209 protein-coding genes, 2 tRNA genes, 1 other RNA gene and 1 pseudogene (2 of these 213 only partly in view) are annotated in these 228,437 nt (G+C 67.9%); 152 read left to right on the top strand and 61 right to left on the bottom strand.

The genetic code is table 11. The features are described 5' to 3' along the window. Positions 1-396: the 3' portion of an aminoacyl-tRNA hydrolase gene (gene pth / locus ACR81A_RS10775; RefSeq protein WP_202381107.1), read on the top strand. Its footprint begins 192 nt before the window's first position; 396 of the gene's 588 nt are visible here — the last part of the coding sequence; the start codon falls outside the window, past its left edge; the stop codon is at positions 394-396. Continuing rightward, the gene (gene mfd / locus ACR81A_RS10770) at positions 393-4,181 is read left to right on the top strand and encodes a transcription-repair coupling factor (RefSeq protein WP_440311797.1); all 3,789 of its coding nucleotides are present in this window, start codon (positions 393-395) and stop codon (positions 4,179-4,181) included. The genes pth and mfd overlap by 4 nt, the downstream gene beginning before the upstream one ends. Before the next feature lie 97 nt (positions 4,182-4,278). Here mfd and ACR81A_RS10765 read toward each other — a convergent pair whose 3' ends face one another. Continuing rightward, the gene (locus tag ACR81A_RS10765) at positions 4,279-4,830 is read right to left on the bottom strand and encodes a hypothetical protein (protein ID WP_202381109.1); all 552 of its coding nucleotides are present in this window, start codon (positions 4,828-4,830) and stop codon (positions 4,279-4,281) included. A gap of 164 nt (positions 4,831-4,994) precedes the next feature. Here ACR81A_RS10765 and ACR81A_RS10760 point away from each other — a divergent pair, with 164 nt between their 5' ends. Next, positions 4,995-5,801 (top strand): MazG nucleotide pyrophosphohydrolase domain-containing protein, encoded by an 807-nt coding sequence (locus ACR81A_RS10760; RefSeq protein ID WP_440311796.1) that lies wholly within the window; start codon positions 4,995-4,997, stop codon positions 5,799-5,801. On the opposite strand, the gene ACR81A_RS10755 is transcribed toward ACR81A_RS10760, so the two are convergent. Further along, on the bottom strand, positions 5,798-6,640 hold the full coding sequence (locus tag ACR81A_RS10755) for a LuxR C-terminal-related transcriptional regulator (RefSeq protein ID WP_237462226.1): 843 nt from the start codon (positions 6,638-6,640) through the stop codon (positions 5,798-5,800). The two genes, ACR81A_RS10760 and ACR81A_RS10755, sit on opposite strands and share 4 nt — an antisense overlap. Positions 6,641-6,739: 99 nt before the next feature. On the opposite strand from ACR81A_RS10755, the gene hisS reads away from it, so the two are divergent. The 6 genes from hisS (at position 6,740) to ACR81A_RS10725 (ending at position 12,697) form a co-directional block, all read left to right on the top strand. Further along, positions 6,740-8,038: a histidine--tRNA ligase gene (gene hisS / locus ACR81A_RS10750; protein ID WP_440311795.1), complete on the top strand. Its 1,299-nt coding sequence runs from the start codon at positions 6,740-6,742 to the stop codon at positions 8,036-8,038. Between the two features lie 109 nt (positions 8,039-8,147). Further along, complete coding sequence (locus tag ACR81A_RS10745; protein WP_202381113.1) at positions 8,148-8,582, top strand: VOC family protein; 435 nt, start codon at positions 8,148-8,150, stop codon at positions 8,580-8,582. 145 nt (positions 8,583-8,727) lie between these two features. Then, positions 8,728-10,008 carry a phosphopyruvate hydratase gene (gene eno / locus ACR81A_RS10740; RefSeq protein ID WP_440311794.1) on the top strand — a complete coding sequence of 427 codons (1,281 nt, stop codon included), beginning with the start codon at positions 8,728-8,730 and terminating at the stop codon, positions 10,006-10,008. A gap of 25 nt (positions 10,009-10,033) precedes the next feature. Next, positions 10,034-10,528, top strand: a complete 495-nt coding sequence (locus tag ACR81A_RS10735; protein ID WP_440311793.1) for an FtsB family cell division protein — start codon at positions 10,034-10,036, stop codon at positions 10,526-10,528. 148 nt (positions 10,529-10,676) lie between these two features. After that, positions 10,677-11,159 (top strand): DUF501 domain-containing protein, encoded by a 483-nt coding sequence (locus ACR81A_RS10730; protein ID WP_202381116.1) that lies wholly within the window; start codon positions 10,677-10,679, stop codon positions 11,157-11,159. A gap of 197 nt (positions 11,160-11,356) precedes the next feature. Continuing rightward, positions 11,357-12,697, top strand: coding sequence for an NAD(P)/FAD-dependent oxidoreductase (locus tag ACR81A_RS10725; RefSeq protein WP_440311792.1), 1,341 nt, complete (start codon positions 11,357-11,359; stop codon positions 12,695-12,697). Between the two features lie 236 nt (positions 12,698-12,933). Here the strand turns inward: ACR81A_RS10725 and ACR81A_RS10720 are convergent, their stop codons facing one another. Beyond that, on the bottom strand, positions 12,934-14,403 hold the full coding sequence (locus ACR81A_RS10720; protein ID WP_202381118.1) for a helix-turn-helix domain-containing protein: 1,470 nt from the start codon (positions 14,401-14,403) through the stop codon (positions 12,934-12,936). A gap of 127 nt (positions 14,404-14,530) precedes the next feature. On the opposite strand from ACR81A_RS10720, the gene ACR81A_RS10715 reads away from it, so the two are divergent. Both ACR81A_RS10715 and ACR81A_RS10710 read left to right on the top strand, forming a co-directional pair. Continuing rightward, positions 14,531-16,378 carry a phosphoenolpyruvate carboxykinase (GTP) gene (locus ACR81A_RS10715; RefSeq protein ID WP_440311791.1) on the top strand — a complete coding sequence of 616 codons (1,848 nt, stop codon included), beginning with the start codon at positions 14,531-14,533 and terminating at the stop codon, positions 16,376-16,378. A 239-nt stretch (positions 16,379-16,617) separates the two neighbouring features. Next, the gene (locus ACR81A_RS10710; protein WP_440311790.1) at positions 16,618-18,558 is read left to right on the top strand and encodes a putative Ig domain-containing protein; all 1,941 of its coding nucleotides are present in this window, start codon (positions 16,618-16,620) and stop codon (positions 18,556-18,558) included. A 115-nt stretch (positions 18,559-18,673) separates the two neighbouring features. Here ACR81A_RS10710 and ACR81A_RS10705 read toward each other — a convergent pair whose 3' ends face one another. Both ACR81A_RS10705 and ACR81A_RS10700 read right to left on the bottom strand, forming a co-directional pair. Then, positions 18,674-18,847 carry a hypothetical protein gene (locus tag ACR81A_RS10705; RefSeq protein WP_440311789.1) on the bottom strand — a complete coding sequence of 58 codons (174 nt, stop codon included), beginning with the start codon at positions 18,845-18,847 and terminating at the stop codon, positions 18,674-18,676. Between the two features lie 118 nt (positions 18,848-18,965). Next, positions 18,966-19,042, bottom strand: a tRNA-Leu gene (locus ACR81A_RS10700). Between the two features lie 69 nt (positions 19,043-19,111). On the opposite strand from ACR81A_RS10700, the gene ACR81A_RS10695 reads away from it, so the two are divergent. The 7 genes from ACR81A_RS10695 to ACR81A_RS10665 all read left to right on the top strand — a co-directional run bounded on the left by ACR81A_RS10695 (position 19,112) and on the right by ACR81A_RS10665 (position 26,547). Beyond that, positions 19,112-19,261, top strand: a complete 150-nt coding sequence (locus ACR81A_RS10695) for a hypothetical protein (RefSeq protein WP_440311788.1) — start codon at positions 19,112-19,114, stop codon at positions 19,259-19,261. Positions 19,262-19,303: 42 nt separating this feature from the next. After that, on the top strand, positions 19,304-20,554 hold the full coding sequence (locus ACR81A_RS10690; RefSeq protein WP_440311787.1) for an alanine racemase: 1,251 nt from the start codon (positions 19,304-19,306) through the stop codon (positions 20,552-20,554). Next, positions 20,551-21,867, top strand: coding sequence for a D-arabinono-1,4-lactone oxidase (locus ACR81A_RS10685; protein ID WP_440311786.1), 1,317 nt, complete (start codon positions 20,551-20,553; stop codon positions 21,865-21,867). Before ACR81A_RS10690 ends, ACR81A_RS10685 begins: the two co-directional genes overlap by 4 nt. A 53-nt stretch (positions 21,868-21,920) precedes the next feature. Then, the gene (locus tag ACR81A_RS10680; protein ID WP_025134166.1) at positions 21,921-22,490 is read left to right on the top strand and encodes a LemA family protein; all 570 of its coding nucleotides are present in this window, start codon (positions 21,921-21,923) and stop codon (positions 22,488-22,490) included. Positions 22,491-22,502: 12 nt separating this feature from the next. After that, the gene (locus tag ACR81A_RS10675; protein ID WP_202381125.1) at positions 22,503-23,375 is read left to right on the top strand and encodes a M48 family metalloprotease; all 873 of its coding nucleotides are present in this window, start codon (positions 22,503-22,505) and stop codon (positions 23,373-23,375) included. A gap of 97 nt (positions 23,376-23,472) precedes the next feature. Then, positions 23,473-24,948: an MFS transporter gene (locus tag ACR81A_RS10670; RefSeq protein ID WP_440311785.1), complete on the top strand. Its 1,476-nt coding sequence runs from the start codon at positions 23,473-23,475 to the stop codon at positions 24,946-24,948. 123 nt (positions 24,949-25,071) lie between these two features. Continuing rightward, positions 25,072-26,547 carry an aspartate ammonia-lyase gene (locus ACR81A_RS10665; protein WP_202381127.1) on the top strand — a complete coding sequence of 492 codons (1,476 nt, stop codon included), beginning with the start codon at positions 25,072-25,074 and terminating at the stop codon, positions 26,545-26,547. 100 nt (positions 26,548-26,647) lie between these two features. Here ACR81A_RS10665 and ACR81A_RS10660 read toward each other — a convergent pair whose 3' ends face one another. Beyond that, on the bottom strand, positions 26,648-27,514 hold the full coding sequence (locus ACR81A_RS10660; protein ID WP_440311784.1) for a fumarylacetoacetate hydrolase family protein: 867 nt from the start codon (positions 27,512-27,514) through the stop codon (positions 26,648-26,650). A gap of 121 nt (positions 27,515-27,635) precedes the next feature. Between ACR81A_RS10660 and ACR81A_RS10655 the strand changes: the two genes are divergently transcribed. Both ACR81A_RS10655 and ACR81A_RS10650 read left to right on the top strand, forming a co-directional pair. Beyond that, positions 27,636-28,007 carry an FKBP-type peptidyl-prolyl cis-trans isomerase gene (locus ACR81A_RS10655; protein WP_202381129.1) on the top strand — a complete coding sequence of 124 codons (372 nt, stop codon included), beginning with the start codon at positions 27,636-27,638 and terminating at the stop codon, positions 28,005-28,007. 151 nt (positions 28,008-28,158) lie between these two features. Continuing rightward, positions 28,159-29,646, top strand: coding sequence for an NCS2 family permease (locus ACR81A_RS10650; RefSeq protein ID WP_202381130.1), 1,488 nt, complete (start codon positions 28,159-28,161; stop codon positions 29,644-29,646). A 72-nt stretch (positions 29,647-29,718) separates the two neighbouring features. Here ACR81A_RS10650 and ACR81A_RS10645 read toward each other — a convergent pair whose 3' ends face one another. From ACR81A_RS10645 to ACR81A_RS10635, 3 genes are all read right to left on the bottom strand, one after another. Then, entirely contained in the window at positions 29,719-30,918 is a 1,200-nt protein-coding gene (locus ACR81A_RS10645; protein WP_440311783.1) for an ABC transporter substrate-binding protein, read from the bottom strand. A gap of 134 nt (positions 30,919-31,052) precedes the next feature. Further along, positions 31,053-31,889, bottom strand: a complete 837-nt coding sequence (locus tag ACR81A_RS10640; protein WP_202381132.1) for an inositol monophosphatase family protein — start codon at positions 31,887-31,889, stop codon at positions 31,053-31,055. A gap of 9 nt (positions 31,890-31,898) precedes the next feature. Beyond that, positions 31,899-33,140: an ammonium transporter gene (locus tag ACR81A_RS10635; protein WP_202381133.1), complete on the bottom strand. Its 1,242-nt coding sequence runs from the start codon at positions 33,138-33,140 to the stop codon at positions 31,899-31,901. Between the two features lie 235 nt (positions 33,141-33,375). Here ACR81A_RS10635 and rpsO point away from each other — a divergent pair, with 235 nt between their 5' ends. Then, entirely contained in the window at positions 33,376-33,645 is a 270-nt protein-coding gene (rpsO, locus tag ACR81A_RS10630; protein WP_202381134.1) for a 30S ribosomal protein S15, read from the top strand. 575 nt (positions 33,646-34,220) lie between these two features. Here rpsO and ACR81A_RS10625 read toward each other — a convergent pair. Both ACR81A_RS10625 and ACR81A_RS10620 read right to left on the bottom strand, forming a co-directional pair. Further along, complete coding sequence (locus ACR81A_RS10625) at positions 34,221-35,615, bottom strand: aspartate aminotransferase family protein (RefSeq protein ID WP_202381135.1); 1,395 nt, start codon at positions 35,613-35,615, stop codon at positions 34,221-34,223. Between the two features lie 2 nt (positions 35,616-35,617). Continuing rightward, positions 35,618-36,085 (bottom strand): AsnC family transcriptional regulator, encoded by a 468-nt coding sequence (locus ACR81A_RS10620; protein WP_202381136.1) that lies wholly within the window; start codon positions 36,083-36,085, stop codon positions 35,618-35,620. 426 nt (positions 36,086-36,511) lie between these two features. On the opposite strand from ACR81A_RS10620, the gene ACR81A_RS10615 reads away from it, so the two are divergent. From ACR81A_RS10615 to ACR81A_RS10595, 5 genes are all read left to right on the top strand, one after another. Beyond that, on the top strand, positions 36,512-37,723 hold the full coding sequence (locus ACR81A_RS10615) for an ABC transporter substrate-binding protein (RefSeq protein WP_440311782.1): 1,212 nt from the start codon (positions 36,512-36,514) through the stop codon (positions 37,721-37,723). Between the two features lie 2 nt (positions 37,724-37,725). Beyond that, positions 37,726-38,904, top strand: coding sequence for an ABC transporter ATP-binding protein (locus ACR81A_RS10610; protein WP_440311781.1), 1,179 nt, complete (start codon positions 37,726-37,728; stop codon positions 38,902-38,904). A gap of 17 nt (positions 38,905-38,921) precedes the next feature. Beyond that, the gene (locus tag ACR81A_RS10605) at positions 38,922-39,782 is read left to right on the top strand and encodes an ABC transporter permease (protein WP_202381139.1); all 861 of its coding nucleotides are present in this window, start codon (positions 38,922-38,924) and stop codon (positions 39,780-39,782) included. Next, positions 39,779-40,579 (top strand): ABC transporter permease, encoded by an 801-nt coding sequence (locus ACR81A_RS10600; RefSeq protein WP_440311780.1) that lies wholly within the window; start codon positions 39,779-39,781, stop codon positions 40,577-40,579. Before ACR81A_RS10605 ends, ACR81A_RS10600 begins: the two co-directional genes overlap by 4 nt. Positions 40,580-40,762: 183 nt before the next feature. After that, a complete protein-coding gene (locus tag ACR81A_RS10595; RefSeq protein ID WP_202381140.1) occupies positions 40,763-42,184 on the top strand; it encodes an APC family permease in 1,422 nt (473 codons plus the stop codon). A 70-nt stretch (positions 42,185-42,254) separates the two neighbouring features. Here the strand turns inward: ACR81A_RS10595 and yczE are convergent, their stop codons facing one another. Continuing rightward, entirely contained in the window at positions 42,255-42,914 is a 660-nt protein-coding gene (gene yczE, locus ACR81A_RS10590) for a membrane protein YczE (protein ID WP_202381141.1), read from the bottom strand. A gap of 62 nt (positions 42,915-42,976) precedes the next feature. On the opposite strand from yczE, the gene yczR reads away from it, so the two are divergent. The 7 genes from yczR to ssrA all read left to right on the top strand — a co-directional run bounded on the left by yczR (position 42,977) and on the right by ssrA (position 49,774). After that, positions 42,977-44,416, top strand: coding sequence for a MocR-like transcription factor YczR (yczR, locus tag ACR81A_RS10585; protein ID WP_440311779.1), 1,440 nt, complete (start codon positions 42,977-42,979; stop codon positions 44,414-44,416). A 96-nt stretch (positions 44,417-44,512) separates the two neighbouring features. Beyond that, on the top strand, positions 44,513-45,619 hold the full coding sequence (gene prfB / locus ACR81A_RS10580) for a peptide chain release factor 2 (RefSeq protein ID WP_202381143.1): 1,107 nt from the start codon (positions 44,513-44,515) through the stop codon (positions 45,617-45,619). 131 nt (positions 45,620-45,750) lie between these two features. Then, the gene (ftsE, locus tag ACR81A_RS10575) at positions 45,751-47,079 is read left to right on the top strand and encodes a cell division ATP-binding protein FtsE (RefSeq protein WP_440311778.1); all 1,329 of its coding nucleotides are present in this window, start codon (positions 45,751-45,753) and stop codon (positions 47,077-47,079) included. Next, positions 47,076-47,990 (top strand): permease-like cell division protein FtsX, encoded by a 915-nt coding sequence (gene ftsX, locus ACR81A_RS10570; protein WP_440311777.1) that lies wholly within the window; start codon positions 47,076-47,078, stop codon positions 47,988-47,990. The genes ftsE and ftsX overlap by 4 nt, the downstream gene beginning before the upstream one ends. 120 nt (positions 47,991-48,110) lie before the next feature. After that, a complete protein-coding gene (gene smpB, locus ACR81A_RS10565) occupies positions 48,111-48,587 on the top strand; it encodes an SsrA-binding protein SmpB (protein ID WP_125099511.1) in 477 nt (158 codons plus the stop codon). Positions 48,588-48,623: 36 nt separating this feature from the next. Continuing rightward, entirely contained in the window at positions 48,624-49,250 is a 627-nt protein-coding gene (locus ACR81A_RS10560; protein ID WP_440311776.1) for a TetR/AcrR family transcriptional regulator, read from the top strand. Positions 49,251-49,402: 152 nt separating this feature from the next. Then, positions 49,403-49,774: a transfer-messenger RNA gene (gene ssrA, locus ACR81A_RS10555) on the top strand. Positions 49,775-49,887: 113 nt separating this feature from the next. On the opposite strand, the gene ACR81A_RS10550 is transcribed toward ssrA, so the two are convergent. Beyond that, positions 49,888-50,340: an SRPBCC family protein gene (locus tag ACR81A_RS10550; RefSeq protein WP_440311775.1), complete on the bottom strand. Its 453-nt coding sequence runs from the start codon at positions 50,338-50,340 to the stop codon at positions 49,888-49,890. Positions 50,341-50,617: 277 nt separating this feature from the next. Here ACR81A_RS10550 and ACR81A_RS10545 point away from each other — a divergent pair, with 277 nt between their 5' ends. From ACR81A_RS10545 to ACR81A_RS10535, 3 genes are all read left to right on the top strand, one after another. Continuing rightward, positions 50,618-51,238 (top strand): TetR/AcrR family transcriptional regulator, encoded by a 621-nt coding sequence (locus tag ACR81A_RS10545; RefSeq protein WP_202381147.1) that lies wholly within the window; start codon positions 50,618-50,620, stop codon positions 51,236-51,238. 72 nt (positions 51,239-51,310) lie between these two features. Continuing rightward, positions 51,311-52,654 (top strand): MFS transporter, encoded by a 1,344-nt coding sequence (locus ACR81A_RS10540; protein ID WP_202381148.1) that lies wholly within the window; start codon positions 51,311-51,313, stop codon positions 52,652-52,654. Continuing rightward, positions 52,651-54,315: an amidohydrolase gene (locus tag ACR81A_RS10535; RefSeq protein ID WP_440311774.1), complete on the top strand. Its 1,665-nt coding sequence runs from the start codon at positions 52,651-52,653 to the stop codon at positions 54,313-54,315. Before ACR81A_RS10540 ends, ACR81A_RS10535 begins: the two co-directional genes overlap by 4 nt. A 28-nt stretch (positions 54,316-54,343) precedes the next feature. Here ACR81A_RS10535 and ACR81A_RS10530 read toward each other — a convergent pair whose 3' ends face one another. Beyond that, entirely contained in the window at positions 54,344-55,603 is a 1,260-nt protein-coding gene (locus ACR81A_RS10530; RefSeq protein ID WP_440311773.1) for a glutamyl-tRNA reductase, read from the bottom strand. A 104-nt stretch (positions 55,604-55,707) separates the two neighbouring features. Between ACR81A_RS10530 and hemE the strand changes: the two genes are divergently transcribed. From hemE to hemL, 6 genes are all read left to right on the top strand, one after another. Beyond that, positions 55,708-56,868, top strand: coding sequence for a uroporphyrinogen decarboxylase (gene hemE / locus ACR81A_RS10525; protein ID WP_440311772.1), 1,161 nt, complete (start codon positions 55,708-55,710; stop codon positions 56,866-56,868). Next, complete coding sequence (locus ACR81A_RS10520; RefSeq protein ID WP_440311771.1) at positions 56,858-58,372, top strand: protoporphyrinogen/coproporphyrinogen oxidase; 1,515 nt, start codon at positions 56,858-56,860, stop codon at positions 58,370-58,372. The genes hemE and ACR81A_RS10520 overlap by 11 nt, the downstream gene beginning before the upstream one ends. Before the next feature lie 68 nt (positions 58,373-58,440). After that, entirely contained in the window at positions 58,441-59,412 is a 972-nt protein-coding gene (gene hemC / locus ACR81A_RS10515) for a hydroxymethylbilane synthase (RefSeq protein ID WP_202381539.1), read from the top strand. Next, positions 59,409-60,299: a uroporphyrinogen-III synthase gene (locus tag ACR81A_RS10510; RefSeq protein ID WP_440311770.1), complete on the top strand. Its 891-nt coding sequence runs from the start codon at positions 59,409-59,411 to the stop codon at positions 60,297-60,299. The genes hemC and ACR81A_RS10510 overlap by 4 nt, the downstream gene beginning before the upstream one ends. Continuing rightward, entirely contained in the window at positions 60,296-61,273 is a 978-nt protein-coding gene (hemB, locus tag ACR81A_RS10505; protein ID WP_440311769.1) for a porphobilinogen synthase, read from the top strand. The genes ACR81A_RS10510 and hemB overlap by 4 nt, the downstream gene beginning before the upstream one ends. Then, the gene (gene hemL, locus ACR81A_RS10500; protein ID WP_440311768.1) at positions 61,270-62,607 is read left to right on the top strand and encodes a glutamate-1-semialdehyde 2,1-aminomutase; all 1,338 of its coding nucleotides are present in this window, start codon (positions 61,270-61,272) and stop codon (positions 62,605-62,607) included. The genes hemB and hemL overlap by 4 nt, the downstream gene beginning before the upstream one ends. Before the next feature lie 40 nt (positions 62,608-62,647). Here hemL and ACR81A_RS10495 read toward each other — a convergent pair whose 3' ends face one another. Both ACR81A_RS10495 and ACR81A_RS10490 read right to left on the bottom strand, forming a co-directional pair. Then, positions 62,648-64,126, bottom strand: a complete 1,479-nt coding sequence (locus ACR81A_RS10495) for an amino acid permease (RefSeq protein WP_202381156.1) — start codon at positions 64,124-64,126, stop codon at positions 62,648-62,650. A gap of 99 nt (positions 64,127-64,225) precedes the next feature. Then, positions 64,226-65,179 (bottom strand): arginase family protein, encoded by a 954-nt coding sequence (locus tag ACR81A_RS10490; RefSeq protein ID WP_440311767.1) that lies wholly within the window; start codon positions 65,177-65,179, stop codon positions 64,226-64,228. 124 nt (positions 65,180-65,303) lie between these two features. On the opposite strand from ACR81A_RS10490, the gene hutH reads away from it, so the two are divergent. From hutH to ACR81A_RS10450, 8 genes are all read left to right on the top strand, one after another. Next, positions 65,304-66,905 (top strand): histidine ammonia-lyase, encoded by a 1,602-nt coding sequence (gene hutH, locus ACR81A_RS10485; RefSeq protein ID WP_440311766.1) that lies wholly within the window; start codon positions 65,304-65,306, stop codon positions 66,903-66,905. Between the two features lie 48 nt (positions 66,906-66,953). Beyond that, entirely contained in the window at positions 66,954-67,736 is a 783-nt protein-coding gene (locus ACR81A_RS10480; protein WP_440311765.1) for an IclR family transcriptional regulator, read from the top strand. A gap of 79 nt (positions 67,737-67,815) precedes the next feature. Then, positions 67,816-68,574, top strand: a complete 759-nt coding sequence (locus ACR81A_RS10475; protein WP_202381540.1) for a DUF1684 domain-containing protein — start codon at positions 67,816-67,818, stop codon at positions 68,572-68,574. A 51-nt stretch (positions 68,575-68,625) separates the two neighbouring features. Further along, positions 68,626-70,137 carry an ABC transporter substrate-binding protein gene (locus tag ACR81A_RS10470; RefSeq protein WP_202381160.1) on the top strand — a complete coding sequence of 504 codons (1,512 nt, stop codon included), beginning with the start codon at positions 68,626-68,628 and terminating at the stop codon, positions 70,135-70,137. A gap of 101 nt (positions 70,138-70,238) precedes the next feature. After that, positions 70,239-71,201, top strand: coding sequence for an ABC transporter permease (locus tag ACR81A_RS10465; protein ID WP_202381161.1), 963 nt, complete (start codon positions 70,239-70,241; stop codon positions 71,199-71,201). Further along, positions 71,198-72,055: an ABC transporter permease gene (locus ACR81A_RS10460; RefSeq protein WP_440311764.1), complete on the top strand. Its 858-nt coding sequence runs from the start codon at positions 71,198-71,200 to the stop codon at positions 72,053-72,055. Before ACR81A_RS10465 ends, ACR81A_RS10460 begins: the two co-directional genes overlap by 4 nt. Beyond that, positions 72,052-72,906, top strand: coding sequence for an ATP-binding cassette domain-containing protein (locus tag ACR81A_RS10455; RefSeq protein ID WP_440311763.1), 855 nt, complete (start codon positions 72,052-72,054; stop codon positions 72,904-72,906). Before ACR81A_RS10460 ends, ACR81A_RS10455 begins: the two co-directional genes overlap by 4 nt. Next, complete coding sequence (locus tag ACR81A_RS10450) at positions 72,903-73,688, top strand: ABC transporter ATP-binding protein (protein WP_202381164.1); 786 nt, start codon at positions 72,903-72,905, stop codon at positions 73,686-73,688. The genes ACR81A_RS10455 and ACR81A_RS10450 overlap by 4 nt, the downstream gene beginning before the upstream one ends. On the opposite strand, the gene hutI is transcribed toward ACR81A_RS10450, so the two are convergent. The 3 genes from hutI to ACR81A_RS10435 all read right to left on the bottom strand — a co-directional run bounded on the left by hutI (position 73,685) and on the right by ACR81A_RS10435 (position 77,346). Next, positions 73,685-74,908 (bottom strand): imidazolonepropionase, encoded by a 1,224-nt coding sequence (hutI, locus tag ACR81A_RS10445; RefSeq protein WP_440311762.1) that lies wholly within the window; start codon positions 74,906-74,908, stop codon positions 73,685-73,687. The two genes, ACR81A_RS10450 and hutI, sit on opposite strands and share 4 nt — an antisense overlap. Before the next feature lie 22 nt (positions 74,909-74,930). After that, complete coding sequence (gene hutU / locus ACR81A_RS10440) at positions 74,931-76,628, bottom strand: urocanate hydratase (RefSeq protein WP_440311761.1); 1,698 nt, start codon at positions 76,626-76,628, stop codon at positions 74,931-74,933. A gap of 121 nt (positions 76,629-76,749) precedes the next feature. After that, positions 76,750-77,346, bottom strand: coding sequence for a TetR/AcrR family transcriptional regulator (locus ACR81A_RS10435; RefSeq protein ID WP_202381167.1), 597 nt, complete (start codon positions 77,344-77,346; stop codon positions 76,750-76,752). Positions 77,347-77,431: 85 nt separating this feature from the next. Here ACR81A_RS10435 and ACR81A_RS10430 point away from each other — a divergent pair, with 85 nt between their 5' ends. Further along, the gene (locus ACR81A_RS10430; protein ID WP_202381168.1) at positions 77,432-78,724 is read left to right on the top strand and encodes an MFS transporter; all 1,293 of its coding nucleotides are present in this window, start codon (positions 77,432-77,434) and stop codon (positions 78,722-78,724) included. A gap of 82 nt (positions 78,725-78,806) precedes the next feature. Here the strand turns inward: ACR81A_RS10430 and aqpZ are convergent, their stop codons facing one another. Next, entirely contained in the window at positions 78,807-79,544 is a 738-nt protein-coding gene (aqpZ, locus tag ACR81A_RS10425) for an aquaporin Z (protein WP_440311760.1), read from the bottom strand. Positions 79,545-79,670: 126 nt separating this feature from the next. On the opposite strand from aqpZ, the gene ACR81A_RS10420 reads away from it, so the two are divergent. Further along, complete coding sequence (locus ACR81A_RS10420; RefSeq protein WP_202381170.1) at positions 79,671-80,618, top strand: GlxA family transcriptional regulator; 948 nt, start codon at positions 79,671-79,673, stop codon at positions 80,616-80,618. A 115-nt stretch (positions 80,619-80,733) separates the two neighbouring features. Continuing rightward, positions 80,734-81,738 (top strand): type I glyceraldehyde-3-phosphate dehydrogenase, encoded by a 1,005-nt coding sequence (gene gap / locus ACR81A_RS10415; RefSeq protein WP_202381171.1) that lies wholly within the window; start codon positions 80,734-80,736, stop codon positions 81,736-81,738. A 43-nt stretch (positions 81,739-81,781) separates the two neighbouring features. Here the strand turns inward: gap and ACR81A_RS10410 are convergent, their stop codons facing one another. The 5 genes from ACR81A_RS10410 to ACR81A_RS10390 form a co-directional block, all read right to left on the bottom strand. Continuing rightward, positions 81,782-82,198 (bottom strand): DUF3054 domain-containing protein, encoded by a 417-nt coding sequence (locus ACR81A_RS10410; RefSeq protein WP_440311759.1) that lies wholly within the window; start codon positions 82,196-82,198, stop codon positions 81,782-81,784. Further along, complete coding sequence (locus ACR81A_RS10405; protein ID WP_440311758.1) at positions 82,195-83,019, bottom strand: inositol monophosphatase family protein; 825 nt, start codon at positions 83,017-83,019, stop codon at positions 82,195-82,197. Before ACR81A_RS10405 ends, ACR81A_RS10410 begins: the two co-directional genes overlap by 4 nt. 81 nt (positions 83,020-83,100) lie before the next feature. Next, positions 83,101-83,173 (bottom strand) — tRNA-Lys (locus ACR81A_RS10400). A gap of 133 nt (positions 83,174-83,306) precedes the next feature. After that, positions 83,307-84,581, bottom strand: a complete 1,275-nt coding sequence (gene nhaA / locus ACR81A_RS10395) for a Na+/H+ antiporter NhaA (protein ID WP_202381173.1) — start codon at positions 84,579-84,581, stop codon at positions 83,307-83,309. 120 nt (positions 84,582-84,701) lie between these two features. Further along, positions 84,702-84,899, bottom strand: coding sequence for a hypothetical protein (locus tag ACR81A_RS10390; protein ID WP_202381174.1), 198 nt, complete (start codon positions 84,897-84,899; stop codon positions 84,702-84,704). Between the two features lie 154 nt (positions 84,900-85,053). On the opposite strand from ACR81A_RS10390, the gene ACR81A_RS10385 reads away from it, so the two are divergent. From ACR81A_RS10385 to ilvC, 5 genes are all read left to right on the top strand, one after another. Next, a complete protein-coding gene (locus ACR81A_RS10385; RefSeq protein ID WP_202381175.1) occupies positions 85,054-85,296 on the top strand; it encodes a hypothetical protein in 243 nt (80 codons plus the stop codon). A 109-nt stretch (positions 85,297-85,405) separates the two neighbouring features. Next, positions 85,406-87,100 carry a dihydroxy-acid dehydratase gene (ilvD, locus tag ACR81A_RS10380; RefSeq protein WP_440311757.1) on the top strand — a complete coding sequence of 565 codons (1,695 nt, stop codon included), beginning with the start codon at positions 85,406-85,408 and terminating at the stop codon, positions 87,098-87,100. An 83-nt stretch (positions 87,101-87,183) separates the two neighbouring features. Continuing rightward, positions 87,184-88,983: an acetolactate synthase large subunit gene (locus ACR81A_RS10375; RefSeq protein WP_202381177.1), complete on the top strand. Its 1,800-nt coding sequence runs from the start codon at positions 87,184-87,186 to the stop codon at positions 88,981-88,983. 2 nt (positions 88,984-88,985) lie between these two features. Continuing rightward, positions 88,986-89,495, top strand: a complete 510-nt coding sequence (gene ilvN, locus ACR81A_RS10370) for an acetolactate synthase small subunit (protein ID WP_202381178.1) — start codon at positions 88,986-88,988, stop codon at positions 89,493-89,495. A gap of 87 nt (positions 89,496-89,582) precedes the next feature. After that, positions 89,583-90,599 carry a ketol-acid reductoisomerase gene (gene ilvC, locus ACR81A_RS10365; protein ID WP_237462458.1) on the top strand — a complete coding sequence of 339 codons (1,017 nt, stop codon included), beginning with the start codon at positions 89,583-89,585 and terminating at the stop codon, positions 90,597-90,599. Positions 90,600-90,712: 113 nt separating this feature from the next. Here ilvC and hrpB read toward each other — a convergent pair whose 3' ends face one another. Continuing rightward, the gene (hrpB, locus tag ACR81A_RS10360; RefSeq protein WP_440311756.1) at positions 90,713-93,289 is read right to left on the bottom strand and encodes an ATP-dependent helicase HrpB; all 2,577 of its coding nucleotides are present in this window, start codon (positions 93,287-93,289) and stop codon (positions 90,713-90,715) included. 100 nt (positions 93,290-93,389) lie between these two features. Continuing rightward, positions 93,390-94,247, bottom strand: a complete 858-nt coding sequence (locus tag ACR81A_RS10355) for a hypothetical protein (RefSeq protein WP_202381181.1) — start codon at positions 94,245-94,247, stop codon at positions 93,390-93,392. A gap of 93 nt (positions 94,248-94,340) precedes the next feature. On the opposite strand from ACR81A_RS10355, the gene ACR81A_RS10350 reads away from it, so the two are divergent. The 6 genes from ACR81A_RS10350 to efeB all read left to right on the top strand — a co-directional run bounded on the left by ACR81A_RS10350 (position 94,341) and on the right by efeB (position 100,472). After that, positions 94,341-94,829, top strand: a complete 489-nt coding sequence (locus ACR81A_RS10350) for a hypothetical protein (protein ID WP_440311755.1) — start codon at positions 94,341-94,343, stop codon at positions 94,827-94,829. A gap of 5 nt (positions 94,830-94,834) precedes the next feature. Beyond that, the gene (locus tag ACR81A_RS10345; RefSeq protein ID WP_237462230.1) at positions 94,835-95,152 is read left to right on the top strand and encodes a hypothetical protein; all 318 of its coding nucleotides are present in this window, start codon (positions 94,835-94,837) and stop codon (positions 95,150-95,152) included. A gap of 91 nt (positions 95,153-95,243) precedes the next feature. Continuing rightward, positions 95,244-96,836, top strand: coding sequence for a phosphoglycerate dehydrogenase (gene serA, locus ACR81A_RS10340; protein ID WP_202381184.1), 1,593 nt, complete (start codon positions 95,244-95,246; stop codon positions 96,834-96,836). A gap of 210 nt (positions 96,837-97,046) precedes the next feature. Further along, on the top strand, positions 97,047-97,961 hold the full coding sequence (gene efeU, locus ACR81A_RS10335) for an iron uptake transporter permease EfeU (protein ID WP_440311754.1): 915 nt from the start codon (positions 97,047-97,049) through the stop codon (positions 97,959-97,961). A gap of 8 nt (positions 97,962-97,969) precedes the next feature. Next, positions 97,970-99,184, top strand: a complete 1,215-nt coding sequence (gene efeO / locus ACR81A_RS10330) for an iron uptake system protein EfeO (protein WP_440311753.1) — start codon at positions 97,970-97,972, stop codon at positions 99,182-99,184. Continuing rightward, complete coding sequence (gene efeB, locus ACR81A_RS10325) at positions 99,174-100,472, top strand: iron uptake transporter deferrochelatase/peroxidase subunit (protein WP_202381187.1); 1,299 nt, start codon at positions 99,174-99,176, stop codon at positions 100,470-100,472. Before efeO ends, efeB begins: the two co-directional genes overlap by 11 nt. Here efeB and ACR81A_RS10320 read toward each other — a convergent pair. Beyond that, positions 100,456-100,818, bottom strand: coding sequence for a hypothetical protein (locus tag ACR81A_RS10320; RefSeq protein WP_202381188.1), 363 nt, complete (start codon positions 100,816-100,818; stop codon positions 100,456-100,458). The genes efeB and ACR81A_RS10320 overlap by 17 nt on opposite strands. A 280-nt stretch (positions 100,819-101,098) precedes the next feature. Here ACR81A_RS10320 and ACR81A_RS10315 point away from each other — a divergent pair, with 280 nt between their 5' ends. The 4 genes and pseudogenes from ACR81A_RS10315 (at position 101,099) to ACR81A_RS10300 (ending at position 106,251) form a co-directional block, all read left to right on the top strand. Next, positions 101,099-103,366, top strand: coding sequence for a polyribonucleotide nucleotidyltransferase (locus ACR81A_RS10315; RefSeq protein ID WP_202381189.1), 2,268 nt, complete (start codon positions 101,099-101,101; stop codon positions 103,364-103,366). Positions 103,367-103,507: 141 nt separating this feature from the next. Beyond that, positions 103,508-104,117: pseudogene (locus ACR81A_RS10310) on the top strand (NYN domain-containing protein); the annotation flags it as partial. 335 nt (positions 104,118-104,452) lie between these two features. Continuing rightward, positions 104,453-104,758: an OST-HTH/LOTUS domain-containing protein gene (locus ACR81A_RS10305; RefSeq protein ID WP_425560308.1), complete on the top strand. Its 306-nt coding sequence runs from the start codon at positions 104,453-104,455 to the stop codon at positions 104,756-104,758. Positions 104,759-104,841: 83 nt separating this feature from the next. Continuing rightward, complete coding sequence (locus ACR81A_RS10300; protein ID WP_440311752.1) at positions 104,842-106,251, top strand: M16 family metallopeptidase; 1,410 nt, start codon at positions 104,842-104,844, stop codon at positions 106,249-106,251. A 66-nt stretch (positions 106,252-106,317) separates the two neighbouring features. Here the strand turns inward: ACR81A_RS10300 and ACR81A_RS10295 are convergent, their stop codons facing one another. Beyond that, a complete protein-coding gene (locus tag ACR81A_RS10295) occupies positions 106,318-107,823 on the bottom strand; it encodes a biotin carboxylase (RefSeq protein ID WP_202381192.1) in 1,506 nt (501 codons plus the stop codon). Positions 107,824-107,936: 113 nt separating this feature from the next. Here ACR81A_RS10295 and dapB point away from each other — a divergent pair, with 113 nt between their 5' ends. The 10 genes from dapB to murJ all read left to right on the top strand — a co-directional run bounded on the left by dapB (position 107,937) and on the right by murJ (position 118,800). Next, positions 107,937-108,707 (top strand): 4-hydroxy-tetrahydrodipicolinate reductase, encoded by a 771-nt coding sequence (gene dapB / locus ACR81A_RS10290; RefSeq protein WP_440311751.1) that lies wholly within the window; start codon positions 107,937-107,939, stop codon positions 108,705-108,707. After that, a complete protein-coding gene (locus ACR81A_RS10285; RefSeq protein ID WP_337248896.1) occupies positions 108,704-109,180 on the top strand; it encodes a hypothetical protein in 477 nt (158 codons plus the stop codon). Before dapB ends, ACR81A_RS10285 begins: the two co-directional genes overlap by 4 nt. 137 nt (positions 109,181-109,317) lie before the next feature. Further along, on the top strand, positions 109,318-110,916 hold the full coding sequence (locus tag ACR81A_RS10280; RefSeq protein ID WP_440311750.1) for an APC family permease: 1,599 nt from the start codon (positions 109,318-109,320) through the stop codon (positions 110,914-110,916). 213 nt (positions 110,917-111,129) lie between these two features. Further along, a complete protein-coding gene (locus tag ACR81A_RS10275; protein WP_202381195.1) occupies positions 111,130-112,131 on the top strand; it encodes a GGDEF domain-containing protein in 1,002 nt (333 codons plus the stop codon). Continuing rightward, positions 112,128-112,937 (top strand): thymidylate synthase, encoded by an 810-nt coding sequence (locus tag ACR81A_RS10270; protein WP_202381196.1) that lies wholly within the window; start codon positions 112,128-112,130, stop codon positions 112,935-112,937. The genes ACR81A_RS10275 and ACR81A_RS10270 overlap by 4 nt, the downstream gene beginning before the upstream one ends. A 2-nt stretch (positions 112,938-112,939) precedes the next feature. Beyond that, a complete protein-coding gene (locus ACR81A_RS10265; protein ID WP_237462231.1) occupies positions 112,940-113,491 on the top strand; it encodes a dihydrofolate reductase in 552 nt (183 codons plus the stop codon). A gap of 53 nt (positions 113,492-113,544) precedes the next feature. Next, a complete protein-coding gene (dapA, locus tag ACR81A_RS10260) occupies positions 113,545-114,522 on the top strand; it encodes a 4-hydroxy-tetrahydrodipicolinate synthase (RefSeq protein WP_202381197.1) in 978 nt (325 codons plus the stop codon). Positions 114,523-114,537: 15 nt separating this feature from the next. Further along, entirely contained in the window at positions 114,538-116,214 is a 1,677-nt protein-coding gene (locus tag ACR81A_RS10255; RefSeq protein WP_202381198.1) for an RNase J family beta-CASP ribonuclease, read from the top strand. Between the two features lie 5 nt (positions 116,215-116,219). Further along, positions 116,220-117,194: a lipid II:glycine glycyltransferase FemX gene (locus tag ACR81A_RS10250; RefSeq protein WP_440311749.1), complete on the top strand. Its 975-nt coding sequence runs from the start codon at positions 116,220-116,222 to the stop codon at positions 117,192-117,194. A gap of 4 nt (positions 117,195-117,198) precedes the next feature. Next, positions 117,199-118,800 (top strand): murein biosynthesis integral membrane protein MurJ, encoded by a 1,602-nt coding sequence (gene murJ / locus ACR81A_RS10245; protein ID WP_440311748.1) that lies wholly within the window; start codon positions 117,199-117,201, stop codon positions 118,798-118,800. An 81-nt stretch (positions 118,801-118,881) separates the two neighbouring features. On the opposite strand, the gene ACR81A_RS10240 is transcribed toward murJ, so the two are convergent. Beyond that, the gene (locus ACR81A_RS10240; protein WP_202381201.1) at positions 118,882-119,985 is read right to left on the bottom strand and encodes a lipid II:glycine glycyltransferase FemX; all 1,104 of its coding nucleotides are present in this window, start codon (positions 119,983-119,985) and stop codon (positions 118,882-118,884) included. A gap of 108 nt (positions 119,986-120,093) precedes the next feature. On the opposite strand from ACR81A_RS10240, the gene ACR81A_RS10235 reads away from it, so the two are divergent. The 9 genes from ACR81A_RS10235 (at position 120,094) to miaA (ending at position 130,008) form a co-directional block, all read left to right on the top strand. After that, positions 120,094-123,081 carry a DNA translocase FtsK gene (locus ACR81A_RS10235; protein WP_440311747.1) on the top strand — a complete coding sequence of 996 codons (2,988 nt, stop codon included), beginning with the start codon at positions 120,094-120,096 and terminating at the stop codon, positions 123,079-123,081. Between the two features lie 5 nt (positions 123,082-123,086). Further along, positions 123,087-123,692: a CDP-diacylglycerol--glycerol-3-phosphate 3-phosphatidyltransferase gene (pgsA, locus tag ACR81A_RS10230; RefSeq protein WP_202381203.1), complete on the top strand. Its 606-nt coding sequence runs from the start codon at positions 123,087-123,089 to the stop codon at positions 123,690-123,692. After that, positions 123,649-124,257: a CinA family protein gene (locus ACR81A_RS10225; protein WP_237462233.1), complete on the top strand. Its 609-nt coding sequence runs from the start codon at positions 123,649-123,651 to the stop codon at positions 124,255-124,257. Before pgsA ends, ACR81A_RS10225 begins: the two co-directional genes overlap by 44 nt. 203 nt (positions 124,258-124,460) lie before the next feature. Continuing rightward, entirely contained in the window at positions 124,461-124,781 is a 321-nt protein-coding gene (locus tag ACR81A_RS10220) for a helix-turn-helix domain-containing protein (protein WP_202381204.1), read from the top strand. 111 nt (positions 124,782-124,892) lie between these two features. Beyond that, the gene (locus ACR81A_RS10215) at positions 124,893-125,114 is read left to right on the top strand and encodes a DUF3046 domain-containing protein (protein WP_440311746.1); all 222 of its coding nucleotides are present in this window, start codon (positions 124,893-124,895) and stop codon (positions 125,112-125,114) included. Between the two features lie 241 nt (positions 125,115-125,355). Further along, positions 125,356-126,486 (top strand): recombinase RecA, encoded by a 1,131-nt coding sequence (gene recA / locus ACR81A_RS10210; RefSeq protein WP_440311745.1) that lies wholly within the window; start codon positions 125,356-125,358, stop codon positions 126,484-126,486. A 3-nt stretch (positions 126,487-126,489) separates the two neighbouring features. Then, the gene (locus ACR81A_RS10205; protein WP_440311744.1) at positions 126,490-127,440 is read left to right on the top strand and encodes a regulatory protein RecX; all 951 of its coding nucleotides are present in this window, start codon (positions 126,490-126,492) and stop codon (positions 127,438-127,440) included. A gap of 58 nt (positions 127,441-127,498) precedes the next feature. Further along, on the top strand, positions 127,499-129,043 hold the full coding sequence (gene miaB / locus ACR81A_RS10200; protein WP_440311743.1) for a tRNA (N6-isopentenyl adenosine(37)-C2)-methylthiotransferase MiaB: 1,545 nt from the start codon (positions 127,499-127,501) through the stop codon (positions 129,041-129,043). Next, a complete protein-coding gene (gene miaA / locus ACR81A_RS10195) occupies positions 129,040-130,008 on the top strand; it encodes a tRNA (adenosine(37)-N6)-dimethylallyltransferase MiaA (RefSeq protein WP_440311742.1) in 969 nt (322 codons plus the stop codon). Before miaB ends, miaA begins: the two co-directional genes overlap by 4 nt. On the opposite strand, the gene ACR81A_RS10190 is transcribed toward miaA, so the two are convergent. Next, the gene (locus ACR81A_RS10190; protein ID WP_202381210.1) at positions 129,989-130,492 is read right to left on the bottom strand and encodes a nucleoside deaminase; all 504 of its coding nucleotides are present in this window, start codon (positions 130,490-130,492) and stop codon (positions 129,989-129,991) included. The genes miaA and ACR81A_RS10190 overlap by 20 nt on opposite strands. 92 nt (positions 130,493-130,584) lie before the next feature. Between ACR81A_RS10190 and ACR81A_RS10185 the strand changes: the two genes are divergently transcribed. Both ACR81A_RS10185 and dapF read left to right on the top strand, forming a co-directional pair. Continuing rightward, positions 130,585-131,028, top strand: coding sequence for a GNAT family acetyltransferase (locus ACR81A_RS10185; protein ID WP_440311741.1), 444 nt, complete (start codon positions 130,585-130,587; stop codon positions 131,026-131,028). Positions 131,029-131,037: 9 nt separating this feature from the next. Beyond that, a complete protein-coding gene (dapF, locus tag ACR81A_RS10180) occupies positions 131,038-131,919 on the top strand; it encodes a diaminopimelate epimerase (protein WP_440311740.1) in 882 nt (293 codons plus the stop codon). 39 nt (positions 131,920-131,958) lie between these two features. Here dapF and ACR81A_RS10175 read toward each other — a convergent pair whose 3' ends face one another. Next, positions 131,959-132,570, bottom strand: coding sequence for a class I SAM-dependent methyltransferase (locus ACR81A_RS10175; protein ID WP_440311739.1), 612 nt, complete (start codon positions 132,568-132,570; stop codon positions 131,959-131,961). A 96-nt stretch (positions 132,571-132,666) separates the two neighbouring features. Between ACR81A_RS10175 and hflX the strand changes: the two genes are divergently transcribed. The 4 genes from hflX (at position 132,667) to ACR81A_RS10155 (ending at position 138,925) form a co-directional block, all read left to right on the top strand. Beyond that, positions 132,667-134,235 carry a GTPase HflX gene (hflX, locus tag ACR81A_RS10170; RefSeq protein WP_202381214.1) on the top strand — a complete coding sequence of 523 codons (1,569 nt, stop codon included), beginning with the start codon at positions 132,667-132,669 and terminating at the stop codon, positions 134,233-134,235. Between the two features lie 172 nt (positions 134,236-134,407). After that, positions 134,408-136,768 carry a 5-methyltetrahydropteroyltriglutamate--homocysteine S-methyltransferase gene (metE, locus tag ACR81A_RS10165; protein ID WP_440311738.1) on the top strand — a complete coding sequence of 787 codons (2,361 nt, stop codon included), beginning with the start codon at positions 134,408-134,410 and terminating at the stop codon, positions 136,766-136,768. Between the two features lie 4 nt (positions 136,769-136,772). Continuing rightward, entirely contained in the window at positions 136,773-138,023 is a 1,251-nt protein-coding gene (locus tag ACR81A_RS10160) for a hypothetical protein (protein ID WP_440311737.1), read from the top strand. After that, positions 138,020-138,925: a methylenetetrahydrofolate reductase gene (locus tag ACR81A_RS10155; RefSeq protein WP_202381216.1), complete on the top strand. Its 906-nt coding sequence runs from the start codon at positions 138,020-138,022 to the stop codon at positions 138,923-138,925. Before ACR81A_RS10160 ends, ACR81A_RS10155 begins: the two co-directional genes overlap by 4 nt. 30 nt (positions 138,926-138,955) lie before the next feature. Here the strand turns inward: ACR81A_RS10155 and lipA are convergent, their stop codons facing one another. The 3 genes from lipA to lexA form a co-directional block, all read right to left on the bottom strand. Beyond that, the gene (gene lipA / locus ACR81A_RS10150; protein WP_202381217.1) at positions 138,956-139,975 is read right to left on the bottom strand and encodes a lipoyl synthase; all 1,020 of its coding nucleotides are present in this window, start codon (positions 139,973-139,975) and stop codon (positions 138,956-138,958) included. After that, the gene (gene lipB / locus ACR81A_RS10145; protein ID WP_440311736.1) at positions 139,972-140,682 is read right to left on the bottom strand and encodes a lipoyl(octanoyl) transferase LipB; all 711 of its coding nucleotides are present in this window, start codon (positions 140,680-140,682) and stop codon (positions 139,972-139,974) included. The genes lipA and lipB overlap by 4 nt, the downstream gene beginning before the upstream one ends. 104 nt (positions 140,683-140,786) lie before the next feature. Continuing rightward, a complete protein-coding gene (gene lexA / locus ACR81A_RS10140; protein ID WP_202381219.1) occupies positions 140,787-141,452 on the bottom strand; it encodes a transcriptional repressor LexA in 666 nt (221 codons plus the stop codon). A 258-nt stretch (positions 141,453-141,710) separates the two neighbouring features. Between lexA and ACR81A_RS10135 the strand changes: the two genes are divergently transcribed. The 10 genes from ACR81A_RS10135 to ACR81A_RS10090 all read left to right on the top strand — a co-directional run bounded on the left by ACR81A_RS10135 (position 141,711) and on the right by ACR81A_RS10090 (position 149,943). Further along, a complete protein-coding gene (locus ACR81A_RS10135; protein ID WP_440311735.1) occupies positions 141,711-142,160 on the top strand; it encodes a LysM peptidoglycan-binding domain-containing protein in 450 nt (149 codons plus the stop codon). 54 nt (positions 142,161-142,214) lie between these two features. Then, positions 142,215-143,303 carry a histidinol-phosphate transaminase gene (locus ACR81A_RS10130; protein ID WP_440311734.1) on the top strand — a complete coding sequence of 363 codons (1,089 nt, stop codon included), beginning with the start codon at positions 142,215-142,217 and terminating at the stop codon, positions 143,301-143,303. A 127-nt stretch (positions 143,304-143,430) separates the two neighbouring features. Continuing rightward, entirely contained in the window at positions 143,431-144,192 is a 762-nt protein-coding gene (locus ACR81A_RS10125; RefSeq protein WP_440311733.1) for a DsbA family protein, read from the top strand. A gap of 55 nt (positions 144,193-144,247) precedes the next feature. Beyond that, positions 144,248-145,069: a cytochrome c biogenesis CcdA family protein gene (locus tag ACR81A_RS10120; protein ID WP_202381222.1), complete on the top strand. Its 822-nt coding sequence runs from the start codon at positions 144,248-144,250 to the stop codon at positions 145,067-145,069. Positions 145,070-145,094: 25 nt separating this feature from the next. After that, on the top strand, positions 145,095-145,703 hold the full coding sequence (gene hisB / locus ACR81A_RS10115) for an imidazoleglycerol-phosphate dehydratase HisB (protein WP_202381223.1): 609 nt from the start codon (positions 145,095-145,097) through the stop codon (positions 145,701-145,703). After that, complete coding sequence (hisH, locus tag ACR81A_RS10110) at positions 145,700-146,347, top strand: imidazole glycerol phosphate synthase subunit HisH (RefSeq protein ID WP_202381224.1); 648 nt, start codon at positions 145,700-145,702, stop codon at positions 146,345-146,347. Before hisB ends, hisH begins: the two co-directional genes overlap by 4 nt. A 23-nt stretch (positions 146,348-146,370) precedes the next feature. Beyond that, positions 146,371-147,135 (top strand): bifunctional 1-(5-phosphoribosyl)-5-((5-phosphoribosylamino)methylideneamino)imidazole-4-carboxamide isomerase/phosphoribosylanthranilate isomerase PriA, encoded by a 765-nt coding sequence (gene priA / locus ACR81A_RS10105; RefSeq protein ID WP_440311732.1) that lies wholly within the window; start codon positions 146,371-146,373, stop codon positions 147,133-147,135. A gap of 30 nt (positions 147,136-147,165) precedes the next feature. Then, positions 147,166-148,062, top strand: coding sequence for an SseB family protein (locus ACR81A_RS10100; RefSeq protein WP_440311731.1), 897 nt, complete (start codon positions 147,166-147,168; stop codon positions 148,060-148,062). Positions 148,063-148,171: 109 nt separating this feature from the next. Then, positions 148,172-149,797: a sodium-dependent transporter gene (locus ACR81A_RS10095; RefSeq protein ID WP_202381227.1), complete on the top strand. Its 1,626-nt coding sequence runs from the start codon at positions 148,172-148,174 to the stop codon at positions 149,795-149,797. Continuing rightward, complete coding sequence (locus ACR81A_RS10090; protein WP_202381228.1) at positions 149,794-149,943, top strand: methionine/alanine import family NSS transporter small subunit; 150 nt, start codon at positions 149,794-149,796, stop codon at positions 149,941-149,943. Before ACR81A_RS10095 ends, ACR81A_RS10090 begins: the two co-directional genes overlap by 4 nt. 49 nt (positions 149,944-149,992) lie before the next feature. Here the strand turns inward: ACR81A_RS10090 and ACR81A_RS10085 are convergent, their stop codons facing one another. Both ACR81A_RS10085 and ACR81A_RS10080 read right to left on the bottom strand, forming a co-directional pair. Continuing rightward, positions 149,993-150,319: a branched-chain amino acid transporter permease gene (locus ACR81A_RS10085; protein ID WP_202381229.1), complete on the bottom strand. Its 327-nt coding sequence runs from the start codon at positions 150,317-150,319 to the stop codon at positions 149,993-149,995. Further along, a complete protein-coding gene (locus ACR81A_RS10080; RefSeq protein WP_202381230.1) occupies positions 150,312-151,067 on the bottom strand; it encodes an AzlC family ABC transporter permease in 756 nt (251 codons plus the stop codon). Before ACR81A_RS10080 ends, ACR81A_RS10085 begins: the two co-directional genes overlap by 8 nt. A 79-nt stretch (positions 151,068-151,146) precedes the next feature. Here ACR81A_RS10080 and ACR81A_RS10075 point away from each other — a divergent pair, with 79 nt between their 5' ends. Further along, positions 151,147-151,581, top strand: a complete 435-nt coding sequence (locus tag ACR81A_RS10075) for an Lrp/AsnC family transcriptional regulator (protein WP_440311730.1) — start codon at positions 151,147-151,149, stop codon at positions 151,579-151,581. A 61-nt stretch (positions 151,582-151,642) separates the two neighbouring features. Here ACR81A_RS10075 and ACR81A_RS10070 read toward each other — a convergent pair whose 3' ends face one another. After that, the gene (locus tag ACR81A_RS10070; RefSeq protein ID WP_202381232.1) at positions 151,643-152,062 is read right to left on the bottom strand and encodes a DUF1844 domain-containing protein; all 420 of its coding nucleotides are present in this window, start codon (positions 152,060-152,062) and stop codon (positions 151,643-151,645) included. 213 nt (positions 152,063-152,275) lie between these two features. Between ACR81A_RS10070 and infC the strand changes: the two genes are divergently transcribed. The 4 genes from infC (at position 152,276) to ACR81A_RS10050 (ending at position 154,561) form a co-directional block, all read left to right on the top strand. Continuing rightward, positions 152,276-152,929 carry a translation initiation factor IF-3 gene (gene infC, locus ACR81A_RS10065; protein WP_202381233.1) on the top strand — a complete coding sequence of 218 codons (654 nt, stop codon included), beginning with the start codon at positions 152,276-152,278 and terminating at the stop codon, positions 152,927-152,929. 79 nt (positions 152,930-153,008) lie between these two features. Continuing rightward, on the top strand, positions 153,009-153,203 hold the full coding sequence (gene rpmI, locus ACR81A_RS10060) for a 50S ribosomal protein L35 (protein ID WP_025133275.1): 195 nt from the start codon (positions 153,009-153,011) through the stop codon (positions 153,201-153,203). Between the two features lie 49 nt (positions 153,204-153,252). Beyond that, positions 153,253-153,636, top strand: a complete 384-nt coding sequence (gene rplT / locus ACR81A_RS10055; protein WP_202381234.1) for a 50S ribosomal protein L20 — start codon at positions 153,253-153,255, stop codon at positions 153,634-153,636. 127 nt (positions 153,637-153,763) lie between these two features. Continuing rightward, positions 153,764-154,561, top strand: a complete 798-nt coding sequence (locus ACR81A_RS10050) for a TrmH family RNA methyltransferase (RefSeq protein ID WP_440311729.1) — start codon at positions 153,764-153,766, stop codon at positions 154,559-154,561. 356 nt (positions 154,562-154,917) lie between these two features. On the opposite strand, the gene ACR81A_RS10045 is transcribed toward ACR81A_RS10050, so the two are convergent. The 4 genes from ACR81A_RS10045 to ACR81A_RS10030 form a co-directional block, all read right to left on the bottom strand. Continuing rightward, a complete protein-coding gene (locus ACR81A_RS10045) occupies positions 154,918-156,213 on the bottom strand; it encodes a Dyp-type peroxidase (protein ID WP_440311728.1) in 1,296 nt (431 codons plus the stop codon). Beyond that, a complete protein-coding gene (locus tag ACR81A_RS10040; RefSeq protein WP_237462239.1) occupies positions 156,200-156,844 on the bottom strand; it encodes a copper chaperone PCu(A)C in 645 nt (214 codons plus the stop codon). Before ACR81A_RS10040 ends, ACR81A_RS10045 begins: the two co-directional genes overlap by 14 nt. Next, positions 156,841-157,536 carry a copper resistance CopC family protein gene (locus ACR81A_RS10035; RefSeq protein WP_202381237.1) on the bottom strand — a complete coding sequence of 232 codons (696 nt, stop codon included), beginning with the start codon at positions 157,534-157,536 and terminating at the stop codon, positions 156,841-156,843. The genes ACR81A_RS10040 and ACR81A_RS10035 overlap by 4 nt, the downstream gene beginning before the upstream one ends. A gap of 117 nt (positions 157,537-157,653) precedes the next feature. Then, positions 157,654-158,292: a hypothetical protein gene (locus ACR81A_RS10030; RefSeq protein WP_440311727.1), complete on the bottom strand. Its 639-nt coding sequence runs from the start codon at positions 158,290-158,292 to the stop codon at positions 157,654-157,656. Positions 158,293-158,396: 104 nt separating this feature from the next. On the opposite strand from ACR81A_RS10030, the gene pheS reads away from it, so the two are divergent. From pheS to ACR81A_RS09975, 11 genes are all read left to right on the top strand, one after another. Then, a complete protein-coding gene (gene pheS, locus ACR81A_RS10025) occupies positions 158,397-159,437 on the top strand; it encodes a phenylalanine--tRNA ligase subunit alpha (protein WP_202381239.1) in 1,041 nt (346 codons plus the stop codon). Continuing rightward, the gene (pheT, locus tag ACR81A_RS10020) at positions 159,437-162,049 is read left to right on the top strand and encodes a phenylalanine--tRNA ligase subunit beta (RefSeq protein ID WP_440311726.1); all 2,613 of its coding nucleotides are present in this window, start codon (positions 159,437-159,439) and stop codon (positions 162,047-162,049) included. The genes pheS and pheT overlap by 1 nt, the downstream gene beginning before the upstream one ends. A gap of 3 nt (positions 162,050-162,052) precedes the next feature. Next, positions 162,053-162,487, top strand: a complete 435-nt coding sequence (locus ACR81A_RS10015; RefSeq protein WP_440311725.1) for a DUF6891 domain-containing protein — start codon at positions 162,053-162,055, stop codon at positions 162,485-162,487. A 115-nt stretch (positions 162,488-162,602) separates the two neighbouring features. Continuing rightward, positions 162,603-163,520 (top strand): VOC family protein, encoded by a 918-nt coding sequence (locus ACR81A_RS10010; RefSeq protein WP_440311724.1) that lies wholly within the window; start codon positions 162,603-162,605, stop codon positions 163,518-163,520. A gap of 142 nt (positions 163,521-163,662) precedes the next feature. Continuing rightward, the gene (locus tag ACR81A_RS10005; protein WP_440311723.1) at positions 163,663-164,265 is read left to right on the top strand and encodes a hypothetical protein; all 603 of its coding nucleotides are present in this window, start codon (positions 163,663-163,665) and stop codon (positions 164,263-164,265) included. After that, a complete protein-coding gene (locus tag ACR81A_RS10000; RefSeq protein WP_202381244.1) occupies positions 164,262-166,157 on the top strand; it encodes a YhgE/Pip domain-containing protein in 1,896 nt (631 codons plus the stop codon). Before ACR81A_RS10005 ends, ACR81A_RS10000 begins: the two co-directional genes overlap by 4 nt. A 132-nt stretch (positions 166,158-166,289) precedes the next feature. Then, complete coding sequence (locus ACR81A_RS09995; protein WP_202381245.1) at positions 166,290-166,943, top strand: GntR family transcriptional regulator; 654 nt, start codon at positions 166,290-166,292, stop codon at positions 166,941-166,943. 28 nt (positions 166,944-166,971) lie between these two features. After that, a complete protein-coding gene (locus tag ACR81A_RS09990; RefSeq protein WP_440311722.1) occupies positions 166,972-168,510 on the top strand; it encodes an MmgE/PrpD family protein in 1,539 nt (512 codons plus the stop codon). Next, positions 168,510-169,421 (top strand): methylisocitrate lyase, encoded by a 912-nt coding sequence (gene prpB / locus ACR81A_RS09985; RefSeq protein ID WP_202381247.1) that lies wholly within the window; start codon positions 168,510-168,512, stop codon positions 169,419-169,421. The genes ACR81A_RS09990 and prpB overlap by 1 nt, the downstream gene beginning before the upstream one ends. Positions 169,422-169,501: 80 nt before the next feature. After that, a complete protein-coding gene (locus ACR81A_RS09980; protein WP_440311721.1) occupies positions 169,502-170,626 on the top strand; it encodes a bifunctional 2-methylcitrate synthase/citrate synthase in 1,125 nt (374 codons plus the stop codon). 147 nt (positions 170,627-170,773) lie between these two features. Beyond that, positions 170,774-171,574 carry an enoyl-CoA hydratase-related protein gene (locus tag ACR81A_RS09975; protein ID WP_202381249.1) on the top strand — a complete coding sequence of 267 codons (801 nt, stop codon included), beginning with the start codon at positions 170,774-170,776 and terminating at the stop codon, positions 171,572-171,574. On the opposite strand, the gene ACR81A_RS09970 is transcribed toward ACR81A_RS09975, so the two are convergent. Beyond that, the gene (locus ACR81A_RS09970) at positions 171,561-172,979 is read right to left on the bottom strand and encodes a DUF222 domain-containing protein (RefSeq protein WP_440311720.1); all 1,419 of its coding nucleotides are present in this window, start codon (positions 172,977-172,979) and stop codon (positions 171,561-171,563) included. The two genes, ACR81A_RS09975 and ACR81A_RS09970, sit on opposite strands and share 14 nt — an antisense overlap. A 150-nt stretch (positions 172,980-173,129) precedes the next feature. Between ACR81A_RS09970 and argC the strand changes: the two genes are divergently transcribed. The 10 genes from argC (at position 173,130) to ACR81A_RS09920 (ending at position 184,922) form a co-directional block, all read left to right on the top strand. Beyond that, positions 173,130-174,179 (top strand): N-acetyl-gamma-glutamyl-phosphate reductase, encoded by a 1,050-nt coding sequence (gene argC / locus ACR81A_RS09965; RefSeq protein ID WP_440311719.1) that lies wholly within the window; start codon positions 173,130-173,132, stop codon positions 174,177-174,179. A 123-nt stretch (positions 174,180-174,302) separates the two neighbouring features. Then, positions 174,303-175,463 (top strand): bifunctional glutamate N-acetyltransferase/amino-acid acetyltransferase ArgJ, encoded by a 1,161-nt coding sequence (gene argJ, locus ACR81A_RS09960; protein WP_440311718.1) that lies wholly within the window; start codon positions 174,303-174,305, stop codon positions 175,461-175,463. Between the two features lie 9 nt (positions 175,464-175,472). Next, the gene (argB, locus tag ACR81A_RS09955) at positions 175,473-176,378 is read left to right on the top strand and encodes an acetylglutamate kinase (RefSeq protein WP_440311717.1); all 906 of its coding nucleotides are present in this window, start codon (positions 175,473-175,475) and stop codon (positions 176,376-176,378) included. 26 nt (positions 176,379-176,404) lie between these two features. Beyond that, the gene (locus ACR81A_RS09950) at positions 176,405-177,043 is read left to right on the top strand and encodes a prepilin peptidase (protein WP_440311716.1); all 639 of its coding nucleotides are present in this window, start codon (positions 176,405-176,407) and stop codon (positions 177,041-177,043) included. Positions 177,044-177,143: 100 nt separating this feature from the next. Continuing rightward, positions 177,144-177,464 carry a ferredoxin gene (gene fdxA / locus ACR81A_RS09945; protein WP_202381255.1) on the top strand — a complete coding sequence of 107 codons (321 nt, stop codon included), beginning with the start codon at positions 177,144-177,146 and terminating at the stop codon, positions 177,462-177,464. Positions 177,465-177,467: 3 nt separating this feature from the next. Continuing rightward, positions 177,468-178,568, top strand: a complete 1,101-nt coding sequence (gene dapC / locus ACR81A_RS09940; RefSeq protein ID WP_440311715.1) for a succinyldiaminopimelate transaminase — start codon at positions 177,468-177,470, stop codon at positions 178,566-178,568. Positions 178,569-178,774: 206 nt separating this feature from the next. Beyond that, entirely contained in the window at positions 178,775-180,073 is a 1,299-nt protein-coding gene (locus ACR81A_RS09935) for a citrate synthase (RefSeq protein ID WP_202381257.1), read from the top strand. A 54-nt stretch (positions 180,074-180,127) separates the two neighbouring features. Beyond that, positions 180,128-180,898, top strand: a complete 771-nt coding sequence (locus ACR81A_RS09930) for an ABC transporter ATP-binding protein (protein WP_202381258.1) — start codon at positions 180,128-180,130, stop codon at positions 180,896-180,898. Next, entirely contained in the window at positions 180,880-182,532 is a 1,653-nt protein-coding gene (locus ACR81A_RS09925) for a transporter (protein ID WP_202381259.1), read from the top strand. Before ACR81A_RS09930 ends, ACR81A_RS09925 begins: the two co-directional genes overlap by 19 nt. A gap of 98 nt (positions 182,533-182,630) precedes the next feature. Next, positions 182,631-184,922 carry a lamin tail domain-containing protein gene (locus ACR81A_RS09920; RefSeq protein WP_440311714.1) on the top strand — a complete coding sequence of 764 codons (2,292 nt, stop codon included), beginning with the start codon at positions 182,631-182,633 and terminating at the stop codon, positions 184,920-184,922. A 124-nt stretch (positions 184,923-185,046) separates the two neighbouring features. Here the strand turns inward: ACR81A_RS09920 and dapD are convergent, their stop codons facing one another. After that, positions 185,047-186,003 carry a 2,3,4,5-tetrahydropyridine-2,6-dicarboxylate N-succinyltransferase gene (dapD, locus tag ACR81A_RS09915; RefSeq protein WP_202381261.1) on the bottom strand — a complete coding sequence of 319 codons (957 nt, stop codon included), beginning with the start codon at positions 186,001-186,003 and terminating at the stop codon, positions 185,047-185,049. A gap of 63 nt (positions 186,004-186,066) precedes the next feature. On the opposite strand from dapD, the gene dapE reads away from it, so the two are divergent. The 3 genes from dapE (at position 186,067) to ACR81A_RS09900 (ending at position 189,909) form a co-directional block, all read left to right on the top strand. Next, entirely contained in the window at positions 186,067-187,188 is a 1,122-nt protein-coding gene (dapE, locus tag ACR81A_RS09910) for a succinyl-diaminopimelate desuccinylase (protein ID WP_440311713.1), read from the top strand. A gap of 148 nt (positions 187,189-187,336) precedes the next feature. Further along, positions 187,337-187,507, top strand: coding sequence for a DUF3117 domain-containing protein (locus ACR81A_RS09905; RefSeq protein WP_075201434.1), 171 nt, complete (start codon positions 187,337-187,339; stop codon positions 187,505-187,507). Between the two features lie 329 nt (positions 187,508-187,836). After that, on the top strand, positions 187,837-189,909 hold the full coding sequence (locus ACR81A_RS09900) for an alkaline phosphatase family protein (protein ID WP_440311712.1): 2,073 nt from the start codon (positions 187,837-187,839) through the stop codon (positions 189,907-189,909). 113 nt (positions 189,910-190,022) lie between these two features. Here the strand turns inward: ACR81A_RS09900 and ACR81A_RS09895 are convergent, their stop codons facing one another. After that, the gene (locus ACR81A_RS09895) at positions 190,023-190,655 is read right to left on the bottom strand and encodes a class I SAM-dependent methyltransferase (RefSeq protein WP_202381264.1); all 633 of its coding nucleotides are present in this window, start codon (positions 190,653-190,655) and stop codon (positions 190,023-190,025) included. Between the two features lie 204 nt (positions 190,656-190,859). Between ACR81A_RS09895 and ACR81A_RS09890 the strand changes: the two genes are divergently transcribed. Then, the gene (locus ACR81A_RS09890) at positions 190,860-191,234 is read left to right on the top strand and encodes a twin-arginine translocase TatA/TatE family subunit (protein ID WP_202381265.1); all 375 of its coding nucleotides are present in this window, start codon (positions 190,860-190,862) and stop codon (positions 191,232-191,234) included. Between the two features lie 16 nt (positions 191,235-191,250). Then, the gene (locus ACR81A_RS09885) at positions 191,251-193,059 is read left to right on the top strand and encodes a putative bifunctional diguanylate cyclase/phosphodiesterase (protein ID WP_202381266.1); all 1,809 of its coding nucleotides are present in this window, start codon (positions 191,251-191,253) and stop codon (positions 193,057-193,059) included. A gap of 74 nt (positions 193,060-193,133) precedes the next feature. On the opposite strand, the gene ACR81A_RS09880 is transcribed toward ACR81A_RS09885, so the two are convergent. From ACR81A_RS09880 to ACR81A_RS09870, 3 genes are all read right to left on the bottom strand, one after another. Further along, positions 193,134-194,261: a P-loop NTPase gene (locus ACR81A_RS09880; protein ID WP_440313146.1), complete on the bottom strand. Its 1,128-nt coding sequence runs from the start codon at positions 194,259-194,261 to the stop codon at positions 193,134-193,136. A 71-nt stretch (positions 194,262-194,332) separates the two neighbouring features. Beyond that, positions 194,333-194,920, bottom strand: coding sequence for a DUF1003 domain-containing protein (locus ACR81A_RS09875; RefSeq protein WP_440311711.1), 588 nt, complete (start codon positions 194,918-194,920; stop codon positions 194,333-194,335). Then, the gene (locus ACR81A_RS09870; protein ID WP_440311710.1) at positions 194,917-196,185 is read right to left on the bottom strand and encodes a magnesium transporter MgtE N-terminal domain-containing protein; all 1,269 of its coding nucleotides are present in this window, start codon (positions 196,183-196,185) and stop codon (positions 194,917-194,919) included. Before ACR81A_RS09870 ends, ACR81A_RS09875 begins: the two co-directional genes overlap by 4 nt. A 159-nt stretch (positions 196,186-196,344) precedes the next feature. Here ACR81A_RS09870 and ACR81A_RS09865 point away from each other — a divergent pair, with 159 nt between their 5' ends. From ACR81A_RS09865 to ACR81A_RS09850, 4 genes are all read left to right on the top strand, one after another. After that, the gene (locus ACR81A_RS09865) at positions 196,345-197,532 is read left to right on the top strand and encodes a YncE family protein (protein ID WP_440311709.1); all 1,188 of its coding nucleotides are present in this window, start codon (positions 196,345-196,347) and stop codon (positions 197,530-197,532) included. Positions 197,533-197,618: 86 nt separating this feature from the next. Continuing rightward, positions 197,619-198,122: a general stress protein gene (locus ACR81A_RS09860; RefSeq protein ID WP_237462243.1), complete on the top strand. Its 504-nt coding sequence runs from the start codon at positions 197,619-197,621 to the stop codon at positions 198,120-198,122. Between the two features lie 63 nt (positions 198,123-198,185). Further along, positions 198,186-198,608, top strand: coding sequence for an alternative ribosome rescue aminoacyl-tRNA hydrolase ArfB (gene arfB, locus ACR81A_RS09855; RefSeq protein WP_202381271.1), 423 nt, complete (start codon positions 198,186-198,188; stop codon positions 198,606-198,608). Between the two features lie 26 nt (positions 198,609-198,634). Beyond that, positions 198,635-199,612 (top strand): pseudouridine synthase, encoded by a 978-nt coding sequence (locus ACR81A_RS09850; protein ID WP_440311708.1) that lies wholly within the window; start codon positions 198,635-198,637, stop codon positions 199,610-199,612. Here ACR81A_RS09850 and ACR81A_RS09845 read toward each other — a convergent pair. Continuing rightward, complete coding sequence (locus tag ACR81A_RS09845; RefSeq protein ID WP_202381273.1) at positions 199,560-200,567, bottom strand: Lrp/AsnC family transcriptional regulator; 1,008 nt, start codon at positions 200,565-200,567, stop codon at positions 199,560-199,562. The genes ACR81A_RS09850 and ACR81A_RS09845 overlap by 53 nt on opposite strands. 109 nt (positions 200,568-200,676) lie before the next feature. Here ACR81A_RS09845 and ACR81A_RS09840 point away from each other — a divergent pair, with 109 nt between their 5' ends. Both ACR81A_RS09840 and ACR81A_RS09835 read left to right on the top strand, forming a co-directional pair. Continuing rightward, entirely contained in the window at positions 200,677-202,152 is a 1,476-nt protein-coding gene (locus ACR81A_RS09840; protein WP_440311707.1) for an MFS transporter, read from the top strand. Positions 202,153-202,232: 80 nt separating this feature from the next. Beyond that, a complete protein-coding gene (locus ACR81A_RS09835; protein ID WP_440311706.1) occupies positions 202,233-203,459 on the top strand; it encodes a M20 family metallopeptidase in 1,227 nt (408 codons plus the stop codon). A gap of 31 nt (positions 203,460-203,490) precedes the next feature. On the opposite strand, the gene hrpA is transcribed toward ACR81A_RS09835, so the two are convergent. Then, the gene (hrpA, locus tag ACR81A_RS09830; protein WP_440311705.1) at positions 203,491-207,459 is read right to left on the bottom strand and encodes an ATP-dependent RNA helicase HrpA; all 3,969 of its coding nucleotides are present in this window, start codon (positions 207,457-207,459) and stop codon (positions 203,491-203,493) included. A gap of 86 nt (positions 207,460-207,545) precedes the next feature. Here hrpA and ACR81A_RS09825 point away from each other — a divergent pair, with 86 nt between their 5' ends. The 4 genes from ACR81A_RS09825 (at position 207,546) to ACR81A_RS09810 (ending at position 211,470) form a co-directional block, all read left to right on the top strand. Next, positions 207,546-208,385 (top strand): aldo/keto reductase, encoded by an 840-nt coding sequence (locus ACR81A_RS09825; protein WP_202381277.1) that lies wholly within the window; start codon positions 207,546-207,548, stop codon positions 208,383-208,385. After that, on the top strand, positions 208,385-209,434 hold the full coding sequence (locus ACR81A_RS09820) for a malate dehydrogenase (protein WP_202381278.1): 1,050 nt from the start codon (positions 208,385-208,387) through the stop codon (positions 209,432-209,434). The genes ACR81A_RS09825 and ACR81A_RS09820 overlap by 1 nt, the downstream gene beginning before the upstream one ends. Before the next feature lie 143 nt (positions 209,435-209,577). Further along, positions 209,578-210,999: an argininosuccinate synthase gene (argG, locus tag ACR81A_RS09815; protein WP_202381279.1), complete on the top strand. Its 1,422-nt coding sequence runs from the start codon at positions 209,578-209,580 to the stop codon at positions 210,997-210,999. Positions 211,000-211,128: 129 nt separating this feature from the next. After that, positions 211,129-211,470 carry a PLD nuclease N-terminal domain-containing protein gene (locus ACR81A_RS09810; protein ID WP_440313145.1) on the top strand — a complete coding sequence of 114 codons (342 nt, stop codon included), beginning with the start codon at positions 211,129-211,131 and terminating at the stop codon, positions 211,468-211,470. A 210-nt stretch (positions 211,471-211,680) separates the two neighbouring features. Here ACR81A_RS09810 and ACR81A_RS09805 read toward each other — a convergent pair whose 3' ends face one another. Continuing rightward, positions 211,681-211,929: a WhiB family transcriptional regulator gene (locus tag ACR81A_RS09805; protein WP_010156721.1), complete on the bottom strand. Its 249-nt coding sequence runs from the start codon at positions 211,927-211,929 to the stop codon at positions 211,681-211,683. Between the two features lie 196 nt (positions 211,930-212,125). Between ACR81A_RS09805 and ACR81A_RS09800 the strand changes: the two genes are divergently transcribed. Beyond that, on the top strand, positions 212,126-212,539 hold the full coding sequence (locus ACR81A_RS09800; protein ID WP_202381281.1) for a hypothetical protein: 414 nt from the start codon (positions 212,126-212,128) through the stop codon (positions 212,537-212,539). Between the two features lie 31 nt (positions 212,540-212,570). On the opposite strand, the gene bcp is transcribed toward ACR81A_RS09800, so the two are convergent. From bcp to aroA, 3 genes are read right to left on the bottom strand one after another with little or no spacing between them, the layout of a single operon-like run. Next, on the bottom strand, positions 212,571-213,053 hold the full coding sequence (bcp, locus tag ACR81A_RS09795; protein WP_440311704.1) for a thioredoxin-dependent thiol peroxidase: 483 nt from the start codon (positions 213,051-213,053) through the stop codon (positions 212,571-212,573). Positions 213,054-213,070: 17 nt separating this feature from the next. Then, on the bottom strand, positions 213,071-214,129 hold the full coding sequence (gene rsgA / locus ACR81A_RS09790) for a ribosome small subunit-dependent GTPase A (RefSeq protein WP_202381283.1): 1,059 nt from the start codon (positions 214,127-214,129) through the stop codon (positions 213,071-213,073). Positions 214,130-214,131: 2 nt separating this feature from the next. Next, positions 214,132-215,640 carry a 3-phosphoshikimate 1-carboxyvinyltransferase gene (aroA, locus tag ACR81A_RS09785; protein ID WP_440311703.1) on the bottom strand — a complete coding sequence of 503 codons (1,509 nt, stop codon included), beginning with the start codon at positions 215,638-215,640 and terminating at the stop codon, positions 214,132-214,134. An 82-nt stretch (positions 215,641-215,722) separates the two neighbouring features. On the opposite strand from aroA, the gene ACR81A_RS09780 reads away from it, so the two are divergent. Further along, positions 215,723-216,355: a sigma-70 family RNA polymerase sigma factor gene (locus tag ACR81A_RS09780; RefSeq protein WP_202381285.1), complete on the top strand. Its 633-nt coding sequence runs from the start codon at positions 215,723-215,725 to the stop codon at positions 216,353-216,355. Then, positions 216,352-216,594 carry a zf-HC2 domain-containing protein gene (locus ACR81A_RS09775; RefSeq protein WP_202381286.1) on the top strand — a complete coding sequence of 81 codons (243 nt, stop codon included), beginning with the start codon at positions 216,352-216,354 and terminating at the stop codon, positions 216,592-216,594. Before ACR81A_RS09780 ends, ACR81A_RS09775 begins: the two co-directional genes overlap by 4 nt. A gap of 54 nt (positions 216,595-216,648) precedes the next feature. Here the strand turns inward: ACR81A_RS09775 and ACR81A_RS09770 are convergent, their stop codons facing one another. From ACR81A_RS09770 to ACR81A_RS09750, 5 genes are all read right to left on the bottom strand, one after another. Next, a complete protein-coding gene (locus tag ACR81A_RS09770; RefSeq protein ID WP_202381287.1) occupies positions 216,649-218,250 on the bottom strand; it encodes an ABC transporter substrate-binding protein in 1,602 nt (533 codons plus the stop codon). A gap of 143 nt (positions 218,251-218,393) precedes the next feature. Further along, on the bottom strand, positions 218,394-219,341 hold the full coding sequence (locus ACR81A_RS09765) for an alpha/beta fold hydrolase (RefSeq protein WP_202381288.1): 948 nt from the start codon (positions 219,339-219,341) through the stop codon (positions 218,394-218,396). Positions 219,342-219,384: 43 nt separating this feature from the next. Next, a complete protein-coding gene (locus tag ACR81A_RS09760; RefSeq protein WP_440311702.1) occupies positions 219,385-219,738 on the bottom strand; it encodes a Fe-S oxidoreductase in 354 nt (117 codons plus the stop codon). Next, complete coding sequence (locus ACR81A_RS09755) at positions 219,735-220,604, bottom strand: arginase family protein (RefSeq protein ID WP_337248897.1); 870 nt, start codon at positions 220,602-220,604, stop codon at positions 219,735-219,737. Before ACR81A_RS09755 ends, ACR81A_RS09760 begins: the two co-directional genes overlap by 4 nt. A 110-nt stretch (positions 220,605-220,714) precedes the next feature. Continuing rightward, the gene (locus ACR81A_RS09750) at positions 220,715-221,551 is read right to left on the bottom strand and encodes a DUF3097 family protein (RefSeq protein ID WP_202381290.1); all 837 of its coding nucleotides are present in this window, start codon (positions 221,549-221,551) and stop codon (positions 220,715-220,717) included. Between the two features lie 54 nt (positions 221,552-221,605). Between ACR81A_RS09750 and ACR81A_RS09745 the strand changes: the two genes are divergently transcribed. After that, positions 221,606-222,925, top strand: a complete 1,320-nt coding sequence (locus tag ACR81A_RS09745; protein WP_440311701.1) for an MFS transporter — start codon at positions 221,606-221,608, stop codon at positions 222,923-222,925. Positions 222,926-222,969: 44 nt separating this feature from the next. After that, the gene (locus ACR81A_RS09740) at positions 222,970-224,118 is read left to right on the top strand and encodes an enoyl-CoA hydratase/isomerase family protein (protein ID WP_440311700.1); all 1,149 of its coding nucleotides are present in this window, start codon (positions 222,970-222,972) and stop codon (positions 224,116-224,118) included. Here the strand turns inward: ACR81A_RS09740 and ACR81A_RS09735 are convergent. After that, a complete protein-coding gene (locus ACR81A_RS09735; protein ID WP_440311699.1) occupies positions 224,115-224,606 on the bottom strand; it encodes a YbaK/EbsC family protein in 492 nt (163 codons plus the stop codon). The genes ACR81A_RS09740 and ACR81A_RS09735 overlap by 4 nt on opposite strands. 34 nt (positions 224,607-224,640) lie before the next feature. After that, positions 224,641-225,000, bottom strand: a complete 360-nt coding sequence (locus tag ACR81A_RS09730; RefSeq protein ID WP_440311698.1) for a VOC family protein — start codon at positions 224,998-225,000, stop codon at positions 224,641-224,643. A gap of 59 nt (positions 225,001-225,059) precedes the next feature. Here ACR81A_RS09730 and ACR81A_RS09725 point away from each other — a divergent pair, with 59 nt between their 5' ends. The 3 genes from ACR81A_RS09725 to speB all read left to right on the top strand — a co-directional run. Continuing rightward, positions 225,060-225,908: a DNA-methyltransferase gene (locus tag ACR81A_RS09725; protein ID WP_440311697.1), complete on the top strand. Its 849-nt coding sequence runs from the start codon at positions 225,060-225,062 to the stop codon at positions 225,906-225,908. Beyond that, positions 225,905-227,389: a MocR-like pyridoxine biosynthesis transcription factor PdxR gene (gene pdxR, locus ACR81A_RS09720; RefSeq protein ID WP_440311696.1), complete on the top strand. Its 1,485-nt coding sequence runs from the start codon at positions 225,905-225,907 to the stop codon at positions 227,387-227,389. The genes ACR81A_RS09725 and pdxR overlap by 4 nt, the downstream gene beginning before the upstream one ends. 176 nt (positions 227,390-227,565) lie before the next feature. Beyond that, positions 227,566-228,437: the 5' portion of an agmatinase gene (speB, locus tag ACR81A_RS09715; protein WP_440311695.1), read on the top strand. The gene runs 118 nt beyond the window's last position; the window shows 872 of its 990 coding nt (coding positions 1-872); it begins with the start codon at positions 227,566-227,568; the stop codon falls past the right edge of the window.

Below are 228,437 nucleotides of genomic sequence, written 5' to 3'. Positions count from 1 at the left end.
GCGAAGTCGAACGGCTACATGAACACGTCGGGCGGACCGGTGAGCGCGCTCGCGAAGTACTTCGGCGTGCCCGCCGACCGCGTCATTGTGCTGCACGACGAACTCGACCTGCCGTTTGACACGCTGAAACTCAAGCAGGGCGGTGGCCACGGTGGACACAACGGCCTGCGCGACATCGCGAAGGCGCTCGGCACTCCGGACTATCTGCGTGTGCGGATTGGGATCGGGCGGCCCCCCGGGCAGCAGGATCCCGCCGACTTCGTGCTGAAGCCGTTCGCATCGGCCGAGCGCGCCAACCTGCCCGTGCTGCTCGAGGAGTCCGCGGACGCGGCCGAGGCACTCATCGACGATGGGCTGCTCGCCGCGCAGCAACGATTCCACGGAGCGGGCAAGTGAGCCTCGCCGGGCTTGATCTGCTGCTCGAACGCTCCGAGTCGTTCGCGCGTGCACTTGACGCCGCCGCGACGGACGCGGAGTTCTCCGTCGCAGACGGTCTGCGTGCGCCGCTGATCGCCGGGCTTCTGCGCCGGCGTCGGGCCGCGGGCGACCGTGGCGCGCTCCTTGTGATCGCGGCGACGAGCCGTGAGGCCGACGCGATTCGGCAGTCGCTCGCCTCGCTGATCCCCGACGCGGTGACCGCGGAGTTTCCCGCGTGGGAGACGCTGCCACACGAGCGGCTGAGCCCGAGCGCCGAGACCGTGGGGCGCCGCGCGCACGCACTGCGCCTGCTGCGCGAGCATGACGTCGCAGACCCGGCCGCGCCGCCGCTCGTGCTCGTCGCCTCCGTGCGCGCTGCTCTGCAGCCGGTCTCGCCGCACGCGTCGCAGGCCGAGCCGGTGGTGCTGCGGGCGGGGCACGATCTCGTGCTCGCAGACACCCCCGAGGGCGGCGCCGGCGGAGGCGGGCTCGAGGCGCTGTCGCGCCGCCTCGTCGACTACGCATACACGCGCGTTGACATGGTGACCAGGCGCGGTGAGTTCGCCGTGCGCGGTGGAATCCTTGACGTGTTCCCGCCCACGGCCGAGCAGGCCATGCGCGTGGACTTTTTCGGCGACGAGGTGGATCAGATCCGCCGCTTCGCGGTGTCTGACCAGCGTTCCGCCGGAGATCCGGTGCCCGAGCTCGAACTGTGGCCGGCGCGTGAGCTGCTGCTCACTGAGGCGGTGCGTGAGCGTGCCGCCGAGCTGCTGCCGCGTTTCCCCGCGCTCGCGCCCATGCTCGAGAAGATGAGCGCGGGGATTGCGGTCGAGGGCATGGAGAGCCTCCTGCCGCAGCTCGTACCGGGCCTCGCACCGATCACGAAGTTGCTGCCCGCGGGCGGCGCCGTGCTCGTTGTGGCACCCGAGCGGGTTGCCGGGCGTGCGGTCAGCCTTGCGGAGACGAACCGCGAGTTCCTCGAGGCGGCCTGGCACGCCGCCACCGCGGGAGCCGATGCTCCCGTCCCCACAGACGACGCCGGCCTGCTCTCCGTGACGGAGCTCCGCTCCGCGTCAGCAGGGCGCCCGTGGTGGAGCACGACTGGCTTTGTGCGCGACGCTGCAGACGACACGGCCGAGCTCGCAGCGGCGCAGCCCGCGGACGGCGCCGAGACGGACGCCGCTGAGGGATCCTGCGCTGCCGGGTCTGAGGCGACCGGCGCCGAGGCGGCGATGCCCGAGCCCCGCGGCCTCACCGTCATCGACGGCGTTGACGACGCGATCTACACCGTGCGCGGCGGTTCCGTGACGCGGGCACCCGGTGCCGAGCCCACAGCGGCTGCGATCCAACACCTGAGTCGTCGGCTCGGGGAAGGATGGCGCGCGGTCGTCACCGCACAGGGCATCGGCCTCGTGGAGCGCGCACGCGATCTCCTCGCCGAAGCCGGCGCCGCCGCGCGCATCGTCGACGCGCTGCCGGACGAGCTCGACACCGGCGTGATCTACCTCGTCACGGGGACCGCCTGGCAGGGCTTTGAAAACGACGAAGCCCAGCTGCTGCTCGAGACCGAGGCCGAATTCTTTGGTCGCACGGTGTCGGCGCAGGCAGCGAGCGGGCAGAAGCTCGCGCGCCGCCGCGGCAAGAACGTGGTCGACCCGCTCAAGCTGGTCGCTGGCGACTTCGTGGTGCACGAGACGCACGGCATCGGCCAGTTCGTCGAGCTGACCCAGCGCATGGTGCCCACCGGTATCGGGCGCGACGCGACGAAGGCGCTGCGCGAGTACCTGGTCATCGAGTACGCCTCGACCAAGCGCGGCATGCCGAAGGACAAGCTGTACGTGCCAACGGACCAGCTCGACCAGCTGTCCCGCTACGTCGGCGGTGAGGCACCCGCGCTGTCCAAGATGGGCGGGAGCGACTGGTCGAACGCGAAGAAGAAGGCCCGCAAGGCCGTTCGCGACATCGCGGTGGAGCTCGTGAAGCTCTACTCAGCGCGCATGGCGTCACCGGGCTTCGCGTTCTCGCAGGACACCCCGTGGCAGCGCGAGCTCGAGGAGGCGTTCCCGTACGCGGAAACGATCGACCAGCTCACCACCATCGACGAGGTGAAGCGTGACATGGAGCGGCCCGTGCCCATGGACAGGCTCCTCGCGGGCGACGTGGGCTTCGGCAAGACCGAGGTTGCCATCCGTGCGGCGTTCAAGGCTGTGCAGGATGGGAAGCAGGTTGCCATGCTCGTGCCCACCACGCTGCTCGCAAACCAGCACTTCGAGACCTTCCAGAACCGCTTCGCCGGCTTCCCCGTGCAATTGCGTGCGCTCAGCCGTTTCCAGACGGACAAGGAAGCGAAGGAGACGCTCGAGGGTCTCGCCGCTGGAACCGTCGACGTGGTGATTGGCACGCACCGCCTGCTGTCGAACAACATCATTTACAAGGATCTGGGTCTCCTCATCATCGACGAGGAGCAGCGCTTCGGTGTGGAGCATAAGGACGCGCTGAAGAAGCTCAAGACTGGCGTCGACATTCTCGCGATGAGCGCGACGCCGATCCCGCGCACGCTCGAGATGGCGGTCACGGGCATCCGCGAGATGTCCACGCTCGCGACGCCGCCGGAGGATCGTCACCCCATCCTCACCTTTGTGGGCCCACGCAGCGACAAGCAGATCACCGCGGCGATCCGGCGCGAGCTGCTGCGCGAGGGGCAGGTGTTCTTCGTGCACAACCGCGTCTCGTCGATCAGCCGGGTCGCCGCCCAGATCGCCGAGCTGGTTCCCGAAGCCCGCGTTGCGGTGGCGCACGGCAAACTGAGCGAGCACCAGCTCGAGCAGGTGGTGCAGGACTTCTGGGAGCGCAAGTTCGACGTGCTCGTCTCCACCACGATCGTGGAGACCGGCCTCGATATCGCCAACGCGAACACGATCATCATCGACCAGGCCGACAAGTACGGGCTAAGTCAGCTGCACCAGCTGCGCGGACGCGTGGGGCGCAGTCGCGAGCGCGCGTACGCGTACTTCCTGTACGACCCCGAGAAGCCCCTCACCGAGCACGCGAACGAGCGACTCGAGACGCTCGCCGCGAACAACGAGCTCGGCTCGGGCATGCAGGTGGCGCTCAAGGACCTCGAGCTGCGCGGCGCGGGCAACCTCCTGGGCGGCGAGCAGTCCGGGCACATCGCAGGGGTCGGTTTCGATCTCTACCTCCGCATGATCGGCGAAGCGGTGAGTACGTTCAAGGGCGAGGAGGTTGCCGGCACGGTCGAGCTGGTGCTCGAGTTGCCCGTTGACGCGCACATTCCCGAAGAGTACGTCGAGAGCGAGCGGCTGCGCCTCGAGGCGTACCAAAAGTTCTCCGCGGCCTCCCACCCGCAGGCACCCGAGGAACACGTCGGACTCGTGCTTGAAGAGCTCACCGACCGCTACGGCGCACCTCCCGAGGAGGTGGAACGGCTCGCCGCGGTATCTGCGCTGCGTCGCCGCGCTTCACGCCTCGGCCTCGCGAAGGTGGTCGCGGCCGGGCCGTCGCTGCGCCTCGAACCGGTGAAACTGCTCGATTCGCGCCGCATGCGCATGAACCGCATGTATCCCGGGTCCCGCTACACGGAAGCCACGCACTCGCTGCAGATTCCGCTGCCGGGCGGCACCGCCTTGTCACGCAGCCCGCTCGCAGGCGTGGGGCAGCGGCACACGGGCGACGAGGGCGACATCGTGGCCTGGACGGGGCGCGTCCTCGCAACGCTGCTCGAGGAGGATCCGCCAGCGGTGTAAAGCGTTCCGGCGCGGCGCGGGATCAGCTTCCGCGCCGCGCCGCGGTGCGCTCCGACACGTGCGCACGCGCTACTGCGCTGTGCCGCCTCCCAACGCGCTACTGCGCTGTGCAGGCCTCCTGCAGCTCCTGTCCGGTCTGCTGCAAGGCCGGGAGGCGCTTCGTGAAGAGCGCGGACACCTCGGAACCGTAGGACTGCAGCTCGCCGATGGCCGACAGGTCGCCCTCGCCGAGACCACTGAGATCTGGCAGCGCGAGCGAACCGAGGTCACCCGCGAAGCCGCTCCACTCGACCCGAGCCGCGTCGATCGCGGTGAGCACCGCGGGATCGGTGATCGATGCCGTCGCGGCGTCGAGCGCCTCGATCGCGGGGTCGACCAGTGCGCCGGCATCCACCGGGTTCCCCGCGATGCCGTCGGCGACGAGCTGGGAGATTTCCTTGCCCGCCTCATCGGTGACTCGCTGAATCGCCTCGCTCGCCACCTGGCACGTCGACTGCGTGCCACCGCTCGTGCCGCCAGCAGACCCGGCGCTGCTCCCGCCGCTGCCAATGCTCGGGATCGCGCACCCGGAGAGTGGGATCGCAACGAGCGCGAGTGTGGCCACGCCTGCGGCGGTGCGGGTGTGCCGTGCGGTGGAGAAACGAAGCATGGGGGTCCTTTCGAGCTGCGGCTCTCGTGGGGCGGATCGCGCAGCGGATCCACGGTCAACGGTAGCCGGAGCGGCTCAGGATCGGCTGAGCCGCACGCCGCGGCGCCCAGCTCTGCGTGAGCCCGCACCCAGCCAGACTCCAGGAGCGCGGGTAGGCTGGGGGCATGGACAGCGCGAGCGCAGGAGCCACAGCCGGCAGCCACTCATCGGAGGCGGACAGTCCCGAGGCGGTTCCGATCGCCCCTGCCCCCGAAGTCCCGCCGCACAGCGACACGTCTCGCGCGGCTGAAGCGGTTGCTCGCGCCGCACAGACCGTGCGCACCATGGTTGAGGAGGGCGGCTGCGCGTGGCATGCCGCGCAAACCCACGCCTCGCTGACCCCCTTCCTCATTGAGGAGACCGCGGAGTTCGTCGACGCGGTGGAGCGTGAGCTCCCGCCCGCCGAGCAGAGCTCAGAGCTCGGCGACGTGCTGTACCAGGTGCTGTTCCACGCGGCGATCGCGGAGCGCGACGGCGAGGGCTACGACCTTGCGAGCGTCGCGGCGGGGCTGTCGGACAAGTTGATCGCGCGCCACCCGCACGTGTTCGGCGACCGTGGCTACATGAGCGTGGAGGAGCTTCACGCGGAGTGGGAACGACTCAAGGAGGACGCGGCCGGCGAGGAACGAGGCTCCCGCGGCGCGCTCGACGGTATCCCCGCGGGGATGCCCACACTGGCACGTGCGGCGAAGGTGGTCGAACGGTTGAAGCGCGCCGGGCTCGTGCAGCCAAACGCGGGCGAGGGGAGCCCGGAAGACCCGCTCGCAGCGGCGATCGGTCCCGACGAGCAGCGCCTCGCCGAAGTGGGTATCGGCGATGCCATGCTCGCGCTCGTCATGCGGGCGAACGCTGCGAGCATTGATCCGGATCGGGCACTCCGCCAGGCGGTTGACCGGCTCGCCGCGCGCGTGATGCACAACGGCGACAGCTAGGGCAGGATCCCCAACCGCCGCGCCGCCGCCACCGCGGCGTGCCGTGTGTTCACGTCGAGCTTCGACATCGCCGTGCGCAGGTAGCTCTTTACCGTGCTCTCGGCGAGCTGGAGCGCGCGCCCGATGTCCGCGTTCGTCGCCCCGAGGGCGGTGTGCGCGAGCACGTCGACCTCGCGCGGGGAGAGATGCACGGCCTCCGCTGTCGGGTCGGGGGAGCCGAGGCGTGCGAGCCGATCAGCGAGTGCGATGATGCGCTCGCGCACGTCGGGGTCGGCGACGGCTGCTGCGATACTGCGCAATTCAGCGTGCTCCCCGCGCAACTGCTCGAGCGGCTCTCCCTCGATATCGAGCACATCGGTTCTCACTGCCCGAGAGCGTGCAGCCGAGACCTGATCTTGAACGCCGATTTCGCGCGCAAGCGCCCGAGCGACCGAGGCACCTGCGCCGAGCCTTGGCACCTCAGCGCAGTGCCGATCACGGCTTCCGCCATAGAGCACGGCGCGCACGTCGCCGTCAACGATGACCGGCATCGCGAGTAGCGTGACGATGCCTTCGCCGCCGATCTGCTCATCGTAGTCGTGGGTAATGAGCGCTGAGCGTGCGTAGTCCTGCGCAAGGCGTGCACGATGCTCAGTCATGGCTTTTCCGCCAAGCCCGCGGTCGGCACGGACCGTGAGCCCGGTGAGGCTCCGGGTCCGGACACCCGCAAAAGCAGTCACTCGAGTGGTGCCATCCGCATTGAATCCGCCGAATGCCACGGGAAACCTGGTCTCTCGTGCGAACTCCTGCACGGCAGCATCGAGCGTTTCACGCAGCAGCGTGTGTGAAAGGTGGGTCATCGTCGCTCCCATCGTTCGGAGTACTCGATGCTAACTGGTTTTTCCACGTGTGCGTGGACGTCGTCCACTCGGGCCGCGCGGAGATGGAAGAATGGGGGAATGGCCACCCCCGTGAATCCTCCGCGCGGCATGCGCGACTTCCTGCCCTCAGACAAGGCGCGTCGCGAGCACGCGCTCGGCATCATCAAGGGGGTGTACCGCGCCCACGGCTTCGACGAGATCGAGACGCCCGTGGTCGAGGACTGGTCACGGCTGCACGCTGGGCTCGGCGGTGACAACGAGAAGCTGTCGTTCTCGATCCTGAAGCGTGGAATCACGCCAGAGGCGCTCGCTGCAGCGGCGGAGGCCGGCGATGTCGAACAGCTCGCCGATCTCGGCCTGCGCTTTGACCTCACGGTGCCGCTCACCCGGTTCTACGCATCGCACCGCGCAGAGCTGCCGCCCGTGTTCCGCTCGATCCAGATCGCGCCCGTGTGGCGCGCGGAGCGCCCGCAGAAGGGACGTTACCGCCAGTTTGTACAGGCCGACATCGACATCATCGGCGAGCCGGGCCTCCTCGCGGAGATCGAACTCATCACCGCCACATCGCAGGCGCTGTCCGAACTCGGGCTCGCCGGGTGCGTGATTCGTGTGAACGATCGCCGCATCCTGTTCGGTCTGCTCGAGCACTGCGGTTTCGCCGCCGAGGTGCACGATCGCGCGCTCATCACGATCGACAAGCTCGACAAGATCGGCGCGGCTGGCGTCGTTGACGAACTCCGCGAGATCGATGCGGCGGCCGCCGAGCGGCTCGGCGCGGTCCTCGCCGAGGTCGAGCCGGCCATCGCGGGCGACGGGATCCCGCTCACGGGAGAGCGCATCGCTGCAGTGCTCCCGGCGGGTGCCGCGGCCGACGGTATCGCGAACCTCACCGAGCTCGGCGCTGCCCTTGCGGGCTCGCTGCCCGCGGGGGTCGAGCTGCGCTTCGACCCAACGCTCGTGCGCGGGATGGGGTACTACACCGGCACGATCTTCGAGGTCGCGCACCCGGGCTCCGGCAGCTCGGTCGGCGGCGGCGGCCGCTACGACGGCATGGTGGGGCGCTTCCTCGGGCAGGACGTGCCCGCGGTCGGCTTCTCGATTGGTTTCGAGCGCGTGGTCGATCTGATCACGCTTCCCGAGGCGAGCGGGCCGGAGGCCGTCGCGCTCATCGCGGACGCGGACGTTGAGTTCGCACAGCTTGTCGCCCTGAAACGCGAGTTCGTGGCGCGCGGCCACCGTGTGCGCCTGGAGAAGCGACAGAAGAACATGAAGACGCTGCTCGCCCGCGTCGCGGAGGAAGGCTTCACGAGCGTGGCCAACGTGCGCGCGGGGATGACGACCGCGGATGAGCTGGAGCTGCGCGCGCTCGACGCCTGATACACAGCTGGCAGTGCTCGGAGACACCCGAGAACCCCCTTGACGGGGGCCGCGCGCGGTGCGACTCTTTCCGCGAAGGGTCGCACCGCGCGGCCGGATGGGGAGCACCATGTCCACGCAAATCTTCGTCAACATCGCAACCAGCGACCTCGAGCGTTCGAAAGCGTTCTACACGGCTCTCGGCTGCGAGATCAACCCGCTCTTCACCGACGAGAATGCCGCGTGCGTCGTGTGGGACGAGCAGGTCTACTTCATGGTGCTCACGCGCGAGTACTTTGCGACCTTCACGGATAAGCAGGTGGTCGACGCGAGTGGCAGCGCGCAGGTGCTGATCGCGCTGTCGCGCGAGTCGCGCGAAGACGTCGACGCGGTACTTGCTGCGGGGCTCGCAGCCGGGGGAACGGAGCCGCGCGACGCACAAGACTACGGCTTCATGTACTCGCGTGACCTCGAGGATCCCGATGGCACCATTCTCGAGTTCATGTACATGGATCCGGCGGCCGCCGAGCAGGGGCCGGAAGCGTTCCTCGCTGCCGACGCATAGGCGGCCCCGCGGCCGGGTCCCCGCACACGCAGCGCCGATCCCGCGCACAGGGGAGGCCGCGGCGCCTGGCCGCTAGACTGGTGTCGCCCGGCGATACCGCTGGCGCAGATTTGCTCAATCACCCTGGACACCTGAGGAGCGCATGGTGGCATTTATCGACGCAGTGATCGCCCGCGAGATTCTTGATTCGCGCGGAAACCCGACCGTTGAGGTCGAGGTCGGCCTGACCGACGACTCGGTGGGCCGCGCTGCGGTTCCGTCCGGAGCATCCACGGGTGCCTTCGAAGCGTATGAGCTGCGCGACGGCGACAAGGACCGCTACCTCGGCAAGGGCGTCACGAAGGCCGTCGACGCGGTCTTCGACGAGCTCGCCCCCGCGATCGAGGGCTTCGCCGCCGATGATCAGCGCATCATTGACACCGTGCTGCGCGAGGTCGACGGCACCGACAACAAGTCGCGCGTTGGCGCAAACTCGATCCTGGGCGTCAGCCTCGCGGTCGCACACGCCGCCGCTGCGTCGGCCGAGCTGCCCCTCTACCGCTACCTCGGTGGGCCGAACGCGAGCACGCTCCCCGTGCCGCTCATGAACATCATCAACGGTGGCGCGCACGCCGACACCGGCGTCGACATCCAGGAGTTCATGGCGGTGCCGCTCGGCGCCGAGAGCTTCTCCGAGGGGCTCCGCTGGGGCGTTGAGGTGTACCACTCACTGAAGGCACTGCTCAAGGAGCAGGGCCTCACCACGGCACTCGGCGACGAGGGCGGCTTCGCCCCCGACCTGCCGACCAACGCGGCAGCGCTCGATCTCATCGTCGAGGCGATCAAGCGCGCGGGCCTCGAGCCCGGCCGGGATGTCGCGCTCGCGCTCGACGTTGCGTCGACCGAGTTCTTCGAGAACGGTGTGTACACCTTCGAGGGCAAGGAGCGCACCGCAGCCGAGATGAGCGCGTACTACGCCGACCTCATGGACAAGTACCCGCTCGTCTCGATCGAGGATCCCCTCGCCGAGGACGACTGGGAGGGGTGGAAGATCCTCACCGACGAGATCGGTGATCGCGTGCAGCTCGTCGGCGACGACCTGTTCGTCACGAACCCCGAGCGCCTCGCTGACGGCATCGCCCGCGGCACCGCGAACTCGATCCTCGTGAAGGTCAACCAGATCGGCACGCTCACGGAGACCTTCGACGCGGTGCAGATGGCACAGCGCGCCGGCTACACGGCAGTGATGTCGCACCGCTCGGGCGAGACCGAGGACGTGACCATTGCTGATCTCGCCGTCGCGACCGACTGCGGCCAGATCAAGACGGGCGCACCCGCGCGTTCGGACCGCGTCGCGAAGTACAACCAGCTCCTCCGCATCGAGGAAGAGCTCGGCCTCGCCGCGAAGTACGCCGGCCGCAGCGCCTTCCCGCGCTTCACGGCGTAGTTCGACACGGAACGAGAGCAGCACGGTGAAGCGCGGAACGGGGGAGCTGGGGGCTTGGGCCTCGAGCCTGCGTTTCAGCGTCTTCACCGTGCTGATCGTGGGGCTGGTGCTGGCGGGCGCCGTCATCGTCAGCCCCAGCCTCTCCACGTTTGTGCAGCAGCGGCGCGAAATCTCGGAGCTGCGTGAGAGCGTGCGTCTGCACCAGGAAGCCGTCACCGAGATCGACGCCGAGCGCGCGAAGTGGAAGGACCCGGTCTACGTTCGCGCGCAGGCCCGAGACCGCCTCTTCTATGTGCTGCCCGGTGAGACGCAGCTCAACGTCATCGACGACGTGACCATGCCGATCGAGTCCGATGAGGAAACGAGCGCCGAGCTTTCGCGCATCGAGACGAATTGGGCCGAGGGGCTCGTCGGCTCATTCCTCAGCGCCGGGACGGCTACGCCGGATCCCGCGCAGAATGAAGATCCAGCATCTGATCCGGATCCCGCAGCCCCGAAAGATGCCAGCGCTGCGGGGTAAGATTCCGCGCAGACCCCACGCGGTGAGTCCATGCACTCGCTGCCCCACGACCACCCGAGCGCACGCTGCGCTGCGGGTTTCCACTCTGCGAGGCCGCCCGCACCGGCTGGCTCGCACTGCCCGATCCTGACGCCCGAGGAGACCCACCATGAGCCGTCCGCCCTTCCCCGCACCGACCGAGGCTGACATCGCCGCTGTGAGTGAGCAGCTCGAGCGCGAAGCGCGCGGCGTCATCGGCATCGCCGCACGCACGGCAGATGGTGCGCCCACCGTCGTCGCCACGGCGCCGCGGCTGCCCGACGGTTCGCCGTTCCCCACCTTCTACTACCTGTCGCACCCCGAGGCGGTCGCCGCAGCGTCGCGCCTCGAGGCCGGCGGGATGATGGTCGAGTTCAACGAGATGCTGGCCGAGGACGAGGAGCTGCGTGCGCAGTACCAGGCGGCGCACGAGCAGTACATCGCCGATCGCGAGCAGATCGGTGAGGTGCCGGAACTCGCGGGAGTCTCCGCTGGCGGAATGCCCACGCGCGTGAAGTGCCTGCACGCGCTGATCGGCCACGCACTCGCGGCCGGGCCGGGCGTAAACCCGATCGGTGACCTCGCGCTTGAGCGCTGCGGCTGGCGCCCCTGAATCAGGCGTCGGAAACGCGGAACTTTCGTCGACCGGGGGTTTCGCCCGAATTTTCGACTGCTTTCGCTCAGATTCCCGCGGAAGCGGCTGAGCAGACAGGAAATGCACGGTAGACTGAGCCGTAGGGCAGCAGTCTGCCCGTTCCGCTGTGTCCGCACTCGGACAGTTCCCGCACAGAGCATCAAGGAGACCGCCCCGTGGCGAAGAAGATTCTGATCGTTGGCGGTGGCTACGCCGGCTTCTACACCGCATGGAAGCTGGAGAAGCTCCTCCGCGCCGGTGAGGCCGAGGTCACGATCGTCGACCCGCTGCCCTACATGGCGTACCTGCCGTTCCTCCCCGAGGTCGCTGCAGGCTCGATCGAGCCGCGTCACGCGGTCGTCGCGCGTCGCCGCCACCTCAAGAGCACCGCGAACATCGCGGGCAAGGTGACGGGCATCTCGCACGCCACGAAGACGGCAACGATCACTCCCGACGTTGGCGAGGCGTACGACTTCGAGTACGACCAGATCGTGGTCACCACGGGCTCCGTGTCCCGCACCTTCCCGATCGCCGGCATCGCCGACAACGCGATCGGCATGAAGACGATCGAGGAAGCCGTTGCGATTCGCGATCGCATGGTCGGCAACTTCGAGCGCGCCGCCTCGCTGCCGAAGGACTCGGCTGAGCGCGCGCGTCTCCTCACCGTGACCGTCGTTGGCGGTGGCTTCGCCGGCATCGAGTCGGTGTCCGAGCTCCGCTCGTTCGCGACGAGCCTGCTGCGCCGCTATCCCGAGATCACCTTCGACGAGACGAAGTTCCACCTCGTCGAGGCCATGGGCCGCATCATGCCCGAGGTCACCGAGGGTCTCGCTGACTGGGTGGTCAAGGACCAGACCCGTCGTGGTGTAAACATCCACCTCAACACGCAGCTCTCCTCGGCTGTGGACGGCAAGATTGAGCTCTCCACCGGCGAGAACTACGAGTCCGATCTCATCGTCTGGACCGCTGGCGTGATGCCCCGTCCGTTCCTCCGCGGCACCGACCTGCCGATCGGCGCGCGCGGCCACGTCGTGGGCACCCCGTCGCTCCGCGTTGCGACCGAGGACGGCGAGATCATCGAGGGCGCATGGACCGCTGGTGACACCTCGCAGGTTCCCGACATCTCGTCGACCCCTGGCCCCGGCGGCTTCTGCGTTCCCAACGCACAGCACGCAGTGCGCCAGGGCAAGCTGCTCGCGAAGAACATCGTTGCGTCGCTGCGCGGCGAGGGCATCGCTGAGTACAACCACAAGAACGCTGGCGCGGTTGCTGGCCTCGGCATGAACACCGGCGTGTTCCGCTCGGGCAACTTCACGCTCAAGGGCTACATCGCGTGGCTCGCGCACCGCTTCTACCACGGCCTCGCGATCCCCACGTGGGAGCGCAAGTGGCGCGTGTTCGGTGGCTGGGTCAGCCACTTCTTCCTGGGCCGCGACATCGTCAACATTGAGGCGACGCAGGAGCCCCGTGCGATCTTCGAGGAGTTCGCATCGCGGCCGAAGCCCGCAGCAGAGTAGCCACTCGCTGAACGCAGCGCGCCCCCGGAGACCACACGGTCGCCGGGGGCGCGCTGCGTTTTCCACCCACCCCGCGCCCAGCCGCCGCCTCCCCAGCGAATCGGGGTCACTTCGGCAGGGTGTCGTCGTGGTCGCCCAGGCGACACCCTGCCGAAGTGACCCCGATTCAGGGGGGGGGGGGGCAGGGGCAGGGGCAGGGGCAGGTGGCAGGGGCGGTGGGAGTGGAAGGGGAGGGGCTACGCGTCCGGGGCGTGCTTGCTGAGGAACTGGTACATCTCGGTATCGTCAACGCCCGGGAACGTGCCCGCGGGAAGCGGCGACAACACGTGAGCGTGCATGCGCGCGCTCGGCCAGGCCTTCCCCTCCCACCGCGAGAGCAGTCCCGGCTCCGGGGTGCGGCAGCAGGCCGGGTCAGGACAGGTGGAGGACTTTCGCACATCGGTGTCGCGTCCGCGGAACCACTTCGCGTCGTCGAAGGCCACACCACAAGCGATCGCGAAGGGACCGAGCTCAGCGTCACCCGTCTGCACGCTGGTCCAGTAGGTTCCGTTCGGTGTGTCTGTGTACTGGTAGAACTCGCTCGTGCGGTTCGTGCGGTTGAATGCCGTGCGGCCGCCCCACTTGTGGCACAGAGACTCGCCCTCGATTGAGCCCTCCTCGTCGCTCGGGAAGGGGAGGCCGTCGTTCTCGTAGCCGCGCACGAGCGTTCCCGCACCGTCTGCGCGGTAGTGGTGCACCCTCAGCCCGAGGTGCTGCGTCGCGATGTTCGTGAAGCGATGGGCCGCCGCCTCGTGTGTCACACCGAACGCGTCACGAAAATCCTCGATCGCGAGGTTGCGATTGCGCTTGGCCTGCTGCAAGAAATCAACGGCCCGTGCCTCCGGCATGAGGCAGGCAGCGGCGAAGTAGTTGATCTGGAGCCGCTGCTCGAGAAATTCCGCATAACTTTTCGGTTCGGAATGACCGAGCACGCGGTGCGCCATCGCCTGCAGTGCGAGCGAGCGGAGGCCGTGCCCGCCTGGGATCGAGGCGGGCGGGAGGTAGATGCGCCCGTTTTCCAAGTCCGTGATGCTTCGCGTGTTGGAGGGGAGATCATCAACGAAGATCAGTGTGAAGCCCAGCATCTCGGCAAGCATGGCCACCTGCCGGTGCGTGACGGCTCCCGTGGTGTGGCCGATGCGACGCATGAGGTCGGACGCGATCAGCTCAATGTCCTGCACGTAGTTGTCTTGCTCGCGCATCTTGAGACGAATCTCCGTGTTCGCGCGCCGCGCCTCCTCGGACGTCGTTGCAGCCGCGCGGGAGCGGTGCGCGAGCTCGCGATGCAGGCCGACCAGCGCCTCGAGCGTCTCGTCGCCGAGCGTGCGCGGTGCACGCACGTGGGGGAGTCCCAGCCGTTGGTAGCCCTGCGTGGCCTGCGCGCGCTCGAGCTCCACCTCGAGCTCGCTGCGCCGATCCGGAGCCTCGCCGGTCAAAAACGCGGCGGGATCGACGCTCAGTTCGCGGCCGAGCGCCTGGAGCAGACTGAGCTTGGGTTCGCGCCGCCCATTCTCGATCAGGGAGAGCTGGCTCGCCACCACGCCGACCCGTTCACCGAGCTGTTCGAGGGTGAGACCCGCCTGTGTGCGGAAGAAACGAAGTCGCTTGCCGAGCACCAGTCGATCGAGCTCAGCCTCGGTCGCTGGGGAAACACTGTTTGGTGCCATAACTTGACCATACGGCAAAAAGCTGAAAAGTTTACGCCTGATTTGGTAAACGGGGCGTGAATGCGTTCATCAGAATGGAGATGTCACCGATTCTTCGCGGTGTGATCTTGAGGAGCACGACATAGACATGGGTACCAGCCAGATCGTCGAGAACGAGATTTCGTTCGCGGACCTCGTCGCCGCAGAAGCGACCACGAACAACGCAGAGGTGCTGCAGTGGGTGACCGAGGTCGCCGAGCTGACGCAGCCCGACTCCGTGGTCTGGTGCACGGGCTCCCAGGATGAGTGGAACCGCATCACTTCCGAGATGGTCGAGGCGGGCACCCTGATCCCGCTCAATAAGGACCTGCGCCCGGGCAGCTTCCTCGCACGCTCGCACCCCGCCGATGTGGCGCGCGTGGAGGATCGCACCTTCATCTGCTCCGAGAACGAGGCAGACGCAGGCCCCACGAACAACTGGGTGGCCCCCGAAGCCATGAAGGCCGAGCTCATGCCCCTCTTCGAGGGCTCCATGCGCGGCCGCACCATGTACGTTGTGCCCTTCTCGATGGGCCCGGTCGGCGGCGCCATCACGCAGCTCGGCATCGAGATCACTGACTCACCCTACGCCGTGCTCAACATGCGCATCATGACCCGCATGGGGCAGTCGGCGCTCGACGGCATTCTGCCCGGTGGCGAGTGGGTGCGCACCGTGCACTCGGTCGGTGCTCCGCTCATCGCCGGCGAAGAAGATGTTGCTTGGCCCTGCAACGACACGAAGTACATCACGCACTTCCCCGAGACCCTCGAGGTCTGGTCGTACGGCTCGGGCTACGGCGGGAACGCGCTCCTGTCGAAGAAGTGCTTCGCGCTTCGCATCGCAAGCGTCATGGGCAAGAAGGCGGGCTGGCTCGCTGAGCACATGCTGCTCCTGAAGCTCACGAACACCGCGACCGGCAAGGCCTACCACCTCTCGGCGGCGTTCCCCTCGGCCTGTGGCAAGACGAACCTCGCCATGCTGCAGCCGACGATTCCCGGCTGGAAGGTCGAGACGATCGGCGACGACATCGCTTGGCTGCGTCCCGGCACCGACGGCCGCCTCTACGCGATCAACCCCGAGGCTGGTTTCTTCGGTGTTGCTCCCGGCACCGGTGAGTCCACCAACCCGGTTGCGATGGAGACCCTCTGGGGCAACACCATCTACACGAACGTCGCGCTGACCGATGACGGCGACGTGTGGTGGGAGGGCAAGACCGATGAGGTCCCCGCGCACCTGATCGACTGGCAGGGCAACGACTGGACCCCCGAGTCCGGCCGCGTTGCGGCGCACCCGAACTCGCGCTTCACCGTGCCGATTCAGCAGACCCCCACCCTCGCGCAGGACTGGTACGAGCAGAACGGCGTTCCGCTCGACGCAATCCTGTTCGGTGGCCGTCGCGCCACCAACGTGCCGCTCGTTGCTCAGTCGCTCTCGTGGGACCACGGCGTCTTCGTCGGCGCGACGATCTCCTCGGAGAAGACCGCCGCGCAGGAGGGCACCGTCGGCGAGCTGCGCCGCGACCCCTTCGCCATGCTTCCCTTCTGCGGCTACAACATGGCCGACTACTGGGGCCACTGGCTCGAGATGGGCGAGCAGCTCGGCGACAAGGCTCCCAAGATCTTCCAGGTCAATTGGTTCCGTAAGGGTGCCGATGGCCGCTTCCTGTGGCCGGGCTTCGGCGACAACTCGCGCGTGATCGACTGGGTGATTCGCCGGGTTGAGGGCGACGTGACGGGCCGCGAGACCGCGGTCGGCACCGTGCCAGCCGCCGGTGAGCTGAACCTCGACGGCATCGAGGTGCCCGAGGCAGACTTCGCTGAGCTGTTCGCGATCGATCCCGCGTCGTGGCTCGCAGAGTCCGACCTCACCGAAGAGTTCTTCGCTCAGTTCGGTGACCGCGTGCCTGCCGCGCTGCGCGAGCAGCTCGCAGGTCTCCGCGCACGCCTCAGCGCGTAGCGCTCGGCGCCACTCAGGCGCCTCACAGTCCGTAGGCCCCGTCGTTCTGCCCAACGACGGGGCTTACTCTTTTTCCCCGTGCATTCCGCCGGTCACTACTCAGCTCTTCCCATCGAACTACTTCACTGGCTTGCGCGGTGCGAATGTGTAGGTACACACACGTCCTGTGAACGGCCACGCGACGACGTACGCGCGTGGCCACGCGGCTCGCGCTCGATGGGAAGAGACGGTCCGCGAAAATGACGAAGGCATACTTCGCACGCACAGCGAAACGACGAGGCGCCGGCAGTGTCCTCCGGGGAGGCGCGGCGCTGCTCATCGGCGGCGCGGTTGCTCTGGGACTTGCCGCACCCGCGAACGCCCTCGAACCACCGGCGGATCCCGCCGAAGCGGTAGCGAATGCCTCCCGCGCCGCTGATACCTCGTTCACCCCGGACCTGCAGACCAACATCCACATTGGTGACGATGTGCGCCCCAGCGATTTCGTCTCGTCTCCTGACGGCACAACCGGGTATGTCGTGAGCGCTGAGAGCAACGAGTTCGTGTTTATCGACATGGCCTCGCGTGCGGTGGAGCAGCGGCTTGAGCTTCCCTCTGTGGGAGCGGAGTACATTCGACTCACCGCAGACGGAACGCGCGCTGTGATCGCACTGACAAACGGCACGTGGTCGCGGGGGATCGGCGTGATCGATTTGGCCGCGCGCACGGTGCTCTTGACGTTTGACGACACGGTTCCGAACATTCAAGACTTTGCGGTTGCTGGTGATGGCCAGTCGTTTTACGCGATCGGGCTCGGTGGCGAGATCGAGCAGTACCGCATGGACACGGGCGAGGTCGTCGCGGCCCGCACCCTGCCGGGCATGAACTTCCACTCACTCCAGCTGATCGCCGGCGAAGCTCAGTTGCTCGTCGGGCACGGAGACAAGGTCTACACACTCGATGCAGCGACACTCGACGAGATCGCGGTCGCAACGATCCCCGGGATCAGCTCGATTGGCATGCTGCGCACCGATGGCTCCGATGAACGGGTCTACTTCTCGGATAGCTCGGGCACACGACTCGGAGTGTTCAACCCGGCCACGGGCGAGACTCTTGCTTCGGTGCCGGTGGGAAGCCCGATGCACGACGTCGTCGGCTCCGACCGTCTCAACCGCGCATTCGGCAATGTGCCCTACTGGGACATGATCATGGCAGCCGATTTCAACAGTGAGAAGCGCTCTGAGAGCTTCCGGGCGACGCCGACCGCGCCGTTCTCCATCAAGATGAATCCGGTCACGGGTGAGCTGCTCTCCGCGAACGGCGGCTGGAGCAACGCGACGAAGGGGAGCACGGTCACGATCGTGAAAGCGCCGAGCGTCACCGACCCCGAGGATGTCTCGGTAACCACGCCTGGCGAGACCGCACGCTTTGAGACGAACGCCGTGGGCATCAAGCGCGGCAACGGTGGCGGAATCGCCTGGCAGTCCTCGCCCGACGGCGAGACCTGGACCGACATCGAGGGCGCGAACGACGAGCAAGTTGACGTCGAAGTGACCAGCGAGAGCGTCGCGCTGCAGTACCGCGTGCGCTGGGTGGACGACTTCTGGGGTGATCGCGGCGCGAGCGCCCCGGCACGCATCATTGCTCCCGCGCCGAAGATCACGTTCGAGGGACCGCTTGCGGACGGTGCGGTGGGCGAAGCGTACCCCGCAGTGACGATCACGGCGACCGGCCTTGAGGATCTCAGCTGGGCGCTCGCCGAGGCTCCCAAGACCTCCCGCAGCGCCACCGGGAAGGGACTGCCGACTGGGATGCGGCTCGACACGGCAACGGGCGTGCTGAGCGGAACGCCGACCGTTGCAGGGGAGTACCTGTTCACGGTGCGCGTGACTGACAGTTTCGGTACCGACGCGCGAGAGTATCGCCTCACCGTAGCGAGTGACTCCGGCACCACGGACCCCACGGATCCGACAGATCCGACAGATCCGAAGGACCCGGCTGGACCTCGCGAGCCAGCGGATCCGACGAAGCCCGGAACAGGCGGCCCGACACTGCCCGGTACGCGACAGCCAGATGCCCCGCAGACGGGTGAGCTGAGCAAGACTGGTGGCAACGCGCCGCTGGCACTCAGTGCGGTGGCGGTAGCGGGGCTTATTGGAGGACTGGGCGCGCTCGTCGCGGCTCGCCGCAGGACCGCGTAGTCACCGGCATGCAGGCCGGGTTCGGGATCGTGACGCCGATCCCGAGCCCGTTGACCTGAGCTGCTGGGCTGTTCGTGCTCCGTGTGATGTCAGCCCCACGTGCGTCAGGCTGGGCCTAACGGGCGCTGCGACTGAGAAGCACAAGCTCGGCGATGATGGCACCGCTAGCGAGGGTGATACCGCAGCCAATCAGTAGGAGACCGAGTGCGCCGAGCAAGAGTTCTGCCGGATACATGTCGAGGGTGGCGCCATCGTGGTCGTGGATCGCGTTGATCTGGCCGCTGAACACCGCGGCGCCACCGGCAATGAGTGCGAGGGCACCGAGATACGCAACGATGCGGCTCCCTCACCGTGTATGCGGTCAGCTTCTCTGATGCGACACCGCGCTGCGGAACGCGCACGGGCGGTGGTCCCCCCACTGGGATTCGAACCCAGACTGTGCCGATTTTAAGTCGGCTGCCTCTGCCGGTTGGGCTATGGGGGGCCGCACCTATGTTCCCACAGGTCGCGCGGCCCGCGTTCGGCTCCACAGCTCGGCGAGTAGGCTTGCCACGTGGTCTTTGCAAAGATTCTGCTCGTCGTCCTGCTGCTCGGCGCAGCCGCCGTCGCGCTGCTGATGCGCGTGCGCGTGTGGCGTGCCCGCCGCGCCGAGGCTCGCGCCAAGTGGCAGGCAGACGTGGATCGCGCGATCCGGGAGAGCTAGGACCCACACAGGCGCGCAGCGTGAAGGGCATACACTTCGGGTATGACTCTCGACCTCACCTCGGCCGAGACCGTGAACGCAGCGGCGAAGCAGCCGTGGCGGGATCCGGCTCGCTACTGGGGCGCACTGCACGCAGCCACTGTAGATTTGCCCGCGCCGCTCGTTGCGCTATCGCCCGCGGCTCTGCGCTGGAACGCTGACGAACTGCGGCGGCGGGCCGGCGGCCTCCCCGTTCGCGTTGCGAGCAAGTCGGTGCGGTCCCGCGCCGTGTTGGATGCGGTGCTTGCGTTGCCCGGCTTTCATGGGGTGCTTGCGTACACGCTCCCTGAAGCGCTCTGGCTTGCTGAGACGATCGACGATGTCGTGGTCGGATACCCGAGCGTGGATCGGGCAGCCATCGCGCGGCTCGCCGCGTCCCCGCAGCTTGCCGAGCGCGTCACCCTCATGATCGACAGCGCCGAGCAGCTCGACCTCATTGACGCGGTCGCCCCGCCCGCTGGGCGTGCCGAGATTCGCGTCTGCCTCGACTTCGATGCCTCCTGGCGCACTCGCGCGCTCGGCCACATTGGCGTGCGACGCTCGCCCGTGCGAGAGCCGGATCAGCTGAGTGCGCTTGCTGAGACTGTGGTTGGGCGCGCGGGTTTCGCCCTCGTTGGGGTGATGGCCTACGAAGCGCAGATCGCGGGCGTCGCCGACCGGCCGGGCGGCCGTGCGGAGGCCGCGCTGCTGCGCACAGTGCAGCGGGTGAGCGCGGCTGAGCTGGCCGAGCGGCGCGCAGCCGCCGTCGCCGCGGTGCGCGAGATCGCGCCGCTCGAGTTCGTGAACGGGGGAGGCACCGGCTCACTCGAGCGCACCGCCGCGGAACCCGCGGTGACCGAACTTGCCGCGGGGAGTGGCCTCTACGGGCCCCACCTCTTCGACCACTACTCGGCGTTCACGGTTGCGCCTGCGCTCGGCTTCGCGCTCGACGTCGTACGGAAGCCGACACCGGACCGCGCGACGCTGCTGGGCGGGGGATGGATCGCCTCCGGGCCCGCGGCGCCAGACCGCCTCCCGCTGCCCGTGTGGCCGGCGGGTCTCAGCTACGAGCCACGCGAGGGCGCCGGCGAGGTGCAGACTCCGGTGCGAGGTGCCGCCGCGGCGGGGCTCCGCGCGGGCGACCGCGTGTGGCTGCGGCACGCAAAAGCCGGCGAGCCGCTGGAACACGCGACTGAGCTCGTGCCGGTCACAGATGACGGACGCGCGGGGGAGCCGCTTGCGAGCTACCGCGGAGAGGGAAAGTGTTTCCTATGAGTCAGCCCACTCAGCAGATCTGGCGCAACTGGGCGCGCACGGAGAGTTCACTCCCCGCGTTGACCGTAGCGCCGCGCACTGCGGAACAGGTCGTCCGCGTTGTCGAGCGCGCCCGCGAGACCGGGCACACGGTAAAGCCCATCGGCGCCTCACACAGCTTCACTGCGATCGGGGCAACCGATGGGATCCGGATCGATATGGACCGGATGCGCGGCCTCGTGTCAGCGGACCCTGAGCGCGGTCGTGTCACGCTTCGGGGTGGCACGCGACTGTGGGAACTCCCGGCGATTCTGGGCCCGCTCGGCCTCGCGCTCCCCAACATGGGCGACATCGACCGGCAGTCGATTACCGGCGCAACGCAGACGGGAACGCACGGCACAGGCCTTGCGCTCGGAGGCATCTCGACCGGGATCGTGGGTCTGCGGCTGGTCACCGGCGCCGGGGAGGTGCTCGTGATCGATGAGACGAGCAACCCGGAGCTGCTCCCGGCGGCCGCGCTTGGGCTCGGCGCTCTCGGCGTCGTCACCGAGGTCACCCTGCAGTGCGTGCCGCGCTTCCTGCTCGAGGCGGAGGAGGCCCCCGCGCAACTCGACGAGGTGCTGGATACGTTCGTCGCGCGCTCGCGCGCCGCCGACCACTTCGAGTTTTTCTGGTTCCCGCACACGACCTCGGTGCGGACGAAGACGAACACGCGGCTGCCGCTCGCGCGCGGCACAGAACCGCTCGGCAGGGTGTCCCGTTTCGTCGACGAGGAGCTCGCGAACAACCTTGCGTTCGGAGCTTGCTGCGGGATCGGTGCGTTCGCGCCGCGGGCGACGCCGAGCATCAACCGGTTCGTTGAGACCGTGTCGAGCAGACGCCGCTACGTCGACGAGTCGCATCGCGTGTTCATCACGAACCGCCGCATTCGTTTCCGCGAGATGGAGTACTCGGTGCCGCTCGACGCGGTCCCCGAGGCGATCCGCGAGCTGCGGGCGATGATCGAGCGGAAGCGCTACACCGTGTCGTTTCCGATTGAAGTGCGCTCAGCCGCGGCCGACAATCTGCTGCTCTCCACTGCGCAGGGCAGGGAATCTGGCTACATCGCGGTGCATCGCTTCCATCGGGATCGCGACCTCGGCTATTTCCGCGACGCAGAGGAAATCCTCGCCGCACACTCGGGCCGCCCCCACTGGGGGAAGATGCATACCCGGGGCGCCGAGGAGCTGAGCGCGGTGTACCCCGAGTTTGCGCGCTTCCGCGGTGTACGCGACCGCCTCGATCCCGATCGAGTGTTCGCGAACCCGTATCTCACCCGCGTGCTCGGGGCCTGACGCAGGTGGATGTTCCACAGCAGTTTCCGGGGAATGCTGGATAGGATGCACACATGTCTGGTGGATTGATTGCCACGCTGATTGTCGTCGGCGTCCTCGTAATTCTTGGTGTGTATGTCTGGGCGACGTACAACTCGCTTGTGACGCTGCGCGTGCGCGTCGACGAGGCGTGGAGCGACATCACGGTGCAGCTGAAGCGCCGAGCTGATCTCATCCCCTCGCTCATCGAGACCGTGAAGGGCTACGCCGCCCACGAGAAGAGCGTGTTCGACTCGGTGACGCGCGCCCGCGCGGAGACAATCTCGGCCCAGGGGCCCGCCGAGGCATCCCAGGCAGAGAACCACATGCAGTCGGCGCTGAAGAGCATCTTCGCGGTCGCCGAGGCCTACCCGCAGCTCCAGGCGAGCCAGAACTTCCTGCAGTTGCAGAGCGAACTCGTGGACACAGAGAACAAGATTCAGGCCTCGCGCCGGTTCTTCAATGGCGGCGTGCGCGAGTACAACACCAAGATCCAGGTGTTCCCGAACACCATCTTCGCCCGGGGTATGGGCTTCACGGAACGGGAGTTCTTCGAGGTGACCGACGTCGCCGCGATCTCCGAGCCGCCCCGCATCCAGTTCTAGCCGGGGAGCGCCGTGTACCGCGCAGTACGCCGCAACAAGGTCAACAGCTTTCTGATCGTTCTGCTCTTTGTCGGGATCGTTGGCGGGCTCGGCTGGCTCGCAGGGTGGATCTACAATTCGCCCGGCATGGTCATTACGGTTGTGGCGATCTCGATCGGGTACGCCCTCTTCCAGTACTTCATGGCCGGTCGTCAGGCCATCTCGATGAGCGGTGCCCAGCAGATCACCGAGGCTGACAACCCCCGGCTCTACCGCATCGTCGAAAACCTCGCGATCACCACAGGCACGCCGATGCCCGAGGTATATATCGTGCAGGATCCCGCCCCGAACGCGTTCGCTACGGGCCGCGATCCCGAGCATGCGATGGTCGCCGCCACCACCGGACTCCTCGACATCATGACGGACGCGGAGCTCGAGGGCGTGATGGCGCACGAGCTCGGCCACGTCCGCAACTACGACATTCGTGTGTCGATGATTGTCTACGGCCTCGTCGTCGCCGTGGGCATGATTGCCGACATGCTCATGCGCATGGCGTTCTTTGGGCGAAACAACAACAACGGCAACCCGATCGTCATGGTGTTCGGGCTCGTTGCCATGCTGGTTGCCCCGCTTGTCGCGAGCCTCGTGCAGCTCGCGGTCTCGCGTCAGCGCGAGTACCTCGCCGACGCCACCGGTGCGCTCACCACGCGCCACCCGGAGGCGCTCGCGAGTGCGCTGCACAAGCTCTCCGAGTACGGTCGCCCGCTGCAGAAGCAGCAGTCGAGCATGGCTCATCTGTGGATCGCCGATCCGCTGAAGCCCGGCATGATGCAGCGCCTGTTTGCGACGCACCCCCCGATCCCGGACCGGATTCGCCGCCTGCTCGACATGGGCGATAAGTTCTAGCAGCCCCGCGCAAGAGACCGTGCACCCCGCCGGACGATGTCGCCCGGCGGGGATAGGGTAGAGGGAGCCGAAGGAGGTTCCCCGCACCGTGTCAAGCATGTTCCGATCGCTCTCCGTGCGTAACTATCGCATCTGGTTCGGGGGTGCGTTCGTATCGAACATCGGTGCCTGGATGCAGGCCACGACGCAGAACTGGGTCGTGCTGACCGAGCTCACCGACACGAACGCCGCGGCGGTCGGCACGACAATGGCGCTGCAGTTTGGCCCGCAGCTGCTGCTCGTGCCATTCAGCGGTGCCGTGGCGGACCGCTTCGACCGGCGCAAGGTGCTGCTCGTCACGCAGTCACTCCTCATGCTGCTCGCGTTTGGCCTCGGCACGATGCTCGTCCTCGATGCGGCGTCCATCTGGCACCTGTACGGCTTCGCGCTCGCGCTCGGTATCGTCAACGCATTCGACACCACATCGCGGCAGGCCTTCGTCTCCGATCTTGTTGAGTCAGATCAGCTCTCTAACGCCGTCGCGCTCAACTCGGCCTCGTTCAACTCCGCGCGGCTTGTGGGCCCCGCCGTTGCTGGCGTGCTCATCGCCGCGGTCGGCTCCGGGTGGGTGTTCATCATCAACGGTGTCTCGTTCGTGGCGGTGCTCGGCGCGCTGCTCATGATCACGACGCGGCGGGCGGCCCCGAGGAACACCGGACCGCGCGAATCACAGCTTCGACAACTCTCCGCGGGATTCCGCTACGTGCGGCAACGACACGACCTGCTCATCATCTTCCTGATCGTGTTCCTCGTGGGCGCCTTCAGTATGAACTTCCCGGTGATGTCCTCCACCATGGCAGTGGAGTTCGGCCGCGGCGCCGGCGACTACGGGCTCCTGTCGTCGATCCTCGCGATTGGCTCGCTCTCCGGGGCGCTCCTGTCCGCGCGGCGGCCCGAGGCTCGCATGCGCGTGGTGATTGTCTCGGTGGGCGGCATTGGCCTCGTGAGCCTCGTCGCAGCGTTGATGCCCTCGTTCTGGACGTTCGCGCTGACGCTCGTGTTCCTCGGCTTTGCGATATCCACGATGCTCACCACGGCGAACGGCTTCGTGCAAACGACCGCCGATCCCGCGGTGCGCGGACGCGTGCTTGCGCTCTACATGGCGATCCTCATGGGTGGCACGCCCATCGGTGCACCGCTCGTGGGCGCAGCGGCCGATGCCCTGGGCCCCCGATCCACCCTGGTGATTAGCGCGGTCGCGGCGTTTGTCGCGTTCGGCATTGGCATGGCGTGGCTCCTCACTGCCCGCGAACTCCGTTTCCACCGCGATGGGTGGAACTGGCGCGTCACACACGTTGGGCGCCCCGGTCTCGACGACGATCCGGCACGGCAGTCGGAGACGCTCACCGCGCCCATCTCCGTGCTGCGGCGCGACCCGGAGCCGCTGGGGGAGTCGGCGCCGCAGGAGGGGACGACTGGGGCGATCCCCATCGACCAGATCCCCAAGTCGGAGCGCCCCGAACCGCCCGAGGAATCGGAGGCGTCTGGCGACGAAACAGGCCCGCACACCGGACCGTTCCCGGCCCGCAGCTGACTCGCCGCGCGGGCCAACCGAGTGCCAGTGCTCACAGGTAGCCCCGGCATGCTTTGAGGGGTAGGCTGGACGAGTTCCCGGCGGCCTGTCCGCACCCTTTCCGACACAGGAGCTAGATACCCGGTGAGTGACTTCCTCTCCGCCCAGACTCGTACCGAAACGGACTCTCTCGGTAGCGTTGAGATCCCGGCGTCCGCATACTGGGGGGTGCACACGGCTCGTGCCCACGAGAACTTCCCGATCGCACGTCGCCCCATCTCGGTCTACCCCGACTTCATCCGTGCGTTCGCGTGCGTGAAGCAGGCCGCGGCGCGCGCCAACCTCGAGATCGGTGCGCTCGATGAGCAGCGCGCCACGCTGATCGATCGCGCCTGCGAAGAGATCAAGACCGGCATGCTCCACGACCAGTTCGTCGTTGGTGTCGTGCAGGGCGGCGCAGGCACCTCGAGCAACATGAACGCGAACGAGGTCATCACGAACCGCGCGCTCGAGCTCGCAGGTCACGCCAAGGGTGATTACTCGTACATCAACCCCAACGACCACACGAACCACAGCCAGTCGACGAACGACACCTACCCGACCGCAATCAAGATCGCGCTCGCGTTCTCGCTCGGCAGCCTGCTCGAGGAGCTGCGTCTGCTGTCGGAGTCTTTCGCTGCAAAGGGCCGCGAGTTCTCGCACATCATCAAGGTCGGCCGCACGCAGCTGCAGGACGCCGTTCCGATGACGCTGGGCCAGGAGTTCAACGCGTTCGCCGTGACCCTGCGCGAGGACATTGAGCGCCTCCAGGAGGCCGTCTCGCTGCTCGGCGAGGTCAACATGGGCGCCACGGCCATCGGCACGGGCATCAACGCGCCGAAGGGCTACAAGGAGTCCGTGATCCGCCACCTGCGCGAGATCACCGAGCTCAACCTGGTGACCGCGGGTGACCTCGTCGAGTCCACGAGTGACACCGGCGTGTTCGTCACCTTCTCGGGTGCGCTGAAGCGTTCGGCACTGAAGCTCTCGAAGATCTCGAACGATCTCCGCCTGCTCTCCTCGGGTCCGCAGGCGGGTCTCGGCGAGATCAACCTCCCCGCGCGCCAGGCCGGCTCGTCCATCATGCCCGGCAAGGTGAACCCTGTGATCCCCGAGGCCGTGTCGCAGGTCGCGTACTCGGTTGCCGGCGCTGACGTGACAGTGTCGATGGCGGTCGAGGCGGGCCAGCTGCAGCTGAACGCCTTCGAGCCGATCATCGCGCACTCGCTGTTCCAGTCGATCACGTGGCTCGAGCGCGCGTGCCAGACCCTGCGCGTCAACTGCGTGGACGGCATCACCGCGAACGAGGATCGCCTCGAGGACATGGTGGCACGTTCCGTGACCGTGATCACCGCGCTTGCGCCGGTGATCGGCTACGCTGAGGCCGCGAAGCTTGCGAAGGAGGCGCTCGCGACGAACGCGAAGGTCTCCGAGCTCGTCGTGTCCCGTGGGCTGCTCGACCAGGATGAGCTCGACGACATTCTGCAGCCGCAGAAGCTCGCCGGCCTCGCCCCCGAGACCGACGCGATCGACATTATCCCGGGCGCTCCGCAGAAGCTCGAGGACGACGCCGCAGAGTAGCGTCGAGCGCATACAAAAGGGGCGGTGGGAGAAAATCCCACCGCCCCTTTTGTATGCGCGGTGCCTGCGCCGAAACGCAGGAACCGCGCACGCGCGGCTGCTACGCGCGGACGCAGTGCGAGGTCAGCGTGCCCACGTTCTCGATGGTCACGGTGACCTCGGTGCCGGGCTTCAAGTACAGCGGCGGCTTCCGCGAGCGGCCCGCGCCGCCGGGGGAGCCAGTGGAAATGACGGTGCCCGGGAGCAGCGTCAGCGACTCCGAGATCGACGAGATGAGCTGTGCGACCGTGCGCACCATGAACTCAGTCGTGGAGTCCTGCACGCGCAGACCGTCCACATCGGTGGTGATCGCGAGCGCCTGCGGATCCGGAATCTCGTCAGCGGTCACCACGACCGGGCCCACCGGGGTGAACCCGTCGAAGGACTTGCAGCGTGACCACTGCGGCTCCTGGAACTGGATGTTGCGCGCGGTGATGTCGTTGATCGTTGTGTAGCCGAAGACGTAGTCGAGTGCTTCCTCGGGCGTCACGTTCTTGGCTGCACGACCGATGACGACGCCAAGCTCGCCCTCGTAGTCGACCTCTTCGCTGATCTCGACCGGGATCGGCACCTCGCCGAGGTGAGCGCCCAGGGAGTTCGGGAACAGTGAGAACAGCACGGGGCCGGAATCGTTGTCGAGGCTGAGCTCGCTCGCGTGCTCGTCGTAGTTCAGGCCGACGGCAAGCACGATCGGGGGAGTGATGATGGCGGGCGCGTACTGCGCCTCGCTGATCTCACGCCACTCGGTCGCGGGGAGCTGCACGGCGGCGGCGCGGATCTCGTCCACTCGCTCAGGCCCGGCTTCGATGAGCTGCTGCAGGGAGGCGTAGTCGCCACCGAGCGCGCGCACGGGAGCGAAGCGCTCCTCCTGCACGACAACGAGTTCGGGAGTGGAAGCGGGGGCCAAGACTAGGTGCGCGAATCTCACCTCTCTAGGGTATCTGAACCGGGGCACACGGTGGGGCGCGCTCCGCGCCCGGAGTGCGGTTGGGGTTCCCTCTGAGCGAACTCGGAGGCGCGACCTCTCCGGGATCGGGGAGAATGAGTGCATGACTGAAACACCGATGACGAAGCCGGAGATCGAATTCCCCGAGGGGCCCGCCCCCACGGAGCTGCAGATCGTAGACCTGGTGGAGGGCAGCGGCGACGAGGCGCTCGCAAGCTCCACCGTTGACGTGCACTACTTGGGTGTCGAGTTCGATTCGGGCGAGGAGTTCGACTCGTCGTGGGGTCGCGGCGAATCCATCAACTTCCCGCTGCGCGCCCTCATCCAGGGCTGGCAGGTCGGCATCCCCGGCATGAAGGTCGGCGGCCGTCGCAAGCTCATCGTGCCCCCGGCCCAGGCCTACGGCACCGCCGGTGGTCACCCGCTCGCGGGCAAGACCCTCATCTTCGTGATCGACCTCCTCGGCGTGAGCTAAGCGCTCCTCTTACTCACACGCGGGAGGTGTTCCCGCGTGAGCCACAGGCCCACCCGGTTTCTGGGTGGGCCTGTGCGCGTTGTGAGGCGTGTGCTCCGCCGCGCCGCAAGTGGTAGCGTTCTTATGTTCAGGAAACGCCCAGCTTGAGGGAATGGAGCAGCCTGTGGCAGAGGCCCAGCAGGAAACGAGTCAGCGGAGCACCGTGGAGCCGAAGGGCGGACTCGACCGCTTCTTCCACATCACGGAGCGCGGATCCACGATCGGTACGGAAATCCGCGGCGGTCTCGTGACCTTCGTGACGATGGCGTACATCGTGATCCTCAACCCGATCATCCTTTCGGGGAAGGAAGACATCGCGGGGAACGTCCTTGATTTCGGGCAGGTGAGCGCCGTCACCGCGCTCGCGGCCGGCATCATGACGATCCTCTTTGGTCTCGTCTCTCGCCTCCCCTTCGCGTTCGCAGCGGGGCTCGGGATCAACGCGTTCCTCGCGTTCTCCGTGGTGCAGGAGGTCACCTGGCCCGAGGCCATGGCCATCGTGGTCATCAACGGCGTGCTCATCGTGCTGCTCGCCGCCACCGGCCTGCGCCGCATGATCTTCGACGCGGTTCCCGTGCAGCTGAAGCTCGCGATCACCGTGGGCATCGGCTTCTTCATCGCATTCATCGGTTTCGTGAACTCCGGCTTCGTTGATGCGACCGGCCAGTCGTCGCCTCCCGTGGGCCTTGGCCCGTCGGGCGTTGGTTTCATCGCCACCATTCCCACTCTGATCTTCGTGATCACCCTCGTGCTCACGGGCGTGCTCGTTGCGAAGAAGGTCAAGGGCGGCATCCTCATCGGTCTCGTGAGCGGCACGGTCATCGCCGTGATCGTCGAGGCGATCTGGAAGATTGGTCCGAAGTTTGGCGCCGACGGCAGCGTCAACCCCGGCGGCTGGAGCCTCACCGAGCCCGTCCTCGGTGCAAACCCGTTTGCGGTTCCCGACCTGAGCCTCGTCGGAGCTGTCAGCTTCGACTTCGGCAAGGTTGGTTTCGTGACCGTCGTGATGCTCGTCTTCACGCTGCTCTTCACGAATTTCTTCGATGCGATGGGCACCATGACCGGCCTGTCCCGCGAGGCTGGCCTCGCGGACGAGAAGGGCAACTTCCCCCGCATCAAGTCGGCGCTCGTTGTCGAAGGCATCGGCGCGGTCGTGGGCGGCGGCACCTCCTCGTCCTCCACCACGGTGTTCATCGAGTCGGGCGCGGGCATCGGTGAGGGTGCACGCACCGGCCTCGCAAACGTCGTGACCGGCCTGGTCTTCCTGCTGGCGATGTTCTTCACGCCGCTCACGGAGATCGTGCCGACCGAGGTTGCGGCTGCCGCCCTCGTCATCGTCGGCGCGATGATGATGTCGCAGATCTCGAACATCGATCTGAGTGACTTCCGCGTGCTGCTGCCCGTCTTCCTGACGGCAGCCGTCATGCCGCTCAGCTACTCGATCGCAAACGGTATCGGCGCGGGCTTCGTGTCGTGGGTGCTCGTGCACGCACTCACGGGCAAGGCCAAGCAGGTGCACTGGCTGCTGTGGATTGTGTCCGCAGGCTTCGTGATCTTCTTTGCTCGTGGCCCCATCGAGGCGCTGCTCGGCGTCGCGTAGTACGGCGCGCACAATGCAGAAGGGCCCCGGGGTGATCCCCGGGGCCCTTCTGTGCTTTGGCGTCTCTGCGCGCTAGTTGCCGAGTACCTTCTGGAACGCCTGGGTGTAGCGGTTGTCTTCCTCCGCGGTGAGCGAGCGCATGTCAAAGATTCGCTTGGACATCTCCTCGTCGGGGAAGATGAGCGGGTTCTCAGCGAGCTCCGGGTTCAATTTCGCCATCTCCTCCTGCGCGCCGGCCACTGGGCAGACGTACTGCACATATTCGGCAACCTGAGCTGCGACCTCGGGCTCGTAGTAGTAGTCGACGAGCTCGTGGGCCTGCTCGAACGCCTGCGTGGCCTTCGGCATCGAGAAGGAGTCGATGAAGACGGACGCGCCCGACTCGGGCACGACGAACTTCCAGATCTCCTCGCCGGCCTCCTCGTTGAGGATGGCGATGTCACCGGACCAGCACATGCCAGCCCACACATTGCCCTGTTCCAGATCCTGCGTGTATGAGTTTCCTTTCACCGTCGACACCTGGCCACTGTCGATGTGCTTCTTCGCGACCGCAAGTGCGGCCTCGAACTCGGGGTCACCCCAATTGCCCTCGATGTCTACACCCTGCTCGAGCATGATGAGGGCGAGCGTGTCATCCTGTTCGGTGAGGAGGTTGACCTTGCCCTTGAGTTCGGGGGCCCACAGATCGGAGACCTCCCGCACGCCCTTGGGGTAGAGCTGGGTGTTGTAGACGAGGCCGGTCATGCCCGCCTGGTAGGGAACCGACCAGACTCGATCGGGATCGAAACTTGCGTGCTTCACCATGTCGATCATGTTGGCGTCGACGTTCGGCATGAGCGAGCGATCGAACTCGAGAAGTTGATCCTGCTCGACCAGGCGCACGGTGGTCGTGTCCGACGGCACGATGAGGTCGTACCCCGTATCCTGCTCGAGCTTCAGTTGGTCCTTGATCTTCGCGATGAAGGTCTTGTTGTCGTCGATGTCCTCGTAGTACTCGACGTTGATGTTCGTGCGCTCCATGAACTCGTTCAGGGACGGCCAATCGCCCGTGTTCTCGTCGTAGTCGAGGTAGTAGGTCCAGTTGGCCCAGCGCAGCGTGCCGCCGGAACCGTCGCCCGGGCCGCTCTGACCCGAGCATGCGGCGAGGGACCCCGCCCCAATCATGGCCGCGCCGAATGCGGAACCGCGCAGCAGCTGCCTCCGGCTGAGCTGAGCGGCGCGTGCGCGGCGGACAAGTTCCTGGACGACGGGATCGGACGTCGAGTGGGACATGTTTCCTCCTTTGGAAACAGGCAGCGGAAAGGTGTGCTGGCCCCATCCTCACACATCTGGTGCGGGAACGTAAATGCTCGTGTCAGGATCGTTGACGAACGGAGTGTCGACGCGCCACCCCGGCGTCGAGTGGCCTACGCTTCGGCCGCGCCGAGCACCACGTCGCGCAGCTCGTGGACGAGTTCGGGCGCGGCCGCGAAGAGCAGCGGCTCTCCGGGCGGCGTCGCGTCATCGCGGCCGATCAGCGAGGCGCCGGCCTCGCGCGCGATAAGCGCGGCGGCTGCATAGTCCCAGGGCTGCAGGCCGCGCTCGAAGAATGCGTCGAGCCTCCCCGCCGCGAAGGAGCACAGATCGTAGGCTGCGGAGCCGAGGCGGCGAATGTCGCGTGCTCGGGGGAGGAGCCGGGACACCATCGCGGCCTGCTCGATGCGGCGCTCAACGGTGTAGCCGAATCCCGTGCCCACGAGCGAGGTGGCGAGTTCAGTGTTGCCGGAAATCGAGATTTCCTTCCCATTGAGGCGCGCGCCGCCGCCCTCGTGGGCCTCGAACAGCTCGTCGAGCCGCGGCGCGTACACGGCCCCGGCAATACCGCGACGGCCATCTGCCATCGCCGTGGGGTCCGCGACCGTCGCCGCAATGCTCACCGCGTACACGGGCAGATCGTAGAGGTAGTTCACGGTGCCATCGATGGGGTCGACAACCCAGGTGATGCCCGACGTGCCCTCCACACCAGCGCCCTCCTCGCCCAAGATTCCGTCGTCCGGGCGCGCAGCGCGCAGCGCCCGGACGACCAGCTCCTCGGCCTCGCGGTCCGCGGCGGTGACGACGTCGGTGATGCTCGACTTGCTTGCCGCGACGTCCACGCCCGCCGCACGCAGTTCCTGGATGCGCCGGCCCGTGTCCACGGCGATGCGCGCTGCGATCGCGCTGAGCTCTGCGGCGGAAACAGTGGGGGCCTGCGCATCAGTCATACCTTGAGCCTACCGCCGTGCCGTGGCGGCGGGGAGGCTCGGCGCGACGTCGAGCGCGTAGGCGTCTTCTCCGTGGGCGGTGGCATCGATCCCAAGCTGTTCCATGCGAGGTGGCACCCGCAGTCCAGTCAGCGCCCGGACCGCGCCCGCGATCGCGAGGGACACGACGAAGGAGTAGAGCATGACGCCGAGCACCGAGATGGTCTGCACGAGAAGGAGGCCGGCGTCGCCACCCACGAGGAGGCCGCGCCCTTCACTCGCGAAGAACCCGAGGTAGAGCGTGCCGAGCACTCCCGCAACGAGGTGGAGGCCCACGACATCGAGCGAGTCATCGAAGCCCAGTCGGTACTTCCAGTCGATTGCGAGCGCGCAGATTGCCCCGGCGAGGAGCCCGAGCAGCAGCGCCCAGAGCGGCGCGAGATCGGCGCAGGCTGGGGTAATCGCGACGAGGCCCGCCACGGCGCCCGAGGTGGCACCGACAACCGAGGGCTTCTTGCCGCGCAGTCGGTCCGTTGCAAGCCAGCCCAGGATCGCCGCCGCCGGCGCCCCAATCGTGTTCACGAGGATGAGGCCGGCCGTGCCCGGCGTGTCTGCGGCGCCCGCGTTGAAGCCAATCCAGCCGAACCAGAGGAGCGCCGCGCCGATCGTTACGAGCGGCAGGCTGTGCGGGCGGTGCGAGCCCGGGGCGAAGCCGGTGCGCTTGCCGGCGACGAGCGCGAGGGCGAGCGCTGCGGCCCCCGCGTTGATGTGCACCGCGGTGCCGCCCGCCCAGTCGATGACCTCCGGGGTGCCGAGCGCGGTACCGAGGTTCTGGATCCAGCCCCCGCCCCACACCCACGCCGCGACGGGGAAGTACACGAGTGTTGCCCACAGGCCAGCGAAGATCACCCAGGAGCCGAGGCCGACCCGATCAGCGATCGCCCCCGAGATGAGGGCCGTGGCGATCATTGCAAACGTGGATCCGAAGCCGAGGCCGATGAACTCGGCCGGATCGGTGTGAAGCAGCCCGAGGTCAGCCGCGGGGTTTCCAGCCCAGCCGCCCTCGCCCGCGGCAAAGCTGCTCATCCCGTAGCCAACGAGGATCCAGAGCACGCCGACGACTCCCATCGCGCTGATGCTGAAGAGCATCATGTTGACCACCGAGCGGACCCGCACGAGGCCCCCGTAGAACAGCGCGAGGCCGGGGGTCATGACGAGCACGAGGGCTGAGCTGGCAAGCACCCAGACGTCGTGCGGAGTGAGCTGTTCCATGCGGCACCACCTTCCCCCGGGGCGGGCCCGGGAATCTGTTGTGGCACCAGTGTGCGGGCGCGCCGTTTCGCGAGGGTTCCCGCGCGATCTCAGTTCGGGGTCGAGTGCGTCACGGTCGTGTTTCGTGGGGGAGCGCGGGGTGCTAAGATGTACAGGTTGCCGTTTAACGGCCGCGGATAAAGAGAGCCCCAGCATCCCGCTGACGGCGCCGCGCAGCAACAGGAAGGGGATCCCTATGGCACTGGAAGCAGACGTCAAGAAGGCGATCATCGACGAGTACGCAACCAAGCCCGGCGACACCGGTTCCCCCGAGGTGCAGGTTGCTATGCTCACGCAGCGTATCAAGGACCTGACCGAGCACCTCAAGGAGCACAAGCACGACCACCACTCGCGTCGTGGCCTCCTGCTGCTCGTAGGTCAGCGCCGTCGCCTGCTGAGCTACCTCCAGAACGTGGACATCACGCGCTACCGTTCGCTCATCGAGCGTCTCGGCCTGCGCCGATAGTTTGCGGCTGATCGTCAGCTGACTTTCTGCGAAGCGCCCGTCACCCCTGTGGTGGCGGGCGCTTCCGCGTTCCCGGGGCTCGGTGCGGGGGTGCTGAGCTGAGCTGAGCTGAGCTGAGCTGAGCTGAGCTGCGGCGCGCTCTGTCCCCAGCGGCGCCCAGCCGGATCGATCGGGATCAGAGACGCCGAGCTGTGCCGCGGTACAGCGCCACCGGCTGGAGCTCGCTGAGGCGGACATCGTCACCGTGGCAGGCGTGAAGTGCACCGGCCTGCTCCGAACACTCATCGATGTCGGACGGACCGCGAGTGACGAGCAAGCCGCAGTGGTGCTGGACGCGGGGTCGCGGCTGAACAACAAGTTTGGCAGGGCGACCGAGACAAAGGTTTGGCGAACCGAGGTGCTGCAGCACCTTGAGTGGCTGCCACCCGGACCGGGATGGCCGCGAGCGCTCGGCGAGAGGCTCGCGGCCTTCGGACTGCACCCGGCAGCTACCTGCGCGTGCGACACGGGCGGGCCACAACGGGAACGGCCCCCTCGCCGAAGCGAGGGGGCCGTTCTGGCAGTCCGTGAAGAACTTAGATCTTCGAGGACGCGTCCTTCAGGACGCTGCGCAGGATGCCGCCGATCTCTGCGAACTCAGCCGGACCAATGGTCAGCGGCGGAGCGAGCTGGATGACGGGGTCTCCACGGTCGTCGGCGCGGCAGTACAGGCCGGCGTCCCACAGCGCGGGGGAGAGGTAGTCGCGGAGCAGTCGGTTCGACTCCTCCTCGTTGAAGGTCTCCTTGGTCGCCTTGTCCTTGACAAGCTCGATGCCGAAGAAGTATCCCTCGCCACGCACGTCACCGACGATGTCGATGTCGAGCAGCTTCTCGAGCTCGGCGCGGAACAGCGGGCTGTTCTCGCGCACGCGGCCGTTGAGGTCCTCTTCCTCGAAGATGTCGAGGTTCTCGAGGGCCGCAGCAGCTGCCGCCGGGTGACCAGCGAAGGTGAAGCCGTGGTAGAAGGTGTTGTCCTCCGAGTTGAAGGGCTCCGACACCTTGTCCGAGACGATCATGGCACCGAGGGGGACGTAGCCCGAGGTGATGCCCTTCGCCGAGGTGATGATGTCGGGCTCGTAGCCGAGCGCCTTCGAGGCGAAGAAGTCGCCCACGCGGCCGTAGGCACAGATGACCTCGTCCGAAACGAGCAGCACGTCGTACTGGTCGCAGATCTCGCGCACGCGCTTGAAGTATCCGGGGGGCGGCGGGAAGCAGCCACCGGAGTTCTGCACGGGCTCAAGGAAGACAGCAGCAACGGTCTCGGGGCCCTCGAAGAGGATCGCCTCCTCGATGCGGTTTGCTGCCCACTGGCCGAATGCCTCGAGGTCGTTGGACGGAGCGCCCATCTCCTCAGCACGGTAGAAGTTCGTGTTGGGCACGCGGTGACCACCGGGGGTCAGCGGCTCGTAGAACTTCTTCATGTCGGGGATACCGGTGATCGCCAGGGCGCCCTGCGGGGTGCCGTGGTAGGCAACCGAACGCGAGATGACCTTGTGCTTCATCGGCTGGCCCTTGATCTTCCAGAAGTGCTTCGCCAGCTTGAATGCCGACTCCACAGCCTCGCCACCACCGGTGGTGAAGAAGACCTTGTTCATCTCGCCGGGAGCGTACGAAGCGAGACGCTCCGAGAGCTCGATGGCTGCCGGGTGGCCGTAGGACCAGATCGGCATGAAGTCGAGCTGCTTCATCTGCTTGGCTGCTGCCTGAACGATGCGATCGCGGCCGTGGCCAGCGTTCACAACGAAGAGACCTGCAAGGCCGTCGATGTACTCCTTGCCAGCAGCATCGTAGATGTGGTGGCCCTCGGCGCGCGTGATGACGGGGATGCCGTCGTTCAGCACCTTGCGGTTCGTGAAGTGCGGCCACATGTGGCGCTTGGCCGAAGCCTGGAGCGCCGCGGTGTCAACCGCCGCAGTGGGATCGAATGACATGGTTATCTTGTTCCCCAATCGTATTTCTGTTTGGTGAGTTGGAGGTATACAAACGTCTCCGTCGCCGCGACGCCTTCGACCGCACGAATCTTCTCGTTGAGAAGCTCGATGAGTCCGTCGTCATCCTCACACACCACCTCGACGATAATGTCGAAGGAGCCTGCGCTGAGCACGACGTAGCTGATCTCGGGGATGGCGGAGAGCTGATCAGCGACGACACGGGTGTCGCCGGAGACCCGGATACCGAGCATTGCCTGGCGGGTAAAGCCGAGGCGCATGGGATCGGTCACTGCAACGATCTGCATGACCCCGGTATCCGTGAGTTTTTGCACGCGCTGACGCACGGCGGCCTCACTGAGGCCGACCGCTTTCCCGATCTCCGCGTACGAGCGGCGGCCATCGCGCTGAAGTTGCTCGATGATCGCCTTCGACGTTGGGTCGAGAGCCTGCGACGTGCGTTTGCTGCTCACGTTACTGATTCTTGCAGTGAGAACCTGAAAAAGCAAAGGAATCCGAAGATAACGGAGACGATTTCTGTTGATTTCGCCCTTTTAGGCGAGGAGCGGGCGCGCGCGATGGGTGCACAACGGCGCGGGATCGCCGCACTGCCGAGCATAACCCTGGGCCCCGCGCGCTTCCACCTTTTTCCCTGGTCCGTTCGGTGAACTTGCAGCTCTGCTCCGCAGCCGAACCACGCCAATTGCGGGCGTACCCGGGCCAGCGATTCGTGCTCTTCATTTCGCACAAAATGTAACCGTTTCATGAAGAATTCCGGTTCCAGAGGTTATCTTCTTTGCATCGAGTCACTGTCTGTGACAGTCTCAGTGTCACCACCCGGCAGTGTCGCCGTTTGTGCGACTGTCGGTTCGCCTATGAGAAACCAAGGGAGATCTCTCATGGTCCGTCAGCCTGAAGACCCGATCGTTCGGAGTATTGTGCAGATGCTTCGCGGCGCACAGCTCAACCGTCGCCAGCTGCTGCGCGGCGCTGCGGCCGGCGCCGCAGGAGCTAGCGCACTCGGTCTCGCCGCCTGCGCCCCGAATTCCGGCGGTGGAGGAGGAGGTGAAGGCGGCGAGGGTATCGCGTGGGGCAACTGGACCTACTACCTCGATTTTGATGAGCAGACCCAGTCATACCCGTCACTCGACGCATTCATGGAGCAGGCCGGCTTCACGGTTGACTACATCGAGGACATCGATGACAACAACACGTTCTACGGCAAGATCAAGGATCAGCTGAAGCTCGGTCAGTTCACGGGCTACGACACGATCACGTTCACCGACTGGATGAACGCGCGCCTGATCCAGGACGAGCAGGTCCAGGAGTTTGACTACGCAAACCTGCCGAACGTGAAGGCGAACCTCGTCGACGCCCAGTGGGACGCGCTCGATGTGGATCCGGGCCGAAAGTTCACGATCCCGTGGCAGCTGCCCGCGTCGGGCTGGGTGTGGAACACGAAGGAAGTGCCGAAGGGCATCAAGACGCTCGACGACTTCCTGCGCCCGGAACTCAAGGGGAAGGTGGTCGTGCTCAGCGAAATGCGCGACACCATGGGCATGGTCATGGCTGGCCTCGGCACCGATCCCAATGGTGCGTGGGGCGACAAGGAGTTCGACGCGGCCCTTGCGTGGCTCGACGATGCGCTGCAGAGCGGCCAGATCGGCAACGTGAAGGGCAACAGCTACACGCAGGACCTCATTCGGGGTGACGCGCTCGCGGCCATGGCATGGACGGGTGACGTCATCATGCTGAACACCGAGAACGACAATCAGTGGACGCTCGAGATCCCCGAGTCGGGCGGCATGATCGCGGCCGACTCGTTCACGGTGCCGAACGGCACGACCCCCGAGGCGAAAGCCAAGGTCGAGGAGATGATCAACTACTACTACGACCCGGAAGTGATGGCGGAGGTCGCGGACTACGTGACATTCGTGCCCCCAGTGAAGGGCACGCAGGAGGCCATGCAGAAGGTGAACCCGGAGAACGCCGACAACCCGCTGATCTTCCCGAGCGAAGAGGACTGGAAGCACCTCCACACATTCCGCACACTGACGGCAGAGGAAGACAAGAAGTACTCCACCGCGTTCCAGAACGTGCTGGGGCTGTGATCATGGCAGCACACGGTTCATTTGCAGAGTCCGGCGCCGACCTCGAACTGGTCGGCATCCAGAAGCGGTTCCCGGGGTTCACCGCGATCGAGCACCTCGACCTCACCATCCCCGCGGGATCGTTCTTTGCCCTGCTCGGCCCGTCCGGCTGCGGCAAGACGACCACCCTGCGACTCGTCGCGGGGCTCGAAGACCCGACTGAGGGTCGGATCCTGATCGGCGGCACAGACGTGAGTGCGCTAAAGCCGCACAAGCGTCCGGTCAACACGGTGTTCCAGTCGTATGCGCTGTTCCCGCACATGACGATCCTGGAGAATGTCGCGTTCGGGCTGCGCCGCCGCAAGATCGGCGACGCGACCGCGAAGGCCCACGAGGCGCTCCGTCTCGTGGAGCTCGACCACATTGCGGACCGCAAGCCCGCGCAGCTCTCGGGCGGTCAGCAGCAGCGCGTGGCACTCGCCCGCGCAGTTGTGAACCGCCCCGCACTCCTGCTCCTCGACGAGCCGCTCGGCGCGCTCGACCTCAAGTTGCGTCGCCAGATGCAGCAGGAGCTGAAGCAGATTCAGCAGGAGGTGGGGCTCACCTTCCTCCACGTCACGCACGATCAGGAGGAGGCCATGACCATGGCTGACACCGTGGCCGTGATGAACAAGGGGCGGATCGAGCAGATGGGTGCGCCCGAGGAACTGTACGAGCTGCCGCGCACGGTGTTCGTTGCGAACTTCCTTGGCCAGTCGAACCTGTTCCACGTCGATGTGGTCGGCGGCACGGACCAGGTCGTGCACACGGATATGGACGGCACCCTCCTGTCCGTGCCGAAAGCACGCACGCAGCGCGACTCGGGCTCGATCACCATCGGGGTGCGACCCGAGAAGCTGTCGCTCACCATGACGCCGCCGGAGCCAGACGCATCGCGCAACGTGGTCGGCCCCGGCCGCATCACCGATGTGTCGTTCATCGGTGTGAGCACGCAGTACACCGTCGAGGTGCCGGGTGCCGGCCCGCTCCAGGTGTTTGCGCAGAACCTGCAAGCCGGCCCCGCTGCGCGCCTCGGCGACGAGGTGTGGCTGAGCTGGCTCACGGAGCACACCTTCGGGCTTGCCGACGACCGGCTCGACACGGGCGCGCTCACCACCGAGGATTCCACCCGGGCGATTGCCGCCCAGGCGGCGCTCGGGTAGCGAAGGGGGGAGAGGCTATGGCTTTTACCGCCTTTTCGGGCAACACGCAGGCTGTCGAACAGGCTCCGCGCAAGCGGGGCTGGGTTGCGCTCCTGCTGCTTGCCCCCGGCATTGCCTACATGCTGTTGTTCTTTGTGGCGCCGTTCGTGCAGCTGGCGATCACGTCGCTGCAGGCGCCCGCTGACAGCGGAGGCATCGGCCAGTACGTGGCTGCGCTGCAGTTCTCGAACTACTGGGCCGCGCTCCAGGAGTACTGGCCGCACCTGCTGCGCTCCTTTATCTATGCGATCGTGGCGACGATCATTGGGCTCTGCATCAGCTACCCGGTGGCGTACCTCATCGGGGTGAAGGTGCGTTCGCGGCCCATGCTGCAGGGAATCCTGCTGATCCTGGTGGTCGCTCCGTTCTTCATCAGCTTCCTGCTGCGCACCCTCGCGTGGAAGTCGATCCTGCCGAGTGAGCTCGTCGGCACGCACTTCTCCGTGATCTTCGGTTTGGTCTACAACTTCATTCCGTTCATGGTGCTGCCGATGTTCTCCTCGCTGCAGGCGCTCGACCTGCGGCTCCTCGAAGCGGGATCGGATCTGTACGCCTCACCGGTGACGACGTTCCGGCGGGTCACCCTGCCGCTGTCGATGCCGGGCGTCGTATCGGGAACGCTGCTCAGCTTCATCCCGATGTCCGGTGACTACGTGAACGCATCCCGAGAGTTCCTCGGTGGCACGTCGACGACCATGATCGGCAACGTGATCGAGTCGAACTTCCTGCAAACACAGAACTATCCGATGGCGGCAACGCTGTCGATCATCCTGATGGTGGTGATTCTCGTGATTGTTGCGAGCTACGTGCGCAAGAGCGGGGCGGAGGATTTGCTGTGAAGGGCTTTACTCTCGGCAAGGCGTTCGTACCCGTCGTTGCCTCGATCGCGCTCATCTACTTGCTGACCCCGATCGTCCATGTGATCGTGTTCTCGTTCAACGATGCGGGGCGCAACAACATCCTGTGGCGTGGCTTCACGCTCGACAATTGGCAGAACCCGTGTGGCGCTCCGCAGGTGTGTACAGCGTTCGGCAACTCGATCCTCGTCGGCGTCGTCGCTACCGTGATCGCAACGGTGCTCGGCACGATGATCGCGCTCGCCCTCGTGCGGTACCGCTTCAAGTTCCGCTCGACGATCAGCCTGCTCCTGTTCACCCCGATGGCAACCCCTGAGGTGGTGCTCGGAGCCGGTCTCGCCGCGCAGTTCCTGCTCGCCGGTGTGGAGAAGGGCCTCGGCACGATCATCCTCGCGCACACGATGTTCTGCATCTCGTACGTGGTGGTGGCGGTGAAGGCGCGCGTTGCGAGCCTGAACCCGGCGATCGAAGAAGCAGGGCGAGATCTCTACGCGTCACCCGGCCAGGTGTTCTGGCGCATCACACTTCCAATGCTCATGCCGGGCATCATCGGTGCTGCGCTGCTCAGCTTCGCGCTGTCGTTCGATGACTTCATCATCACGAACTTCAACTCGGGCACGGCGACCACCTTCCCGAAGTTCATCTACGTGTCCGCGCTGAAGGGCGTGCCCGCGCAGGCGAACGTGCTCGCATCCATCGTGTTCTTCGGCGCGCTTGCGCTGGTGATCATCGTGCAGATGGTGAACATCAACAAGCAAAAGCGGTTGCAGCGCCAGTAGCGCTGTGATCTGCGATAACGCTGCACCCGGGGGGCCGAAGAATCTTCGGCCCCCCGGGTGTCCTTTTGCGTCAGGAGGCTCGCGGGTGGAGGATAAGTGCCGGCGGGACACGATCCCACTCCACCCCATGTCGCAGCGAGGCGCAGAGGCCCCGGTGCGACCCTTCTTTTTTGAGGAGAGCACATGACGAAGACGTTGATGCCTGCTGCCAAGCGCGGCGGGTCGCTCAAACGGAACCTCGGCCTGTGGGCAATCGTCGGCCTCGGCCTCGGCTACATGACGCCGACCGTGGTGTTTGACACCTTCGGCATGGTGGCTCGCGACACGAACAATGTTGTGCCGCTCGCATACCTCGTGGCACTCATCGTGATGGTGTTCACCGCGGTCAGCTACGGCAAGATGGCGGGAGCGATCCCGAGCGCAGGCTCCGCGTACACCTACGTCAAGGAGTCGATGCACCCGAACGTCGGCTTTATCGTCGGCTGGACGTCGCTCATCGACTACATGCTGCTGCCCATGGTGAACTGCCTCATCATCCGCAGCTACCTTGAGGCCGTGTTCCCCGGGATCCCCGGTTGGATCTGGGTGGTGCTCTACTGCATCCTCGTCACGGGGGTCATCTACCTCACGATGCGCGGCACCTCGAACGTCAACATGATTCTGCTCGTCTTCTCGATCATCGTCATGACGGTGTTCGTGGTGATGGTGTGGGCGCAGCTCGCGGGTGGCGAGGGCGTCGGCTCGGTCGCGTCGATGCAGCCGTTCATTCATGACGGGGTCACGATGGGTGCCGTGCTCATGGGCGCCACGATTGTCTGCTTCTCCTTCATCGGCTTCGACGCGGTGACCATGTACGTCGAGGAGGCGAAGAGCCCGAAGATTGTGCCCCGGGCCATCCTGCTCACCGTGGTGCTCGGCGGTGCGATCTTCCTCATCGCGGGCTACTTCACCCAGCTGCGCTTCCCTGACTGGGAGGTCTTCGCGCCGGGCGGCGACATGCAGTATGTCGAGGACTCGACCTTGCCGCTCATCGGCAACTTCGTTGGTGGCCCGGTGCTGCAGGCCGTGCTCACGGCGGCCGGCTTCGCCGCGACCCTCGCGTCGGGTCTCGCCTCGCACGCCTCGGTGTCGCGCATGCTGCTCGTGATGGGCCGCAACAACGTGCTCCCGAAGAAGTTCTTCGGCTACATCAACCCGAAGACGCACACCCCGACCTTCAACATCGTGCTGACCGGCCTCGTGTGCCTGCTCGCCATCGCGTTCACGCTCGAGATGATCGCCGCGTTCATCAACTACGGCGCGCTCATCGCATTCACATTCGTGAACCTCTCGGTGATCGCCTGGTTCGCGATTCGCCAGGGTCGCCGCAAGACCCCGGGTGACATCTTCAAGTTCATTGTGATGCCCGGCATCGGCACGGCGCTCACCGGCGTGCTGTGGGCGAACCTCCACGCTGACGCGCTCATCGGCGGTGTGATCTGGACCCTCATCGGACTGGCATACCTCGTGTTCCTCACGAAGGGCTTCAAGCGGAAGGTCGCCGGCTTCGACGAGAGCCAGCCCGTCACCGGCTACAACAAGGTGCCGGTCGACGAGCTCGACTAGTTCGCGTGCGAACGGCGGCGGCCCCCGCAGAGAGATCTGCGGGGGCCGCCGCCGTTTTGCCGTGCACGCGCTACGCGGGGAGCGGGATCTCGCCGGTAGGGGTGGCAGAACGCGCCGGGTCGGCCGCGGCCGCGCGAGCGAGGCGGTCCGCGCGTCGTCGCTCGGGATCGAAGAGCGGCAGCGTGATCCCGCACAGCGGTCCGATGAGCAGCGCGAACGCGACTGTCCCGAGGCCGACGTTGCCGCCGAGCAGCCAGCCGATCAGCAGCACGGTGAGCTCGACGCCCGTCCGGCCGATCCAGAGCGGGGTGCCAAAGCGAGCGTGGATGCCGGTCATGAGACCGTCGCGCGGGCCGGGGCCGAGGTGTGCGCCAATGTAGATGCCGCTCGCGACCGCGAGAAGGAGCAGGCCGATCGCGAAGAACGCGATGCGCGCCCACAAGGCCTCGGGAGCAGGGAGCAGCCAGAGGCCCAGGTCGATTCCCGGCCCGACGAGCAGGATGTTCAGGATGGTGCCGAGGCCGGGGCGCTGGCGGAGAGGGATCCAGAGGAGGAGCACGCAGAGCCCGATGATGTTCGTGAGGAGGCCGATGCTCAGTCCGGTGTGCAGCGCGACGCCCTGCCCAAAGACCGTCCACGAGTCGACTCCGACGGCCGCGCGAATCATGAACGCGTCGGCGATGCCGTAAAGGAGGAGTCCGGGGATGAGTCGTGAGAGTCGTGCAAGCATGTGGATCAGTCCACTTCATTTTGGCCTGGTGCTCAAGATGCCAATCTGCGTATAGTGGCCCCATGATTGCGCAGCGACTCTCCGCACGTCGGCTCTCCCAGCTGCTTGGGGAGTGGCGTGGCGCGGGCCACGGGTACGAGGAGCTGAGCGACAGCATCGGGTTGCTCGTGCGCGACGGCGCGATCCCCGCGGGCACCGCGCTTCCCGCCGAGCGGCCGCTCGCCGAGGCGCTGGGGGTGAGCCGCACGACGGTCGCCGCGGGCTACCGTCGTCTACGCGAGGGCGGCACCGCTCTGTCGCGCCGCGGATCCGGCACGGTCGTGCGAGCCCCGCGCCCTGAGGGTGGGCCCTCGCTGCAGGAGCCCGGGGGAGAGCTGCACGTCGATCTCTCGACCGCCTGCCCCGCCGGGTGGGAGGGGCTCCCAGCGCTGGGAGCGCGCGCCACCACCGAGTTCCCCGGGCTATTTGCGCAGCCGGGCTACGACACCGTCGGGCTGCCCGAGCTGCGGCAAGCGATCGCCGAGCGCTTCACCCGGCGCGGGCTCGCCACCTCGCCCGAGCAGATCATGGTGACGCTCGGCGCGCAGCACGCGATCTTCCTCGTCGCGCGCACGCTGCTTGCCCGTGGTGACCGCGCGCTCATCGAATCGCCGAGCTACCCGCACGCGCGCGAGGCGCTCGCCGCAACGGGTGCGCTTGTGGCCGAACTGCCCGTTGGTCGTCTCGACTACGATGCGGCCGCAATGCTCGACATCGCCGCGCGGGTGGCGCCGCGCCTCGCGTACCTGATCCCGGATCATCACAACCCGACGGGGCTCAGCATGCCGCGCGAGCTGCGCAGCCGCCTGATCCATGCGCTCAGCGCCGCCGGCACGCACGTGATCGCTGACGAGACCACGGCAGAGCTCGTGCTCGGGGAGTCGCGCCTGGTCGAACCCTTCGCCGCGGCCGCCGAGCTGCCGCACCAGCGAGACGCCATCATCACGATTGGGTCCCTGGGGAAGACGGTGTGGGGCGGATTGCGGGTCGGGTGGATCCGGGCGACGCCCGAGTTGATTGCGCGGCTCGAGGCCGCCCGGCGCGTGAGTGACCTCGGCACGGGCGCGTGGGAGCAGGCAACGGCGGCCCTCGCGCTCGAACGCTACGACGAGATCCTCGCCGACCGCAGCCGCGAGCTCACCGCCAAGCACCGGTTGCTCTCCGAACAGATCGCGGCCCGCCTGCCGGGGTGGGCGGCAAGCCCCGCGGCGGGAGGCGTGTGCACTTGGGTGGATATCGGTGAGCAGCGCAGCACGGCGCTTAGCCGCGAGGCCGCACGCCGCGGCGTGCGGCTCACGCCCGGACCGCGCTTTGGGAGCCCGGGCGTCTTCGAGCGCTTCGTGCGGCTCCCGTTCACCGCGCCAGAAGCGGATCTCGTCACCGCCGTCGAGGTGCTGGCCGCCGCCCGCGGGGCGGCGCCAGCTGCGGCGCCCGTGCTGCACGAGAGCGACGCAGTGATCTGATCCCGCGCCGCGTGGGCCCGCCGCGGCATGTGTCCGCGGCGCCAGCGTGAGAAAGCGACGTCGGAGCAGGGGCGCAGGGCGGTAGACTCGAGGATCATGCTCGAACTTGATTTCAGCGCCCGCATCCGTTCGCTGCGCGCAACCTACGCAGACATCGCCGCCGTGCTCGACCTCGAAAAGCTGGATCGCGAGATCGTGGAGCTCGAGGAGCAGGCCGCGGCGCCGGATCTGTGGGACGACCCCGCCGCTGCGCAGCAGGTGACGAGCGGACTGTCGCACCGCCAGGCAACGGTGAAGCGACTGCGCGCCGTCGAATCCCGCCTCGACGACCTCGAGGTGCTCGTCGAGCTCGCCCTCGAAATGGAGGACGAGGAGTCGGGCGCCGAGGCAACCGCGGAACTCGCAGCGCTCGAGACGGTCATTCAGAACCTCGAGGTGCAGACCATGCTCTCCGGGGAGTACGACGAGCGGTCTGCGGTCGTCACGATTCGTTCGGGCGCCGGCGGCGACGACGCCACCGACTTTGCAGAGATGCTGCTGCGCATGTACCTGCGCTGGGCGGAGCACCGCGGATACAAGACGAAGATGCTCGACACCTCCTATGCGGAGGGCGCAGGAATCAAGTCGGCCACCTTCGAGGTGGATGCCCCGTACGCCTTCGGTACGCTCTCGGTCGAGGCCGGCACACACCGCCTCGCGCGCATCAGCCCGTTCGGCTCGGCCGACAAGCGCCAGACGAGCTTCGCCGGCGTCGAGGTGATCCCGCTGCTCGAGGAGGCGACGCAGGTCGAGATCCCCGAGAACGAGATTCGCGTGGACGTGTACCGCTCCTCGGGCCCCGGCGGACAGTCGGTGAACACGACGGACTCGGCGGTGCGCCTGACGCACATCCCGACCGGCATCGTCGTGTCGATGCAGAACGAGAAGTCGCAGATCCAGAACCGTGCCGCCGCGATGCGCGTGCTCCAGACCCGCCTGCTCCTCCTGCAGCGCGAGCAGGAGGCCGCCAAGAAGAAGGAGCTCGCCGGCAGCGTCACCGCCAGCTGGGGTGACCAGATCCGCTCCTACTTCCTGTACGGCCAGCAGCTCGTCAAGGACCTCCGCACGGGCCACGAGTCGTCGCAGCCCGACGCCGTGTTCGACGGGGATCTCGACGGGTTCATCGCGGCCGGTATCCGCTGGCGCTCGCTCAAGAAGGACTAGCTGCTCCGCGGATCAACCCGCGCTCGGCTGCGCTGTGCTGGTTGGTTGGGCGCCGCGAAACCGAGAGGTCCCCGCGTATCCCAGCGCGCCTGCAGCGGGCGCGCGCGCTGGGGGCGTAGGGTCGAATCGTCATGATCCTCTTTGAGAACGTCACCAAGAAGTACCGGGGCACCGCGAAACCAGCGCTCGACGGTATCGACCTGCAGGTCGACCGTGGCGAGTTCGTGTTTATCGTGGGCGCGTCCGGTTCCGGCAAGTCAAGCTGCCTGCGCCTCATCCTGCGCGAGGACCAGCCCAGCGCGGGCAAGATCCACGTGCTGGGGCAGGACCTCAGCAAGATCTCCTCGCGAAAGGTGCCGTATTTCCGGCGCAACCTGGGCACGGTGTTCCAGGACTTCCGCCTGCTCACGAACAAGACCGTGTACGACAATGTGGCGTTCTCGCTGCAGGTGATCGGCAAGTCGCGCGGCTTCATCCAGGAGGCCGTCCCCGACACACTCGAGATGGTCGGTCTCGCGAATAAGGCGAAGCGCTACCCGCACGAGCTCTCGGGCGGTGAGCAGCAGCGTGTCGCGATCGCGCGCGCCATCGTGAACAAGCCGGCGATCCTCCTCGCCGATGAGCCGACGGGCAACCTCGACCCGGCGACGAGTCTCGGCATCATGCAGCTGCTCCGCGCGATCAACGCAGCGGGCACCACCGTCGTCATGGCGACGCACGAGGCCACGTTCGTGGACATCATGCAGCAGCGCGTGGTCGAGCTCTCGCAGGGTGTTGTTGTGCGCGACGAGGTGGGCGGCGGTTACGGCGAGACCGCATCGATCCCGGTCGCTGACCTTTCTGCGGCCGGCGTGCAGGTGCTGCGCACCACCGAGGCTGTGGTGCGCGCGGCGCTCGCACCCGAGGAGATCGCGCGCGCTGCCGCTGTCGCCACCGCGGGCGCAGCGGCGCTCGCGCACGGGGGAGCTGGTACGGAACCCGCAGCTTCGGATCAGGGCTCAGCCTCGAACACAGTCTCCGCGCCTGCTGCCACCCCCGAGGCCGCTCCCGTTGCCGACGAGTCTGCGCGTGCAGCAGAGGCTGCTGACTCGGCGCTTCGCGATCCCGATCGAGAGACCGTTGCGGCCGAGCCTGCCGAGCCGGTTGACCCCGAGACGCTTCCCGCGGTTCCCGTCATTGCGGAGCCGCAGGCGCCGCAGGCACCCGAACCGCGTGGCCCCGAAGCCTCGGTGTTCGAGGAGCCGCAGCCGTTCGGGCCGGAAGACGATGAGATCGACGGCACCGACTTCGACCAGACGGTGCGCGCCGATGGTGGCCCGCAGGCGAAGCGGATTCCCGCGTTCCTGGATCCGGGGCGTCCGCTCGACCCCATTGAAATGTCCGAGACCGGCAACCTCGCCGCGCACCTCGGGCTCGACCGTAACGATGACGATCAGACAGATGTGGGGCCGGTTCGATGAGAGTGGGGCTCGTACTCGGCGAGGTCTGGAATGGCCTGCGCCGCAACATGTCCGTGGTCATCTCGGTGATCCTCGTGACGTTTGTGTCGCTCACCTTCGTGGGCGCCGCGATCATCATGCAGCTGCAGGTGCAGCAGATGAAGACGTTCTGGTACGACCGTGCGCAGGTGGCCGTCTACCTCTGCACGGACGCTGATCAGAGCGCTACCTGCTCAGGCACGGACGCGGGCGAGGAGGAGATCGCCGCGGTCGAAGCCGCGCTGAAGTCTGACACGCTCGCGCCCTATGTTGACGACTACTTCTTCGTGACGCACGAGCAGGCGTTCGAGGAGTTCAAGAAGCAGTTCGAGGGCAACCCGATCGTCGACATTACGAAGCCCGAGCAGCTGAACCAGACCTTCTGGGTGAAGCTCACTGATCCCTCGCGCTCCGACATCATCACCGAGACCTTCACCGGGATTCCCGGGGTGCAGAGCGTGTCCGATCAGCGCAGCTTGCTCGATCGGATCTTCCTCTTCCTCGGGGTGGCGAGCTACACCGCCATCGCGATTGCTGGACTGATGCTCGTCGCGGCGATGCTGCTGATCTCGACCACGATCCGCTTGTCCGCATACTCGCGGCGTCGGGAGATTGGGATCATGCGTCTCGTTGGCGCGTCGAACCGCTTCATTCAAACCCCGTTCATCCTCGAAGGCATCATTGCGGCATTGATTGGTGCGGTGCTCGCGAGCGCCGCGTCCGTGGCGATCGTGAAGTTCTTCGTGCAGGGCTTCCTCGTGAAGGAAGTGCCGTTTACGAGCTACATCACGGTTGAGCAATCGCTCATCGTGCCGCCGATCTTGATCCTGGTGGGCGTGGTGCTCTCCGCGATCGCCGCGAAGATCGCGATCACGCGCTACCTCCGCGTCTAGCGCGGGGCGAAGCACCAGCGCGAACAGCCGCGCGGGGCGTGGGGTGCGCTGCATCCCGCGCTCCGCTAGGCTGGATCCTTGCGCGCGCCCGGCGCGCACCACCCGAGAGAGGATGTGACCGTGCCCAAGGAGACCGGCGAGAAGCTGATTGCTTCCAACAAGAAGGCCCGGCACGAGTACCACATTCTCGACACCTACGAGGCGGGGATGGTGCTCACCGGCAGCGAGGTGAAGTCGCTGCGCATGGGGCGCGCGTCGCTCGTCGATGGTTACGTGTTCATCGAGCGGGGCGAGGCGTGGCTCGACGCCGCGTACATTCCCGAGTACCTGAACGGTTCGTGGACGAATCACGCGCCGCGCCGCAAGCGGAAGCTGCTGCTGCACCGGCAGCAGATCGACAAGCTGTACCAGAAGACCCGGGAGGGCGGCATGACGATCGTGCCGCTGCGCCTATATTTCCTGGATGGCCGCGCAAAGGTTGAGATCGCGCTCGCAAAGGGCAAGAAGGAATACGACAAGCGACAGACGCTCCGCGAGCGCCAGGACACTCGCGAGGCTGAGCGCGCCATGCGCCAGCGCAACCAGATGGGTGACTAGCGTCGTGCGGCGCGCTGTGGCAAGCCGGGTCAGCGGATGACGCGGCCCGAGCCCGGCGAGGCGGCTGAGCCTGCCACGCGCGTGCGCAAGGCTCCGGGGGAGCGGCGCGAAGAGATCCTCGAGGAGGCGTCGCGCATCGCGCTCGCACAGGGGCTTGAGCGCATCACCCTGCGCGAGGTTGCGGCGGGGCTTGGCGTGCGTCCGGGGCTGATCGGCCACTACTTCCCGGTGGTCGGGGAGCTCGTGGGTGAGGCATTCGCTCGTGCGGTCTCGCGCGAGCGGGATCGGCTGTTCGTTGCCTCAGGGGCGCCGCGCGCGCGTCTTGCTGAATTCGTGGCGCGCGTGGAGAGTGTCGAGGCTCGCGCGCTCGGCAGGCTGTGGCTGAATGCGCGCCACCTCGCACGATTCCAGCCCGCGCTCGCGGAAGCCATTGCCCAGCAGGAGGGCCTCGACGAGGATCGGCTGACCGCGCTCATTGAGGCTGGAAACGCGGCGGGCGAGTTCGCCGCTGCGGATCCGCGGGCCGCGTGTATTCGGATCTGGATGGCCGTCGACGGTTTGGGGGCGTACGCGAACAGCCCTGCGGTGCTTGAGGAGCCCGCGTACGGCGGGTTTGTCGCCGATGTGTGCGGCTGGACGCTGGGGCTCCGTTCGCCACTGTGAATTGTGAGCTGCGAGCTTCGCAGACAGCGGACGTGGGCAGTGAGCGTTCTTGGGTGCGCGGTGCTAGAATGAGTGTTCCGGCGCACGCGTCGGGTGATAATTCCAGAGTGTGATGTGAACACCCCAAATGTGCACCGGGTTCGGTGTCACAGGGGGCCGATCGGTTTCGACACGTCGATTTGAGACTGTGAGAAGCGGGTCGAGGACGCGAAGTTATCTCGTTAACGCCCTTCGCAATCAATAGGTGCAACTTCTAAGCGCACCGACTTCGCTCTCGCTGCCTAAGCACGAGACCGAGTCCGTCAGGCCGGGTACGCCTTCGCCCCGGTTTCCTGGCGTCATCTAGAGGGCTTGCTCGCACGCTGCGTCTCAGGGCGTGTGGGGACTTTTTCTGAGGCTGGGCCTGTCGCACTAGGTGTTCGTGACAAAGGGCGAGGCCGAGTAGAACGCTTGCACGAACTACACCCGTAGAAGGCATGGAATCATCGAAGTGGACCGGGGTTCAATTCCCCGCGGCTCCACCAGTGCTCACATCACACCTTGGAATTACACAACGCCCCCGGATCGCAGATCCGGGGGCGTTGTGCTGTTTGCGGGCAACGCTGTGCTCTCCGCGTGGTGTTGTGTGCGCGGCGCGTTACGCCGCCTCAGCGATCCGCAGCACCTCGTCGATGAACAGCTGCCACCCCTCCAGCGTTGCGGCCTTCTGCTCATGCGGAAAGTCGGGGGTCTCTTGCGTCAGGTGGATGGACGCGCCGCCATCCGCGGGCATGATGCCGACCGCAACCGGAACCTGGAGCGCGTCGGGCCCCGGCTGGTCGGTGAGTGTGAAGGTGAAACGGTGCGGCGGGGCGACCTCGACGAAGCTGCCGGCCCAGTCGATGGTGTTGCCATCGGGCAGGATCATCGTGGCGGTCCACGCGCCGCCCTCGATGGCGTCAAAGTCCAGGCGGTCGGCCGGTACCTCGACATCCGGGCCACCAAACCAACGCGCAAAGGCAGCGGCCTCGCTGAACGCCGCGAACACGGCCTCCGGCTGCGCGGTGGTGGTGCGGTCGATCTCGATGCCTGCGGCGGTGACTCCGGTCATGGGGTGCTCCGATCGTCGGGGTGAGGGCGAGAGCCCGGTGATGTGAGCATAGCGCGGGCCACCGACGTCTCCCGCCTCTCTGTTCCCCTGTCCCTCGAATCGGGGCCACTTCGGCAGGGTGTCGGGTGTGCGGGACTCGCGACACCCTGCCGAAGTGACCCCGAATCGGTGGGGTGGGGAGCGGACGGGGTGGGGAGGAGTAAATCGAGCGGCGTTTGGTTTGCTTAACCGAGCGGCGTTCGATTATGGTGGGGGCACCCCGACGATTGGACCCGCAATGGCGCGACCGCACACCCCGCTGCTCAGCGAAGCCCGCATTCTTGACGCGGTGCGTCGCCTGAGTGCTGACGGCGACTTCACGCTCGCTCAGCTCGCCCGCGAGCTCGACGTGCGCGTCTCCTCGATCTACCACCACGTGCCCTCAAAGGGTGCGATTGTGCACCTGCTGCGCCGCGACTGGATTCAGCGCTTGCGCGAAGAGCTCGGCGACAGCTTGGGGCGCGAACGGCTTTCGCTCATCGTGCGCTCGTACGCGGTCTTTGCTGCCGAAATCCCGGCGCTCGTGCCCTATCTGATCACCGAGCCCTTCCAGGACGATGAGCTCACCTGGCTCTACGAGGATCTCGCGGCCACGCTGCACAGCCTTGGCATCCCGGACGACCGGGTGTTGCCGCTCATCGGCACGATCGACGCGATCGTCATCGGGGCGGCGTTTGACCTCCTCGCCCCGCCCTTCCAGGCGGGCGAAGTTTCGGCGACGGCGCACCCTCGACTGAGTGCCGCGCTCGCCACGCTGCCCGAAGACGTCGACCGGCGCGCCCACCTGCTCTCCACGCTCGACGACCTGCTCGCGGGGCTGCTCAGAGATGCGCCGCCGACGTCCGATCCCACGCTCTGAGTAGCCCGCGCACCGTTGCGCCTCACATACCTACACCCCACGGCTCCACCCCAACGAAGAGGAAGGCCCCTCATGTCCCGAACCCACACCAGCGTGGCGCGCGCCGGCGCACCCGCGATGGGTGCGCTCATCACCACCTGGGTGTTTGCGCTCCTGCCCGCAAACCTCGTGCCCTCGATCGTCGAGAAGCTTGTCTACCAGCTCGACGTCTCCGTGACGACCGCGGGCGCGGTGGCGACCGGGATGACCCTGGCGAATGCCGTCGCAGTGCTCTCTTCCCGCCGTGCCGTGCAGCGCGGCAACCGCGTGATCATCGCGCGAGTTGGCCTGGCAATCATGATTCTCGCCTTTGCCTCAGGCGCCATCTGGCCCGTTGCTGGTGTCAGCATGGCCGCGCTCATCGCTGGCGGCGTGGGGTCGGGACTCGTGATCTCGGCCGCGACGGCGGCGGTGTCGGCAACGCCGGATCCCGATCGAGCGACCACCATTGTGATGACCGTGAACCGCTTCGTTGTCGCAGTGGCCTTCCTCACGATCCCGCTCGTGGGCGGCGGCGTGCGCGAGCTCTTCCTAATTCTCGCGATCCCCGGCATCCTCGGCTTCATCGGTGCGCAGTGGCTGCCCCGCCTGCCGGAGGAGACCGCGGTGGTGTCGGTCGTGGGAACGGTCGCCTCAGCGGCGTCCGCCGGCGACGCGGCACCGCCCGCCCCCGCCGCTGTGCGCGCGGCAAAGGCCGCAATCACGCCGGCCGAGCAGCGCACCCGTCGCATCGGGTGGCTGCTGGCGCTCGGCTTTGGTGCCTGGTCGATCACCGACGACGGGGTGTATGGCCTCGTCGGCGTGATCGTCGGCGAGAGCGAAATGCAGGTCTCCGACAGCTTCGTTCCCATGATTTTCTCGCTGTCCGTGTTCTGCGGTCTGGGCGGTGCGCTCATCGCGCCGTTCCTGCACCGCTGGTTCGGTCGCACCGCGACCCTCGCCGGCCTGCTCTCGGTGAGCGCGCTCGCGAAGCTCGGGCTGATCGTGCTGGCCACCCCGGTGATGTATGCGACCTCGAGCGCGGTGTGGGGCTTCGTGTTTGGGGCGATGCTGCCGCTCGTGTTCGGCCTTGCCGCGTCGCTCTCGCGTGATGGCGGCGTCAGCGTGCTCGTGAACGGGGTGTACGTGGTGGGTGTGGCACTCGGCCCACTCGTCGCGACCCAGCTCTTCGACCGCTTCGGCACCGGCGTGCTCGCCACCGTGATGACGATCCTTGCCGCCGCGACCGGCGCGCTGATCGTCTACGCGTCGAGCTTTGCTGAACGCGGGCGTCGGGGCAATCCAGACGAGCCGCGCGAGAGCCAGACCCCCGCTGCCGACGCAGCACGGACCACCCCCGCCGCTCCCGCGGCCGACTCGATTGGAGCAGGCGCATGACCGAGCGCATCCTCATCACGAACGCGACCGCCTTCCTCGGTGGCGCCCCGGTTTTGGGTCGCGGCGTGCTCATTTCCGACGGCGTGATTGCAGCAATTGGGGAGAGCACGGCAATTGCGGCGCTGCCCGAAGCCGCCGATGCCACGGTCATCGACGCTGCCGGTGGGCTGCTCCACGCGAGCTTCGCCGACGCGCACGTGCACACCGTGTTCGGGGGAGTGGAACTCGGCAGGCTGGAGCTCAGCGACAGCGCGAGCGGCGAGGAAACGCTCACGCGCATCGCCGAGTACGCTGCAGCGCACGACGGTGACTGGGTGCTCGGCGGCGGCTGGAGCATGGCGCACTTCCCGGGCGGCGCACCCACGCGTGAGGCGCTCGACGCGGCATGCCCTGACCTCCCGGTGTTTCTCATCAACGCCGACCACCACGGGGCCTGGGCGAACTCGCGCGCGTTTGAGATCGCCGGGATCGACGCGAAGACGCCGGACCCGGCAGATGGTCGCTTCGAGCGCCACGCAGATGGGACGCCGAGTGGCACGATGCACGAGGGGGCGCAGGAGCTCTTCTCCCATGTGCTGCCGCCCACCACAATCGACGAGTGCCGCGCCGGCCTCCTCCGCGGTCAAGCGGTGCTGCACGGGTACGGTGTGACGGCGTGGCAGGAGGCGATCCTGGGGGAGTACGCGGGATACCCCGACGTCACGGCGGCGTACACCGCTGAGATGGCGGCCGGAATCGACGCTGATGTCTCGGGGGCGCTGTGGGTGACGCGCGACCTCTCAGATCCCGATTCGCCCATCGATGCCGACGCAGTCGTCGCCGATTTTGAGCGCCGCCGGGCCGCTGCCGCCGCGCACGGCTTCCGCGCCGACACCGCGAAGATCATGGTCGACGGTGTCGCCGAGAACCTCACCGCGGCGATGAACGAGCCGTATGTGGGCGGCGGCGACTGCGCCGGCGGCACGGTGGATCGTGGGCTCGCGTACTTCAGCGCCGGGGACCTGCAGGCGCTCGTGCCGAAGTTGAATGCGCGGGGTTTTCACGCCCACTTCCACGCGATTGGGGATCGGGCCGCTCGCTACGCACTCGACGCCGTCGCTGCGGTGCCTGAGCGGGATCGAGCGGGTGTGCGCAACCACATCGCGCACCTGCAGGTCGTCGACCCGGTCGATATTCCGCGCTTCGCGGAGCTCGGCGTCACCGCGAACTGCCAGGCGCTGTGGGCCGTGCTTGAGGAGCAGATGGTGGAACTCACCCTCCCGATTCTCGGCGAGGAGCGTGCCGGCTGGCAGTATCCCTTCGGCTCGCTGCTGCGCAGTGGCGCCGAGCTCGCGTTCGGTTCGGACTGGTCGGTGTCGACCCCCGATCCGTGGCAGGCGCTTCACGTTGCGGTGAACCGGCGCGCACCGGGAGAGGCAGACAGTGAGCCGTTGCTTCCCGCGGAGGCGCTTCCGCTCGCCGTGGCGCTCGACGGGTACACGCGGGGCTCGCACGAGCTGCTCGGCACCCCGGGTGCGGGGCGGTTTGAGGTCGGCGCGTTCGCGGATCTCGCACTCGCAGATCGGGATCCCTTCGCGGCGCCCGAGAGTGAGATCTGGCGTACCCGCAACGTGCTGACGCTGCGCCGCGGACGCGTGGTCGCTGACCACCGCGACTCCTGATCCGCCGCCCCTGCCCCGATTGAAGGGGTTAGGGGCGGGGATGCTCGATGCCGAAGAGCGCGTGGGCTGCGGCCTGCGCCTCATCAGCACGACCGGCCCGCGCGAGCGCGCGCAAGCGGGTCGTGGGTTCGTGGAGCAGCTTGCCCGTGAAACGCCGGAGCGCAGCCTCCACCTCCGCGGCAACAGCGTCCGTGTTGCCGTCGGCGTCGGGCGCCTCGCCAGCGGGGGAGCCCTTGCGCGCGCGGCACAACTCGTCCTCGAGCAGGCCGAGCACGTGCCCGCGCAGCGTGCTCACGGTGGGGGCGATGGCGCGCTCGGCCTGATCGGTCGCGAACTCTGCAGCGGCGGCCCGCACGAGCGACCGCGCCTCGGCCTCCGCGCTCAGCTCGGGGATCGGGATGTGGCGCGCGACCGTATCGAGGTCGAGCAGTTCGATGCCGGGCAGCGCGCCAACGTCGGGGGCGATGTTGCGCGGCATCCCGAGGTCGAGAAGCAGGCGCTCCTGCGCGGTTGGGTGCGCGAAGTCCGCCGCCCCCAGCAGGGGATCCTGCGCCGCGCTGCACGCCACCACCAGATCGGCGGCGGCGAGCGCCTGCCCGACTCCGTGCGGCGCGACGGCGGTGAGCCCGTGCGACTCCGCGAACGCTTCGGCGCGGCCGGACGGTGAGTGCACGCTGATGCGCCGGGCGCCGCGATCGCGCAGGGCGGCGACGGTCGCGCCGGCGTACGCGCCGGTGCCAACGAGGACAACTTCCGCGTCCTCCCACGCGGCGATGCGGCGCTCCGCGAGAACGAGCGCCAGGCGCACGAGCGACTGGCCGGCCTCGCGCACCCCCGTGCGCTCGCGCACCGCGCGGGACGTGCGGGTCGCCGTTTGGAACACCCGCTCGAGGCGGTCGGTCACGGTCTGCGCCGAGCGCGCTGCGGTGTGCGCGCGGCGCACCTGACCCGCGATCTCCTCCTCGCCGAGTGCTGCGGACTCGAGCCCGCTCGCCACCGCGAAGAGGTGCTCGGCCGCCGCCACATCGCTGGCAACGCGGGCGGCCGCGGTGAGCTCGTCCTCGGGCAGTTCCGCGATCTGCGCCAGTCGGGCGAGCGCCGCCGCGGGGAACTCTGGGGTGTCGCGCCCCGCGTCGAGGTACAGCTCGAAGCGATTGCAAGTGGCGAGCACAACAGAGCCCGCGCAGAACTCAGCAAACTCGGAGGTGATCTCCGCTTCGCGTCGCGCAACCGCCTCGCGGAGGGGGAGCGCGGAGCCTCGGTGGTCCAGAGAAAGGGCGAGCAGCATGGGCGGCTTCCTGATCGAAGTACAGTGGTCCGGTGGGGCCGGAAAGCATCGTAGCTGACACATCTGATCTTTCACATCAGATGTGTGGGGTACCATCACGTCTGATGAACGCGCAGCCAGCCTCCTCCGAGCCCACCACCCGATCAGACGCATCGGTGCCCCGTGCGCCCGGTGGGTCCCCCCTCCCCGCCGAGCACCCGCTCGTCACCGGTCGAACGGCCGCAGCCCCGCTCGTGCGGGCGCTGCGCGGCGATCGACCCGAGCGCACCCCCGTCTGGTTTATGCGCCAGGCTGGCCGCTCGCTGCCGGAGTATCGCGAGATTCGCGCAACGACCCGGATGCTCGACGCCTGCCTCGATCCCGAGCTCGCGAGCGAGATCACGCTGCAGCCGGTGCGTCGCCACGGCGTTGACGGCGCCGTGTTCTTCAGTGACATCGTCGTGCCGCTGCTCCTCGCCGGGGTGGACGTCGATCTTGTCGCGGGCCGCGGCCCGGTGTTCGCGCAGCCCGTGCGCACGGCGGCCGATGTGGCCCGCTGCCGAGCCGAGTTCACCCCTGAGCGCCTGCGCGCCGCGCTCGGCCCGATCACGGAAGCGGTGCAGCGGACGGTCGCCGAACTCGGCGAGACCCCGCTCATCGGCTTCGCCGGTGCCCCGTTCACGCTCGCGGCGTACTTGGTCGAGGGTGGTCCGTCGCGCGATCACCTCCGTGCCCGCACGCTTATGCATGCGGACCCCGAGACGTGGCGCGAGCTGCTCGCCTGGACGGCTGAGCTGAGCGGCGAGTTCCTCGCGGCACAGGTCGCCGCGGGGGCGAGCGCGGTGCAGCTGTTCGACTCGTGGGCGGGATCGCTCGGCGTCGCCGACTACCGTGCTCACGTCGCACCTGCCTCGGCGGCGGCGCTCTCGGCGGTACGGGAGCTGCACGACTCCGATGGGCGGCCGCTGCCATCGATCCACTTCGCGGTCGGTTCGGGTCACCTGCTCGAGGCCATGGCAGAGCTCGGCACCTCGGCTCTCGGCGTCGACTGGCGCACCCCGCTCGATGAAGCCTCCGCGCGTCTCGGTGATCGCCTCCCGCTGCAGGGCAACCTCGATCCCGCGTTCCTCGGAGCTCCGGAGGCCGTGCTGCGCGCGGAGCTTGCCGATGTGTTGCGGCGCGGCGAGCGCGCGCCCGGCCACGTGCTGAACCTCGGCCACGGTGTGCCGCCGGAGGCGGACCCCGCCGTGCTCACCAGAATCGTCGAGCTCGCACATGCCAGCTGACGCGCTCACCGCACGCCCGGCGCTGCGCGTCGGTGTGGTGGGCGGCGGCGTTTCCGGCCTCGTTGCGGCGCGCGAGCTCTCCCTCGCCGGGGCCGAGGTGCTCGTGTGCGAGGCCGCCGAGCGGCTGGGTGGGCGTGTCGAGAGTGCTGAGCTCGCCGGCCGCCGCGTAGACATCGGGGCCGAAGCGTTCGCAACGCGCGGTGGGCACGTCGCGGAACTGCTTCGGGAGCTTGGGATCGCGGAGCGTGCAGCCACCCCTGCGCCACTCGGCTCGTGGCTCGTCTCCGCAGTGGATGGCGCCGCTGCGCCGCTGCCGCCCGCGGGCACGCTGGGCATTCCGGCGGCGCCGCTGAGCTCGGCCACCCGCCGAGTGCTCGGACTGCGCGGTGCGCTCCGTGCCGCGGTTGAGCCGCTCCTGCCCGCACGCGTGGGCCGCGGCAGCACGACGATTGCCGAACTGGTCCGGGCCCGCTCGGGCGCCGCGGTGCTTGATCGGCTGGTGCGCCCCGTCGCGCTGGGGGTGTACTCCGCGCCGCCTGAGCGGCTGCCGCTCAGCGTGCTGCCGGGGCTTGAAGCCGAGGTGCAGCGGACGGGCTCGCTGACCCGCGGGGCGCGTGCCCTGCGCGGCCGCACGAGCGCCGCGGGCGGGGCCGTAGCGACCCTGCGCGGCGGAATGACTGAGCTGGTGACCGCGCTCGAGCGCGCGGTGCGCGAAGCGGGGGCCGAGATTCGCACGGGCGTACCCGTTGCGGCGCTCGACCGCGCGGAGTCGGGGATCGCGCTGCTTGGCGATGCTGGCGAGGTGCACGCCCGCGTCGACGCCGTGGTGCTCGCCGTGCCCGAATCGGTGGCACGCGCAATTCTCGGCAGCCCCGCCGAGTGCGCCACCGAGAGCACGGTCGAGGTGCTGGTGTTGGCGCTCGACCGGACCCACCCCACGGTCGCCTCACTCGTGCGTGCCCCGCGCGGCACGGGCGCGCTCGTGAGCGCTGCGGCGACTGGAACCGGCCCCGCCGCCGGGCCTGCCGGTGCGGAGGGAAACGCGACCTCACCCCAGATCGTCGCGAAAGCCCTGACGCACATCTCACGGAAGTGGCCACACGCCACGCACCAGGACACGGAGCTTGTGCGGCTCTCCTACGGCCGCGACGGCGCAGCCCCCGCCACGATTGAACTCGACGACGACGCAGCGCTCGCGCTCGCGCTCCGCGACGCCGCCGCGATTCTCGGCGCTCCGCTGCCGCGGGAAGCGGTGCAGGGCCTCGCTCGTCGGACCTGGCAGATGCCGGCCCGCGGTGAGCGGACTCCCGTGACCCCGCCAGCGGGCGTGCTGCTCGCGGGCGATTGGCGATCCGGTGCAGGTTTTGCTGCCGTGATTCCCGCCGCTCAGCGCACTGCGCGCGAGCTGCTCACCGCGCACGGCGTGTGCGCGCACACCGCTTCCGCCGCGCCAGAAAGCGCGGCGACACCCCTCGACCCATCCTCGGAAAGGCACCCCGCGTGAACACCCAGCCCCACACCCCGCACGACTCCACCCTCGCTGAAACGCAGCGCGCGGTGCCGCGCGGCCGCGTGTACCGCGCGCCCGGCGCCGAGGCTGCGCGCCCCGGGCTGATCCGAGTGGGCACGCGCGGTAGCCGACTCGCGATTGCGCAGACGACCACCGTGTCCGAGGCCATTGCGGCTGCCACAGGCTGCGACGTGGCGCTCGTGACCATCACCACGCACGGCGATGTGTCTCGTGAGTCGCTCTCGCAGCTCGGGGGCACGGGCGTGTTTGTGAGCGCGCTGCGCGAGGCCCTGCTCGCGGGGGAGTGCGACCTGGCGGTGCACTCGCTGAAGGACCTGCCCACGGGCCCGTGTGCGGGCATCACGCTCGGAGCGATCCCCGTGCGCGCCGATGCACGCGACGCGCTGTGCGCCCGCGACGGTCTCGCGCTGGCCGATCTGCCAGCCGGTGCGCACGTTGGCACGGGCTCACCGCGCCGGGCCGCGCAGCTCCTCGCCGCGCGCCCCGACCTTGCGGTGCACGATCTGCGGGGCAACGTCGACACCCGACTGGGGCGGGTGGGGGTCGACCTCGACGCTGTGGTGCTCGCCGCTGCCGGGCTTGACCGCTCGGGTCTTGCCGACGCGATTACCGAGCGCTTCCCGCTCGCGACCGTGCCGACCGCGCCCGGCCAGGGAGCGCTGGCCATTGAATCGCGTGCGAGCGACCGCGGGGTCGCCCACCTGGACGCGGCGCTCGCCGCGCTCGACGATGCCGAAGCGCGCGCCTGCGCTACCGCCGAGCGCGTGCTGCTCGGCACGCTCGAGGCGGGCTGCGCCGCACCGATCGGCGCGACCGCAGCCGTGCGCGCGGGGCGGCTGAGCCTCACCGCCACCGTCTACCGGCTCGACGGCAGCGCTGAACTCACCGCGCGCACAAGCGAGCCGTGGGACGCCGCAGACGCCGACGTCGCCGAGCGGCTGGGGCGTGCCGCTGCCGCGGACCTGCTTGCGCGCGGCGCCGCGGAACTCGCGCCGCTCGGCCCGGCCCGATGAGCAGCCCCGTCCAGCCGCCGCTCACGGGGCTGCGCATCCTCATTCCGCGCAGCGCCGAGAGCGCGCACGTCACCGCGCGTGAGGTGCGGCGCCGGGGCGGTGTCCCCGTGGTGCTCCCGCTCATCACGTCCGCGCCGCCCGCGGACACCGCGCCGCTCACCGCCGCGATCGAACGCTGGCATCGCGGAGCGTACGCCTGGCTCGCGGTGACGAGCGCGGCGGGCGCCGCCGCGCTGCGTGCGGCCCGGGTACGCCCCGTCGCGGGCTCGCGGATCGCCGCGGTGGGTCCTGCGACCGCGCAGGCGCTCGTGGAGGCCGGCCTCACGCCAGATCTCATCCCCCCGCACGAGTACACGGGCCGCGGGCTCGGCGAAGCGCTCAGCGCCACGCTCTCCGCCGACCCCCGCACGGGCGACCCCCAGTCCACTGACTCCCGCTCCGGCACCACCGCGGAACCGCCGCGCGTGCTGCTTCCCGTCGCGGCGGGCGCCGGTCACGACTTCGAGCGCGCGCTCGCCGCAGCGGGAGAACGCGCCGACCGCGTGACCGCGTACCGCACCGTTCCCACCGAGCGGCACGCTGGGGCCGAGCGCGCTGCGCTTGACTCAGGCATCGACGCGATTCTCGTGACGAGCGGCTCCGTGGCCCGCGAGCTCGCGGTACGGTGTCAGCCGCTGCCGCCAGCGGCACGCATTGTGGCGATTGGGCCGCCGACCGCCCGGGCCCTCGCGGAGCTTGGCATCCGGCCGCACCTCGTTGCCACGTCGCACACAGTGCCGGGCATGCTCAACGCCCTCGCCGCGGCGGTCGACGCCTCCGCTGCGACCCCCACCGTCCACACACCTCCACACTCCACCGCACCCGATTCCTCAGGAGCACACGCATGACCCTTGTTCCCAGCATCCGACCGCGCCGACTGCGCCGCACTCCGGCGCTGCGGCGCCTGGTCGCGGAGACCCGCGTCCACCCCGCCGAGCTCATCCTGCCGGTGTTCGTGCGCGAGGGGCTCAGCGAACCGCAGCCGATTTCGGCGATGCCCGGCGTGCAGCAGCACTCGCTCGACTCGGTTCGTGCCGTGGCAGAGGCCGCAGCGAGTGCTGGGGTGGGGGGCATCATGCTGTTCGGCGTGCCCGCCGAGCGCGACGCGCGGGGGAGCGCGGCGGACGATCCCGCAGGGATCTTGAATCTCGCCACCCGCGCCGTGGTCGAAGAAGCGGGCGATGCGCTCGTGGTGCAGACGGATCTGTGTCTGGACGAGTTCACCTCCCACGGCCACTGCGGTGTGCTCGACTTGAGCGGTGAGGTCGACAACGATGCGACGCTCGAGCGCTACGCCGCGATGGCGATCGCCCAGGCCGAGGCGGGCTCCGCGCTGCTCGGACTCTCGGGCATGATGGACGGCCAGGTGGCGGCGGTGCGTGAGGCACTCGACCTTGCAGGACACGAGCAGACGGCGCTTCTCGCCTACTCCGCGAAGTACGCGTCCGCGTTCTACGGGCCGTTCCGCGAGGCCGTCGACTCGCAGCTCACTGGCAACCGGAAGGGGTACCAGCAGGATCCCGCGAATCGCCGCGAGGGGCTCCGCGAGGCTGAGCTCGATATCGCCGAGGGCGCCGACATCGTCATGGTGAAGCCGGCCATGACCTCGCTTGACGTGCTCGCCGATGTCGCCGCGGTGAGCCCGGTGCCCGTGTGGGCCTATCAGGTGTCGGGTGAGGCCGCGATGATCGAAGCGGCCGCCGCCAACGGGTGGATCGACCGCGAGGCGGCAATCGCGGAATCGCTCACCTGCATCAAGCGCGCGGGGGCCGATGCGATCCTGAGCTACTTCGCAATCGAGGCTGCGGGGTGGCAGCGATGAGCGGGGCACAGGAGCAGCGCACGGTGCGCAGTGCGCAGCTGCAGGAGCGCGCGGCCCGCGTCATTCCCGGCGGGGTGAACTCGCCGGTGCGCGCGTTCGGCTCGGTCGGCGGCACGCCACGCTTCCTTGTTTCGGGATCAGGGCCGTACGTGACGGACGCCGACGGGAACGAGTACGTTGACCTGGTTGCGTCGTGGGGCCCCGCGCTGCTCGGCCACGCGCACCCCGAGGTGGTGGCAGCGGTGCAGGAGGCGGCGGCCCGCGGCCTGGGCTTCGGCGCCTCCGTGCCCGAGGAAGCCGAACTCGCTGAGGAGATCACCCGCCGGGTGCCAGTCGTGGAGCGCGTGCGCCTCGTGTCGACGGGCACCGAGGCGACCATGACTGCGATTCGGCTGGCGCGCGGTGCGACCGGACGCCCGCTGATCGTCAAGTTTGCCGGGCACTACCACGGTCACTCCGACGGGCTGCTCGCCGCTGCAGGCTCTGGGCTGGCGACGCTCGCCCTGCCCGGTTCGGCCGGTGTGACGCCTGAGACCGCGGGGCAAACGCTCGTGATCCCGTACAACGACCTGCCCGCGCTCGAGGCAGCCTTCGCCGCGCACGGGGACCGTATCGCCGGCGTCATCGCGGAGGCCTCCGCCGCGAACATGGGGATCGTGCCGCCCGCGCCCGGCTTCACGGAGGCCATGATCGAGCTTGCACACCGACATGGCGCGCTCGTGATCCTCGACGAGGTGCTCACCGGTTTCCGCGCCGGCCCCGCAGGCTACTGGGGGATCGAATCGGAGAACATGCCCGAGGGGATCGCGCCCGATCTCTTCACCTTTGGCAAGGTGGTGGGCGGCGGGCTGCCGCTTGCCGCCCTCGGTGGCCGCGCGGAGATCATGGAGCAGCTGGCCCCGCTCGGGCCCGTCTACCAGGCGGGCACGCTCTCCGGGAACCCGCTCGCGGTCACCGCGGGGTTGACCACGCTCCGTCTCGCCGACGCGGCGGCATATGATCGCCTCGCAAACGCCGCCGATGCAGTGGCCGGCGCCGTGGGCGACGCGCTCACCGCCGCATCCGTGCCGCACAGCATTTCGCGGGCCGGCACGCTCTTCAGCGTGGTGTTTGGCGAATACGCGGAGGCACCGCGCGACTACGCGAGTGTGCAGCGACAGAACACGGACCAGCATCGTGCGTTCTTCCACGCGATGCTCGATGGCGGGGTGAATCTGCCGCCGAGTGCGTTCGAGGCGTGGTTTGTGACGGCAGCCCACGACGCTGCGGCGCTTGAGCGGATCGCCGCGGCGCTTCCGGCTGCTGCCGCGGCGGCCGCCCGCGCGACCGCCTAGCGGGATCGGGGCGGGTGCGAGCGGTCGCACCCGCCCATCACTACTTCCGCAGCGGCTTCGTGATCGGGCTCGTCTCGTCAACCAGGGGGTACCGCTCGCGGCCAGCGCCACGCACCCAGAGTCGGTAAGCGAGCGCGAGGAGTCCAACCCAGAGCAGCCCGACGATGAGGGCCGGGCGAGTGTTCTCCACTACGCCGATCATCACCACGATGAAGACGATGAATGCCACCGTGGCGTAGGACGCCGCGGGCCAGAGCGGAACGGGAAACTCGCTCGGCAACTTCCCGTCGCGCGCGATCTCGTGCTTCATGCGGATGTGCGAGAGCGCGATCATCAGCCACACCACGACGGTGGCAAAGGTCGCGAGTGCGGCGATGAGGAAGAAGATCTGCTCCTGGAACCACACGTTGAGCAGCACGCCGACGAGCAGTGCCCCCACCATCGTGACGACGGTCAGCCACGGCACCCCTGTGCGCGTGAGCTTCATGAACGCCCGGGGCGCGTGCCCCTGCTCGGCGAGCCCGTGCAGCATGCGGCCGGCACCGAAGATGTCCGCGTTGATCGCGGAGACGGCCGCGGTAATCACCACCGCGTTGAGCGCGTGCGCGGCGCCCGTGAGCCCGAGCGAGTCGAAGATCGTCACGAACGGGCTCGCCGAGCCATCGATGGTGTTCCACGGCTGAATCGACATGATGACGGCGAGCGCCAGCACGTAGAACAGCAGGATGCGCACGGGAACCGAGTTGATGGCGCGGGGGATCACCTGCTTGGGGTGCTGCGCCTCGCCCGCCGTGATGCCGATCACCTCGATTCCGCCGAACGCAAACATGACCACGGTGAAGCAGGCGAGGAATCCGGCGACGCCGGTGGGGAAGAAGCCGTCGTGGGCCAAGAGGTTGTCGAGTCCCGCCGCGCCGGCGCTCTGGTTTCCGATCCCGAACACGATGATCGCAATGCCGCCGACGATCATCAGCACGATCGCCGTGATCTTGATGAGTGCGAGCCAGAACTCGAGCTCACCAAATACCCTGACGCTGATGAGGTTGATCGCCCCGATGAAGAGGACGAGCGCGAGGATCCAGACCCAGCGATCGACGTCGGGGAACCAGAACCCCATGTACACCCCGAACGCGGTGACATCGGCGAGCGCGACCACAAACATCTCAAAGGTGTACGTCCAGCCCGTGAGGAACCCGGCGAACGGGCCCAGGTAGCGGGAGGCGTATTGTCCGAAGGAACCAGCAACGGGGTGCCGCACGGCCATCTCACCCAGTGCGCGCATCACCATGAAGACGGCCGCGCCGCCGATCATGTACGCGAGGAGCACCGCCGGCCCCGCCGCCTGGATCGCCCCGGCGGAACCGTAGAAGAGCCCGGTGCCAATTGCCGAGCCGAGCGCCATGAACCGGATATGTCGCGCCGTGAGACCCCGCTTGAGCGTGGCGCGCGGTGGACGAGCGGCCGCGGGGGCGTGCTGATCGGCGGCGACAGGAGTGCCGCCCGGTTCCGAGGGTTCCATGCGGGGGTCCATTCACGGGGAGGATCGGGCTGCGGACGGAGCACCGCAGGAACCACGCATGAGGGAGCGGGCGGGTGCCAGCGGCGACACCGCCCACCCCTATTTTTGCAGACGCAGGGCGAGCCCCGTCGCGGCCTCCAACACGAGGAGCGCGGCGAGCCGCACCGTGCGGCCATCTGGCGTGTCTGCCGTGGCGTCCACCTCCGCGATGTCGATCCCGCGCACGCGCGGGTCCGCGGCGAAGAGGCGCGCCATCTGGCGGAGTTCGTGAGCCTGGATCCCGCCCGGAATCGATGCGGGGCAGCCCGGCGCAACACTGCGGTCGCACACGTCGACGTCGAGGTCGACATGGATCGGCCCGCCGGCCGCTCCCGCGATCTCGAGAGCCTCGGCGGCGACGTCTGCGAGCCGCCGGTCGTGGAGTTCGTCGCGGTGAATCACTGTGATGCCGAGTGAGCGCGCACGCTCGCGGTAGACGCGCGAGTTCGCGAAGTCCGCGATCCCAATCTGCACGATGCGATGCGGGTGAAGCCCGGCCTCGATAAGCCTGCGCACCGGAGAGCCATTGCTGCGGCCGTCTCGGAGGTCGTGGTGGGCGTCGACCGTGATGAGGCCCGCGTCGGCGAGCCGATTCCCGGCAACGCCGAGCGCCGCCGGAACCGTGAGCGCGTTGTCGCCCCCGAGCGCCACCACGAGGCGCGCACGCGCTGCGAGCTCCGCGATGCGTGCGGTGGCGGCACGCTCTCCGTGCGCTGAGTCTGGCTCCGCGAGGTCGCCCGCGTCGGCGATGGTGAGCGCCTCGTCGAGCACGACCTCGCGCTCAGCGCCCCGCGCGTGGTCCGAGCCCGGCCAGGCGACGTGGCTCGAGTAGCGTTGGAGCGCCGCGCGGATCGCCGCGGGGGTCTCGAGGGCGCGGGTCGGGGAGAGTGAGGTCGCGAAGGTCGGCACCCCCACGAGTGCAAGATCGACGGGGGCACGCGCATCTGCGGGGAGCGGGGCCCACCCGCCGGTTCGGGGCCAGGCCGGATCGTGTGCGAGGGCAGCGGTGCTCATGTTAGCGACGGTAGCAAGGGCGCAGCTGACGCAGCGCAGAGATTTCGGTGAGCTGTCTGGGATCCCAGACAGGAGAACGCAGAAGCGACGACCGGGAACTCGCCCGATGCGCTGAGATCGACACATGGACACTCGCTCTCCTTCGCGCGTCACCGACGTGCTCGCCTCCGCCACCATCACGCTCGGCGCCGAGCCACTCACTATCGCCGACGTCGTTGCGGTGGCGCGCGCAGGCGCCCGGGTCACAATCGCCCCCGAAGCCCTCGCCGCGGTTGCCGCGAGCCGCGCCATGATCGATGAGCTCGCCACCGACAGCCGGCCACACTACGGCGTCTCCACCGGCTTCGGCGCGCTCGCCAAGGTGCAGATCCCCGCCGAGAAGCGCCAGCAGCTGCAGCGCAGCCTCATCCGCTCGCACGCGGCGGGCACGGGGCCAGAAGTGGAGCGCGAGGTGGTGCGCGCGCTTATGCTGCTCCGCCTCAACACCCTCGCGTCCGGCCGCACCGGCGTGCGCCCCGTCGTGGTCGAGACCTACGCGGCGATTCTGAACGCCGACATCGCCCCCGTGGTGCACGAGTACGGCTCACTCGGGTGCTCGGGCGACCTCAGCCCCCTCGCGCACTGTGCGCTGACGCTCATGGGGGAGGGGCACGTGCGTGTGTCGAGCGACCCCAACGCCGCGCCCGTGCCCGCGGCCGAAGCGCTCGCCGCAGCGGGCATCGAACCGCTCGTGTTGGCGGAGAAGGAGGGCCTCGCCCTCATCAACGGGACGGACGGCATGCTCGGCATGCTGTGCCTCGCACTGCACGACCTCGGTGCGCTCCTGCGAGTGGCCGATGTCGCGGCGGCCGCGAGCGTTGAGGCGCTGACGGGCACCGATGCGGTCTTCGCTGCTGAACTACAGGACCTTCGGCCGCACCCCGGCCAGGCCACGGCGGCCGCCAACATGCGTGCCGTGCTCGCGGGCTCCGGCCTCGTGCAGCGCCCCGCGGAGGGCGAATTCACCCGCGTGCAAGACGCGTACTCGCTGCGGTGCGCCCCGCAAGTACACGGTGCTGCGCGCGATACCGCCGATCACGCAGCGCGCGTCGCGGGCGCCGAGCTCCGCGCCGCGGTGGACAACCCGGTGGTGCTGCCCGACGGTCGCGTCGAGTCGAACGGGAACTTCCACGGCGCACCCGTGGGCTACGTACTCGACTTCCTCGCGATCGCGGTCGCCGACGTCGCGAGCATGTCCGAGCGCCGCACGGACCGCTTCCTTGACGTCTCGCGGAACCACGGTCTCCCGCCGTTCCTCGCGGCGGACGCCGGCCTCGATTCGGGCCTCATGATCGCACAGTACACGGCTGCGGGCATCGTTTCGGAGCTCAAGCGCCTCGCGGCGCCCGCGAGCGTCGACTCGATCCCGTCCTCCGCGATGCAGGAGGACCACGTGTCCATGGGCTGGCACGCCGGGCGCAAGCTGCGTCGCGCGCTCGACGGACTCACCCGCGTGCTCGGGATCGAACTGCTCACTTCCACCCGTGCGCTCGACTTCCGCGTGGCCGCCGCCGCGGGAGAGCCGGGCCCCGCCACCGCGGCGGTGCACGAGCTGTTCCGCACGCGGATCGCCGCCCCCGATGTCGACGCGTTCCTGTCGCCAGACATTGCTGCGGCGTACGGGCTCGTGCACACGGGCGCCGTGCTCGACACGGTTGCGGCTGCGATCCCAGGCGAGCTCTCCTGAGCCGGGCGCTCCGCGACCGCCGCGCGACGGCGCGCTAGAGTTCCGAGTATGAGCGATGCGAAGGTGCCGGCGGCCGACCACACGCTGCGCATTCTCCGCCACCTGAGCACGGCGCGCGGCCCGCTGCCCGCGTCGATGATCGCCACGCAGCTGGGGCTGCCTCGCTCGACGGTGTACCACCTGCTCGCGACGCTGCAGGAGCACGGCTTTGTCATGCACCTCCCTGAGGAGCAGCGCTACGGGCTCGGGATCGCCGCGCTCGAGCTCGGCTCGGCGTATGCGCGCCAGGAGCCGCTGGCGCGGATCGGACGCCCGCTGATGTCGGGTCTTGTCGACCGGGTGCGCACGAGTGGTCACCTCGCGGTGCCGCACGGCAGGGACGTGCTGTACGTGATCGAGGAGCGTGTGCGCGGTGGTGCGACCCTTGTGTCCGACGTCGACGTTCGGCTGCCCATGCACCTCACCGCGAGCGGGCGCGCAATCCTTGCGGCGCTCCCTAAAGCGCAGGTGCGAGCGTTGTATCCGGATCAGGGAGCATTCGTGCAGCGGCACGATGACGCGGCCGAGCCCGCGATTGATCGGTACTCGCGACTCCGTTCCGTGCTCGACACGACGGTGATTCGCGGGTACGCCGTCGAGCGAGGGGCGGTGACCCCTGGGATCTCCTCGATCGCAGTGCCCGTGCTCGACCACCGCAGCTGGCCCGTTGCTGCGATTGCGCTGACGTTTCGCGACGCGGACCTTCCCGAGGAGCAGTTCGGTGGTCTCGCGGCCGAGCTCCGCGACACCGCCGAACTGCTCTCTGCCCGGATCCACGGGCGCGCCAGCTGAGTCGGCGATGCTGTGGCCCCCGTCATCTTCCGTCACAGTTTGGCATTCGCTCGCGTTATATTATTGAATAGTGATCATTATGAGTGATGCTGTGCTGACCGAGGCTATTGCCGCTTCCCAAGACACCTACGACGCCTGGCGTGAGGATCGCGCTGCCGCGGTGACCGGCCCCACTGGAAATCTTTCGCTGGTCGAGACCCGGTGGTTGCCCGCCGGTGAAATTCCCGATACGGAGGCTGAGCAGGCCGCCGCGGGTGAGGGCATCACCGTGACCGCGCTTGCCCGCACGAACATCGACACGGGGGAGACAGAGCACGGCGTTCGTGTCTGGGACGCCGCCTCGCCCGCGATTCGCGCCTTCGACCGCATCACGGCCTTTGATTTCGCCCCGGAATGGGTGATCACCGCGCAGTTCACGCCCGTCGCGGCGGATCGCACCGTCCCGTTTGAGCACATTCGCGACAACGGTGGCAGCCGGGACCTCGTCGTTCCCGGCGACATCACCTTCACCCGCAACGGAGTCGAGTACCGCTTCGCCGCGTTCGACGACGGCGGCACGCTGCTGCTCGTGTTCGGCGACCCGAGCAACACCGCGCAGGGGGAGGACGCCACGTACGGGGCCGGCCGTTTCCTGTTTGTGCAGCGCGCCGACGGTGCCTCGTTTGGTGATCCGGGCACCGTACTCCTCGATTTCAACCGCGCTTTCGTGCCGCCCTGCGGGTTCTCCGTGCAGTACAACTGCCCGATGCCGCCGGCGCAGAATCGTTTCCCCGAGCCCGTCCAGGCCGGTGAGAAGCAAGTGCTGTTCACCGGCGACTTTGACATCTACGCGCTCTGACGCGCCCTCACTTGATCCATACCTGATCCTTACCTCCCCAGGAGACCCCTCGTGAAGTATCCCTTCGGTCGCGCGCAGCGCACCACCTCAGCGATCGCGGCTGTCGCGGCCGCCGCTCTGTTCCTCACCGGTTGCGCGGGCGGCGGCACCGGTGCCGCTGGTCCCGACGCCGTGATCTCCGTCGGCTCGCTCTACGAGCCGATCAACCTCTCGAACACCGCGGGCGGCGGCCAGGGCGTCACGGAGGCGCTCACCGGCAACGTCTACGAGGGGCTGTTCAAGCTCACGGACGAGGGCGAGGTCGAGAACCTCCTTGCTGAGGACGTCGAAACGAGCACCGACGGCCTGACGGTAACCGTGACGCTGCGCGAGGGGGTCACCTTCCACTCCGGCAAGGCGTTGACGTCGGCCGATGTGCAGGCGAGCGTCGAGGCGGTCACCGCCGAGGACTCGCAGTCCGCACGCAAGTCGAGCTTCTCCGTGGTCGACTCGATCGAAACGCCGGACGAGCAGACGGTGGTGTTCCACCTGAATGACCGCTCGATCTCCTTCGTGTACAACCTCAGCTACGTCTGGATCGTGAACAGCGATGCGACGGATCTCATGAGTTCCGAGGACGGCACCGGTCCCTACACGCTCGACGAGTGGAAGCGCGGCAGCAGCCTCTCGCTCACCCGATGGGACGACTACTGGGGCGAGCCCGCTACCAACGCTGGCGTCGAGTTCAACTACTTCACCGACGCAACAGCCCAGAACAACGCACTCCAGACCGGCAAGCTCGACCTCATCACGAGCGTGCAGAGCCCGGACCTGCTGGAGCAGTTCGAGGGAAACGCTGACTACACGATTAGCGCGGGCAACTCCACGACCAAGGAGGTACTGGCCTTCAACGACCGGGTCGAGCCGTTCTCCGATCCGCTCGTTCGCAAGGCGATCACCTCGGCGATCGACCGTGAAAAGCTGCTCTCCGCGATCTGGGGTGACTACGGCACCCTGATCGGCTCGATGGTGCCGCCGACCGACCCCTGGTACGAGGACCTCACTGAGGTGAACCCGTACGACCCAGAGCTCGCGAAGCGCCAGCTCGCAGAGGCGGGCTACGCCGACGGCTTCGCCTTCACGCTCGACACCCCGAGCTACGACCCGCACCCGGTCGTCGCCGAGTTCGTGCAGTCGGAGCTCGCCAAGGTGGGGATCACCGTCACGATCAACACGATCAGCGCAGACGAGTGGTACTCGAAGGTGTTCAAGGAGCGCGACTTCGAGGCGACGCTGCAGGAACACGTGAACGACCGCGACGTCGTCTGGTACGGCAACCCGGACTTCTACTGGGGCTACAACAACGCCGACGTGCAGCGCTGGGTGACCGAGGCCGAGCAGGCTCCGGACGAAGCCGCGCAGACCGAACTCCTCAAGGAGGTCAACCGGCAGATCGCAGAAGACGCGGCGAGCGCCTGGTTGTACCTGTTCCCGCAGATCGTCGTGTCCGCGAGCGATGTCACCGGCTACCCGGTGAACGGCCTGAACTCGCAGTTCTTCGCGTACGACATCGTCAAGGGCTAGACCGCACCGCACACCCTGATCCGCCCGGCACGCGTTCCCCGAAGGAACACGCTCCGGGCGGGTCCGTGCGTGGGGAACAGCCCCGCGAGAGAATGACAGATATGACTCGGTACCTCGCACGCCGGCTCGGGTTTCTGCTCGGGTCCTTCGCGGTCGCCATGATCGTGATCTTCGTGCTGCTCCGGCTCCTGCCGGGGGATCCGGCGAACGCGCTGCTCTCGGTGAACGCCACACCGGAGCAGATTGCGGCCGCACAGGAGCAGGTTGGCTCGAACCTGCCGCTGTGGAACCAGTTCACGCTGTGGGCTGGGCAGATCCTGCGCTTCGACTTCGGCACCTCGCTGATCAGCCAGCTTCCCGTAGGCCCAGAGATCGCGGCCCGGCTGGTCGTCACCCTGCCGCTGACGGTGCTCGCCTTCCTGCTGGCGGTCGTGCTCGCACTCGTCATCGGCATTGCCGCCGCCGTGAAGGCGGATCACTGGGTCGGCACGCTGCTCTCCGGTTTTTCGCAGCTGGGCATCGCGGTGCCCGCGTTCTGGGTCGGCATCTTGCTGGTCTGGCTATTCGCCCTCGGCCTGGGGTGGTTGCCCTCAGGCGGTTTTCCCCGCGGTGACTGGGCGAATCCGGCTGAGGCGCTCACCTCGCTGATCCTCCCAGTGCTGACCATCGCGATCGTCATGAGCGCCTCACTTGCCCGCTACGTCCGCACCGCAACGCTCGACGTACTCGGGAGTGACTACCTGCGCACCGCGCGGGCGCACGGGGCCGGCTTCGGTGAGGCGCTGATCCGGCACGGCCTGCGCAACGGCTCGGTGCCGGTCATTGCAATCCTCGGTATCGAGCTGTCCACGGCACTGATTGGCGCGGTCGTGGTCGAGAGCGTGTTCAGCCTGCCCGGGCTGGGCAGCCTGCTGCTCGGCGGGATCACCCAACACGACTACGTCACTATCCAGGGGGTCCTCGTGGTCAGCACCCTGTTTGTCCTGCTCGTGGGCTTTGCCGCCGACGTGGTGCAGCGCATCGTTGACCCGCGATTGCGCCAGAGCGTTTCGGGGAACCGATGAGTCAAGAAATTCTCGTTCCGCGTCGTCGCAGCTCCCGCGGCATTTCCAGCCGTGCGACCCTCATCCTCGGCCTCGCGCTCACTGGCATGGTCGTGGTGCTCGCACTCGTGTCGCTCGTGTGGCTCCCGTATGCGCAGGGGGACACGAGCGGTGGCCGGCTCGAGGGTGCGAGTGCCGCACACTGGATCGGCACGGACAAGCTGGGTCGAGACCTCTTCAGTCAGCTCATGATCGGGGCGCGGATCGCCCTCAGCGTGGGGGCCGGATCCGTCGCGATCGCCGCCGTGCTCGGCATCACGCTCGGGCTTGTCGCGGCGTTTGCGCGCCCCTGGCTCGATGACACGCTTTCCGCCTGGTTGGACGTGATGATCGCGTTCCCCGTGCTGCTGCTCGCCATGCTCATCGTTGCGGTGCAGGGAGCCTCGCTGGGATCCGTGATCCTCGCGATCGGGCTCGGCATGTCCGCGGTGATTGCGCGCCTCACGCGGGTCCTCGCGAAGCGCGTGCTCCAGGAGCAGTACATCACGGCGGCGCGCACGAGCGGCACTCGCTGGCTCGGGATCGTGTTCGGCCACGTGCTGCCCAATATCGCCACCATGCTCGCCTCAGCGCTCGCCCTGCAGTTCGGGATCGCGGTGCTCGCGGAAGCCAGCCTGAGCTACCTCGGCCTCGGTGCCCCACCGCCGAATGCCTCCTGGGGGCGTTTGCTCCAGGAAGCGCAGGGCACCGTCCTCACCGCACCGCTCGGGGCGATCGTGCCGGGTCTCGCGCTCGTCGTGCTCGTGCTCGGCGTGAACTTCATCGCGGACGGCCTGCGCGCGTTCACTGACCCCACGATCCGGAGGGCCCGATGACCGGCGCACCCGCTGCGAACGCTGTACCTCTGCTCACCGTGCGCGATCTCACCGTCACGACAGCTGACGGCACCCCGCTCGTGTCACACGTCTCGTTCGAGATCGCCGCGGGGGAGCGCTTCGGGCTGATCGGCGAGTCCGGATCCGGCAAGTCAGTGACCTCACTGGCCCTGACCGGCCTGCTCGCTCCAGGGCTCACGGCGAACGGCTCCGTGCTCCTCGCGGGGACGCAGACGGTGGGGGCGACGGATGACGCGCTCCGGCCCCTGCGCGGGCCAGTGGCCTCGATCGTGTTCCAGGAACCGCTGACCGCACTCGACCCGCTCATGCGCGTGGGCAAGCAGGTGGCCGAGCCGATCAGGCGGCACCGGGGACTCACCGGGGCCGCGCTCGATGCAGCGGTGCGCGACGCACTCGCCGAGGTCGCCCTCACCGAGCCACGCATTGCGCGCGCCTACCCGCATGAACTCTCGGGCGGCCAGCGTCAGCGCATTGCCATCGCGATCGCCCTGGGAGCGGAACCGCGACTCCTCATCGCGGACGAACCGACCACGGCGCTCGATGTGACGGTGCAGCAGGAAGTGCTCACCCTGCTCGACCGACTTGTCCGCGAGCGCGGCATGGCATTGCTATTTATTAGCCACGACCTCGCCGTGGTGTCACAGATCGTGGATCGGATTACCGTGATGCAGCGGGGCCACGCGGTGGAAACCGGCGCGACTGAGCGGGTGCTGTGGGCCCCCGAACACGAGTACACGCAGCGGCTCGTTGCCAGCGCCCGGGCGCTCGACGCGGCGCTTGACGTCGCACCCGGGGCTGCGCCCGCGTCTTTCTCGGAGGAGAGCCGATGAGCCTGCTCGAACTGCACGAGGCGAGCTTCGCCTACGGAAAACGCACCGTGGTACACGACGTGTCCCTGAGCGTCGCGGCCGGTGAGACCGTCGGGCTCGTGGGGGAGTCTGGATCCGGCAAATCCACGATCCTGTCGCTGCTGCTTGGCCTGCGCGCGCCGCAGAGTGGCGAGGTCCGCTTCGATGGCGCGCCGCTCCTGCTGCGGGATCGTGCGCAGATGCGGCGTTTCCGCGCGAGCGTGCAGACGGTGTTTCAAGACCCGTACTCCTCGCTCGACCCGCGGCAGCGGATCGACCGTATTGTCGCGGAGCCGCTGCGATCGCTCGGGCTTGCCACGGGGGATGATGCCCGGCGCCGTGTGGCGGCGGCCCTCGCCGCCGTCGGCCTGCCCGAGGATACCGCTGAGCGCTATCCGCACGAGTTCTCGGGCGGCCAGCGGCAGCGGATCGCGATCGCGCGGGCGACGGTGTCGAATCCCCGCGTGCTGCTTGCGGACGAGCCGGTGAGCGCGCTCGATGTCACCACGCGCACCCAAGTCATCGACCTCCTCTCCGAGTTGCGTGCGGAGCGTGGGTTGGCGCTGGTGATGGTGTCGCACGATCTGAGCGCCGTCGCGGCGGTATGCGAGCGCACCGTTGTGCTGCGCGCTGGACGCGTCGTCGAACAAGGCCCCACGCGAGAGATCCTCACGAACCCCACAACGGAGTACGCCCGGGAACTCGTGGCTGCGGTGCCGAGGTTGCGGCGGCGCGGCGCTGAGCCCCAGAGCACAGTCGCTTAGACGACGCGCCCGCCTGCCCGCCACACTGCTGCCGTGAGGGGCATCCCTGGGCGGTAGGCGAGGTGCGTGACCGAGGGGGCGTCGAGCAGGTGCAGGTCTGCACGCGCGCCCGGTGAGATGACGCCGATGCGCGGATGCGCGACGCCGCGCGGGTCGTACCACCCGTCCTCGGCCATGCCGAGCGCAATCGCGCCGCCGCGGGTGGCCGCGTGCACCGCTTCCTCCACACTGAGGCCCATCTGCAACACCGCGGTCGCGACGCAGAACGCCATCGAGCTCGTGTAGGAGGTGCCGGGGTTCGCGTTCGAGGCGATGGCCACTACCGCTCCCGCGCCGAGCAGCTGGCGCGCGGGCGCGAGCGGCATCCGCGTGGACAGATCGCACGCGGGAAGCACGGTCGCGACCGTGCCTCGCGCCTCGCCCCGCCAGGACCCCGCCAGCGCGGCGATATCGGCGTCGTCCAGGAAACCCACGTGATCGACGCTCAGCGCACCGCTCTCGACGGCGAGCTGCACTCCGGGGCCGTGGCCCAACTGGTTGCCGTGTACGCGCGTGCTGAGTCCGTGCGCTCGCGCAGCCGCAAGTACGCGCGCAGTCGCCTCGCCGTCGAACGCTCCCTCCTCGCAGAACACGTCCACGGCGCTCACGAACGGGGCGATTTCGTCGAGCATCTGCCCCGTCACGAGGTCAAGATACGCGTCCGGATCCGATCCGGCGGGCACCACGTGGGCACCGAGGAACGTCACCGCGTCGGCGTGGCGGCCCGCGATGTGGGCCGCGCGTACCTCGTCTGGGGTGGTGAGGCCGTAGCCGGTCTTGGTCTCCAGGGTGGTCGTGCCACCGCGTCGGGCCTCGGCCACGAGGCGCGTCAGGTTCGCCTCGAGCTCCGCGTCGGAGGCAGCTCGGGTCGCCTCCACCGTGACATTGATTCCCCCGGCCGCGTAGGCCTCGCCCGCCATGCGTGCCTCGAACTCCGCGGTGCGATCGCCGGCGAACACGAGGTGCGTGTGCGAATCCACCCAGCCGGGCAGGAGCGCCCGTCCCGCGGCATCGACGCGCGTGTCCGCGGCGGGGGCAGCGGCGGACGCTCCCACCCACGCGATGCGTTCGCCCTCGACCACCACCGCGGCATCGCGCATGCGCGACCCGATCCCGGCACCCAGTTCGGGATCGTGGGTGGTGAGTTCGCCGATGTTGTCGATCACGATCGATGCGGTCATGGCCGTGTTCCTTCCGCCCCGACTACCAGGGCTCGTCGGTGTTGCGAACGGTGGGAGCCATGGGCACACGCACGCCCCGCTCAGCCGCGACGTTGACGGCGCGCTGGTAGCCAGCATCCACGTGGCGAATGACTCCCATGCCTGGGTCGTTCGTGAGGAGCCGCTCAAGCTTTGCTGCGGCGAGCGCCGTTCCGTCGGCGACCGACACCTGCCCCGCATGGATGGAGCGACCGATGCCCACACCGCCGCCGTGGTGCAGCGACACCCAGGTTGCGCCCGATGACGCGGCGGTGAGCGCGTTCAGCAGCGGCCAGTCGGCGATCGCGTCCGAACCGTCGGCCATTGCCTCGGTCTCCCGGTACGGGGAGGCCACGGACCCCGAGTCGAGGTGGTCGCGGCCAATCACGATGGGAGCGCTGAGCTTTCCCTCCGCCACGAGTTCGTTGAAGCGCACGGCGGCGCGGGCGCGCTCACCGTAGCCGAGCCAGCAGATTCGCGCGGGGAGGCCCTCGAAGTCGACGCGTTCCTGCGCCGCGCGGATCCACGTGCGGAGGTGTGTGTTCTCCGGGAACAGTTCGAGGAGCGCCTCGTCAGTCACTCGAATGTCCTCGGGGTCGCCGGAGAGCGCGGCCCAGCGGAACGGGCCAAGCCCTTCGCAGAACAGTGGTCGAATGTAGGCGGGGACGAAGCCGGGGAACGCGAACGCGCGCTCGAAGCCACCGTGGCGGGCTTCGTCGCGGATCGAGTTGCCGTAGTCGAACACCTCCGCGCCCGCGTCCTGGAACCCCACCATCGCCTCGACGTGCGCGGCCATCGCTGCCTGCGCATCGCGTGTGAACTGCTCGGGATCGGCCTCGGCGCGCGCCAGCCGATCCTCCACCGCGTAGCCGATGGGCAGGTACGACAGCGGGTCGTGCGCGCTCGTTTGATCGGTGACGATGTCGATGCTGATCTCGCCCGCGTGCTGGCGACGCAGGATCTCCGGGAACACCTCGGCCGCGTTCCCCACGAGTCCCACCGACCAGCCACGGCGCTCCGCCTTCGCGCGCTGCACGTTCGCGAGCGCGTCGTCGAGACTCGTGACGACCTCGTCGAGGTAGCGCTTGCCTACGCGGCGGCGCAGTCGGGTTTCGTCGACGTCAACGATGAGGCACGCTCCGTCGTTGAGGGTCACCGCGAGCGGCTGTGCGCCGCCCATCCCGCCGCAGCCGCCCGTGAGCGTGATCGTGCCCGCGAGTGAGCCGCCAAAGCGCTTGCGTGCCACCGCTGCGAAGGTCTCGAAGGTGCCCTGCAGAATGCCCTGGGTGCCGATGTAGATCCACGAGCCGGCAGTCATCTGGCCGTACATTGTGAGGCCCTCGGCCTCGAGTCTGCGAAACTCGGGCCAGTTCGCCCAGTCGCCCACAAGGTTCGAGTTTGCGAGGAGTACGCGCGGCGCCCAGACGTTCGTTCGGAACACTCCGACCGGCTTCCCGGACTGCACGAGCAGCGTCTCGTCGTCCTCGAGGTCGCGCAGGGTGGCGACGATCGCGTCGAACGCCTCCCAGCTGCGGGCCGCGCGGCCGGTGCCGCCGTACACAACGAGGTCGTCGGGGCGCTCGGCGACCTCGGGATCGAGGTTGTTCATGAGCATCCGCAGGGGAGCCTCGGTCTGCCAGCTCTTCGCGGTGAGCTCGGTGCCGCGCGGTGCACGGACGGGGCGGGCGCCAGGGAGTGACATGCTGGATCCTTTCAGGAGCGACGCTGCGGCGGTGCAGCGCTCTGCCTCCATCCCACCGGCTCCCCGGTGCCCGAACAACGCGCCTCCGGGCGGTCGTGTCCGGGATCCCAGACCCGCCGTGTTAGCGGCCGTCGGCGTAGCTCGCCCACCCCGCGGTGAGCACGCGGAACGCGGCCTCGAGCACGGTCTCCGGGTCATCGTCAGTGATGGCGAGCAGCTGGATCTGCAGTACGAAGCGCGCGTAGGCGCGGATCTCTGGGGAGGGAGCGTCGAGCCCGAAGTCGGCGGCGATCGCCTCGCCGAGCGCGTGCTCGTGCCGGGTCCACATGCGCGCTGCGTAGTCGGCGAGCGCTGGTGTGCGGTCGAGAAACTCCATGAACTTGCGCCCGCCGTCGCTGTGCTCCTCGCGGCTCTCGAGGATGCCCGCAAGGTAGTAGGCGTGGATGGCATCGGTGATCGTGGTCCCAGCTGCGCGGTCGCGGACCGCCGCGACGAGTCGCTCCCGCTGTTCCTCGTCTTCGTCGAACACGAGCGCTTCCTTCTGCGGGAAATGCGCGAACACGGTGGTGGGGGAGACATCGGCCTGGTCCGCGATCTCACGGATGCTGACGTTGTCAAAGCCGCGTTCGAAGAACAGCGCGGTTGCGGTATCTGAGATCAGCTTGCGGGTTGCCGCCTTCTTGCGCTCGCGGCGGCCGGGGAGTGCTGGCTCGGTCATGGCTGCAGTCTAGCGAGATTCCTGAGTCAGTGGAGCGACTTCAAAACTGTATTGACACCGAAACTGGTATTGATACACTTTCGGCATGAATTCTTCTTCCTCTGCTGAGCCGTCGGCACCGGCACCGTCCGTTGCCCCGCCGGCGGGCCGCCGGCGCGCGTGGGCCACCCTGATTGCCATCACGATGCTCAACGTGGTCGGTATGACCGTCGTGCTCCCCGTGCTCCCATTCGTGGTGCAGCGCACCGTGGCCGATCCGGGGCACCTCGCAATTTGGGTGGGCGTGCTCGAATCGGTCAACGCGCTCTGCGCGTTCCTTGTCGCGCCACTCTTTGGCGCGCTCTCGGACCGCTTCGGGCGGCGCCCGGTGATCATCATCGCGACCCTCGGAGCCGCGGTCGGCTTCGCGACGTTTGGGATCGGCGGTTCGGTGTGGGTGCTCCTTGCGGGGCGCATCATCCAGGGCATCACTGCGGGCGACATGCCGGCGCTGTTCGCCTACGCCGCCGACATCACTCCGCCGGCGCAGCGCGCGGCCCGCTTCGGCCTCCTGGGCGCGCTCAACGGCATCGGCTTCATGATTGGGCCAGCGATTGGCGGCCTCCTCGCCGCAGTGCACGTTGATCTCCCGGTGTTTGTGACCGCGGGCATCGCGCTCGTCGTGGCGACCGTCGCGTTTTTCGCGCTGCCTGAGAGCCTTCCCGCGGCGAAGCGCGCGCCACGGCTGCGATGGGGCGCGTTGCACCCCGTCGCGGTGTTCCGCGGCGCCTTCGCTCGGACGGAACTGCGCGGTCTTCTGATCGCGCTCGTGCTGATCGGCCTGCCATTCGGCATGTTCGTGAACAACTTCGGCGTGCTCGCGCTCGACCAGCTGAGCTGGACGGCAACGTCGATCGGGCTCCTCACCGCTGCGATCGGAATCCTCGACATCGTGCTGCAGGGCGTGCTCATGCAGGCGCTGCTGCCGCGCATGGGCGAGCGCGGCATCATTGTCGCGGGCCTCATTGCGCAGGCGTTCGGCTTCGCCGCTCTCGCGCTCGTCGGATCGGTGTTCGCGGAACCGTGGGTGCTGATCCTCGGGACCCTCCTCCTCGGCGGCGGCCAGGGCCCGGCGAGCGCGGCCCTTGATGGCGTGCTCTCGCAGCAGGTGGGGGAGAGTGAGCAGGGGTGGATCGCTGGGGTGATGCAGTCGCTCAGTACGGGAGTGAACGTGGTGGCCCCGCTCATTGCGGGCCTGCTCTACGTTTCGGTCTCGCACGCGGCCCCGTACTGGCTGGGGCTCCTCCTGCTCATTACCGCAATCGTGGTGGTGTCGCGCACGCGCTTCACGAGCCTCGCGCAGCGCAGCGGCGCGGCCGCGCCGACCGCCGCACCGTAGCGCAGGTGCGCAGGGGTGCCGCAGCATCGCGCTGGCTGCGGATCGGGGGTGGGGCACCCGCGCCCCACCCCCGACCGTGTGCCTATGCGCGCTTGGTGCCGTCGAAGAGGAACTTGAACGCGGCGCCCGCGATCAGGCCACCCACGATGGGGAACACGATGAACACCCAGAGCTGCGCAAGTGCGTCCGCGCCCCCGTAGAGCGCCGTGGCGATCGAGCGCGCCGGGTTCACGGAGGTGTTCGACACGGGGATCGACGCGAGGTGAATGAGCGTCAGCGTGAGGCCGATAGCGAGCGGCGCGAACCCGGCGGCTGCGCGCTTCGAGGTGACGCCGATGATCACGGTGAGGAACACCGCGGTGAGGATCGTCTCGATCAGGATCACGGGCAGGAGCCCGTAGCCGCCCGGCGAGTGCTCGCCGTAGCCGTTGGACGCGAAGTTGCCGAGGTCGGCGCCCTCGCGACCCGTTGCGATGACGTAGAGCAAGCTCGTGGCGATCGCGCCGGCGACGACCTGCGTAATGATGTAGCCCGCCACGTCACGCCACGCGAAGCGGCCAGCGGCGGCAAGTCCGAGCGTGACCGCGGGGTTGAAGTGCCCGCCCGAGATCGGCCCGAACGCGTACGCGCTCACGAGCACCGAGAGGCCGAAGGCCAGCGCGACGCCGAGGAATCCGACGTTCACGGGGGAGCCAGGGTCGCCGGGGAAACCCGCGGCGAAGAGTGCGGTACCGATCGAGCCGAAGACGAGAATAAACGTCCCGGCGAACTCGGACGCGAGGCGCGCGCCCGTGGTGGGCGTCTGGGTGGAGTCGGACATGTGGGGTCCCCCTTGTGGAACGGATGGTGCCCGGGTTCGGGCACTTTTGAATGTACTGTGCATTCGCGATATCCGCACCACTGTGATGCTCTGTGACGAACGCCCTGCGCGTCGTACGCTGGAGGCATGAAGCGTGTCGCAGTCGTGGTGCTCGAGGGGGCAAAGCCCCTGGACGTTGGCATCCCCGCGCAAGTGTTTACGCAGCGAGCCAGCATGCCGTACACGGTGGATGTGTGCGGAGTGCACCCCGGACTCATCGCTGGCGGCGATGGACTTTCCTACTTCGTGGAGCACGGCCTCGAAGCGCTCGATGCCGCCGATATCGTATTCGTGCCCGGCTACCGTTTCCCGGACCGCGAGCGACCGCCGGCGGCGCTCACGGCAGCGCTTCAGAGCGCGCACGCCCGTGGCGCGACGCTGGCGGCAATCTCGACGGGCGCGTTCGCGCTCGCGGAAACCGGGTTGCTCGACGGGAAGCGGGCCACGACGCACTGGCACTATTCCGCGGCGCTCGCTGAGCGCTATCCCGAGGTGCGTGTTGACGAGCGTGTGCTGTTTGTTGACGAGGGGTCCGTGCTCACCTCTGCTGGGGCTGCCTCGGGGATCGATCTCTGTTTGCACCTTCTGCGACGCGACGCGGGCATGGCGGTGGCAAATCACGCGGCGCGGCGCCTCGTCGCGGCCCCGTATCGCAGTGGCGGACAGGTGCAATTCGTGCCACACAGCGTGCCCGAGTCGCACGGTGAGCGCTTCAGCAAGACGCGGGAGTGGGCGCTCGAGCGGCTGGGAGATCCCCTCACCATTGCGCACCTCGCCGCCCACGCGCGTGTCTCGGGGCGCACCTTCTCTCGCCGGTTTCGAGACGAAACGGGGTACGCGCCGATGCAGTGGATCATGCGCGCCCGGCTCGATCGCGCCCGCGAGCTGCTTGAGGAAACGGACCTCGGGGTCGACGAGATCGGGGTGGCGGTGGGGCTCGGTTCAGCATCAAATCTGCGACGTTACTTTCGCCGCGTGCTTGAAACGACGCCGAGCGACTATCGCAAGACCTTTGCGCAGGGAGAGTTGGCATGATCCGCACGTACTGTGGCAAGCGTGCCACTCGTCTGCGCGACCGCACCAGGCCAAGCTGAGAACAGACGCGCTGCAGTGCGCGGGCTGACGTCAGACGGACACGAAGGATGGGAACATGACCGGTCGGGTGGCAATCAACGGCTTCGGACGGATCGGGCGGGGCGTGCTGCGCGCGACGCTCGAGCAGGGGAGCGAACTTGAGGTCGTGGCGATCAACGATCTCGGCGACATCACAACCCTCGCCCATCTTCTTGCCCGCGACAGCGTCTACGGTGCCCTGCCCTGGCCCGTGACAGTGGAGGGGAACGAGCTGGTCATTGGAGAACGCCGGATCAGGATCCTGGCCGAGCGCTCGCCTGCAGACCTGCCCTGGGGTGAGCTCGGCATCGACGTAGTGCTCGAATCGACGGGCATCTTCACGGACGCGGACGCCGCGCGCCAGCACCTGGACGCGGGGGCGCGGCGTGTGCTCGTCAGCGCGCCCTCGAACGGCGCGGATCTCACGATCGTGGTTGGGGTGAACGATGAGCAGTACGATCCCACGCAGCATGTGATCGTGTCGAATGCGTCGTGCACCACGAACGCGCTCGCGCCGCTCGCGCAGGTGCTCGACGCGCTCGCACCGATCGAGTACGGCGCGATGACCACCGTGCACGCCTACACCCAGGATCAGCGTCTCGCCGACGCGCCGCACAGTGATCTGCGCCGTGCGCGGGCGGCCGCACTGAACATCATCCCCACCTCGACGGGAGCAGCGAAGGCGATCGGCCTCGTCCTGCCGCAACTTGACGGCAAGCTCACGGGCAGTGCGATCCGCGTGCCGGTGCCGGTGGGGTCGATCGTCGAGCTCCATGCCACGCTCGCGCGCGAGGTCACCGAGGAGGAAGTGCTCCAGGCCTACCGCGATGCGGCGGCCGCGGGACCTCTGCACGGCGTGCTCGAGTATTCGGAGGAGCCCCTCGTGTCGACCGACATTGTGGGGAACCCGCACCCGTCGATCTTCGATTCGGCGCTCACGCGAGTGCACGGCCGCCACGTGAGCGTGGTCGCGTGGTATGACAACGAGATGGGCTTCTCGAACCGCGCGGTTGCCGCGCTCGAGATGCTCGCGGCGAGCTAGCGCCCTGCCGCGCTGAACGTTCTGCGCCGCCGGGGAGTGCTGCCTACGCGCTCCGGCGGCGCAGACGCACGATCAACATCGCGATGAGGCGCCATCCGAGTAGGAACACACCGAGCGTGCCGAGCGTGACGAGCACGAAGGCGAGCGCGACCCCGCCGCCCGAGAGCCACCGAACGAGCATGCCAATGGCCACGGTGCCGAGCCACACGGGGAGTCCCGTGCGCAGCAGCGCGATCGGTCGGCGGGCTGCGCCGCAGAGGATCCAGCTCAGTGCGAGTGCCGCAAGGAACGGCCAGGCCGTCTCGAGGAGGCCGATGAGGGTGGCCTCGCGGGCGTGGCTGCCACGACCCAGCCCGGCGAAGAGCAGTACGAGCGCGACGTCGAGCACGAGCGCCGGGAGCGCGCGCAGCGCGATCTGCGCGGCGGAACGCCGCGGCTGGGTGGGCGCGTTGCCTGTCACCGGGCGTCCCCCGTCTCAGGTGTGCGCGTTCGCGATACGAGATCGACCACCGCGTCGTGCAGTGCGCCGTTCGTGGCGAGCGAGCTGCCGTTCCACGCGCTCTCGGCCCCGTCAATGTCGGTGAAGCGACCACCGGCCTCGCGTACGATCGGCACGAGCGCGGCAAGGTCGTACGGCTTCACGTCGAACTCGGCAACAATGTCGACGAGCCCCTCGGCGAGCAGCATGTACGACCACATGTCGCCGTAGGCGCGATCGCGCCACACCGTGCGGCTCAGCGTGATGAGCGGCTGCAGATAGCCCGCGAGGTCCCACTGCTCAATGCTCTGGAAGCTGAGCGAAGCGTGCTCGAGATCGCGCACGCCCGAAACTCGGAGCTGCCGCGGTGCCTCGTTCGGCTGCTGGCCCCACGCACCCGTTCCCGTTTCCGCCCACCAGCGCGCGCCGAATGCGGGCGCCGACACGACACCCACTGTGGGTTCGCCGTCGACCTCGAGTGCGATGAGGGTGGCCCAGTTCGGAACGCCGCGCAGAAAGTTCGATGTGCCGTCGATCGGGTCGATGATCCAGCGCCGCGAGCCACGCTCCGCCGAGCCTGATTCTTCGCCGAGGAAGCTGTCGCCCGGCAGCGCGGACTCAATGCGATCCCGCAGTGCGCGCTCGACAGCCTGGTCCGCGTCGGTGACGAAGGTGCGATCCGGCTTCGTTTCGATCGTGAGGTCCGCAGCACGGAACCGGGGGAGCGAAATCGAATCGGCAAGATCTGCGAGTTCGAGCGCGAACGCGAGATCCGCGGACTGCGCGGGGAGTGAGGTGTTCATCGGCGCCCTCCATGAACGAGGAGTGAACTGGGGCTGGATACACGGAAAGCTCGGCACACGAGTGCCGAGCTTTCCGAACTGTGCGCCCTCACGGGCTCGAACCGTGGACCCGCTGATTAAGAGTCAGCTGCTCTACCAACTGAGCTAAAGGCGCTTACTTGCCGCTTCCTGAGCTCCGGGGCTCATTTGCAACGGGTGAAACTCTAACACGATCGCGACGCCGCGTTCAAATTCGCGTGGGTATCCCGCGCGCGTCGCGATCGTGTTCCCGTCCGGACGCCTGTCGTTTACTCGGTTTCTTGCGCAGCGACCGCGCGCGGCCGGGCCTTCCTGACGAGCAGCGCTGCGGAGACCGCGACTGCGATCACGGAGCCCACCATCACCGCGAGGCGCGCGGTGTCGGCGTCACCCGCGTCCGAGAAGCTCAGCTCGGTCACGAGGAGCGAGACGGTGAAGCCCACGCCTGCGAGGGCCGCCACACCAATCAGTTCCCGCCAGCGCACCGCGGGGTCGAGCTCGGCGCGCGTGAAGCGGGTGAGCAACCAGGTGATGAGGGAGATGCCGACGGGCTTGCCGATCACGAGGCCCACCATGATGCCGAGCGCGATCGGGTCGAGGGGGAAGCGGGACGCGCCGCCCACTGCAACGCCCGCGGCGAAGAACGCGAACACCGGCACCGCGATCCCGGTCGAGAGGGGGCGGAAGCGGTGCTCGAAGGTTTCCGCCAGTTGCGTGCCGTCGCGGCCGGACACGGGAACGAGGAAGGCGAGCACCACGCCCGCGATCGTCGCGTGGATGCCAGAGGCGTGGAAGAGGGCCCAGGCGACCATTCCAAGCGGGAGCAGGATGAGCCACGGGCCCCACGTCGAGCGGGCCAACCGGGCGGCGTACTTCCGGGAGATGAACCAGTAGAGGGCGAGCGGAATCACCGACAGGACGAGGGGGAGGAGCTGGATGTTCTCCGTGTAGAACACGGCAATGATCGTGATCGCGATGAGGTCGTCGACCACCGCGAGGGTGAGGAGGAACATGCGGAGCGCGGGCGGAATGCGCGGGGCGATGAGGCCGAGGACGGCGACGGCGAACGCGATGTCGGTGGCTGTGGGGATCGCCCAGCCGTGAGCCGCTGGCGTGCCCGCGGTGAACGAGACGTAGAGGAGCGCGGGCACAGCCACGCCGCCGAATGCTGCGGCGACTGGCACGATGGCGGTTGAGAACTTGCTCAGCGCGCCCGAAACGAACTCGCGTTTGAGTTCGAGCCCCACCATGAAGAAGAAGATGGCGAGCAGGCCATCCGACGCCCAGTGACCCACATTGATGTTGAGCCCGAGGCTTGCGGGACCGATCTTGGTGTCCCGGAGCGCGAAGTAGGAGTCAGCGATCGGGCTGTTCGCCGCGAGGAAGCCGAGCAGTGCGGCGATCATCACAATCACGCCGCCGACGACTTCGGCGCGGAGGAGTCGGCTCACGCGAGCGGCTTCGCGCTTGCTGACGAGCGAGAGGATCCTGCGTCGGCGTGGCCGCTCGGCGCCGGGGATCGGGGAATTCTTGGCTGGGGTCATCGTTGGCCTTCTGTTCGGGCACGGTCAATGGACACTGTCGACCAGACTTCCCGACTCACCGCGACACAGTGTAGCGCGGTCCCCCGCCCAGCGCGGAAGAAAACGCGGCGCGCCCTGGCGCTACTTGCCGTCGAACTCGCGATCCTTGTCCTGCATTGCAACGCTGCCGATCGCGAGAGCGAGCGTGGCGAGCCAGACGCCCCACACGACGAAGCGGCGCCAATCGCGGGGCATACCGCCCGTGCGGCGAGCGGTGCTTACCGCGCCGACCGCAGCGCCGAGCACACCGGGGTTCGTGAGGTACTTTCCAAGAGACACGCGTCCTCCAAATCGTCGGCTGTGCGGATCAGCCTACCCGGGGGAGGCGAACGAAAATCGAGGAGTGGGGTATTCTGGCGGATGGACTCCGCCGTGCGGAGCAGACTTTTCGCGGGAATCCCCGCGGTGATGGCAGTGAATGGAGTAAATCGCTATGGCGTCGCAGGACAATGGGGCACTGTTCGAGGAGAGCTCGCGGGGTGGGGTGAGCGCGGTCACGGCGATCTTCTTCGTCCTGTCCATCGCACTCGCATTCGGTGGCTTCGTACTGATGAGCTTCGGCTTCAACCCGTCGCTCGGAGCGACCACGGAGCTGTGGCTGTTCGTTGGTGGCCTGGCCGCGTCCATCGTGGGCTTCGCGCTGCCGTTCACGGTGCTTCCCGCTATCGGGAAGTAACGCATCACGCGCGAACGCGTCGTCGGCCTCTGGTCGGCGGCGCGTTTGTTGTTTTTTGGGCGCCCTCCGGTACTCCAATCGGGCATGTGGGAGGGCATAGACTTGGGGCATGGCAGAGATTGACATGAAGCCTCGAAGTCGCGACGTCACCGATGGCATCGAGGCCACGACGAGCCGTGGCATGCTCCGTGCCGTGGGCATGGGCGATGAGGATTGGGACAAGCCGCAGATTGGCATCGCGTCCTCCTGGAACGAGATCACGCCCTGCAACCTCTCGCTCGATCGCCTGGCGCAGGGGGCGAAGGAGGGCGTGCACGCCGGCGGTGGGTACCCGCTGCAGTTCGGCACGATCTCGGTCTCCGATGGCATTTCGATGGGGCACGAGGGAATGCACTTCTCGCTCGTCTCGCGCGAGGTCATTGCCGACTCGGTCGAGACCGTCGTGATGGCCGAGCGCCTCGACGGCACGGTGGTGCTCGCCGGGTGCGACAAGTCTCTGCCCGGCATGCTGATGGCCGCCGCTCGCCTCGATCTCGCGAGTGTGTTCCTGTACGCCGGTTCGATTGCGCCCGGCTGGGTGAAGCTGTCGGACGGCACGGAGAAGACCGTGACGATCATCGACTCGTTCGAAGCGGTCGGCGCGTGCAAGGCCGGCACAATGTCGGAAGAAGACCTGAAGCGCATTGAGTGCGCAATCGCCCCCGGCGAGGGTGCGTGCGGCGGTATGTACACCGCGAACACGATGGCCTGTGTCGCTGAGGCACTCGGGATGAGCCTGCCCGGCTCGGCGGCTCCGCCCTCTGCCGACCGCCGCCGCGACTACTACGCGCACCGCTCCGGTGAGGCCGTGGTCAACATGCTGCGCAAGGGAATCACCACCCGCGACATCCTCACGAAGAAGGCGTTCGAGAATGCCATCACCGTGGCAATGGTGCTGGGCGGCTCGACGAACGCGGTGCTGCACCTCCTCGCGATCGCTCGCGAGGCAGAGGTAGAACTGACGCTCGACGACTTCACGCGCATCGGGCAGAAGTCGCCGCACCTCGCGGACGTCAAGCCGTTCGGTCAGTTCGTCGCGCAGGACTTCGACCGTGTCGGGGGCATGCCCGTCGTGATGCAGGCGCTGCTCGACGCCGGCCTGCTCCACGGTGACGCGCTCACGGTCACGGGGAAGACCGTCGCCGAGAACCTCGCCGAGCTGAACCCGCAGCCCCTCGACGGCACGGTGATTCGTCAGCTGGACAACCCCATTCACGCCACGGGCGGCCTCACCATCCTTGACGGCTCGCTCGCGCCGGAGGGCGCGGTCGTGAAGACGGCCGGCTTTGACGCCGAGGTGTTCGAGGGCCCCGCGCGGGTGTTCGAGCGCGAGCGGGCCGCGATGGACGCGCTCACCGAGGGCAAGATCGGTGCGGGCGACATCGTGGTGATTCGCTACGAGGGGCCCAAGGGTGGCCCGGGGATGCGTGAGATGCTCGCCATCACCGCAGCGATCAAGGGCGCGGGGCTCGGAAAAGATGTACTACTATTGACGGACGGACGATTCTCAGGCGGCACAACCGGCCTGTGCATCGGCCATATTGCACCAGAGGCAACGGACGGAGGTCCAATTGCCCTGGTCCGCGACGGTGACCTGATTCGGGTCGATATCGCCGCACGAACGCTCGATCTGCTGGTAGATCCCGCTGAGCTTGAGGCCCGCCGAGCCACCTGGGCCCCGCTTCCCCCGCGATACACGCGCGGCGTACTTGCGAAGTACTCCAAGCTCGTTCGTTCCGCCTCCGAAGGCGCCGTCACCGGCTAAGCCGCGACGCCCCGCTTCCGCAGAGACGGAGTGCGTTGCACACGTTTGTATTGCGTTCCACCTTACGATCACGAAAGCAAGCAATGACCTCGGAATCGAGTGCACCCTCACCAGCAACGCCCGGCTCAGGCCGGGGAGAGCGGATGACTGGCGCGCAGGCCGTCCTCCGTAGCCTTGAAGCCCTCGGCGTCAAGGACGTATTCGGACTGCCGGGCGGCGCTGTCCTCCCGCTGTACGACGCCATCATGGACGCGGAGAAGCTGCGTCATATTCTGGTTCGCCACGAGCAGGGCGGCGGTCACGCAGCCGAAGGCTACGCGGCAGCGAGTGGCGAGGTCGGCGTGTGCATCGCGACCTCGGGCCCTGGCGCGACGAACCTCGTCACTGCGATCGCTGACGCCTACATGGACTCGGTGCCGCTCCTCGCGATCACCGGCCAGGTGTTCTCGCACCTCATGGGCACCGACGCGTTCCAGGAAGCAGACATTGTCGGCATTACGATGCCGATCACAAAGCACTCCTTCCTGGTCACCACGGCCGCAGAGGTGCCCGCCGCGATCGCTGCGGCGTACCACCTGGCGTCGACTGGTCGCCCCGGCCCCGTGCTCGTGGACATTACGAAGGACGCCCAGGAAGGCCTGCTCGATTTCGAGTGGGATCCGCAGGTCGAGCTTGCCGGCTACCGCCCGATCATGAAGGCGAACAGCAAGCAGATCCAGGCTGCCGCAGACCTCATCGCAGCGGCAGAGCGTCCCGTGTTCTACGTCGGTGGCGGCGTGAACCGTGCGGGCGCCTCCGCGGAGCTCAAGCAGCTCGCTGAGCTCGTGGGCGCGCCGGTTGTGACGACCCTGATGGCGCGCGGTGTCTTCCCGGACTCGCACCCGCAGCACCTCGGCATGCCCGGCATGCACGGCACCGTCCCCGCGGTGCTCGCGCTCCAGGAAGCAGACCTGCTCATCACGCTCGGCGCGCGCTTCGATGACCGCGTCACGGGCAAGGCCGCGCTCTTCGCCCCCGAGGCGAAGGTGATTCACGCCGATGTCGATCCCGCAGAGATCGGCAAGATCCGTGCCGCCGATGTGCCAATCGTGGGCGACGCGGCCGACGTGATCGCTGACCTGATCGCAGCAGTCTCGTCCGCAAAGATGAGCCAGACGTTCGCCGACATGGGACCGTGGTGGGCACGCCTGCGCGAGCTGCAGGAGAAGTACCCGCTCGGCTACCAGGAGACGAGCGATGGGCTGCTCTCGCCGCAGCACGTCATCCAGCGCATTGGCGAGCTGACCGGCCCCGAGGGCGTGTACGCCGCGGGCGTGGGGCAGCACCAGATGTGGGCCGCGCAGTTCATCAAGTACGAGCGTCCCAACGCATGGCTGAACTCCGGCGGCGCCGGCACGATGGGCTACTCCGTTCCCGCCGCAATGGGCGCGAAGGTCGCGGAACCCGACCGCGTGGTTTGGGCGATCGATGGCGACGGCTGCTTCCAGATGACCAACCAGGAGCTCGCCACCTGCATGGTGAACAACATTCCCATCAAGGTTGCGGTCATCAACAACTCCTCGCTTGGCATGGTGCGCCAGTGGCAGACCCTCATCTACGACGGTCGCTACTCGAACACGGAGCTCAACACCGGGCACGGCTCGCAACGCGTTCCCGACTTCGTGAAGCTCGGCGAGGCCTACGGCTGCCTGGCGCTCCGCGTGGAGCGTGAGGACCAGATTGACGACGCGATCAAGCTCGCGCTTGAGACGAACGACCGCCCCGTGGTGATCGACTTCGTTGTGAGCGCCGACGCGATGGTGTGGCCGATGGTCCGCCAGGGCACCTCGAATAGCGATATCCAGTACGCACTTGATCACGCCCCCGAATGGGAGGGAGAGTAACCATGAGCCGTCACGTTCTCAGCCTCCTCGTCGAGGATAAGCCGGGTCTCTTGACCCGAGTCGCCGGCCTGTTCGCACGCCGCGGATTCAACATTGAGTCGCTCGCGGTGGGCCCCACGGAGATGCGCGGCCTGTCCCGCATCACCGTGGTGGTCGACGAAGACGAGACCCTGCTTGAGCAGGTCACCAAGCAGCTCAACAAGCTCGTCAACGTCATCAAGATCGTCGAGCTCGATGAGTCGAGCTCGGTGCAGCGCGAGCACGTACTCATCAAGGTCCGTGCCGACAACCAGAATCGCTCGCACGTGCTCGAGGCGGTCAACCTGTTCCGTGCCCGCGTCGTCGACGTGGTGCCGGATGCCCTCACCATCGAGGTGACGGGTGACTCCGGCAAGATCGAGGCCTTCCTGAAGGTGCTTGAGCAGTACGGGATCAAGGAGATCGCGCAGTCCGGCCTCATCGCGATGGGGCGCGGATCGAAGTCGATCACCGAGCGAGTATTCAAGAACTAACTGCGTGCCGCAGCATCGCGGCCCGCATGACGTGCGCGTTTCGCGCAGAACTGAACCAACAACTAAAGGAGTAATCCAGTGGCTGAGATGTACTACGACGCTGACGCTGATCTGTCGATCATCCAGGGCAAGAAGGTAGCCGTTGTGGGCTACGGCTCCCAGGGGCACGCCCACGCGATGAACCTTCGCGACTCGGGTGTCGAGGTCGTCATTGCCCTCAAGGAGGGCTCGAAGTCGATCGCCAAGGCTGAAGAGGCTGGCTTCGAGGTCAAGACCGTTGATGCCGCGGCTGAGTGGGCTGACCTCATCATGATCCTCGCGCCGGATCAGCACCAGCGTGCGATCTACAACGAGCAGATCAAGCAGCACATGACCGAGGGCAAGACCCTCGCGTTCGCACACGGCTTCAACATCCGTTTCGGCTACATCGAGGCCCCCGCGGGCGTCGACGTGATCCTCGTCGCCCCGAAGGCTCCCGGCCACACCGTGCGCCGCGAGTTCGAGGCTGGCCGCGGCATCCCCGACATCATTGCCGTCGAGGTCGACGCATCGGGCACCGCCTGGGACACGGCGAAGTCGTACGCGAAGGCGATCGGTGGCACCCGCGCCGGCGTCATCAAGACCACCTTCACTGAGGAGACCGAGACGGATCTCTTCGGCGAGCAGGCTGTGCTCTGCGGCGGCACCTCGCAGCTCGTGCAGTACGGCTTCGAGACCCTCACCGAGGCGGGCTACCAGCCCGAGATCGCCTACTTCGAGGTGCTCCACGAGCTGAAGCTCATCGTTGACCTCATGTGGGAGGGCGGCATCGCTAAGCAGCGCTGGTCGGTCTCCGACACCGCTGAGTACGGCGATTATGTCTCGGGCCCGCGCGTCATCACCCCCGAGGTGAAGGAAAACATGAAGGCCGTGCTCGCGGACATCCAGTCGGGTGCCTTCGCTGAGCGCTTCATCGGCGACCAGGACAACGGTGGCAAGGAGTTCCTCGAGCTCCGTGCCAAGGGTGAGCAGCACCCCATCGAGACGACCGGCCGTGAGCTGCGCAAGCTCTTCGCTTGGAAGTCGACTGACGAGGACTACGTCGACGGCAGCGTCGCGCGCTAGTCACCGCGTTCGCGTGAGCGGCACAACGGCCCAGAAGGCCCGCGCGCCGCGCCACCTGAGGCCCCGGGGGAACACCCCGGGGCCTCACTTCGTTGGGGCGCGCGGCTCGCGGCTCAGCCGCGGGGCTTCGTACGGGCGGTCGCTTCCGCGGTCCACGGGTCCTCGGGCCACGGGTGCTTCGGGTAGCGCCCACGCATCTCTTTCCGCACCTCCTGGTACGGCCCATTCCAGAAAGACGCGAGATCGTCGGTGACCGCGAGCGGCCGGCGGGCGGGGGAGAGGAGATGGAAGAGCACGGGGACTCGACCCCCGGCGAGGCGAGGCGTCTCAGCGAGACCGAAGAGTTCCTGCAGCTTCACGGCGACGACGGGACGTGCAGTGGGCTCGTCCGGTGCCGGATAGTCGATGCGCGCGCTCGTGCCGGACGGAACCGCGAGCCGCTCGGGCGCAAGCTCGTCGAAGCGCGTGGCGTCGGGCCAGGGGAGGAGCCGACGGAGCGCGTGGGCGACGTCGATGCCCTGCACGGAAGACTGGGGGCGTAGACGCTCGAGATCCGGCCCGAGCCAGGTATCGAGCCGTGTGAGCAGCTCCGCGTCATCGACCCCGGGCCACGGCTCACCGAGGGCCTGCTGCAGCACGTGCAGGCGGCCGCGCACAGCGCGCGCAGCGGGGGTCCAGTCGAGCGCGCCGAGTCCCACCTCCAGAACATGTGCGGCGAACGCGGGGCCGGTGTCAGCCTGAGTCGCCTGTGCCGGCTGCGAAGCCAGAAGGATCGCGCCGAGGCGATGTTCCTCGCGCACGCGCACCCGGCCGTCGGTCACGGTAGCCGCGCGAGATGAGGTCCGAAGTGCTGCTCCGATTCGGAGCGCCTCAGCCGCCGAAATGGCCGCGGCGAGCCTGATGACCGCTCCCGTGCCATCCGCTGCGCGTCCGGCGGCCCGCTGCACCTCGCGAACCGCGAGCCACTCGGACGCGAGAAGCGGGCTCCCCTCCGGCAGCGCCGCTCGGGTACCGCTCGCAAGGAGATAGCTGCGTGAGTGCTCCGCGGTGCGCCGTGCGAGCCACTCGGGGCGCGCGAGCGCGGTGACCACGCCCACGTCGTCGAGAGCAGGTGTACCGCCCGTCGCAGGCGCGTTGCCGATGAGCGCTGTGAGGCGGCGTGTTTCTCGCCGCCACCGATCTGCGCCGGGGGCGCGCCCCGTGCGCAGCCCGCGCAGGAGGGCGCCGAGATCAGCGTTCGGCTCACGAAAGTCGTCAGAGAACGCGGCCACCACCTCCGCCGCACGGCCCGCATCGCCGAGTTCGGCCGCGCCGTCGAGGAGCGCGCGGGCCTCACGAACGCCGACGGGCATCGCTGCCACGCGTTCGCCCAGCGGTGTCGCGCGACCATCCTCGCGGCAGAGCCCCAGGGCGTGCAGGGTTTCGAGTGCGCGGGCGAGCGCCGCGGCCGGCGGTGCTGTGGGCAGGCGAAGTCCGACCGCGCCGGGCGTTCCCCACACCGCCAGCATGAGCGCAGCGTCGGTGAGGTCGGCGGACAGGATCTCCGGTGTGACGGCGGCAGGCATCCGCGCGAAGTCGGCTTCGGAATACGCACGAACCGCGCGTCCGGGGCCTTGCCGTGCGGCGCGGCCCGCCCGCTGTTCCGCGCTTGCGCGCGCCGCACTTACCGTGACGAGTCCGGTCATGTCGCGCCCCTGATCACGGCGCACCTCACGCGAGAGCCCGGCGTCGATTACGAGCCGCACACCGGGCACGGTCAGTGAGCTCTCGGCGAGCGCCGTGCTCACGACGATGCGTGCCGGCTCGCTCGTGCCGCGGCCGGAGACCGCGCGATCCTGCTCGCGGGCCGGCAGCCGTCCGTGCAAGGGGAGCACCTCCACGCCATGGGGCGCTGTCGGTCCGGGGACAATCTCGCGGATGAGCCGCGTCACCTCGTCGACCTCACGCGCACCCGGCAGGAAAACGAGGGCGTCGTGTCCGGCGCCCGACTGCTCGGCGGCGGCGAGCCGTGCCACGTGGGCCAGGAAGTCTCGCGTGACCCCGCGTTCGTCGAGCCGGGCACCGGGGCCTGCGGCGTATGCGAGCTCGAGCGGGTGCAGCGCAGCGGGTACCTCGACGGTGAGCGCCCCGAGGAGTTCGGCGAGGCCGGCCGCATCGAGGGTGGCGGACATTGCGATGAGCAGCAGCTCGGGGCGCAACTCGCGCAGCTCTGCAAGCATCCCGAGGAGCAGATCGCTTTCGAGCCCGCGCTCGTGTACCTCGTCGAGCACCACGGCGTCGATGCCCTCGAGGGCCGGATCAGTCAGCAGCCGGCGCAGCAGGACCCCCGGGGTCACCGCTTCTACTCGCGTCTCCGCGCTGACGGTGCGCTCACCGCGCACGGTGAAGCCGACGGGCCCGCCCACCGGGCTGCCGTCCAGCGCAGCGAGGCGCCGGGCCGCGGCTCGCACGGCAACTCGGCGCGGCTGTGTCACGAGGATCCGGCCGCTCGTGTGCGCCGGTGCGGCGCGCGGCGCGCGTTCGGCACAGAGGTTCGCGACGAGCGCTGGCACGAAGGTGGTCTTGCCGGTGCCGGGGGGAGCGGTGATGACAGCCGCGCCGCTCAGTACGGCAGTCGCGAGCTCGTCTGCCGCTGCGGCGACGGGAAGCCCCGCCCCGATCGCGGCGAGGTCGAAGAGGTGCGTGGTCACCCGTTCATCCTAGGGTTGGTGCCCCGAGACGCGTGTGGCCGCCGACCCACTGGATCGGCGGCCACACGGCGGCGCCTCCGCGGAACGGAGGCGCTGAACGCTACTGCGCGGGCTCCTCGGCGGGCGTCTCCGCCGGCGCCTCGGTGTCCTGCGTGGTGTCAGCGGCGGGCTGCTCGAGGCCTGCCTTCACGGCGTCGACCTGCTCCTGCGTGTAGCCGCAGTGCTTTGTCGCCTCGCTCTCCCACTTCTGCGTGAGACGGTCCTTGCCGGCGCCGTGCGCCTCGGCGACGGTGCCGACGTAGATGGTGCCGTCCTTCGACTCCTTGTTCACGTCGGGAACGGTCTGGCACACGTGGAAGACGCTGCCGCTCTTCGTCCAGAACACCTCATCGTTGCCCGTGAGTTGCTCGATGATGTTCGTCTCGTTGGCGTACTGCTCCTGCGAGGGCGACTGGTAGGTCGCGCCGAGCGCGCCTGCGATGAGCAGCACGACGATGCCGATGCCACCGGCGAGTGCTTTCTGCTTGCCCGACATGTTCTTGTTCAGGAAGATCATGATGATGAGCGGCAGGAACGAGACGATCGACATGATCGCGCCGAGCTGGTTCTGCACGAAGAACTTCACGCGATCCTTCTCGGAAGCGGGATCGAGGCGGTTCGACTGCTTCCAGCACAGCGAACCGATCACCGAGAGCACACCGGTCACGACGATCGCTCCGATGAGCAGCCACATGTTGACGGGGACCTGCTTGAGGACCCAGAAGATCGCGAAGGCCTGAACGCCAATTGCGAGGACCCACAGCACCCAGGAAATGATCCGGAGCTTTGTGGCCTTCGCCTTCGCCTCGGGGGAGGGAGTCCACGCCGGTCCGGCGTCTTCCGTACGGCTTCCCTGTGCCGGTGCGGAGGACTGAGGCTGTTCTACGCGAACAACCTTCTTCTTGGGGGTTTCGGTCATGACAGCTCTCTTTCGAGTCGACGGTACGTCAAAATATACCGGGAATATGTGGCTCCCGGGTGTCTCGGAGCTTCATCTCGTTACGCTGGCGGGATGGCTAAGAAGACGGTCCGAGCGCCGCGGGAGAGCGCGCTCGCGAGCGGGTGGACGGTAGAGGGAGATCCGGATCCGGAACTCGTGATCGCGGGTGCCGCCGCGGCCGCGGACCCCGGGTCCGTGGACACTCCGGCTGACGAGGAGTCGGCTGCGGCAGCGACACCCGAGCGCGGCACACAGGTATCGAACGGCGCGCTCGTCGCGCTAGGCGTGTTCGGTGGGCTCTACCTCCTGTACACGCTCGGTTGGGCGAACGTTGCGCAGGCCTACGCGACCGTGAACGCGCTCACCGCTGCCGGAAGCGGTTCGCTCGGTGGCGTGCTGCAGCAGATCGTCTTCTGGGCGGCTCCGTTCGCGCCAGCCATGTGGTTCTTCACCGCGCTCGTGTTCGCCCGCGGCAAGGGCGCGGCGCGACTCACGATCCTGCTCGCTGTCGGTGCCGTCGTGCTCCTGCCGCTTCCAATGCTCATCGCCCGAGGAGGCTAATCGTGGTGGCTCGTATCGCTTGGTGGATCGCCGGGCTTCTCGTCGCCGTGCTCTATGTGCACGCCACCGTGACCGGTATCGGAAACCTCACGGGCATGCTTGGCCTCGCTGGCGCACTGGGGATGGGCCTGAGCGCCTCGGGCTGGGCGTGGCTGGTATTTGGGATCGCGATGCCCGTGCTCATTTTTGCCGGCGCGCTGTTGCTCGGCCGAAAGCGCGGGGGCGGCACGCGAATCCTCCTGCTCGCGGCGGGGATCGCTGTCGTGGCGGTTGTGCAGCTCGACGTCATGCACCTCATTCCTGAGTCGACATATTTCGCCTAGCGCGCGGAACGCGCCCGGGACGCCGGTAGACTGAGTGATCTGCGTGAGTATTCATGCAGATTCCCTGTCGCTGACCCGAAGGATTCGCTTGATGTCTGCGCCGGTCGTGCTGATCGCCGAACAACTCTCTCCCGCCACCATTGCCGCACTCGGCCCCGACTTCGAGGTGGTGCACGTCGACGGTACTGACCGCGACGCGCTGCGCTCGGCGCTCGCGACCGCTGATGCCGTGCTGGTGCGCTCTGCCACCCAGATCGACGCGGAGGCGCTCTCGTGGGCGCCCCAGCTGAAGGTTGTCGCCCGCGCTGGCGTCGGCCTCGACAACGTGGACATCAAGGCGGCTACGCAGGCCGGCGTCATGGTGGTGAACGCCCCCACGTCGAACGTGATCAGCGCCGCTGAGCTCACGGTCGCCCACATTCTCGGCCTCGCGCGCCACCTGCAGCGCGCGCACGCTTCGCTTTCCGCCGGCCAGTGGAAGCGCTCGTCCTTCACGGGAACCGAGCTCTACGAGAAGACGATCGGCATTATCGGGCTGGGCCGTATCGGCGCACTCGTTGCCGAGCGTCTTCGCGGTTTCGGTGTCGAGCTGGTCGCGTACGACCCCTACGTCACCGCCACCCGCGCGCAGCAGCTCGGGGTGCAGCTCGTCTCCCTCGAGGAACTGGTGGAGCGCGCTGACTTCCTGACGATCCACATGCCGCGCACGCCCGAGACGCTCGGCATGATCGGAGCGGAGCAGCTCGCAGCGATGAAGCGCACCGCGTACGTCGTCAACGTTGCGCGCGGTGGCCTGATTGATGAGGCCGCACTTGCTGACGCGCTTGCCGCCGGCGAGATCGCCGGTGCAGCGCTCGACGTCTTCGTGCAGGAGCCCCCGGCCGACACGAGCCTGACCGGTCTCGACACGGTCAATGTCACCCCGCACCTCGGTGCCTCGACCGAAGAAGCACAGGAGAAGGCCGGCGTGTCCGTCGCAAAGTCTGTGCGACTCGCGCTCGCAGGTGACCTCGTACCCGACGCGGTCAACGTCGCGGGCGGTGTGATCGACGAGACCGTGCGCCCCGGCCTGCCCCTCACGGAGAAGCTCGGCCAGATCTTCGCCGGCCTCGCGGCGGGGCCGATCGGCTCGCTCGACATCGAGGTGCACGGCGAGCTCGCCGATCACAACGTGGAGGCGCTTCGCCTGGCCGCGCTCAAGGGCATCTTCTCGAAGGTGGTCAGCGACCCCGTGTCGTACGTCAACGCTCCGCTCCTCGCCGAGCAGCGCAACGTTGAGGTGCGTTTCTCGGTCGACGCGGTCTCCGAGAGCTACCGCAACGTCATCACGATCCGCGGCGCGCTCACTGACGGTACCCCGCTCTCGGTCTCCGGCACACTCACAGGGCCGAAGCAGATCGAGAAGATCGTTGAGGTGAACGGCTACGAGGTTGAGCTGCCGATCCCTGAGCACCTCGTGGTGTTCAGCTACACCGACCGCCCCGGCATCGTCGCGGCGTACGGCGGCCTGCTCGGCGACGCTGGCGTGAACATCGCCGGGCTGCAGATCGCGCGCGACGAGAAGAAGGGCACCGCGCTGTCGGTGCTCTCGGTCGACGCGCCGATCGCAGACGAGCTGGTGGAGTCGCTGCGCGCCGCAATCGGTGCTGACGCGCTGCACACGATCGACATCGACGCGCTCTGATCTGCGGATCTCGCACGCCAGTTTTGGCGTGATGCGCTGCGAAAACCCCCTGCCGTATGGCAGGGGGTTTTCGCGTTTTCGCGCGCTGACTTGTCGTGAGCCGCACCGGGGGAGTACTGTAATCGAGTCCCAGAGGTAAGGCACGCCTTACCATCATCACACCAGGCCACACTCGCGCTCGCGTGCCGGCCGTTTCCCGCAGAGGCACACATGCTCGGAACCTTTCTCATTGGCTTGCGTGAAGGCCTCGAGGCTGCGCTCGTTGTGGGGATCTTGCTCGCCTACGTGCAGCGCATCGGCCGACCCGACGTAGCTCGGAGGATCTGGGCGGGCGTGGGCCTTGCTGTGCTCGCGTCGCTCACCGCAGGAGCCATCCTCACCTTCGGTGCGTACGGGCTCTCCTTCCAGGCGCAGGAGATCATCGGGGGCACGCTCTCGCTCGTGGCTGTCGGCCTCGTCACCTGGATGGTGTTCTGGATGCTGCGCACCGCGCGCGGCATGAAGTCGGAACTCGAGGGGCAGCTGGGCGCGGCAATTGCCGGCTCAGGCTGGGGCATTGTGGCCGTCGGTTTTCTCTCCGTGGGGCGTGAAGGCCTCGAGACCGCGCTCTTCATCTGGGCCACCACGCGGTCGGCGGGAGAGAGCCCGCTCGTCGGCCTGCTCGCGGCGATCGCCGGAATCCTGCTCGCCTGCGCACTGGGCTGGCTGATCTACCGTGGCATGCTGCGCGTCAACCTCGCGAAGTTCTTCACCTGGACTGGCGCACTGCTCATCGTGTTTGCTGCCGGGGTGGTGGCGTACGCGATCCATGATCTGCAGGAGGCCGCCGTGCTTCCCGGGCCCTTCGCCGTCGCCCCCGAGGGTGCGGGCGCATTCCTCCAGTCCTGGTACGGCGAGGCCGCGTGGGCCCTCCGGATCCCGCATGTGATCGCCCCAGACGGGGTGCTGGGCAGCCTCTTGAAGGGCACCATCGGCTTCACGCCCGAGATGACCAAGCTCGAGCTTGTCGGGTACGTGCTGTACCTCGTCCCCACGCTCACCCTCTTCCTGCGCCGCGCCCTGCGGCCGGCCGGGCGGCCCACCGCCAGCGCCGCGTCAGTTTCTCACCCCGCACCCACCCACTAGGAGTCACCGTGCAGACCCGATCCACCCTTACCCTCGCCGCCGTCGTCGCGACTGGCGTGCTCACCCTCACCGGTTGCGTGCCAAACGCCGGGACGGGCGCCGCAGCCGCGCTCACCGTCGACTCGTCGGCGGATGCCTGCGCGGTGAGCGCGGACAGCGCAGCGAGCGGCCCCATCACCTTCTCGGTCACGAACTCGGGCGAGCAGGTCACCGAGTTCTACGTGCTCGCGGAGAATGAACTCTCGATCGTCGGCGAGGTGGAGAACATCGCCCCCGGCGCGAGCCGCGACCTGACGCTCGTCGCGCAGCCCGGCACCTATTACACGGTGTGCAAGCCGGGCATGGTGGGTGCGGGCATCGGCAAGACGCCCTTCACCGTGACGGGCGAGACGGTCGAGGCGAGCGCCGATGACGCGGCGGCCGAGGAGGCTGCTGTGACGAGCTACACCGCGTACGTGAAGAGCCAGGCCGCGGAGCTCGTGCCGCAGGTGCAGGCGTTCGTCGACGCGTACGCCGCGGGCAACGACGACGAAGCGCGTCGCCTCTTCCCGCTCGCACGTGTGAGCTACGAGCGCATCGAGCCCACCGCGGAGCAGTTCGGTGATCTCGACCCCGCGATCGATTACCGCAAGCCGGGCGCTGAAGCCGAGGGCCTGCCGTTCACCGGCTTCCATCGCATCGAGATGGACCTCTGGCTCGACGAGGCGAAGAAGAACTACCCGGATGAGCAGCTCGTTGCGCTGACGCCGGCGGAGCGTGCAGAGGTGGGCGACAAGCTCGTTGCTGACATCACCTCCCTCTACGATCTCGTGCACTCGGATGACTTCTCGCTGACGCTGAGCGACATCACGAACGGCGCGATCGGCCTGCTCGACGAGATTGCCGCACCCGACGGCAAGCTGCCCGGCGAGGAGAACGAGTTCGCCCACACCGATCTGTACGACTTCCGCGCGAACGTCGAGGGCGCGCAGGTCGCGTACGAGGCCGTGCGCGACATCGCCGCGGCGAAGGGCGACGATGGGGCCAAGCTCACGAAGACGCTCGACGCGCAGTTCGACGGCATGCTCGAGCTGCTCGCCACCTACGGCGACTACGAGGCCGGCTTCGTCGACTACTCGACGGTGGATCAGAGTGCCCGCGGTGAGCTCGGCGCACAGCTGAACGCGCTGAGCGAGCCGATGTCCCGCCTCACGCACACGGTGCTTGGGATCAGTGCCGAGTAGCGAGCGTCGCGTCAGCCGACGCGGCCTGCTCGGCCTGCTCGGCGCTGGCACCGCCGGCCTCGCGGTCGGCGGTGCCAGCGGTGCTGCGCTCGCGCACGCCGCTGGACGTGGCGCGCTGGGCGGCGACGGCGGCGCTGGAGCCGGCGACCGGGTCATCCCGTTCCACGGCGCTCACCAGGCCGGAATTGTCACGCCAGCGCAGGATCGCCTGCACTTCGCGAGCTTCGAGCTGCTGCGGGGGGTCGACCGTGAGGCGCTGATCGAGCTGCTGCGCGACTGGACGGCGGCGGCCGAACGGCTGACCCGCGGCGAGGACGTGACCGCGGCTGGCGCGGTTGACGGCCCACCGCTCGCTCCGCCCGATGACACAGGGGAGGCGCTCGGCCTGGGCGCCGCAGGGCTCACCCTGACCTTCGGGTTTGGGCCCTCGCTGTTCTCGAACGCGGAGGGTATCGATCGGTTCGGGATCGCGGATCGCAGGCCCGCGGAATTCACCGAGCTGCCCGCGTTCGCGTTTGATCTGCTCGATCCGGCGACGACGGGTGGCGATCTGTGCGTGCAGGCGTGCGCCGATGACCCGCAGGTCGCCGTGCATGCGATCCGAAACCTCAGCCGCATTGCCATGGGGAAGGCGCGTATCCTGTGGAGCCAGCTCGGCTTCGGCCGGACCTCATCGACGTCACTGAACCAGGACACGCCGCGCAACCTGTTTGGGTTCAAGGACGGCACCGCGAACGTCATGGCGGAGGAAAAGGACGCGCTCGCCGAGTACATCTGGGCGCCGAAGAATCATCCGCAGGCGTGGCTGCGCGGTGGCAGCTACCTCGTCGCGCGGAAGATCGCGATGACGATCGAGACCTGGGACCGGGCGTCGCTCGCCGAGCAGGAACAGATCGTTGGCCGCACGAAGGGCGAGGGCGGCCCACTCTCCGGCGGAGCCGAGTTCGACGCCCCCAACTTCGCGGCGCAGTCGACGGAGGGTGGCCCGGCGATCGCCGTGGACGCGCACGTGCGGTTGGCACATCCTGAGCAGAACGGCGGGCTGCGCATGCTGCGCCGCGGCTACAACTACGTTGACGGGTCGAACCCGCTTGGCCAGCTGGGGGCTGGGCTCTTCTTCATCAGCTACCAGCGCACGCCAGAGACGTTTGTGCGCGTGCAGCAGAGCCTCAAGAGCGATGCGATGAATGAGTACCTGCGGCACGTGGGCTCCGGCCTGTGGGCGATTCCGGGTGGCATCCAGCCTGGGGAGTACGTGGGCGAGGCGCTCTTCACGAAGTCTGCGTAGCTGCGCGGCGTCGCTCACCGCGGCGCCGCGCGATGCGACCGCAGAGCCACATCGCGATCGCGATAAGGCCGCAGCTCGCGAGGAGCACCCCGGCGAGCGCGCCATCGCTGACGCTCAGAAACCAGGAGATCACGGGATGCTCGGCCACCGACTGCGGGGTCGGCTCCCACCACCGGTTCGAGCCGCGCACCGACGTACCTCGGCGGATCTCCTCCGCGTCGATGAACGTGGCGAGCCAGGGGCGCACGATTGCGTTCAGGAGTACGCCGACCGCGAGTGGTGACATGATGATCGCGATGTCCCGGCGAGCCCTGCGCCGGATCGCGGGATCCTGATCTGCTGGCATGAGCCCGGGCTCCGTTCGGTCCTGCGGAAGTGTGCGCTCCAGTCTATGCGGCACCAGGGTTTTCACCCGCCGTGGAGGGCCGCGGTGCTATCCTGAGAAGCGCGGGCGCTTGCCCGCGACAACGATGAACCGAGCACACGGTGGCTGGTCTTCGGTGGTGGATCCCTCCCAGTTGGTTCCTGGGATCGCGGGGGTGGCCTTCCACTGTTGATCAGCACTCGCGAACGCCCCGGCGTCGGCGAGCGGTTGCCGCGTGCCCACCCCAAACAAAGGAGAGCCCGTGGAGGGTCCCGAGATCAAGTTTGCCGAGGCAGTCCTCGACAACGGCAAGTTCGGAAAGCGCACGATCCGCTTCGAGACCGGCCGACTCGCGCAGCAGGCGCAGGGCGCGGTTGCCGCGTACCTGGACGAGGAGACGATGCTCCTCTCAGCCACCAGCGCATCGAAGCAGCCGAAGGATCACTTCGACTTCTTCCCCCTGACCATCGATGTCGAGGAGCGTTCGTACGCCGCGGGCAAGATCCCCGGCTCGTTCTTCCGTCGCGAGGGCCGCCCCTCGACTGAGGCGATCCTCGTCTGCCGCCTCATCGACCGTCCCCTGCGCCCCTCCTTCGTGAGCGGTCTGCGCAACGAGGTTCAGGTCGTCATCACCGTCCTCTCGATCGCACCCGGCGAGTTCTACGACGCGCTCGCGATCAACGCGGCATCCGCGTCCACGCAGATCTCGGGCCTGCCCTTCTCGGGACCGATCGCCGGCGTGCGCCTCGCGCTCATCGGTGACCAGTGGGTCGCGTTCCCGAACGTCGAGCAGCTGAAGGAAGCCGTCTTCGATATCGTCGTGGCCGGCCGCGTCGTCACCGACAAGAACGGCAACGACGACGTCGCGATCATGATGGTCGAGGCAGAGGCAACCGAGCACAGCTGGGAGCTGATCCGCGGCGGCGCCACGAAGCCCAACGAGGCCGTGGTCGCTGAGGGCCTCGACGCTGCAAAGCCCTTCATCGCGCAGCTGTGCAAGGCGCAGTCGGAGCTCGCCGCGCAGTCGGCCAAGGAGGTTGCGGACTACCCCGTGTTCCTGCCGTACTCGGACGAGGTGCTCGCTGCTGTCGACGCGCTCGCACGCGAGGAGCTCGCGCCGATCTACCAGATCGCCGACAAGCTCGAGCGTCAGGACAAGGACGACGCTCTGAAGGCGCGCGTCAAGGAGCAGATCGCTGCGAAGGTTGACGCCGGGGAGCTCCCCGAGTCGGCGAACGCGGAGGTTTCGGCCGCGTACAAGTCGGTCACCAAGGACATCGTGCGCAGCCGCGTGCTCGCCGAGGGCATCCGTATGGATGGCCGTGGCACGAGCGACATTCGCGCGCTCGACGCCGAGGTGCAGGTCATCCCGCGCGTGCACGGCTCCGCGATCTTCCAGCGCGGCGAGACCCAGATCATGGGTGTCACCACGCTGAACATGCTCAAGATGGAGCAGCAGATCGACTCGCTGTCGCCCGTCACGAGCAAGCGCTACATGCACCACTACAACTTCCCGCCCTACTCGACCGGTGAGACCGGCCGCGTTGGCTCGCCCAAGCGCCGCGAGATCGGCCACGGCTTCCTGGCCGAGCGCGCACTCGTGCCCGTGCTGCCGAGCCGCGAGGAGTTCCCCTACGCGATCCGCCAGGTGTCCGAGGCGCTCGGCTCCAACGGCTCGACGTCGATGGGCTCGGTCTGCGCCTCGACGCTGTCGCTGCTCAACGCCGGTGTGCCGCTGCGCGCACCCGTCGCGGGTATCGCGATGGGCCTCGTGTCCGACCAGGTGGATGGCGAGACCCGCTACGCGGCGCTCACCGACATCCTGGGCGCTGAGGATGCCCTCGGTGACATGGACTTCAAGGTTGCCGGCACGGCCGACTTCATCACCGCGATTCAGCTCGACACGAAGCTCGACGGCCTCCCCGCCGACGTGCTGAAGGGCGCGCTGACGCAGGCTCACGAGGCTCGCCTCACGATCCTTAGCGTGCTGAACCAGGCGATCGACGCGCCCGACGAGATGGCGCCCACCGCGCCTCGCGTCATCACGGTCAACATCCCCGTCGACAAGATCGGCGAGCTGATCGGCCCCAAGGGCAAGACGATCAACGGCATCCAGGACGAGACCGGCGCCGACATCTCGATCGACGACGACGGCACCGTGTACATCGGCGCCACCGACGGCCCCGCCGCCGAGGCTGCGCGCGCGCAGGTCAACGCGATCGCGAACCCGCAGAACCCCGAGGTCGGCGAGCAGTACCTCGGCACGGTCGTGAAGAACGCTGCATTCGGTGCGTTCGTCTCCCTGCTCCCGGGCAAGGACGGCCTGCTGCACATCTCCGAGGTGCGCAAGCTTGCCGGCGGCAAGCGCATCGAGAGCGTGGATGACGTGCTCTCGGTGGGCCAGAAGATCCTCGTGAAGATCACGAAGGTCGACGACCGTGGCAAGCTCTCGCTCGAGCCCGTGCTCGAGGAGCAGGCTGCTGAGGCAGAGGCTCCCGCAGCTGAGGCCGAGGCCCCCGCAACGGAGTAACTCTCCGAGGTGTGGCGCGGCGGCCCGCTCGCCGCGTCACACGCCTGACGCCCGCCGTCCCGGTTTCCGGGACGGCGGGCGTTTTTCATTGCGGTGTGCCTGGTGGTATCGGGGAGCCGCCTCGCCTGCCAAACTGGACGCATGGCGGATACTCAGAACGGCCGGGTCGCGGTCTACCTCGACTTCGACAACATTGTGCTCTCCTGGTACGACCGGGTGCACGGGCGAAACTCGTTCGCGCGCGATCGGCAGAAGATCACCGAGGACCCCACCGCGCCCGATGTCACCGAGCGCTTGCAGGCCGCCGCGGTGAACGTGGGTGCGATCATCGACTACGCGTCGTCCTTCGGCACGCTGGTGCTCACCCGTGCCTACGCCGACTGGTCGGCCTTCGTGAACGCGGAGTACCGCTCGCAGCTCGTCGCCCGGGCGGTCGACCTCGTCCAGCTGTTCCCCGCCGCCGCCTACGCGAAGAACGGCGCCGACATTCGCCTCGCGGTTGATGCGGTCGAAGACATGTTCCGACTGGATGACCTCACACACGTGGTGATCGTCGCGGGGGATTCGGACTACGTTCCGCTCGCCCAGCGGGTGCGCCGCCTGGGGCGGTACGTGGTCGGAATTGGCGTAGCCGGCTCGACCGCGAAGTCGCTGAAGGCCGCCTGCGACGAGTTTGCAAGCTACGACGATCTGCCTGGGGTCGAAGCGCCGAAGCGCGAACCCGCGCCGGCAACGCGCGGGCGCCGGGGGCGTGGAGCAAGCGGTGGCGCCCAGTCGGACGGGGCCGTCTCCGGGAAGGCGGACGCCGCGACCGAATCGGCTGTCGCCGGCGACGCCGCGGCAGACACCGCCTCCGCGGGTGCGGACGCGGGTGCTGACGCCGGCTCGGCGCGCGGCGCAGAGCCGGCGGCTCGCTCGGGCTCATCGTCCCGCGGGCGCGGGCGACGGGGGAACGGCCGCTCGGCCGATCGCGACGACACCGCGAGCTCGACCGGCGGGACGGACGCGGACGAGCCCGCAACGACTCCCGGAGCCGCAGAGAACGACACGCCTGATGACGCCGTCGAGACCGAGCTTTCCGGGCTCATCAATGCGCTCGACGCACTGGAAGACGAGCACGACGCAGACCACGACGACGATGGCGACGATCCCGATCTGGATGCCACCGGGCTCCTCATTCGTGCGCTGTGGCTCAGCCAGGACAAGGACGACTCCGGTTGGCTGTATAGCTCCGCGGTCAAGCAGCAGATGCGACGCATGGATCCGTCATTCTCCGAGCGCGCGCTCGGCTTCCGTTCCTTCTCCGACTTCCTGAAGTCGCGCTCGGATATCGCCGAGCTCGAGGAGAGCGGGCACGAGCGCCTCGTGCGGCTGAAGGACCAGAGCCACTAGCACGGCCTGGGAGTTCGCGGCGCGCGAGGATGGTGCCGCGTCGGCGCAGTGTGCGCACGGCCCCCGCGGGCTAGGCTGGTGGGATGCGTGATCCGATCCTCCTCCCGCTCGACCAGGCCGAGCTCACAGTTGACCTGAGCGGTAGCCTCATGCGCCGCACGGTGCACCCGAGCGGCCTGCGCGTGCTCACCGAACTCATGCCGAGCGCGCGCAGCGCGTCGATTGGCTTCTGGGTGGGCGTCGGCTCCCGCGATGAGCAGTCGGAGCGCGACGACGCCCCGGGCAGCTTGGGATCCACACACTTCCTCGAGCACCTCCTGTTCAAGGGAACCCCAACACGCGATGCCTACGAGATCGCGACGAGCTTTGACCAGATCGGTGCCGAGCACAACGCGCTCACCGCGAAGGAGTACACCTGCTACTACGCGAAGGTGCGCGACGCGGATCTGGACGACGCGGTGACCGTGCTCGCCGACATGGTGCTGAACTCGGTGCTCGACCCCGATGAGTTTGAGACCGAGCGAGGCGTGATCCTCGAAGAGCTCGCGATGGCCGCTGACGACCTTGCGGACGTGGCAAGCGAGCAGCTGTTCGAGGAGGTGCTGCGAGATCACCCGCTCGGCCGTCCCATTGGAGGCTTGCCCGAGACGATCCGCGGCGCGCGGCGTGACGACGTGGAGCGACACTACCGCAACCAGTACGATCCGTCGACGCTCGTGGTGACTGCCGCGGGCGCGGTAGACCACGACAAGCTGGTCGCTCAGGTCGTCGCGGCACTGAATGCGTCGCCCGAGGAGCGGTGGCACACGGATCGCGCGGCGCTGCCCGTGCGGCGCGTCCAGGGTACCGGGGCGACCGAGTCGGTGGCTGGCGCTGCGGCGGCGGCACTGGCGCCCGCCCCGGCCGCGGCGGCACCGCGCATCAGTGTGACCGCGCGACCGAGCGAGCAGATCAACCTCATGATCGGCGCGGATGGGCTGCGCGCGGGCGATCCGCGTCGCTTCGCCTTCGGCATCATGAACTCCGTGCTGGGCGGTGGCATGTCCAGCCGCCTGTTCCAGGAAATCCGTGAGAAGCGGGGGCTTGCCTACACCGCCTACTCGTTCGGTGCGAGCTACTCGGACGCCGGGCTGTTCGGGATCTACGCCGGCACGGCCCCCGAAAAGGCGGCCGACGTGCTCGAGCTCAGCCAGCTGGAGCTGCAGCGCATCGCCGATGCCGGGATCACGCCGGAGGAGCATGAGCGGGCGCTTGGCCAGATCGCGGGCTCCTCCGCGCTTGCGCTCGAGGACTCAGACACGCGCATGGGTCGCCTTGCGCGGGCCGAGCTCGGTGCTGGTGAGCTCTACGATCTCGATGCGTCGCTCGAACGCTTCACAGCGGTCACGGCGGAGGAGATCACGAGTATTGCTGCGGAGATTGCCGCGCGCCCCATGACGGTGGTCGCGGTGGGCGACGTGTCGCGTTCGTCGCTGCAGCCTACGGACGCCTAGCGGGGCGCTGGCCGCACCTCGCCCGCTCCACCCCCGCAGGGGAGTTTGCCTGCGGGGAAGGCGAGGCTACGCGCTGCGCTTCCCGAGCTCGCGGAGCTTGCGCACACCCGCACGCCAGTACACCTGGGGGAGCGGCACCGTCTTGCCGCGGTAGAGGCCCTGGATTGCCGGGATGAGGCGCTTCGTGCGGGGAGTGAGCGCGTAGTGCTCCTCCTGCGAGCGGCTGCGCGTCACCAGCATGCCGATGTCGAGCCCGCGACCGCGCACCTCGCCCTCGCCGACAGCGCGCATCCAGAACACCTCGTCGGGGTCGGTGAGCGCCTGCCAGTCGAGATCGGCCGACACGAATTCCAGCCGGGCGCCGTCGTCAAGCACACGGTAGCGCCCGGTGCGCGGTGCCTCGAGCACGCGGTCGACCTCGGGGCCGGGGTACTGAATGACGAGCGTGCTCCACGTCTCGCCATCGAGCGCCGCGGCACGCTGCGCCTGGATCGTTGCGAGATCCAGCTCGAAGTCAACATCCGAGAACTGCAGCACGTGGTATGCGAAGAGCGGCAGCGTCGTATCGCCCGGCGTGAGGTTCGAGTGCGAGGATGATCCGCTGATGCGCGGGTTCAACTCGCCGAGGTAGACCTCGTTCGTGTCGGTATCGAGCAGCACACTGACCTCGAGGATGCCGCGGTACCCCTCGGCGCCCAAGCGCGCGCAGAACCGCTCCACCAACGCGAGCGTGCGCGCACGTGCATCGTCGTTCAGGAGGGCGGGGTAGAGCTCGCTGCCGGCCCATCCGCCCTTGTACGCGGTGAGTTCCGGGTGCCCGGTGATCTCGCGCAGCACGGGGCCGGTCACCGTCGCGTTGTCGGTGATCACGGCCTCGACCGCGAGCGGAAGATGGTTGATGTGTCGCATCACCTTGATCTGCGGACCCGTGATCTCGCTCGCGACGCGCTCGAAGTCGGCGTGCGACGCAACGAAGTAGGTGGTGCGGCCAGAATCGCCGTACGGAAGCTGGATCACGAGGTTCTCGCCGAGGCCCCCTGCCTCAGCCTGCGCGCGCAGGTCATCCCACCCGGTGATAGTCGTGAGGATATTGGGCACGCTCGGAGCGCCGGCCTCGTTGCCGAGCTGCGTGGTCATGATCTTGGAATCGAGCGACTTCCGCAGCGCGACCCGCGGCATCGCCAGCTCGTAGCCGAGTGAAGCGCACAGCGCCTCGGTCTGCTCGTCGAACATCGCGATGACCACCTTTGGCCGCAGCCCGGCGGGGGTGTTCGCCGCAATATACTGCTGCACCTGGTCGTTGGCGAGGAGCCAGTTGACGATGTTGATGTTGCCGCGCGGCTCAAGCGCCGGCACGTTGCTCGGTGCGAATGCGCGCGGGTGCGCCCCGTCCCAGCTGTCGCGCAGCGTGATGTAGTGGAAGCCACCCACCCAGCGATCCACACCGAGCAGGTTTGTCGCAGAGCGGCTCACGTAGAAGAACGGCTGTGGGGAGTCACGCAGGTGCTCCGTGATCTGCTCGAGGGAGGTCAGTCGCGCGCGCTGGGGGGCTGAGCCCGAGGAGGTCGTCATATTTCGAGGGTACCCCAGCTCGGGATCGCCCTCAGGGCGCCCACAGACTTCTCGCGCGACGGCGGGGAAGCCGTGCGGCGGTCGCGCAGCCACGCCCCCGGTATTCTGGAGCTATGTCAGTGCGTGTTGCGGTCTCCGGCGCCTCCGGTCGTCTCGGTTCTCTGGTGTGCGAGGTGGTCGAGCAATCGGCGGAGTGCGAGCTCGTTGCTCGCCTCGGCCGCGCCTCGGACGACAACGCGGGAGCCGACGCTGCGGTGCTCGTCGACGTGAGCCACCCGGATGCATCGCCGGAGATCGTCGAGCGCGCGCTCGCGCGCGGGCAGCGCGTCATTATCGGAACGAGTGGCTGGTCGGCGGACCGCCTGGCCTGGCTCGCCGAGCAGGTCGATGCACACTCGGGCACCGTCCTTGTGGTGCCGAACTTTTCGCTCGGCTCCGTGCTCGGCACCGCGCTCGCGCGCATCGCTGCGCCATACTTCGATGCGGTCGAGATCGTCGAGGCCCACCACCCGCACAAGGTGGACTCGCCCTCGGGCACCGCGGTCCGCACCGCGGAGCTCATCGCGGAGGCTCGTGAGGGCCGCGCGATCGACGCGCCGTTTGCGGAGCAGCCCGCCCGTGGCGAGCTCGTCGCTGGAATCCCCGTGCACAGTCTGCGCCTCGCGGGCGTCGTGGCGAAGCAGGAGGTCCGTTTCGGCGGCCCGGGTGAGGTGCTCACCGTGACGCACGATACCCACTCGAACGATGCGTACCGCGCGGGCATCACCGCGGCCCTGCGCTTCATCACGGAGGCGAGCGGGCTGACGGTCGGCTTGGACCGGGTCCTGGGGGTCGGCGACGCTTCCGCGTCCGCGGCGACCGCGCCGGCGGGAGACCTCGCGTGAGCGCGCGCACCCGCGCCATCATCGGCGTCACGATCATGAGCGTGCTGCTCGTCTTGTACTTCATCTTCGCGGGAATCCGCGCAGTGGGGCTGCTCTCTTCGGGCACGCTTGTGCCGATTGTCATGGGCGTCGCTATGTTGGTGTTGCCGCTGCTCGGTGTCTGGGCGCTCGCGCGCGAGCTGATGTTCGGGCGCCAGGCCACCCGCCTGGCAGATCGGCTCGACGCCGCGGGCCTCATGCCTGAGGAACCCGTGGCAACCCGGCCCTCAGGCCGCCCCGAGCGCGCGGACGCCGACGCTGCGTTCCCGCGCTACCGTGCGGAGGTAGAAGCGAACCCAGAATCGTGGGAAAGCTGGATGCGCCTCGGCATTGTGTACGACGCATGCGGTGACCGAAAGCGCGCAAGAGGGGCGATTCGCGAAGCGATTGCCCTCGAAAAGAACGAAATCAGTGGGATTTCTTCGAAGGATTAGGGAAAACGGCATCCCCTGCATAGACTCGATGCCCGAAAGACAGGGATCGGGGCCCAGATGACCCCGTACGGATTCCATCGCCGGAATCACCTGTAGCTGACGATGCGCACCATCACGCGCCAGAAAGCACGGTTGTCATGGCCAAGTATGACCTCAACGCTCCCGAGCCACGAACTCGAACGCTTGACTCGGTCACCGGTATCAGCAAGAAGGGCCTCCCGTCGGGAACCGTGGGGGTCATGGGCGCCCTTGTCATCGGTCTCTCGGTGTGTGCTCCCGCGTACACGCTGACGGCCGCAGTCGGCCCGGCCGCGAGCGAGGTGGGCTACCAGACTCCCGCGATCTTCCTCATGGGCTTCATCCCCATGCTGCTCGTGGCACTCGGCTACCGCGCGCTCAACTCCGCGATGCCCGACTCGGGAACCTCCTTCACCTGGGCCGCGCGCGCTTTCGGCCCGTGGGTAGGCTGGATGGCGGGCTGGGGCCTCATCGCAGCAACGGTGCTGGTGCTCTCAAACCTCGCGGGAATCGCCGTCGAATTCCTGTTCCAGTCGATCAGCATCATCGCAGATGACCCCTCGATCGCTGAGCTCTCGGGCAACAAGCTCATCAACATCCTCGTCTGCCTCTGCTTCATGGCGGTTGCGACGTTCATCTCGTACCGCGGCATGACGTCGACGAAGATCTTCCAGTACATCACCGTCATCTTCCAGATGGCCATCATGATCTGGTTCATCGTCGCAATGTTCATCGGCGCCGCTGATCCCGCCAACGAGGCCGGCCGCGTCCCCGAGCTTTCCTGGTTCAACCCGCTTGAGGTGGACAGCTTCAGCGCGTTCGCCGCAGGTATCGCCGTCTCGATCTTTGTGTACTGGGGCTGGGACACCGTGCTCACGATGGGCGAGGAGACAAAGCCGTCGAAGGGTCGCCTCTCCACCGAGAGCAAGGCTGCGATGATCCTCGTTCTCATCCTTGTCGTGCTCTACGTCAGCACCGCCGCGGCCACCGTCGCATACGCGGGCCTGGGCGAGACCGGCACCGGCCTGAACAACCCGAAGATCGCCGAGAACGTCTTCGCCGCGCTCGCGCACCCTGTGATGGGCCCCGCCGCGATCCTGCTCTCGCTCGCGATCCTTGTGAGCGCCATGGCCTCGATCAACTCGACTGCGATCTCGCCGGCACGTACGCTCCTCGCGATGTCGCACTACGGTGCGCTGCCGCCCGCCATCAAGAAGATCCACCCGAAGTACAAGTCGCCCTACGTCGCGCTGATGCTCTCCTCGATCGTCGCCTCGGTGTTCTACGCGATCATGCGCTTCCTCAGCGAGGACGTGCTCTGGGACACGATCACCGCCCTCGGCATGATGGTCTGCTTCTACTACGGCATCACGGCGCTTGCGAGCCCCTGGTACTTCCGCAAGACCGCCGGCAAGGAGGGCCTCGGCTCGGTGATCTCGAAGATGGTGCTCCCGGGCCTCGGCGGCATCATCCTGCTCATCGTGTTTGTGCAGACCACGGTCGACAGCATGGATCCCGCGTTCGGCTCGGGCTCGAACATCGGCGGCATTGGGCTCGTGGGCATCATCGGTGTCGTGGTGCTCGGCCTCGGCGTCGTGCTCATGTTCGTCCAGGCGAAGGCCTCGCCCGCGTTCTTCCGCGGCCAGGTCCTCGCGAAGGCGGATGCGGCGTCCGACACTTCGGCGATGCCTGTGTTTGACGACGGGCTCGGTTCCTAGCCACTCGTGTGCGCCCAGTGGGGCGCTTCGGCCTCGGCGGGCCGCGGATCATGACGATCTGCGGCCCGCCGAGGCCGTTTTCGTTCGGGATCGCTGAGCGCTCACCGCAGCGGCTCCGGTCCGTCCCGGGGGAGGTGTGGGGTGAGCGGTCGCTCGCTAGAATCGGTGACGTGTGGTGCGACCCGGGGAAGGGTGGCGCATGATTGGGGAATCATGAAGCGGGTGCAGCAATCGGAGATGTCGATTGCGGCTGCCGCATTTCTCTTCTCGGGCACCTGCCTCGCGCTGCTCAATGCGACCGCGCTGCGGCAGAACGATGAGCCGCGCCCCGATCTCTTCGCCACCGCGCTTGCGGGCCTCGTGGCGTGCGGGGTTATCCTGCTGCTCGGTCGACGGTTCACGCGGGCGGCTGCGGGCACGCTGATGGTGCTCGTGTTGCTCGTCGTCGTGCCTTCCGTGCTGCTCGTGCCGACGATGCTGCGCGCGGTGAACCTGGGCCTCCTCTTCCTCCCGTTCTTCCTGTTCCTCGTGTGGTTCATGCCGATGTGGTTCGCGCGGCTGCTCGGCTCCGTCTGGATTCTCCTGTACGCCGCGATCATGCTGGGCCGGTTCGGGATCCAAATGGGAACGGTCGTGCTCACGATCGGGGTGACCGGCATCGTGATTGGCGAACTGGTGGGCCACTTCAAAGCGCGGCTCGAACGCACCTCGCTCACCGATCCGCTCTGCGATGTGTGGAACAAACGTGGCTTTGAGCGACTGCTCGGCTCGGCTGTCACCGCGGCGGAGCGCGGGGGCCACCCGCTCTCCCTCCTGTACCTCGATCTCGACGGATTCAAGGCTGTGAACGACGCGCTGGGGCACGGCGCCGGCGACGCGTTACTGCGGGGCTTCGCCACGCAGATGGGGCAGCGGACGCGACCGGAAGACGTGTTTGCGCGCTTCGGGGGCGACGAATTCGCGCTACTACTCGTCGACGTCGATCAGGCGGGGGCCGTGCGCACCGCCGAGCGGCTGCGCGGCGTGATCACTGAGCCGGCCTGGTCTTTCGGGGTGTCTGAGTGGCGGCCGGGGGAGAGCTCCGCTGAGTTTATCGAGCGCGCGGATCTCCTCATGCTGAGTGCGAAGCGGCGCGGTCGTCCGCTCCTGGCTGAACGCGCGGAGTCGCCCGGCACGGCGGTTCCCGAGTGGGGCGCGGGTACACTGGGGGCGTGAGCGCCAATCAGATTCCCACCCCCTACGAAGACCTGCTGCGCGAGGTATACGAGCGCGGCGATGCGAAGTCGGACCGCACGGGAACCGGCACTCGGAGCCTCTTCGGGCGACAGATCCGCTTCGATCTCGCGGAGTCGTTCCCGCTGCTCACCACGAAGCGCGTGCACTTCAAATCGGTCGCGGTTGAACTGCTGTGGTTCCTCCGCGGCGAGGGGAACACGAAGTTCCTCACCGACAACGGGGTGACCATTTGGGACGAGTGGGCCGATGAGAATGGTGACCTTGGCCCGGTCTACGGCGTGCAGTGGCGTTCCTGGCCCACCCCCGCGGGCGAGCACATCGACCAGATCGAGCGCGTCATCGAGCAGATCCGTGAGACGCCCGACTCGCGGCGCATGATCGTGTCGGCCTGGAACGTCGCCGACCTTGACGAGATGGCGCTCATGCCGTGCCACGCGTTTTTCCAGTTCTACGTCGCGGACGGCAAGCTCTCCTGCCAGCTGTACCAGCGCTCGGCCGACATGTTCCTCGGCGTGCCGTTCAACATCGCTTCGTACGCGCTGCTCACGCTCATGGTTGCGCAGCAGACCGGGCTTGAGCCCGGCGAGTTCATCTGGACGGGCGGCGACTGCCACATCTACGACAACCACGTCGAGCAGGTCGAGTTGCAGCTCAGCCGTGAGGCGCTCCCGTACCCGAAGATCGCGATCCGCAAGGCAGAGTCGATCTCTGACTACACACTCGAGGACTTCGAGGTGCTGGGCTACGAGCACCATCCGGGCATCAAAGCCCCGGTGGCGGTCTAACCATGGCGGGGGAGCGCCCGCGGCTCGGCATGATCTGGGCCGAAGCTCGGGGCGGGGCGATCGGCCGCGCGGGCGACATGCCCTGGCATCTGCCTGAGGACCTCGCGCACTTCAAGCGAAGCACCCTGGGTGCGCCCGTGATCATGGGGCGGCGCACATGGGAGTCGCTGCCGGAGCGCGTTCGGCCGCTGCCGGGCCGCTCGAACATCGTGGTGACCCGAGACTCGACGTACGCGGCGCCCGGCGCCACCGTGGTCGGCTCGCTCGACGCAGCGCTGCAGGCGCTCGACTCGGACGCGGGACCAGACGTGGATTCCGGTGCGCAGCCGGGCGTCGTGGACGCGTGGATTATGGGCGGCGGCGAGCTCTACCGCAGCGCCCTGCCGCACGCGAGCGAGCTTGTCATCACCCGGATCGCGCTCGACGTGCCCGATGCTGATACCTTCGCGCCCCAGCTCGGGGCTGAATGGCAACTCGCTGAGGCCGGAGTGGATGAGCGTGCGGCAAGCGGGCTGGGCTACCGATTCGAGCGCTGGCTGCGCGTCACCGAATGACGAATACGGTCTCCCGGTGAGCGAGGGGCCGCGGCGTCCGGTAGCCTAGGGTGGTGGCAAATCAGGAGAATCCCTTCGGACAGGTACTCGTCGCGCTCGTCACGCCCTTCCAGGCGGACGGCGAGGTCGATTGGCCTGCTGTGGAGAAGCACATCGACGATTGCATCGTCAGTGGCGCCGACGGCATTGTCGTCACGGGTACCACTGGCGAGACCAGCACGCTGACGGACCCTGAGAAGCTCAAACTCGTTGAGGTGGCAAAGTCGGTCTCCGGTGGCCGCGCAAAGATCATCACGGGCGGTGGCTCGAACGAGACCGCGCACGCGATTGAGCTGTACCGCGCCAGCGAAAAGGCGGGCGCAGACGGTGTGATGATCGTCACCCCGTACTACAACAAGCCCACCCAGGCGGGCCTGCTCACGCACTTCCGCATGGTCGCCGACGCGACCGACCTGCCCGTGATCCTCTACGACATCCCCGGTCGCACCGGCGTACCGATCACGTACGAGACGATCCTCCGTCTCGCGAAGCACCCGAACATTCTCGCGGTGAAGGACGCCAAGGGCGACTTCAGCGAGGTCAGCCGTGTGCTGAACCAGACCGATCTCATGTACTTCTCGGGCGACGACGCAAACGTGCTGCCGCACCTCGCGATCGGCGCGACCGGCCTCATCGGGGTCACGGCGAACATCGCCGCGGCGCCGTACCGCGCCATCATCGACGCCGTGAACGCAGGAGACCTGCACACCGCGCGCGACGCACACCAGAGCCTCGAGCCCCTCGTGCGCGCCGTGATGACGCACGTTCCCGGCACGGTCGCGGCGAAGTACATCCTGCACGGCCTCGGCCGTATCGGCAGCCCGCGCGTCCGGCTTCCCCTCGTGGGGCCGGAGGAGTGGGAGGCCGCACTCATCGAAGACGAGCTCGCGCTCGTCAGCGACGTCCCCGGCGTCGACCTTTCAAACTTCAGGCCGGACCGCAATGCGGCTGCCGGCGGTGCCCTGCCCAAGATCGCAGGCACCACCCGCTAACAAACAGGAGGCTTTGTGCCCAACCCCCCTTACGCGCCCCCCGCCCTCGAGCAGGGAACACTGCGCATCACGCCGCTCGGCGGCCTCGGCGAGGTCGGCCGGAACATGACCGTCTACGAGATCAACGGCAAGTTGCTCGTCGTTGACTGCGGCGTGCTTTTTCCCGAGGTCCAGCACCCCGGTGTTGACCTCATCCTGCCCGATATCTCGAAGATCGAGGATCGCCTCGGCGATATCGTCGCGGTCGTCCTCACGCACGGCCACGAGGACCACATCGGTGGCGTCCCCTACCTGCTGAAGAAGCGCGAGGACATCCCGCTCGTCGGCTCGAAGCTCACCCTCGCATTTGTTGAGGCGAAGCTGAAGGAGCACCGCATCCGCCCCGTCACGAAGGTGGTCGCGGAGGACGAGCGTGTGCAGTTCGGCCCGTTCGATCTTGAGTTCATCGCGGTGAACCACTCGATCCCCGACGCGCTCGCGGTCGCGATCCGCACCGATGCCGGCATGGTGATCGGCACGGGCGACTTCAAGATGGACCAGCTGCCGCTTGACGGTCGCATTACTGACCTGCGCGCGTTCGCGCGACTCGGCGAGGAGGGCGTTGACCTCTTCATGACCGACTCGACCAACGCCGATGTGCCGGGCTTCACCTCGCCCGAGAAGAACATCGGTCCCGTTATCGAGCAGGTCATCGCGAAGACGAGCGGCAAGGTCGTGGTGGCGAGCTTCTCGAGCCACGTGCACCGCGTGCAGCAGGTGCTGGATGCGGCCCAGGCGAATGGCCGCCGCGTCGTGCTGCTCGGCCGTTCGATGGTGCGCAACATGAAGATTGCGGCCGACCTGGGTTACCTCGACGTTCCCGAGGGCGTGCTTGTCGACCTCAAGAAGAGCGGCGACATCCCCGATCATCGGATCGTGTACATGTCCACCGGTTCGCAGGGTGAGCCGATGGCAGTGCTCAGCCGCATGGTGAACCGTGAGCACCAGGTCGAGGTTGGTGAGGGCGACACCGTCATCCTCGCGTCGAGCCTGATCCCAGGCAATGAGACTTCTGTGTACCGCGTGATCGACGGGCTGATCAAGCTCGGCGCCAACGTCGTGCACAAGGGCAACGCCAAGGTGCACGTCTCGGGCCACGCGTCCGCGGGCGAGCTGCTCTATTGCTACAACATCGTGCGCCCGAAGAACGTGATGCCGATTCACGGCGAGCACCGCATGCTCGTCGCGAATGCCGCGCTCGCGATCGAGACCGGGGTGCCGCAGAATCGCACCGTGATCGCCGAGAACGGCACGGTCGTTGATCTCGTTGACGGTGTCGCACGGCCCGTCGGCCAGCTCGATATCGACTTCATCTACGTCGACGGCAAGAGCGTTGGTCGGGTCACCGAGGACGATCTGCGCGACCGTCGCACGCTCGCCGAGGAGGGCTTCATCTCGGTCATCACCGTTGTGGAGACCACACTCGGGCAGATCGTGTCCGGCCCCGACATCCACGCGAAGGGTGTCGCAGAGGAGAAGCACGTCTTCGAGAAGATCAAGCCCCAGGTCGCGAAGGCGCTTGAGGATGCCATGAAGGACGGGATCACCGATCACCACCAGCTGCAGCAGATCACGCGCCGCACCGTCGGTCGCTGGGTCGGCACCAAGCTGCGCCGCAAGGCGATGATCGTGCCCGTCGTCGTGGTGGTGTAGGGAGTATGGCCAACTTTTTCCAGACTGAACGCTGGTGGCAGTTCCAGTCGGAGCTCGGAGAGAAAGTCATCTCTGGCTCCGGCCCCGACTGGCACTACTTCGGGCGAATCGTGCGCGATTCGCTCGGCCCCTACCTCTACCTGCCCTACGGGCCGGTAGTGCGTGACGAGCGCGGCCTCGACGCGGCGATTGCCCACGCGAAGGCGCAGGCCAAGCAGCTCGGCTGCTACCGCCTGATCATCGAACCCTCGCTGCCGATCACCCCCGCGCAAGCGGGGAAGCGCGGCAAGCGCATGCTCACGGGATTCCAGCCCAGCCGCACGCACGTGGTCGACCTCACGCAGAGTGAGGAAGACATCATTGCCGGCATGAACACCACCCGCCGCAAGCAGTACCGCGGCGCGGCAAAGCGCGGCTACAGCTTCGCTGAGCTGGCGGACGAGGCGGACTACCAGCTGGGGATCGAGCTGCTCCGCCAGACGGGCGAGACGCGCTCGTTCGAGGTGCGCGATAGCGAGTACTTCACGCACTTCCGTGGACTGGTGGACGAGGGCATCGCCCGGGTATTCACCGCGAAGCAGGATGGCGAGACCAAGGTGGTCGGCTACGTCGTCGACGACGAGGACACTCGGTATTACCTCTACGTGGGCCGTGACACCTCGAACGTGAGCATGCACATCTCCGGGCCGTTCATCGCGTATTTGATGCTCGACGCCAAAGCGCGGGGGCTCAGCACCTTCGATTTCTACGGGATTTCAGCGCGCGACGATGTGCCGGACGAGTGGACCGGCTTCACGACGTTCAAGCGCACCTTCGGGGGGCACGCCGTGCAGTTCTCGGGCGCGTGGGAGATCCCCGTGCTCCCCGGAAAGTACGCCCTGCGTCGCACCCTCGACTGGGCGCACGAGCTTCGCGCGAAGGCCGCGGCCCGGAAGGCGAAGCCCGCCGAGGCAGCACCCGCGGAACCCACAAAGGACTAGACAGATGAGCCTGCTGCGCGCGAGCGCCGTCATGGCGACGGGAACGATCCTCTCGAGAGTTCTCGGCCTCGCCAAAGTGATCGTGCTCGCCGCCGCGATCGGCCAGACGAGTTCGATCTCGGCCGACGCGTTTGCGAACGGCAACATGCTGCCGAACACGGTCTACACGATCTTGCTCGGCGGCATGTTGAACGCCGTGCTTGTGCCGCAGATCGTGCGCGCCGCACGGAATCCTGACGGCGGCACCGGCTACATCAACAAAGTGCTCACGTTCGTGATCGTTGCGCTCACGATCATCACGGCGCTCGCGATGCTCGGCGCGCCGCTCCTCGTATGGCTATTCCAGCTCTCGTGGCCCGCCGACCAGCTGGCGCTCTCTGCCGCTTTCGCCTACTGGTGCCTGCCGCAGATCCTGTTCTACGGAATCTATACGGTGATGGGGGAGGTGCTGAACGCGCGGAGCGTGTTCGGCCCGTACACCTGGGCGCCCGTGCTGAACAACATCATCAGCATCGCGGGCATCGTGCTCTTCATGATGTGGTTCGGCGCCGACCCCACCGGTGCGCGTGCCCCCGGCGATTGGAACGGACTCGCAATCGCGGTGCTTGCGGGCAGCGCGACGCTCGGCGTCGTGGCGCAGGCGCTCATCCTCTTCGCCTCGTGGCGCCGGGCGGGCCTCAGCTATCGCCCCGACTTCGTGTGGCGGGGGATGGGCCTCGGTGCAACCGCAAAGATCGCGAGCTGGAGCCTCGCCATGATCGCCGTGATCCAGATCGGCGGTTGGGTGACCTCGAACGTGGTGGGCACGGCGACCGGCCAGGGGCCCTCGTCGGCTTCGCTCGGGAACGCCTGGCTGGTGCTCATGATGCCGCACTCGGTACTCGCGGTGTCGCTTGCGACCGCGTACTTCACACGTTTCGCCGAGGCGGGACGCGACGGTCGCATGGCAGATTTCCGGGCGGACTTCTCCGCCTCGGTGCGCCAGGTGTCGCTCGTGATGGTGTTCGCCGCCGGCGCGATCTTCGCCGCCGCAACGTTCCTCAGCCCGCTCATTGAGCGCGGCTCCCCGCTGCAGGTCGAGCAGTTTGCGCTTGTGCTGCGCACCTACGTGCTCTGCCTCGCGCCGTTCAGCTTCCTGTTCATCGTGCAGCGCTCGTTCTATGCGCTGTCTGATACGCGCACGCCGTTCATCTTCACCTGTGTGCAGCAGGGGCTCTTCATCGTGCTCGCGGTGACGTGCCTGTGGGTGCCCGCAGACATTCGTGGCGCAGCGGTCACACTTGCGTACTCAATCGCCACATTTGCGCAGGCCCTCGTCGGCACCATCCTGCTGCGCAGAAAGATCGGCCGGATCGATGGGCAGCGCGTGCTGGGCAGTATGGTGCGATTCACGCTCGCGGTGCTGCCTGCGGTGCTCGCTGGCTTGGGTGTGAGCCTTGCGCTGCAGCACTGGGTGCCCGCCTACAACGTTTGGCAGTCCTTTGCCTTCGCGATCGTGGTGGGGATCGCGGTGGGACTTGTGTACCTCATGGCGCTGCTCGCGATGCGCTCACCCGAGATCACCGAGATCGCCGGCACCCTCCGCCGCAAGCTCGGCCGCGGGTAGCCAGCCAAAACTCCAACAGCCACCCTGCAGTGCGGAATGAGGAGCGCTGCAGGGTGGCTGTCGTGTGAGACGCCTGTGTGGCTAGTACAGCCCGATGTCCTGGTACTTCGAGCGGTGTAGCTTGGCGACCACGCGCTCGCCGATCCGCTGCCACAACCGGTAGGCGCCCGCCTTGATCGGCAGATCGAAGGCGCCGATGTAGTCCGTACGCTCGCGAGCGAACGAGAGCTTGAAGAGCCCGAGCCCATACGAGGGGTGATCGGCGGTGCTCGTGGCCCACGCGGGTGCGATGCCCACGAGGTCGATCTCCGTCGCGCCGGCCGCCTGCGCATCGAGCATCATCTGCCAGATCAGCAGGTTCGACATGCCAGGGGAGACGCGATCGCGCTCGGAGCCGCCGTCCTTGTAGAACGCGCGCTTGCCGATGACGATCATGTAGCTCATCACCGCGGGGGTGCCGTCGACGTTGATCGCGTAGAACTGCCCTTGGCCCGCGCTCGCGAAGCCTCGCCACAGTGACTCGGTGTACGACTTCGGCCGCAGTGCAAGGTTCGCGGTGCCGCCGCCCACCAGCCGCATGAGGCGGTGCATGTGGCCGAAGGTCTCCTCGGATGCCGGGAGCTGCTCGACAATCGCCCCGTCGCGTTGCGCGCGGCGGATCATGTTGCGGCACTTCTTGTCGAAGCTCGCGATGAGCTCGTCCTCGCTCCGCTCGAGCGACACGATTGCGGTGCTCGCGCTGCCCTGGATCGCGGGGCGGCGCACCGCGCCGAGCGCGGCGAGCGGTGCAGGCGCCGGTCCTTCGAGCTCGCTCAGCTCACTCACCGCGATGGGCGGTTCGAACGTGATGGCGAACACGCTGCGCGCTTCGCGCTGCGCAAGGTCTCGCAGCGCGGCAACATGCTCCGCGAGCCCGTTGAGCTCGGTCACGGCGGGGCCGCGAGTGATGTACCAGAGCCGCCCCAGCAGGGGGACTTTGCGCTCAAGGACGAGCGTGACGCTCACGCGGGAGTCGGCCCGCTCGAACACGACGTAGCGGGGCTGCCAAGCGACCGTGCGCTTGGTGTCCGCAAGGGTGGTGGAGACGAGGAAATCACCCCCGTCGGGGTTGTCTGCGAGAAGGGTATCCCAGGAACTGATTTCTTGAGGCGTCGCGTAACGGGCGCGAAGCGCGGGAGCACTCATGACGATCGAGTCTAGCCGTACCTGCTGAAACCGGCGCGGAGGCGCGCATTCCGGGCCGGTCGGAGCGTCATCTCGCGAATGTCGGTGGTCGAACGTACCCTTGAAGGCATGGCTAGTAAAGCTTCGTCGCGCTCGAAATCAGGGAGCACTGCGTCGCGGGGATCCCGCACGCAGGCTTCGCGAGCGACCGCGAAGACGAAGGTGCTCGCAGAAGCGCAGCCGAGCGACGGCGTGCTTGTGCGCGCCTGGAACGGGCTCGCCCACGCTGTGGGCGGCGCTGCGCGCGCGTTCCGGGTTGAGCCGCTCGCGCCGGAGGATCGACGCGACAGCGTCCCGCTGCTGCTCGTGCTGCTCGCGGTGATCGGTGCCGTGATCGAGTGGTTCCTCATCGGCAACCCGGTGGCCGTGCAGCTCGATGCCTGGTCGTTCGGCGGCATTCTGGGGCGTGTGGCCTTCGGCCTGCCGATCATCATGGTCGGCTTCGCACTGTGGCTCTTTAATCACCCGTCGAGCGTGACGGACAATCGGCGCATCGCGATTGGTCTCTTTCTCGCGATCACCGCGGTTGCCGGCCTTACGCACATCTATGGCGGGCAACCTCATCCGCGGCAGGGCATGCCTGCGCTCGCGGAAGCCGGCGGCTTGCTCGGGTGGATGGTGGGCACCCCGCTCCTTGCTCTGACGATCTGGGTGGCCGCGCCGTTCTTCTCGCTGCTCCTGTTGTTCTCGGTGCTCATTGTCACGAAGACCCCGCCCGGTCGCATTATCAAGCGCCTGCGCGAGGCGTACGTCTTCTTGTTTGGGGTGTCCGAGGCCGAGCCGACGCCCGAGGGGGCGGAAGCGCCCGCACCCAAGACAAAGGTGAAGCGTGACCGGAGCACGCAGCAGCCGCTCTTTGATATCGAGGACGAAGAGCCCGAGCCCGGCGCGCTCCCGTGGTGGCGCCGCAACGCCTCCGGCCGTGAGGAAGATCCCGAGTACGCGGGGGATCAGGCCGGCCTCGACGCGGCACTGGATGGCGGCGCTGGCTTGGCTGAGACCGAAGCTCCCGCGCGTGCGGTCGCGTTCGACTCAGCGCTTACCCCCGATCCCGCGCCGGTGAACGAGGCGTTCGCTGACGGACTCTTTGACGACCTCGACCAGGCGGAGGCCGCGGTCGAGGAGTTGGGCGGCGCATCAGCGTCGGGACTCGGCGACGATTCCTGGGACAACTTCGCACCGGCACCGGCACCCGCGGCAGCGGAGCCCGCAGCTGCGGCGGCGACCACCCCCTTTGAGGTTGCCCCAGCGCACGACCCTGCGCAGCAGCTCGAGTATCGCCTTCCCGACCAGGGAGCGCTCTCCGCCGGCGACGCCCCGAAGACGCACACCGAAGCAAACGACGCGATCATGGCGGCGATCGGCCGCGTGTTCGAGGAGTTCAAGGTTGATGCTCGCGTCTCTGGTTTCTCTCGCGGACCCACGGTCACGCAGTACGAGGTTGAGCTTGGCCCCGGCGTCAAAGTGGAGAAGGTTACCGCGCTCTCGAAGAACCTGTCGTACGCGGTCGCTTCGAACGAGGTGCGCATCCTGTCGCCGATCCCCGGGAAGAGCGCCATCGGTATCGAGATCCCGAACAAGGACCGTGAGAATGTCGCGCTGGGCGATGTGCTCCGCTCGAACCGGGCGCAGCGCAGCACGCACCCCATGACGATCGGCGTCGGGAAGGACGTGAAGGGCGGCTTCGTCGTCGCGAACCTCGCGAAGATGCCGCACCTCCTGGTCGCCGGTGCCACGGGATCAGGTAAGTCCAGCTTCATCAACTCGATGATCACGAGCATCCTCATGCGGGCCACCCCCGCGGAGGTTCGCATGGTGCTCGTCGACCCGAAGCGCGTGGAGCTGACCGTCTACCAGGGCGTTCCGCACCTCATCACCCCCATCATCACGAACGCAAAGAAGGCGGCCGAGGCGCTGCAGTGGGTCGTGAAAGAGATGGACATGCGGTACGACGATTTGGCGAGCTTCGGCTTCCGTCACATCGACGACTTCAACGAGGCGGTTCGCTCGGGCGGGATCGTGCTCCCGGCGGGCAGCCAGCGTGTGCTGAAGCCCTACCCGTATCTCCTCGTCGTGGTCGACGAGCTCGCAGACCTCATGCTTATCGCCCCGCGCGACGTCGAAGACTCGATCCAGCGCATTACGCAGCTGGCCCGCGCCGCAGGTATCCACCTGGTGCTCGCTACGCAGCGCCCGTCCGTCAACGTGGTCACCGGTGTGATCAAGTCGAACGTGCCGAGCCGATACGCGTTCGCGGTGGCCTCGGGCACGGACTCCCGCGTCATCCTCGATGAGGTGGGCGCTGAACGACTCATCGGCCAGGGTGATGGCCTGCTCCTGCTGAACGGCGAGTCGACGCCCATGCGCGTCCAGGGCGCGTGGGTCAATGAGTCTGAGATCGCGCAGGTCGTGGCGCACGTGAAGGCCCAGGCGCAGCCCGAATACCGCGCCGACGTGGCGCAAGCTGCGGAGAAGAAGGACATCGATGAGGACATCGGAGACGATCTCGAGGTGCTCCTTGCCGCCGTTGAGCTTGTCGTCACGTCGCAGTTCGGTTCCACCTCAATGCTGCAGCGCAAGCTGCGCGTTGGCTTTGCGAAGGCGGGTCGCCTCATGGACCTCATGGAGTCGCGCGACATCGTCGGACCGTCGGAGGGCTCAAAGGCTCGCGATGTGCTCGTCACGCCCGAACAGCTTCCCGAGGTGCTTGCACGACTGAAGGGCGGCACTCCGCCTGCACCGCCGACGCCCACGGCTCCGCCCGTGCAGCCGGTCCCCCCAACATCCCCGGCTGGCGCTGGTGCGGCGGCGGTGCCGGGCGCAGCACCGTTCGTCGCTGCCGGCGAGAGCGACGCTGCGACTGTCGCGACCGCGGAGCCGAGCGACGCCTCGGATCCCGAGACCGCCGTGCTCGAGCCGCTCACGGAATACGCGACAACCGCCCTCAACGTGGTTGATGATCGGTACGACGATCCAATCGCGAAGTACCAAGACAGCCTCGAAGAAGTCGACGGCGATGACGACGAAGACGCGTGGCAACTGACGGGACGGGACTAACACACATGGCTGAGCAGCAGGTGGCCGATCGGCCGAGCAACTGGAACGCCCCGAATGTCATCACGGGAGCGCGGATCATCGCGACGCCGTTCTTCCTGTGGATGCTGCTCGCAGATGGGGGAGCCCACGGTGGCTTGCGGTGGGCCGCCGCCGCGTTCTTTGTGATCGCTATCGCGACCGACGCCTGGGACGGCCACATCGCGCGCTCGCGTGGGCTGATCACGAATCTCGGCAAACTGCTCGATCCGATTGCCGACAAGTTCCTCACGGGAGCGGCGCTCGTGGGGCTCTCGGTCCTGGGGGAGCTGCCGTGGTGGGTGACCATCATTGTGCTCATCCGCGAGGTTGGCATCACCGTGCACCGACTCATGATCGCGAGCGACGTCGTGGTTGCCGCAGCATGGATGGGCAAGCTCAAGACGGTGGCGCAGTCTGTTGCGATCACGCTCGCGCTCCTGCCGCTTGCTGACGTTCTGGGAAGCGCAGCTCCGATCGCGGTCTGGGCGAACATCATCACGATGACCATCGCCGTGGTGCTCACTGTGCTCAGCGGTATCGACTACGTGCTTGCGTTCCTTCGCACCGGGCGTGGTGGCGGTGGCCGCGCCTAGTGCGGCCCCGAGCGGGGGCGCCACGGTCGCTGCGTCGAACGTGATTGCTCGCGCGGCAGCCGCGGGGATTCGCATCGCGGTCGCGGAGTCTCTCACTGGCGGCGCGCTTGCTGACGCGCTCGTGTCGGTTCCCGGCGCATCTCGGGTGTTCTCCGGTGCGGTCGTCGCGTACGACACCGCGCTCAAGGCCTCACTGCTGGGGGTGGACCCGGCGCTGCTCCGCCGAAAGGGTCCGGTCGACGCGGAGGTCGCGCGGCAGATGGCGCGCGGCGTACGTCGTGCCTGCGCGGTGCCGCGCGCTGCGGCGGCTGGCAGCGCTGAGTCGCTCGTCCGCGATGCCGAGGTGGGCATTGCCACGACCGGGGTTGCCGGCCCCGATCCCGATCCGCAGACCGGCCAGTCGGCCGGGACCGTATGGCTCGGCGTGAGCATCGGTGAGCGGGCGCTCGCGATCCCACTCGTGTTGACGGGTGATCGTGCCGCGATCAGGGCGAGCACGGTCCATGCGGCGCTCGACGCGCTTGACGCGGCAATCGCGCGAGAACACCCAGAATTCGAGGCGTGATCGAAGCGTTTCCTGGGAATTGAGCAAAACCTGAGTGGAGTTGACTCAAGTTCAGCGAAGTTTCAGGAATAGACGAGGTAGTGTCGAAGTTGTTCCCAGTGACGCCTCCCAGAATGGGTGGAGTTCCCGCGGCGGAGATATGCGCTGCAGCGGGTAGGGTGGATGCACAACCCGCAGGGGAAGTGCAGTGAAGGAGGGTCCACATGGTGCTGATGCGTCAGGAGATCGGCGACGTGCTTCGTGACTTCCGTCAACAGAAGGGTCGCACGCTGCGCCAGGTTGCCGGGGATGCGAGCGTCGCGCTCGGGTACCTGAGCGAGGTTGAGCGCGGCCAGAAGGAGGCCTCGAGCGAGATTCTCGCCGCGGTCGCCGATGCGCTGGATACCCCGCTGTCCGTGATTATGGGCGAGGTGAGTGAGCGTCTCGCGATCGTCGAGGGGCTGTCGATGCCGCTTGCGAACCGCGTACCCGACACGGTGCCCGCGGAACTGGTTTCGGGTTTCGCGCCCGAGCTTGTGTCCTAGCGTGCGCCGCCGGCAGGCTTCCGCGCGGTGAACGTGCGGTTTGGCGCCCGACCCCACACCGGGGGCGGGCGCTTTGCCGTTGGTGAGGAAGGAGCAGAAGGGGAGGGGTGAATGCGACTGAGTGAGTTCCGGCGTGCGTGCGCCGAGGAGTTTGGTGAACAGTACTCAGGCGTGCTGTTGCGCGATCACTGGCTCGGGGTGCTGGGTGGAACCCCGAATGACGCGCTTGAGCGCGGCGTTCCCGCACGAGATGTGTGGGCCGCCCTGTGCGTGGATCTGCAAGTGTCGGTTGAGCGGCGACACGGTCGCGGACTGCGCGAGCCGCGCGACTAATTCGGCGCAACACGCCGAGGGTTGGTTCGAACATGTGTTCGATGGGTGCTAGCTTCGTCCACAGGTGAGGTTCGCGACGGATCATCCCCGGAAGTATGGCTTCGACAGCGAATGTCGGAGGGTGCTTCTAGGGTGTGAAGCGCAACACACACCAATGCCTTGTCTGCCCCACACGGGGCCGAGACAGTCGGTAGGCAGCACCGCGCGCGGAGCGATCCGCCAGAACACAAGGAGCATGAACATGGCCGCACCCAAGGACCGCGAAAAGGCGCTCGAAGTCGCTCTCGCACAGATTGACAAGAACTTCGGCAAGGGCGCGATCATGCGCATGGGGAGCCAGGAGCGCGCGCCCGTCGAGGTGATCCCCACAGGCTCCGTCGCACTGGATGTCGCGCTCGGCATTGGCGGACTTCCGCGCGGTCGCATCGTTGAGATCTACGGCCCCGAGTCGTCGGGAAAGACGACGCTCACGCTGCACGCGATCGCGAACGCGCAGCGCGCGGGCGGCATCGCAGCGTTCATCGATGCGGAGCATGCGCTCGATCCCGAGTACGCACAGAAGCTGGGCGTAGACATCGACGCCCTGCTCGTCGCGCAGCCCGACACGGGTGAGCAGGCGCTTGAGATCGCCGACATGCTGATTCGCTCGGGCTCGGTCGACCTCGTCGTGATCGACTCTGTGGCGGCACTCGTTCCCAAGGCGGAGATCGACGGCGAGATGGGCGATAGCCACGTGGGCCTGCAGGCGCGACTGATGTCGCAGGCGCTCCGGAAGATCACCGGCAGCCTGAACGCAACGAAGACCACGTGTATCTTCATCAACCAGCTTCGTGAAAAGGTGGGTGTCTTCTTCGGCAGCCCCGAGACGACTTCGGGTGGCAAGGCCCTGAAGTTCTACGCCTCCGTGCGCCTCGACATCCGTCGCATCCAGACGCTGAAGGACGGCACCGAAGCGGTGGGCAACCGCACCCGCGTCAAGGTTGTGAAGAACAAGATGGCCCCGCCCTTCAAGCAGGCTGAATTCGACATTCTCTACGGCATTGGAATCTCGCGTGAGGGCTCGCTCATCGACTACGGCGTTGAGCAAGGGCTGATCAAGAAGAGCGGCGCGTGGTTTACCTACGATGGCGACCAGCTGGGCCAGGGCATGGAGAACGCGCGACGCTTCCTCATCCAGCACGCCGACATTGCCGCCGAGATTGAGGAGAAGATCCTCACGAAGCTCGGTGTGAACGGTCGGAGCGAGGAAGCTCCGGCAGATGCGAAGGCAACGCCGGCGGAGGGAACCCCGGCCGCGGAGGCCGCGCCTGTGAAGCCCGCGACTGCTGCGAAGGCGCCCGCGGCGAAGCCCGCCGAGCGGGCGAGCGCGTAACCCGTGGCCGTCCGCTTTCTCCCGCCCCCCGGTGAACCCACCGCGGGGGCGGGCCCCGACCGGGGAAATCTCGCCGAGGTAATCGAGCTGCGTGGCATGCTCCGGCAGCGTGCGTGGGCTGAGCCGGTCCGTGACGCGGAGTCCGCGCCCATCGGCAAGGCCGATGCTGAGGCTGAAGCCGACGCCTGCGCAGACGTCGACGCACAGGTCAGCAGCGAGACCGAGGCGACTGCGCCTGCGCCGCGCGCAATGCGAAGCGAACGTACGGCTGTGATCTCCGCGCTGGGGGATCACCTCACTCGTGCGAGCGAGCTCACCCGCGCCGCGCGGGCCGAGCGCGTCTCGGAGGCCGGGTCGGATCTCCCGACCGAGCTCGGTACCGGTGGGGACGAAATTGAAGATGAAGGCGGGGCCGGGATCGCCGGCGAGAGCGACGATGAGAACGGAGCCGACGAGGCCGGGCAGGCGGCGCACGATGCCGGCGTGCGGCTGCTCGCACGCCGAGCCCGCTCGAGCGGTGAACTCCGTGAGGAACTGCTGCGACTCGAGCACGCAGCGCATGACGTGGACGTCGTCATCGCCGAGTTTGAGGAACGGCTGTACCTTGACGATGCGGGACTGGCGCGCGCGGTCACGGAGAAGCTTCGCGACACGAAGCGTGCCAGTCGGTCACAGATCCGCATCAAGCTGCGCGAGCGCCGACTGCCCGATGCTGTCATCGAGGCAGCGATCGGTGAACTCGACGACGAAGAGGAATTCTCGCTGCTGCGCGAGGCCGCCGTCGCACGCGCGGGGAAGCTCGGCGGACTCGATCGTGCCGTTGCCGAGCGGCGTCTCCTCGGCTTCCTCGCCAGACGTGGCTGGTCCGGGGAGCCTGCGAGCCGCGCGGTGCGCGAGGCGCTCGACGGCACCAGTCGCGGCGGGCGCAGCGGCAGCGGCGTCCGGTTCCAGTAACCGGATCGGCCGGCCCTGGTGTGCAGGAGACTGTGTGGCGCGCCGGTAAACTAGGCGTATGAGTCTTGCATCGGCAGAACCCACCGTGATTGCTCCGTCGCCCGCGGCCCTCCGCCCCGACGGTTCCCCGCGTAGCTACAGCGTGCGCACTCTCGGCTGCCAGATGAATGTGCACGATTCCGAGCGGCTCTCGGGCTCGCTCGACGCTGCCGGATACATCGCGGCCACGGATCCCGCGGACGCGGATGTTGTGGTGATCAACACGTGCGCCGTGCGTGAAAACGCGGCAAACAAGCTCTACGGACAGCTCGGCTACCTTGCTGGCGTGAAGCGCGGTCGCGAGGGCATGCAGATCGCGGTGGGGGGCTGCCTCGCGCAGAAGGACCAGGGCACCATCGTGGAGAAGGCTCCCTGGGTGGACGTGGTGTTCGGGACGCACAACATGGGCTCGCTGCCGGCGATGCTCGAGCGGGCGCGCCACAACGAAGAAGCACAGGTCGAGATCCTCGAAGCCCTCGAGGTGTTCCCCTCGACACTGCCAACGAAGCGCGATTCCGCGTCGAGTGGCTGGGTGTCGATTTCGGTGGGCTGCAACAACACGTGCACCTTCTGCATCGTGCCTGCCCTGCGAGGCAAGGAGAAGGATCGTCGCCCCGGCGACATCCTTGCGGAGGTGCAGGCGCTCGTCGACGACGGCGCGATCGAGGTCACGCTGCTCGGCCAGAACGTCAACACGTATGGTGTCGAGTTCGGTGACCGCCAGGCCTTCGGCAAGCTCCTGCGCGCGATGGGGGAGATTGAAGGGCTCGAGCGCGTGCGCTTCACGAGCCCGCACCCGGCCGCCTTCACGGACGACGTTATCGCCGCGATGGCTGAGACTCACAATGTGATGCCCTCGCTGCACATGCCGCTGCAGTCCGGCTCGGACACCGTGCTCAAGGCCATGCGCCGCTCGTACCGATCGAAGAAGTTCCTCGGGATCCTCGATTCGGTGCGCGAGCAGATCCCCAATGCCGCGATCACCACCGACATCATTGTGGGATTCCCGGGCGAAACCGAGCAAGACTTCCAAGACACGCTCCGGGTCGTTGAAGCATCGCGGTTCTCAAGCGCGTTTACCTTCCAATACTCGATTCGCCCGGGCACTCCCGCGGCGACGATGGAGGGCCAGATCCCGAAGGAGATCGTGCAGGAGCGCTACGAGCGACTCATGGCACTCCAGGAGCGCCTCTCGCTTGAGGAGAATCAGGCCCAGATTGGCCGGACCGTCGAGGTGCTGGTCGCGGTGAGCGAGGGGCGCAAGGACGCCGCAACCCGGCGGCTTTCTGGGCGCGCGGAGGACAACCGCCTGGTCCACTTTGCCGTCCCCGAGGGCGCCGACGAGCCTCGCCCAGGCGATGTGGTCACCGTCCAGGTCACGGCCGCGGCTCCCTTCTTTGTGATTGCGGACGAGGTTCCCGACGTGTATCGGCTGCGCCGCACGCGGGCGGGCGACGCTTGGGATCGCCGCCAGGCGGAGAGTTGCGGCGTGCCGGCACCGAGTGGGGACAGCACCGCACCCCGTGCGGTGAGCCTTGGCCTGCCCACGCTTCGCGCGCGATGAGCGAAGCCGGGCCGACGCGCGCCACCCCCGCCGCAGTGAACATTGCACCGGGAGCACGCGGTCCTGCGCTCTGGGCCGTCGTGGGCGCCACAGGCACGGGCAAGTCTGCCCTCTCGCTCGATCTCGCTGAGGCGCTTGCCGAACGTGGCCGACCAGCCGAGGTCGTCAACGCGGACGCGATGCAGTTCTACCGGGGAATGGACATCGGCACCGCCAAGCTGCCGGTGGCCGAGCGGCGCGGAATTCCGCACCACCTCTTCGACGTGCTCGCACCCGCTACGGAAGCGACGGTTGCGTGGTACCAGCCGGTCGCTCGCGCGGTGATCGACGAGATCCATGCCCGCGGAGCCGACGCGATCCTAATCGGCGGCTCGGGCCTGTACATGTCGAGCGTCATTTTTGACTTTCAGTTTCCGCCGCGCGACGAGAACACCCGAGCCGCGTTGGAGGCGCAGCTCGCGGAGCAGGGCGTCGCGCCACTCCTCGCTCGGCTTGCTGAGCTGTCACCCGAGACCGCGGCGAGCGTGGACGGGCAGAATCCGCGCCGAGTGGTACGTGCGCTGGAGGTCGCGCTGCTCGGGGGCGATGCACGGACCACCCTGCCTGCGGAGCCGGCGCTCTGGTACCCCGACACCCGAATCGCGGGCGTGACCGTGGAGCGGGCCGAGCTCGTCGCCCGGCTCGACGCGCGCGTCACCGGGATGTGGGCTGACGGCCTGCTCGAGGAGGTCCGCGAGCTGATCCCTGAGGGGATCGAGCAAGGACCCACGGCATCCCGGGCGATCGGCTATGCTCAGGCGCTCGCGCAGCTCGCTGGCACGATGAGTGAGGCCGAAGCCATCGCTGAGACTCAAGCACTGACACGCCGCTACGCGCGGCGGCAGGTGAGCTGGTTCAAACGCTACCCGGGCATCGAGTGGCGCGCTCCTGGCGTGCTCCCGGATCTCAGCGCTGAGCCGAACTGATTCCTCGGCTGCGTGCGTGGAGCGCCCGGAGCTCAGCTTCGAACTCGGGCGCGGGGCCCGCGACGGGAACACCGGGCGCCACCTGCTGAATGGGAAGCGGCGCAACGGGGCCGGGGGCGATGCCCCATTCGGCGAGCCAGTCGGAGAGCTGCGCCGTGCTCGCGGCATACACGATGCGGCCAAGCCCCACCCAGCCGTGCGCGGCGGCGCACATGGGACAGTGCTCGCCCGAGGTGTACACCGTGCTGGCAGCTCGCTCCGCTGGCGTGAGGTGCGCCGCAGCCCAGCGCGCAATCGCGAACTCCGGGTGCTGTGTGGCGTCGCCGTCGCGCACGCGGTTTCGGTCTGCAAAACGCACCGCCCCGCTCGAGTCGACGAGCACCGAGCCAAAGGGCTCGTCACCGTCGGCGAGCGCTTCCGCGGCGAGCTCGACACAGCGTCCGAGGTGGCGAAGATCGATGTCGGTGAGCGGCGGTGCAGACATGGCCCCACCGTAGCAGCGGCTCACGGTCCGGTCACCCCGGGGGATAGGGTGGGTGCTCCGCGTGCGCCCGGCCGCGGAAGGAGGAGACCCACGTGCCCAGCAGAATTCGCCAGTTCGCCGAAGCCGACACCGCAGCCGTGATCGCGCTGTGGGGGGCGCGCGGGCTCACGCGACCGTGGAACGACCCGGTTGCGGACATCGAGCGAAAGCTGCGCGTGCAACCGGAGCTGTTTCTCGTCGCGGAGGACGCAGGTGAGATCGTGGGCTCAGTGATGGCGGGCTACGACGGACACCGTGGCTGGCTGTACTATCTCGCGAGCGCGGCCGAGCGTGCGGGCGAGGGAATCGGCCGGGCGCTCGTCGCGGAGGCCGAGGCGCGTCTCGCCGCGATGGGGTGCCCCAAAGTGCAACTGATGGTGCGGTCGGAGAACACGGGCGTCGTTTCGTACTACGACGCGCTCGGCTATGAAGGATCGGACGTGGTGGTGCGTAGCAAACGGCTCGACACGCAGCTCGATGGCCACGTCGCATCGTAGACTGGGGGAATGACGACCCTCTCGTTTACCAAGGGCCACGGCACGGGCAATGACTTTGTGCTTTTCACTGATCCGGAGGGTGAGCTCACGCTCTCACCGGAGCAGATCCGATTCCTCTGCGATCGCAACTTCGGGATCGGCGCTGACGGAGTGATTCGCGCAGTGCGCTCGAAGGCACTCCCCGAGGGGGCGGCGAGTCTTGCAGAGGAGCCCGAGGCCGAGTGGTTCATGGACTACTGGAACGCGGATGGGACGCCCGCGGAGATGTGCGGGAACGGTATTCGCGTGTATGCGCACTACTTGATCTCAGAGGGACTCGTCGCGCCGGAGCGCCGTGACACGCTGCCCATCGGCACGCGCGCGGGCGTGAAGGACGTGCTTGCTGGCGTCTCGGGCTACACGGTGGACCTGGGGCGGTGGCGCCTCGCGCCCGAGCGGCTGGTTGCCGCGCACGGCCTGCCGGTTGCGCGCCCCGGCCTGGGTATTGACCTCGGCAACCCGCACGTGGTGACTGCGCTCGCGCACGTCGACGAGCTCGAGGGACTGGACCTCACGCGGGCGCCGGCGCTCGATCCGGCGCCCGCCGATGGCGCAAACGTGGAGTTTGTCGTTCCCGAGGATCCGCTGGTCGTTGACGGGGTGGCGCGTATCCGCATGCGTGTACACGAGCGCGGGGTGGGCGAGACGCTCTCCTGCGGCACGGGAACCGCCGCTGCGGCGCTCGCATTCCGCCACTGGGGTGGCGAGGGAATGCCGAACCACTGGCGCGTGGATGTGCCGGGCGGCCGCCTGGCCGTGCGCATGTTCCCCACCGAGGAGGGCGAGCACGTGTCGCTGAACGGGCCCGCTGAGCTCGTGTACTCCGGCGAGATCGAACTCCCCGAGGCGTAGCGCGTCGCGAACGCCGAGCGCGCCGCCCGTGGCTCGGCGCTACGCCGCGCGTTCGGCGCGGATGATGTGGAAGCCCTTGTCGCGGGCCACGCGCTCGACCGCGAGATCAGTGAACTCCGTGGCGATCCAGCGCTGCAGGGAGTCCGCGCCGAGGTGCTTCGCGACGACGAGGTGAGCCGCGCCACCGGGAGCGAGCCGGGGGAGCCAGAGCTGCAGCATGCCGTGCAGCACCTCCTTTCCGACTCGGATCGGCGGATTCGAGTGGATCTCCCCGAAACGCAGCTCTGCGGGAACGTCCTCGGGCGCTGCCACGTGTACGGCGTCGAGCCCGAGACGCGCAGCATTCGCGCGGGTCAGCTCGCGCGAGCGCTCGTTGACATCAACGGCCCAGACCTCTCGATCGGGATCGCTCAGAGCGGCAGCGAGCGCGATCGGTCCCCAGCCACAGCCGAGGTCGAGCACCGGGCCAGGCCGAGCATCGTCGATCCGCTCGAGGGTGCGGAGCAGGATCTCCGTACCGCGGTCGAGGTGCTCTGGGCTGAACACGCCACCCGCGGTCTGCACGCTGCGGGGAGCGCCAGCGAGGATCACCTCGATCTCGCGGGGTCGGAAATCGCCGCTCGGGGCCTCGGAGAAGTAATGCTCGCTCACTGAACCAGTATCGCAGCCCCGCGCCCGGTGCTGCGCCTGCGCCGTCGGCGAACGACCCGTGCGGGTGGGACGCGCCCGAAGTACACTGGAAGCCAGATGACGAAACGTGTTCCTGCAGATGCAGACCAGGTGTTGACCGACGAGTCGAACCACGAGAGTGCCGTGACCGAGGCTTCGGATCCGCTCGCGCGCCTCCTGAGCCGCGCCGAGCGCGCCGAATCCGCGACCGTGATTCGTGACCTGACGGGCGGCGCGTTGGCGCTCGGAGATGAAGCCCACGATGAGCTCGGTGCCGACCTCGACGCGATCCGCATGGAGCGTGAAGACCGCGCCTCGCTGAAGCGCGTGGTGGGCCTCTCCACGGAGCTCGAAGACGTTACCGAGGTTGAGTACCGCCAGCTGCGGCTCGAGAACGTGGTGCTCATTGGCATCTACTCCGAGAAGTCGTCCGAGAACGCGGAAAACTCGCTGCGTGAGCTCGCCGCGCTCGCCGAGACCGCGGGCGCCACCGTGCTCGACGGCCTCCTGCAGCGCCGCCAGAACCCGGACCCCGCGACCTACCTCGGAAAGGGCAAAGCCCAAGAGCTTGCCGAGCTGGTCGCCGCAGTAGGGGCAGACACCGTCGTCGCGGACACCGAGCTCGCGCCGTCGCAGCGCCGTGCACTGGAGGATGTCGTGAAGGTCAAGGTGATCGACCGTACCGCGGTGATCCTCGACATCTTCAGTCAGCACGCGAAGAGTCGCGAGGGCAAGGCGCAGGTTGAGCTTGCGCAGCTCCAGTACCTCCTCCCGCGCCTGCGCGGCTGGGGTGAGTCGATGTCGCGCCAGGCCGGTGGCCAGGTGGGCTCGGGCGGCGCGGGTATGGGTTCCCGTGGCCCCGGTGAGACGAAGATGGAGCTCGACCGTCGAAAGATCCACACACGCATGGCGAAGCTGCGCAAGCAGATCGCACAGATGGCGCCGGCGCGCGAGGCGAAGCGAGCCAACCGCAAGCGCGGTGAGGTGCCCTCCGTGGCAATCGCCGGCTACACGAATGCCGGTAAGTCGAGCCTGCTGAACCGCCTCACCGGCACGCAGGAGTTCGTGCAGAACCAGCTGTTCGCAACACTGGACACCGCCGTGCGCCACGCGGAGACGGACGATGGGCGCAGCTTCACCTACGCCGACACCGTTGGCTTCGTGCGTGCCCTGCCGCACCAGCTCGTCGAAGCGTTCCGCTCGACCTTCGAGGAGGTGGGGGAGGCCGACGTGATCCTCCACGTGGTCGATGGCTCGCACCCCGATCCTGAAGCGCAGTTGCGCACCGTCCGTGAGGTCATTGCCGAGGTCGACGCACAGGGCATCCCCGAGATCGTCGCGTTCAACAAGTCCGACCTCATCGACGAGTCCCAGCGTCTCGTACTGCACGGGCTTGTCTCCGATGCCGTGTTCGTGTCCGCGCGCACCGGGGAGGGGCTCGAAGAGCTCTCGCGCAGGATCGACGCCGCCCTGCCCGTGCCCGACCGCGAGGTCACCGTTGTCGTGCCCTACGACCGAGGTGAACTCGTCGCGGAGATGCACGAGCGGAACCGGGTGCTCGAAACCGAGTACGTCGAGGAGGGCACGCGCGTGCGCGCCTACGTCACCGCGGAAATGCTCGCGAAGCTCGAGCCGTACCTCGGCTGATCCCGATCGAATACGGGGTGCGCAGCCGCGCGCTGTAACGCGGCGTAGCCTGAGGTCACACGGCGTAATTCATACACTGCAACATGGGCGCGGTGGGCCGCGCTGCGCGGTTAGCGTGTGAGAGCCCGGGGCACCCGCCGGGTCTCAACTCGCACGTTCCCGGAGGACCCCCATGACTGCTCCCGCCCACCCCGTTACGCCGACCGGTGTCGCTCCGCTGCCGCAGGCCACCATCCTTGGCTACCCCCGCATCGGCCGCCGCCGCGAACTGAAGCGCGCGGTTGAGGCGTTCTGGAAGGGAAAGATCTCGGAGGAGCAGCTCCGCGTCACCGCGCGCGAGCTGCGCGCGGCGACCCGTGCCCGCCTCGTCGAGCTGGGCCTCCCCGCGACGGGGGGAGCGGTGCCCGAGAGCTTCAGCTTCTACGACCAGGTACTCGACGCGACGCTCGCGCTCGGCGCGATCCCGAGCCGATTCGCCGACGTCGCTGAGACCGGAAGCGACCTCGCGAGCTACTTTGCGCTTGCCCGCGGAGACGAATCGCACCAGCCGCTCGAGATGACGAAGTGGTTCGACACGAACTACCACTACAGCGTGCCAGAGCTGAGCGCCGCAACGCCGCTCGCAGCGAACGCCGCGGCGCTGGTCGCTCAGCTCGCGGAGGCCGCCGAACAGGGGATCGAGTCGCGCCCCGTGCTCGTCGGGCCCGTCACCTACCTGCTGCTTGCGAAGGCAGCGGACGACGCGGCAGAGGGCTTCGCGCCGATCTCTCGACTCGACGAGGTCGTCGCCGTGTACGGAGAACTGCTTGCCGCGCTCGCCGCAGCGGGCGCACGCTGGGTGCAGCTCGACGAGCCCGCGCTCGTGTCCGACTCACTCTCGGTGCCCCGCGCCGAGGTGCTCGCGCTCGTGGAGCGCGCGTACACGACCCTGGGCGCGCCCGCTGTCGGCGCGGCGCGGCCCGCGATTCTCCTGACTGCGCCGTACGGCGACTCGTCGGCGGCGCTCACGCGACTCGGCGCGCTGCCGGTCGAGGCGGTGCAGGCGGATCTTGTGCGCGGCACGCTCCCGGAGGAGGCGCTCGCAGACGGCTCGCTTGCCGCCGCGTTCGCTGGCACGCAGCTCGTGGCTGGCGTGGTCGATGGGCGCAACATCTGGCGCACTGACCTCCGCGCTGCGCTTGCGCTGGCGCAGCGAATTTCGGACGCGGGCATCGCCACGGTGATCGGCACCTCGAACTCCCTGCAGCACGTGCCGCACGATGTCGCTGACGAGACGAAGCTCGACGCGCGCTTGGCGTCGTGGCTTGCTTTCGCCGATCAGAAGGTGACGCAGGTCGCGACGCTCGCGCGCGGCCTGGCCGAGGGTGCTGCCGCCATCGAAGCGGAGCTCGCGGACACCGAGGCCGCCCTCGCCGACCGTGCGGGCGCTCCCGGGGTGCGGGATGCGCGCGTGCGAGAGCGCGCCGCTGCGGTGACGTCCGCCGACCGCAGCCGTGCCGACGAGGGTGCGCGCCGGGACGCGCAGCGCGGCATCGGTGTGCCCGAGCTCGCGACCACGACCATCGGCTCATTCCCGCAGACCACCGAGATTCGCACCGCCCGCGCGGCGTTTGTGCGCGGCGAGATCGATCAGGCCGCCTACGACGGCTTCCTGCGCGAGGAGATCGCACGCGTGATCCGTCTGCAGGAGGAGATCGGGCTCGACGTGCTTGTGCACGGCGAGGCCGAGCGCAACGACATGGTGCAGTACTTCGCGGAGCTGCTCGACGGCTTTGCGGTCACCGAGAACGGCTGGGTTCAGTCGTACGGCACCCGCGCAACCCGACCGTCGATCCTGTGGGGTGACGTGTCTCGCCCCGCGCCGATGACCGTCGCGTGGTCGGCCTACGCGCAGTCGCTCACGGAGAAGCCGGTGAAGGGCATGCTGACGGGCCCCGTCACGATTCTCGCGTGGTCGTTCGTGCGCGATGATCAGCCGCTCGCGGACACCGCCGAGCAGGTCGCGCTCGCCCTTCGCGACGAGATCGACGACCTGGTTGCCGCTGGGATCACCATCGTGCAGGTCGACGAGCCTGCGCTGCGCGAGCTGTTGCCGCTCGATGCCGATCGCCAGGCGGCGTACCTCGACTGGTCGGTGGGGTCCTTCCGCCTCGCGACGAGTGGCGCTGCGAGCGAGGTGCAGATCCACACGCACCTGTGTTACTCCGAGTTTGGCGAGATCATCGGTGCCGTCGATGGGCTCGACGCCGATGTGACGAGCATCGAGGCGGCCCGCAGTCGCATGGACGTCGTTGACCCGCTGGGCGATCACGGCTACTCGCGCGGCATCGGCCCCGGCGTGTACGACATCCACTCGCCGCGTGTGCCGAGCGCGGCGGAGCAGGAGGAGCTGATCCGAATTGCGGCTGCGCGCATCCCGGGCGAGCAGCTCTGGGTCAACCCCGACTGTGGGCTCAAGACTCGTGGCTATGAGGAGACGGTGGCGAGCCTCACGAACCTGGTGCAGGCGGCGCGCGCCGTCCGCGGAGCCTAGCACCGTGGACCAGGGTTCACTCACGCCCTGGCCCGCCGACGGCCTCCCCACGGAGGCCGTCGGCTCCTTGCCGCGCCCCGCCCGCCTGCAGCGGGTGGTGCTCGACGCGGATACGGGCCTGGCGACGGGGGCTGAGCTCCGCGCGGAGCAGGATCGCGCGGTGGCAGATACGATCGAGCGCTTCGCCGCAACCGGGTCGCCCATCGTGGGCGATGGAGAGCAGCGACGCGAGAGCTTTGCGAGCTACCCGCTCGGTACGGAAGACCTCTCGGCCGGGCCCGTGTTCGCGGTGTTCGCGGACGGGCATCACCGTGTGATCCCGAGCCTCGCCCGTGCCCCGTTCCGTTTCCAGGCCTGGGCTGCCGATGACGTGGCGGCCGCGCGCGAGCTCACCGATCTGCCCCTCAAGCAGGCGGTCATCTCGCCTTCGATGCTCTCGCTCATGGTGCCGGAGGGCGGGCTTGGCGAGTATCGTCGCGAAGACTTCCTCTCGGACGTCGTCGCGGGGTGCGCGGAGGACATCCGTCGTTCCTTTGCGGCAGGGGCCGCGCGGGTGTCGATCGACTTCACCGAAGGGCGACTCGCGCTCCGGCGCGATCTCCGCGCCCCCTGGGCGGGTCCGCAGGCGCTCAGCGGCTTCATTGAGCTCATCAACCGGGTGCTCGATCAGCTCACTGATGCCGAGCGTGCCGCGGTGGGGGTGCACACGTGCCCCGGGAACGACAACGACTCAGCCCACAGCGCAGATATCGACTACGCGGAGCTGCTGCCGGAGCTATTTCAAATCGAGGCGGGGTACTTCCTGGTGCAGGCTGCGGGAGAGAAAGAGCCGGATCGTGTGGCGCGGCTCGTCGGCCGCCAGCTCCGGGGTCGCACCCGGGCCGCAGCGGAGGCGGGCAGCGGCGGCATCGTGCCGCGGGTGCTGCTCGGTGTGACGAACCCGACGAACCCGAAGCTCGAAACCGCGGAGCAGGTGCGGGATCAGCTTGTGCGCGCCGCGCGCTTCATCCCGGCCGAGCTGCTCGGCTCCACCGACGACTGCGGTTTCTCGCCGTATCTGATTGATGAGAAGCCCCGCCACGGCTCGCCGGACTTTGCTCGCGACGTGGCGTTCGCGAAGATCGCCGCACGCGTGCGGGGAACGGCGCTCGCAGCGGACGAGCTTGCGGGAAGCCCGGGCCTCGCGGGCGCGGGCGTCTCGTACGCGGGCTACGGAGCGACCGGGAAGCCGGCCCCCGAGGGAGGACACGCATGAGCCCCGAACTGCTGACCGGCAGCGCGCCCACGCGCGCGAGATTCTCATTCGAGGTGTTTCCCGCGCGCAGCGGGGCGGCGGCCCTCGCATTGGGGCACGCGGTGCAACACCTGTCTGCGGCGGGGCCCGACTTCATCTCGGTCACCTACGGCGCTAACGGCTCAAATCGTGATGCCTCGATCGACCTGCTGAAGTACCTCCGCGATCACACTGACGCCCTGCCCCTTGCGCACCTCACCACGGTGGGGGAGTCGCGGGAGGCCGTGCGGGAGGCGATCCACGGGATCATGGACGCGGGAGTGCACGACTTCCTCGCGCTGCGCGGCGACCCGCCGCGAGGGCTCACAGAGGATGATCCCGCGGTGGCTGGCTCGCTCTCCGCGCTTGAACTCGTTGAGCTGGTCGCTGAGGCCCGCGCTGAGCGTCCGGCGCTCACGAGTGTGGGGCGCACCGCCGTTGCCGCATACCCGAATGGGCATCCGCTGTCGCGATCCCGATCTGAGGACATTGAGTACCTGATCGCGAAGCAGGAAGCGGGCGCCCAGTTCGCGATCACGCAGCTCTTCTTCGAGGCCGAGGAGTATCTCGGATTCGTGGAGGACGCACGAGCGGCGGGGCTGCGGATTCCCGTGCTCCCCGGCCTCATGCCCGTATCGACGAGCGCGCAACTGCGAAAGGTGGCGCAGCTGGCGGGACGCCCCGCGCCGGGTCTCCTCGCGGCGGAGCTCGCGGAGGCGGGAGGCTATGCACCGGAGCTGGGCGTCGAGCACACGGTCGAGCTTGCGCGCGCGTTGCTCGCGGGCGGCGCACCCTCTGTGCACCTGTATACGTTCAACCGCCACGAGCAGGTACTCGCGGTGCTGCGCGAGCTGAACCTCCTCACCCCGTCGCCGCTCGGATAGCGCGAGCGGTCGGGGCGAGGAGGCGCCGCGCTACACCGCCTGCGGGAAGTCCGCGGCGGCGCGCTCTGCGAGGTGCTGCAGCTGCGGGGGCACCTCCCGTCCTGTGCGGAGCATCGTCTCCGCCCACAGGCGGCCCGCGCGGTAGGAGGACCGCACGAGGGGACCCGCAAGGACTCCGGCGAAGCCGAGCGCATCCGCCTCGGCCTTCAGCTCGACAAACTCTTCGGGCCGCACCCAGCGATCAATGGGGTGGTGGAGGCTCGAGGGGCGCAGGTACTGCGTGAGCGTGAGGATGTCGCAGCCCGCGTCGCGCAGCTCGTGCATGGTCGCGGAGATCTCCGCGCGAGTCTCACCCATCCCCAGGATGAGGTTCGACTTCGTGATCATCCCCGCGCTGCGGCCCTCGGCAATGACCTCGAGCGAGCGTTCGTAGCGAAAGCCCGGACGTATGCGTCGGAAGATGCGGGGCACAGTCTCGAGGTTGTGCGCGAACACTTCGGGCTGCGCCGCAAACACCTGCGCGAGCCCGTCCGGCCGGCCGCCGAGATCGTCGACGAGCACTTCGACCCCGGATCCCGGGTTCAGCGCATGAATCTGGCGAATCGTCTCCGCGTACAGCCAGGCACCCGTGTCGGGGAGATCGTCGCGGGTCACGCCCGTGATGGTCGCGTATCGCAGCCCCATCGTGCGCACAGACTCAGCGACGCGGCGCGGCTCGTCGGTGTCGAGCGGCAGCGGTTTGCCGGACGTGATCATGCAGAAGTCACAGCGCCGCGTGCAGATGGATCCGCCGATGAGGAACGTGGCTTCGCGGTCTTCCCAGCACTCGTAGATGTTGGGGCAGCCAGCCTCCTGGCACACGGTGTGGAGCCCCTCGGACTGGACGAGATCGCGCACGTCACGGTACTCCGGGCCGGAGCGTGCGCGGGTCTTGATCCACTCAGGCTTCCGCTCGATGGGCGTCTGCGCATTGCGCGCTTCTACACGCAGCAGCTTCCGGCCTTCGGGCTCAGGCCGCGTGCCGGTCGAGGGGAGTATTCGGGCGCTCATGCGGTGAGCTCCGCGAGCGCGAGGAGTAGTTCGGCCCGCAGGATTGGCGCAGCGTCGGCCGGCGTGACCTGCGTGCCGGCGAGTGCGCTCAGCGTGCTGACACCCGCGTCGGTGATCCCGCACGGTACAAAGCCCTCGAATGGCTCAAGTGAGTTGCTGCAGTTGAGGGCGACGCCGTGGGTGATGATCCCGGCGCTCGCGTGAATCCCCACCTGGCCGAATTTGACGGCGGTGGCTCCGGGGTGTGGAGGCGTGGACCACGCACCTGCGCGCCCAGCGATGCGCTCCCCGCACACACCAAATGCAGCGGCCGTGCTGATCAGTGCGCCCTCGAGCGCGCGCACGCAGTCAACGACGCCCACGCCAGGGGCGAGTCGGACGATGGGGTACGCCACGAGCTGACCCGGCCCATGCCAGGTCACGCGCCCGCCACGGTTGACCGGCACGACCGGGGTGCCGTCCTGCGGATACTCCGCCGGGTCGGCCCGACGGCCCGCGGTGTACACGGGGGAGTGCTCGAGCAGGATCAGCGTCCCGTGATCGATGCGGTCGGTGAGCCGCGCGACCGCCTCGTCCTGAAGGCGGAGGCCGCGCTCGTACGGAACGGGCTCGGAACCAGGACCTTCGACCCGCAGCCGGTGGCCGGGAGCGCGTACACGGTGCGGAGCGGGAGTTCCTGGGGGCCGGGTGAGGGTGAGGGAAGTCATGACGTCATACTAAATAGACTCGATACAACAAATCAAGACGAGTGGACATGACACGCAAAAAGGGCCACCCCGGAAGCCGGGGCGGCCCATCTTGCGTGTGGCGGTTAGACCGAGCGGAACACCGCGACGACCTTGCCGAGCACCTCGGCGTGGTCGCCAACAATCGGTTCGAAAGCGCTGTTGCGGGGAAGTAGCCACGTGTGACCGTCGCGGCGGCGGAACACCTTCACGGTCGCTTCTCCGTCAAGCATTGCGGCAACGATGTCGCCGTTCTCTGCCTCGCGCTGCTGGCGCACCACAACAAAGTCGCCATCGCAGATCGCCGCGTCGATCATGGACTCGCCCACGACGCGAAGCATGAAGAGCTGCCCGTCGCCGACGAGTTGGCGGGGGAGCGGCACGATCTCCTCCACTTGCTGGTCTGCGGTGATCGGAACGCCCGCGGCAATCTGCCCAACGAGCGGTACGTACGCAGCCTCCTCGACCTGCTGACCCGGGGTGTCCGCGATCGCGTCGCTCGTGCTCGCGAGCTCGACAAGGATCTCTAGGGCGCGGGGTCGATTGGGATCACGCCGGATGTAGCCGCCCAGCTCCAAGCGGCTGAGCTGATGTGTGACGCTCGAGAGTGAGGAGAGGCCCACTGCGTCGCCAATCTCGCGCATGCTCGGGGGATAGCCGCGCGACTCGACGGAGCGCGCGATGAACTCAAGGATGGCTTGCTGCTTCTCGCTCAGAGGCTTCCGGGTCTGTGGCGCTGCGGCGTCGCTCATGGCTGTCCTTTCGAGCCCGGAGGGGCGGGGCGGGGGCGGTGAAAACCGAATGTCAGTGGTGCCTGGTTCAGTGGTCTCGTTGAACGAAACCCTAGCCGCGCGCTGGGAACAGGGGCAAACATCTGTTCGAGTGTCGTGGGAAAAGATCGAAACTGATCTTCGAACACGGGCTTGCGGTTTCGAATACTCGAAGATATATTCGAAACAGATGTTCGCATGGCGCTGGCCTTCGCGGGCGTCGCGACGAAAGGAAGTCCCATGAGTGCCGCAACTCTCGCAGGATCCCGGATCAGCGCAGGTGTATCGATCGCTCCCGTGGCTGAGGTCACCGCTTCTTCCGTGCCCGCGGTCACTCGACTGCGCTTGACCCGCCGCGGACGTGTGGTGCTGGGAACGCTCGCTACGGTGCTCGTGGCCGGTGTGCTGGCGCTTCTCGCGACGTTCGCTGCTCCGCAGGCGAGCGCGTCCGATACGGCCGGCGCTGGCCAAGAGTTTTCTTACGTCGTGGTGGCACCCGGCTCCTCGCTGTGGGAGATCGCCACTCAGCTCGATCCGTCGGCGGATCCGCGTGATCTCGTCAGCGAGATCGTGCAGCTGAACCAGCTCACCGAGTCTGGCGTCGATGTGGGCCAGCCCCTCGCGGTGCCGCTCCGCTACGCGGGGGATCCGCAGACTATCCCGGCAGCAGAGCTCGGCCTGACTGAGTAGCCCGCCTGCTCGCGCCCCAACGACGCAGGCGCGTTTCGAAACTAGACTGGTGTGGTGACCAGCCTCAGTGACCTCCCCCTCCGCGACAATCTTGTCGGGCAAGAGCCCTACGGCGCACCGCAGGATCCGGTGCCCGTCAGTCTGAACGTCAACGAGAACACGCATCCCATCCCCGACGAAGTCATCGCCGACATCGTGAGCTCCCTTGCCGAAGCCGTGCGCGGCGTGAACCGGTACCCCGATCGCGAGTTCATGGGACTGCGCCAGGCGCTCGCGAGCTACCTCGGACACGGATTGGCCCCGGAGCAGGTGTGGGCCGCTAACGGCTCGAACGAGGTGCTCCAGCAAGTGCTCCAGGCATTTGGCGGCCCCGGGCGGTCGCTGCTGAGCTTCAGTCCCACGTACTCGATGTACCCCCTGCTTGCCGCGGGCACCGACACAACGTGGATCGATGTGCCGCGGCCCGCGGACTACGCGCTCACGCCCGAGCTGGTGATCGCTGCCATTGCGGAGCACCAGCCGAACATCGTGATTCTGTGCGGCCCGAACAACCCCACGGGAACCGTGCTCGACCGCGAGGTTATCCGTGCGGCGTACGACGCCTTCGACGGGGTGCTCATTGTCGATGAGGCGTATCAGGAGTTCGATGCGGACACCGAGAGCGCTGTGGCGCTTCTGCCCGGCCGCCCGCGCCTGCTGGTGTCGCGCACCATGAGCAAGGCGTTCGCCTTCGCGGGTGTGCGCCTGGGGTATCTCGCAGCCGACGCCGCCGTCATCGACGCGCTGCGCTTGGTGCGTCTGCCCTATCACCTGTCCGCGCTGACGCAGGCGGCTGCGACGGCTGCGCTACGGCACTCGGACGCCATGCTGGGCGCGGTTGCGGAGATTCGTTCCGAGCGCGATCGGCTCGCGTCCGCGTTGCGCGCGCTGGGATACGAGGTCCACCCGTCGGGGGCAAACTTCTTGCTGGTCGGGGGCTTCACAGATCCCGCGGCGACGTTCGAAGCGCTGCGTGCGCAGGGCATCCTGATCCGAAACCTCAGTATCCCGGGCCACCTGCGCATCACCGCGGGAACGCCGGCGGAGACGACCATCCTGATCGACGCGATCACTCAGCTCGGTCCAGGCGGTGCGCAGGCGTAGGTCTCGCGTTTCGCGGAGCGGGGCCTCGTTCCGTGGGGCCCCGCTCTTCACGCGATGGCTGTCCGAGTGTGTGCCGAATCTGGGAGCACACTGAGCCCGCCGCGAAGTGGCCGGATAGCCTGGGGGTATGCCTCAGCCACCCGAAGCACTGCCCCGTCACGAGCTTGAACGGAAGCTGCGCCGCTCCCGCACCCTGAACATCGCCCTCGGTGCGATCGCCATCATCGGGCTCGTGTTCGGCGGTGTGCAGCTGGCGCAGGGCGGTGGCTCGGCCGGAGCTGCGGGCGCTGCCACCGGCGCGAATGCCGAGGGTGAGAGCGCGGAGCAGCCGGATGCGCAGAGCATTGAGCGTCGGGACCCCGCCGACACCATGGCGATCGGTGATGTTGACGCGCCGGTTGTGATGAGTGAGTGGATCGACTTCCGGTGCCCGTTCTGTGCGGTGTATTCGCGCGACACATTGCCGGTGCTCATCGAAGAATATGTGAATACCGGAAAGGTGCGCATCGAGTTGCACGATGTCGCATTCTTTGGCGAGCAGTCCACGCGCGCTGCGGTTGCCGCTCGTGCAGCGGGCGAACAGGGCAAGTACGTGGAGTTCGTGCAGGCCATCTACGAGGCCGCTCCCGAGAGTGGGCACCCGGAACTTCCCGCTGAGGAGCTTCTCGGCTTCGCGAAGCAGGTGGGTGTCCCTGATCTTGCCAAGTTCGAGGCCGACATGACCCGCAGCGATCTGCAGGACGCCGTCGCGCAGAGCACCGCGCAGGCGCAGCAGCTGGGTGTCACCGGCGTCCCATTCTTTGCGGTCGACGGCCAGGCCCTGAGCGGGGCGCAGCCCGTCGAGACGTTCCGTGCGCTGCTCGACGAGGCAGTGGACGCCGCCAAGTGACGCGAACAGCCCGGGCCACCGAGCAGGGAAGTATCGTCTGGGCGGTGGACGCCTGATGTCGTTGAGCCTGCTCGGCGCCTTTCTTGGCGGCGTGCTGACGCTCCTCAGCCCATGCTCGGTGATGCTGCTGCCCGCCTTCTTCGCCTACGCGTTTTCGAGCCCGGGAGCCCTCCTCGCGCGCACTGGGGTCTTCTTCCTCGGGCTCGCGACCGCGCTCGTGCCGCTCGGATTGCTCGCGGGCACACTGGGCGCCTGGGTGAACCAGCATCGTTTTGCGCTCGTGACGGTCGTCTCAGCGCTGGTCATCGTGCTCGGCCTCGCGATGCTCTTTGGGGTGCGCCTGCCAGGGATGATCCCGCAGCAGGGAGCGAAGAGCGCATCGATCGCGTCCGTGTTTGCGCTCGGCACGGTGTACGGGCTCGCCGGCGTGTGCGCGGGGCCGCTCCTCGGCGCAGCGCTCGCCTTCGCAGCGTTCGGCGGCAACCCGTTGCTCGGCGGCCTCGTGCTGCTCGTGTTCGCCGCAGGGATGACGGTGCCGCTGCTGCTCCTCGCCGTGCTCTGGGACCGAGTTCCCGCAGTGCGGAAGCTGGTACGTCCGCGCGAACTGGTCATCGGGCGCTGGCGGAACGCCTGGACAAACATCGTTGGTGGTCTCCTCACGATCGCGATCGGTGTGCTGCTGCTCATCACCCAGGGCACAACCTCGTTGGGCGGGGTGCTCGGCGCAACAGCGCAGGCAAACCTCGAAGCTCAGGTGATGAGCTGGGCGAACGCCGTGCCGGGCTGGATCGTCGGTCTCGTCTTCGTGCTGCTGGTTGCGGTGTGGCTCACCGTCTACGTGCTGCGACGTCGGCGTGAGCGCGCGACCACGGGCTGATCGCGAACCCGGATAGACTGGCGGCATGACCGCAGCTACACGCACGGCCTCGCTCGAGCGCTCCACGAGCGAGTCCCAGATCAGCCTGAGCCTTGACCTCGACGGCACCGGTGCCTCCGACATTCAGACCGGGGTTCCGTTCTTCGACCACATGCTCACGGCCTTCGCCCGCCACTCGCTCACCGACCTCACGGTCCGTGCGCAGGGAGATGTCGAGATCGACGTGCACCACACGGTCGAAGACACGGGCATTCTGCTCGGCCAGGCGCTGCTCGCCGCGCTCGGCGACAAGCGCGGCATCTCGCGCTACGGCGATGCGCTGGTGCCCCTCGATGAAGCGCTCGCGCAGGCAGTTGTCGATATCTCCGGCCGACCCTACCTCGTGCACTCGGGGGAGCCCGCGGGCTTCGAATTCCACCTCATCGGTGGCCACTACACCGGGTCAATGGTGCGGCACTTCTTCGAGGCGCTCACGCTGAACGCGCGCCTCACGGTGCACCTGAAGCTCATCGAGGGCCGCGACCCGCACCACATTGCAGAGGCCGAATTCAAGGCATTCGCGCGCGCGTTCCGCCAGGCGAAGGCGCTCGACCCGCTCGTCACCGGCGTACCGTCGACCAAGGGCGCGCTGTGAGCGCAGACGCAGGGGCGAGCCCCCGCGTCGCTGTGCTCGACTACGGCTCGGGCAACGTTCATTCGGCCGTCAAAGCGCTCGCCGCGGCGGGCGCAACCGTGGAGCTCACGCGCGACCCGCGCGCCGTCCAGGACGCCGACGGGCTGTTGGTCCCCGGTGTTGGCGCGTTCGACGCGGTCATGCAGCAGCTGCGCGCCGTGCGCGGTGACGAGCTGATCGACCGCAGGCTCGCGGGCGGGCGTCCGGTCCTGGGAATCTGTGTCGGCCTGCAGGTGATGTTCGAGCGCGGGATCGAGCGCGGCCAGGAGACCGAAGGGCTCGACCAGTGGCCGGGAACGGTGCGCGAACTGCGCGCTCCTGTACTTCCACACATGGGGTGGAACACGGTCTCGGCGCCCGAGGACTCGAAGCTCTTTGCCGGCATCGCCGACGAGCGGTTCTACTTCGTGCACTCGAACGCGGCGACCGAGTGGTCGATCGAGGGCCGCACCGCCGCCACGAAGCCGCGCGTCACGTGGTCTGAGCACGGCGAACGGTTCATCGCCGCCGTTGAGAACGGACCGCTCTGCGCCACCCAGTTCCACCCGGAGAAGTCCGGGGAAGCCGGCATCCAGTTGCTGCGCAACTGGATCGCGACGTTCTGACCCATACAAGGAGCACACCACACATGAGCGAGTTCACCGAGGGCCCCAAACTGCAGCTGCTGCCCGCAATCGACATGGTCGATGGCAAGGCAGTTCGCCTCACGCAGGGCGAGGCCGGCACGGAGACGAACTACGGGAGCCCCGTCGACGCGGCAATGGACTGGATCGAGCAGGGCGCCGAGTGGATTCACCTGGTCGACCTGGATGCGGCGTTTGGCCGTGGCAGCAACGTTGCTGTGGCACGGAAGATCATCAAGCGTGCGGGCAATTCGATCGACATCGAGTTCTCGGGCGGCATCCGCGACGACGCCAGCCTCGAAGCGGCGCTTGAGATGGGCGCACGTCGGGTGAACCTCGGCACCGCTGCAATCGAGAACCCGGAATGGACCCGCTCCGTGATTGCGCGCTTTGGCGACCAGATCGCAGTTGGGCTCGATGTGCGCGGGGAGACCCTCGCTGCGCGCGGCTGGACCGAAGACGGCGGCAACCTCTGGGACGTACTTGAGCAGCTCGAGGACGCGAACTGCTCGCGCTACGTGGTGACCGACGTCACGAAGGACGGGACGCTCCGCGGCCCCAACCTGGAGCTGCTGCGCCAGATGTGCGAGCGCACGGACCGTCCCGTGGTGGCCTCGGGCGGCGTCTCGAGCCTGGACGACCTGATCGCGCTTCGCGCGCTCGTGCCGCTCGGTGTCGAGGGCGCCATCATCGGGAAGGCGCTCTACGACGGTGCGTTCACCCTCCCCGCGGCGCTCGACGTCGCCGGGCGCCCGGCACGCGCCGAATAGCGGTACGAAAGGGACGAAGGGACGGCCACGGTGGCGATCAAGAAACTCCCCTCAACGGGTGACGCGCCCCGCTCTACCGGGGTCCCCGAAAGCCTGGTGCCCGGGGGCGCGGCCGATTCCGCGGGGTTTCCGTGGGAGGGGCGCACCTTCGACCACCACGGCACCGCCTTTGCCGACGACGACGGGGCAACGCCCGAGCACGTCGCTGCGGCAGTCGCGGGGTTGCGCCGGGCGGCGAGCGCGGCAGCCGCGGCGCAGAGCGCTGCGGAGCACTGGGCAGCGGTTGCTGACATTGCCGAAGCGCACGCCGCAGTGATCGAGTCGCTCGGCACCGCCCGGGTGCTCGTCCCGATGCTGGCCGAGGCAGGAGACCTCGGACTCACCCCGGAGGGGAAGACCGTCGAGAAAACGCAGGAGCTGTCCATCGTGACGGTCGCGGCACCCGATGGCCGACGCGTGCTCCCGGTGTTCTCCTCCGTCGACACACTCACGAAGTGGCACGAGGAGGCGCGGCCGATTCCCGTGCCCGCGACCCAGGCGGCGCTCGCTGCGGTGCAGGAGGAGACGGACCTCATCATCCTCGACGCGGCGACCGCGGACGCCGAGTACGGGATTCGGCGCCCTGCGCTTCGGGCGCTCGCGCTCGGTGAGCGATACGTGCCGGCCTGGGCGGATGAGGAAGTCCTCGCGGCGTTCCGTGCAGCGGTCGCGGGGGAGCCCGCTGTCACAGAGCTCTGGCTCGCGCCGGGGGATCCCGAGGGGCGCTTGCTCGCACCCGAGGTCGACGTGCATGTGCGCTTGGCCCCAGGGCTCGACCGGAACGCACTCACCGCGCTGCTCGAGCGCGCTCAGGCGGGCTGGGCGAGCTCGGAGATCATCGCCGAGCGCGTTGACTCGATGCGCGTTCGGCCGAGCGCAGCGCAGTAAACCGCGCCCGGTTTCGCGCGGCCTGGGTGTCGGCCTGCTACGCTCGCGGGGTGCCTCCGGCGCCGTGAGGGGTTCGCTCACGGTTCCGACCCCAGACGAAGCGAGAACGATGACGCAGACCACCTCAGCACCCGCCGCGCCCCAGCGCGCCGAATGGACCGGCCAGCTCGGATTCATCATTTCGGCCATTGGCTCTGCGGTTGGCCTCGGCAACATTTGGCGATTCCCGGGCGTCGCGTACGAGAACGGTGGCGGGGCCTTCCTGATCCCGTACATCGTCGCACTCCTCACAGCCGGGATCCCGATCCTGTTTCTCGACTACGCGATTGGGCATCGCTTCCGGGGTTCGGCCCCGCTCGCGCTCCGCCGCCTCGCCGGAAAGCTGGGCGAGGGCATTGGCTGGTTCCAGGTGATGATTTGCGTGTTCATCGCGATCTACTACACGGCGGTGCTGGCCTGGGCCTCGAGCTACTTCGTGTACTCCTTTGATCTCAAGTGGGGAAGCGACGCTGCGGGGTACTTCACCGGCGAGTACCTGCAGCTTGCGGACGAGCCGTTCAGCATGACCTTCGTGCCGGCGGTGCTGATCCCGCTCATCCTGATGTGGATCGTCGCGCTCGTGGTGCTCGGTGCAGGCGTCGTGAAGGGCGTGCAGCGCCTCAACATGATTGCGATCCCGCTTCTCGTAGTCGGCTTCCTCATTCTCGTGGTGCGCGCGCTCTTCCTGCCCGGCGCGGCAGAGGGGCTGAACGCCCTCTTCACTCCCGACTTCGCGGCGCTCGCCGACCCCTCGGTGTGGGTGGCCGCGTACAGCCAGATCTTCTTCTCGCTTTCCGTGGCGTTCGGCATCATGATGACGTACGCCTCGTACCGCCGCCGCCGCTCGAACATGACGAGCCCCGGTCTCGTCGTCGCGTTCGGCAACTCATCCTTCGAGATCCTCGCGGGCATCGGCGTCTTTGCCACCCTGGGCTTCTTCGCGCACCAGCAGGGCGTCGCGGTCGCTGACCTGGAAGGCCTGAAGGGCGTCGGCCTCGCGTTCATGACCTTCCCCGCGATCGCTGCGCAGATGCCGGGCGGCGAAATCTTCGGCGCGCTCTTCTTTGGTGCGCTGACGCTCGCGGGCCTCACCTCAATGATCTCGATCATGGAGGTGATCCTCGCCGGGGTGATGGACAAGTTTGGGCTGACGCGACGACGTGCCGTGTATGGCATCGGCGGCGTGCTCGCGGTGATCTCGGTGGTGCTCTTCGGCACCCAGTCGGGTCTCACCGCGCTCGACACGATCGACAACTGGGCAAACAACATTGGGATCGTGGCCTCCGCAGTGGTGATGACCATTACCGTGCTGTGGATTCGCCGTGCGGGGACGCAGCTCGCGGGCCACCTGAGCGTGCTGTCCACCTTCAAGGTGGGGCGCACCTGGCTCTTCTTCGTCTCCGTGCTCGGCCCCGTGGTGCTCGGCTACATGCTCATCGCAACGATCGTTAACCTGGTGCAGGAACCCTACTCGGGTTACGACAGCGGCTACCTGCTGCTGGTCGGCTGGGGATCGGTGGCGCTCATGATCATCGGCTCGATCGTGCTCACCGCGGCGCCCTGGCGCTACGACCCCGACCGGTTTACGCCGTGGCCGCCCGTTCCTACCCGACGCGTCTCGGGCGTCACGGGCGCGGCCGCAACCCCCGCAGCCACGCAGAACGCAGCTGGAATTGATGAGGAGAACGCACGATGACCCCGATCGCCATCACCTTCCTGGTCCTCGCGCTCACCATCATCTGGGGTGGGCTCATCGCAAGCACCGTGTTCCTCGCGCGCCGCCCCGAGGTCGCCGAGTACCCGGCAGGTGGCGAAGACGGCGCCTTCGAGCGCATCGAGTAGTCGGCAACGCTGCTGGTGCGTGCGTGCGTGCGTGTGGCGCGCTCGCACGCTACAGCAGGTTGAGCAGTAGCACGTAGCAGGTGGTGCCCGCAGCAATGCTGAGGAGCGCGCGCCGCTTGCACAGCAGGTGGACCGCCACGGTGACCGCGGTGGCGGCGAGGACCGCCCACACCTGATTCGGTCGGGCGACGAGCTCGTCGCGCAGCACCACGACGGCCAGGATGAGCATGATCCCGGCGGGCATCCACCGCCCCAGGGCCTGGACGAACTTGGACTTTCGCAGGGGCTTCAATATCGCGAATGGCAGGGCTCGGAGCCCGAGAGTAATGAGGCCTGCGACCACGACACCGGCGACAAGATAGGTGACGTCAGGCATTTGTGGCACCCTTCGTGAGGACGTAGCGCACTGCGAGGGCGGCCGTGAACATGATGAGTGCTGCAAGGAGTGCCTGGCCGGGGAAAAGCAGCAGCGCGACGCCGACCGCGAGCCCCGCGAGCACCGCTGAGGGGATTTCGCGCCGGCTGCGCAGCGCGTCGAGTGTCATCACGACAAAGAGTGCCACCAGCGCGAACTCGAACCCCTCAATCGGCTCGGGGAGCGCCGCCGCGATCGCGACGCCGACGAGCCCGCCGCTCACCCAGTAGGCCTGCATTGCGAGTTGGCCGCTCACCATGCGGGCGGAAGAAAGCTTCTCCGGCGCCATCAACACATACGTTGCGTATGCCTCGTCGACCATCCCATAGATCGAGTAGGCGCGCGGCAGGCCGGCGCGGACCCGCTGGGCCGGGAACGAGAGCGCGTAGAACACGTGACGGAAATTCACCGCGAACACGGTCACGGCGATGGTGATGAGCGGGGTCGCTGCAGCGAGCATCCCCACGAGCAGCAGTTCGACCGAGCCCGCGAACACACCGATTGCGAGCGCGGGTGAGAGCCACCAGGGGAGCCCGGCTTGCACCACGAGTACGCCGAGTGCGATCCCGAGCGGGAAGATGCCGATTCCTACGCCGAGCGAGTCACCCAGGCCGGCGCGGATCTGGGCCGCGCGTGTGACGGGGACGTCATCCCCGGCGGGCGAGGTGGACCCGCTCGGAGATGGCGGGTCGCTGGGGGGTTCGTGCATAGGACTATATTTGCGGAGATTCCGCGCAATGTGCATGCGTGATCGTGCCGAAATGGCAAGAATCGGGCAATATAGCTGCATGGACGCGCTGGATCACGCAATTATCGAAGAGCTCATGGCCGACGGCCGCATGACCAATGTGGATCTCGCTGCGCGTGTGGGCCTCACGCCGGGCCCCTGCCTCCGGCGCGTGCAGCGGCTCGAAGCGGAAGGCGTGATCCGTGGTTACCGGGCCGAGGTCGACCCGCACGCGGTGGGCCGCGGGTTCGAGGTCATCCTGCACGTCGATCTCGTCACGCAGGAAGCTTCGGTGGTGACGGGATTCGAGCAGGAGGCCGCAGCGCTGCCCGAGGTGTCCGAGTTCAAGCGCCTCTTTGGAACCCCGGACTACTACCTTCGCATTGCGGTTGCCGACCTCGCTGGCTATGAGGAGTTCCTCACCAAGCGGATCATGTCGATTCGCGGGGTGGGAAAAGTGAGCTCCCACTTCGCCATGAAGAACATCAAGGGATGATGGCGGAGCGGGAGCTCAGGGGGCGCGTTGCGTGCGCCGTGGGTCGCTGTGGCGAGACGGCTTAGTTCACCGGTCCCGTGTACTTCTCGCCCGGGCCCTTGCCCGGTGCGTCGGGGATGGCGGACGCCTCGCGGAAGGCGAGCTGCACCGAACGGAGGCCATCGCGCAGGCTGCGCGCGTGCATGTCGCTCACCTCGGGGGCCGCTGCGGTGATGAGTCCGGCGAGTGCGTTGATGAGCTTGCGGGCCTCGTCGAGGTCGATCTGCGACTCGGGATCGTCGGCCAGTCCCACCTTGACTGCGGCGGCACTCAGCAGGTGCACGGCAGCCGTGGTGATGACCTCGACCGCGGCAACGTCCGCGATATCGCGCGTCGCCTGAGCGACGTCCTCGTGGGGTGCGCCCTCCTGCGCAGGCGCCTCGGGGCCCGTTTCTGCTGCTGCGGGCTCGGTCTGCGGCTGATCGCTGGGGTTCTCGCTCATGCTGTCCTGACTGTTGCGGCTGTGGTGTGCTAACATTGATTCGGTTCTCGGTGTTCACGCCGAGACGCGGAAGAGGAGATTCTCCCACCCGGCACCAGTTATAGGTTATCGGGTTGTTGACACCCCGCCTCCCAGGAGGCAGCACTGAAGGGTGTGGGATGGCGCGTGCGCGATCCTGATCTTCCTCTCCGTGACTCCCGTAAGGGAGCGTCCATGGTTCTCCCGACTGGGAGTGGCCACACTGAAGCAGAGGAGCCGGCGATCAGCGATCCCCGTACGAATGACAGAATCCGCGTCACCGAGGTGCGACTGGTAGGTGCCAGTGGCGAGCAGGTCGGTGTCGTGCCGATCGAGACCGCACTGCGCATGGCAGCCGACGCCGATCTCGATCTCGTTGAGGTTGCCCCGAACTCGAAGCCCCCAGTGGCCAAGATCATGGACTTCGGTAAGTTCAAGTACGAGGCTGCTCAGAAGGCCAAGGAAGCTCGTCGCAACCAGGCGAACACGGTCCTCAAGGAGGTCCGCTTCCGCCTGAAGATCGACAAGCACGACTACGAGACCAAGACCAAGCGCGCCGTGGGCTTCCTGTCCCAGGGCGACAAGGTCAAGGCAATGATTCTGTTCCGTGGCCGCGAGCAGTCGCGCCCCGAGCAGGGTGTCCGCCTGCTCCAGCAGTTCGCAGAAGACATTGCCGAGTTCGGCACTGTCGAGTCGAACCCCCGGATCGATGGCCGCAACATGGTGATGGTCATCGCCCCGCTCAAGAACAAGTCCGAGGCGAAGGCCGAGCAGAACGCTCGCCGCGCCGAGGAGAAGGCTACGCGGAAGGCGGACAAGGTCTCCGGACCTGCCGATTCCGACGACTAATTGTCGGCGCAGCGCGCCCCGCGCCGCTGGTGCCGTGCACAACGCAGCCCTCGGGCGCGCACACAACAAGGAGAAATCGATGCCAAAGCAGAAGACCCACTCGGGGGCCAAGAAGCGCTTCAAGCTGACTGGCTCCGGCAAGCTGATGAAGCAGCAGGCCGGCATGCGCCACAACCTCGAGGTCAAGTCCTCGCGTCGCAAGCGCCGCCTGAACGCTGAGCAGGTGCTGTCCAAGGGTGACGCCAAGCAGGCGATGAAGCTCCTCGGCCACTAAGCCACGAGCACCACGCTTTTCATCACAGAGTTTGTAAGGAAGAACTGAAATGGCAAGAGTAAAGCGGGCCGTCAACGCCCACAAGAAGCGTCGCGTCATCCTCGAGCGCGCTGAGGGCTACCGCGGACAGCGTTCGCGCCTGTACCGGAAGGCCAAGGAGCAGGTCACCCACTCGCTGGTCTACTCGTACAACGACCGCCGCAAGAAGAAGGGCGACTTCCGTCGCCTGTGGATCCAGCGCATCAACGCTGGTGCCCGCGCCAACGGCCTGACCTACAACCGTTTCATCCAGGGCCTCGGCCTCGCGGGTGTCGAGGTTGACCGCCGCATGCTCTCCGAGCTGGCCACCAACGAGCCCAAGGCCTTCGCCTCGCTCGTTGAGGTTGCAAAGAACGCGCTGCCCGAGGACACCTCGGCGCCCAAGGCTGCGTAACGCACCGCTTCGGCATTCGTCAGAAGGCCCCGTCCGTGAAGGCCCGCCCATTGGGTGGTGGCTCGCGGCGGGGCCTTCTGCGTATTCACGGGCGGGGGCACCGCCGCCGCCTCGGTAGACTTGCGGGGTGATTGAGAACCCGAAGTCCCTGCGCGTAAAGAAGGCGGCGGCGCTCGCCCGAAAGAAGGAGCGCCAGGCTCAGGGGCGGTTCCTCGTCGAGGGGCCGCAGGCCGTGCGCGAACTGCTCGCCTTCCGCCCGGAGCTTGCCGAGATCGTCTTCGCCACGATGGGCACCGAATCGTGGCAGCACGAGATCGACCGGCTGGCTTCGGACGCAGATGTTGCGCTTGAGCGTGTGACGGAGCCCGTGCTCGCCGCAATGGCCGAGACCATCACCCCGCAGGGCGTCATCGCGGTTGCCCGCACCTGGGAGAGCTCCCTCGCCGACGTGTTCGCAGGTGCGCGGCTCGTCGCGATTCTGCACGAGGTGCGCGATCCAGGCAACGCCGGTGCCGTGCTGCGGGCCGCCGACGCCGCGGGCGCCGACGCGGTCGTGTTTACGGGGGAGAGCATCGATCCGTTTCACCCGAAGGTCGTGCGTTCCACGACCGGGTCGCTGTTTCATCTGCCGGTCGCGGTCGCGCCGGATCTCGCCTCAGCGGTCGACGCTGCACGCGCTGCGGGGGTCACGACGCTTGCCGCGGACGTGCGAGGGGATGAACTGCTGGCGGCGCGTTCCGAGGGCGTGCTCGATGGACCGGTTGCCTGGGTGTTTGGAAACGAGGCCCGCGGGCTCTCCGAAGCAGAGCGCGGGCTCACTGACCGGAGCCTGAAGCTGCCGATCTACGGCGCAGCGGAGTCGCTCAACCTCGCCACCGCGGCAAGCGTGCTGATCTACGAGACCGCGTTCGCGCAGCGCAGCTAACCCGTGCACCCCGCGAATCGGGGTCACTGCGTCACGGTGTTGCTGGGCTCACCTCCGCGACACCCTGCCGCAGTGACCCCGATTCGCGGTGGGGCGGCTGGGATGGCCCCGTGGGCGGGGGATTCCGGCTCGATGTGACGCGGTGCACCCAAGCTCTGGATAGCTCGTCTCGTGCTCCGCGCTGGAGAAATGCGGGAACGCGGCCGAATTCGCCGGAGTGCGTCCGAAATTGCGGATTTCTCCGGCGAGTTTGAGTGCCACGGTCGGGTGGGGCGGTTCCGAGGCAAGCGCGCGCGAGCGGGGCGAACGCCGTGCGCGTGGGAGCAGGCCCCCACGCGCACGGCAGAGCCCGCGCGTTACCCGAGGAGCGACGCGCCGAGCGACTCTCCGGGAGCAAAGCCGGGCAGGATCGCAAACACCGCGGAACCGGTGTGCGTGACCCACTCGTTGAGGAGGTCCAGCTCGTCGAGACGCTGCTGGATCGGAATGAACTGCGTACGCGGATCCCGTTGGAAACACGCGAAGAGCAGACCGGACTCGCCACCCTCATCGTAGTTCGCAGCGCGCCGATAGATGCGCTCTGAGGGATCCGTGGAGTGCGCGCGCCGAATGTGGGCGTAGCTCGGGATCACCGGCAGCCCGATGGCACTCTTCGCCTCAAAATCGACAGGGGTGTGCTCCGTACCGCCGGTGAGCGGAGCCCCATCGTCGAGCGTGCGTCCGATGGTCTGCTCACGTCCGGGCCGATCCACCTGATCCCAAGTGTCGAGCTCCATGCGGATGCGACGCAGCACGAGCGCCGAGCCCCCGGTGAGCCACCCGCCGCCAGCCGCGGCCGAATCGGCAGCGCCAACCCACACGAGGTCTGCGAAGTCCTCATCTTTCGGCGCCGGGTTGATCGTGCCGTCGACCTGCCCCATGAGGTTCCGCATGGTGGTGCCGGACGGCTCGGCGCCGCGGGCCTGGCGGAAACCCTGCTGGCTCCACGCGAGGTCGGCGAAGGTGCGCAGATCGCGCTCGAGCATGCGCGTGGCATGCGCGAGGGGAAGCGGGTCGTCTGCCTGCAGGAGGAGCAGTAGATCGCCCCCATCGTGCGCGCCGTCGAGCCGATCCCGGGAGAACTTCGGGAGCGGGCCGAGCCAAGCTGGGCGCTTCGCCGGATCCACCCGGTTCACAAGCTCGGGGCCGACACCAACCGTGATGGTCAGGCGCGACGGACGAGCAGCGAGCTCGGGCTCGGGATCAGCAAGCGGCGCCGCGCCGGAGGTGAGGCCCTCCACGTCGCCGCTCAGGATGCGGAACATCCGGCGGATCGCGTCGCGGTCCGTCTCCGGCTTCAGCGTGTACGACAGGTACCGCAGGTGCGCGGTGGGCGTCGAGACAACGCCCGCCTGGTGCGCCCCGTGGCAGGGGAGCGTCTCGCCCCCGAAATCGTCCTCTGCCGCGGCCGGTGCGCTCGCCTCCCGCAGTGCGGGGATGCCGAGCGCCGCACCCAGGCCGAGCGCAGCGCCGAGGCCCGCACCGACCGCGCCCCCGGTGAGGAGGGCGCGACGGCCGATCCGACGCTCGTCGCGCGGCTGAGCCTCCGCGGGCGCGGCCCCCGAGACGGGGGCCGCGCTGCTCGGAACGGAACCGGGCTTAGTGTGCGGCATGCTCATCACTCGCGGCATCGCCGTGATCCATATCGCCGTGATCCATGTCGCTGTTCTCGGAGTCGCCGCCCTCGTAGTTCTCCTGGGCGCCCTCGGTCGCCTTCGCGAGTACGGTGACCTCGGCCTTCGAGCCGTCATCGAAGTGCAGCGTGAGCGACACGTCGTCACCCGGCAGGATCGCCTTCGGCATGTCCATGAACATGATGTGGTTGCCGCCGGGCGCAAGCTCGAAGGAGCCGCCGGCCGGGATCACAAACCCGCCGTCCACCTCGCGCATGGTTGCCGTGGCACCCGAGGTGACGGTCTCGTGCAGTTCGACCATCTTCGCGGCGGGGCTCTCGACGCTCACCAGGGTGAGGTCGGTATCGCCCGAGTTCTTCAGCGTGCCGAAGACGCCGGTCATACCCTCCTGTGCCTTGACCCAGCCGCCCTCGATCGAGAACGTCGCATGGCCGCCCTGCTCCGCGTGGGCCTCTTGCGTGTTCTGCTTCGCGGGGGCCTCCGCAGCGGGAGCGGAGGAGCAGCCGGTGAGCAGCAGTGCCGCGGCGAGTGTCGCCCCGGAGAACGCGGCGAATCGCTTCGCGGGGGTCTTCGGTGCTGCGGCGGTCAGTGCGGTGGTGAAGCGGCTCATTTGGTGTCTCCCTCGGTCGAGGCGGTGTCGGTGAAGTTCTGGGTGTCTGCGGCCATGCCCTGTGCGCGGCGACGGCGGCCAACGATGGCAGCGGTGACGCCGCCGATCACGACGACAGCGCCGCCGATGATGGCGATGAGGCCGCCAACGGGCAGGCCAGCGGAGTCGGCGCCCTGCGCGTCCTCGGTGCCGTGCTCGTGGTCAGCGCCGTGCTCGTGCGCCTCGGTCTCGTCCGCGTGCTCGTGGTCGGCGCTTTCTTCCGCGGGTGCGGCAGCGACGATCTCGCCGGTGCCGTCCTCGGCCACGCTGATGCCAAATGCACCCTCGATGGGATGGCCATCGCTCGAAACGACGCGCCACGCTGCCGAGTAGTCGCCGGGCGCGAGGTCCGCGCTCAGCTTCTGGGTGACCACGGGGCCTGCGATCTCGGGCTCGCCATCGCTTGCGTCGGCGCCGTCCGGCCCCGTCACTACCATCTCGGTGCCAACCTCGATGATGCTGTTGTTGAACTTCAGTTCGAACGCCTCGACTGCGCCGGTGCTCGCGTTCGCGACCACCTCCGTGCCGATGAGTTCGTCATGGGCGAGCGCGGGTGCCGCGACGCCGAGTGTGGTTGCGCCCGCGAGGAGCGCGATTGCCGCAAGACCGAGGGACGCTCGATGACGTGCGGCGGATGCTGGTGTGTGAGACATGGTCTCCTGATTCTCTCCGGCGTGCGCCGGGTCCGTGTGCGCCTCTGGCCGCTCCGGGCAGGTGCGCGAAGCGGAGCCCCCGAAATGAGTGCGGGCGCGGGAAAGGATTGAGTGGAATCAGGCGAAGCGCGGCGGGCCGCGCCGAGAGATCGCGCCTGTTGCGAGCAACCGATCGCGCAGCCGCGGCGGCATCGCGAAGCTCTGTGGCGGGGCGACTCGATCCGAGATGGGGATCAGGGCGCGCTGCCGCACCGGGAACGCCCGCTGCAGCGCTCGCCCGAGCGCGAGGAACGCGCGCTCGCCGCGTGCGAGGAGCACCGTGGTGAGCACCGCGGCGATCACGTGCCACACCCACATCGCGGTGTCGGCTGCGCCAGCCTCGGCGAGCCGGGGCGAGAAGCTCTCGAGCGCGGCGAAGTGCGCGGCGTGGGGTGAGACGACCTCGCCGCTCCCACCACCCACGGCAGAAATGCCGAGGCCCGCAAACGTCCAGTGGTAGAGGAACTGCGCGGCGGAGACCGCGAGCGCGAGCCGCCAGAGCGACCCGACGCGGCCGGCCAGCGCGACGCACAGTGGCAGCGTGAGCACCACAGTCGCCGCAACCGACGGCCACGTGATCACGCCACCGGCGATCCCGTGCGAAGCCGCGGCGAGCAGCACGGCTACCGTGGCTCCGAGCGAGCCGCGGAATACGCGAACGCCACGGGTCATTCCGGCATCCGGGACGACCCGCGGGGAACGCCGCGAGCTCTGCATGCGCCCCAGTCTACGCGGCCGCGAGCTGAGCAATGCCCCGGTTGGCGCAGCACCCCGTGCGGCGCACGCACGCCGTTCACGCGCACAGGCTAGACTTGACCCCCGTGTCAGACCTCAATCCGATCACCCAGGAAGCCGCCGACGCGGCCGTCGCGGAAGCGCTTGCCGCGTTTACCGCAGCCGACTCTGTTGCGGCGCTGAAATCCGCTCGCACGGCGCACGCCGGCGACGGCTCGGCCATCGCTCAGTTGAACGCCCGCATGCGCGAAGTGCCCAAGGATGAGAAGGCCGCGACCGGCAAGCTCATGGGCCAGGCTCGCGGACGCATCGAGGGCGCCTACAAGGCGCGCGAGACCGATCTTGTCGCGCAGGAAGCCGCCGCACGCCTCATCGCAGAGACCGTCGACGTGACTGCTGCTCCGACGCGTCAGCGCGCGGGATCGCGGCACCCGCTGGCGCAGCTCCAGGAAGAGGCCGCAGACATCTTCGTCGGCATGGGATGGGAGATCGCCGAGGGGCCCGAGGTTGAGCACGAGTGGTTCAACTTCGATGCGCTCGGCTTCGATCCCGATCATCCGGCACGTGCGATGCAGGACACCTTCTTCGTGGAGCCCGCGGACCGCCACCTGCTGCTGCGCACGCACACCTCACCCGTGCAGATCCGGTCGCTGCTCGGCCGCGAGCTGCCCGTGTACGTTGTGGCGCCCGGCCGGGTGTACCGCACCGACGAGCTCGATGCGACGCACACCCCCGTCTTCCACCAGATCGAGGGCATCGCGATCGATCGCGGTTTGACGATGGCGCACCTGCGCGGCACGCTCGAGCACTTCGCGCGCCAGATGTTCGGCGAGGAAGCGAAGATCCGCCTGCGCCCCAACTTCTTCCCCTTCACCGAGCCCTCCGCCGAGATGGACGTGTGGCAGCCGAACGCCAAGGGCGGCGCGCGTTGGGTCGAGTGGGGCGGTTGCGGCATGGTCGATCCGCGCGTGCTCGACGCCGCAGGGATTGACTCGACCGAGTTCCAGGGCTTCGCGTTCGGCATGGGCATCGAGCGGACCCTGCAGTTCCGTCACGACATTAATGACATGAGAGACATGGTTGAGGGCGACGTTCGCTTCAACCGTCAGTTCGGAGGACTGGTCTAATGCGCGTTCCACTGAGCTGGCTCGGCGAATCTGTTGAGCTCCCCGCGGGAGTGACCCCCGAAGAGGTGCACGCCGATCTGGTGCGCGTCGGCTTCGAGGAAGAGGACATCCGCCGCTTCGATGTCAGCGGTCCCGTCGTCGTGGGCGAGGTGCTCTCCCGTGAGCCTGAGGAACACTCCAACGGCAAGGTGGTCAACTGGTGCCAGGTGCGCGTCGCGCCCGAGGGCCAGAACGCGGCCGACGGCGGCGAGGACGTGCGCGGCATCGTGTGTGGTGCGCACAACTTCGAGGTGGGCGACAAGGTCGTGGTGACCCTGCCCGGTGCTGTGCTGCCCGGCGGTTTCGAGATCGCTGCCCGCAAAACTTACGGTCACGTCTCTGACGGCATGATCGCCTCGGCGCGTGAGCTGTCGCTCGGCGAGGATCACGATGGCATCATTGTGCTCTCCACGCTCGGGCTTGACCCCGAGGTGGGCGCCGATGCGAAGGCGCTCCTCGGGCTCGACGAGACGGCGGTGGAGATCAACGTCACGCCGGATCGCGGCTACGCATTCTCGATTCGTGGCGTCGCACGCGAGGTCTCGCACGCGACGGGGGCGGCGTTCCGCGACCCCGCGACGGCAGTGAACCCCGCAACGGGCACCGGATTCTCCGTGGTGATCGATGACCAGGCGCCCATCCGCGGTCGTGTCGGCGCGGCCGGCTTCATCGCACGCGTGGTGCGCGGTATCGACCAGTCGCGTCCCACCCCCGCGTGGATGGTGGCGCGCCTGCAGCTCGCGGGCATCCGCAGCCTCTCGCTTGAGGTGGACATCTCGAACTACGTGATGCTGGAGCTCGGGCAGCCGCTCCACGCCTACGATCTCGCGAAGCTCTCCGGCGGCATCACGGTGCGCCGTGCGACGGCGGGCGAGACGCTGGTGACGCTCGATAGCCAGGAGCGCACCCTTCACCCCGAGGACCTCGTGATCACGGACGAGTCGGGCGTCATTGGGCTCGCCGGCGTGATGGGCGGCAACTCGACGAAGGCCGACGAGACCACCACCGACGTGCTCATTGAGGCGGCATCGTTCGACGCGATCTCGGTCGCGCGTACCTCGCGTCGCCACAAGCTGCCGAGCGAGGCGTCGAAGCGCTTCGAGCGCGGTGTTGACCCGCTCGTCGCGCGCGCCGCAGCGCAGCGCATGGTCGACCTGCTCGTCGAGCTCGCAGGTGGCACCGCGGACGAGTTGGGCGCCGAGCTTCTCGCGCCGTGGGCGGCGCCGCAGATCGAGCTGCCGCTCGCGCGCATTAACGGCCTGCTCGGTACCGACTACACGGACGCGGAGGCGCGCAACGCGATCGAAATGATCGGCTGCACTGTCGCTGACGCTCCCGCCGACGCCGCGGGAAGTGCTGTGCTGCTGGTGAGCCCGCCGAGCTGGCGCTCGGACCTCACGCGGCCCGCTGACCTCATTGAGGAAGTCGCCCGCGTTGTCGGCTACGACCGCATCCCCTCCGTGCTGCCCGTGGCACCCGCAGGCCGTGGCCTCACGCGCGTGCAGCGACTGCGTCGTCGCGCGGCAAACGTGATCACGGCGGCCGGGCTTGACGAGGTGCAGAGCTACCCGTTCGTCAGCCGTGCGCAGCTCGAGGCGTTCGGCGCGGGCGCGGAGCCCGCGATCCCAGTTCTTGATGGCGTTGCGCAGTCCGAGAACGCAGACGGCCCGGTTGCTGCCGTGAAGCTCGCGAATCCGCTTGATGGGGAATCGCCCTTCATGCGCCGCTCGCTGCTGCCCGGACTCGTGACTGCCGCTCAGCGGAACGTGTCGCGTGGCCTCACCGACCTCGCCCTCGTCGAGTTCGGTTCGGTGTTCGAACCGCGTGCCGACCTCGGTACAGACGTGGTGCCGCCGCTCGCGCAGCTGCCCGATACGGACACGCTCGCTGCGCTCTACGCGTCCGTGCCGCACCAGCCGCGCCGTGCTGCAGCGCTGCTGATCGGCGACGCCGTTGCCAAGCAGGCCGGCGAAAGCGCTCGCGCGGTGGACTGGGCCGACGCGCTTGACGCGGCCCGCATCGTCGCTGGTGCCGTCGCGGCCGAGCTCGTCGTCACCCAGGGCACGCACCGTGCATTCCACCCGGGCCGCACCGCCGAGCTGAGCATTCGCGTCGCCTCTGATGTGGACGGCGAGGACGGTGGCCTCGAGGTCGTTGGTGTTGCCGGCGAACTGCTGCCCGAGCTCGTGGCCGATTCCCACCTCCCGGGTCGCGTCGCCGCGTTCGAGCTTGACCTCGACCGCATCATCGAACTGGCCCCGCGTGAGCCCGAGACCCAGCAGCTGTCCACCTACCCCGCGGCAACGCAGGATCTCACGCTCGTCGTGGGCGCCGATGTGCCCGCGGGCGATGTGCTCGCGGTCGTCACCGCTGGGGCCGGCGAACTGCTCGAGAGCGCCCGCATCGTGGACGACTACCGGGGAACCGGTATCGCCGACGGGCAGAAAGCGCTGACGTTCGCGCTCCGCTTCCGCGCTGAGGATCGTACGCTGAAGGCGGAGGAGGCCAGCGAGGCCAAGCTCGCCGGCGTCGCCGCAGCGGAACTCGCGTTCGACGCGAAGCTGCGGGACTAAGTGATGACGAGCGCGGCGAACCCCGAGACACAGATCGCTCAGGCGTTCGCCGCGCTCGCAGACGCTCAGGTGATCGCTCGCACCGCATTCACCTGCTGCGGAACCTGCGGCGACGCAGAGATCTGGGATGAACGTGACGAGAGCGGCGGCTCGCGCGGCTACGTGTTCTACCACTCACAGGATGCCGAGTGGCTTGCCGAGTCCGGCGAAACGTTTCTGAATTACGGCGCATTTCTAGACGCGTTCTTTACCGAGGACGAATGGGAAGCGCTCGCTGAGTCCGCACGCGAGGAACGCTACGCAGAGATCGTGACCGCGCTCCTGACCGAGACGGTGTTCCCGGTACTGCGACAGCACGGCCTCGAGGTCGAGTGGGATCAGGACCTCGGCACCCGTGTCCTGCTGCGGGTGCCCCAGGCGACGCTCGACGCATCCTGAAAATACGCCGGTGTTCTCCCGGTCTTCCCCTTGTGGTGCGCTGCCCAGGAGGCGGATACTTGCCGCAGAGCCGCCGCACGCTGCACGCTGCGGCGTGAGCAAGGGAGCGGGATAGATGAGCGATCACACGACACAACGCGTCGTACCGAACATTTGGTGCAACGGAACTGCCGCTGAGGCCGGTGCGTTTTACGCGGGCGCGCTTCCTGACACAAGCTACACCGTGGAGTCTCGCTACCCCACGGAGGGGCTGCTGCCGTTCCAGGAGCCGCTCGCGGGTGAGCCGCTGACGGTCGCCGTCACCGTGGGTGATTACCGGTTGGTTCTCGTGAATGCGGGGCCCGAGTTTCGGCCCAACTTGGCGCTGTCGCTCATGCTGAACTTCGATCCCGCGCGGATGAGTGGCGGCGCAATCGAGGCCCGCGAGCAGCTCGATGCGGCGTGGGAACGACTGAGCGACGGCGGCGAGGTGCGCATGCCGCTTGGCGAGTACCCGTTCAGCGCCCGCTACGGCTGGGTTGAAGACCGCTACGGCGTGAACTGGCAGCTGATGCTCACGGATCCCGATGGAGACCCGCGGCCCGCTGTCGTGCCATGTCTCATGTTTGGCGGTCCGGTGCAGAACCGTGCCGACGAGGCGATCGAGTTCTACTCCGAGGTCTTTCCCGATGCCGGGCCCGGCCAGCGAGTACCGTATGGTGAGCCGACGGGCCCGGCATCGGCAGAGGCACTGATGTTCGGTGAATTCCGCATCGGCGATCAGTGGTTTGCGGCGATGGACTCGGGGACGACGCAGACGGAGACATTCGGCTGCGGGCTCTCGCTCGAGGTGCAGTGCGTCGACCAAGCAGAGATCGATCGATTGTGGGACGCGCTCTCGGCAGTTCCCGAAGCGGAGCAGTGTGGCTGGCTCGCAGACCGCTTCGGCGTGAGCTGGCAGATCGTCCCCGAGAATATGGGGGAGCTCATGGCGCACCCCGGCGCGTTCGAGCGGATGCTCGAAATGAAGAAGCTCATCATCGCTGAGCTGTAGTGTGCGTGATCCCGCCCGGTCTGTGCACCGCTAGACTTCCTGAGTCCAGTGAGAGCGGCGGAGGGGAGCACCCGTGCAGGTGAGCGCAAGCGGAGTGAGCAAGGGGCCGGCTGGCCGAGCACTTCCACCCACAGACGTCGAGATGAGCTCAGGCACGGCGGTGTTCGTTGAAGCGGAAACCGCGCAGCGCCCCACCGTGCTCGGCCTGATCGTGAGTGGCCGGATGCGGCCGGATTCGGGCGAGGTGCTGCTCGACGGCGAGCCGAGCGCGCGTGAGCTCAGGAGGCGCATCGCACTTGTTGATGCCCCTGATGTGAGCGAACCGCACGGCGACGTCCGCCTCGAGCACGTCGTCGCAGAAGAACTCATGTTCGCGGGGGAGCCGCCGCGCCCGCTCGCGGCCCGACGCGAGCTCCGCAGTCTGGGCTTTGCCGATCACGCGCGCACACCGCTCGCCGAACTGGCACCCGAAGTGCGGGTTCGAGTGTTGTGCGAGCTCGCGCTGCGTCGCCCCGGGGTCGAAGGCATCGTGCTTGTTTCACCCGACCGTCACGGCGGCGATCCAATGGAGTGGTGGGGCATCGCCTGCGAGCTCGCGGAGCGCGGGCACGCCGTGCTCGTGATCGCGGGGCTCGCCGCCCGAGCCGCTATCGACGCCCACCCAGACGGGTGGCGCACGGGCGAAGTGACGCCGCTGCGCGGAAGCACGGAACTGGCGGAAAATGAGCAAGGAGGGGCACGATGAAGGTGCTGCAGATGGTGCGGGCAGAGTTTGCCCGCCTGTGGGCGACGCCAATGGCGCGACTCGCCTTCATTGCCCTGATGTGCGTCCCACTGCTCTACGGCGGCCTCTACCTGTGGGCCAACCAGGATCCCTACGCAAAGCTTGACCAGGTGCCGGTGGCGCTTGTGGTGGAGGACGCCGGGGTGAAGTCAGGCGACACCGTCCGCTCCATCGGCGACGAGGTCGCGGACAACCTCGTGGAAGATGGCAGCTTTGACTGGCATCGGGTCAGCGCAAAGGACGCGGAACTGGGCATCGCGGAGGGCGCGTACGACTTCTCGCTCACGATCCCGCGCGAGTTCACGGAATCGTTGCAGTCCTCGCAGACGGACAATCCCCACCAGGCGCAGGTCGTGTTGACGACCAATGATGCGAACAGCTACCTCGCCACAACGATCGGTGAGCAGGCGGTGAAGCGCGTGCAGGCGCAGATCGTCCAATCCGTGGGGCGTGAGGCCTCGCGGGCCATGCTCGACGGGCTGGCGGAGGTGCGGACGTCGCTCGGGGATGCCCGTGACGGTGCAGGCAAGCTTGCCGACGGCGCGGGCACCGCCCGTAGCGGCGCACAAACACTCGCAGAAGGACTTGCCACGGCGCATAGCGGCTCCGGTGCGCTCGCCGCCGGGCTCGGAACGCTGGAGGACCGAACGAGCGCGCTGCCGGGGCAGTCCGCTCAGCTTGCGGATGGTGCCGCGAGAGTATCGGCGGGCAACGCCTCGGTCGCGGAGCTCGGTCGTGAGGTTGCCGGCGCGAGCCAGAGTGCGACCGATCGACTCGCGGGGGAGCGGGAGGCCATTCTCGCGGAGCTCACGAAAGCCGGAGTCGACTCCGGCGTGATCGATCGGGTCAACGCGCGTCTCGGCGAAGCCGATACCGTGTTGCGCGACGCGAACTCCCGGGTGCAGGGCGCGAGCGCGCAGCTTACTGAACTGTCCGCGGGGTCCCAGCAGCTCGCTGATGGTGCCCGTGCGCTTGCGGACGCTGCGCCGCAGCTCACCGCCGGAATCCGGGACGCGGCAAGCGGCGCCGGCACGCTGAACGATGGGCTGGGTCAGCTCGCAGACGGGGCTCCGAAGCTTGAGAGCGGGATCGGGCAGCTCGCGACTGGTAGCACCCAGCTCCGTGACGCGCTGGGAGCAGGGGTGCAGAAGCTGCCCGAGAGCACTGCGGATCTGCGTGCAAAGCAGGCGGCGAACATCGCTGATCCGGTCTCGGTGGTCACTGACAAGGTGACTTCGGCGGGGACCTACGGTGCGGGCCTCGCGCCGTTCTTTGTGAGTCTCGCCGCCTGGATCGGTATCTACGCGCTCTTCCTGATCCTGAAACCAGTGTCGCGCCGCGCGGTCACCGCGCTGCATGCGCCGCTGCGGGTGACGCTTGCGGGATGGCTCACCCCCGCTCTGCTCGGCGCAGCTCAGATGCTCGCGCTGTTCGGCATCGTCGCGGGCACGCTCGGGTTCCAGGTCGCGCACCCCATCCCTGCGTACGGCATGATGGCGCTCGCCTCGGCCACATTCGCCGCGATTATTCTCGCGCTGAACGTGTGGCTCGGCAGCGTTGGGCAGTTCATGGGGCTCGTGCTCATGGTGCTGCAGCTTGTCACCGCCGGCGGCACGTTCCCCTGGCAGACGCTTCCCGAACCGCTCGCGACGCTGCACCACTACCTTCCGATGTCGTTTGCGGTCGACGGCCTGCGACAACTCATGTACGGCGGGGATCTGGGTCACGCGGGTCTCGATGCGCTGAGGCTCGGGCTTGTCCTCGTGATCGCGGTGCTTCTTGCGGCGATTGGAGTGTCCCGGATGATGCGGTCGCGCACGCTGCGTGATCTGCAACCGAGCTTGATCGGCTAGTTGTGGCGTCAGCTTTGACGCGAAGGTCGCCGAGCCGAGCGCCATTTTGTATACATTCAATCCCTGATCCCTCGAAATGCTTGCGGCTGCACGCTCTTGTGTATACGCTAGCGTGTGTTGAGAGGGGCGCAGATGCGTGCGAGCGAACGAGCTTACGAAGGTCTGGTTGAGGACATCCAAAGTGGCGCGCTCGCCCCGGGCGCGGTGATCGCCGAGGTCGAGCAGGCCGCCAGACTCGGCGTCAGCCGCACCCCCATGCGAGAAGCGATTGCTCGGCTCGTTGCCGACGGGCTCGTGCGGCAACAGTCTGCACGAGTGCTCGTCGTCGCGGGATTCGATGCTGCCCACATTCGAAGCCTCTTCGAGGTGCGACGCGCGCTCGAAGAAAGTGCTGCACGGCTCGCTGCTCAGCGCGGCGACTCAGCTGTCTTTCATGAGCTCGCCGCGGGATTCCGTGAGGCACACCCCGAGACCAACGCGAGCGCAGCGGATGACTACTACGGGCTCATTGCTCGGTTCGATGCGGCGATCGATGCGGCGGTGCAGAACGACTATCTCACACAGGCGCTCCGTCCGATCCGGGCTCACCTGGCTCGTGCTAGACGGCTTGCCCGCGACAACGCGGAGCGGCTGCACCAATCCGTCGTTGAACATGCGCTGATTGCAGAGGCAATCGCGGCGCGGGATCCCGATCTTGCTGCGCACGCGACGCACGTACACCTGCACCACGCACTCACCTCGATTCTCGGCGCGATTGATGGGGCGCCGAGCACCGATCACTTGTAACCCCTCACTCCAACGAAGGAGCACCACAATGACCGTTTCGCACCCCGTTCGTGTGTATCGCAGCGAAGAGCCACTGCCACGTGAGGAGCAGCTGGCCTGGAAGATTGCGGAGGTCGCGGCCGACCCGGTAGAAGTCGACGCCGAGGTGACTGACATGGTGATCAATCGCATCATCGACAACGCGGCGGTGGCAGCGGCCTCGCTGACACGCGGCCCAATTATTGCTGCGCGGGCACAGGCGCTCGCGCATCCTGTGTCGACGGGCGGAGCCGGTGCGACGGTGTTCGGACTCGCGTCGGAGGAGGGTGACGCGCATCTCACCAGCCCCGAGTGGGCGGCGTGGGCGAACGGAGTCGCGGTGCGCGAGCTCGACTACCATGACACATTCCTCGCCGCCGAGTACTCGCATCCGGGCGACAATATCCCGCCGATCCTCGCCGTAGCGCAGCACACCGCGGCCGACGGTCGCTCGCTCGTGCGGGGTATCGCTACCGGGTACGAGATCCAGATGGACTTGGTGCGCGCGATATGCCTGCACAAGCACAAAATCGATCATGTCGCGCACCTCGGGCCGTCCGCAGCTGCAGGCATCGGGACCCTGTTGGGGCTCGACGTTGCGACGATCGCCCAAGCGGTCGCCCAGGGACTGCACACCACGACCGCGACCCGGCAATCGCGGAAGGGCGAAATCTCCACGTGGAAGGCGCATGCCCCAGCCTTTGCAGGGAAAATGGCCGTTGAAGCAGTAGACCGTGCGATGCGCGGGCAGACCTCGCCGAGCCCGATCTATGAGGGTGAAGACGGTGTGATTGCGTGGCTGCTCGACGGGCCGGACGCGCGCTACGACGTGCCGCTGCCCGCGGCCGGAGAGCCCAAGCGTGCGATTCTTGAGAGCTACACGAAGGAGCACTCTGCCGAGTACCAGGCTCAGGCATGGATCGACCTCGCCCGGAAGCTGCACCGGGAGCATCCCGAGTTTGCCGACCCCGAGAACGTGGCCCGGATCGTGCTGCATACGAGCCACCACACACACTTTGTGATTGGTTCTGGTGCGAACGATCCGCAGAAGTATGATCCCACCGCTTCGCGGGAGACACTCGATCACTCGATTCCCTACATCTTTGCCGTGGCGCTGCAGGATGGCGGTTGGCACCACGTCGACTCGTACACCCCGGAGCGTGCGGGCCGCGCTGATACGGTGGCGCTCTGGCGCAAGGTGACGACCGCGGAGGACGCCGAGTGGACACGCCGATACCACTCGGAGGACCCGAACGAGAAGGCGTTTGGCGGCCGTGTGGAGATCGAGCTGAACAGCGGGGAGCGGGTCATTGATGAGATCGCAGTTGCCGATGCACATCCGCTTGGTGCTCGCCCATTTGCTCGCGAGCAGTACGTTGCGAAGTTCCGCACACTTGCAGAGCCCGTGCTTGAGGCAGCCGAGATCGAGCGTTTTCTTGAGCTCGTGCAGCGCCTCCCTGAGCTCAACGCCGCCGAGGTGCGGGAGCTCGGGATTGTCGCGAAGCCTGGGACCATCGATCTTGCGGGCGCACCGAAGGGACTGTTCTGATGCTGTACTCGAAGACGCCGGCCGCGGAAAAGCGTCGGCTGTTCCGTGAACGACTTGCCAGCGGCGAACTGCTGCGCTTCCCCGGAGCGTTCAACCCGTTATCGGCGAGGATGATTGAACAGAAGGGGTTTGATGGGGTCTACATCTCGGGAGCGGTGCTCTCGGCCGACCTTGGTCTCCCCGACATTGGGCTCACCACACTCACTGAGGTTGCAGGACGGGCGCAGCAGATTGCCCGAATGACCGAATTGCCTGCACTCGTTGACGCAGACACCGGCTTCGGAGAACCGATGAATGTGGCGCGGACGATTCAGACTCTTGAAGATGCTGGCCTCGCTGGCGCGCACATTGAGGACCAGATCAACCCGAAGCGGTGCGGTCACCTCGACGGAAAAGCGGTGGTGGACGAGGCGACGGCGTTGAAGCGGATTCGTGCCGCCGTCGACGCTCGGAGAGACGAGAACTTCTTGGTGATGGCACGCACAGACATCCGCGCGACCGCGCCCGGTGATGTTGGCCTCCGTGCGGCCGTTGATCGCGCGCAGGCGCTCGTCGACGCGGGAGCAGACGCGATCTTCCCTGAGGCGATGCGCACGCTCGAGGAATTTGCGGCAGTGCGCGCAGCGATTGACGTGCCGATCCTCGCCAATATGACCGAGTTCGGAAAGAGCGAGCTCTTCAGCGCTCAGCAGCTCTCGGACGTCGGGGTCAACCTGGTCATTTGGCCCGTCTCAATGCTGCGTATCGCGATGGGCGCGACGGAACGGGCGCTCGACACGTTGAACGCAGAAGGGCACCTCACCAGCAAACTCGGCGAGATGCAGCATCGAGCCGAGCTCTACGACCTCGTTGATTACGAGAGCTACAACCATTTCGACACGAGTGTGTTCAACTTTGAGGTGGAACGCTAGCGTCGCCACGTATTCGCGGGCGGGCGGCCCAGCGGAACGGCCGCCCGCACCGGCCCGACACTCTTCGCAAAGGAGCGATCATGTCTGACACGGAAATCAAGAAGGGGCTCGCAGGAGTCGTCGTTGACGAAACTGCGATTTCAAAGGTCAACCCCGAGACCAACAGCCTGCTCTACCGGGGGTACCCGGTGCAGGAACTCGCCGCCACCCAGCCGTTTGAAGCGGTCGCCTACCTCCTCTGGCACGGAGAGCTCCCGAGCGCGGGGCAGCTTGCTGAGTTTGAACAGCGTGAGCGGTCACTTCGCTCGCTCGATCCGCGTACGTTGCAACTCTTGGACGCAATGCCCGCGGACGCGCACCCGATGGATCTCGTTCGTACGGCAGTGAGTCAGCTCGGCGCATTCGATGGGACGCTGCACGAGGCGAACGGCTGGACGGACCGCACGCTCGATCTCGGTCGTGCGGAGTACCTGTTCGCACAACTGCCCACCATCGTCGCGGCCGTGCAGCGTCGCCGACGCGGACTCCCACTGATCGCCCCACGGGATGATCTCGATTACTCGCGGAACTTTCTCTGGATGACCTTTGGTGAGTTGCCGTCGGATGCGGCGGTCGACGTGTTCCGGGTGTCACTCGTGCTGTACGCCGAGCATTCGTTCAACGCATCAACATTCACTGCACGTGTGATTGCCTCAACGACCTCGGATATGTATTCCGCGGTGGTCGGTGCGGTCGGCGCGCTAAAGGGGCCCCTCCACGGTGGCGCCAACGAAGCGGTGATGCACGTGCTGGAGGAAATCGGTCGCGCTGAGAACGTCGTGCCGTGGTTGGACGCCGCGATCGCAGAGAAGCGCAAGATCATGGGCTTCGGCCACCGAGTCTACAAACACGGAGACTCTCGGGTACCCACCATGCACGCCGCACTGCAGGTGCTGCTCGAGGAGAGCAGTCGAAGAGACTTGGCGGACTTGTATGCAGCACTCGAGGCTGAGTTCGTCGCACGCAAGGGGATCTACCCGAACCTGGACTACCCCTCCGGCCCGGCTTACCATCTGCTGGGTTTCGACACCGAGATCTTCACCCCGATCTTTGTGGCCGCGCGCGTGACTGGATGGACCGCACACATCATGGAGCAGGCAGCCTCGAACGCGCTGATCCGCCCACTCTCCGCATACAACGGCGCGGAGGAGCGTCATGTTCCGTGAGACGCTTCACGGCAGCCACGTCGCACTGCCGCCGCGCGGCGGAGTGTGCGCGGTTGCGCTGCGGGCGCGGGCGTGAACTTGTAGCGTGGAGGCACACCCAGCGCGGGGTACCACTGTGGCCCCTGGTCCCGAGAGAAGGCGAATTCCATGACTCAGACTTCGATCCCCGAGAACTCCGACGACCGCGTAATCCTCACCGAGGTGCGCGGACGCGTTGGCTGGATCACACTGAACCGGCCTGCTGCGTTGAACGCGTTGAACGGTCAGCTGGTTGGCGAGCTCATCGACGCCGCGCTCGCGTTTGACGCTTCACCTGAGATTGGTTGCATCGTGATCACCGGCTCCGAGCGTGCGTTCGCCGCTGGGGCCGACATCAAGGAGATGGCGGAGCACGGGTTCTCAGACATGTTCTTGAACAGCGCGTTCCCCAGCTGGGAGGGTTTCGAGCGGATGCGCACGCCGGTCGTGGCCGCGGTCTCCGGCTTTGCGCTGGGTGGCGGGTGCGAGCTTGCCATGATGTGCGACATCATTCTCGCCGCTGATTCAGCGAAGTTCGGTCAGCCGGAGATCAACCTCGGTGTCCTTCCCGGTTTCGGTGGCTCGCAGCGACTGCCGAGAGCGATCGGCAAGTACAAGGCTGCCGAGATGGTCTTGACGGGACGGATGATGGGAGCTGAGGAGGCTGAGCGCTCGGGCCTCGTGTCACGCGTGGTGCCGGCTGCAGAGCTGTTGGATGAGGCAACCTCGCTCTCGGAGACCATCGCTTCGAAGTCGCTGCCAGCGCTCTACGCCGCAAAGAACGCGCTGCAGGCAGCGCAAGAAGTTCCGCTCTCTGAAGGTCTTCGTCTTGAGCGGCTCGCGTTCGCTGCGGCGTTCGCAACCGACGATCAGAAGGAGGGCATGCGCGCCTTCGCAGAGAAGCGCGAGGCGAATTTCACGCATCGGTAGGCGCGACGGGTGGCTCCCTCTTGGGCTCGGGAATCGCCTGGCCTCGCGGGAGCCGAGCAAAGCGAACACGGCTTGGTGGCGGCTCAGAATACTCGCGTCGAGTCGGGGTCACCCAAGTAAGCATGCCGTTGCTCTGCTGAGTACTGTGCCAGTCGCCATGATGCTTCACGGAATGGTGACCACGGCAGAGGTGCGCGAGATTCTCGCGTGACGTGCTCCCGCCCTTCGCGAACGCGACCGTGTGATCGAGGTTGCAGCGGTGCACCGGAACGCGGCACCCAGGGAATCGACAGTGGAGATCTCTCACACGGAGGAAGCGCCGCAGTGCGGCACTGGGCCGGTAGCGATCGATCGAGGAAATGTCGCCGATACTTGTCGTGGTGACTCGCTCCCACCAATCTGTGTGCAGCAGAAATCTGGTCGCGGTGACCATGTCGATTGTGCCGTGGCCCGCGACTTCAGCAGGCGGGGGCAACGAGTCCTCGGGTTTGGTGCTCGACGCGGGAACAACAAGGTGAATCCGAGCTTGAACAGCCTCCTCAGGTGTGCCAGCGGTCAATGTCGTTGGGGATGCGGCGAGCAGCAGGTCGATGAGTGCGTCGACTCGGGTCTGCTCAAGTGTGCGTGCGTCGCGGGGTGCCCCGGTGGCCTGGCCCTTACGGGGTGAATCGGTGCGCGTGCCTGTGTGCGCAAGCTTGGCGATGCGCGTGAGGCGGTCATGAATCGCGTGCGCTTCGACGAGCGGGAGGTGAGCGATGAGATCTGCCATACCGTGTGCTCGGTCAATCAGTCGCACGCTCCGTAGACCCCGTGCGACGCGGTGTTGTTCTGCGTGTGAGCGTGGTGAGACCTGCGTCGCGATTCGTGTGGCCAGAGGTCGCAGTCGACTCGGCGTCGTCTGTCTGGCTTCCGCAAGTATCGCTGTCTCATAGGTGGCGCGTTGTGCTGTGGTATCGGGATCTTCGTCCGTACCGATCATCGAAGCCGCAGCAGTGATGACTGCGGCGTGGCCGAGCCCAATCTCACCCGCTTGAAGTGCCGTGTGCGTGCGGGTGAACTGCGTCGCCAATGCGCGAGCGGTCGCCAAATCGCCTTCCACCTGTCGCTCGCTCTGCTGGAGGGTGGCCGCGATCTCGGCGCGGAGCGATCGTATCTGCAGCTCTCGCTCAGCGTGAGTGTCGCGCGGCTGAGCGCGCTCTGGTCCGCCTCCGTCTTTTGGGGCGTGGGGAGGTCCTGGAACCTCGGGCGCTCGTGGCTTCAGCGCGTCCGTGAGTGCCGCTGCGAGCAACGACATCCGCTCCGCGTCGCGAGCGCGTTGCTCCTGCTCGAGCGTCTCGAGGCGTCCAAGAATCTGGGCTCGATCCGCGAAGGAGCCGGTCGTCGAAAATGCGGTGCTGAGAGACATGCACCCATTGAGCCAGACCATTCTCCTCTCCGCAGAAGCTATCCACAGACAGCTCGGGATCCTCCCGGACCCCACCGTGGCTGTGGAGAACTGTCCGTGGGTCGCCCACGAAGTGCCAGAATAGGGGGAGCGCAATCGAAAGGAGCGTCGATGACGTACAGCGTGGCGGTAGCGGGGGCATCGGGGTATGCCGGAGGTGAGATCCTGCGCCTGCTCGCCGGGCATCCGGAATTCGACGTGCGAACGGTCACCGGGCACTCGACCGCCGGCCAGCCGCTCATCGCTTCACAGCCCCACCTGCGTTCGCTTGCTCATCTCACGCTTCAGCCCACCACCCCCGAGGTGCTCGACGGCCATGACATTGTGTTCTTCGCTCTCCCGCACGGTGCGTCCGGTGAGCTCACCGCGCAGCTCACCAATGTGCGGCTCGCGGTTGACTGCGGCGCAGACCACCGCCTGACCAGCGCAGAGGATTGGGCGGCGTTCTATGGTGGCGAACATCACGAGGCCTGGGCGTATGGTGTGCCTGAGCTGCTTGTCGCTGGGGCTGGGAAGCAACGTGACGCGCTCGTGGGGACGAACCGTATCGCGGCGCCCGGGTGCAATGCTTCGACGGTCGCGCTTTCGCTCGCGCCGGGAATCGCTGCGGGTGTGATCGAGGCGGGCGATATCGTGTCTGTGCTTGCTGTTGGGCCTTCCGGCGCAGGGAAGGCCGCGAAGACCCACCTGCTGGGAGCCGAACTCATGGGGACGGCCAACCCGTACGCTGTGGGCGGCACGCATCGGCACATCCCCGAGATCCAGCAGGCCCTCCGTGGAGCAGGTGCTCGTGCCGAGGTGAAACTGAGCTTCACTCCGGTGCTTGTTCCAATGAGTCGCGGAATTCTCGCAACCTCGACCGCCCGCATCGTGCCTGGTGTGACGGCCGCTGAGGTGCGAGCAGCCTGGGAGGACGCATACGCTGACGAGACGTTTGTGCACGTGCTGCCAGAGGGCGTGTTCCCGCGCACCGCTGACACGTTGGGGGCCAACACCTGCCTCATGGGCATCGCTATCGACGAGGCCGCGGGACGCGTCGTTGTCGTCGCGGCGCTCGACAATCTCGCAAAGGGCACAGCGGGGGCCGCGATTCAGTCGGCGAATATCGCGCTCGGTCTTCCTGAGTCGACGGGATTGAGCGTGAACGGCGTCGCGCCGTAGTACCCCAGCGCCGTGCGCTGGAACGCCGCCGCACTGCACTGACCTCCGAGCGCGACCCTGCGCACCACTGACGAGACTTTCCACCCAACACACGCCGCCGTTGCGCGGCACCAAGGAGACACCGTGACCGTCACCACCCCAGCTGGTTTCCGTTCCGCAGGCATTGCGGTCGGTCTGAAAAGCACGGGTAAGCCCGATCTCGCCCTTGTTGTGAACGATGGCCCCGCGCCCGCGAGCGCTGTGGTGTTCACGAGCAATCGAGCACAGGCGAACCCGATTCTGTGGAGCCGCAAGGTCGCGGACAACGGTCCGGCGCGCGCGATCATTCTGAACTCTGGCGGAGCCAACTGCTTCACGGGCGACTTTGGGTACGAGACCACCCGGCTCACTGCCGAGGCGGTTGCTGCGCAACTTGGCGAGGCCGACGCGGCTGAGCGGGTTCTCGTGTGCTCGACGGGCCTCATCGGCACGGGCGATCAGAGCTTCCGCGACAAGATCGTTAACAACGTTCCGGAGCTTGTCGCGCGCCTCGCCGCGGACGATACAACGGCGCCCGCCGCGATCCTCACCACCGACTCAGTCGAAAAGACCGCCGTGCACACAGGGGAGGGGTGGACCATCGGCGCAATGGCGAAGGGTGCGGGAATGCTTGCGCCCGGCCTTGCCACGATGCTCGTCGTCATCACCACTGATGCCGTGCTCGACGACGCTGCGCTCGATCGCGCCCTGCGCGGAGCAACGGCACCGAGCTTCGATCGACTGGACTCCGACGGTTGCATGTCGACGAATGACCAGGTCACCCTGCTCGCAAGCGGTGCGTCGGGCGTCACTCCCGATGAGGCAGAATTCGCGGCGGCGCTCGTGCAGGTGTGCGATAGCCTCGCTGCCCAGCTTCAAGCTGACGCGGAGGGGGCAAGCCACGACATTGACATCGAGGTTCGTGGGGCCGCGAGCGAGGCCGACGCGGTTGAGGTCGGCCGCTCGGTTGCACGGAACAACCTGTTCAAGGCTGCGATCTTCGGCAACGACCCGAACTGGGGCCGCGTGCTCGCCGCCATCGGCACGACCGATGCCGCATTTGATCCGTACCAGGTCGACGTGTCCTTCAACGGAGTGCGACTCTGCCACGCCGGTGCGCCTGACCGTCCGGTGAGCGAGTGCGACCTCACTCCGCGTCGCACTCACGTCGAGATCGACCTGTTCGCGGGGGCGCACACTGCCACCATCCGGACAAACGACCTCACGCACGACTACGTGCACGAGAACAGCGCGTACTCGAGCTAGGGGCGAGCGATGACCACAACGCTGGGTCCCATGGACCACACTGAGGCTGCCGAAAAAGCGCAGGTACTGATCGAATCACTCCCGTGGCTGAAGAAGTTCCGCGACGCGATCATGGTGATCAAGTTTGGCGGGAACGCCATGGTCGATGACGCGCTCCTCGCGGCCTTCGCCGAGGACGTCGTGTATCTCCGCCACACCGGCATCAGGCCCGTCGTGGTGCACGGCGGCGGCCCCCAGATCAATGCGATGCTCGCGCGGCTCGGCATTGAGAGCGAGTTTAAGGGCGGCTACCGAGTCACGACCCCGGAAACCATGGACGTCGTACGCATGGTCCTGACCGGCAAGGTGAACCCCGAACTCGTTGACGAGATCAATGCGCATGGCCCGCTCGCTGCAGGCACCACGGGTGAGGACGCCGGCCTCTTTGTTGGTCGTCGTCGCCCGCCCATCGAGGTGGACGGTGAGCTCGTTGACCTCGGACTCGTCGGCGATGTGGTGGACGTGCGCGTCGAGCCCGTGCTCGCGCTGTTGGAAGCCGGACTGATCCCCGTCGTCTCATCGATCGCGCCGGACGCCGACCGGCCTGGCGACTCGCTGAACATCAACGCCGACGCTGCGGCGGGCGCGCTCGCCGCAGCGCTCGGCGCAGAGAAACTTGTGATTCTCACCGACGTCGCGGGTCTGTATGCAAACTGGCCGGATCGAGACTCACTGGTCTCTTCCATCTCCGCCTCCGAGCTTGAAGACATGCTCCCGTCGCTCGAATCAGGGATGATTCCCAAGATGCGCGCATGCCTTGAGGCTGTTCGTGGTGGTGTGTCGAAGGCAGCAATTATCGACGGTCGCGAGCCGCACTCGGTGCTGCTGGAGATCTTCACCGAGCGGGGGATCGGTACGGAAGTGACGCCCGAGTAGTGTCTGGTCGGCGAGGGGGAGCCGCAGTGCGCGGCCTCCTCGCCGAGTTGCGGGCGCTCCCAGCATGGTCACGTGGGGTCGTCTCGGTGGCCGTCTTCATGGTCGGGCTGCTCGCCGCCACGGGGACCCTCGACTGGCCCGGGACGAAGCGCGGCGGCGCATTCGTGCTCTGGGTGAGCGCACTCGGTGCTGCGGGCGCCTGGAGCGTGGTGCTCAGCATCCTCGACGTTCGTGAGCACCGGCTCCCGAACCCTGTGCTGGGTGCGGCTGCGCTCAGCGTCGTGCCGCCAGTGTTCGCCGCGTGGGCGTGGAGCGGTGAACTGCGGCATGCGTTCTTCCTCGCAGGAGTTGCGGCCGGCGCAGCCCTGCTCGGAGTGAGCGTGTGGGCCGCGTTCAGTGCGGGTGAGGCAAGACATCGCCCACCTCCGATCGGTGCGGGAGACGTGAAACTGCTGCCCATTGCGGTGATCATCGCTGGCGCGAGTTCGGTGCGTGATGCGGTCGAACTGTTTCCATTCACGCTCGCGGGGTGCATCGCGGTCGCGGCGTGCGCGTCCGTGCTCCGGCGCCGCGCCCAGGTGCCGATTGGGCCAGCAATTCTCACGGCGAGCTGGCTCGCGCCGCTCGCCGGAAGCGCACTTCGAGCCGGGACGCTGGCGGGGTAGCAACGCGAGAAGCGCCCCGCCGAAGCAGGCGGCAAACGGAGCGGTGCGCACAGCGGTAGACTGGAGCTGTTTTTCGTAGTGCCGAGTGAAAGGGGGCGACGTGACCTACGTCATCGCTCTGCCGTGCGTGGATGTCAAGGATCGCGCCTGTGTGGACGAGTGTCCCGTTGACTGCATCTACGAGGGCGAACGCATGCTCTACATCCACCCGGATGAATGCGTGGACTGCGGCGCCTGCGAGCCCGTCTGCCCCGTCGAAGCGATCTACTATGAAGACGATCTGCCGAGCGAGTGGTCGGACTACTACAAGGCCAACGTCGAGTTCTTCGACGAGATCGGCTCTCCCGGTGGCGCGGCCAAGGTCGGGGTCTACGACTTCGACCACCCCGTCGTCGCGGCGCTGCCGCCCCAGGGCGAGTAAGTCGTGCGGGGACCGCTGCCTGACTATCCCTGGGACGCGATGGCGCCGTACGCCGCACAGGCGGCACGGCATCCCGAGGGCGCACTGAATCTTTCGGTCGGCTCTCCCGTCGATCCGAGCCCCGCAAGCGTGCGTGAGGCGCTTGCGAACGCGACCGACGCGCACGCTTACCCTGCAACCGCGGGGTCACCGAAGCTGCGCGAGGCGATTGCCGAGTGGTTCCTGCGCCGCCGCGGCGTCACCGTCGCACCGAATGCGGTGCTCCCGACTGTCGGTTCGAAGGAACTGGTAGCGCTGCTTCCGTTCCTGCTCGGCATCGGCGCTGGAGAGGCCGTCGTGTTCCCCCGAATCGCTTACCCGAGCTACGCAATGGGCGCCGCTCTCGTGGGCGCGGACGCAATCGCGGCTGACGACCCTGCCGAATGGCCGGAGAACACGCGTCTCGTGTGGGTCAACTCACCGTCAAACCCCGACGGGAGGGTGCTCGACGCGGGCCGGCTTCGCGCTGCCGTTGAGCGCGCGCGAGAACTGGGCGCGGTCATCGCGGGCGACGAGTGCTACGCCGAGTTTGCGTGGGACGCGCCGTGGGACGAGCAGCGGATCCCCTCGATTCTCGATCCTGCTGTGGTGGGCGCGGACCACCGAGATGTGCTCAGCGTGTATTCGCTGAGCAAGCAATCGAACCTCGCTGGCTACCGGGCGGCGTTCCTGGCTGGCGATCCCGAGCTCGTGGAGCGCCTGCTCACGGTGCGGAAGCACGCGGGTCTCATGCTTCCCGCTCCCGTGCAGGTGGCAATGATCGCCGCGCTCGCGGACGAGGCACACGTGGCCGAGCAGCGGGAGCTGTACCGGGCTCGGCGTGCAGTGCTACTTCCAGCGCTCGAGGCCGCCGGCTTCCGCATTGAGGGGAGTGAGGCTGGACTCTATCTCTGGGCGACGCGCGGAGCGGATGCCTGGGACAGTGTCTCCGAGTTCGCACAGCTCGGCATCGTGGTGGGCCCCGGCCACTTCTACGGCGACCACTCGCCGCAGCATGTGCGGTTGGCGCTGACCGCGAGCGACGCTGATATCGCTGCGGCCGCACGCCGAATCCGCGGCGCCTGAGCGTGTTCCGAGTGCCTCGCGTGGATCCGCGGGGTGCGGGCCTGCTGGCGGCGACGAATCGACTTTTTGTTCGACGTCAAGATACTCTGAGGGAGTGCGCACGATCTGCGTTGCGCCACTCGGCTCTGCACTGAGCCGATAAGGTGTAGGAATGGCGGCGTCGCACCCGACGCCCAGCCACACATGAGACCCCACGAGGAGACGACGTGACCGAATCGACTCAGGGCCTGGGCTCGGCCTCAGCGAAACTGACCTTCCCCGGCGGATCGGCGGAGTTGCCGATCCGTGAGGCGGTCAACGGCCACCCCGCCATCGACGTCAGCACGCTCACCCGCCAGAGCGGCTACACCGCGCTCGACTATGGCTTTGTGAACACTGCTTCAACCAAGTCCGCAATCACCTACATCGACGGCGATGAGGGAATTCTGCGCTACCGCGGCTACCCGATTGAGGAGCTGGCCCGCCACTCGACCTTCCTCGAGGTGGCGTATCTGCTCATCTACGGTGAGCTGCCCGCAGCGGACGAGCTCGCGGCGTTTGACGACGAGATCCGCCGGCACACCCTGCTCCACGAGGACATGCGCTACTACTTTGAGGGAGTGCCGCACACCGCACACCCCATGGCGGTGCTCTCGGGCGGACTGCAGACCATGTCGACCTACTACGAGAACTCGCTGGACACCACGGATCCCGAGTTCGTCGAGGTGAACACGATTCGCCTGCTCGCGAAGCTCCCCGTGCTCGCGGCCTACGCCCACAAGAAGTCGATTGGGCAGGCGTTCCTGTACCCGGACAACAATCTCGGCTTCGTGGAGAACTTCCTGCGCCTCAACTTCGGTAACAAGGCCGAGAAGTACGAGATGAACCCCGTGCTCGTCGACGCGCTCGACAAGCTGCTGATTCTGCACGCGGACCACGAGCAGAACGCGTCGACCTCGACGGTGCGTCTGGTCGGCTCGACCGGAGCGAACATGTTCTCGTCTATCTCTGCGGGCATCAACGCCCTCTCGGGCCCGCTCCACGGCGGCGCCAACGAGGCCGTGCTCGACATGCTCGCGCAGATCCGCGACTCCGGCCAGAGCGTTGAGACCTTCGTTGAGAAGGTGAAGCGCAAGGAAGACGGGGTGAAGCTCATGGGCTTCGGGCACCGCGTGTACAAGAACTACGACCCGCGTGCGCGCATCGTGCGTGAGAGCGCCGGCAAGGTACTCGAGGAGCTCGGCGTGAACGATCCGCTGCTCGGCCTCGCGCAGGAGCTCGAGCAGATTGCGCTGGAGGACGACTACTTCAAGGAGCGCAAGCTCTACCCGAACGTCGATTTCTACACCGGTGTGATCTACAAGGCCATGGGCTTCCCGACCCGCATGTTCACCGTGCTGTTCGCGATTGGACGTCTGCCGGGCTGGATCGCGCAGTGGCGTGAGGCGCGCGAGGATCCGCAGACGAAGATCGGCCGCCCGCAGCAGCTCTACATCGGCTCGCCCGAGCGGCACCTCGACCGTTAAATCTCCCCCTGTAGGGGGAGGGGCCGCGCCTGGCGCGCTCGGTAGGGTGGCAGTATGGAAACTGCCACCCACCCGGCCGCGCTCGAACTCCGCGGCCTTGCCAAACGCTTCGGCGAGAAGATCGCCGTGAACGGAATCTCGCTGACCATTCCGACCGGCTCCTGCTACGGTCTCGTCGGCCCGAACGGTGCGGGAAAGACGACCACGCTGTCGATGGCCACGGGCCTGTTGCGGCCCGAGTTTGGTCAGGCGCTCATCCACGGTGTCGACGTGTGGGCGCAACCGACGGAGGCGAAGCAGCTGGTTGGCGTCCTCGCCGACGGCGTGAAACTGTTCGATCGCCTGACCGGCGAGCAGCTCATCACGTACAACGGCCTGCTGTCCGGGCTTGACGCAGAGACGGTGGCGCGACGTTGCGCGGATCTCCTGACCATGCTCGACCTGAATGACGCGGGGAACACGCTCGTGGTCGACTACTCCGCCGGCATGACGAAGAAGATCGCGCTTGCCTGCGCGCTCGTGCACGCGCCGCGCGTGCTGGTCCTCGATGAGCCGTTTGAGTCGGTCGACCCGGTCTCGGCGGCGAACATTCGCGACATTCTGCAGGGCTTCGTGCGCGGTGGGGGCACGGTGATCGTGTCGAGCCACTCGATGGATCTGGTGCAGCGCATGTGCGATCACGTCGCGGTCATCGCAAACGGTCGGGTGCTTGCCGCAGGAACCGTCGACGAAGTGCGCGGCAGCTCCACGCTCGAGGACCGCTTTGTCGAGCTCGTGGGCGGGCGTCAGCACCTGGAGGGCCCGTCATGGCTGAATCAGGCGTAGCCCCGGCGGCGGCCCGCATGGTGCCCCTGATCGGCACGGCACAGCCGCGCACGGGGGCGCTCGCTCGCGTGCGCGTGCTGGTGCGTCTGCGCTTCCGCGTGCTGTGGAACACACTGACCCGGCACCCGTGGCAGCTGGTGGGCGCGATCATCGGCGTCCTGTACGGGCTCGGGGTGCTCGGTATGGTCGTCGTGGGCCTCGTCGCGGCCTCGGGCCTCGATCCGCAGCTCGCCCGCACCTCGCTGATCTTTGGTGGTGCCGCACTGATCCTGGGTTGGATGCTCGGCCCCATCGTCTCCTCCGGGATGGACCGTACCCTCGATCCCGCGCGACTGGTGATGTTCCCCATGAGCGCGGGCACCCAGCTGAGTGGGATCGTGGCCGCGAGCCTTCTCGGTGTGCCCGGCATCGTGACGCTGCTTGTCTCAGCAGCGACCGCGGCAACTTGGTTCCGCTCGCCGGCGGCAGTGATCGCCGCGATCCTCCTCGCGCCGGTCGCCGCGCTCACGTGCGTGCTGGCCTGCCAGCTGATGGTCACCGCGCTTTCGCGCGCCACAGCAAGCCGCCGCTTCCGCGAGATCATCGGCGGCATCGTGATCCTCTTGCTCGTCTGCGCGGGTCCGCTCATCGCGGGCATTGGCTCGGGCGCCGCAGCGCTCGCGGAGCGCCTGCCGGCGATTGCCGACGGGATCTCATGGTCGCCACTCGGTGCGGTGTGGGCCGTGCCCGCGGAACTCGCCCGCGGTGCGTGGGGAGTTGCCGTGGCGAAATTGCTCATCGCACTCGCCACTCCGGTGCTGCTGTTTTTCGCTTGGCGGCCGCTCTACCTCTCGAATCTCGGCGCGATGACCGAAGGCTCGCGTGCCACCGCGAAGCGCGGCGCCGGCTGGTTCGCGCGCTTCCCGGATACGCCGCGCGGCGCGGTCGCCGCCCGCGCGTTCACCTACTGGCTGCGCGACCCGCGCTACCTACAGAGCCTCCTCGTGGTGCTCGTCATGCCGGTGATCTTCGCGTTCGTGTCGGGCAGCTCGGGTGCGCCGATCCTGCTCCCGGGCTCCACCGTCATGGTCGCGGTGATGCTCTCGCTCAGTACCTTCACCGACATCTCGTACGATGGCACGGCGTTCAGCACGCACATCCTGCGCGGGGTGCGAGGAATTGACGACCGCGTGGGGCGCATCTGGGCAAACGCGTTGCTTGCGATCCCGAGCGTGATCATCGTCGCGGTGGTCACCACGGCGATCGTGGGTCGCTTCGACCAGCTGCCGACGCTCCTCGGTCTGACGGCGGCCGTGACGCTTGGCGGGTTCGGGGTGTCGAGCGTGTGCTCGGCGCTCTTCATCATGCCGGTGCCGCAGTCTGGGGAGAACCCCTTCGTGTCGAAGCCCGGCGCAGGCATGCTCAGCCTCATTGGGATGGCCGGTTCGTACGGATCGCTCGCGGTGATCGCGCTGCCCACGATCGGTCTCACGATCGCCGCGGCGATTACCGAGCAGCCGCTCTACATTTGGTTGACCTTCGCGGTCGGACTACTGAGTGGCGCACTCGTCTGCTGGTTCGGGGTGCGGTGGGGTGCGGCGATCTACGATCGCAAGGCACCCGAGCTGCTCGCCCGAGTGGTCGCGCAGGGCTAGATTCCGCGGGCGGACACCGTGCGTTTGCGCGGTGTTCGCCACTCGGCAACCCCCGACTGATGCGATGGTTTCGCACCATCCATCACGAAGGAGTTATGTTGCCCAGAACCGTCCGACCGTTCGCCGCGCTTGCCGCCGGCGCTATCGGAGTTACCTGCCTCACCCTTTCCCCGGTGGGCGCCGCGCTCGCCGTGCCCGCACCACCCACCGCGGCCCCCGCGGGGCTGCAGCTGTCCGAGATTGAGTCGAACGGCGGCACACCGGGCGACTGGATCGAGTTCCGCAATGCGGGCACCGCCGCCGTGGACCTCGGCGGGTTCAGCGTGCGCGATAGCGAGGACACGCACGAGTTTGTGATTCCCGCGGGCACACTGGTGGAGCCAGGCGCGTTCTTCGTGCTCGACGAGTTTGACAAAAAGACCGGCCTCGGCCAGTTCGACTTCGGACTCGGCAAGGCGGACGAGGTGCGTCTCTTCGATCCCGCGGGGGAGCTTGTCGATCAGGTGAGCTGGTCCGCGCACGCAGAACACACGCTGGGCCGCACGGCTGCGGGTGACTGGGCGGAGACCTCCGAGGCCACGAAGGGTGCCGAGAACCGATTCGCCGAGACCACTGAACCGGAGCCCGTCTCGCCGCTGCGACTCAGCGAGGTTGACTCGCAGCCGGCGGACTGGGTGGAGCTCGTCAACACCGGAACCGAGGAGTTTGCGCTTGCGGGCTTCGAGCTGCGCGACAACTCCGATGATCACAGCTGGAAGTTCCCGGCGGGGGCGACCCTCGCGCCCGGCGCGTACCTCGTTGTTGACGAGAACTCGCTCGGCATCGTGGGCACGCAGGATGGTCTCTTCCGGGAAGCGATTGGGATCGGGAGTGCCGATCAGATCCGTTTGTTCGATCCCTCGGGCGCGCTGATCGACGACACGGGTGCGTGGACTGCGCACGCTGCAATCGATGGGGACCCGGCGCTCGCGACGCTTGCGCGCTGCAGCGTAGGGACGGGGCCGTTCGTGCTTGCTCACCCGACGCCCGGCGCCGCGAACCGCTGCGTGACCGACGGCGGCGGTGACGGTGGCACGGGCGGCGAGACACCGAGCTACGAGAACCTCGCGTGGCCGGGCGCAGCCGCGGTGACGAAGGTGGATGCCTCGCGCATGTTCCTCGAGGACAGCTCGGGGCTCGACACGCAGGTCACCGAGGATGGCGCGGTGCTGTGGGCGGTCGACAACGGTGAGGGCCGGTTCTGGAAGCTCGACGTGCAGGCGGACGGCTCCGCGCGCTTCGCGGAGGGCTGGGCTGAGGGAAAGCGAGCTCGCTTCCAGAAGGATGCGGACAACCCGCGCGCGGCCGGTCCGGACACGGAGGGCATCACGGCCGCGAACGACGGCTTCATCTACCTTGCGTCCGAGCGTGACAACAGTGCGAAGGGCGTCAACTACAACGTCGTGCTGCAGATTGATCCTGAGTCCGCCGGCCCGGATGTTGTCGCGAGCACGGAGTGGGATCTGACCGCGCTGCTGCCGCAGGTCAGCGCGAACCTGGGGATCGAGGCGGTCGAGTGGGTCGCGGATAAGGATCTCGCCGGTGCACTCATCGACGCGAACACGGGCCTGGGCTACAACCCAGCTGACTACCCGCTGCACGGCGACGGACTCTTCTTTGTTGCGGTGGAGGACGGTGGCCAGGTGTTTGCCTTCGCCCTGAACACTGACGGGAGCGCCACGCGCGTTGCTGAGGTGAAGCCGGGGCTCGGCGGCGTCATGGCGCTCGACTGGGATACCGTGCTCGGCGGTCTGTGGGCCGTGTGCGATGACGGGTGCAACGGGGATGCGGCGTTCATCACGCTGAACGGAACGGCGACGCCCGAGGTGACGCACTACGCGCGTCCCGCGGAGCTGCCGAACACGAACAACGAGGGATTCGCGACCGCGCCGGCCGAGCTGAGTGGCGCCGTGGGCGCTGCTGCCGCGCGGGTTGGTGAGGCCGTCGCTGTGCGCGCAGCCGACCCTGCGCTGTCGCGTCCGGCCTGGTGGCTCACCGACGGTGTGAAGACGGGGGCGCTGCACGCGGGAACGCTCTCGGTGGCGGGCGAGCCGGGTGGCGAGAACCCTGGCGGCGAGAACCCGGGCGGTGAGAACCCTGGCGGTGAGAACCCTGGCGGTGAAAACCCCGACTCCGGGACCGGAACCGAGACCACGCCCGATACCGGCGCGCAGCCGAAGCCGCAGGTTGCGCAGGGGACGAGTGATCAGCTCGCGCAGACCGGATCTGGATCCGGTGCGCTCGTGCTCTTTGGCGCCGCGGTGCTTGCCCTCGTGGGCGCGGCAGCACTCGTGTTCGGTCGCCGCGGAACGCGTGCGACGACGAGTGCGCTGCCCGTGATTGGCGAGTAGCCACACAACTGAGTTCAACACAACACAGCACCGCCCCGGCCGGGCCACTACGCGGAAGAGTTGCGCGGGTGGCTTCGGCCGGGGCGGGGCGGTGTGGCGGAGCGCTGAGAGCGTCCGGCGAGGACTACGCGTGCAGCGCGGCGTTCAGCACAATGCCAGAGCCCTCGCGCGGCAGCGCCTCCACGGCGCCCGTGCGTGAATTCCGGCGGAAGAGCAACTGGGCAACGCCGGAAAGCTCAACGGCCTTGACCTCAACAGGCTCGCCCGCTGAATCTGCGGTGCCCTGCGGCAAGACAACCTTGGTGCCAGCGGTGACGTAGAGCCCGGCCTCGACAACGCTGTCGTCGCCCACCGAGATCCCGACGCCCGAGTTTGCGCCGAGCAGCGCGCGTTCGCCGATCGTAATGCGCTGCGTGCCGCCCCCGGAGAGGGTGCCCATGATGGACGCGCCGCCGCCGATGTCGGAGCCGTCGCCGACGACCACGCCCTGCGAGATGCGGCCCTCCACCATGGATGCGCCGAGCGTGCCGGCGTTGAAGTTGACGAAGCCCTCATGCATCACGGTGGTGCCCGGCGCAAGGTGCGCGCCGAGGCGGACACGCGATGCGTCAGCGATGCGCACGCCCGCGGGGACCACGTAGTCGGTGAGGCGCGGGAACTTGTCGAGACCCACTGCGGTGATGCCCGCGCGCTTCAACTGGGGGAGACGCGCCGCGTACTCTTCGGGGAGCATGGGGCCCGCGCTCGTCCAGGCAATGTTCGGCAGCTTGCCGAAAATGCCGTCGAGGTTCAGCGAGTTCGGCAGTGCGAGGCAGTGCGAAAGGAGATGCAGCCGCAGGTACGCGTCCTCGGTGGTTGCCGGCGCCGCGTCAAGATCGATCTCAACGTTGACGAAGCGCAGTTCGACCCCGCGTGCGTCATCGGTTCCGGTGAGTCCGGCAAGCTCAGCGGGAGCGATCCACGGATCGCGGTCCTCCGGGCGCTTGCCGAGTGCGGGGGCGGGGAACCAGGCGTCGAGGGTGGAGCCGTCGGCGGCGATCGTCGCGATTCCGGCGGCCCAGGCGTAGCGGGTCTCAGTCATACACTCAATGCTAGCGAAGCCTGCGGCTCGCGGGCGCCGCTGCGAACCGCCTAGGCTGGTCGGGTGAGCACCCAGGAGAACCCGCGCCCCGTCTTCCGCCTCGATCCCGCAGCCGGTCCTGTTGCGCTGACCCGTCAGCTGTGCGACATCCCGTCGGTGTCGGGCGACGAGCTCGCCATCGCTGATGCGGTGGCCGCGATGCTTGCGGAGCACGCCCCCCACCTCAGCGTCACGCGTGATGGGGACACGATCATCGCCCGCACCGAGCTGGGGCGCGATCGCCGCGTCGCGATCGCTGGTCATCTCGACACCGTGCCGATCAACGACAACCTGCCCGTGCGCGACATGGTGGAGCCAGACACCGGTGAGGCCATGATCTGGGGACGCGGCACCGTCGACATGAAGGCGGGCGTCGCCGTGCAGCTTGCGCTCGCGGTCGAGCTGGTTGACCCCTCCGTCGACCTCACCTGGGTCTGGTACGACCACGAGGAGGTCGCCTCCGATCTGAGTGGGCTGGGCCGCGCGATGCGCAACCACCCCGAGCTTTTCACCGCGGACTTCGCGATTCTGGGGGAGCCCTCCAACGGCACGATCGAGGGCGGCTGTAACGGGACCCTGCGGGCCCGCGTCGCGCTCACAGGAAAGCGTGCGCACTCGGCGCGGAGCTGGATGGGCGTGAACGCGATCCACCGTGCTGGCGCGCTGCTGGCCCGGCTCGAGGCGTATGAGGCCGAGCGTGTGGTGGTCGATGGCCTCGAGTACCGCGAAGGCCTCAACGCGGTGCGTGTGGAGGGTGGCGTTGCAGGCAACGTGATTCCGGATCGCTGCGTCATCGAGGTGAACTACCGGTTTGCGCCGAGCCGCTCGGGGGACGACGCCGTGGCGTTTGTGCGCGAGTTCTTCGCCGACGCTGATGACGTGGAGATCGTCGACCTGTCACCGGGCGCGCGCCCGGGCCTCGACGCGCCGCTCGCGCAGCGCTTCGTCGCGGCGGTGGGGCAGGAGCCCAGCGCAAAGCTCGGCTGGACCGATGTGTCTCGCTTTTCTGCGCTCGGGATCCCCGCGGTGAACTTCGGGCCGGGGAACGCGTTGCTCGCCCACGCGGACGACGAGCGGGTGCCGGTCGCCCAGATTGAGCACGGCTATGCGGCGCTCAAGAGCTGGCTTTCTGGTCCTGTGGCGTAGCCTCGGAACGCTTCTGGGGGCTCTGCGATCCCGATCTGCTGGGCGTCACTTTCCGCCGCGCCCGTCATCTGGCGCAGTCTGAGTTCGCCTTGGCGGTCAGCGGACCGATAAAATGGATGCGAACCACCAAACTATGCGAGGAGGCGTCATGGCTGCAATGAAACCGAGGACTGGGGATGGACCCATGGAGGCGGTGCGTGAAAGCAGGCTGATCGTCGTGCGTGTTCCGCTTGAAGGCGGAGGACGTCTCGTGGTGTCGGTGAATGACCAGGAAGCCGCCGAGCTGCGTGACGTGCTCGCTGGCGTGCTCGACGGCTAACCACACCCGTACGCGCCGGCTCGGCGCACATGCGACAGGCCCCGCTCCTCATCCGAGGAGCGGGGCCTGTCGCATGTGTGGCGCGGAACGCGGCGCTCAGTGGCGAGGCTGCGAACTCGGTGGCTGCGCGGTTTGCTGGCAGTGCCTCACCCGCAGACGATTTCCAAGTTGTGTGGACAACTGAACGCCGCGTGACGCGGTGAGGAAGCTTCCGTGACGCTCGCGCGTGTCCCTGACGCCCGGATTCGCAGTGCGCAGACTGGATTTCGGCGCGACCGGAGCGGTCGCGACGATCCACCACTTCTCAAGACATCTTGGAGCGAGTCACTGTGAGGAAACACACCATTGCCGCGTCGATCGGCGCGCTCGCGCTGGGCGTGACCGGCGTCTGTGCGGGCGTTGCCCCTGCCGCCCTGGCGGCGCCGAGCGAAGGCACCACCCCGAAGACGCTGGTGATCGGCGTCGACGGCGCCGCGTTCGACATCATGGCGGAGACCGAGCTGCCCAACGTGCGTGCACTGCAGGCCGGCGGGCTGACCGCGGCGAGCAACTTGCCCGGCAACCCGATGGCTCCCACCGTCTCCGGCGCTGGCTGGTCGACGATCGCGACCGGCGTGTGGCCCGACAAGCACAACGTTGTCGACAATAACTTCACCGCGCCAAAGTACGATCAGTACCCCGACTACCTGACTCGCATCGAGGCGGCGCAGCCCGAGCGCAGCACCTCCGCAATTGGGACCTGGGGTCCGATCTCCACCACCGTGTTCGGTGCAGCAGTTGACACTCGGGTGAAGGGCGCGGGCGACAAGGATACGACGGCACAGGTCGTCGCGAAGCTTGCGGAGCCCGCGACGGACGACGTCTTCGTTCACCTCGACGAGGTGGACGGTGCGGGCCACAGCAGCGGCTCGAGCTCGCAGGCGTATCGCGATGCGCTCGTGGTTGCCGACCGACAGATTGGCGAGATGATCGCCGCGGTGCAGTCGCGACCGAGCTACGCCTCGGAAGACTGGCTCATCATGCTGACTTCGGATCACGGCCACACGCCGAAGGGCGGACACGGCGGTTCCACGAAGCTTGAGCGGAAGACGCACGTGATCGCGCAGGGCGCCGAGTTTGCCCCGGGCTCCGTGCGTCACGACGTGAAGATCTCGGACATCGCGCCGACCGTGCTCGCCCACAACGGGATTGCGCGTGACGAGGGCTGGGATCTCGATGGCGCCGCCGTGAACGATCTCGTCGCCGACGACTTCGACACGCTGCGCCCGCAGCTGCGCGTCGCCGCGCAGGAGACTGGCCCGGGCCAGCTGCTGGGCTGGACCGACGTTGCACCCGAGGGATGGACGGTTGACAACTCGAAGATGCCCTCGGGTGGCGCCCCCGAATTCCGTGGCTGGACGTTCATGACCGACGATTTCTTCTCGAACGTCGAGCTTGGACAGCATCGCGAGAACAATGTCCGCTCGCGTGACGTGTTCGCGGTCGCGGATTCGGACGAGTGGGCTGACGTGTCGCCGCGCGGCGGCAACATGTTTGATTCGACGCTCGTCACCCCGGCGTACGAGCTGAACGGCGCGGCAACGGCCGATGTGTCGTTCGTCTCCGACTACGCGGTTGACGGCCCGCAGGGCGCCAGCGTGTGGGTGGTGTTTGACGAGGAATCGGGTGCTCCGCGCCAGAAGCTGATCGACTACCCGGCAGACGGCACCCGTGCGAACCCGGTGAACACGGTTGAACGGCACACGATTGAGCTGCCGCGTGATGCGGCCGGCGCCCTTCCGAAGACGCTCAGCCTGCAGTTCTCGTACTCGGGCAACAACAGCGCATTCTGGGCGATCGACCAGGTGCGCTTCGGTCAGCCCGACGCCCCGATCGTTCCGGCCGAGATTGCACTGTCGGTGGAGCAGGTCACCGCGGGCGAGCGCGTGAGCGTCACCGGCACCGGGTTCGTGGCGGGCGAGGAACTGAGCCTCGAGCTGCGCTCCGCACCGCAACTGCTGGGAACGGCGACAGCTGGTGCGGACGGCGCGCTGGCCACCGAGGTTGAGATCCCCGCGACCACCCCGGCTGGCGCGCACAGCCTCGTGGTCGTGCGTGCCGATGGAACCGAGCTCGCCCTGCCGCTCGCGGTCATCGCGGCAGACACCGGTACCGATCCGGAGCCTGAGCCGAAGCCTGAGCCGAAGCCCGATCCGAAGCCGGGCACCGACGCGGGCGCCGGGACGACGCAGCCCGGCGAATCCGGTGGGTCACCGCTTCCCTCGGGTGAGCTCGCAGTCACCGGTGGATCCGTGCCTGCCCTGCTCGTCGGCGGTGCAGTCGCTGCTGCGCTGCTCGGTGGCGGCGTGCTGCTCGCGGTGCGCTCACGCCGAGGAGGCTCGGACGCAGGTCCGCTCGCCTAGGCGAGGAGGGTGAGGGCGGGCGTCGCCCCGTTCTCACCCACCGTGCGCAAGACGCACAGAACGGGCCCGGCCAATGTGGCCGGGCCCGTTGCATTGATGGCGTGGTCTGGGAACTAGCCGTCGAGGCGCACGAGCGTGAGGAGACCGTCTCCCTCGGGAGAGAGCATTGGCGCGATCGCGGACGACTCTGCGACGAGGGTCAGGAGATCGCGCACCGCCTGGGTTTCCGCGTCGCGCGCCGCGGGGTCTGGCACTCGACCGTGGGCGAAGGCGCCCGGCACGATGATGCAGCCGCCTTGCCGGACGATGCCCAGCGCGTACTCGAAGTGCTCAAGGAGCTGCGCCGGGTCCGCGTCAAGCAGCACCATGTCGTAGGAATCGAGATTCAGCCGGGGCATGACGTGGCGTGCGTCGCCCTCAATCGCACGGAGACGCGCGGCGGGGATACCTGCTTCAGAAAACATCGTGCGTGCCTCGCGCAGGTGCTCCGGCTCGATCTCGATGGTGGTGAGCGTTGCATCGTGTGCGTGGCGGAGCAGCGAGAGTCCGCTCACGCCGACACCGGTTCCCACCTCGCAGATCGCCTGCGCGCGAGTCAGGACCGCGAGTCCGGAGAGCTGCGCTCCGATGGATCGGCTCACGGGCTCAATGCCCAGTTCGAGCGAGAGGCGTCGAGCCCGGACGAGCGCGTCGGTTTCCCCCGGGTACTGTTCGGCGTACTGCCAATTGCGTTCGAGCTTGCTCACGTTTCCCTCCGAAAATGTTGCGCGCGAGCCCCGTGGAGCACGCATCTCTGCGGGCGCTGGCCACACGCTGTCTCTAGCGTAGGGCCACGGGTGGCGTGTGGTGGTGTCCCACGCTGCGAACGGGGCGAGGCGAGTACTCAGCGGGCAGAGAACGGGGGCGTCGCCACCTCGTTGGAGCGGGAATCAGCGCTACGATAGAGGCTTATGGGACTCACGTTCGAGAAGATGCTGGTGATCTTGGTGATCGCACTCTTCGTGGTGGGACCCGACCGGCTGCCGATGTACGCGAAGAAGCTCGGTGATCTCGTACGCAACATCAAGCGAATGGCTGATGGTGCCAAGGATCGTCTCCGTGACGAGATGGGCCCCGAGTTCGACGAGGTCGACTGGAAGCAGCTCGATCCCAGGCAGTACGACCCGCGTCGCATTATTCGCGATGCGCTCGTCGAAGACGAGCGAGAAGCGCGCGTCGCTGCTCGCCGCGCCCGAGTGGATGAGGCCGCCGAGAAGCGCGCGGCCGCCGCATCTCTTGCGGAACCTCCAGCGGGCGGCATATTCTTCGACGAGGAGGCAACATGATGAACCACGGTTCCGCATGACCTCCCCTGTCGAAGCGGGGGAGCCCCGCGACTGGAGGCGCCCGCTCGGGGCCGACCAGATCGCTCCTCGCCAGGTGCTCGATGAGCTCATGTACGCGCTCGATACGACCTCAATCGTTGCGATCACGGATCGGCGCGGCATCATCACCTACGTGAATGATCGCTTCTGCGAGATCTCCCGCTACTCGCGCGAGGAACTGATCGGCCAGACCCACCGCATCGTGAACTCCGGGCGACAGCCGAAAGAGTTCTTCAAAGAGATGTGGCGTGTGATTGGCCGCGGTGAGGTCTGGAAAGACGAGATCTGTAACCGCGCAAAGGACGGCACGGAATACTGGGTCGACACCACGATCATTCCGCTGCTCGATGAGCGCGGCAAGCCGGAACGATATGTCGCGATCCGCACGGAGGAGACCGCCCGGCACCAGGCCGAGGAGCAGGTGCGCCGCCTGGCCTACACCGACTCCGTGACCGGGCTGGTGAACCGCGAGTCGATGCTCCGCACCATCTCCTCCGCGGTCGAGACGGGATCGGCGAAGGATTTCAGCGGGTTCGTGTCCATCAGCGTGGACGAGTTGTCGGTTGTGAACGACGCGTTTGGCTTTGAGGCGGGCGATCGCCTGCTGCTCGAGGCCTCCAAGCGGCTGCACGGGCTCGAAGGCGAGCGGGCGCACGTTGGCCGAATTGGCTCGAACACGTTCGGCATCCTGCTGCCCAACTTCGGGGCGGACTGCCGCGAGGCTGAGCGTGCGTGCCTCGACCTCATCGAGCGGGTGCTTGAGGTGCTCGCGGGACCGGTGCAACTGGGCTCAGGCGTGGTGATCGACGCGTCGGCGAGCGTGGGGTACGTGCTGTGGACGAGCCCGGGCCGGAAGGCCATGAACGACTCGCCGAGTGCGGAGGCATGCCCCGCAAACGAGTACATCGTGACGGATGATCCGCACGAGGTGGTGAAGTGCTCCGAGATCGCCCGCAAGCGTGCGCGTCGCGAGGGTGGCCCGCGCAGGCTGCGGCAGTTCCAGCAGCGCATGCTGCACGAGGCGCGCGATCGTGTGCGGCTCATCTCGGAGCTGCACCGCGGCATGGAGAAGGGCGAGCTGCAGCTGTTCGCGCAGCCGATCGTGGATCGAAACCGTCGCGTCATCGGCGAGGAGGGCCTCATCCGTTGGTTCTCGAGTGAGCTCGGCACAGTCGCGCCGGACGAGTTCATTCCGCTCGCCGAGCAGACCGGGGTGATCGTCGAGATCGGCGATTGGGTGCTCGAGGAAGCCTGCCGCACGCTGGCGCGGTGGAGCGTCGATCCCGAGCGCGAAAACCTCACTTTCTCGGTCAATCTCAGCGAACGGCAGCTCCGCGTCGATGGCTTTGCAGACCGCGTGCGCGAGGCCATCACCCGTCACCGGGTGCCGCCCGGGCGCCTCACCCTCGAACTTACGGAGAGCGTGCTGCACACCGACCTCGAACGCACCGTCGGGATGCTTGCCGTGCTGCGCACGCAGGGCGTGCAGTCCTCCCTTGATGACTTCGGCACGGGGTACTCGTCGCTCAGCTACCTGCAGCAGCTGCCCGTGCAGCAGCTGAAGATCGACCGCTCGTTCGTTTCTTCGGTGGTGGATGATGTGCAGGCCGCCGCGATCGCGCAGACGATCGTGTGGCTCGGCCGCACCTTCAACCTGCAGATCGTCGCTGAGGGCGTCGAGACCGAAGAGCAATTCGACAAGCTGCGCGAGATCGGGGTCGACGCGTTCCAGGGCTACCTCTTCGGCCGCCCGCGCCCGGTGCGGGAAAGCCTCGTCGCGGTCTAACGCGCCGGTTGATGCGCGACCTGACGCTGAGCTGAGCTGGTTCGCAGCTGAGCTGGTTCGCAGCTGAGCGGGTCCTAGCCGACGCTGAGCCCGAGCGAGCGCCCGGCGAGCCCGCGCCCGCGTGAGGCGATCGCGCGGGCCACGCTGATCACTGCTGCCGCGGCTGGATCCTTCGGATCAGAAAGCACCGCGGGATCGCCCGCATCGCCGCCTGCGCGGAAGGCGGGGCTGAGGGGCACGCTGCCGAGGAGGGGCACCTCGCCGTGCTCGTCGTCGCTCAACCGCTCTGCAACGAGTGCGCCGCCCCCGGAGCCGAACACGTCGATCACGGAGCCGTCCGGTTGCACGAGGCCTGCCATGTTCTCGACCACGCCGATGACGCGTTGCCCGGTCTGCCGGGCGACGAGGGCGCTCCGCACCGCGACGTCTGCCGCCGCCTCCTGCGGAGTCGTGACGACGAGCACCTCGGCATGGGGGAGCAGTTGGCCCACGCTGATTGCGATGTCGCCCGTGCCGGGCGGCAGGTCGAGGAGAAGCACATCGAGGTCGCCGAACCACACGTCGCGCAGGAACTGCTCGATGGTGCGGTGCAGCATGGGGCCGCGCCACGATACGGCGGTGGTGCGCGGGTCAGCGTCGCCGAGGAACATGCCGATCGAGATGACCTTCACCCCGTGCGCGACGGGAGGCAAGATCATGTCGTCGACGCGCGTGGGCTGTTCGACGCGCCCGTCACGGCTGAGCCCGAGGACGCCCGGAATCGAGAACCCGAAGACGTCGGCATCGATGAGTCCGACGGCGAGACCCTGCTCCGCAAGCGCGACCGCGAGCCCAGCAGTGAGTGACGACTTGCCAACCCCGCCCTTCCCGCTCGTCACCGCGATGACCCGCGTCAGCGAGTCGGGGCCAAACTGCACAGGGCGAGCGCCGCCCGGGCCGCGCACGCGGTCGGTGAACGCGCGGCGCTCCGCCGGCGTCATCACGCCCACGTGCACGGTCGCCGCTGCGACACCGCTCGCCGCGGCTGCTGCGGCCTGTGTGTCAGCCTCGATCCTGCGTGCTGCAGGACACCCGGCGATCGTAAGCAGGATCGACACGTCCGCGTTCCCCGCCTCGTCCACGAGAACCTCACGCACCATGCCGAGCTCGGTGATGGGGCGCAAGATTTCGGGATCTCGCACGCGCCCGAGCTCGCTCCACACCGCGCGCTCGGCCGCACTCGCGTCGTCCGGGGCGCCGGTGAGGGCGTCTCCCTCCGAATGGTCGTCGGCCGTCACTTCTCGGTCTCCTCGGGGTCAGTCTCAGGCTCCAGTTCAGGCACCGGCTCGGGAGCTGGCGTCTGCTCGGGGGCTGGCTCATCCTGCTCAAGCTCGGCGAGGAGCGCGCGCAGCTCGGCACGCAAGAACTCGCGGTCCGGCAAGTCCTTCATCGCTAGGCGCAGCGCGACGACCTCGCGGGCGAGGAACTCGGTGTCGGCGAGGGCACGCTCGGAACGCTGCCGATCCTGCTCGATCTGCACGCGGTCACGGTCGTCCTGGCGATTCTGCGCGAGCAGGATCATTGGGGCTGCATACGACGCCTGCAGCGACAGGATGAGCGTCAGTGCGGTGAATCCGAGGGCGGCGGAATCGAAGCGCACGTGCTCGGGGCCGAAGGTGTTCCACGCGAGCCACGCGATGCAGAACAGCGTGAGGATGAGCAGGAACCACGGCGTGCCCATGCCGCGAGCAATGCTCTCGGTCCAGCGGCCGAAGCGCTCATTGCCGCTTACCCGAGCGGCGTCTCCGCCACCGCTTCGTGCCGCACGGGAGCCGGCCTGTCGGGGCGCGTCCAGACCCGGGTCCCGGCCGAACAGCCTCATCGCTCTGCTCCCGGCGCGATGACCTCGTCGTCGGCGTGCCGCCAATCATCGGGCAGCAGGTGGTCGAGCACGTCGTCAACGGTCACTACGCCCACCAGGCGGTTCTGGTCGTCTACGACGGGCAACGCCACGAGGTCGTAGCTCGCGAGCCGGCGCGACACTTCGGCCGCGCTCGCGTGCACGGTGACGGCCTCGATCTCGGTATCGACGAGCGCGACGAGACGCTCGTGCGGCGGGAAGCGGAGCATCCGCTGGAAGTGCGCCATGCCAAGGTACTCGCCCGTGGGCGTCTCGTATGGCGGGTGCGTCACATACACGGCCGAGGCCATCGCCGGGGGAATCTCGGCACGACGGATCATCGCGAGCCCCTCCGCCACGCTCGACTCCGCGGAGAGCACGATCGGCGATGGGCTCATCAGACCGCCCGCCGTGTCGGCGTCGTACTCGAGGAGCCGGCGCACGTCTTCGGCCTCCTCCGGTTCCATGAGGTCGAGAAGCTCCTCGCCCTTCGCTGCGGGCAGCGCGGAAATGAGGTCGGCGGCATCGTCCGGCTCCATCCGGTCGAGCACATCGGCGGTGCGATCGGGGCGCAGATTTGCGAGCAGCGCGAGCTGATCGGGTTCGCTCATCTCCTCGAGCGCGTCGGCCACGCGGGCGTCGGGCAGCTCGCCCACCACCTCGATCATGCGCGCTTGGGGAAGCTCGAGCAGCGCCTCCGCGAGGTCGGCGGGCTTCAGATCGACCATGGTCTGAATGAAGAGCTCAGCGGACTGCGCGCCCGCGGCCGGCAGCCGGATCTCAGACCAGCGGACGGTCTTCGCATCGCCACGGCTGAACGGCGCGGCCGGCTTCGGGAGTCGCACAAACACCTCGGATACGAGCCACTCGCCCGAGCGTGAGCGCTCGATCGCGGCATCCTCGATGCGCGCGGTCACCGGCACGGCTCCCGCGGTCTCGGCCGCGAGTTGCACATCGCGGCCGATGAGCTCCGCGATCATGCGGGTCTCCCCGCCGCGCTGCTCGAACCGGCGCACGTTGATGAGGCCGGTCGTGATGACCTGCCCGGAGCCAATCGAGGTGACCCGGCTGATCGGCACAAACACGCGGCGTTTGCCCGGGATCTCGACGATCAGACCGACCACGCGCGGCGCTCCCGCCGCGCGGAACACGACGAGCACATCGCGCACCTTGCCGATGCGGTCGCCCACCGGATCGAACACGCTGCGTCCAGCGAGCCGCCCCACGAATACCCTCGATGTCCTCACACCACTACGCTAGCGCGCTCACCTGTGTTCGCGCGCGTGAACTCGTGCGTGGCTCGATCGGGATCGTGGCCGCGCGAGCCCCAGGCCCCCGCGTGCCGCCGCGCGGTGAGTTCCCCGGTCTGGAGCCGCTGCTCAGCCGGGATCAGGCACACTGAGCGCATGGCCCCCAACTCGAGCGCACACGTCAGCCGCAGGCTTCTCCTCGCGCTGCCCGCGGTCGCGGCGCTGGGCCTCGTGGCCTGCGCACCCGAGCCCGGCGGCGCGGGGAGCGGAGCGGCGCCCGGCGCCGGCGCGGATCCCGAGCCGATTCCCACCGCTGAGCCGGAGCCGAGCCCCGCCCCCGCGCAGCTGCTGGTCGCCTCGCTGGCGCACAGCGACGAGATTGCCGTGATTGATCCGGCCCGGGAGAACGACGCGGTGACGCAGCGCATCCGGGTGGGGGCAGCGCCGTGGGGCGTCGGAGCGCACACGGACGCTGCGGGCGCGACGACCGTGTATGCGGCAACCGCGGAGGGCCTTGCGGTCGTCGACCTCGGGGCCGGCGAGCGCGTGGCACTCGTCCCGTATGCACACCCGGCCCCGCGCATTGCGCAGGGGGAGTACCGCCCGGGTGGGCTGGGGCTCGCTGTATCGCCCGACGGTGCCCGCGTGTACGTCGCGGTGACCCTGGGCGAGGGGCCGGCCTGGCTCGAAGTCGTGGACACCGCGAGCCGCAGCGTGATCGAGAGCGTGCCCGTTGGGGTGCGCCCGTTCGACGTGCTCATCGCCCCCGACGGTGCGTGGGTCGCGTCGATCGACCACGACAGCTTCTCGGTGACCGTGGTGGATACCAGCTCGTTCGCTGCGACCACGCACGAGGTGGCGCCGTTCGGCACGGAGGGCGGGCTCGCATCTTGGGAGAAGGTGCACTACGGGGCGGTCGCCCCCGACGGCACGATCCTCCTCCCCGTGCAGGGACTCACCGTGGTGCGGCTCAACCCGAAGACGGGGGAGAGCACCGCGCTTGCGAGTTCGGCAAACTCGCACTCGCACGGCGCCGCGCTTGCTGACACCACGCTGCTCACCGTGGGAACCGGGGCGTTCGGCAACGCGGACGGGGGCGCGAACCTCTCGATCCTCGACACCTCGAGTGGCGCCGAGCGCATCGTGCCGCTCGACGTGCCCCACGAGACGGTCGCCGTGTGGCGTGCGGCGGACGGCGCGCAATTTGCCGCGGTCGCGGGCGGGAACACCCGTGATCTGGGGTGGGACGGCGTGACGCTCGTGGCGCTCAGCGCCGACGACGCTGCCACACCGCGCGAGATCCCCGTGCCCGGATACCCTCAGGCGATCATCGCGATTCCGTGAGCACGGCCCCGATCCCGATCGCGCAAGAAATGCGCCGCACGCGAAAGAATCGTGCGAATCACCGCATCAGGTGGGAGAATCGGGACATGAGCACACCAGGCCCCATGTCATCCTCGCGCCTCCCGCTGATGCCGGAGATCCCGAAGGGCGACATCGTCTCCACCTACGATCGCTACGAGGACGCGAAGCACGCGGTCGACGTGCTTGCGCGCGCCAGCTTCCCCGTGCAGCGCATCAGCATCGTCGGCAACGATGTGCGCAGCGTCGAGCGCGTCACAGGCCGACTGACGTACGGCCGCATCGCGCTCATGGGAGCGCTGTCGGGCGCGTACCTCGGTCTGTTCCTTGGCCTGCTGCTCTTCATCTTCCAGCCCGACAACTCGGCGATCCTGGGGGTGTTCCTCTCCGCCGTGGTGATCGGCGCGGGCTTCGGCATGCTCTTCGGTGTGTTGTCGTACGCGATGAACCGCAATCGCCGCGACTTCTCCTCCGTGATGCAGATGGTCGCCACGCGCTACGACCTGATCACTGAGCCGGAGCTTGTGCACCAGGCGCGTCAGGTCCTCACGGACTCGGTGCAGCAGCAGTAGCGCGCGATCGCGCTGCCCCGCGGCTGCGGGACAGCGCATCGCACCAGCCGGAGTGACGCAGAGATGGATCTCGAGATTGGCCGCGGGCTGACGATTCCCGCGGCGGAACTGCGTTGGCGCTTCTCGCGCTCCTCCGGGCCGGGCGGTCAGCACGTCAACACCTCAGACAGCAGGGTTGAGCTGTTCTGGAGCGTCACCGATTCCGCTGCGCTGAGCGACGCACAGCGCGCTCGGCTTACCGAACGCTTGGGTGCCCGCCTCGTGGGCGGCGTGCTCACGGTCGCGGCCTCGGAACGGCGGTCGCAGCTGCGCAATCGACAATCAGCGCGGGATCGCCTCGCGGGAATCATCGCCGATGCGCTCGCACCCGATGGGCCCGCGCGGCGCGCAACGAAGCCGACCCGGGGATCGCAGCGCCGCAGACTCGACGAGAAGGGGCGTCGCTCGCAGACAAAGCAGCAGCGCCGCCGGCCCACCGCCGAGTAAGCGCCGCTGCGCGGTAGAATCGCCTGATGCCTCCGCGTTCTCCTCTGCCGCAACGTCTCGGCCTGGATGCGGCCTGGATGCGCACGCCCGACTTCGATGCGACGAACCCGCAGCCGTGGCCCACCATGCGCGCGTGGCTCGTATCCCGGCTCGCGCAGCACATCGATGTCGACGCGTTTCTGGCGGACGAGCGCTTCGTGCGCCAATCTGGGGAACCGTTCCTCGCGGATGCCGAGTACCGGCCCAACACGTTCGTGTGGTTTTACCGGGATCTGCCCGAGGAGGCGCCGGTGCCGGGCGAGATCCGCGTGGTGCACCGCGACGAACGGATCGTGGTGATCGACAAGCCGCCGTTCCTCTCCTCGATTCCGCGCGGGAAGCACATCCGCGAGAGCGTCGTCGTGCGAATGCGCGATGAGTTGGGCCTCCCCGAACTCACTCCGATGCACCGGCTCGATCGGGTGACCTCTGGCCTGCTGCTCCTCGCCACCGAGAAGCGGTGGCGCGGGGCATACCAGAGCATGTTCATGCGCGGCGAGGTCGCGAAGACCTACCGTGCCGCTGCCGCGCTGCGGCCCGAGCTCGAACTACCGACCACGGTGGTGAACCACCTGCGCAAGGAGCACGGGACGTGGCAGGGCATGGTGGTTCCCGGTGCAGAGCCGAACGCGGAGTCGCTCGTCGAGCTTGAGCGCGAACTCGTGCCCGAGGAGGTGCACGCCGACTGGGGGAGCTCCCCGTCGGGCCGCTGGGGCGCCTACCGGCTGACGCCGCGCACCGGGAAGACGCACCAGTTGCGCCTGCACCTTTTGGGGCTCGGCATTCCGATGGCGGGCGATCCGCTCTACCCGGATGTGCTCGATGTCGCGGTGGACGACTTCAGTACCCCGCTGCAGTTGCTCGCGAGCGAGCTGACGTTCACCGACCCGGTGGACGGCACAGCCCGGGAGTTTACGAGCGACCGGCCATTCCCGCTCGCCCCGTCGTCTGCTCAAAGCCATTGACCTCGCGCCCGAGGTGCCGGTAGAGCCGCAGCATGGTCATGCGGTTCGTCACCGCGAGCTCGGGCACCAGCTGGGAGAGCGCGATCTCGGCGGTGACAAGGCCGCGCCGGTCGCGCGCACCGATCGCAACGATCGCGTTCGCCGGGCCCGTGGAGCTCGCGGCGAACTGCACGGCCGGCACCGAGACGAAGGCCTCGAGAGCGTCAGCGAGGCGGGGCGCGGGGAGCTGCAGAAACAACCAATTCACCGCAGGGTAGGGGTTGAACCGCTCCGACATGTCTGCGCGAAGCTGCAGCTGCCCCTGCTGGCGGAGCCGCGCGAGCGCGTCGGCGGCGCGCTGCCCGCTGACGCCCACGCGCGCGCCCAACTCGGTGACGGGCATGCGCACATCGTTCTGCAGGGCCTCCCGGATCGCCGTGGCGAGCGCAGGGTCAATTCGCTTCGCGGATGCCTCGCGTGCTGGTCGGGGTGCCGGAATGCGCGCGCACTGTGCCGCGCTGAGCGCCTGAATAGTCCAGTCCGAGCCCTCTTTCGCCACATCGCTCACGAGGTGCGAACGAACCGCGCGAATCTCGGGGATCGTGCCGATCTCCTCGAGGAGGAACCGGGCGAGCGCGTCTTCGTCGCGCGCAAACAGCGTGATGAAGAGATCGCACGCGCCCGTGGCGAGTTCGATCGAGGCCACCCCGGGGAGCTCCGCGATCGCTTGTGCCGCGGCGATGACCTGTCCGGGGAAGCTATCCACCTCGATGAGCGCGAGCGCGTCCAAGCGCTTGATGCCTTGCATGGCGCTCAGCCAGACCGCACCGCCATCGACGAGGCGCTGCCACCTGCGCGCCAGCGTGTGCGCGTCGACGCCGAGCACGCCGGAGAGCGCATTCCAACGCACGCGCGGGTCAATCTGTAGCGCGTGAATTATCTGGAAATCTAACTCATCAAGAGAAATATCTGTCATCTGCGACCCTCCAAATGCAGAGTACGCGCATTTCATCCAAAATCCTGCACGCTCTGTCAGAGTACCGATCCGTTCCCTCATTCACCACTGCACGTCAGGAAACGACCACATGACCATCGACAGCGCCGTCACCACCCACCTCCGCCTCGAGGGCAGAGCGCGGCTCCTCGTTCCCACGTTCCTCGCCGTCGAACTCTTCGCCGGACTCATCCAGGGCTGGATCATGCCGCTGCTCGGTGAGATCGCCCGTTTCCACGGGGTGCCAGCTGGCTCGATCAGCCTCTACTTCATGATCACGATGCTCACCTCGGCGATGTGTGTCCCGTTCTTCTCGATGCTCGCCGACCGCTACGGGAAGCGCGCCCTGCTCGTCATCGCGATCGCGCTCACCGCAGTCGGCAGCGCGATGATCGCCTTCGCGCCCTCGTTCGCATTCGTGCTGATCGGGGCCGCGGTGCAGGGACCGGTCGCCGCGTTCCTGCCCATCGAGATGGGAATCCTGAAGGAGCAGCGCCCCGCACAGGCGAACCGCATCGTGAGCGCCCTTGTGGGCACGCTGACGCTCGGCATCGCGCTCGGGAGCCTCTTGAGCGGCGCAATCATGGACGCAACGGGAGACCTTGCACTCACGCAGGCGATCCCCGCGATCCCACTCTTCCTGCTCGCCGCCGCCGTGCATTTCTGCCTGCCGCGCGACACCGGCAACCGCGAGAACACCGTCGACTGGCTCGGCGCGATTCTCTTCAGCGGCTCGCTCGGCGCACTCATGTACGGGCTCACCGCGGGCACCGAGCTCGGCTGGCTGCACCCCGCAACGCTCGCCGCGCTCATCGGCGGCGTGATCGGCGCGATCATCTTTGTCCTCGTGGAGTCCCGGGTGGCGTCGCCCCTGCTCGACTTCACCGTGCTGCGGCGCGTCAAGCTCGGCATCCCCATGATCCTCGGCTTCCTCATCGCCCTCACCGCGTTCGGCATGTCGACGCCCACGACGCTCTACCTCACCGCCCACCCGGGTGAGGTCGGCTACGGCACCGGCATGAGCACGGGGAACGCTGGCCTCATCGTCTCGCTCGTGTTCCTGTGCTCGAGCCTCGGCGCATTCGTCGCCCCACTCGCCGTCCGCGCGCTCGGCACCTCCCGCGCCGTTGCCGCGGCCGCATTCGTTTCGGCTGCGGCCCTCCTCCTCATGCTCACGGCCCCGGCATCGCCCGTGATCGTCACTCTGCTCCTCGCGCTGAACTCGTTCGCCTCATGGGTGGCGCTCGGCATCCTGCCCGGCGTGATCGTCGCGCGCGCCCCGCTCAACGTCGCGACCACCCTGTCAGGCCTCTACAACTGCCTGCGCTCGCTCGGCGGCTCGGTTGCGGGGGCGCTGGTTGCGGCGATCATGGCGACACTCGTGCTCGCCGAACAGAACGCGGACGGGGTGGCTGTGCCCGCGCTGAGCTCGTTCCAGGTGACGTGGGCGGTGTTCGCGGGCTGCCTGCTCCTCTCCGCCGCGCTCGCGCTCTTCCTCAGCCGCCGCCAGTCGGACCGCACCGAGGCCGTGATGACCGCGCCCGCAGAGCCGCTCGTCACGCCCTAGCGTTCGCGCAGCAGACCCCACTCCACCCGCGGGCCGGCGGCCGCCCCGTCGCCGGCCCGCCCACACCAGAAGGCAGCACCATGACCACCGCTTCATCCACCCAGCAGCGCGCAGAGCAAACAATCCGCCAGGCAAGCGACGCGCTCCTCGAACTCAGCCACGCGATCGGGGCGGACCCGGAACCCGGGTTCCAGGAGCACCGCGCGGCGGCGCGAGTCGCTGCCGCACTCGCCGAGGTCGGGTTCGATGTGCAGCTCGGCGCCTACGAGCTGCCCACCGCCATCCGCGCAAGCTACGGCACGGGCGAGGTGACGATCGCGGTGGTGGGCGAGTACGATGCCCTGCCCGGGGTGGGGCACGCCTGCGGCCACAACATCATCGCCGCGGCGGGTGTGGGGGCCGCGCTCGGCCTGCGCGAGGTCGCGGACGAGCTCCGCTGCCGCATCGTGTTCCTCGGCACCCCCGCGGAGGAGAACGGCGGCGGCAAAGTCATCATGCTCGAGCGGGGCGCCTGGGACGACGCGACGTTCTCCCTCATGGTGCACGCGGCCGGCGCAGGCCAGATCCGCACCGCGGGCGGCAGCAGCCAGGCGCTCGACTACTGCGAGGTCACGTTCCACGGCAAGCCCGCGCACGCCGCCTTCGCCCCGCAGGAGGGCATCAACGCGGGCAGCGCCGTGACACTCACTGAGGTGGGAATCGGGCTCCTCCGCCAGCACATGCCGAGCGATGTGGTCATCTCCTCGATCGCCACGACGGGCTCTGCGGTGAACGTCATTCCCGAGACCGCGACGATGCAGCTCGAAATCCGCGGCAACACCGCCGAGTCGTGGGACACCGCGAAGTCCCGGGTGCGCCAGGTCGTCGAGGGCGCTGCGCTCGCCGCAGGCTGCTCCGTCGATATCGCAGTGCCGACGCCGGGCTACGCGCCACTCCTGCAGGATCCCGATCTGTCGGAGTTCTTCGACGGCGCGCTCGCGGAGCTTCGCGGCGAGGACGCGACCGCGTGGGGCCCCGGGATGACGCTCGGCTCGACCGACATGGGTGACGTGTCGCGCTACCTGCCCGCGATCCACCCGATGATCGCGCTCGACGGCACCACCGCGACGCCGCACCAGCACGAGTTCGCGGCCGCAGTGGTATCGCCCGCGGGCGATGCTGCGGTGCTCAACGGTGCGATCGCGCTCGCGCGCACCGCGATCGCTGCGGTGGAGGATACCGAGGTGCGGGATCGGCTGCTCTCCGCGCAGCGCGACCGCGCGCCCCACCCGCGCGGCCACTGGGCCGATGCGCCGCTGCCCGTGTAGGGGGATGGCGCACACCGGAAGGTGCTCGCGGCTAGCCCGCGAGCACCTTCATGATGCGCTGCGCAGACACGGCCTCCGCGGTGCGCAACTGCTGCGCGAAGAGACTGACGCGCAGCTCCTCGATCAGCCAGCGCGCACGCACGAGGTGTTCCGGGGCATCCTCGGGGAGTGGGATCTTGCCGCCCGCCTGCGTGAACGCGCCGCGCACACGGTCCACCTCGTTCTGCCAGGCGCGATCCCGCCCCGGGTTTTCCGTGAGCGCGCGCATGCGCTGCTGGATGGCCTCGAGGTACACCGGAAGCCGCTCGAGCCGGTCGAGCCCCGTGTGCGACACGAAGCCGATCGTGTTCGTCGCCCACACGAGGCCATCGATCTGCTGCGCAGCATCGGCAACCTGACCGAGCACCTGGATCGACTTTGCCTGATCGATGGCCTTGCGCGCGAGCCTCGCACCGTCGAGCACGCGCGCCGTGAGTGCGATCGCCGCGTAGATGTCATCGATGAGCGTGCGCGCGTAGTCGTTCGCGAGCGACTCGAAGATCTCCGCGCGCCACACGAGACCGTCGGGAGCGTGCCGGCGAATCACCCGGTCGGCTGCGGCGAGCGACACATCGGCGATGGCCTGGTCGAGCGAGCGGTAGGGCCCCGCACCCAGCAGCAGCTTCTCGTGGTTCGACAGGTGCGAGCGAATATAGCTGGCGGGCGAGGGCGAGCTGAGCGCGAGTAGCCGGCGGATGCCGCGTCGCGAGAGCCTCGCCTGCTCGGCCTCGTCGGCGACGAGCACCAGATCGACGCTCGTGCGCCGATCCACGATCGCGGGGTAGGCGCGCACCACGCCAGCTCCGCCCGCGCGGCCCTTCGCGTACGCGGTGTCGACGTGGCGGGGGAGGTCCCCGAACTCCCACGCCGTTGCACCGGTCTTTTCGAGTTCACTCTTCGGGAGCGCGGCCGCGGCGACCTTCGCGACGCCCTGCGTGGCGCGGTCCTTGTGCGCCGCCTGCAGCTCTGCGAGATCCTTCCCTGAGCCGATCGTGCGGCCGCGGGCATCGATCACGCGGAACGTGGGGGTGAGGTGCGCAGGCAGGCGCGATGGGTCGAAATCGGCGGCTGAGACGGGCACGCTCGTGCGGCGGCGAATTTCGGTCGCGAGGAGCGCGGTGAGCTGCGGTGCCTCCCCGCCCGCGGGCACGGGCGCGTCGAGCTGGGGGGCCACGGTAGCGAGCAGGGTGCGCGCCCAGTCTGCCGCGGGCACCACGTGCTTGCGGATCGCCTTCGGGAGCGTCTTGATCAGCGCGGTGACGAGTTCGTGCCGGAGACCCGGAACCAGTTTCTCGAAGTCCGTTCCGTCGAGCCGGGGGAGGAGTGGCAGCGGCACGTTGACCGTCACCCCGTCATCCTCAGCCGTGGGGTCGAATCGGTAGCGCAGTTTCAGCGACTGGTCACCGTGCTGCCACTGGCGCGGATACTCGGCCTCATCGACCTCCTCGGCCTCATCCTCGATGAGATCGGTGCGGCTGAGGTGCAGGAAGTTCGGCTCGTGTCGACGCTTCTCCTTCCACCACCCCTCGAAATCCCGGGTGGAGGCGATGTCTGCAGGGATGCGCGCGTCGTAGAACTCGAACACGGCCTCGTCGTCGCCCACGATGTCGCGGCGGCGCGTGCGCTCCTCCAATTGCTCAAGTTCGCGGCGCAGCTGCCGGTTGGCGCGGTCGAAGGCCTGCGGTGAATCCCACTCGCCCTCGACGAGTGCATGCCTGATGAAGAGTTCTCGCGCGTGCGGTGCGTCGAAGCGCGACAGCTGCACGCGGCGCCGGTCCACGATCGGCACCCCGTAGAGCGTCACCCGCTCGTAGGCGACCGCCGCGCCCTGCTTCTTCTCCCAGTGGGGCTCGGACAGCTGCCGCTTCGCGAGCGGGCCAGCGAGCTCCTCGGCCCAGGCCGGATCCACCACCGCGTTCGAGCGCGCGAACAGCCGCGACGTCTCGACGAGCTCGACGCTCATCACCACCTCGGGCGGACGCTTCGACAGCACCGAACCCGGATACAGCACGAAGCGCGTGCCGCGGGAGCCCACGTACTCCTGTGCGGGCTTTCGCTTCACCGCGCCTGCGACGCCGCGGCCCTGCGGCACGGCGCGATCCTGTCGATCGTCGCGCACCCCGAGCTGCGAGAGCAGACCAGCGAGCACGGCGCGGTGGATCGCCTCGCTCGAGCCGCCCGTGACGCTTTGCGCGGCAGCGTCGGCATCGCTGCGCTTCACCCCGGCGATGCGCGCGATCTGCCGGTACAGATCCATCCACTCACGCACGCGCAGGAAGTTCAGGTACTCCGCCTTGCACATGCGGCGGAAGGCGCTCGACGAGCGCTCCCGCTGCTCCTTCTGCAGGTAGTTCCATAGGTTCAGCAGGGTCATCAGATCGCCCTGCGGATCAGTGAAGCGCGCGTGCAACTCATCCGCCCGCCCGCGTTCCGCCTGCGGGCGCTCGCGCACATCCTGAATCGTGAGCCCGGCGACAATGGCGAGCACCTCGGCGACCACGTCGTGACGCCGCGCCTCAACCACCATGCGCGCAAAGCGCGGTTCGATCGGCAGCCGCGCAAGCTCGCGCCCCACCTTCGTGATGCGGTGGGTGGCGCCAGAACGCTTCCCCTTCGCGCCGCGGCCGCGCTCGCCGCCGGTGTTCGCGGTGACCGCGCCGAGCTCAGTGAGGAGCCCCAAGCCATCGGCGATCCCGCGCTGGTCTGGGGGAGTGAGGAAGGGGAACCGGGCGATGTCCCCGAGTCCCAGTGAGAGCATCTGCAGGATCACCGAGGCGAGGCCGGTGCGCCGGATCTCGGGCTCCGTGAACTCGGGGCGACTCGCGAAGTCCTCTTCGCTGTAGAGCCGGATCGCGATGCCCGGGCTCGTACGGCCGGAGCGGCCGGATCGCTGGTTCGCGCTCGCCTGAGAGACCGCCTCGATGGGCAGGCGCTGCACCTTGCTCCGCGCGCTGTACCGCGAGATGCGCGCGGTGCCCGCGTCGACGACGTAGCGAATCCCGGGCACGGTGAGCGAGGTCTCGGCCACATTCGTTGCGAGCACGATGCGGCGGGCACCCGCGTGTGCGCCACTCGGCCGCTCGAACACGCGGTGCTGCTCGGCGGCGCTCAGCCGGCCGTACAGCGGCAGGATCTCGGTGCGTGCGGCGCGGCCAGACGCGCGCACGCGCCCGCCAAGCGCATCAGCGGCGTCGCGGATCTCTGCCTCTCCGGAGAGGAAGACGAGCACGTCGCCCGGCGCCTCCTTCGCGAGTTCGTCGACCGCATCGCCAATGGCGTCGAACAGATCGCGTTCAATCGTGCGGACCTTCGGAGCCCCGCCCTTCGGGTCGGGGACTTCGATTTGCTCGACGAGCGGGCGGTAGCGCAGCTCAACGGGGTAGGTGCGTCCCGACACCTCGATGATGGGGGCGGGCTGCTTCGTGCGCACGTCAGCGAAGTGCTTCGCAAACGATTCGGGATCAATCGTTGCTGAGGTGATGATCACCTTGAGGTCGGGTCTGCGCGGCAGCAGCGTCTGCAGGTAGCCGAGCAGAAAGTCGATGTTCAGGCTGCGCTCGTGCGCCTCATCAATGATGATCGTGTCGTAGGCAGAGAGATCTCGATCCCGATGGATCGCATTCAGCAGGATGCCGTCGGTCATGAGGCGGATCCGCGTGTCCGCTGAGACCTTATCCGTGAAGCGCACCTGGTAGCCGACGAGCCCGCCGAGCTCGGAACCGAGCTCCTCCGCGATGCGCTCAGCAATGGTGCGCGCGGCGATGCGGCGCGGCTGCGTGTGCGCGATCCGTTCACGGCCGAGCGCGAGCGCGATCTTGGGGAGCTGCGTGGTCTTACCGGAGCCCGTTTCGCCCGCGACAATGACCACCTGATGATCGCGGATCGCAGCCTCGATCTCGTCGCGCATTTGCGAGACCGGCAGATCCTCGGGGAAGTCGATGCGAAGCGCAGGAAGTGTCATGATCACACCATTATTTCAGGCCCAGCTTGCGGGTGGCTCCCCGGGCGTAGACTGCCGCATGTACGCATCACCGGATGGGAGATTTGATGACGACCGCACTGCCGATTCCGACCATTGAGCTGAACGACGGAAGCCAGATCCCGCAGGTGGGTCTTGGGGTGTTCCTTGTCGAGCCGGGCGAGACTGAACGAGTGGTTTCCGAAGCGCTCGAGGTGGGGTACCGCCACATCGACACCGCCGCGATCTACGGGAACGAGGCGGAGGTGGGTGCCGCAATCGCGAAGAGCGGGATCCCGCGCGACGAGCTCTACGTCACGACGAAGCTGTGGAACGACCGTCAGACCGATGCCCGCGCGGCACTCGAGGAGAGCCTCGAGAAGCTCGGTCTCGACAGCGTTGACCTCTACCTCGTGCACTGGCCGGTGCCGAGCCAGGACACATATGTGACCGCGTGGGAGCAGGTGCTCGACCTCCGCGAGGCGGGGCTCACCACTTCCGCTGGCGTCTCCAACCACGAGGTGGAGCACCTCACGCGCATCATCGAGGCAACCGGCGAGTTCCCCGCCGTGAACCAGATCGAGCTGCACCCCGAGCATCAGCGGCAGGAACTCACCGCGTTCTGCCGCGGCAACGGCATCGCGCTCGAGGCTTGGGGGCCGCTCGCGCAGGGCAAGAGTGACCTGCTGACGCAGCCGCGCCTGGTCGAGATCGCCGAGGCGCACGGCAAGTCCGTCGCGCAGGTGGTGCTCCGCTGGCACGTTGAGAACGGCACGATCATCTTCCCGAAGACGAGCCGCCGCGAGCGCATGGTCGAGAATGCCGCGCTGTTCGACTTCGAACTGACGGAGACCGAGCATGCGATCGTCACCGCGCTGGAGCACGGCCGTAACTACGGCCCCGACCCCCGCGAGTTCGGAAACAAGTGATGGCGGGCGGGGAGGCGCGTCGGCCGATCACCGTCACGGTGACGGGCGCCGGCGGGCAGATCGGCTACGCCGCGCTGTTCCGGATTGCCTCGGGTGCGATGCTCGGACCCGAGCAGCCCGTGGCGCTTCGCTTGCTTGAGATTCCGCAGGGGGTGCAGGCCGCTGAGGGCGCCGCGCTTGAGCTGGTCGACGGTGCTTTCCCGCTGCTCACCTCGGTCGACATCGCAACCGATGCCGCGGCGGGCTTTGCGGGCACGAACATCGCCCTGCTCGTGGGTTCGCGTCCGCGTACCGCTGGGATGGAGCGCGCGGATCTGCTGGCCGCAAACGGCGCGATTTTTGGGCCGCAGGGCCGCGCGATCAACGATCACGCGGCAGACGATGTGCGCGTGCTCGTGGTCGGTAATCCCGCGAACACGAACGCGCTCATCGCGCAGCGCAACGCGCCCGATGTGCCCGCGGAGCGCTTCACCGCGCTCACCCGGCTCGACCACAACCGCGCGGTGGGGTTGCTCGCCGAGCGCGCAGACGCGGCGGTGGCTGATGTCGCGGGTGTGACGATCTGGGGGAATCACTCGACCACGCAGTATCCAGACCTCAGTCACGCCACGGTCGCTGGGCGCCCCGCGCTTGACGCGGTCGGGGCTGAGTGGGGCCGCGGCGCCTACATTGAGCGGGTAGCCAACCGCGGCGCTGAGATCATCGAGGTGCGCGGCGGCTCGTCGGTTGCGTCGGCCGCGAACGCCGCGATCGATCATGTGCGCGACTGGGTGCTGGGCACCGACGCCTCGCCTGCATCTGGCGGGACGACGGGAGCCTGGACCTCCGCGGCACTGCCGTCGACCGGGCACTACGGCATCCCGGAAGGAATTATCGCTTCTGTTCCCGTGCGCTCCGCGGGGGACGCGGGCGGTGAGCCCGCGCGCTGGGAGGTCGTCGACGGCCTGGAGATCGACGCGTTCTCACGCGCGCGGATCGACGCCTCAGTCGCGGAGCTGGTCGCCGAACGCGATCAGGTGGAGGCGCTGGGACTGATCCCCAGCGAATAGCTCCGAACAGGATCGTGCGGGCGAGCCTATTCGCCCGCACGATCCACCGTTCTGCCCCCGCGAGGGGCTGCCGTTCCGAGAAAAGCCGCCTCTGGGCCACCGTCTCGTACTTCCTGGCCTCGCGCGCGCCCTAGGATAGAAGTATGTCCAAGGTTCTTTCTTCTCTTCCCGTGGGCGAGCGCGTCGGCATCGCCTTCTCCGGTGGTCTCGACACGTCGTGCGCGGTCGCGTGGATGCGCGAAAAGGGCGCGGTGCCCTGCACCTACACCGCTGATATCGGTCAGTACGACGAGCCCGACATTGACGGCGTTGCCGGTCGTGCGAAGGAGTACGGCGCCGAGATCGCCCGTCACGTCGACGCAAAGCGACCCCTTGTTGAGGAGGGCTTCGTTGCACTGCAGACCGGCGCATTCAACGTGCGCTCGGGCGGCAAGACGTACTTCAACACCACGCCGCTCGGCCGTGCCGTCACCGGCACGCTGCTCGTTCGCGCGATGAAGGAAGACGGCGTCGATATCTGGGGCGACGGCTCCACCTACAAGGGCAACGACATCGAGCGCTTCTACCGCTACGGCCTCATGGCCAACCCGGCGCTGCGCATCTACAAGCCGTGGCTCGACGCTGACTTCGTCACCGAGCTCGGCGGCCGTCACGAGATGAGCGAGTGGCTCGTTGAGCACGGCTACCCGTACCGCGACTCGACCGAGAAGGCGTACTCGACCGACGCGAACATCTGGGGCGCGACGCACGAGGCGAAGACGCTCGAGTTCCTGAACGCTGGCCTTGACGTGGTGGAGCCCATCATGGGTGTCGCCGCATGGCGTGACGACGTTGAGGTTGCCACCGAGGAGGTGTCGGTGCGCTTCGAGGCGGGCCGCCCCGTCGCGATCAACGGTGTCGAGTACTCCGACCCCGTCGCGCTCGTGTTCGAGGCAAACGCCATTGGTGGTCGCCACGGTCTCGGCGTCTCCGACCAGATCGAGAACCGCATCATCGAGGCGAAGTCGCGTGGCATCTACGAGGCTCCCGGCATGGCGCTGCTCCACATCACGTACGAGCGGCTCGTCAACGCCATCCACAACGAGGACACCCTCGCGAGCTACCACACCGATGGTCGCCGCCTCGGTCGCCTGATGTACGAGGGCCGCTGGCTCGACCCGCAGGCGCTCATGCTGCGCGAGTCGCTGCAGCGCTGGGTCGGTTCCGCGGTTACGGGTGAGGTCACCCTGCGCCTGCGTCGCGGTGACGACTACACCATCCTCAACACTGAGGGCCCGAACCTCAGCTACCACCCCGAGAAGCTCTCCATGGAGCGCACCGTGGGTGCAGCGTTCGGCCCCGAGGACCGGATCGGCCAGCTCACCATGCGCAACCTCGACATCGCCGACTCGCGTCAGCGCCTCGAGCAGTACGCGCAGATGGGCATGGTTGGCGGCGCGGTTGCTGACCTCGTGGGCGAGCTCGAGAAGGGCGGCGCTGCCGAGATCGCGGACGCCGTGACCGGCATCAGCGAGGAGGGCGACGTGCTCGGCCTCTCCGCCGCGTTCGACGCCGGCACCGACTAAGCACCCCGGCCCGGAATTCGGGCCGACCTGGGCATCGAAGCGCCCCCGCACTATTCTTGGTGCGGGGGCGCTTCGCTGTGTGCAGCGCGCCCATGCCCGCGACACCGAGATTTGAGAGCCGTGACCCCCATGACTACGTTGAGCGCGTTGACTGAATTGGCCGTCGTCCCTGCGGCCGTCATGTCCGAGACACCGAGCCCGAACCCGCTGCTGCCGACGGGGTACGACATCGCGTTCTCGGCTATCGCGGTGGTGTTCCTCAGCCTCGCGGTGTGGGCGCTCGTGCTGCTCGTGAAGCGGCAGGACGAGGTGTCGCTCACGGAGTTCTTCCTATGGATTGCCGTGATCCTGATGTTCCCGTTCTTTGGTGCCGGCGTGTACCTGCTCGCGCGCGGACGCCGGCGTCGCGAGGCCCCGGCGCAGCCGGCCGAGCCCGCGCTCGCCGAGCCCACCACTTCCGCGCAAGGGTAGCTTCGCTGCGCGCGGGTAGGGCACACCGTGAAGTTCCCTGCCCCCGTCCAGGGAAGCCAACCGTGTCGCCGCGCTGATCACGCTGTGGGGCCGGTAGCGCCGTAGAGCTGTCGTTGAGCAGCCGTGGAAACGCAGCAGGTCCCGGCACTCCGAGGGAGTACCGGGACCTGCTGCGTGCAGCGCGGGGCTGCGAGTCTCGCGCGCTGAAGGCTAGGAGGCGCGGCGTGCGCGAGCAGCGCGGCGCTTCAGCGCGCGACGCTCATCCTCGCTCAGGCCACCCCACACGCCGGAATCCTGGCCGGTGTCCATGGCGTACTGGAGGCACATCTCGGTGACGGTGCAGCGGGCGCAGACCGACTTGGCGCGCTCGATCTGCTCAACTGCCGGGCCAGTGTTTCCGACCGGGAAGAAAAGCTCGGGGTCCACTGTGAGGCACGCGGCCTGTTCACGCCAATCCATGATGATCTCCTTATGTGCAACGCTGGGCGCACGAATTCGAAAGAGACCGGATAGCCTAGAATTCGCGCCACCGTAACCTGAATACGTGGCTGAGAATGCTCACGTCGGTGTGCGCGAAACTCGACGGAATATATAGTTCCACGGAAATGAATGCAAATCAATAGTCAATTTGCAATCACTGAGAAAGAGAGCCGAAATGAACGCGACACCCGCTGATCACCTCCCGACACGGGCCGGGTGGGTCGCGCTCCGAATTGTGCTGCTGCTCGAGGTGGTGGGTGGCGCCTGGCTGCTCTGGAACGTCGTCGTTGGGTTCTTTGCGTCGGCGGGAGAACCGCTCGGCAGCCGGCTCAGCCTGCTTCTCGCGGTCGTGATCTGGTGGGTGTGGATCGCGGCGACCGCGTGGGGCGCGTGGAAGCACCGCGCGAGCTGGGTGCGCGGCTCTGCCATCACCATTCATGTGCTGTTGTTCGCAGCGGCGACGGGCATCCTCCAGGGGCTGCTCGGACCGCAGACGGTGCTCGGCCTCGAATTGCTGGTGCTTGCGCTCGCCGGATTCGTTGCCGCGGTGCTCGCAAAGCCAGACGCCCCCGCTGAGCCGCAGGGCTAGCGAGGGCGTCACGCCGGCGGGAGCGCCGCGGTTAGGCCGCGGTGATCCCGAGCAGCTTGAGCACACGGGCGACGTGCCCGGTTGCCTTGATGTTGTAGAGCGCGTGCTCGATGCGTCCCTGCTCGTCGATGACGAAGGTGGAGCGAATCACACCCTCGATGATGCGGCCGTAGCTGTTCTTCTCCCCGTATGCGCCGTACGCGCGGTGCACGCTCGTGTCGGGGTCGCTGAGCAGCGGGTACTCGAGGCCATCGCGATCCGCGAAGCGACGCTGGCGCTCGACCTCGTCGCGTGACAGGCCGAGCACCCGGTAGCCGGCCGAGGCGAGCGGGGCAACGGACTCCTGGAACTCGCACGCCTCCTTCGTGCACGCGGGGGTCATCGCCTGCGGATACACGAAGAGCACGACCTTCTCGCCGCGGTAGTCGGCGAGGGAGCGGGTCACCCCATCTTGGTCGGGGAGTGCGAAGTCGGGTGCGGGCTGGCCGGGCTCGAGGATCACGCGTTCAGTCATGTCCCCAGCCTAGCGAGCTACTTCAGGAGGCGGCGGAGTGACTCCACGCGCAGCGCACCGAGCTCGTCGAGACGGCCGTCGGCGATTGCCGCGTCGAGCTCGCAGTCGGGGGCGTCCTCCTGGTGCGTGCAGCCGCGCGGGCAGCGCTCGATGAGCTCCGCGAGATCAGTGAAGCCTCGCAGAATGCCGTCGCTCGTCACGTGCCCGAGCCCGAACGAGCGCACACCCGGGGTGTCGATGACCCAGCCGGTCTCGCCCCCCGCTGCGCCCGGAGTCGCCGCACGCAGCGCCACCGACGACGACGAGGTATGCCGACCGCGCCCCGTGACCTCGTTGACGTGACCGGTCGCGCGCTCTGCCTCCGGCACGAGCGCGTTGATGAGGGTTGACTTGCCGACCCCCGAGTGGCCCACGAAGACGGTGGTCTTCCCGGCAAGCTCCGCGCGAATCTCGGCGAGTGGCTCAGCGCCGCGAGCGGAGCGGAAGACGGGAACCTCCAGCGCGGCGAAGTGCGCGAGAAACGGATCGGGATCCGCGAGGTCCACCTTCGTGATGCACAGGAGCGGCTGAATCCCCGCATCGTAGGCAGCGACGAGGTAGCGATCCACGAGACGCACACGCGGTTCTGGGTTCGCGGCGGCGATGACGATGAGCATCTGGTCGGCGTTCGCGACCATGACCCGCTCAACGGTGTCGCTGTCGTCTGCGCTTCTGCGGAGGAGGGTGCGGCGCTCGTCCAGGCCGACGATGCGCGCAAGGCTGCCCTCGTCCCCACTCGTGTCACCGACAAGTTGCGCGCGATCGCCGATGACGATCGGGGTGCGGCGGAGCTCACGCGCCCGCGCGGCCACGATCTCGCGCTCGCGCGGGTCTTCGGGGTCGGCGCCCGCGGGCACGAGCACCGCGTAGCGACCGCGGTCCACGCCCGTCACCATGCCGACGATCGCGTCGTCATGGTCGGGTCGACGCTTGGTGCGCGGCCGATTCGCTTTCGGATTTGGGCGTTCACGCACACGGTGGTCTGCGTACTCGCCGTACGGCACATCCTCGTCGTCGTCAGGGAGCAACCAGCTCACGTCTATAGCCCCTCGAGGAAGGAGCGCGCGGCGCGGCCGAGCCCACCGAGGAGTGGACTCGCGGCCTGCACTCCCTCGACACCCATCACCGCGACCGCGTCGATCATCTCGCCCTCGGTGGCGGCGCCGATGCCGAGCATGCGCTGCCAGAGTTCCGGGAATTCGGGCAGCGTCTTGCTCGTGCACGCAATGTCTTCGACCTCGACACCCGGAACACGGAGCCCGATCAGCGCGCCCGTCGTCGCCATGCGGTGGTCGGCGTAGCTCTGCCAGACGCCACCGTGCAGCGCGGCGGGGGAGACCCGAATGCCATCGGGCAGCTCTTCGGCGTCGCCGCCGAGCCCACGGATTTCCGCAACGAGCGCCGCAATGCGGTCGGTCTCATGATGCCGGATGTGCCCGATGCCCGTGATCTCGCTCGCGACACCGTCGGTGCCGTCGCTGCCGTGTGCGGCGAGCGCGGCAAGACCGATCAGCGTAGGGGCGAGCTCGCCGGCCTCGGGAATGTCGAGGTGCACGCCGCGCAGCACGCCGTCGCCGTGCGCCGTCACCGCACCATCGGCGGCGACCGTGATCTCCGCACCGAACGCGGGGAGCAGCGTGCGGAGCTGGTCGCCCACCTGCGTGGTCGAAGCAGGCCAATCCGAGATGGTCACGCGGCCACCCGTGACGAGCGCGGCCGCGAGGAACGGCGCGGCGTTCGAGAGGTCTGGTTCAATCGTCGTGTCAAGCGCGCCGATCGGTCCGGGCGCCACTCGCCACTCGCCGGGAGCTGGGGACGAGGCGTCGACGCCGCGTGCTCGAAGCGCGGCGAGGGTCATCTCGATGTGCGGCACGCTCGGCAGCCGCTCACCCGTGTGCACCACGTGCACACCCTCGGTGAAACGAGGGCCCGCGAGGAGCAGCGCGGAGACGAACTGGCTGGAGAGTGAGGAGTCGATCTCCATCCGGCCGCCGCGCAGCGCGCCTGCGCCGTGCACGGTGAAGGGCAGCGCACCGCGCCCCTCGTCGGCAACGTCCGCGCCCAGCGCGCGCAGCGCGTCAAGCAGTGGCCGCATGGGACGCTTGCGCGCGTACGGATCGCCGTCGAACGCGACGGGGCCGAGCGCGAGCGCAGCGAGCGGGGGAACGAACCGCATCACGGTGCCGGCGAGGCCGCACTCGATGCTCGTCGAGCCGGTCAACTCGGGCGCGGGAACCACTCGGAAGTCTGCACCGAAGGGGTTCTTGCTCGGCAGCTCTGTGATCTCGGTGCCGAGCGCGCGAAGCGCCTCGACCATCAGCGCGGAGTCGCGGGAATGCAGCGGCGCGCGCAGCGTGCCGGGACCGTCCGCGAGCGCTGCGAGAATCAGCTCGCGCCCGGTGAGCGACTTCGAGCCGGGCAGCGCGAAGTGCGCGTTCAGCGCGTTCGTGCCGTGCGGGGCGGGCCAGTGCGGGATTGTCTCCGGCAGGGCATCGCCGGAGCGCGCCTCATCGCCGTCCTTGCCCGGGTTCATCTTTCCTATCAGCATCCCCACCGAGTCTACCCGGCTGCGCTGGGCGGGTGGCGCGGGATCCCCGATGCTTTGAGCTTGCCCCGCTAGGATCGGGAACGTGACTGATACCGGATCCCAGGCGAAGCTCGAGCAGCGCTTCACCGACGAGGCGCTCCCGCTGCTGGACCAGCTGTATGGGGCCGCCATGAAGATGACGCGCAACCCGCCGGACGCGCAGGATCTCGTGCAGGAGACCTTCGCGAAAGCGTTTGCGGCGTTCGCGTCGTTCGAAGAGGGAACGAACCTCAAGGCCTGGCTGTACCGGATCATGACGAACGCGTACATCAACACGTACCGGAAGAAGCAGCGCGAGCCGCACCTCGGTGTCGTTGAAGAGCTCGAAGACTGGCAACTGGGCGGCGCTGAATCGACCACGGCCATGTCGTCGCGCTCCGCTGAGGCTGAGGCGATAGACCGCACACCCGACACCGTGGTCACCGATGCGCTGAACGCGCTGCCCGAGGATTTTCGCATGGCGGTCTACCTCGCGGACGTTGAGGGCTTCAGCTACCAGGAGATCGCGGACATCGCTGCGGTGCCGATCGGCACCGTGATGAGCCGGCTTCATCGCGGCCGCGCGCGACTGCGAAAGTCGCTTGGGGAATACGCACGCGAGCAAGGCGTTGGACTCAATACGAAGCCTGCGAAGAAGACCACTGCGGCAACAACAGCGAAGGGAGACGCGTCATGAGCGACTGCGGTTGCGAGAAGGCGAAGGCGAACCTCTACGAGCTGCTCCGCGGTGAGCTGTGTGCGGAGGAGTCCGCGCCGATCCGCGAGCACATCGAGACGTGCGCCGGCTGCCAGAACGAGCAGAGCGTGTGCCTCCGCCTGACCGAGGTCGTCCGTCGTGCCTGCGAGGAAGAGCGCGAGAACGCGGCTCCCGTCGATCTGCGGAACGCGATCCTGCAGGGGCTCCGCGCGGAGTAGCGACCGAGACGCCGGGGTCGATCGACGAAGCGGCGCCAGGTGCGATGACGCTGCCTAGTGCGCGGCGACCGTCACGCCGGCAAGGTTGATGCGCGCGTTTGTGTTGGCGGCGGGGAAGCCTGAGACCTGTCGCGCGATCACGTTCGTCGGGGTGTAGTTGTACAGCCACTTCGCCGGCGCGTCTTGGGCGACGCGTTCCGCCGCCTCAGCGCGAAGCCGGGCGGCCTCCGCCGCATCGGTTGTCGCGGCGGAAGCGGCGAAGCGATCCTGCACGAACGCACTGTCGTACCCGAGGTATGAATCGGGCTTCGCGTAGCTCGCGAGCGTGTCGACCTCCGCGTGATCGACGTAGCTCAGCTGGTAGTCGTGGTTCGTGTAGACCTGCTCGAGCCACGTGGGAAAATCGAGCTGTTGCACGGTGAGCGCGACCCCGACGGCGGAGAACTGGCTCTTCAGAAGATCGAGCGGTGCCGCGTCGTAGTGCGCGGGAACCGCGAGCGTCAGGTTTAAATTCTCTTGCCCTGCTTCGCTGAGCAGCTGCTTCGCCGACGACGGATCGTACGCGTTGATTGCGGTGAGGTCGGCGTAGCCGGGCTCGCCCGCGGAGATGGGGCCGCCGAGCGGCGCACCGTCCCCGTTTTGGGACGCGATGATCGCGTCGGTGTTGATTGCTCGGCTGAGCGCGGTGCGCACCCGCGGATCTGAGAGTGGCGCCTTCGCCGAGTTGAACGCGAGGGTGAACACGTCGGGGCCCGCGGCCCGCGCCAGCGTGAACTCCGGATTTCCCGCGAACTCTTCGCGCAGCGAGGGGAGTAAAGCCGTGTGCACGTCGACCTCGCCCGACTTCAGAGCCTGCACCGCGTCGCGTCCTTGCGTGAGGAAGCGGAACTCGGCCGTGTCGAGGGTGGCGGGCTCGCCCCAGTAGCTGGCGTTTTTGGTGAGGGTCAGGTGATCGCCGCGCTGCCATTCGCCGAGGCGATACGGCCCCGTGCCATTGGCGGTGCTCGTCACGTCTTCGGTGCTGCTCCCAGGATCTTGCGGGCCGGTCTCCTCCGCGCGCACGATGACCCCGGGCGCCCCCGCGAGTGCGCGCATGAGCTCCCGATTCGGCTCGGCGAGCGTGATCTTGACGGTGCGCTTGCCGAGCCGAGCGATCTCCCGGGGCGTGAAGCCGACCTGCTCGGTCGTGAGCGTCTCGCGGAGCGATGCCACGACATCATCCGCGGTGAGGGTGTCGCCCGAGTGAAAACGGACGCCGCGGTGCAGGGTGAAGGTGTATTCGCGGCCGTCGGCGCTCACCTCGGGGAGCGCGGTCGCGAGCACGGGAACGATCTCGGACACTGATCCGGATCGCACCCCAACAAGTCCCTGGTACACGTTGTCGATGAGCAACTGCCCGCTCGCCACCCCGGGGGTGCGTCGCACATCGAGGCTGGTCGGCTCAAGGATCACGCCGATGTGCGCTGCCGCGGTTGCAGCGCCGCTCGGGCGCGCGAGCGCGAACGCCCCCATCCCGATGGCGCCGAGGCCCAGTGCGAGAACCAGCGCTCCGGCAAGGCCGCGGCCGCGCGTGCGACGCCGCGCTCGCGTCGTCGTGCGCGTGCCGGCGCGCTCGTGCGCGGGCACGGCAGCATCGGGCAAAGGGCTTTCAGGCACGGGAGGGACTCCTCAGGTCAAACACGCGGGGTCGCGGCACAACAGACGGCGATTCCACGCGCGGCCCTGCGCGAGCATCGGTGACCGAGACTACGCCGCGGCCCGCACCGACTCCACCTGAGACGAGCCTTGTTGCAGGGTTGTTACCTCGGGCCGCTCTGCGCGGCGGCAGCAGACTCACGCAGCACCGGCGCGACCACCGCGGCAAGCTCGGTCGGTGCGGCCTCGTGCAGATTGTGCGGACCGGACACCGTCGTGACACGAGCATCGGGCAGCTGTTCCTGCCATTCGGCCTCGAGCGCGGGGGAAATCAGGCCGTGCGACGCGCGAACGAGCAGGATCGGAACGTTCACGGTCTGCAGCGACGCCCAGATCGGTGCGTACGGCTGGGGGTCTTCGAGCGCGGGGTCCCCGGGCATCAGCTCCGGCAGGTGCGCGAGGTGGTGCGTCCACTCGAGCCGGCCGTCAGCGCGCGTGCGGGTGTTCAGGGTCACCCCGCGCGTCAGTGCGGTGCGATCGGAGCCAATGCCGAACGCGATGGCGCGGTCGACGATCTCCTCAACGCTCCCGAAGTCGCGCTGCCCGCGAATAAACTCGGTGATGCTGCCAGCGTCGCGCTGCGGTGAGACTTCCGGGGTGATGTCCACGATGACGAGGGCGCGCACGAGCTCAGGCCGGGCCGCGGCAACCAGCGCGGCGGTGAGCCCGCCCAGCGAGTGGCCGAGCAGCACGACCGGCGCGGGGGCGAGCTGTTCGAGTGCCGCCTCGACGTCGCCGGCGAGGTGATCTGGGCGGTAGTCGCCGTCCGCGCGCCAATCGCTGCGCCCGTGGCCGGGCAGGTCCAGGGCGAGCGCGGGCACGCCGAGCGCGAGGAACAAGGGGTCAAAACTGTGCGCGTTGAGCCCGGCGCCGTGCAACGCCACGAGCTCGGGGGGAGATGGGGCATCGAACGACAGCGCGCTCAGTGTGCGCTCCTCGCTCACGCGTGCGGACACCCGAGCGACGGTAGGCAGCGCCGACGTGCGGCCCACGCGTGCTGCGTCGCCCGGGAGGAAGCGGAACTCGGGATCCTGAGCTGCGGTGGTCGTCATGGGCACAGTCTACGAGCCACGTGGTGTCTGTCCCGGGTGAGTGTCAGCGGATGTAGCCGCCGTCGCGCAGCCCGGCTTCCACCTCGAAGCGGTTGTGCAGGGGATCGCGCCCCGCGAGCGCATACAGGAACGGCAGCGCCAGCCCGTAGTGGCGCCACTGCTCGCGGTGCACGAGCTCGTGGCGCAGCACCGCGGGGCGCGTGTTCCGGTCGGTGAGGTAGCACGAGCCCACGCATACCCCGCCGCGGCCAAAGGTCCACTTCGGCATTCCGGTGAACACCCAGAGCCCCTCGTAACGCTCGATCTTGCCGGTGCTCCAAATGAGTCCCCACACAAAGCCGACGGCGGTTGCGTACGCGTGGCCGAGCCGCGCGAAGGGGAGCGGGCGGCGGCTCATGCGGCGCCCCGCGGAAGCGCTGAGGTGAGCGCCCCCAGCACGCGCAGCACGCTCGGCAGGTCTGCCGCGGCGGCGTCGCGGGACGCCGGCGCGAACTCACAGATCGCAGCGCCCGCGAGTGGCACGGCCGCCACCGCTGCGCGAATTCCCGCGGTCAGTTGCGCGAGGGTGAGGCCGAACGGCACGGGTGTGTGCACGGACGCGAACTCGGCCGGGTCGAGGACGTCCAGATCGATGTGCACATAGAGCCGGGTGGCGCCATCGACCGCGGCGACGAGTTGCTCCGCGAAGGCTGCGGGATCCGCGTCTGGGGTGAGCCTGCGAATGCTGCGCGCCTCCGCCTCGGCAAACTCCTCGGGATCGAAGGCGCGAGCGCCTACGAGGTGCACCGAAGCGGACGGGATGGGCTCCGGGAGCGCGAGGTCGGGTGCGCCGTCACCGAGCGCGTGCCTGAGCGTCATCCCCGACGCGGCGCCCGAAGGCGAAGTGCTCGGGTGCTGCAGGTCGGGATGGGCGTCAAACCACAGCACTGCGAGCCGCTCATCTGTGGCGCGCTGCGCGGTCGCGTGCTCGAGCCCCGCGAGGGAAGACGCGCAGTCGCCGCCGAGCAGGATTGGCGTGCCAAATCCGCGCGCCGAACTCGCGGTGATGGCCTCGCGCGCCGCGGCGCGCGCCTGCACGAGGCTGCTGAGTCGCGCGATGGGGGTGCCGAGTGCGTCGCCCGCCTCGAGCGGAACGGGGACGTCGACGCGCGCGCTCGGCGGCAAGTCCTCCCGGAGTAGTTCCGCACCCTCGACGAGGCGCATGGCGCGTGACGAGGGCGAGCCCTGCCACTGCGGGATCACAAGAAATGCTGGCTTGGACACCGGGGACCTCCTGCACGTGCGTGGAATCTCATGGTAATCCCGTGGCGTGTGCGCGTGCCGTGTGTTCGCGCACGGGGGACGCGACGCGCCGGTGGCGTGGTCTCCCGGGCCTAGCCCACCGTCACAAAGTCGATGAGGTGCTCAACGCGGCCAACGAGTTCCGGTTCCAGATCTCGGAAGTTGCGCACGCGACCGCGGATGCGCGACCACGCCTCCGCGATGTCGGCCGGCTCGTCCGACGGCCAGCCGAGGGCGCGGCAGATGCCCGCCTTCCACTCGATCGAGCGGGGGATCACGGGCCACTCGGTGAGCCCCACCCGGGCCGGCTTCACCGCCTGCCAGATGTCGACGAACGGGTGGCCGACGATGAGCACGTGCTGGCCGTGCGGGCCGCGTGCGATCTGCTCGGCAATGCGCGTTTCCTTGCTGCCCTTCACGAGGTGGTCGAGCAGCACCCCGGCGCGACGCTCGGGCCCCGGCCCAAACTCGGCGAGGACGTCCTGCAAATTGTCGGCGCCCTGTAGCAGCTCGACCACGACGCCCTCAACACGCAAGTCGTCGCCCCACACCTGCTCAACGAGTTCGGCGTCGTGTTTGCCCTCGACGAAGATGCGGCTGGGCATTGCCACGCGCGCACGCTGCGGCGCGGTGGCGAACGAGCCGGAGGCGGTGCGCTTGCGGCCTGCGGGCTGCCGCGTCGGCAGCACGAGGCGCACGGGCTCGCCGTCGATGAGGAAACCGTCGCTCAGGGGAAACGCGCGCACCTGGCCACGGAAGTCCTCGAGCTGCACCAGTCCCTCGCGGGCCCCAACCACGGCGCCGCACCACTCGGATTCGCTGTGCTCCACCACCAGGTTCTTGGCGAGCACGACTTCGCGGCGCTGCACGGGCCCGCGGCGGGGTTTCATTCGGGCGAGGGGATCCCCGTCGTAACGTTCGTCGAACACGTCCCCGAGCCTATCGGCCGCGTGTCTGTCGGGAGTGCCTGATAGCGTGCTTCGGTGACCTCCGATGAACGGCAGCCGCGCCGTCGCCTCCGCTCTCTGCTCGTTGATGTCACCCCGCTGCGCGCCAGCCCGGCGTTCGCGAAGCTCTGGGTGGGCACTTCCGTGGCGCAGATCGGCGCGCAGATCACGATCGTCGCGGTGGGGCTGCACGTGTACGCACTGACGCAGTCGACGCTCGCGGTCTCATTCGTTGCGCTGTGGGCGCTCGGCCCCATGATTCTCGCCGGCTTCGTGGGCGGTGCGCTTGCCGACACTTTCGACCGTCGTCTCGTCTCGCTCATCACCGCGCTCATCGCCTGGGGCAGCATCGGCACGATGACGGTGATTGCGTTTCTTGGGGTCTCGGAGACCTGGCCGTACTACCTGCTCGCCGCAGTGAACGCGGCTTCGGCGACGATTCTGGGTGCGACGCGCGGCGCGATCCTGCCCCGCTTGCTCTCGCCGCAGCTCTTGCCCGCTGCCGCGGCGCTCAGTGGCATCACGATGGGGCTCGCGATCACCGTCGGCCCCGCGGTGGCCGGTGTGCTCGTCGCGAGCGTTGGCTTCCCGTGGACGTACCTCCTCGACGCGGTGCTGTTTACCGCCGCCTTCCTCGGCATTCTCAGCCTGCCGTCGATGGTGCCCGAGGGGGAGCGCGCGCGGGTGGGGCTCGGCTCCGTGATCGAAAGTCTGCGCTTCCTGCGTTCGGCGCCGAATGTGCGCGCCACGTTCGTGTGGGATCTCGTGGCGATGACCCTCGGTTCCCCGCGTGTGGTGTTCCCCGCGGCGGGCGCGCTCGTGCTCGGCGGCGGACCCGTGACCGTCGGCGTGCTCACCGCCTCGTTTGCGGTAGGCGCACTGCTCAGCGGACTCTTCTCTGGTCCCCTCGGCGCGGTGCGACGGCAGGGCCGAGCCGTGACGCTCGCCATCGCAGCGTTCGGGGCGTTCACGGCGCTCTTCGGGCTTGTGCTCCTCATCACCGGCATCGTGGGTGGCGGCCGGGCGCCGGACAGCCCCGTGATTCCCGCGATCGTGCTCGGCGGGATCGCGCTCGCCGGCACCGGTGCGGCAGACAACGTGAGCGCCGTGTTCCGCACGACGATCCTGCAAACTGCGGCGCCAGACGATGTGCGTGGGCGCATGCAGGGGCTCTTCTACGTGGTGGTGGCTGGCGGCCCGCGCGTGGGCGACCTCATCGCGGGCGGGCTTGCCACGCTGATCGCGCTCTGGGCGCCGCCACTCCTCGGCGGCCTCGTCATTCTCGGGGTCATGCTCGTGCTCATGCGCACTGCGCGTGGTTTCATGCAGTACGACGGGCTGCACCCCACCCCGTAGCTGCGGCTCGCGCTCGCGCCACCCGCGGCTGCTACGGTGCTGCCATGAGCAATGTTGCCGCGACCCCGAGCTCGGACACCGCCGAGCCCCCTGTCCTCGTGCGGCGCGATGGCGCGATCACGCACATCACGCTGAACCGCCCGCGCGCCATCAACGCGCTCTCGAATGAGATGTTCGGCATCCTCGCTCGCGCGCTTCGCGATGCGCGCGAGAGCACCGGCACTCCGGAAGCGCCCCGCGCAATCGTGCTCGACGGAGCAGGTGAACGCGGCTTTTGCGGTGGCGGCGACATCAAGGAGATCTCCGGCAAGGATCCACGCAGCATCCTGGCGCTCGAGTACGCCGTCGACCACTGGGTGGCGCACTCGCCAATTCCCGTCGTCGCGATCATGGACGGCATCGCCATGGGCGGCGGAATCGGGCTCGGCGGGCACGCCGCGCAGCGAGTCGTGACGGAGCGCAGTCGGCTCGCCATGCCTGAGGCGCGGATTGGGATCGCGCCCGATGTCGGCGGGCACCTGCTCCTCGCGCGTGCGCCCGGCAGGCTCGGCGAACTCCTCGCCATCACCGCCGGCGAATTCGGCGCCGCCGACGCCATCGAACTCGGCTTCGCCGACTGGTTTGTGCCGTCCGAGCGGCTGCCGGAGTTGCGCGCTGCGCTCGCCGCAGGTGAGTCACCGGCAGCCGCGTGCGCGAAGTATGCGGAGACGCCTCCCGAGACGGGCAGCGTCATGGCCGCGGCGGCATGGTGGGATCCGATCGCAGAGTTCGCGCTTGGCCAGCATCACGCCCCCGCAGCAGACGCCCCCGTCACGGGAGACGCCATCGGCGCCGCACTGCGACTGCTTGCGGCGCTTGATGCGAGCCCCGTCCCCGCCGCTGCCGAGGTTGCCGCGACGGTGCGGGGCATGTGCCCGGCATCAATCGTGGTGACGCTCGCGCAGCTGGATCGCACCCGGCGCCTGGGCCTCGATCTCGCGGCGGTGCTCACCGACGATCTGCGGGTGCTCGGCCGGCTCGGCGCTCGTCCCGACTTTGCGGAGGGCGTGCGCGCGCAGGTGATCGACAAGGATCGGAACCCGGCGTGGCGCCCCGCGGCCATCAGCGAGCTCGACCCGGCGGGGGTCGCGGCACTCCTTGATCCCGATCTGCATGCGGGGGAGTGGCCGCTCGATCTCGAGCCTGAGATTTAGACCTCGTCAGGCTGCCAGCCGAGGGTCACGTCGACCCAGCCCTCCGCGCCCGTGAGCTCGACGAGCCGCTCGACGGGGATCTCGACGGCACTCGTCGCGGTTCCCGCCGCGGGAAACACGGTCGCGAAGCGGCGCAGCGAGGCGTCGAGGAACACGCGCGCGCCGGGGGCGGGAGCGAACGGGCAGACGCCACCAATCGGGTAGCCCGTGCGCTCGAGCACGGCCTCGCCCTGTAGCATGCGCGGCTTCGCGCCGAACTCCCGTTTGAACCGGCCGCCGTTGACCCGGGCGTCGCCCGCTGCGACGACCAGCACGGCGCGCTCGGTGTCGTCTGGATCGGTGAAGCCGAGCGTCTTCGCGATGCGGGCGGGCTCGGTGCCGACTTTCTCGGCGGCCAGCTCGACCGTGGCGCTCGATTCGGCGAACTCCAAGATCTCGCCGGTGAAGCCGAGGGATGCGAGGTGTTCGCGCACACGTGTGGTGTTCACAGGGAGGCTTTCGACTGGGTGGTGTGGGGCGGGCCTACTCGTGGGGGTCACCGATGCAGAACTCGTTGCCGTCGGGATCTGCAAACACATCCCAGGAGAAGTCCTGCTCGCCACGCAAGCCGAGGTGGCGCGCGCCCGCGGCGGTCCATTCCGCGACGACGGCTTCACGGTCGACGTCCGCCGAGCGATTGAGGTCGAGGTGCATGCGGTTCTTGCCGGCGGTGGGGTCGGCTACCTTCTGGAAACCGAGCGTCACCGGCACGCCGGGCACGCGCACCATGCTGAACCAGCCCTCCGCGTCGTACACCACCTCGCCGCCCAGTCGCTCGGCCCACCACGCAGAAAGCGTGCGGGGGTCAACCGTGTCGAGCGTGATCATTCCGAGCTCAATCATGAGGGTCCTCTCCGTCGGGGGTGACAGCTCCACGCTAGCGCGCCGGGTACGCTGGTGGGGTGAATGAACGCTGGGATCCGGCCGGCCCCGACCAGGTCTACGAGGGCGACAACCTGCCGATCCTGCGCAGCCTGCCGGGGAGCGCGTTTGCGGCGGTGTACCTCGATCCGCCCTTCAATACGGGACGCTCCCGTCAGGCCGAGCGCGTCCGCGGCGTGCGCGCGGAGGGCGGTCGGCTCGGGTTCCGCGGGCAGGGGTACGACGTGACCCGCGAGATGACCCTCGCGTACGACGACCGATTCGTTGACTACTGGGAGTTTCTCGAACCGCGCCTCGAGGAGGCCTGGCGGGTGCTCTCCCCGGACGGCCTGCTCTACCTGCACCTCGACTACCGTGAGGTGCACTACGCGAAGGTGCTGCTCGACGCGATGTTCGGGCCCGAGTGCTTCATCAACGAGATCATCTGGGCGTACGACTATGGCGCGCGCACCAAGCGGCGCTGGCCCGCGAAGCACGACAACATCCTCGTGTACGCAAAGCTGCCCGATTTCTACTACTTCGATGCGGAAGCGGTGGATCGCGAACCATACATGGCGCCCGGGCTGGTAACGCCGGAACAGGCCGCACGCGGCAAGCTTCCCACCGACACCTGGTGGCACACGATTGTCTCGCCGACGGGCAGTGAGCGCACGGGGTACCCGACGCAGAAACCGGTCGGCATCCTCCGCCGAATCATCCAGGCCTCGACTCGGCCGGGCGATTGGGTGCTCGACGCGTTTGCGGGGAGTGGAACCACGGGAGCGGCGGCGGCGGAGCTGGGGCGCCGCTTCGTGCTCATTGATGACAATCCCGACGCGACCGAAGTTATGCGGCGCCGCTTCGCGGACCGGGAGGTGCGGTTCTCGTGAGTGGCGCGGGCGGTGCGAGCGGTACCTTCCCGGTGCACTTGGATCGGGGTGCGGAGGCGCCGCTGCCGGTGCAGCTTGCGGCGGCGCTGCGCGAGGCGATTGACGCAGCAACCCTGCGCCCGGGGGAGCACATCCCGGCAACACGAGAGCTCGCGCGGCGCTTGGGCGTCGCGCGCGGCGTGGTGGTTGCCGCCTACGAGCAGCTCATCGCCGAGGGGTACCTCGCGGCAACGCACGGGCGCGGCACGATGGTCAACCCCGCGCTCGAGCGCACGGAACCCGCGCAGCGTGCGGCACCCGTACCCCCGAGCGCGGAGCTCTCGGCAACACGCCCGCTCGCGGAGACTGCGCTGGCCGAGCCACTCGCTCCCGGCCAGCCGATCACTGACGCGGTGGTTGGCCCGGCGTGGCGCAGCGCTTGGCGTGCTGCAGCCGCGCAGGTGGATGCGGCACCCCCAGCCCTCGGCGATTCTGCACTGCGCATCGAGATTGCCGATCACCTGCGGCGCATGCGTGGCACCGCGCGCCATGCAGGCGATGTGCTCGTCACCGCGGGCACCCGCGATGGGCTGGGCCTCTTGCTCACCGCGCTCGGCGGCACGCGGGGCCGTGAGCTCGTGGTTGGGGTGGAGGATCCCGGTCTGCCATCGCTCCGGGGCGCCGCGCAGCGGTATGGCGCGCGCATCGTCGCGCTTCCCGCGGATGGTGAGGGCCTCGACACCAGCCGGCTCCCCGACGGCATGCTCGATCTCGTGATCGTTACTCCCAGCCACCAGTACCCGCTCGGCGGCTCGCTGCCCCTGCCGCGACGACGCGCGCTGCTCGCCTGGGCGCGGCGCACGGGCGTCGTGATCGTGGAGGACGACTTCGACTCCGAGCTGCGCTACACAGGCAGTCCGCTCCCGACGCTCGCAGCGCTCGACGATCCCGAGCGCGGGTCTGTCGTGCTGCTCGGGACTTTCTCGCGCACGCTCGCCCCGGGCTTGTCTGCGGGCTACTTGCTCGCACCCGCGGGGCTGCGCGCGCTCATCGAACCGGTGCGACGTGAGCTCGGTGGTCCGGTCTCGGGGGTCGTGCAGGCGGCGCTCGCCACCTACCTCGCGAGTGGCGAGCTGCGGCGGCACACCGCGCGGATGCTGCGGCGGTATGCCGCCCGGCGCGATGCTGTCTCAGAGGTGCTCGCGGGCGCGACGGGCGTGCGCGTGCGTCCCATGGATGGTGGGCTTCACGCGGTGCTCGAGTTCTTGCCGCGGGTGGGCTCATCGAGTGGAGATCGGGATCCGGGTGCGCCGACGCGCGAGGAAGCCGTGCTCGCTGCGGCGCGTGCCGACGGACTCGGCGTGCAGGGCCTGGCGGGCTACTGGCAGCGGGGGGAGCGTGCACCGGGCATGACCGGGCTGGTCGTCGGAATGGGCGGCGCTGATGACGCCGAGTTCGCCCGTGCGCTCGCGCGACTCCGAGCCATCCTCGACGCCAACTAGACGCGAGCCGCGGCGAGGCGTCACAGAGCATCTCCGGTGGCTGCCGTAGACACCTCGGAGGTGAGCTGTTACGCTTGCCGAAGCGTTTCGGCAATGAAAGCGCTTGTTTGGTTTTAAGAATCCAAACGTTTCAGCATTAACGTCGCAGTGGTGCGGCGAACGTGAAATGAGGAATCATGACTGAGAACTCTGCCGGCTCGTTCGACGAGACGATGTGGAATGGACTCCTGCACGGTGGGATCGGCGGAACATTCATGGGTGTTCCGCGAGTGGAGCTGAATCGTGAGGCCATCGTGGCGTCAGGCGCAAAGGCGGTGGTGTACGGGTTCCCCTTCGACGGCACGACAATCAGTCGAAGCGGTGCAAACTACGGCCCACGTGCCATTCGGGAGACTTCGGTTCAGTACACGAACTTTCAAGCGACGTTTGACTTTGACCTATTTGCGCATCTTCCACTCGCAGATGGTGGGGATTGCAACGTGGCGCTGGGCAATACGCCGAAGACGTTCGAGCGTGTCGAGGCTGACATTGCTGAGATTGTTGCCGCGGGGGCGATTCCCGTTGTCTTCGGTGGAGATCATTCGGTGAGCATTCCGGTCGGCAAGGCGGCGAAGAAGCCAGGGACAAGCCCGGGCTGGGTGCAGTTCGATACTCACCTTGACGCGGCGCCGAACGTGGGCGGGGAGGAGCTGAACCACTGCTGCACGATCACGCGTGCGGTCGACAACGGCTATGACCCGGCGAAGATTGTGCTTGTGGGAATCAGCGGCTGGATGAACCCGAAGACGGAACTGAAATACTGCCGAGATCACGGTATCCGAGTCATTTGGCTTGAGGACATCTGGGAGAAGGGCACTCTGTGGGCCGTCGAGCAGATTCTTGAGCGAGTTGGAGAAGAGGGGTTCTACCTGACCTTCGACGTTGATGCGCTCGATGCCGCGTTTGCGCCGGGTACCTGTGCGCCGACGCCGGGCGGAATGACGATCCGAGAAGCGCTTGAGATTGTCCGCGGGATCGCACCCGCTGGACTCGTCGGAGTGGACATTGC

It is taken from the genome of Leucobacter chromiireducens (genome assembly GCF_051993095.1).
Taxonomy (GTDB): domain Bacteria; phylum Actinomycetota; class Actinomycetes; order Actinomycetales; family Microbacteriaceae; genus Leucobacter; species Leucobacter chromiireducens.
The sequence above is the reverse complement of the archived record's forward strand: the minus strand, read 5'-3'. Positions and strand labels throughout refer to the sequence as shown.

Coding starts and splice junctions, on each gene's coding strand:
- ACR81A_RS09845 (WP_202381273.1), bottom strand. CDS start 200,567: ATGACAGATATTTCTCTTGATGAGTTAGATTTCCAGATAATTCACGCG.
- ACR81A_RS10005 (WP_440311723.1), top strand. CDS start 163,663: ATGAGCTCAGGCACGGCGGTGTTCGTTGAAGCGGAAACCGCGCAGCGC.
- ACR81A_RS10765 (WP_202381109.1), bottom strand. CDS start 4,830: ATGCTTCGTTTCTCCACCGCACGGCACACCCGCACCGCCGCAGGCGTG.
- ACR81A_RS10690 (WP_440311787.1), top strand. CDS start 19,304: ATGACTCTCGACCTCACCTCGGCCGAGACCGTGAACGCAGCGGCGAAG.
- ACR81A_RS09975 (WP_202381249.1), top strand. CDS start 170,774: ATGACTCAGACTTCGATCCCCGAGAACTCCGACGACCGCGTAATCCTC.
- ACR81A_RS10085 (WP_202381229.1), bottom strand. CDS start 150,319: ATGCCTGACGTCACCTATCTTGTCGCCGGTGTCGTGGTCGCAGGCCTC.
- ACR81A_RS09995 (WP_202381245.1), top strand. CDS start 166,290: ATGCGTGCGAGCGAACGAGCTTACGAAGGTCTGGTTGAGGACATCCAA.
- ACR81A_RS10650 (WP_202381130.1), top strand. CDS start 28,159: ATGGAGCAGCCTGTGGCAGAGGCCCAGCAGGAAACGAGTCAGCGGAGC.
- dapB (WP_440311751.1), top strand. CDS start 107,937: ATGTCAGTGCGTGTTGCGGTCTCCGGCGCCTCCGGTCGTCTCGGTTCT.
- nhaA (WP_202381173.1), bottom strand. CDS start 84,581: ATGACCCCAGCCAAGAATTCCCCGATCCCCGGCGCCGAGCGGCCACGC.
- lexA (WP_202381219.1), bottom strand. CDS start 141,452: ATGAGCGACGCCGCAGCGCCACAGACCCGGAAGCCTCTGAGCGAGAAG.
- ACR81A_RS10760 (WP_440311796.1), top strand. CDS start 4,995: ATGGACAGCGCGAGCGCAGGAGCCACAGCCGGCAGCCACTCATCGGAG.
- ACR81A_RS10455 (WP_440311763.1), top strand. CDS start 72,052: ATGACCGGCGCACCCGCTGCGAACGCTGTACCTCTGCTCACCGTGCGC.
- ACR81A_RS10125 (WP_440311733.1), top strand. CDS start 143,431: ATGCCTCAGCCACCCGAAGCACTGCCCCGTCACGAGCTTGAACGGAAG.
- hemB (WP_440311769.1), top strand. CDS start 60,296: ATGACCCTTGTTCCCAGCATCCGACCGCGCCGACTGCGCCGCACTCCG.
- miaB (WP_440311743.1), top strand. CDS start 127,499: ATGAGTCTTGCATCGGCAGAACCCACCGTGATTGCTCCGTCGCCCGCG.
- ACR81A_RS10720 (WP_202381118.1), bottom strand. CDS start 14,403: ATGGCACCAAACAGTGTTTCCCCAGCGACCGAGGCTGAGCTCGATCGA.
- ACR81A_RS10240 (WP_202381201.1), bottom strand. CDS start 119,985: ATGAGTGCTCCCGCGCTTCGCGCCCGTTACGCGACGCCTCAAGAAATC.
- ACR81A_RS10510 (WP_440311770.1), top strand. CDS start 59,409: ATGAGCAGCCCCGTCCAGCCGCCGCTCACGGGGCTGCGCATCCTCATT.
- ACR81A_RS10385 (WP_202381175.1), top strand. CDS start 85,054: ATGGCGTCGCAGGACAATGGGGCACTGTTCGAGGAGAGCTCGCGGGGT.
- hflX (WP_202381214.1), top strand. CDS start 132,667: ATGACGAAACGTGTTCCTGCAGATGCAGACCAGGTGTTGACCGACGAG.
- ACR81A_RS10015 (WP_440311725.1), top strand. CDS start 162,053: ATGACGAGCGCGGCGAACCCCGAGACACAGATCGCTCAGGCGTTCGCC.
- argB (WP_440311717.1), top strand. CDS start 175,473: ATGACCACAACGCTGGGTCCCATGGACCACACTGAGGCTGCCGAAAAA.
- ACR81A_RS09825 (WP_202381277.1), top strand. CDS start 207,546: ATGACGACCGCACTGCCGATTCCGACCATTGAGCTGAACGACGGAAGC.
- ACR81A_RS10540 (WP_202381148.1), top strand. CDS start 51,311: ATGTCCCGAACCCACACCAGCGTGGCGCGCGCCGGCGCACCCGCGATG.
- ACR81A_RS09850 (WP_440311708.1), top strand. CDS start 198,635: ATGCCTCCGCGTTCTCCTCTGCCGCAACGTCTCGGCCTGGATGCGGCC.
- ACR81A_RS10300 (WP_440311752.1), top strand. CDS start 104,842: ATGCGTGATCCGATCCTCCTCCCGCTCGACCAGGCCGAGCTCACAGTT.
- infC (WP_202381233.1), top strand. CDS start 152,276: ATGGTTCTCCCGACTGGGAGTGGCCACACTGAAGCAGAGGAGCCGGCG.
- ACR81A_RS10035 (WP_202381237.1), bottom strand. CDS start 157,536: ATGTCTCACACACCAGCATCCGCCGCACGTCATCGAGCGTCCCTCGGT.
- ACR81A_RS10235 (WP_440311747.1), top strand. CDS start 120,094: ATGGCTAGTAAAGCTTCGTCGCGCTCGAAATCAGGGAGCACTGCGTCG.
- ACR81A_RS10450 (WP_202381164.1), top strand. CDS start 72,903: ATGAGCCTGCTCGAACTGCACGAGGCGAGCTTCGCCTACGGAAAACGC.
- ACR81A_RS09835 (WP_440311706.1), top strand. CDS start 202,233: ATGACCACCGCTTCATCCACCCAGCAGCGCGCAGAGCAAACAATCCGC.
- ACR81A_RS09875 (WP_440311711.1), bottom strand. CDS start 194,920: ATGAGGCTGTTCGGCCGGGACCCGGGTCTGGACGCGCCCCGACAGGCC.
- ACR81A_RS10685 (WP_440311786.1), top strand. CDS start 20,551: ATGAGTCAGCCCACTCAGCAGATCTGGCGCAACTGGGCGCGCACGGAG.
- ACR81A_RS10265 (WP_237462231.1), top strand. CDS start 112,940: ATGGCGGGGGAGCGCCCGCGGCTCGGCATGATCTGGGCCGAAGCTCGG.
- arfB (WP_202381271.1), top strand. CDS start 198,186: ATGGATCTCGAGATTGGCCGCGGGCTGACGATTCCCGCGGCGGAACTG.
- ACR81A_RS10465 (WP_202381161.1), top strand. CDS start 70,239: ATGACTCGGTACCTCGCACGCCGGCTCGGGTTTCTGCTCGGGTCCTTC.
- ACR81A_RS10495 (WP_202381156.1), bottom strand. CDS start 64,126: ATGGAACCCTCGGAACCGGGCGGCACTCCTGTCGCCGCCGATCAGCAC.
- ACR81A_RS10010 (WP_440311724.1), top strand. CDS start 162,603: ATGAGCGATCACACGACACAACGCGTCGTACCGAACATTTGGTGCAAC.
- ACR81A_RS10095 (WP_202381227.1), top strand. CDS start 148,172: ATGACGCAGACCACCTCAGCACCCGCCGCGCCCCAGCGCGCCGAATGG.
- ACR81A_RS10710 (WP_440311790.1), top strand. CDS start 16,618: ATGACGAAGGCATACTTCGCACGCACAGCGAAACGACGAGGCGCCGGC.
- ACR81A_RS10070 (WP_202381232.1), bottom strand. CDS start 152,062: ATGAGCGAGAACCCCAGCGATCAGCCGCAGACCGAGCCCGCAGCAGCA.
- ACR81A_RS10405 (WP_440311758.1), bottom strand. CDS start 83,019: ATGAACACCTCACTCCCCGCGCAGTCCGCGGATCTCGCGTTCGCGCTC.
- ACR81A_RS10135 (WP_440311735.1), top strand. CDS start 141,711: ATGAGTGCCGCAACTCTCGCAGGATCCCGGATCAGCGCAGGTGTATCG.
- ACR81A_RS09760 (WP_440311702.1), bottom strand. CDS start 219,738: ATGAGCCGCCGCCCGCTCCCCTTCGCGCGGCTCGGCCACGCGTACGCA.
- rpmI (WP_025133275.1), top strand. CDS start 153,009: ATGCCAAAGCAGAAGACCCACTCGGGGGCCAAGAAGCGCTTCAAGCTG.
- ftsX (WP_440311777.1), top strand. CDS start 47,076: ATGAGAGTGGGGCTCGTACTCGGCGAGGTCTGGAATGGCCTGCGCCGC.
- ACR81A_RS10615 (WP_440311782.1), top strand. CDS start 36,512: ATGGTCCGTCAGCCTGAAGACCCGATCGTTCGGAGTATTGTGCAGATG.
- ACR81A_RS10190 (WP_202381210.1), bottom strand. CDS start 130,492: ATGTCTGCACCGCCGCTCACCGACATCGATCTTCGCCACCTCGGACGC.
- ACR81A_RS09865 (WP_440311709.1), top strand. CDS start 196,345: ATGGCCCCCAACTCGAGCGCACACGTCAGCCGCAGGCTTCTCCTCGCG.
- ACR81A_RS10535 (WP_440311774.1), top strand. CDS start 52,651: ATGACCGAGCGCATCCTCATCACGAACGCGACCGCCTTCCTCGGTGGC.
- ACR81A_RS10680 (WP_025134166.1), top strand. CDS start 21,921: ATGTCTGGTGGATTGATTGCCACGCTGATTGTCGTCGGCGTCCTCGTA.
- ACR81A_RS10280 (WP_440311750.1), top strand. CDS start 109,318: ATGGCCAAGTATGACCTCAACGCTCCCGAGCCACGAACTCGAACGCTT.
- bcp (WP_440311704.1), bottom strand. CDS start 213,053: ATGACTGAACGCGTGATCCTCGAGCCCGGCCAGCCCGCACCCGACTTC.
- ACR81A_RS10000 (WP_202381244.1), top strand. CDS start 164,262: ATGAAGGTGCTGCAGATGGTGCGGGCAGAGTTTGCCCGCCTGTGGGCG.
- ACR81A_RS10480 (WP_440311765.1), top strand. CDS start 66,954: ATGAGCGATGCGAAGGTGCCGGCGGCCGACCACACGCTGCGCATTCTC.
- ACR81A_RS10645 (WP_440311783.1), bottom strand. CDS start 30,918: ATGTCCCACTCGACGTCCGATCCCGTCGTCCAGGAACTTGTCCGCCGC.
- ACR81A_RS09925 (WP_202381259.1), top strand. CDS start 180,880: ATGGCTGAATCAGGCGTAGCCCCGGCGGCGGCCCGCATGGTGCCCCTG.
- ACR81A_RS10435 (WP_202381167.1), bottom strand. CDS start 77,346: ATGACCGAGCCAGCACTCCCCGGCCGCCGCGAGCGCAAGAAGGCGGCA.
- ACR81A_RS10640 (WP_202381132.1), bottom strand. CDS start 31,889: ATGACTGATGCGCAGGCCCCCACTGTTTCCGCCGCAGAGCTCAGCGCG.
- dapF (WP_440311740.1), top strand. CDS start 131,038: ATGACGACCCTCTCGTTTACCAAGGGCCACGGCACGGGCAATGACTTT.
- pheT (WP_440311726.1), top strand. CDS start 159,437: ATGCGCGTTCCACTGAGCTGGCTCGGCGAATCTGTTGAGCTCCCCGCG.
- ACR81A_RS10430 (WP_202381168.1), top strand. CDS start 77,432: ATGAATTCTTCTTCCTCTGCTGAGCCGTCGGCACCGGCACCGTCCGTT.
- hrpA (WP_440311705.1), bottom strand. CDS start 207,459: ATGACACTTCCTGCGCTTCGCATCGACTTCCCCGAGGATCTGCCGGTC.
- lipA (WP_202381217.1), bottom strand. CDS start 139,975: ATGAGCGCCCGAATACTCCCCTCGACCGGCACGCGGCCTGAGCCCGAA.
- hutI (WP_440311762.1), bottom strand. CDS start 74,908: ATGACCGCATCGATCGTGATCGACAACATCGGCGAACTCACCACCCAC.
- metE (WP_440311738.1), top strand. CDS start 134,408: ATGACTGCTCCCGCCCACCCCGTTACGCCGACCGGTGTCGCTCCGCTG.
- ACR81A_RS09930 (WP_202381258.1), top strand. CDS start 180,128: ATGGAAACTGCCACCCACCCGGCCGCGCTCGAACTCCGCGGCCTTGCC.
- hisB (WP_202381223.1), top strand. CDS start 145,095: ATGACCGCAGCTACACGCACGGCCTCGCTCGAGCGCTCCACGAGCGAG.
- ACR81A_RS09980 (WP_440311721.1), top strand. CDS start 169,502: ATGTCTGACACGGAAATCAAGAAGGGGCTCGCAGGAGTCGTCGTTGAC.
- ACR81A_RS10550 (WP_440311775.1), bottom strand. CDS start 50,340: ATGACCGGAGTCACCGCCGCAGGCATCGAGATCGACCGCACCACCACC.
- ACR81A_RS10075 (WP_440311730.1), top strand. CDS start 151,147: ATGGACGCGCTGGATCACGCAATTATCGAAGAGCTCATGGCCGACGGC.
- ACR81A_RS09820 (WP_202381278.1), top strand. CDS start 208,385: ATGGCGGGCGGGGAGGCGCGTCGGCCGATCACCGTCACGGTGACGGGC.
- murJ (WP_440311748.1), top strand. CDS start 117,199: ATGAGCCTGCTGCGCGCGAGCGCCGTCATGGCGACGGGAACGATCCTC.
- ACR81A_RS10635 (WP_202381133.1), bottom strand. CDS start 33,140: ATGGAACAGCTCACTCCGCACGACGTCTGGGTGCTTGCCAGCTCAGCC.
- dapD (WP_202381261.1), bottom strand. CDS start 186,003: ATGACTGAGACCCGCTACGCCTGGGCCGCCGGAATCGCGACGATCGCC.
- ACR81A_RS10490 (WP_440311767.1), bottom strand. CDS start 65,179: ATGAGCACCGCTGCCCTCGCACACGATCCGGCCTGGCCCCGAACCGGC.
- gap (WP_202381171.1), top strand. CDS start 80,734: ATGACCGGTCGGGTGGCAATCAACGGCTTCGGACGGATCGGGCGGGGC.
- ACR81A_RS10460 (WP_440311764.1), top strand. CDS start 71,198: ATGAGTCAAGAAATTCTCGTTCCGCGTCGTCGCAGCTCCCGCGGCATT.
- priA (WP_440311732.1), top strand. CDS start 146,371: ATGAGCGAGTTCACCGAGGGCCCCAAACTGCAGCTGCTGCCCGCAATC.
- ACR81A_RS09990 (WP_440311722.1), top strand. CDS start 166,972: ATGACCGTTTCGCACCCCGTTCGTGTGTATCGCAGCGAAGAGCCACTG.
- ACR81A_RS10275 (WP_202381195.1), top strand. CDS start 111,130: ATGAAGCGGGTGCAGCAATCGGAGATGTCGATTGCGGCTGCCGCATTT.
- prpB (WP_202381247.1), top strand. CDS start 168,510: ATGCTGTACTCGAAGACGCCGGCCGCGGAAAAGCGTCGGCTGTTCCGT.
- hemL (WP_440311768.1), top strand. CDS start 61,270: ATGAGCGGGGCACAGGAGCAGCGCACGGTGCGCAGTGCGCAGCTGCAG.
- miaA (WP_440311742.1), top strand. CDS start 129,040: ATGAGCGAAGCCGGGCCGACGCGCGCCACCCCCGCCGCAGTGAACATT.
- ACR81A_RS10475 (WP_202381540.1), top strand. CDS start 67,816: ATGAGTGATGCTGTGCTGACCGAGGCTATTGCCGCTTCCCAAGACACC.
- aqpZ (WP_440311760.1), bottom strand. CDS start 79,544: ATGTCCGACTCCACCCAGACGCCCACCACGGGCGCGCGCCTCGCGTCC.
- ACR81A_RS10215 (WP_440311746.1), top strand. CDS start 124,893: ATGCGACTGAGTGAGTTCCGGCGTGCGTGCGCCGAGGAGTTTGGTGAA.
- rpsO (WP_202381134.1), top strand. CDS start 33,376: ATGGCACTGGAAGCAGACGTCAAGAAGGCGATCATCGACGAGTACGCA.
- ACR81A_RS10755 (WP_237462226.1), bottom strand. CDS start 6,640: ATGACCCACCTTTCACACACGCTGCTGCGTGAAACGCTCGATGCTGCC.
- yczE (WP_202381141.1), bottom strand. CDS start 42,914: ATGCTTGCACGACTCTCACGACTCATCCCCGGACTCCTCCTTTACGGC.
- yczR (WP_440311779.1), top strand. CDS start 42,977: ATGATTGCGCAGCGACTCTCCGCACGTCGGCTCTCCCAGCTGCTTGGG.
- ACR81A_RS10040 (WP_237462239.1), bottom strand. CDS start 156,844: ATGAGCCGCTTCACCACCGCACTGACCGCCGCAGCACCGAAGACCCCC.
- ACR81A_RS09805 (WP_010156721.1), bottom strand. CDS start 211,929: ATGGATTGGCGTGAACAGGCCGCGTGCCTCACAGTGGACCCCGAGCTT.
- ACR81A_RS09810 (WP_440313145.1), top strand. CDS start 211,129: ATGACTACGTTGAGCGCGTTGACTGAATTGGCCGTCGTCCCTGCGGCC.
- ACR81A_RS10530 (WP_440311773.1), bottom strand. CDS start 55,603: ATGCTGCTCGCCCTTTCTCTGGACCACCGAGGCTCCGCGCTCCCCCTC.
- ACR81A_RS10045 (WP_440311728.1), bottom strand. CDS start 156,213: ATGCCGCACACTAAGCCCGGTTCCGTTCCGAGCAGCGCGGCCCCCGTC.
- prfB (WP_202381143.1), top strand. CDS start 44,513: ATGCTCGAACTTGATTTCAGCGCCCGCATCCGTTCGCTGCGCGCAACC.
- efeU (WP_440311754.1), top strand. CDS start 97,047: ATGCTCGGAACCTTTCTCATTGGCTTGCGTGAAGGCCTCGAGGCTGCG.
- ACR81A_RS10560 (WP_440311776.1), top strand. CDS start 48,624: ATGACGCGGCCCGAGCCCGGCGAGGCGGCTGAGCCTGCCACGCGCGTG.
- ACR81A_RS10155 (WP_202381216.1), top strand. CDS start 138,020: ATGAGCCCCGAACTGCTGACCGGCAGCGCGCCCACGCGCGCGAGATTC.
- ACR81A_RS09860 (WP_237462243.1), top strand. CDS start 197,619: ATGAGCACACCAGGCCCCATGTCATCCTCGCGCCTCCCGCTGATGCCG.
- ACR81A_RS09765 (WP_202381288.1), bottom strand. CDS start 219,341: ATGACGACCACCGCAGCTCAGGATCCCGAGTTCCGCTTCCTCCCGGGC.
- rplT (WP_202381234.1), top strand. CDS start 153,253: ATGGCAAGAGTAAAGCGGGCCGTCAACGCCCACAAGAAGCGTCGCGTC.
- ACR81A_RS09970 (WP_440311720.1), bottom strand. CDS start 172,979: ATGTCTCTCAGCACCGCATTTTCGACGACCGGCTCCTTCGCGGATCGA.
- recA (WP_440311745.1), top strand. CDS start 125,356: ATGGCCGCACCCAAGGACCGCGAAAAGGCGCTCGAAGTCGCTCTCGCA.
- ACR81A_RS10320 (WP_202381188.1), bottom strand. CDS start 100,818: ATGCCAGCAGATCAGGATCCCGCGATCCGGCGCAGGGCTCGCCGGGAC.
- ACR81A_RS10375 (WP_202381177.1), top strand. CDS start 87,184: ATGACCTCGGAATCGAGTGCACCCTCACCAGCAACGCCCGGCTCAGGC.
- ACR81A_RS10625 (WP_202381135.1), bottom strand. CDS start 35,615: ATGTCATTCGATCCCACTGCGGCGGTTGACACCGCGGCGCTCCAGGCT.
- ACR81A_RS10605 (WP_202381139.1), top strand. CDS start 38,922: ATGGCTTTTACCGCCTTTTCGGGCAACACGCAGGCTGTCGAACAGGCT.
- ACR81A_RS09730 (WP_440311698.1), bottom strand. CDS start 225,000: ATGATTGAGCTCGGAATGATCACGCTCGACACGGTTGACCCCCGCACG.
- argC (WP_440311719.1), top strand. CDS start 173,130: ATGACGTACAGCGTGGCGGTAGCGGGGGCATCGGGGTATGCCGGAGGT.
- ACR81A_RS10355 (WP_202381181.1), bottom strand. CDS start 94,247: ATGACCGAAACCCCCAAGAAGAAGGTTGTTCGCGTAGAACAGCCTCAG.
- ACR81A_RS10295 (WP_202381192.1), bottom strand. CDS start 107,823: ATGACGACCTCCTCGGGCTCAGCCCCCCAGCGCGCGCGACTGACCTCC.
- ACR81A_RS10520 (WP_440311771.1), top strand. CDS start 56,858: ATGCCAGCTGACGCGCTCACCGCACGCCCGGCGCTGCGCGTCGGTGTG.
- serA (WP_202381184.1), top strand. CDS start 95,244: ATGTCTGCGCCGGTCGTGCTGATCGCCGAACAACTCTCTCCCGCCACC.
- ACR81A_RS10730 (WP_202381116.1), top strand. CDS start 10,677: ATGAGCCGTCCGCCCTTCCCCGCACCGACCGAGGCTGACATCGCCGCT.
- ACR81A_RS10220 (WP_202381204.1), top strand. CDS start 124,461: ATGGTGCTGATGCGTCAGGAGATCGGCGACGTGCTTCGTGACTTCCGT.
- ilvD (WP_440311757.1), top strand. CDS start 85,406: ATGGCAGAGATTGACATGAAGCCTCGAAGTCGCGACGTCACCGATGGC.
- ACR81A_RS09840 (WP_440311707.1), top strand. CDS start 200,677: ATGACCATCGACAGCGCCGTCACCACCCACCTCCGCCTCGAGGGCAGA.
- ACR81A_RS10350 (WP_440311755.1), top strand. CDS start 94,341: ATGGCTAAGAAGACGGTCCGAGCGCCGCGGGAGAGCGCGCTCGCGAGC.
- ACR81A_RS09890 (WP_202381265.1), top strand. CDS start 190,860: ATGGGACTCACGTTCGAGAAGATGCTGGTGATCTTGGTGATCGCACTC.
- ACR81A_RS10090 (WP_202381228.1), top strand. CDS start 149,794: ATGACCCCGATCGCCATCACCTTCCTGGTCCTCGCGCTCACCATCATC.
- aroA (WP_440311703.1), bottom strand. CDS start 215,640: ATGCTGATAGGAAAGATGAACCCGGGCAAGGACGGCGATGAGGCGCGC.
- hutH (WP_440311766.1), top strand. CDS start 65,304: ATGGACACTCGCTCTCCTTCGCGCGTCACCGACGTGCTCGCCTCCGCC.
- ACR81A_RS10670 (WP_440311785.1), top strand. CDS start 23,473: ATGTTCCGATCGCTCTCCGTGCGTAACTATCGCATCTGGTTCGGGGGT.
- pgsA (WP_202381203.1), top strand. CDS start 123,087: ATGGCTGAGCAGCAGGTGGCCGATCGGCCGAGCAACTGGAACGCCCCG.
- lipB (WP_440311736.1), bottom strand. CDS start 140,682: ATGACTTCCCTCACCCTCACCCGGCCCCCAGGAACTCCCGCTCCGCAC.
- ACR81A_RS09740 (WP_440311700.1), top strand. CDS start 222,970: ATGAGCAATGTTGCCGCGACCCCGAGCTCGGACACCGCCGAGCCCCCT.
- ACR81A_RS09775 (WP_202381286.1), top strand. CDS start 216,352: ATGAGCGACTGCGGTTGCGAGAAGGCGAAGGCGAACCTCTACGAGCTG.
- ACR81A_RS09800 (WP_202381281.1), top strand. CDS start 212,126: ATGAACGCGACACCCGCTGATCACCTCCCGACACGGGCCGGGTGGGTC.
- ACR81A_RS10610 (WP_440311781.1), top strand. CDS start 37,726: ATGGCAGCACACGGTTCATTTGCAGAGTCCGGCGCCGACCTCGAACTG.
- ACR81A_RS10595 (WP_202381140.1), top strand. CDS start 40,763: ATGACGAAGACGTTGATGCCTGCTGCCAAGCGCGGCGGGTCGCTCAAA.
- hemE (WP_440311772.1), top strand. CDS start 55,708: ATGAACGCGCAGCCAGCCTCCTCCGAGCCCACCACCCGATCAGACGCA.
- ACR81A_RS10120 (WP_202381222.1), top strand. CDS start 144,248: ATGTCGTTGAGCCTGCTCGGCGCCTTTCTTGGCGGCGTGCTGACGCTC.
- ACR81A_RS10715 (WP_440311791.1), top strand. CDS start 14,531: ATGGGTACCAGCCAGATCGTCGAGAACGAGATTTCGTTCGCGGACCTC.
- ACR81A_RS09885 (WP_202381266.1), top strand. CDS start 191,251: ATGACCTCCCCTGTCGAAGCGGGGGAGCCCCGCGACTGGAGGCGCCCG.
- ACR81A_RS10655 (WP_202381129.1), top strand. CDS start 27,636: ATGACTGAAACACCGATGACGAAGCCGGAGATCGAATTCCCCGAGGGG.
- ACR81A_RS09905 (WP_075201434.1), top strand. CDS start 187,337: ATGGCTGCAATGAAACCGAGGACTGGGGATGGACCCATGGAGGCGGTG.
- ACR81A_RS10080 (WP_202381230.1), bottom strand. CDS start 151,067: ATGCACGAACCCCCCAGCGACCCGCCATCTCCGAGCGGGTCCACCTCG.
- ilvN (WP_202381178.1), top strand. CDS start 88,986: ATGAGCCGTCACGTTCTCAGCCTCCTCGTCGAGGATAAGCCGGGTCTC.
- ACR81A_RS10745 (WP_202381113.1), top strand. CDS start 8,148: ATGTCCACGCAAATCTTCGTCAACATCGCAACCAGCGACCTCGAGCGT.
- hisS (WP_440311795.1), top strand. CDS start 6,740: ATGGCCACCCCCGTGAATCCTCCGCGCGGCATGCGCGACTTCCTGCCC.
- argG (WP_202381279.1), top strand. CDS start 209,578: ATGTCCAAGGTTCTTTCTTCTCTTCCCGTGGGCGAGCGCGTCGGCATC.
- ACR81A_RS10545 (WP_202381147.1), top strand. CDS start 50,618: ATGGCGCGACCGCACACCCCGCTGCTCAGCGAAGCCCGCATTCTTGAC.
- hutU (WP_440311761.1), bottom strand. CDS start 76,628: ATGTCACTCCCTGGCGCCCGCCCCGTCCGTGCACCGCGCGGCACCGAG.
- ftsE (WP_440311778.1), top strand. CDS start 45,751: ATGATCCTCTTTGAGAACGTCACCAAGAAGTACCGGGGCACCGCGAAA.
- ACR81A_RS10420 (WP_202381170.1), top strand. CDS start 79,671: ATGAAGCGTGTCGCAGTCGTGGTGCTCGAGGGGGCAAAGCCCCTGGAC.
- ACR81A_RS10030 (WP_440311727.1), bottom strand. CDS start 158,292: ATGCAGAGCTCGCGGCGTTCCCCGCGGGTCGTCCCGGATGCCGGAATG.
- ilvC (WP_237462458.1), top strand. CDS start 89,583: ATGTACTACGACGCTGACGCTGATCTGTCGATCATCCAGGGCAAGAAG.
- ACR81A_RS10250 (WP_440311749.1), top strand. CDS start 116,220: ATGGCCAACTTTTTCCAGACTGAACGCTGGTGGCAGTTCCAGTCGGAG.